Source organism: Sphingomonas sp. AP28, assembly GCF_056680455.1.
In genome coordinates, this window is record NZ_JBWXQI010000002.1 from 115101 (window position 1) to 345786 (window position 230686).

The 230686-nt window shown below is 61.1% G+C and carries 215 protein-coding genes and 3 pseudogenes (1 of these 218 running past the window's edge); 114 read left to right on the forward strand and 104 right to left on the reverse strand.

Translation table 11 applies throughout. The features are described 5' to 3' along the window. Positions 1 to 212: 212 nt before the first annotated feature. The gene (locus tag AC1MH0_RS19915) at positions 213 to 1643 is read left to right on the forward strand and encodes an IS1182 family transposase (RefSeq protein WP_480965907.1); all 1431 of its coding nucleotides are present in this window, start codon (positions 213 to 215) and stop codon (positions 1641 to 1643) included. Between the two features lie 222 nt (positions 1644 to 1865). Here AC1MH0_RS19915 and AC1MH0_RS19920 read toward each other — a convergent pair whose 3' ends face one another. Together AC1MH0_RS19920 and AC1MH0_RS19925 are read right to left on the reverse strand one after the other, a co-directional pair. Beyond that, complete coding sequence (locus AC1MH0_RS19920) at positions 1866 to 4583, reverse strand: S8 family peptidase (RefSeq protein WP_480965908.1); 2718 nt, start codon at positions 4581 to 4583, stop codon at positions 1866 to 1868. A gap of 362 nt (positions 4584 to 4945) precedes the next feature. Next, complete coding sequence (locus AC1MH0_RS19925) at positions 4946 to 6346, reverse strand: EAL domain-containing protein (protein WP_480965909.1); 1401 nt, start codon at positions 6344 to 6346, stop codon at positions 4946 to 4948. Positions 6347 to 6497: 151 nt separating this feature from the next. Between AC1MH0_RS19925 and AC1MH0_RS19930 the strand changes: the two genes are divergently transcribed. Beyond that, entirely contained in the window at positions 6498 to 7304 is an 807-nt protein-coding gene (locus AC1MH0_RS19930; protein WP_480966124.1) for a GGDEF domain-containing protein, read from the forward strand. Between the two features lie 459 nt (positions 7305 to 7763). Here AC1MH0_RS19930 and AC1MH0_RS19935 read toward each other — a convergent pair whose 3' ends face one another. The 5 genes from AC1MH0_RS19935 to AC1MH0_RS19955 all read right to left on the reverse strand — a co-directional run bounded on the left by AC1MH0_RS19935 (position 7764) and on the right by AC1MH0_RS19955 (position 16563). Beyond that, positions 7764 to 8156, reverse strand: a complete 393-nt coding sequence (locus tag AC1MH0_RS19935) for a response regulator (protein WP_480965910.1) — start codon at positions 8154 to 8156, stop codon at positions 7764 to 7766. 22 nt (positions 8157 to 8178) lie between these two features. Further along, complete coding sequence (locus AC1MH0_RS19940) at positions 8179 to 10680, reverse strand: tetratricopeptide repeat-containing sensor histidine kinase (RefSeq protein ID WP_480965911.1); 2502 nt, start codon at positions 10678 to 10680, stop codon at positions 8179 to 8181. 536 nt (positions 10681 to 11216) lie between these two features. Continuing rightward, positions 11217 to 15434, reverse strand: coding sequence for a strawberry notch-like NTP hydrolase domain-containing protein (locus AC1MH0_RS19945; protein ID WP_480965912.1), 4218 nt, complete (start codon positions 15432 to 15434; stop codon positions 11217 to 11219). 37 nt (positions 15435 to 15471) lie between these two features. After that, complete coding sequence (locus AC1MH0_RS19950) at positions 15472 to 16326, reverse strand: DUF7146 domain-containing protein (RefSeq protein ID WP_480965913.1); 855 nt, start codon at positions 16324 to 16326, stop codon at positions 15472 to 15474. Positions 16327 to 16338: 12 nt separating this feature from the next. Beyond that, entirely contained in the window at positions 16339 to 16563 is a 225-nt protein-coding gene (locus tag AC1MH0_RS19955) for a hypothetical protein (RefSeq protein WP_480965914.1), read from the reverse strand. Between the two features lie 233 nt (positions 16564 to 16796). Between AC1MH0_RS19955 and AC1MH0_RS19960 the strand changes: the two genes are divergently transcribed. Continuing rightward, the gene (locus AC1MH0_RS19960) at positions 16797 to 17066 is read left to right on the forward strand and encodes a hypothetical protein (protein ID WP_480965915.1); all 270 of its coding nucleotides are present in this window, start codon (positions 16797 to 16799) and stop codon (positions 17064 to 17066) included. 4 nt (positions 17067 to 17070) lie between these two features. Here the strand turns inward: AC1MH0_RS19960 and AC1MH0_RS19965 are convergent, their stop codons facing one another. Further along, positions 17071 to 18363 (reverse strand): hypothetical protein, encoded by a 1293-nt coding sequence (locus AC1MH0_RS19965; protein WP_480965916.1) that lies wholly within the window; start codon positions 18361 to 18363, stop codon positions 17071 to 17073. Between the two features lie 114 nt (positions 18364 to 18477). Between AC1MH0_RS19965 and AC1MH0_RS19970 the strand changes: the two genes are divergently transcribed. Then, positions 18478 to 19380, forward strand: a complete 903-nt coding sequence (locus AC1MH0_RS19970) for a lytic transglycosylase domain-containing protein (RefSeq protein ID WP_480965917.1) — start codon at positions 18478 to 18480, stop codon at positions 19378 to 19380. Here AC1MH0_RS19970 and AC1MH0_RS19975 read toward each other — a convergent pair. The 4 genes from AC1MH0_RS19975 to AC1MH0_RS19990 form a co-directional block, all read right to left on the reverse strand. After that, entirely contained in the window at positions 19377 to 20255 is an 879-nt protein-coding gene (locus AC1MH0_RS19975; protein ID WP_480965918.1) for a replication initiator protein A, read from the reverse strand. The two genes, AC1MH0_RS19970 and AC1MH0_RS19975, sit on opposite strands and share 4 nt — an antisense overlap. A gap of 181 nt (positions 20256 to 20436) precedes the next feature. Next, positions 20437 to 21786, reverse strand: coding sequence for a plasmid replication protein RepC (gene repC / locus AC1MH0_RS19980; RefSeq protein ID WP_480965919.1), 1350 nt, complete (start codon positions 21784 to 21786; stop codon positions 20437 to 20439). Positions 21787 to 22322: 536 nt separating this feature from the next. After that, entirely contained in the window at positions 22323 to 22841 is a 519-nt protein-coding gene (locus AC1MH0_RS19985; RefSeq protein ID WP_480965920.1) for a hypothetical protein, read from the reverse strand. A gap of 81 nt (positions 22842 to 22922) precedes the next feature. Then, positions 22923 to 23402 carry a hypothetical protein gene (locus tag AC1MH0_RS19990; RefSeq protein WP_480965921.1) on the reverse strand — a complete coding sequence of 160 codons (480 nt, stop codon included), beginning with the start codon at positions 23400 to 23402 and terminating at the stop codon, positions 22923 to 22925. A gap of 345 nt (positions 23403 to 23747) precedes the next feature. Between AC1MH0_RS19990 and AC1MH0_RS19995 the strand changes: the two genes are divergently transcribed. From AC1MH0_RS19995 to AC1MH0_RS20090, 20 genes are all read left to right on the forward strand, one after another. Next, the gene (locus tag AC1MH0_RS19995) at positions 23748 to 24068 is read left to right on the forward strand and encodes a TrbC/VirB2 family protein (RefSeq protein WP_132741246.1); all 321 of its coding nucleotides are present in this window, start codon (positions 23748 to 23750) and stop codon (positions 24066 to 24068) included. A gap of 59 nt (positions 24069 to 24127) precedes the next feature. Further along, positions 24128 to 24418: a type IV conjugative transfer system protein TraL gene (gene traL / locus AC1MH0_RS20000; RefSeq protein WP_480965922.1), complete on the forward strand. Its 291-nt coding sequence runs from the start codon at positions 24128 to 24130 to the stop codon at positions 24416 to 24418. 1 nt (position 24419) lies between these two features. Further along, a complete protein-coding gene (locus AC1MH0_RS20005) occupies positions 24420 to 24992 on the forward strand; it encodes a type IV conjugative transfer system protein TraE (protein WP_132741248.1) in 573 nt (190 codons plus the stop codon). Then, on the forward strand, positions 24989 to 25807 hold the full coding sequence (locus AC1MH0_RS20010; protein WP_480965923.1) for a type-F conjugative transfer system secretin TraK: 819 nt from the start codon (positions 24989 to 24991) through the stop codon (positions 25805 to 25807). Before AC1MH0_RS20005 ends, AC1MH0_RS20010 begins: the two co-directional genes overlap by 4 nt. A 3-nt stretch (positions 25808 to 25810) precedes the next feature. Then, positions 25811 to 27148 carry a TraB/VirB10 family protein gene (locus AC1MH0_RS20015; RefSeq protein ID WP_480965924.1) on the forward strand — a complete coding sequence of 446 codons (1338 nt, stop codon included), beginning with the start codon at positions 25811 to 25813 and terminating at the stop codon, positions 27146 to 27148. Then, positions 27135 to 28001 carry a DsbC family protein gene (locus tag AC1MH0_RS20020; protein ID WP_480965925.1) on the forward strand — a complete coding sequence of 289 codons (867 nt, stop codon included), beginning with the start codon at positions 27135 to 27137 and terminating at the stop codon, positions 27999 to 28001. Before AC1MH0_RS20015 ends, AC1MH0_RS20020 begins: the two co-directional genes overlap by 14 nt. Beyond that, a complete protein-coding gene (locus AC1MH0_RS20025; protein WP_480965926.1) occupies positions 27998 to 28951 on the forward strand; it encodes a TraV family lipoprotein in 954 nt (317 codons plus the stop codon). Before AC1MH0_RS20020 ends, AC1MH0_RS20025 begins: the two co-directional genes overlap by 4 nt. Further along, the gene (gene traC, locus AC1MH0_RS20030) at positions 28948 to 31530 is read left to right on the forward strand and encodes a type IV secretion system protein TraC (protein ID WP_480965927.1); all 2583 of its coding nucleotides are present in this window, start codon (positions 28948 to 28950) and stop codon (positions 31528 to 31530) included. Before AC1MH0_RS20025 ends, traC begins: the two co-directional genes overlap by 4 nt. A 5-nt stretch (positions 31531 to 31535) precedes the next feature. Continuing rightward, on the forward strand, positions 31536 to 31877 hold the full coding sequence (locus tag AC1MH0_RS20035; protein ID WP_480965928.1) for a hypothetical protein: 342 nt from the start codon (positions 31536 to 31538) through the stop codon (positions 31875 to 31877). Further along, entirely contained in the window at positions 31874 to 32530 is a 657-nt protein-coding gene (locus AC1MH0_RS20040) for a TrbI F-type domain-containing protein (RefSeq protein WP_480965929.1), read from the forward strand. Before AC1MH0_RS20035 ends, AC1MH0_RS20040 begins: the two co-directional genes overlap by 4 nt. Then, on the forward strand, positions 32511 to 33062 hold the full coding sequence (locus AC1MH0_RS20045; RefSeq protein ID WP_480966125.1) for a S26 family signal peptidase: 552 nt from the start codon (positions 32511 to 32513) through the stop codon (positions 33060 to 33062). The genes AC1MH0_RS20040 and AC1MH0_RS20045 overlap by 20 nt, the downstream gene beginning before the upstream one ends. Next, positions 33059 to 33697: a type-F conjugative transfer system protein TraW gene (gene traW / locus AC1MH0_RS20050; protein ID WP_480965930.1), complete on the forward strand. Its 639-nt coding sequence runs from the start codon at positions 33059 to 33061 to the stop codon at positions 33695 to 33697. The genes AC1MH0_RS20045 and traW overlap by 4 nt, the downstream gene beginning before the upstream one ends. Beyond that, positions 33697 to 33975 (forward strand): hypothetical protein, encoded by a 279-nt coding sequence (locus tag AC1MH0_RS20055; protein WP_480965931.1) that lies wholly within the window; start codon positions 33697 to 33699, stop codon positions 33973 to 33975. Before traW ends, AC1MH0_RS20055 begins: the two co-directional genes overlap by 1 nt. Then, positions 33972 to 34988, forward strand: coding sequence for a conjugal transfer pilus assembly protein TraU (traU, locus tag AC1MH0_RS20060; protein ID WP_480965932.1), 1017 nt, complete (start codon positions 33972 to 33974; stop codon positions 34986 to 34988). Before AC1MH0_RS20055 ends, traU begins: the two co-directional genes overlap by 4 nt. 12 nt (positions 34989 to 35000) lie before the next feature. Then, positions 35001 to 35741, forward strand: a complete 741-nt coding sequence (trbC, locus tag AC1MH0_RS20065) for a type-F conjugative transfer system pilin assembly protein TrbC (RefSeq protein WP_480965933.1) — start codon at positions 35001 to 35003, stop codon at positions 35739 to 35741. Next, on the forward strand, positions 35741 to 37534 hold the full coding sequence (locus AC1MH0_RS20070; RefSeq protein ID WP_480965934.1) for a conjugal transfer protein TraN: 1794 nt from the start codon (positions 35741 to 35743) through the stop codon (positions 37532 to 37534). Before trbC ends, AC1MH0_RS20070 begins: the two co-directional genes overlap by 1 nt. A gap of 34 nt (positions 37535 to 37568) precedes the next feature. Continuing rightward, entirely contained in the window at positions 37569 to 37919 is a 351-nt protein-coding gene (locus tag AC1MH0_RS20075; RefSeq protein WP_056678275.1) for a hypothetical protein, read from the forward strand. After that, positions 37900 to 38826: a conjugal transfer protein TraF gene (locus AC1MH0_RS20080; protein ID WP_480965935.1), complete on the forward strand. Its 927-nt coding sequence runs from the start codon at positions 37900 to 37902 to the stop codon at positions 38824 to 38826. The genes AC1MH0_RS20075 and AC1MH0_RS20080 overlap by 20 nt, the downstream gene beginning before the upstream one ends. A 68-nt stretch (positions 38827 to 38894) precedes the next feature. Next, a complete protein-coding gene (locus tag AC1MH0_RS20085) occupies positions 38895 to 40289 on the forward strand; it encodes a conjugal transfer protein TraH (RefSeq protein ID WP_480966126.1) in 1395 nt (464 codons plus the stop codon). 15 nt (positions 40290 to 40304) lie between these two features. Next, positions 40305 to 43076, forward strand: coding sequence for a conjugal transfer protein TraG N-terminal domain-containing protein (locus AC1MH0_RS20090; protein WP_480965936.1), 2772 nt, complete (start codon positions 40305 to 40307; stop codon positions 43074 to 43076). Positions 43077 to 43078: 2 nt separating this feature from the next. On the opposite strand, the gene AC1MH0_RS20095 is transcribed toward AC1MH0_RS20090, so the two are convergent. Then, positions 43079 to 43312 carry a hypothetical protein gene (locus AC1MH0_RS20095; protein WP_480965937.1) on the reverse strand — a complete coding sequence of 78 codons (234 nt, stop codon included), beginning with the start codon at positions 43310 to 43312 and terminating at the stop codon, positions 43079 to 43081. A gap of 30 nt (positions 43313 to 43342) precedes the next feature. Between AC1MH0_RS20095 and AC1MH0_RS20100 the strand changes: the two genes are divergently transcribed. Together AC1MH0_RS20100 and AC1MH0_RS20105 are read left to right on the forward strand one after the other, a co-directional pair. Beyond that, positions 43343 to 43684, forward strand: a complete 342-nt coding sequence (locus tag AC1MH0_RS20100; RefSeq protein WP_480965938.1) for a hypothetical protein — start codon at positions 43343 to 43345, stop codon at positions 43682 to 43684. A gap of 240 nt (positions 43685 to 43924) precedes the next feature. After that, entirely contained in the window at positions 43925 to 44125 is a 201-nt protein-coding gene (locus AC1MH0_RS20105; RefSeq protein WP_480965939.1) for a DUF3606 domain-containing protein, read from the forward strand. Positions 44126 to 44319: 194 nt separating this feature from the next. On the opposite strand, the gene xth is transcribed toward AC1MH0_RS20105, so the two are convergent. From xth to AC1MH0_RS20135, 6 genes are all read right to left on the reverse strand, one after another. Continuing rightward, positions 44320 to 45117, reverse strand: a complete 798-nt coding sequence (gene xth, locus AC1MH0_RS20110) for an exodeoxyribonuclease III (RefSeq protein WP_480965940.1) — start codon at positions 45115 to 45117, stop codon at positions 44320 to 44322. Positions 45118 to 45142: 25 nt separating this feature from the next. Continuing rightward, on the reverse strand, positions 45143 to 47635 hold the full coding sequence (ligD, locus tag AC1MH0_RS20115; RefSeq protein ID WP_480965941.1) for a DNA ligase D: 2493 nt from the start codon (positions 47633 to 47635) through the stop codon (positions 45143 to 45145). Continuing rightward, the gene (locus AC1MH0_RS20120) at positions 47632 to 48645 is read right to left on the reverse strand and encodes an ATP-dependent DNA ligase (protein ID WP_480965942.1); all 1014 of its coding nucleotides are present in this window, start codon (positions 48643 to 48645) and stop codon (positions 47632 to 47634) included. The genes ligD and AC1MH0_RS20120 overlap by 4 nt, the downstream gene beginning before the upstream one ends. Before the next feature lie 315 nt (positions 48646 to 48960). Next, positions 48961 to 49227, reverse strand: a complete 267-nt coding sequence (locus AC1MH0_RS20125) for a hypothetical protein (RefSeq protein ID WP_107955982.1) — start codon at positions 49225 to 49227, stop codon at positions 48961 to 48963. Positions 49228 to 49293: 66 nt separating this feature from the next. Beyond that, positions 49294 to 49809: a YciE/YciF ferroxidase family protein gene (locus tag AC1MH0_RS20130; RefSeq protein WP_056415662.1), complete on the reverse strand. Its 516-nt coding sequence runs from the start codon at positions 49807 to 49809 to the stop codon at positions 49294 to 49296. 107 nt (positions 49810 to 49916) lie between these two features. Further along, on the reverse strand, positions 49917 to 50408 hold the full coding sequence (locus AC1MH0_RS20135; protein ID WP_480965943.1) for a nucleoside deaminase: 492 nt from the start codon (positions 50406 to 50408) through the stop codon (positions 49917 to 49919). Between the two features lie 354 nt (positions 50409 to 50762). On the opposite strand from AC1MH0_RS20135, the gene AC1MH0_RS20140 reads away from it, so the two are divergent. Continuing rightward, positions 50763 to 51572, forward strand: coding sequence for a SirB1 family protein (locus AC1MH0_RS20140; protein WP_480965944.1), 810 nt, complete (start codon positions 50763 to 50765; stop codon positions 51570 to 51572). A 33-nt stretch (positions 51573 to 51605) separates the two neighbouring features. On the opposite strand, the gene AC1MH0_RS20145 is transcribed toward AC1MH0_RS20140, so the two are convergent. The 5 genes from AC1MH0_RS20145 to AC1MH0_RS20165 all read right to left on the reverse strand — a co-directional run bounded on the left by AC1MH0_RS20145 (position 51606) and on the right by AC1MH0_RS20165 (position 58065). Further along, a complete protein-coding gene (locus tag AC1MH0_RS20145; RefSeq protein WP_480965945.1) occupies positions 51606 to 52052 on the reverse strand; it encodes a hypothetical protein in 447 nt (148 codons plus the stop codon). Beyond that, the gene (locus tag AC1MH0_RS20150) at positions 52049 to 52336 is read right to left on the reverse strand and encodes a hypothetical protein (RefSeq protein ID WP_056015342.1); all 288 of its coding nucleotides are present in this window, start codon (positions 52334 to 52336) and stop codon (positions 52049 to 52051) included. The genes AC1MH0_RS20145 and AC1MH0_RS20150 overlap by 4 nt, the downstream gene beginning before the upstream one ends. Beyond that, positions 52336 to 55599, reverse strand: coding sequence for an error-prone DNA polymerase (locus tag AC1MH0_RS20155; protein WP_480965946.1), 3264 nt, complete (start codon positions 55597 to 55599; stop codon positions 52336 to 52338). Before AC1MH0_RS20155 ends, AC1MH0_RS20150 begins: the two co-directional genes overlap by 1 nt. Continuing rightward, positions 55596 to 57137, reverse strand: a complete 1542-nt coding sequence (locus AC1MH0_RS20160; RefSeq protein ID WP_480965947.1) for a Y-family DNA polymerase — start codon at positions 57135 to 57137, stop codon at positions 55596 to 55598. Before AC1MH0_RS20160 ends, AC1MH0_RS20155 begins: the two co-directional genes overlap by 4 nt. A gap of 163 nt (positions 57138 to 57300) precedes the next feature. Beyond that, on the reverse strand, positions 57301 to 58065 hold the full coding sequence (locus AC1MH0_RS20165; protein ID WP_480965948.1) for an ImuA family protein: 765 nt from the start codon (positions 58063 to 58065) through the stop codon (positions 57301 to 57303). 193 nt (positions 58066 to 58258) lie between these two features. On the opposite strand from AC1MH0_RS20165, the gene AC1MH0_RS20170 reads away from it, so the two are divergent. The 5 genes from AC1MH0_RS20170 to AC1MH0_RS20190 all read left to right on the forward strand — a co-directional run bounded on the left by AC1MH0_RS20170 (position 58259) and on the right by AC1MH0_RS20190 (position 60525). Further along, on the forward strand, positions 58259 to 58705 hold the full coding sequence (locus AC1MH0_RS20170; protein ID WP_480965949.1) for a hypothetical protein: 447 nt from the start codon (positions 58259 to 58261) through the stop codon (positions 58703 to 58705). Between the two features lie 214 nt (positions 58706 to 58919). Further along, a complete protein-coding gene (locus tag AC1MH0_RS20175) occupies positions 58920 to 59189 on the forward strand; it encodes an HU family DNA-binding protein (protein WP_480965950.1) in 270 nt (89 codons plus the stop codon). A gap of 54 nt (positions 59190 to 59243) precedes the next feature. Then, positions 59244 to 59915 (forward strand): SOS response-associated peptidase, encoded by a 672-nt coding sequence (locus AC1MH0_RS20180; protein ID WP_480965951.1) that lies wholly within the window; start codon positions 59244 to 59246, stop codon positions 59913 to 59915. Between the two features lie 27 nt (positions 59916 to 59942). Continuing rightward, complete coding sequence (locus tag AC1MH0_RS20185) at positions 59943 to 60230, forward strand: hypothetical protein (protein ID WP_480965952.1); 288 nt, start codon at positions 59943 to 59945, stop codon at positions 60228 to 60230. A gap of 127 nt (positions 60231 to 60357) precedes the next feature. Continuing rightward, positions 60358 to 60525, forward strand: a complete 168-nt coding sequence (locus tag AC1MH0_RS20190) for a hypothetical protein (RefSeq protein WP_480965953.1) — start codon at positions 60358 to 60360, stop codon at positions 60523 to 60525. 80 nt (positions 60526 to 60605) lie between these two features. On the opposite strand, the gene AC1MH0_RS20195 is transcribed toward AC1MH0_RS20190, so the two are convergent. After that, entirely contained in the window at positions 60606 to 60791 is a 186-nt protein-coding gene (locus AC1MH0_RS20195) for a hypothetical protein (protein ID WP_480965954.1), read from the reverse strand. 284 nt (positions 60792 to 61075) lie between these two features. On the opposite strand from AC1MH0_RS20195, the gene AC1MH0_RS20200 reads away from it, so the two are divergent. Continuing rightward, entirely contained in the window at positions 61076 to 61741 is a 666-nt protein-coding gene (locus tag AC1MH0_RS20200) for a dihydrofolate reductase family protein (protein ID WP_480965955.1), read from the forward strand. Positions 61742 to 61900: 159 nt separating this feature from the next. On the opposite strand, the gene AC1MH0_RS20205 is transcribed toward AC1MH0_RS20200, so the two are convergent. Beyond that, on the reverse strand, positions 61901 to 63094 hold the full coding sequence (locus tag AC1MH0_RS20205; protein WP_480965956.1) for an IS701 family transposase: 1194 nt from the start codon (positions 63092 to 63094) through the stop codon (positions 61901 to 61903). A gap of 126 nt (positions 63095 to 63220) precedes the next feature. Here AC1MH0_RS20205 and AC1MH0_RS20210 point away from each other — a divergent pair. Then, positions 63221 to 64001 (forward strand): annotated as a pseudogene (locus AC1MH0_RS20210) (IS5 family transposase). Between the two features lie 16 nt (positions 64002 to 64017). Here AC1MH0_RS20210 and AC1MH0_RS20215 read toward each other — a convergent pair. Both AC1MH0_RS20215 and AC1MH0_RS20220 read right to left on the reverse strand, forming a co-directional pair. Next, on the reverse strand, positions 64018 to 64365 hold the full coding sequence (locus AC1MH0_RS20215; protein ID WP_480965957.1) for a hypothetical protein: 348 nt from the start codon (positions 64363 to 64365) through the stop codon (positions 64018 to 64020). 234 nt (positions 64366 to 64599) lie between these two features. After that, positions 64600 to 65289: an SDR family NAD(P)-dependent oxidoreductase gene (locus AC1MH0_RS20220; protein ID WP_480965958.1), complete on the reverse strand. Its 690-nt coding sequence runs from the start codon at positions 65287 to 65289 to the stop codon at positions 64600 to 64602. 278 nt (positions 65290 to 65567) lie between these two features. Between AC1MH0_RS20220 and gcvA the strand changes: the two genes are divergently transcribed. The 3 genes from gcvA (at position 65568) to AC1MH0_RS20235 (ending at position 68113) form a co-directional block, all read left to right on the forward strand. Next, positions 65568 to 66467 (forward strand): transcriptional regulator GcvA, encoded by a 900-nt coding sequence (gcvA, locus tag AC1MH0_RS20225; RefSeq protein ID WP_480965959.1) that lies wholly within the window; start codon positions 65568 to 65570, stop codon positions 66465 to 66467. Between the two features lie 21 nt (positions 66468 to 66488). Then, positions 66489 to 66638, forward strand: a complete 150-nt coding sequence (locus AC1MH0_RS20230; protein ID WP_480965960.1) for a hypothetical protein — start codon at positions 66489 to 66491, stop codon at positions 66636 to 66638. A 77-nt stretch (positions 66639 to 66715) separates the two neighbouring features. Further along, positions 66716 to 68113: an FAD-dependent oxidoreductase gene (locus tag AC1MH0_RS20235; RefSeq protein WP_480966127.1), complete on the forward strand. Its 1398-nt coding sequence runs from the start codon at positions 66716 to 66718 to the stop codon at positions 68111 to 68113. Between the two features lie 69 nt (positions 68114 to 68182). On the opposite strand, the gene AC1MH0_RS20240 is transcribed toward AC1MH0_RS20235, so the two are convergent. The 13 genes from AC1MH0_RS20240 to AC1MH0_RS20300 all read right to left on the reverse strand — a co-directional run bounded on the left by AC1MH0_RS20240 (position 68183) and on the right by AC1MH0_RS20300 (position 82640). Continuing rightward, complete coding sequence (locus AC1MH0_RS20240; protein WP_480965961.1) at positions 68183 to 68938, reverse strand: SDR family NAD(P)-dependent oxidoreductase; 756 nt, start codon at positions 68936 to 68938, stop codon at positions 68183 to 68185. A 54-nt stretch (positions 68939 to 68992) separates the two neighbouring features. After that, positions 68993 to 70405: a spinster family MFS transporter gene (locus tag AC1MH0_RS20245; protein ID WP_480965962.1), complete on the reverse strand. Its 1413-nt coding sequence runs from the start codon at positions 70403 to 70405 to the stop codon at positions 68993 to 68995. A gap of 265 nt (positions 70406 to 70670) precedes the next feature. After that, positions 70671 to 71462, reverse strand: a complete 792-nt coding sequence (locus AC1MH0_RS20250; protein ID WP_480965963.1) for an alpha/beta fold hydrolase — start codon at positions 71460 to 71462, stop codon at positions 70671 to 70673. A 201-nt stretch (positions 71463 to 71663) separates the two neighbouring features. Continuing rightward, positions 71664 to 72245 (reverse strand): nuclear transport factor 2 family protein, encoded by a 582-nt coding sequence (locus AC1MH0_RS20255; protein ID WP_480965964.1) that lies wholly within the window; start codon positions 72243 to 72245, stop codon positions 71664 to 71666. A 101-nt stretch (positions 72246 to 72346) separates the two neighbouring features. Beyond that, complete coding sequence (locus AC1MH0_RS20260) at positions 72347 to 75235, reverse strand: TonB-dependent receptor domain-containing protein (RefSeq protein WP_480965965.1); 2889 nt, start codon at positions 75233 to 75235, stop codon at positions 72347 to 72349. Between the two features lie 397 nt (positions 75236 to 75632). Continuing rightward, positions 75633 to 76022 (reverse strand): Zn-ribbon domain-containing OB-fold protein, encoded by a 390-nt coding sequence (locus tag AC1MH0_RS20265; RefSeq protein WP_480965966.1) that lies wholly within the window; start codon positions 76020 to 76022, stop codon positions 75633 to 75635. Positions 76023 to 76087: 65 nt separating this feature from the next. Continuing rightward, on the reverse strand, positions 76088 to 77263 hold the full coding sequence (locus tag AC1MH0_RS20270; protein WP_480965967.1) for a thiolase family protein: 1176 nt from the start codon (positions 77261 to 77263) through the stop codon (positions 76088 to 76090). A 57-nt stretch (positions 77264 to 77320) separates the two neighbouring features. Further along, the gene (locus AC1MH0_RS20275) at positions 77321 to 78013 is read right to left on the reverse strand and encodes a 3-oxoacid CoA-transferase subunit B (RefSeq protein WP_480965968.1); all 693 of its coding nucleotides are present in this window, start codon (positions 78011 to 78013) and stop codon (positions 77321 to 77323) included. Then, positions 78013 to 78699 carry a 3-oxoacid CoA-transferase subunit A gene (locus AC1MH0_RS20280; RefSeq protein WP_480965969.1) on the reverse strand — a complete coding sequence of 229 codons (687 nt, stop codon included), beginning with the start codon at positions 78697 to 78699 and terminating at the stop codon, positions 78013 to 78015. The genes AC1MH0_RS20275 and AC1MH0_RS20280 overlap by 1 nt, the downstream gene beginning before the upstream one ends. After that, positions 78696 to 79103, reverse strand: a complete 408-nt coding sequence (locus tag AC1MH0_RS20285; RefSeq protein WP_480965970.1) for a Zn-ribbon domain-containing OB-fold protein — start codon at positions 79101 to 79103, stop codon at positions 78696 to 78698. Before AC1MH0_RS20285 ends, AC1MH0_RS20280 begins: the two co-directional genes overlap by 4 nt. Continuing rightward, positions 79100 to 80254: a thiolase domain-containing protein gene (locus AC1MH0_RS20290; RefSeq protein WP_480965971.1), complete on the reverse strand. Its 1155-nt coding sequence runs from the start codon at positions 80252 to 80254 to the stop codon at positions 79100 to 79102. Before AC1MH0_RS20290 ends, AC1MH0_RS20285 begins: the two co-directional genes overlap by 4 nt. A 182-nt stretch (positions 80255 to 80436) precedes the next feature. Then, on the reverse strand, positions 80437 to 81567 hold the full coding sequence (locus AC1MH0_RS20295; protein ID WP_480965972.1) for a CaiB/BaiF CoA transferase family protein: 1131 nt from the start codon (positions 81565 to 81567) through the stop codon (positions 80437 to 80439). A 50-nt stretch (positions 81568 to 81617) separates the two neighbouring features. Further along, positions 81618 to 82640, reverse strand: a complete 1023-nt coding sequence (locus AC1MH0_RS20300) for a CoA transferase (RefSeq protein ID WP_480965973.1) — start codon at positions 82638 to 82640, stop codon at positions 81618 to 81620. 362 nt (positions 82641 to 83002) lie between these two features. Between AC1MH0_RS20300 and AC1MH0_RS20305 the strand changes: the two genes are divergently transcribed. After that, the gene (locus AC1MH0_RS20305; protein ID WP_480965974.1) at positions 83003 to 83836 is read left to right on the forward strand and encodes an acetoacetate decarboxylase family protein; all 834 of its coding nucleotides are present in this window, start codon (positions 83003 to 83005) and stop codon (positions 83834 to 83836) included. A 75-nt stretch (positions 83837 to 83911) separates the two neighbouring features. Further along, a complete protein-coding gene (locus tag AC1MH0_RS20310; protein ID WP_480965975.1) occupies positions 83912 to 84610 on the forward strand; it encodes a glutathione S-transferase family protein in 699 nt (232 codons plus the stop codon). Between the two features lie 49 nt (positions 84611 to 84659). On the opposite strand, the gene AC1MH0_RS20315 is transcribed toward AC1MH0_RS20310, so the two are convergent. Beyond that, entirely contained in the window at positions 84660 to 85466 is an 807-nt protein-coding gene (locus AC1MH0_RS20315; RefSeq protein ID WP_480965976.1) for an alpha/beta fold hydrolase, read from the reverse strand. Between the two features lie 65 nt (positions 85467 to 85531). Continuing rightward, positions 85532 to 86416 carry an amidohydrolase family protein gene (locus tag AC1MH0_RS20320; RefSeq protein ID WP_480965977.1) on the reverse strand — a complete coding sequence of 295 codons (885 nt, stop codon included), beginning with the start codon at positions 86414 to 86416 and terminating at the stop codon, positions 85532 to 85534. Between the two features lie 282 nt (positions 86417 to 86698). Between AC1MH0_RS20320 and AC1MH0_RS20325 the strand changes: the two genes are divergently transcribed. Both AC1MH0_RS20325 and AC1MH0_RS20330 read left to right on the forward strand, forming a co-directional pair. Continuing rightward, entirely contained in the window at positions 86699 to 88198 is a 1500-nt protein-coding gene (locus AC1MH0_RS20325) for a CoA-acylating methylmalonate-semialdehyde dehydrogenase (RefSeq protein ID WP_480965978.1), read from the forward strand. Between the two features lie 59 nt (positions 88199 to 88257). Further along, a complete protein-coding gene (locus tag AC1MH0_RS20330; RefSeq protein WP_480965979.1) occupies positions 88258 to 89619 on the forward strand; it encodes an MmgE/PrpD family protein in 1362 nt (453 codons plus the stop codon). A 37-nt stretch (positions 89620 to 89656) separates the two neighbouring features. Here AC1MH0_RS20330 and AC1MH0_RS20335 read toward each other — a convergent pair whose 3' ends face one another. The 3 genes from AC1MH0_RS20335 to AC1MH0_RS20345 form a co-directional block, all read right to left on the reverse strand. After that, positions 89657 to 90526, reverse strand: a complete 870-nt coding sequence (locus AC1MH0_RS20335; protein WP_480965980.1) for an acyl-CoA thioesterase — start codon at positions 90524 to 90526, stop codon at positions 89657 to 89659. A gap of 110 nt (positions 90527 to 90636) precedes the next feature. After that, a complete protein-coding gene (locus AC1MH0_RS20340; RefSeq protein ID WP_480965981.1) occupies positions 90637 to 92070 on the reverse strand; it encodes an aldehyde dehydrogenase family protein in 1434 nt (477 codons plus the stop codon). A 26-nt stretch (positions 92071 to 92096) separates the two neighbouring features. Next, positions 92097 to 92867 (reverse strand): enoyl-CoA hydratase/isomerase family protein, encoded by a 771-nt coding sequence (locus AC1MH0_RS20345; RefSeq protein ID WP_480965982.1) that lies wholly within the window; start codon positions 92865 to 92867, stop codon positions 92097 to 92099. Between the two features lie 229 nt (positions 92868 to 93096). Here AC1MH0_RS20345 and AC1MH0_RS20350 point away from each other — a divergent pair, with 229 nt between their 5' ends. The 4 genes from AC1MH0_RS20350 to AC1MH0_RS20365 all read left to right on the forward strand — a co-directional run bounded on the left by AC1MH0_RS20350 (position 93097) and on the right by AC1MH0_RS20365 (position 96662). Further along, positions 93097 to 94095 carry a 3-hydroxyacyl-CoA dehydrogenase family protein gene (locus AC1MH0_RS20350; RefSeq protein WP_480965983.1) on the forward strand — a complete coding sequence of 333 codons (999 nt, stop codon included), beginning with the start codon at positions 93097 to 93099 and terminating at the stop codon, positions 94093 to 94095. Between the two features lie 423 nt (positions 94096 to 94518). After that, positions 94519 to 95220 carry a dioxygenase family protein gene (locus AC1MH0_RS20355; protein ID WP_480965984.1) on the forward strand — a complete coding sequence of 234 codons (702 nt, stop codon included), beginning with the start codon at positions 94519 to 94521 and terminating at the stop codon, positions 95218 to 95220. Further along, a complete protein-coding gene (pcaG, locus tag AC1MH0_RS20360; protein WP_480965985.1) occupies positions 95220 to 95810 on the forward strand; it encodes a protocatechuate 3,4-dioxygenase subunit alpha in 591 nt (196 codons plus the stop codon). Before AC1MH0_RS20355 ends, pcaG begins: the two co-directional genes overlap by 1 nt. Positions 95811 to 95981: 171 nt before the next feature. After that, entirely contained in the window at positions 95982 to 96662 is a 681-nt protein-coding gene (locus AC1MH0_RS20365; RefSeq protein WP_480965986.1) for a TetR/AcrR family transcriptional regulator, read from the forward strand. Positions 96663 to 96929: 267 nt separating this feature from the next. On the opposite strand, the gene AC1MH0_RS20370 is transcribed toward AC1MH0_RS20365, so the two are convergent. Together AC1MH0_RS20370 and AC1MH0_RS20375 are read right to left on the reverse strand one after the other, a co-directional pair. After that, the gene (locus AC1MH0_RS20370; RefSeq protein WP_480965987.1) at positions 96930 to 98351 is read right to left on the reverse strand and encodes a spinster family MFS transporter; all 1422 of its coding nucleotides are present in this window, start codon (positions 98349 to 98351) and stop codon (positions 96930 to 96932) included. Positions 98352 to 98515: 164 nt separating this feature from the next. Then, a complete protein-coding gene (locus AC1MH0_RS20375) occupies positions 98516 to 98893 on the reverse strand; it encodes a hypothetical protein (RefSeq protein ID WP_480965988.1) in 378 nt (125 codons plus the stop codon). A gap of 299 nt (positions 98894 to 99192) precedes the next feature. Here AC1MH0_RS20375 and AC1MH0_RS20380 point away from each other — a divergent pair, with 299 nt between their 5' ends. Beyond that, positions 99193 to 99627, forward strand: coding sequence for an amidohydrolase family protein (locus tag AC1MH0_RS20380; RefSeq protein ID WP_480965989.1), 435 nt, complete (start codon positions 99193 to 99195; stop codon positions 99625 to 99627). 353 nt (positions 99628 to 99980) lie between these two features. Continuing rightward, positions 99981 to 102995, forward strand: a complete 3015-nt coding sequence (locus tag AC1MH0_RS20385; protein ID WP_480965990.1) for a TonB-dependent receptor plug domain-containing protein — start codon at positions 99981 to 99983, stop codon at positions 102993 to 102995. 63 nt (positions 102996 to 103058) lie between these two features. Here AC1MH0_RS20385 and AC1MH0_RS20390 read toward each other — a convergent pair whose 3' ends face one another. Continuing rightward, the gene (locus AC1MH0_RS20390; protein ID WP_480965991.1) at positions 103059 to 103826 is read right to left on the reverse strand and encodes an alpha/beta fold hydrolase; all 768 of its coding nucleotides are present in this window, start codon (positions 103824 to 103826) and stop codon (positions 103059 to 103061) included. A gap of 1011 nt (positions 103827 to 104837) precedes the next feature. Between AC1MH0_RS20390 and AC1MH0_RS20395 the strand changes: the two genes are divergently transcribed. Both AC1MH0_RS20395 and AC1MH0_RS20400 read left to right on the forward strand, forming a co-directional pair. Beyond that, complete coding sequence (locus AC1MH0_RS20395; protein ID WP_480965992.1) at positions 104838 to 106112, forward strand: cytochrome P450; 1275 nt, start codon at positions 104838 to 104840, stop codon at positions 106110 to 106112. 109 nt (positions 106113 to 106221) lie between these two features. After that, positions 106222 to 106377, forward strand: a complete 156-nt coding sequence (locus tag AC1MH0_RS20400; protein WP_480965993.1) for a hypothetical protein — start codon at positions 106222 to 106224, stop codon at positions 106375 to 106377. 1038 nt (positions 106378 to 107415) lie between these two features. On the opposite strand, the gene AC1MH0_RS20405 is transcribed toward AC1MH0_RS20400, so the two are convergent. The 3 genes from AC1MH0_RS20405 to AC1MH0_RS20415 all read right to left on the reverse strand — a co-directional run bounded on the left by AC1MH0_RS20405 (position 107416) and on the right by AC1MH0_RS20415 (position 113583). Further along, entirely contained in the window at positions 107416 to 110346 is a 2931-nt protein-coding gene (locus AC1MH0_RS20405) for a TonB-dependent receptor (RefSeq protein WP_480965994.1), read from the reverse strand. 187 nt (positions 110347 to 110533) lie between these two features. Further along, complete coding sequence (locus AC1MH0_RS20410; RefSeq protein ID WP_480965995.1) at positions 110534 to 112168, reverse strand: GH35 family beta-galactosidase; 1635 nt, start codon at positions 112166 to 112168, stop codon at positions 110534 to 110536. Positions 112169 to 112833: 665 nt separating this feature from the next. Next, the gene (locus tag AC1MH0_RS20415) at positions 112834 to 113583 is read right to left on the reverse strand and encodes a FadR/GntR family transcriptional regulator (protein WP_480965996.1); all 750 of its coding nucleotides are present in this window, start codon (positions 113581 to 113583) and stop codon (positions 112834 to 112836) included. Positions 113584 to 113928: 345 nt separating this feature from the next. On the opposite strand from AC1MH0_RS20415, the gene AC1MH0_RS20420 reads away from it, so the two are divergent. Then, on the forward strand, positions 113929 to 116019 hold the full coding sequence (locus AC1MH0_RS20420) for an epoxide hydrolase family protein (RefSeq protein WP_480965997.1): 2091 nt from the start codon (positions 113929 to 113931) through the stop codon (positions 116017 to 116019). 73 nt (positions 116020 to 116092) lie between these two features. Here AC1MH0_RS20420 and AC1MH0_RS20425 read toward each other — a convergent pair whose 3' ends face one another. The 7 genes from AC1MH0_RS20425 to AC1MH0_RS20455 form a co-directional block, all read right to left on the reverse strand. Continuing rightward, positions 116093 to 116803 (reverse strand): SDR family NAD(P)-dependent oxidoreductase, encoded by a 711-nt coding sequence (locus AC1MH0_RS20425; RefSeq protein ID WP_480965998.1) that lies wholly within the window; start codon positions 116801 to 116803, stop codon positions 116093 to 116095. 96 nt (positions 116804 to 116899) lie between these two features. Then, positions 116900 to 117661 carry a meso-2,3-butanediol dehydrogenase gene (gene budC, locus AC1MH0_RS20430; RefSeq protein WP_277971284.1) on the reverse strand — a complete coding sequence of 254 codons (762 nt, stop codon included), beginning with the start codon at positions 117659 to 117661 and terminating at the stop codon, positions 116900 to 116902. Beyond that, positions 117661 to 118230, reverse strand: a complete 570-nt coding sequence (locus AC1MH0_RS20435; RefSeq protein WP_277971281.1) for a type 1 glutamine amidotransferase domain-containing protein — start codon at positions 118228 to 118230, stop codon at positions 117661 to 117663. Before AC1MH0_RS20435 ends, budC begins: the two co-directional genes overlap by 1 nt. Positions 118231 to 118267: 37 nt before the next feature. Then, the gene (locus AC1MH0_RS20440) at positions 118268 to 119353 is read right to left on the reverse strand and encodes a catalase family protein (protein ID WP_480965999.1); all 1086 of its coding nucleotides are present in this window, start codon (positions 119351 to 119353) and stop codon (positions 118268 to 118270) included. Between the two features lie 76 nt (positions 119354 to 119429). Then, the gene (locus tag AC1MH0_RS20445) at positions 119430 to 121052 is read right to left on the reverse strand and encodes a catalase family protein (protein WP_480966000.1); all 1623 of its coding nucleotides are present in this window, start codon (positions 121050 to 121052) and stop codon (positions 119430 to 119432) included. Next, on the reverse strand, positions 121049 to 121657 hold the full coding sequence (locus AC1MH0_RS20450) for a carboxymuconolactone decarboxylase family protein (protein ID WP_480966001.1): 609 nt from the start codon (positions 121655 to 121657) through the stop codon (positions 121049 to 121051). Before AC1MH0_RS20450 ends, AC1MH0_RS20445 begins: the two co-directional genes overlap by 4 nt. A gap of 85 nt (positions 121658 to 121742) precedes the next feature. Beyond that, positions 121743 to 122864: an alpha/beta hydrolase gene (locus tag AC1MH0_RS20455; RefSeq protein ID WP_480966002.1), complete on the reverse strand. Its 1122-nt coding sequence runs from the start codon at positions 122862 to 122864 to the stop codon at positions 121743 to 121745. Positions 122865 to 122966: 102 nt separating this feature from the next. On the opposite strand from AC1MH0_RS20455, the gene AC1MH0_RS20460 reads away from it, so the two are divergent. After that, the gene (locus tag AC1MH0_RS20460; RefSeq protein ID WP_480966003.1) at positions 122967 to 123728 is read left to right on the forward strand and encodes a Crp/Fnr family transcriptional regulator; all 762 of its coding nucleotides are present in this window, start codon (positions 122967 to 122969) and stop codon (positions 123726 to 123728) included. Positions 123729 to 124025: 297 nt separating this feature from the next. Here AC1MH0_RS20460 and AC1MH0_RS20465 read toward each other — a convergent pair whose 3' ends face one another. From AC1MH0_RS20465 to AC1MH0_RS20490, 6 genes are all read right to left on the reverse strand, one after another. Beyond that, positions 124026 to 125171, reverse strand: coding sequence for an alpha/beta hydrolase (locus AC1MH0_RS20465; protein WP_480966004.1), 1146 nt, complete (start codon positions 125169 to 125171; stop codon positions 124026 to 124028). A 158-nt stretch (positions 125172 to 125329) separates the two neighbouring features. Then, positions 125330 to 125722, reverse strand: a complete 393-nt coding sequence (locus tag AC1MH0_RS20470; protein WP_480966005.1) for a hypothetical protein — start codon at positions 125720 to 125722, stop codon at positions 125330 to 125332. Between the two features lie 191 nt (positions 125723 to 125913). Beyond that, positions 125914 to 126477, reverse strand: coding sequence for a hypothetical protein (locus AC1MH0_RS20475; RefSeq protein WP_480966006.1), 564 nt, complete (start codon positions 126475 to 126477; stop codon positions 125914 to 125916). A 71-nt stretch (positions 126478 to 126548) separates the two neighbouring features. Continuing rightward, on the reverse strand, positions 126549 to 126821 hold the full coding sequence (locus tag AC1MH0_RS20480) for a PadR family transcriptional regulator (RefSeq protein ID WP_480966007.1): 273 nt from the start codon (positions 126819 to 126821) through the stop codon (positions 126549 to 126551). A gap of 664 nt (positions 126822 to 127485) precedes the next feature. Further along, on the reverse strand, positions 127486 to 129384 hold the full coding sequence (locus AC1MH0_RS20485; protein WP_480966008.1) for an AI-2E family transporter: 1899 nt from the start codon (positions 129382 to 129384) through the stop codon (positions 127486 to 127488). A gap of 155 nt (positions 129385 to 129539) precedes the next feature. Further along, a complete protein-coding gene (locus tag AC1MH0_RS20490; RefSeq protein WP_480966009.1) occupies positions 129540 to 130130 on the reverse strand; it encodes a DUF4142 domain-containing protein in 591 nt (196 codons plus the stop codon). A gap of 153 nt (positions 130131 to 130283) precedes the next feature. On the opposite strand from AC1MH0_RS20490, the gene AC1MH0_RS20495 reads away from it, so the two are divergent. Next, entirely contained in the window at positions 130284 to 130694 is a 411-nt protein-coding gene (locus AC1MH0_RS20495) for a DUF3597 family protein (RefSeq protein WP_480966010.1), read from the forward strand. 411 nt (positions 130695 to 131105) lie between these two features. Here AC1MH0_RS20495 and AC1MH0_RS20500 read toward each other — a convergent pair whose 3' ends face one another. The 16 genes from AC1MH0_RS20500 to AC1MH0_RS20575 all read right to left on the reverse strand — a co-directional run bounded on the left by AC1MH0_RS20500 (position 131106) and on the right by AC1MH0_RS20575 (position 142175). Continuing rightward, positions 131106 to 131630, reverse strand: a complete 525-nt coding sequence (locus AC1MH0_RS20500) for a DUF937 domain-containing protein (RefSeq protein WP_480966011.1) — start codon at positions 131628 to 131630, stop codon at positions 131106 to 131108. A 109-nt stretch (positions 131631 to 131739) separates the two neighbouring features. Next, positions 131740 to 133011, reverse strand: a complete 1272-nt coding sequence (locus tag AC1MH0_RS20505; protein WP_480966012.1) for a YihY/virulence factor BrkB family protein — start codon at positions 133009 to 133011, stop codon at positions 131740 to 131742. Between the two features lie 94 nt (positions 133012 to 133105). After that, entirely contained in the window at positions 133106 to 134392 is a 1287-nt protein-coding gene (locus AC1MH0_RS20510; RefSeq protein WP_480966013.1) for a cation:proton antiporter, read from the reverse strand. Positions 134393 to 134510: 118 nt separating this feature from the next. Next, positions 134511 to 135203, reverse strand: a complete 693-nt coding sequence (locus AC1MH0_RS20515; RefSeq protein ID WP_480966014.1) for a hypothetical protein — start codon at positions 135201 to 135203, stop codon at positions 134511 to 134513. Positions 135204 to 135229: 26 nt separating this feature from the next. Further along, a complete protein-coding gene (locus AC1MH0_RS20520) occupies positions 135230 to 135850 on the reverse strand; it encodes an OmpA family protein (protein WP_480966015.1) in 621 nt (206 codons plus the stop codon). Between the two features lie 231 nt (positions 135851 to 136081). Next, complete coding sequence (locus AC1MH0_RS20525; protein WP_480966016.1) at positions 136082 to 136246, reverse strand: hypothetical protein; 165 nt, start codon at positions 136244 to 136246, stop codon at positions 136082 to 136084. Between the two features lie 16 nt (positions 136247 to 136262). Then, positions 136263 to 136412: a hypothetical protein gene (locus AC1MH0_RS20530; protein WP_480966017.1), complete on the reverse strand. Its 150-nt coding sequence runs from the start codon at positions 136410 to 136412 to the stop codon at positions 136263 to 136265. Between the two features lie 136 nt (positions 136413 to 136548). Further along, complete coding sequence (locus AC1MH0_RS20535) at positions 136549 to 136968, reverse strand: hypothetical protein (protein ID WP_480966018.1); 420 nt, start codon at positions 136966 to 136968, stop codon at positions 136549 to 136551. A gap of 176 nt (positions 136969 to 137144) precedes the next feature. After that, complete coding sequence (locus AC1MH0_RS20540) at positions 137145 to 137846, reverse strand: Crp/Fnr family transcriptional regulator (protein WP_480966019.1); 702 nt, start codon at positions 137844 to 137846, stop codon at positions 137145 to 137147. 148 nt (positions 137847 to 137994) lie between these two features. Beyond that, positions 137995 to 138234, reverse strand: coding sequence for a DUF6894 family protein (locus AC1MH0_RS20545; protein WP_480966020.1), 240 nt, complete (start codon positions 138232 to 138234; stop codon positions 137995 to 137997). A gap of 55 nt (positions 138235 to 138289) precedes the next feature. Then, positions 138290 to 138709 (reverse strand): BLUF domain-containing protein, encoded by a 420-nt coding sequence (locus tag AC1MH0_RS20550; RefSeq protein WP_480966021.1) that lies wholly within the window; start codon positions 138707 to 138709, stop codon positions 138290 to 138292. Positions 138710 to 138764: 55 nt separating this feature from the next. Next, entirely contained in the window at positions 138765 to 139430 is a 666-nt protein-coding gene (locus AC1MH0_RS20555) for a sigma-70 family RNA polymerase sigma factor (protein ID WP_480966022.1), read from the reverse strand. Next, positions 139427 to 140233 carry an ATP-binding protein gene (locus AC1MH0_RS20560; RefSeq protein ID WP_480966023.1) on the reverse strand — a complete coding sequence of 269 codons (807 nt, stop codon included), beginning with the start codon at positions 140231 to 140233 and terminating at the stop codon, positions 139427 to 139429. Before AC1MH0_RS20560 ends, AC1MH0_RS20555 begins: the two co-directional genes overlap by 4 nt. 112 nt (positions 140234 to 140345) lie before the next feature. Then, a complete protein-coding gene (locus AC1MH0_RS20565; RefSeq protein ID WP_480966024.1) occupies positions 140346 to 140525 on the reverse strand; it encodes a hypothetical protein in 180 nt (59 codons plus the stop codon). Continuing rightward, a complete protein-coding gene (locus tag AC1MH0_RS20570) occupies positions 140504 to 141286 on the reverse strand; it encodes a Crp/Fnr family transcriptional regulator (RefSeq protein WP_480966025.1) in 783 nt (260 codons plus the stop codon). The genes AC1MH0_RS20565 and AC1MH0_RS20570 overlap by 22 nt, the downstream gene beginning before the upstream one ends. A 169-nt stretch (positions 141287 to 141455) precedes the next feature. Beyond that, positions 141456 to 142175, reverse strand: a complete 720-nt coding sequence (locus tag AC1MH0_RS20575) for a Crp/Fnr family transcriptional regulator (RefSeq protein WP_480966026.1) — start codon at positions 142173 to 142175, stop codon at positions 141456 to 141458. Between the two features lie 76 nt (positions 142176 to 142251). Between AC1MH0_RS20575 and AC1MH0_RS20580 the strand changes: the two genes are divergently transcribed. From AC1MH0_RS20580 to AC1MH0_RS20605, 6 genes are all read left to right on the forward strand, one after another. Next, positions 142252 to 142635, forward strand: a complete 384-nt coding sequence (locus tag AC1MH0_RS20580; RefSeq protein ID WP_480966027.1) for a hypothetical protein — start codon at positions 142252 to 142254, stop codon at positions 142633 to 142635. A gap of 272 nt (positions 142636 to 142907) precedes the next feature. Then, positions 142908 to 144080 carry a PAS domain-containing protein gene (locus AC1MH0_RS20585; protein WP_480966028.1) on the forward strand — a complete coding sequence of 391 codons (1173 nt, stop codon included), beginning with the start codon at positions 142908 to 142910 and terminating at the stop codon, positions 144078 to 144080. Between the two features lie 186 nt (positions 144081 to 144266). Then, positions 144267 to 144416, forward strand: a complete 150-nt coding sequence (locus AC1MH0_RS20590) for a hypothetical protein (RefSeq protein ID WP_480966029.1) — start codon at positions 144267 to 144269, stop codon at positions 144414 to 144416. 50 nt (positions 144417 to 144466) lie between these two features. Then, positions 144467 to 145399 carry a GIY-YIG nuclease family protein gene (locus AC1MH0_RS20595; RefSeq protein WP_480966030.1) on the forward strand — a complete coding sequence of 311 codons (933 nt, stop codon included), beginning with the start codon at positions 144467 to 144469 and terminating at the stop codon, positions 145397 to 145399. 247 nt (positions 145400 to 145646) lie between these two features. After that, positions 145647 to 146294 carry a DUF6088 family protein gene (locus AC1MH0_RS20600; protein WP_480966031.1) on the forward strand — a complete coding sequence of 216 codons (648 nt, stop codon included), beginning with the start codon at positions 145647 to 145649 and terminating at the stop codon, positions 146292 to 146294. Beyond that, positions 146291 to 147358 (forward strand): nucleotidyl transferase AbiEii/AbiGii toxin family protein, encoded by a 1068-nt coding sequence (locus AC1MH0_RS20605; RefSeq protein ID WP_480966032.1) that lies wholly within the window; start codon positions 146291 to 146293, stop codon positions 147356 to 147358. Before AC1MH0_RS20600 ends, AC1MH0_RS20605 begins: the two co-directional genes overlap by 4 nt. A 271-nt stretch (positions 147359 to 147629) precedes the next feature. On the opposite strand, the gene AC1MH0_RS20610 is transcribed toward AC1MH0_RS20605, so the two are convergent. Further along, entirely contained in the window at positions 147630 to 148103 is a 474-nt protein-coding gene (locus AC1MH0_RS20610; protein WP_480966033.1) for a GIY-YIG nuclease family protein, read from the reverse strand. Between the two features lie 181 nt (positions 148104 to 148284). On the opposite strand from AC1MH0_RS20610, the gene AC1MH0_RS20615 reads away from it, so the two are divergent. Next, complete coding sequence (locus tag AC1MH0_RS20615; RefSeq protein ID WP_480966034.1) at positions 148285 to 148506, forward strand: hypothetical protein; 222 nt, start codon at positions 148285 to 148287, stop codon at positions 148504 to 148506. A 379-nt stretch (positions 148507 to 148885) separates the two neighbouring features. On the opposite strand, the gene AC1MH0_RS20620 is transcribed toward AC1MH0_RS20615, so the two are convergent. Further along, positions 148886 to 149362, reverse strand: a complete 477-nt coding sequence (locus AC1MH0_RS20620; protein ID WP_480966035.1) for a hypothetical protein — start codon at positions 149360 to 149362, stop codon at positions 148886 to 148888. 150 nt (positions 149363 to 149512) lie between these two features. Here AC1MH0_RS20620 and AC1MH0_RS20625 point away from each other — a divergent pair, with 150 nt between their 5' ends. From AC1MH0_RS20625 to AC1MH0_RS20635, 3 genes are read left to right on the forward strand one after another with little or no spacing between them, the layout of a single operon-like run. After that, positions 149513 to 150085, forward strand: coding sequence for a toll/interleukin-1 receptor domain-containing protein (locus tag AC1MH0_RS20625; protein WP_480966036.1), 573 nt, complete (start codon positions 149513 to 149515; stop codon positions 150083 to 150085). Positions 150086 to 150121: 36 nt separating this feature from the next. Further along, the gene (locus AC1MH0_RS20630) at positions 150122 to 150493 is read left to right on the forward strand and encodes a TIR domain-containing protein (RefSeq protein WP_480966037.1); all 372 of its coding nucleotides are present in this window, start codon (positions 150122 to 150124) and stop codon (positions 150491 to 150493) included. Between the two features lie 13 nt (positions 150494 to 150506). Beyond that, positions 150507 to 151460, forward strand: a complete 954-nt coding sequence (locus AC1MH0_RS20635; RefSeq protein ID WP_480966038.1) for a caspase family protein — start codon at positions 150507 to 150509, stop codon at positions 151458 to 151460. A 36-nt stretch (positions 151461 to 151496) separates the two neighbouring features. Here AC1MH0_RS20635 and AC1MH0_RS20640 read toward each other — a convergent pair whose 3' ends face one another. From AC1MH0_RS20640 to AC1MH0_RS20650, 3 genes are read right to left on the reverse strand one after another with little or no spacing between them, the layout of a single operon-like run. Continuing rightward, positions 151497 to 152540: a ComEC/Rec2 family competence protein gene (locus AC1MH0_RS20640; protein ID WP_480966039.1), complete on the reverse strand. Its 1044-nt coding sequence runs from the start codon at positions 152538 to 152540 to the stop codon at positions 151497 to 151499. 49 nt (positions 152541 to 152589) lie between these two features. Beyond that, positions 152590 to 153741 carry a S8 family peptidase gene (locus tag AC1MH0_RS20645; protein WP_480966040.1) on the reverse strand — a complete coding sequence of 384 codons (1152 nt, stop codon included), beginning with the start codon at positions 153739 to 153741 and terminating at the stop codon, positions 152590 to 152592. A gap of 31 nt (positions 153742 to 153772) precedes the next feature. Next, a complete protein-coding gene (locus AC1MH0_RS20650) occupies positions 153773 to 154906 on the reverse strand; it encodes a patatin-like phospholipase family protein (protein WP_480966041.1) in 1134 nt (377 codons plus the stop codon). A gap of 293 nt (positions 154907 to 155199) precedes the next feature. On the opposite strand from AC1MH0_RS20650, the gene AC1MH0_RS20655 reads away from it, so the two are divergent. The 6 genes from AC1MH0_RS20655 (at position 155200) to AC1MH0_RS20680 (ending at position 159243) form a co-directional block, all read left to right on the forward strand. Next, positions 155200 to 155613, forward strand: coding sequence for a TIR domain-containing protein (locus AC1MH0_RS20655; protein WP_480966042.1), 414 nt, complete (start codon positions 155200 to 155202; stop codon positions 155611 to 155613). Positions 155614 to 155640: 27 nt separating this feature from the next. After that, entirely contained in the window at positions 155641 to 156594 is a 954-nt protein-coding gene (locus AC1MH0_RS20660; RefSeq protein WP_480966043.1) for a caspase family protein, read from the forward strand. Between the two features lie 585 nt (positions 156595 to 157179). Next, positions 157180 to 157362: a hypothetical protein gene (locus AC1MH0_RS20665; protein WP_480966044.1), complete on the forward strand. Its 183-nt coding sequence runs from the start codon at positions 157180 to 157182 to the stop codon at positions 157360 to 157362. Positions 157363 to 157473: 111 nt separating this feature from the next. Further along, a complete protein-coding gene (locus AC1MH0_RS20670; protein ID WP_480966045.1) occupies positions 157474 to 157677 on the forward strand; it encodes a DUF5818 domain-containing protein in 204 nt (67 codons plus the stop codon). Between the two features lie 106 nt (positions 157678 to 157783). Next, positions 157784 to 158233, forward strand: a complete 450-nt coding sequence (locus AC1MH0_RS20675; RefSeq protein WP_480966046.1) for a hypothetical protein — start codon at positions 157784 to 157786, stop codon at positions 158231 to 158233. Between the two features lie 63 nt (positions 158234 to 158296). Continuing rightward, positions 158297 to 159243, forward strand: a protein-coding gene (locus AC1MH0_RS20680) for an IS630 family transposase (RefSeq protein WP_480966047.1) whose coding sequence is annotated in 2 segments (ribosomal slippage) — positions 158297 to 158633 and positions 158633 to 159243 — 948 coding nt in all. Because the reading frame shifts where the segments join, the coding sequence is not laid out codon by codon here. A 78-nt stretch (positions 159244 to 159321) separates the two neighbouring features. Here the strand turns inward: AC1MH0_RS20680 and AC1MH0_RS20685 are convergent. The 4 genes from AC1MH0_RS20685 to AC1MH0_RS20700 are packed head-to-tail and all read right to left on the reverse strand — an operon-like array spanning position 159322 to position 164970. Then, complete coding sequence (locus AC1MH0_RS20685) at positions 159322 to 160860, reverse strand: carboxylesterase/lipase family protein (protein ID WP_480966048.1); 1539 nt, start codon at positions 160858 to 160860, stop codon at positions 159322 to 159324. Beyond that, positions 160857 to 161690, reverse strand: a complete 834-nt coding sequence (locus AC1MH0_RS20690; protein WP_480966049.1) for a LysR family transcriptional regulator — start codon at positions 161688 to 161690, stop codon at positions 160857 to 160859. Before AC1MH0_RS20690 ends, AC1MH0_RS20685 begins: the two co-directional genes overlap by 4 nt. 32 nt (positions 161691 to 161722) lie before the next feature. Then, positions 161723 to 164152 carry a sodium:solute symporter family protein gene (locus AC1MH0_RS20695; RefSeq protein ID WP_480966050.1) on the reverse strand — a complete coding sequence of 810 codons (2430 nt, stop codon included), beginning with the start codon at positions 164150 to 164152 and terminating at the stop codon, positions 161723 to 161725. Continuing rightward, positions 164149 to 164970: an HpcH/HpaI aldolase/citrate lyase family protein gene (locus AC1MH0_RS20700; protein WP_480966051.1), complete on the reverse strand. Its 822-nt coding sequence runs from the start codon at positions 164968 to 164970 to the stop codon at positions 164149 to 164151. Before AC1MH0_RS20700 ends, AC1MH0_RS20695 begins: the two co-directional genes overlap by 4 nt. Here AC1MH0_RS20700 and AC1MH0_RS20705 point away from each other — a divergent pair. From AC1MH0_RS20705 to AC1MH0_RS20740, 8 genes are all read left to right on the forward strand, one after another. After that, positions 164960 to 167356 (forward strand): TonB-dependent receptor, encoded by a 2397-nt coding sequence (locus tag AC1MH0_RS20705; RefSeq protein WP_480966052.1) that lies wholly within the window; start codon positions 164960 to 164962, stop codon positions 167354 to 167356. The genes AC1MH0_RS20700 and AC1MH0_RS20705 overlap by 11 nt on opposite strands. 13 nt (positions 167357 to 167369) lie before the next feature. After that, complete coding sequence (locus tag AC1MH0_RS20710) at positions 167370 to 168332, forward strand: ribokinase (RefSeq protein WP_480966053.1); 963 nt, start codon at positions 167370 to 167372, stop codon at positions 168330 to 168332. A gap of 13 nt (positions 168333 to 168345) precedes the next feature. Then, positions 168346 to 170490 (forward strand): SUMF1/EgtB/PvdO family nonheme iron enzyme, encoded by a 2145-nt coding sequence (locus AC1MH0_RS20715; RefSeq protein WP_480966054.1) that lies wholly within the window; start codon positions 168346 to 168348, stop codon positions 170488 to 170490. Between the two features lie 22 nt (positions 170491 to 170512). Further along, positions 170513 to 172294 (forward strand): glycoside hydrolase family 127 protein, encoded by a 1782-nt coding sequence (locus AC1MH0_RS20720; RefSeq protein ID WP_480966055.1) that lies wholly within the window; start codon positions 170513 to 170515, stop codon positions 172292 to 172294. Beyond that, complete coding sequence (locus AC1MH0_RS20725) at positions 172291 to 173436, forward strand: CaiB/BaiF CoA transferase family protein (RefSeq protein ID WP_480966056.1); 1146 nt, start codon at positions 172291 to 172293, stop codon at positions 173434 to 173436. The genes AC1MH0_RS20720 and AC1MH0_RS20725 overlap by 4 nt, the downstream gene beginning before the upstream one ends. A 222-nt stretch (positions 173437 to 173658) precedes the next feature. Further along, a complete protein-coding gene (locus AC1MH0_RS20730) occupies positions 173659 to 174219 on the forward strand; it encodes a recombinase family protein (protein WP_480966057.1) in 561 nt (186 codons plus the stop codon). Between the two features lie 259 nt (positions 174220 to 174478). Next, entirely contained in the window at positions 174479 to 174772 is a 294-nt protein-coding gene (locus AC1MH0_RS20735; RefSeq protein ID WP_480966058.1) for an AbrB/MazE/SpoVT family DNA-binding domain-containing protein, read from the forward strand. Beyond that, positions 174769 to 175155: a type II toxin-antitoxin system VapC family toxin gene (locus tag AC1MH0_RS20740; protein WP_480966059.1), complete on the forward strand. Its 387-nt coding sequence runs from the start codon at positions 174769 to 174771 to the stop codon at positions 175153 to 175155. The genes AC1MH0_RS20735 and AC1MH0_RS20740 overlap by 4 nt, the downstream gene beginning before the upstream one ends. Positions 175156 to 175471: 316 nt before the next feature. Here the strand turns inward: AC1MH0_RS20740 and AC1MH0_RS20745 are convergent, their stop codons facing one another. After that, entirely contained in the window at positions 175472 to 176194 is a 723-nt protein-coding gene (locus AC1MH0_RS20745; protein ID WP_480966060.1) for a Crp/Fnr family transcriptional regulator, read from the reverse strand. Between the two features lie 817 nt (positions 176195 to 177011). Between AC1MH0_RS20745 and AC1MH0_RS20750 the strand changes: the two genes are divergently transcribed. The 8 genes and pseudogenes from AC1MH0_RS20750 (at position 177012) to ppa (ending at position 186394) form a co-directional block, all read left to right on the forward strand. Then, positions 177012 to 177515 carry a Ros/MucR family transcriptional regulator gene (locus AC1MH0_RS20750; RefSeq protein ID WP_480966061.1) on the forward strand — a complete coding sequence of 168 codons (504 nt, stop codon included), beginning with the start codon at positions 177012 to 177014 and terminating at the stop codon, positions 177513 to 177515. Positions 177516 to 177918: 403 nt separating this feature from the next. Beyond that, a pseudogene (locus AC1MH0_RS20755) lies at positions 177919 to 178218 on the forward strand (IS481 family transposase); the annotation flags it as partial. 1737 nt (positions 178219 to 179955) lie between these two features. Further along, complete coding sequence (locus AC1MH0_RS20760; protein WP_480966062.1) at positions 179956 to 180336, forward strand: hypothetical protein; 381 nt, start codon at positions 179956 to 179958, stop codon at positions 180334 to 180336. A 673-nt stretch (positions 180337 to 181009) separates the two neighbouring features. Continuing rightward, positions 181010 to 181294 carry a hypothetical protein gene (locus AC1MH0_RS20765; protein WP_480966063.1) on the forward strand — a complete coding sequence of 95 codons (285 nt, stop codon included), beginning with the start codon at positions 181010 to 181012 and terminating at the stop codon, positions 181292 to 181294. After that, positions 181295 to 181432, forward strand: a complete 138-nt coding sequence (locus tag AC1MH0_RS20770; RefSeq protein WP_480966064.1) for a hypothetical protein — start codon at positions 181295 to 181297, stop codon at positions 181430 to 181432. It abuts the gene before it with no gap. 189 nt (positions 181433 to 181621) lie between these two features. Beyond that, a complete protein-coding gene (locus AC1MH0_RS20775) occupies positions 181622 to 182653 on the forward strand; it encodes a sensor histidine kinase (protein WP_480966065.1) in 1032 nt (343 codons plus the stop codon). A 314-nt stretch (positions 182654 to 182967) separates the two neighbouring features. After that, positions 182968 to 184734, forward strand: coding sequence for a sensor domain-containing phosphodiesterase (locus AC1MH0_RS20780; RefSeq protein ID WP_480966066.1), 1767 nt, complete (start codon positions 182968 to 182970; stop codon positions 184732 to 184734). Between the two features lie 1078 nt (positions 184735 to 185812). Next, positions 185813 to 186394 (forward strand): inorganic diphosphatase, encoded by a 582-nt coding sequence (gene ppa, locus AC1MH0_RS20785; protein WP_480966067.1) that lies wholly within the window; start codon positions 185813 to 185815, stop codon positions 186392 to 186394. 333 nt (positions 186395 to 186727) lie between these two features. On the opposite strand, the gene AC1MH0_RS20790 is transcribed toward ppa, so the two are convergent. The 3 genes from AC1MH0_RS20790 to AC1MH0_RS20800 form a co-directional block, all read right to left on the reverse strand. Next, on the reverse strand, positions 186728 to 186886 hold the full coding sequence (locus AC1MH0_RS20790; RefSeq protein WP_480966068.1) for a hypothetical protein: 159 nt from the start codon (positions 186884 to 186886) through the stop codon (positions 186728 to 186730). A gap of 157 nt (positions 186887 to 187043) precedes the next feature. Then, entirely contained in the window at positions 187044 to 188240 is a 1197-nt protein-coding gene (locus AC1MH0_RS20795; protein WP_480966069.1) for a response regulator, read from the reverse strand. A gap of 323 nt (positions 188241 to 188563) precedes the next feature. Beyond that, positions 188564 to 189484, reverse strand: coding sequence for a manganese catalase family protein (locus AC1MH0_RS20800; RefSeq protein WP_480966070.1), 921 nt, complete (start codon positions 189482 to 189484; stop codon positions 188564 to 188566). A 468-nt stretch (positions 189485 to 189952) separates the two neighbouring features. Here AC1MH0_RS20800 and AC1MH0_RS20805 point away from each other — a divergent pair, with 468 nt between their 5' ends. Further along, positions 189953 to 190120, forward strand: coding sequence for a hypothetical protein (locus tag AC1MH0_RS20805; protein ID WP_480966071.1), 168 nt, complete (start codon positions 189953 to 189955; stop codon positions 190118 to 190120). Positions 190121 to 190863: 743 nt separating this feature from the next. Here AC1MH0_RS20805 and AC1MH0_RS20810 read toward each other — a convergent pair. Next, positions 190864 to 191052 (reverse strand): hypothetical protein, encoded by a 189-nt coding sequence (locus tag AC1MH0_RS20810; protein ID WP_480966072.1) that lies wholly within the window; start codon positions 191050 to 191052, stop codon positions 190864 to 190866. Positions 191053 to 192569: 1517 nt separating this feature from the next. Here AC1MH0_RS20810 and AC1MH0_RS20815 point away from each other — a divergent pair. The 3 genes and pseudogenes from AC1MH0_RS20815 to AC1MH0_RS20825 form a co-directional block, all read left to right on the forward strand. Then, positions 192570 to 192770, forward strand: a pseudogene (locus AC1MH0_RS20815) (DUF6894 family protein); the annotation flags it as partial. 657 nt (positions 192771 to 193427) lie between these two features. After that, positions 193428 to 193628 carry a 30S ribosomal protein S21 gene (gene rpsU / locus AC1MH0_RS20820; RefSeq protein WP_480966073.1) on the forward strand — a complete coding sequence of 67 codons (201 nt, stop codon included), beginning with the start codon at positions 193428 to 193430 and terminating at the stop codon, positions 193626 to 193628. Positions 193629 to 193721: 93 nt separating this feature from the next. Continuing rightward, a complete protein-coding gene (locus AC1MH0_RS20825) occupies positions 193722 to 193865 on the forward strand; it encodes a hypothetical protein (protein ID WP_480966074.1) in 144 nt (47 codons plus the stop codon). Positions 193866 to 194974: 1109 nt separating this feature from the next. Here the strand turns inward: AC1MH0_RS20825 and AC1MH0_RS20830 are convergent. Together AC1MH0_RS20830 and AC1MH0_RS20835 are read right to left on the reverse strand one after the other, a co-directional pair. Further along, a protein-coding gene (locus AC1MH0_RS20830; protein ID WP_480966075.1) for an IS3 family transposase occupies positions 194975 to 196104 on the reverse strand; the annotation gives its coding sequence in 2 pieces (ribosomal slippage) (positions 194975 to 195879 and positions 195879 to 196104; 1131 coding nt in all). A 468-nt stretch (positions 196105 to 196572) separates the two neighbouring features. Next, on the reverse strand, positions 196573 to 197379 hold the full coding sequence (locus tag AC1MH0_RS20835) for a hypothetical protein (protein WP_480966076.1): 807 nt from the start codon (positions 197377 to 197379) through the stop codon (positions 196573 to 196575). 240 nt (positions 197380 to 197619) lie between these two features. Between AC1MH0_RS20835 and AC1MH0_RS20840 the strand changes: the two genes are divergently transcribed. The 12 genes from AC1MH0_RS20840 to AC1MH0_RS20895 all read left to right on the forward strand — a co-directional run bounded on the left by AC1MH0_RS20840 (position 197620) and on the right by AC1MH0_RS20895 (position 211214). Continuing rightward, positions 197620 to 198096: a DUF2231 domain-containing protein gene (locus AC1MH0_RS20840; protein ID WP_480966077.1), complete on the forward strand. Its 477-nt coding sequence runs from the start codon at positions 197620 to 197622 to the stop codon at positions 198094 to 198096. Then, positions 198096 to 199442: a PQQ-dependent sugar dehydrogenase gene (locus AC1MH0_RS20845; protein WP_480966128.1), complete on the forward strand. Its 1347-nt coding sequence runs from the start codon at positions 198096 to 198098 to the stop codon at positions 199440 to 199442. The genes AC1MH0_RS20840 and AC1MH0_RS20845 overlap by 1 nt, the downstream gene beginning before the upstream one ends. 599 nt (positions 199443 to 200041) lie before the next feature. Beyond that, on the forward strand, positions 200042 to 201742 hold the full coding sequence (locus AC1MH0_RS20850) for a beta strand repeat-containing protein (protein ID WP_480966078.1): 1701 nt from the start codon (positions 200042 to 200044) through the stop codon (positions 201740 to 201742). 54 nt (positions 201743 to 201796) lie between these two features. Beyond that, a complete protein-coding gene (locus AC1MH0_RS20855; protein WP_480966079.1) occupies positions 201797 to 202156 on the forward strand; it encodes a hypothetical protein in 360 nt (119 codons plus the stop codon). Between the two features lie 40 nt (positions 202157 to 202196). Continuing rightward, entirely contained in the window at positions 202197 to 202874 is a 678-nt protein-coding gene (locus AC1MH0_RS20860) for a C39 family peptidase (protein WP_480966080.1), read from the forward strand. Position 202875: 1 nt separating this feature from the next. Then, positions 202876 to 203598: a hypothetical protein gene (locus tag AC1MH0_RS20865; protein WP_480966081.1), complete on the forward strand. Its 723-nt coding sequence runs from the start codon at positions 202876 to 202878 to the stop codon at positions 203596 to 203598. A gap of 470 nt (positions 203599 to 204068) precedes the next feature. After that, complete coding sequence (locus tag AC1MH0_RS20870) at positions 204069 to 204977, forward strand: transporter (protein ID WP_480966082.1); 909 nt, start codon at positions 204069 to 204071, stop codon at positions 204975 to 204977. 337 nt (positions 204978 to 205314) lie between these two features. Then, the gene (locus tag AC1MH0_RS20875) at positions 205315 to 206397 is read left to right on the forward strand and encodes a catalase family protein (RefSeq protein ID WP_480966083.1); all 1083 of its coding nucleotides are present in this window, start codon (positions 205315 to 205317) and stop codon (positions 206395 to 206397) included. 9 nt (positions 206398 to 206406) lie between these two features. Next, complete coding sequence (locus AC1MH0_RS20880; RefSeq protein ID WP_277983593.1) at positions 206407 to 206934, forward strand: (2Fe-2S)-binding protein; 528 nt, start codon at positions 206407 to 206409, stop codon at positions 206932 to 206934. After that, positions 206931 to 207944 carry an FAD binding domain-containing protein gene (locus AC1MH0_RS20885; RefSeq protein ID WP_480966084.1) on the forward strand — a complete coding sequence of 338 codons (1014 nt, stop codon included), beginning with the start codon at positions 206931 to 206933 and terminating at the stop codon, positions 207942 to 207944. The genes AC1MH0_RS20880 and AC1MH0_RS20885 overlap by 4 nt, the downstream gene beginning before the upstream one ends. Positions 207945 to 207954: 10 nt before the next feature. After that, positions 207955 to 210219, forward strand: a complete 2265-nt coding sequence (locus AC1MH0_RS20890; RefSeq protein ID WP_480966085.1) for a xanthine dehydrogenase family protein molybdopterin-binding subunit — start codon at positions 207955 to 207957, stop codon at positions 210217 to 210219. Next, a complete protein-coding gene (locus AC1MH0_RS20895; protein WP_480966086.1) occupies positions 210216 to 211214 on the forward strand; it encodes an SDR family oxidoreductase in 999 nt (332 codons plus the stop codon). Before AC1MH0_RS20890 ends, AC1MH0_RS20895 begins: the two co-directional genes overlap by 4 nt. An 82-nt stretch (positions 211215 to 211296) precedes the next feature. Here the strand turns inward: AC1MH0_RS20895 and AC1MH0_RS20900 are convergent, their stop codons facing one another. Then, positions 211297 to 211776, reverse strand: a complete 480-nt coding sequence (locus AC1MH0_RS20900) for a GFA family protein (RefSeq protein WP_480966087.1) — start codon at positions 211774 to 211776, stop codon at positions 211297 to 211299. A 749-nt stretch (positions 211777 to 212525) separates the two neighbouring features. Here AC1MH0_RS20900 and AC1MH0_RS20905 point away from each other — a divergent pair. Continuing rightward, positions 212526 to 213608: an alpha/beta hydrolase gene (locus AC1MH0_RS20905; protein WP_480966088.1), complete on the forward strand. Its 1083-nt coding sequence runs from the start codon at positions 212526 to 212528 to the stop codon at positions 213606 to 213608. A 22-nt stretch (positions 213609 to 213630) separates the two neighbouring features. Next, entirely contained in the window at positions 213631 to 214116 is a 486-nt protein-coding gene (locus tag AC1MH0_RS20910) for a DUF4142 domain-containing protein (RefSeq protein ID WP_480966089.1), read from the forward strand. Between the two features lie 490 nt (positions 214117 to 214606). Here AC1MH0_RS20910 and AC1MH0_RS20915 read toward each other — a convergent pair whose 3' ends face one another. The 4 genes from AC1MH0_RS20915 to AC1MH0_RS20930 are packed head-to-tail and all read right to left on the reverse strand — an operon-like array spanning position 214607 to position 217497. After that, complete coding sequence (locus AC1MH0_RS20915) at positions 214607 to 215974, reverse strand: ThiF family adenylyltransferase (RefSeq protein WP_480966090.1); 1368 nt, start codon at positions 215972 to 215974, stop codon at positions 214607 to 214609. Further along, positions 215971 to 216444 carry a hypothetical protein gene (locus tag AC1MH0_RS20920; protein ID WP_480966091.1) on the reverse strand — a complete coding sequence of 158 codons (474 nt, stop codon included), beginning with the start codon at positions 216442 to 216444 and terminating at the stop codon, positions 215971 to 215973. The genes AC1MH0_RS20915 and AC1MH0_RS20920 overlap by 4 nt, the downstream gene beginning before the upstream one ends. Next, positions 216441 to 216878, reverse strand: coding sequence for a putative metal-binding protein (locus tag AC1MH0_RS20925; RefSeq protein WP_480966092.1), 438 nt, complete (start codon positions 216876 to 216878; stop codon positions 216441 to 216443). The genes AC1MH0_RS20920 and AC1MH0_RS20925 overlap by 4 nt, the downstream gene beginning before the upstream one ends. Then, positions 216871 to 217497 (reverse strand): hypothetical protein, encoded by a 627-nt coding sequence (locus AC1MH0_RS20930; protein ID WP_480966093.1) that lies wholly within the window; start codon positions 217495 to 217497, stop codon positions 216871 to 216873. Before AC1MH0_RS20930 ends, AC1MH0_RS20925 begins: the two co-directional genes overlap by 8 nt. A 246-nt stretch (positions 217498 to 217743) precedes the next feature. Here AC1MH0_RS20930 and AC1MH0_RS20935 point away from each other — a divergent pair, with 246 nt between their 5' ends. Together AC1MH0_RS20935 and AC1MH0_RS20940 are read left to right on the forward strand one after the other, a co-directional pair. Next, the gene (locus AC1MH0_RS20935) at positions 217744 to 218133 is read left to right on the forward strand and encodes an MbcA/ParS/Xre antitoxin family protein (RefSeq protein ID WP_063141731.1); all 390 of its coding nucleotides are present in this window, start codon (positions 217744 to 217746) and stop codon (positions 218131 to 218133) included. Then, entirely contained in the window at positions 218114 to 218836 is a 723-nt protein-coding gene (locus tag AC1MH0_RS20940; protein WP_480966094.1) for an RES family NAD+ phosphorylase, read from the forward strand. The genes AC1MH0_RS20935 and AC1MH0_RS20940 overlap by 20 nt, the downstream gene beginning before the upstream one ends. Here the strand turns inward: AC1MH0_RS20940 and AC1MH0_RS20945 are convergent. Then, positions 218833 to 219207, reverse strand: coding sequence for a hypothetical protein (locus AC1MH0_RS20945; protein ID WP_480966095.1), 375 nt, complete (start codon positions 219205 to 219207; stop codon positions 218833 to 218835). The two genes, AC1MH0_RS20940 and AC1MH0_RS20945, sit on opposite strands and share 4 nt — an antisense overlap. A 194-nt stretch (positions 219208 to 219401) precedes the next feature. On the opposite strand from AC1MH0_RS20945, the gene AC1MH0_RS20950 reads away from it, so the two are divergent. Genes AC1MH0_RS20950 through AC1MH0_RS20960 form a run of 3 tightly spaced genes read left to right on the forward strand, consistent with a single transcriptional unit; the run spans position 219402 to position 220023 of the window. Beyond that, positions 219402 to 219545: a hypothetical protein gene (locus AC1MH0_RS20950; protein ID WP_480966096.1), complete on the forward strand. Its 144-nt coding sequence runs from the start codon at positions 219402 to 219404 to the stop codon at positions 219543 to 219545. After that, entirely contained in the window at positions 219542 to 219757 is a 216-nt protein-coding gene (locus AC1MH0_RS20955) for a hypothetical protein (RefSeq protein WP_480966097.1), read from the forward strand. Before AC1MH0_RS20950 ends, AC1MH0_RS20955 begins: the two co-directional genes overlap by 4 nt. Before the next feature lie 2 nt (positions 219758 to 219759). Beyond that, positions 219760 to 220023, forward strand: a complete 264-nt coding sequence (locus AC1MH0_RS20960; RefSeq protein WP_480966098.1) for a DUF3892 domain-containing protein — start codon at positions 219760 to 219762, stop codon at positions 220021 to 220023. A gap of 41 nt (positions 220024 to 220064) precedes the next feature. Here AC1MH0_RS20960 and AC1MH0_RS20965 read toward each other — a convergent pair whose 3' ends face one another. Further along, entirely contained in the window at positions 220065 to 221060 is a 996-nt protein-coding gene (locus tag AC1MH0_RS20965) for a helix-turn-helix transcriptional regulator (RefSeq protein WP_480966099.1), read from the reverse strand. A 102-nt stretch (positions 221061 to 221162) separates the two neighbouring features. On the opposite strand from AC1MH0_RS20965, the gene AC1MH0_RS20970 reads away from it, so the two are divergent. From AC1MH0_RS20970 to AC1MH0_RS21000, 7 genes are all read left to right on the forward strand, one after another. After that, the gene (locus AC1MH0_RS20970; RefSeq protein ID WP_480966100.1) at positions 221163 to 224585 is read left to right on the forward strand and encodes a TM0106 family RecB-like putative nuclease; all 3423 of its coding nucleotides are present in this window, start codon (positions 221163 to 221165) and stop codon (positions 224583 to 224585) included. Between the two features lie 31 nt (positions 224586 to 224616). Beyond that, the gene (locus AC1MH0_RS20975) at positions 224617 to 225159 is read left to right on the forward strand and encodes a hypothetical protein (RefSeq protein ID WP_480966101.1); all 543 of its coding nucleotides are present in this window, start codon (positions 224617 to 224619) and stop codon (positions 225157 to 225159) included. A 112-nt stretch (positions 225160 to 225271) separates the two neighbouring features. After that, the gene (locus tag AC1MH0_RS20980; protein ID WP_480966129.1) at positions 225272 to 226636 is read left to right on the forward strand and encodes an anti-phage deoxyguanosine triphosphatase; all 1365 of its coding nucleotides are present in this window, start codon (positions 225272 to 225274) and stop codon (positions 226634 to 226636) included. A 672-nt stretch (positions 226637 to 227308) separates the two neighbouring features. After that, positions 227309 to 228328, forward strand: coding sequence for a sterol desaturase family protein (locus tag AC1MH0_RS20985; RefSeq protein ID WP_480966102.1), 1020 nt, complete (start codon positions 227309 to 227311; stop codon positions 228326 to 228328). 74 nt (positions 228329 to 228402) lie between these two features. Next, positions 228403 to 229005 (forward strand): hypothetical protein, encoded by a 603-nt coding sequence (locus AC1MH0_RS20990; protein ID WP_480966130.1) that lies wholly within the window; start codon positions 228403 to 228405, stop codon positions 229003 to 229005. A gap of 104 nt (positions 229006 to 229109) precedes the next feature. Beyond that, the gene (locus tag AC1MH0_RS20995; protein WP_254686229.1) at positions 229110 to 230054 is read left to right on the forward strand and encodes a LysR family transcriptional regulator; all 945 of its coding nucleotides are present in this window, start codon (positions 229110 to 229112) and stop codon (positions 230052 to 230054) included. 161 nt (positions 230055 to 230215) lie between these two features. Beyond that, positions 230216 to 230686: the 5' portion of a putative urea ABC transporter substrate-binding protein gene (locus AC1MH0_RS21000; protein WP_480966103.1), read on the forward strand. The gene runs 624 nt beyond the window's last position; only the first 471 of its 1095 coding nucleotides appear in the window; its start codon is at positions 230216 to 230218; the stop codon falls past the right edge of the window.

Genomic DNA, 230686 nt, shown 5'->3' on the forward strand with positions numbered 1-230686 from the left:
ACGGCAATCTGGCTCAGATCGAAGTGTCGGAAAACCCGCGGGGCACTATGTGACGTCGTCTCATGGTGTCGTTCTTCGCCGCTAGATGCACGTCTGCCTTGATCGGTTTCATCACTGAACCCGGCAAGCCGACATCCTCGCAAACGATGGCAGACCGTGCGAAAACTCGCTGGGTGATTCCACAAGGTTGCTGACGGGCGTATGCTGTAATCATGCCATATATCGAGGGTCATGCGCGCGACCAGGCGCTGCTGCTGCCGGCATCGGTAGAGGATTATGTGGCAGCGGATAGTCCGGTTCGGTTCATCGACGCGTTCGTTGATGACCTCGATCTGGGCGAGGCCGGTTTTCATCGGTCGCGGCCGAAGGCGACGGGGCGGCCAGGCTATGACCCGGGCGACATGCTCAAGCTGTACCTGTACGGCTATCTCAACCGGGTGCGGTCGAGCCGACGGCTGGAAGCCGAGGCGGCACGCAACCTCGAGCTGATCTGGCTGCTGCGTGGGCTTCGGCCAGACTACAAGACCATCGCTGACTTTCGCCGCGACAACCGGAGCGCCTTCAAGGCAGTGTTCCGCGCCTTCGTCGTCCTATGCCGCAAGCTCGACCTGTTCGGGCGCGAGCTGCTGGCGGTGGACGGCACGCGGCTGAAGGCGGTGAACAACCCGGGACGCAACTTCTCCCGTGACAAGCTGGCCAGGTATATTGCCGCGGCCGACGAGCGGCTTGAGGGGTATCTTGCCGAGATGGACGCCATCGACCGCGGCGAGGATGGCCATGGGCCTGGCCGCAGCGGGGCACTGGCCGCAAAGATCGCCAGGGTGCGCGAGCGGCGTCAGGCCCAGGAGGCGATGCTGCACGAGCTGAACGCCAGCGGCGAGAGCCAGATATCGCTAACCGACCCAGATGCGCGCGCGATGGTCACGGGTCGAAAGACCACGGTGGGCTACAACGCGCAGGTAGCGGTGGATGCGAAACACAAGCTGATCGTCGAGCAGCACGTTACCAACGCCGGCACCGACATGGGTCTGCTGGCACCCACTGCTGGGGCGGCGAAAGACGCGCTAGGCGTCGAGCAGATCGATGTGGTCGCCGACATGGGCTATTACAAAGGCGAGGACATCGAAGCATGCGAGGCGAATGGTATCACACCCTTCGTCGCCCGACCGAGACGGGGCAGCGCCATCGCCAATGGCCGTTTCTCTAAGGATCTCTTTCGCTACGATGCTGAGGGGGACGCGTACCACTGCCCAGGTGGCCGGACCCTCGACATCAGCTATCGCGCAGTGACGCGCGGCCACGCCAACATCCAATATTCCAACCCCGCCGCCTGTTCAGACTGCGCAATCAAGGTGAACTGTACCAGCAGTCGCTGGCGGCGCATCAACCGTTGGGAAAACGAGGCGGTGCTGGACCGCATGGCGGGGCGCTTGGTTGCGCGCCCTGATATTCTTGCCGTTCGCCGCGAGACGGTCGAACACCCGTTCGGCTCGATCAAGCAATGGATGAACCAGGGCGCATTCCTGATGCGCGGGCTGGAGAAGGTTCGCGCCGAGTTCAGTCTGACCGCGCTCGCATACAATCTAAGAAGAGCCATTACCCTCATCGGCGTGCCGGGGTTGATCAGGGCCGTACAGGGCTGATCAAGCTCGCCAAATCTGCTGCGCAGCGCTCAATGGCCTCCCCTTGAAGCCACCACAGCGCCACCACGGCAGTAACTCAAAAATATTTGCGCCCAGCTCCACCGTTTAACAAAAGACGTCCGTGCCCATGTGACGGCGAGTTCTCGCACGGTCTGGATGGAGTTTCGAGCATGGAATTTGTGACGACCGGCATCCATATTGCCAACCGATTTAAATCCTGGCCTATCGAAATGCGAGTTTGAACCCTCCGCCCGCAATGTAGGAGGTAGCGCCCACGGCTTGCGGGTCGCTGAGATGTGCGCGACCGAACAGGTTCAGAGACGCACTGCTCCCGAGCTCACGTCCGTATAGCATCTCAGCGACGTACTCGCGGTTCTGCGTAGCAAGCGAGAAGCTTTGCGTAACGGGGCCCAGCTCGCCAGTCTGACGGTCGATGACGCGCACCTGCGTCAGATCAATGCTGCCGCTTTCGACGTGCATCGGCTGCGAAACGGTGAACCGGATCCGATCGTGACGACCGGTAAACTTGTCCTTCGTGAGCGCCAGCTGGAACGAGGACGAAACAAGGCCGCTTCCGCCCACTGCAATGGACTGCTGTCGCGTGGAGCCTTGCCGGGTCCGACCGACTGTGCCCGAAGCAGCCAGGGACAGCGTCGAGGTCAGCATCGCCTCGGACGCGATGGTCAGGCCATCGGTGGTCGATCCTTGCGCAAGATCTGTAGGATCGGTCGATTGAACGCCGAGAAGGGCGCTATTCTCATGTAAGCCCGTGTAGGTGAGGCTGACGTTGAGGGCATCATTCGCGGCGTAAGATAGCGCGAACTGGGTCGCCTGCGCTCGGTAGGCGCCAACTCCGTTTAGCGCCATGCGGTCCGCTATGCCGAACTGGCGAGTATCGCGTCGCAGATCACGCTGCGACATGCCCGTCGAAATGGTCAAGTTCTCCGCGATCTTCGCGGTGAACTGACCGTATCCACCCCCGGATGCGAAACCGAGCAACGGGTTGGCGCCGCCCTGCATGGGGTCATAATCAGAAGCCAGGCCAAAGCTCGTCGATCCGCCGAGCATGACAGCACCATCGCCCTCGCCACCCATCATCGAGAATGCGCCATCGGGCGATCCGATGCGCAATGCCGATTGATAAGGCAAGCTGGACTGAACATAACCGGCCAAACGCGTCCGTGGTGAAACAGCCATCGACATATCGAGCCCGAACGAGTTGCGGACTGGCGCTGAGAAAGAGGCAATATTGCTGAACGCCTTGCCACTTTTGGTCGGGTTCGCCTTCATCCAGTCAAGCATTCGGCTGTATAGATACGACTGGAATTGCTCGTACGTGCCGCCCGCCGATAGGACCGTCTGTCCGACAAGCTTGGACGAAAGTGGGATCGCGAAATCCCGGAAGGTCGCGCCGATGTCTTCATAGGCGTAGAAGAACATCCCCTTCGCCTCCCACTTCAGCTGCTCGCCAGACGAGCGGATCTTCGTCGCCTGCTCCGCCTTGATCTTTCCGTTGTCGTCGTAGGAATACCATTTCAGATTGTTGAAATTGAGCGGCGACAAGGCTGCGGCAACGTCGAGTTCACCGACGCCGTAAACGGGATCGACGCCTGGAGCGCCCAAATCGCGTGCCGACTTCAGGATGATGTCGACGCTTTCCTTGGGGAAGTTCGATAGCCATGGCCAACGATCGTGCAGCAGCGCGACAGTGCCCGATACCAGGGGCGCCGCGAACGATGTGCCGGACATGCGGGTGACGCCACCTTGTCCGTCCGAGACGAGAATGAACTCCCCTGGAGCCACGATGAAGCGGTTCATCAGCTCACTGCCAGCCACGCATTTTCCAGCGGTCAACAGGCACGCGGTACCGGGACGATTAGAGAAGCTTGAAATCGTACCAGTCGGATCGACTGAGCCGACAACGATGAGATTGGGATTGGTGGTAAAATTCCAGTCGATGTTCTGGGTCTGCGTACTACCATCGTTGCCGGCTGCTGCGACAAACACCGCGTTCTTGGTCGCTGCAGCAACGGTCGCGTCCGAAAACACGTCGTTCCACCCCTGGTTGAGCGTCCAGCCGGGAACACCGAGCGACATGTTGATGATGCTCGCATTGTTCTGGGCAAGCATAAGTACGCCAGCCTTGATGTCGGCCCAGCCTGCGGTGCCGGTCGCGTCGAACGGATTATAGGCCACCACGGATGCCATGGGAGCAATTCCCATGACGCCCTTGCCATCATGCGCCGCGATCATGAGGCTCGCCACTGCGGCGCCGTGACCATTGCTGAATTGTGAAATACCATCGTACTTCGTGATGTTCTTGGTGCCGTCGCCCGTGACCGTGAAATCGAGCAGCCCGATGACGCTACGCTTGCCCTCGCCGATCGTCGCGCTAATCGCAGGCGACCAGTTGATCTCCTTCATCCAGTGATCGACATGGTCGGTACCGGCATAGTTCATCAGGCCGTCGTACCAGTCGATGAGGAACTGATCGCGCTGGACAGGCGACAGATTGGCCAATGTCGAAGGGTCGGCGAGATTGACGCCGTACCGCGCGAGCAGTGGGTTCACGAAGGCGTTCGAGAAACTCTGCCCCGTCTGTGCCTGTACGGACGCACCCCACGTGGACTGCGATTGGGCAATGACAGTGGTTAGTTGGGTCGCGAGCGAAGCATACGCTGCGTTATTGTCGGTATACGTGCCGAGCGGGCTCCAGAAGGTGCGGATGTTGCCCATCAACGGTCCAACGTCGCCCCAGAAGGTGCGGATGTTGCCCATCATCGGTGTCACGGTCGAACCGCTGGTGCCACCATTGTACGTTTGGAGGCCACCCCAGAACGCCGTCAGGTCGCCCTCGTAAGGATTTACATCACCCCAAAACGTGCGGATATTCCCGAAGAACGGTGATGCATCTCCCCAGAAAGTGCGGATGTTCCCCATGAACGTCCGAATGTTCCCCATATTCGGTTCGATCGTTCCGCTGAGCGCGCGGATGGGGCCGGGCGCTGGGGTCGGAGTAGCCGTCAGAACGGGAACGGTCGGGGCAGGACTGGGCGCTGGCGTGGGCACAGGTACAGGTACAGGCGCAGTTTGTGAAAACGCAGGTATGGCCGCGAAAACTACGGTCGCGATAGCCGTGCTCGCCCGTAGCGCGCGGGTTATTACCTTACGTGTCATGACGCATCCCTCTGTGTCGACAGTTGCCCCCGCCGACACAATTGGCTTGCCACGCTTACTGGTAACGAACCTCTCAAACAGATTGCTTAAATCTGCGTTAACGACGAATAAATCTAGGTATGGTTTTAAAAAGAACCGCTTGGCGGCGTCCCGAACTGAAATGGGGCGCAATGCTTAATCCCGGTGGCCGCCTCTTCCAGGAAATGGACCAGGGCTTCGACATCGATCGGTCGAGAGATAAGGTAGCCCTGGATCAGATCGCAGCCCATCACACGCAGCAACGCTAGGGCCATGGCGTCATCAACGCCCTCTGCTGTCACTTCCATATTCAGCGCATGTGCCAGATCGATGGACGATCGGACAAGGAGCGGGTCCTGATGACTCTGGGTCAGCCCGGAGATAAACATGCGATCGATCTTCAGCTCGTTCGCAGGCAATTGTTTCAGATACGCCAGCGAGGATAGGCCTGAGCCATAGTCGTCGATGGCAATCTTGATACCCTCAGCGGCAAAAGCGTTCAGGTTTGCAAGGGCTCCTTCCGGATCCGTGATGACCGCGGTCTCGGTGATTTCGAAACCGATCTTCCCGCGCGCGCGAGACGCCAGTCTCAGAGCCAAGGCCGCAAACGTTGGATCAGGCAGCAACACGCCCGATACATTGACATAGATAGTCAGGTCGTGGCCGGCCTTGGCTAGTCTTAGTTGATCCTCGACCGCGCGCTCGAGTACCCATTCGGACAAATCATAAATCATACCGGTGGATTCTGCGAGTTCGATGAGCCGATCGGTGGCAATCTGACCACGATCGGGGTGCCACCAGCGAAGCAGTGCCTCGGCGGAGTCGATCGTGTTAGTCTTTGATCGCAGCTTAGGCTGGTAATGAAGCCGTAGCTCGCCAGCGCGAATGGCCCGCGGCAGGTCACGCATCAGGGCAAGGTCATCGAAACTCTGGTCCACGGTGAGCGAGATATCGGCGTACCGTACGCGCTGATGGTGGGTTTGCGCCTCGGCGAGGGCCGCTGCCGCGTGGTCAATAAGCTCCTCCAGCAAAGCAGACGAACCTGCGTCTGCAAAGCCGATGGCGATCGGTAAGTCGATCGTGAACCCGTCAATCGTGATGCGCTTTTCCAGCATATCACTGAGTAGCTCCAGGCGGGCCAATGCTGTTTCGGAATCGGCTGCCGAAAACGCAAACTCGATTGTGGTCCTGCCAGTCCGGCCGACCTGGCAGGAGTCCAAGGCATCGATGATCCTGCGGCCGACTTGATGCAGTATCTGGTTGGAGAGGTCCAAACCGATTGAACGGCGCAACGTCGTAAAGCGCGCGATCTCTGCAATGCCGACAAACTGCATCGTGCCGGTTGGCGTCGCGGCCAACCTCCAGTGATCCCTCAGTGTATCGAACGTCCCGCGTATAGGCCGATCGCGCCCGAAGACCGTCCGTACCGGTGCCTGTTCCGCGTCCGCCAGTTCGCCCGGCGTCGAGAGCGCGTTCGAAGGCGCATGCTGTGCGGATGATGATGTCATCCAGCGTGGGTAAGGCGAGACGGATAATTGTTGGTAAAGGCTTGCGAATATCGTGATTACCGATCTGGTGACGGGCAGGGAACGGCCAAATTTAACATGGTGTTAGGTGATCGCTCCTACGAGCGAAGTCGAGCGAGGGGGCAGGTTGAACGTGATCGGGAGTGGGAAAGATACGGAGACGACGCCGCTTCACGCACAGGCCTTGGCTGGTTTGGCGACGGTCGCTGTCTCAGCGTTGGCAGTGAAATTCGAGTGGTGCAGCAAGCTTTGTATGCTCTTGATGCCGTATCATTCGCTCAAGGCTAGCGAGTATGTGCTAGTCGCGGTGATCGTTGGTTTGGGGGTGGTCGGCATATCTGCCATTCGCCAGCGACATCTGCTCCGGCAGTTGTCCGAAAAGAACGCTGAGCAACGTGCCACCCATGCCCTTGCAAGAACCGATTTCCTGACCGGCATTCCGAACAGATTGGCTCTGTCCGAGTATGTCGCCGACCTTGATGAAAAAGTCTTACGCGGTGTCGCCGCTCTCGTTCTCGATCTGGATGATTTCAAGGCGATCAACGATACCATGGGCCATGCGGCCGGAGACGAAGTCCTGAAGTGCGTTGCAAGCAGGCTCGTGGCCCTGGGCGACCGGTATCGCGACACCATCATCTTCAGGCTTGGCGGCGACGAGTTTCTGATAATGGTTCAGGGGTCTGGCATCGATCTAAAACTTTTCGAAAGCATCATCCGGGAAACCATATCGGTGCCCATGGTGCTGCCGTGCGGCTCGATCACCGTGAGCAGTTCGATCGGCGCCGCGCCCGCCGATATCGGCAATACACATTTTGCCAACATCATGGCCACGGCAGATCTCGCCATGTTTGGCGACAAGAGAACCGCGAAAAGCCGATCGAATACCTCCGCAATGGCCCGGTCGGCCACTCTGCTTGCAAATAGCTACGCTCAGTCCTGAGGGGGCCTCGCGCGACTGAAATATGGTTCAGTGGCCGGCGAGCCCAATTTCCGACGCCTCACGTCGCTGCATCTCACCTAGCGTCGCAAACACTGCCGCCTTGTTCAGATGGTCTCGTCGATCAGACGGCGTAAGCGCCCTGGATGCCCGTGCCAGCGCGGCAAGCGTCAAGCGTCAAGCATTCGTAATCGATCGGTGTTGTGGTCTCGGCCAAGATAGCTCCGTGCACACGTGATGGTCGTTATGTCGCGAATGGATAGTTACGACTGCGAACCGCGACGGACGCGACATTATTCGCTGGCAAGGCCGGACGTTACGATTGTCGGACGAACAGTGCACCCGGTGGCTCTCGCTGGTCATGCCGATCGCACGGCGCCGACCTGATCGCGCGGATGCGCGGCCAGCGGATGTGGCCAAATTTCAGTGATGACAGGAACCGGTGATCGCCTCGTGCCCGCACTAGTCCAGCATGATTTCCGAAGCGCTCCCCTTAGCCACCATCCGCCCGATCGCGTTGAGCAGTTTGCCCATCGCGACGGGTTTCTGGATGACGTCGTCGGCGCCCTGCGCGAGACAGCGCTCGTGAAGATCGACCGCCATGTCGGCGGTCACGACAATGATGGGCAGCAGGCCCTTCGCATCGGTACGCGCGCGGAGATGCTTGATCGCGGTGAGCCCGTCCATGCCGGGCATCCGCAGATCCATGAGGATGATGCTGAAATCGCAGTCATTGATCATCTGGAGGCCGGTCTCGGCATCGGCTGCCTCGGACATGTTGGCGCCCACGACGCGCAGCATGTCCTTCACAACTCGCCGGTTCATTGCGTCATCTTCAACGAATAGCACTTCCATGGCCGTCCCTTCGTCCGCCTGACTATGCTGCAGAGGTAAACAGCTGATTAGCGGGAACATCTGCCGGCGGCCTGTCGGCGTAAAAGCCGGTCAGCGCAGTGATCAGCCGCTGGCCGCTCACCGGTTTCAGGACCACCTGGCTGGCGCCCGCCACCTCGACCTCGTCAAGCGGCAGCACGTCGGTCGGCGCGAACAATATCGTCGTGGCGACGCCATGCGCGGTCGCATGCCCGACCAGGGTCCGCAGCGACGGCAGCGCGTCCATACCATCGAGACATGTCGACTTGCCTTCGATTAGCAGGTGGTCGCATTCCCCGCGCGTAATTGCGTCCAGGGCCTCTTCCGCCGCCCCCGCACACGCGAAGCTTTTCACCTCGGTCTCGAGTAGGCCTCGCAACATGCCCTGGGCAATGCCGTTCGATTCGAGCAGGATCAATCGTGCGTCGGCAAGACGTCGGGGTGCGACGGCGATGTCGTTGGCACCGCTGCCGGCCGCTAACGGCAGGATGAGCGGTATTCGCAGGGTGAAAGTCGAACCGTGATCGACCACGCTGTCGACCATGACATCGCCGCCCAAGGCGCGCGCGAGATTGCGACAGATTGCCAGGCCCAGTCCGGTGCCCGCAAATTGTCGCGTGGTTCCTCCATCGACCTGATGGAATGGTTCGAATATCGCATCGAACTGGTCGGTCGGTATCCCAATGCCGGTATCGGTCACCGCGATGACGAGGGTCTCGTCGTCTGCGTGCGTGGCCAGCGACACCGATCCCTCGGGCGTGAACTTGATCGCGTTGGACAGCAGGTTGAAGACGATCTGACGAATACGCGCGCCGTCGGAAACGATCTCCCGTGGGGCATTACCGACATCAAGCGACAAGGCGAGCCCCTTGCTCGTCGCCTGTCCCGACCAAAGCCGTGTGGATTCTTCCAGTATCCGGCGCAGATCGGTTGCCTCCGCCACCACTAACGTCGTACCCGTCTCCATCTTAGCGACGTCGAGGATGTCGTCGACCAGGGCCCGCATCGTCTCGCCCGCACCGTGCACCACTTCGACCTGCTCGCGCACGTCCGCATCGATCCGCCGGTTCGTCAGCAGAATCTGGGTCATGCCGAGAATGCCATTCAGAGGCGTCCGAATCTCATGGCTCGTCATTGCGAGGAAATCGGTCTTTGCCTTCAGCGCCTTTTCTAGGCGTGTGTTGACCGTCGTCAGGACGTCGTTCGCGTCCCGCACCTGGTTTCTGCTCCGCCGGATCGACACGTACCCGAACGCCATGAGGCCGAAGACGACGGCACCCGCGGCCAACAGCCCGCCGAGCACGATCTGCCGGAACTGAGACTTCTGTCGTTCGATCGCGATATCGCGCTCGAGCTGACCTTGCTTTAGCTGGGATATCTTCAGGTTCTGATTGGAGAAGTCGAACCGTGCGCTCATGAGTTGCGAGCTTGCCGAAGCGGTAAGGTTGCGGGCTTCGCCATCCAGTCGCTGGAAGGCCTTCAGATGCGCCAACGCCAGATCGCCGCGTCCCAGCTTCTCGAAGACCTTTGCCGCCAGTTCGTGGAATTGCCGGAACGGCAGCTCGGTCTTGGTCAAATCCGTCCCCGCGAAGGTGGACCGGAGCAAGATCGCGGCCCGCGGGTAATCCCTCTGCGCGGCAGCGACCTCTGCGGCGATGCCGAACACGAAGGGACGCTGACTCGCGGCTTCACCACTTGCAGACAAGGCAAGGGCGCGACGCACCGTCTGCTCGGCCGCAACCGCCTTGCCGCTATCCACCTGTGCTTCCGCGATATTGCCTAGCACGACGACGGTCTGCAATCGACTGCCCAACGCCTGGGCGGCGCTCAAGGCTAGACGGTATTCGCGCTCGGCCTCCGAATATCGGCCGAGCTTGCGAAGAACCTGGCCCTGATTGTTATGCGCCCCGAGATTCAGACCCGGTTCCCCACCATAGATCTCCGATGATTGCCGGTAATATTGCAGAGCCTTGGCGTAGTCGCCGGCGTCCCAGTAGATCTGACCCATGTCCTGCAAGACCAGCGACTGGCTACGCGGCACGCCGGCCACGCCGAAGATCTTGAAGGCATGCTGATAGTCGGAAAGGCCTTCCGTCACATTGCCTTGCGTAGCAAAGATACCGCCCCGCGACCGAAACAAGTCGCCTTGCAGTTTCGAGTTCGGTGCAACGCGACTGATTGTCATAAGGGCGGCGTCAACCGTCGCCTTCGCTTCCTTCGCGCGATTGACCATGATCAGGGACTCAGCGCGCAACCATGCAGCGGTACCCGCCGCGATCGTCGCCTCGTGCGATGTGGGCAACGAAGCGGCGAGCTTCACAGCAGCATCACTTTTGCTGAGTGCATGCTCGGGGTCGCTCATCATCGCCGTTTTGGCATCGGCGATCGCGACGTCAAATGCCCGATATTGCCCCTGTCGCGGCACTGCGGCCGTTGGCGCTTGAGCGCCAGCGACGGAGGAAAGTCCTAGTGCGGCGACGATGATCAGACGGCGAAGGCAGCGCATGGGAACCTCTTGTTTCGGGATCGAATATCCGATGCAGGTTAAGGGTTCGGAACCGCATTCGATTTATTTGGCGCAGGCAGTGGTGACCGGTCCCAGCGCCCGGTGTGCTTATCCTCATAGCCTTCATGAATGGGACGGCGATGAAGACGGCCCAGGCATTCCCGGAATCGAATCTGTAGCTAGAAAGTCCGCGGATAGAGCCTTCCGATACCAAGCCGAGGGAAAACGGGAATATTGGCCCGCGATTATGCAGCGGTTCTATGGCTGCAATTCAATGTGGCAGAATGTTTCAAAGTAGCCGATGGCCGCTACGTCCTGCCTCGTTGATCGAGCCAATCGATCAATCGCTGATCTGTCGGAAACCACATGATTTCCGATGGCACCCCCGGAGCCACTGACGCGACTGTTAATCGAGGCTCAGTCTGTTCGACAAACCCTATCGCTTTGCCCGAGTAGGCCGAAACCCGGTTTTGGAGGTTTTCCGTCACAGCCGATCGTTAGCATTCAACTGGGTCCGTTCTATATACTGACCCCCATCAGGAGGCTTTCAGTATCCGGCTTAACACAGCCTCTGCGTCGGTCGCCGGCACGAAGAGGCGGGTCCGGTAAGCGATGATTTCGGTGAAGCAGCCGAGCGATTTCAGCCAGGGCAACTGCGAGACGGGTGCGTCCACGATCTCCACCCTCAGGTTGCCGTTCACGATCGAGCGCTTGAGCGTCATCGGGAACGGCCGCACGAAGTCGACACTGCGGCCTGAGAGGACCGATCGTGCGATCGCGTCGACCGGTAGATCGTCGGTCTTGGCGATTCCGAGCTTGGTGTAGAGCTGGACGACGTGCTGGTCGAATACGAGACGGCCTAGCCACGAATTGCCATGGGCGTCCGCAATACGGTTCACCGCGAGATGGTCCGACGGCAGCGCCGACCAGATCGGCAGCAGCAGGCCGGTCGCCAGTCTGATCGTCTCGGTATCGACCTGACCCGCCGCCTCGGTGACCTCCGCGCTCCATTTGGCCTCGAAGGTCTCCCGGTCGACAACGTCCCATGCCGTTTCCAGCAGATCGGCCTCGCGCAAATACTCACGTCGGCAGGGACGCTGCAGTTCGATGCGCGCGATCGGCTGGCCATCGTCGTCCATCCACGACCGTGCTCGGGTACGGAGCGCGACGCGCCCCGACCGGGCGTTGACCACGAACGCGACATCGTCCTGCCATTTGGCGAGGTCGAGGATACGTTCAAGCGAGATGGGATTCTTGCGGCGGGCGATCTCGATCGTGAGAAGGTGCGAGGTCGCGCCCGACAGGGGATCGGTGCGCAACAGCGTGTCGTCGAGGACCGTCGCGGTATCCGCCGTGATCGTCTCGACGCCGACATCGAGCGTGCCGGCTTCGCGAGCTGCTGCGACGCGGGTTTCGACGAGTGCCAGGAATTCGTCGAATATCAGGTTCTGGAGCCCGATCGGCAGGGCCAGCAGACGGTTCAGCCAGCGTTGGATGGGCGGCAGCTCTTCCTTCAGGAGGCCGTCATTGTCGTGCAGCTCAAGGCCGGTGCGCGAGCAGAAGTCGTCCATCGTCGTGCTGGTCAGCTTGCCGCCATCGAGGAGCGCGAACCATGTCAGGAGTGCATCCTTGGCATACTCACTTTCGAGATTGTCGGCTGGATCAAACAGGTTTTGCCCGCCGGTCTGCCGCTGGCCGCGCGTGAGGGCGCCAAGGCTGTCGAGGCGCCGCGCGATCGTCGAGGTGAAGCGCAGCTCGCCCTTGCAGTCGGTGGTCACCGGCCGGAACAGCGGTGTCGTCGCCTGATGGGTACGGTGCGTGCGACCAAGCCCCTGGATCGCGCGATCGGCACGCCAGCCGGGTTCGAGCAGGAAGTGGGCGCGCTGCTGCTGGTTCTTGGCATCGAGGCTGGCATGGTACGAGCGCCCGGTGCCGCCAGCGTCGGAGAACACCAGCACCCGCTTGGTGCCGGCCATGAACGCCGCGGCCTCAACCTGCGAGGAGCGCCCTGAGCGGGTCTCGATCTTCTGGCGGCCGTCCGACGTCGGTACGAGACGCCGCGAGCGCCCCGTCACTTCGGCTACCATGTCGGTGCCGAAATGCTCGATCAGCGCGTCGAGAGCGGAGTTGATCGGAGGTAGTGCACAGATGTGCTCGAGCATCTGGTCGCGGGCAGCGAGCGCGTCGGGGTTATGGACCGGGTTGCCGAACTCATCGCTCATCGGCGCCGAGCGCGCGGTGCCGGTGTCGTCGGTATACGTCTGCATCTGCCGCGTTGGGAACGCCCGCATCAGATAATCGGCAATATACTCGGTCGGTGACAAATCTATCGTAGGATCCGCACGCTCGTCGGCCGACATCTGGGCCAGCCGACGATCAAGGATCGCCTCGGCGGTCGTAACCAGCTGCAGCACCACCGACTGGTCAGCCTTCAGATGCTGTTCGACCGCGGAGATGACCGTCGGCAGCTTCATCGAGAGCAGGACCTGCCCGAAGAAACGCTGCTTGGTCGATTCCAGCCGTGAGCGTGCCGAGGCCTTGGCACCGCTGTTGAGCGTCGTCTTTTCGAACCCGTCGACGACTCCGGTCAGCTCCAGCGCCTCTTCCATGTTCTGGTGAATGACGCTCCAGGCCTTGGCATAGGTATCGTAGATCTCGATCTGCGCCGGCGTCAGTGCGTGCCGCAGCACGTCGTACTCGACGCCGGCGAAGCTCAGCGCCCGCGATGTATAGAGACCAAGCGCCTTCAGGTCGCGCGCCACCAGTTCCATCGCTGCGATCCCGCCCTTCCGGATTTCGGCAATGAACGCTTCACGGTCTGCGAACGCTGTGTCGGGTCCCCACAGGCCAAGCCGCACGGCATAGGCGAGGTTGTTCACATCGGATGCGCCGGTTGCGGAAGCGTAGAGGACCCTGGCACCGGGCAGGTTGTTCTGAAGCAGCACGCCGCAGATGCCCTGCTGGGATCCTTCCTTCTTTCCCATGGCACCCTCGCCACCGGCAACGCCGCCCATCTCGTGGGCCTCGTCGAAGGCGATTACCCCTTCGAAATCGGGACCCGCCCAATCGAGGATCTGCTGCAGGCGGCTATGGTCGGAACGCATCGAGCGCAGCGTCGGGTAGGTGACGAAGAGCACGCCCTCGTCCAGTTTGATCGGCTGGTCGATCTTCCAGTTGGAGACCGGCTGTACGTCGCCCGACATGCCACCGAGCGCCGTCCAGTCGCGACGCGCATCTTCGAGCAGCGGTTCGTTCTTTGACACCCATATATGCCGGCGACGACCCTGCAGCCAGTTATCGAGGATGCACGCTGCGACCTGTCGGCCCTTGCCGGCCCCAGTACCGTCGCCCAGAAAGAAGCCCTTCCGGTAACGGCTGCCCTTGGGATCGATGGTGAGCCCGACGCCTTCCTTGGCAGGCTTGAACGAACCGGGGAGCAGCTGACCCCAGGCGTGGCCCGCATAGACCACAGTCTCGAGCTGCGATGAGGACAGCATCCGCTCCGTCACCGTGCGCTCCGGAAGGTGGGCAATGTGCGTCGGGATCGGTGCGGGTATCGACCCCATCGCCACTGATTCCACCAGCGCGGTCGGGTGGTCGCCGGCGACATCGAACACGATCCGGCTTGGCCGGTAGGGCAGATAGCAACCGACCTGGTCGGCCAGCGGTGCAGCCGTCGCCAGGGTTCTGTAGCTGACCGGCAGTACGTTGTTGCGCACCGGTGCATGATAGGTGCGAGCGACCGTAGCCTTAGCCTGCCGCGCCGCGCCGAACAGGCTTGGTTTGGGCACCGGCAGTGCCGCTATCGGGGTATCAGCCACCAGCGAGGCCCGCGGCGGGATAGTTACGGCGTCGAGGAAACCCGCGACCGAACTGCGCTGGATGACAGTGTGCGAGGTGCCGCCTGCCATCTTGTCGATGACGTAGAGTCGCACCGCGATATCGGTGCCGTGCTTGCGGTAGCAATGCTCCAGCCGCAGCGAGGTCCGAACCGTGCAGCCGGTCAGCACCGCCTCATAGGCTGCCTTCAGCCGTGCGCTTGGTGCGAACCAGTCGGGCATGATCGCCACGACCCGGCCGCCCTTTGCGACGCGCCGGATCGCTGCCTGGAGATGGCGAAGTGCTGCAAGATCGTCTGCGCCGCGACCGACGCTGCGCGAGAAGGGCGGATTCATCACCACCACGGTCGGCTTCGGCAGTCGCGCGTGCAGACTGACCAGCGCAGCGCCGTCGTGGCCGGTGACGATCGCGTCCGGGAAAATGCCGGCTAGGCGGTCGCGGCGTTTCGCGTCGATTTCGTTCAGCTGCAGGCTGGCGCACGCCGGTGCCTGAACGATCAGCAAGCCGTTGCCGGCGCTGGGTTCGAGGACGATGTCGTGCGGACCGATCGCGGCCATCAGCACGGCAATCGCCGCGATATCGACCGGCGTCGAGAATTGCTGGAGGTCGATCTGTTCCTCGCTGCGCACCGTTTGGGTCGGCAGCATTGCCATGACCGCCGACGCCTGTGCCACGTCAGCCAGGCCATTGAGCTGGTACGGCCGCGACGCGAGATGGAGCGCAATGCCATGTTCGAGCATCTCGAAGCTGTCGCGCTGCGTCCAATGGCCGTCGGCGTCCGAGCCGCCGATTGTCGCAGTCATCGCCTCGTTCAGATCGCGGCGGGCGATCGGCGCGCCCGATGCCAGCAACCCGGCAATGCGTGCCGCTGCACTGTGATCGGTGACGGGCGGAAGATCGAGCAGGTCGAACATGGCAGGTTCCCTCAGGTTATGCTGCCAATCCGACAGCTTACCGTCTTCCTCCCTCTCCTCTCTCTGCCGCTTCGAGCGCCTCGGCCCAGTCCTTGTAGCCCACTGGATAATCTACCTGGATGACACGACTCTCGGATGCGAAGCGGGCAATGCTTCGCGCGACCGCACGGCGTCCGGCGAGATCATTATCGCCCGCGAGGATCAGCTTTGTAACGCTGTCAGGGATCGTCACGAGATCGAGCCGGCGCGAGCCGAGCGTTGCCCAGCAAGGTAGTCCGCGGATCCGGGACCAGGCGCGCCCCGTCTCGAATCCTTCGGCCAGGCCAATGGTCGCACTAAGTCCGCCGCCCCGCCATGCCCCGGTACCAAGCGTGCCGAGCGTCGCCTTCTGAGAATAGCCTCCGTCGGGCTTCAGGAAGATGCGTTGAAAGGCGATCAGGCGCTGCGCTTCACGGACCCCGACCAGCAGTGCCGGCTTGAAGACAGTCATGGGTTTGGGACCTAGCGGACAGTGCGGATGGAAGCGGACGTCGGTTGGCACCGGCAACAGCCCCCTTGAGGCGAGGTAGCGCTCAGCCAGGTTACCGGAGACACTGACCGCCTCGTTCCACAGCCGGTCGATGTTGGCCGTACCCTTTGCCTGGGCCGGAACGGGCGGTTCATACCGGCGCCCGATCGGTATCCGGTCCAGCTCACGCAGGATGTCGCCGGCGTCGCACCCTGCAAAGCAGGTCACCAGCAGGCCGCGGTCACCCTGCCTGATCGAGAGGCTTGGCGTACCGTCGGTATGCGCGGGGCACCGACACATCGCGCTGTTCCCGTGCCAGGTGCCGCCAAGCGCGCCGACTAGATCGACGAGTTGCTGCGATGGTCGATTGGCGATGATAGCCATATCCCATACCCCTTAGCGCGCACCGGCGGGGACGCCGGCGATCGCGTAGAAGGTTTTGTCACGATCGAAGTAGCTGGCGATCTCCTCGACAGCCCCTTCCGGGTCAGATGGCAGGTCGCGCCCCGTTTTCTTCGTCACATAGTCGGCCAAAGCCTTTTTGGCGGATATCTCGCTCGGATGGAAATCCAGGACGTCCTTGGCGCCGTGGTCCCTTATGAAAAGGACGTACTTGGTCATGGCTACAGGCCTCGTACTGAAGGCTGCCTTTACCGGCCGCCTTGGGTTGGAAGGGTTAAGGCCGTTTTCCGCGACCCATTTCTTACCCTCCCTCTCCACTCCATGTTTTTGACGGACCGAGTGGCGCACCGTCTCATTTACCAGCTGCTAAAAGGTCGCCGCTAAGCTGCTCTTGGAACTAGAATCATTCTGTGCCGGTTTGTCGACCGCGCCCTTTTTCATTCGAGGTGTCGATGAACCAGTTTTCGCAGATTGAGATTGCCAACTGGATCTCCATTTATCTGGCAGCGGCTATGTGCTGCGCAATCGCCATGGCCATGTCAGTCTCCGTGACGGTCCACGGTTTGTACCGGGACAAGGCCTGGGAAGATGTTCGAAGTGTTCGTGGCGCCGTGCTTTTCCTGCCAAAGGCGTGGTGGCGCTGGCAAAAGCTGTATCTACTGTCGACACCGGTAACGCTTGGAATCGTTAGTTATTTCGCTGCGACGATGACTTGGAGCTGATTGCTCAAATATCCAGAACCCGAAGCAGTTTGATAGACGCAGAATCCTGATCCATTTCCGACCTATCGAGCGTCACGAGATCACCCAGGACCGCCATGCGAGGGTGCGTCACTGCCTTGGCAGCTTCGTACTCGTCGCTGTCAAAACCCATTGCCTCCACCACCACTGTCCGCAATTCCCCCGTCATGCGCGACCTCGCCTCCAGTATGAAGTCCGGCCGGCAGGGGCCGTTTGGTGTCATTGAATCGAAGAGCGGCTTGCTGATGGCCATGTCGACACCCCGGGCGTGCAACACGCGCTGGGTATGGAGGATCGCGCGTAGCGCTTTCCGCTCGAAGTCGGATTCCACAGGTACGAACATACGTCCATTGTAGATCGGCTGCGCATAGGCGCGCAGTGGCGCATAGCCGCGCGCCTCGGGATATTCGCCAGCGACGACAAGGACGATGTACGGTCCGCTGATGTGGTTACCCCGGATCGAGGGCGACTGGACGCGCGTCGCGATGGTGACCGGTTCACAGTCAGGCACATGGATCTCATTGCCTTTGATCGTCTTGGCATAGAGCGCCACGAAGCCTTGCGGAGCATGCGTCTTGGGCCATTTCGGCGCCAGTGCGCGTAGCGTGCCATAGACCGTGTTCGTCTCAAGGGGACGCGCGTGGGTCCAAAAGGCCCGCGCCAGCTCGACACCCGGCGCGATCTCGATCTTGCCGGCCGCACGGCCTAGCGCTGCGAACTCCTCCCGGATCGACCATTCATAGCCCATACCCAACGGGGCAATCGTATTACAGCCGGCGCTGTCGAGCAGGCGCCATAGGAGCCGCGCGAGCCGCGGGGTCGAGGCGTTGCGGGTCCGATCGTCGAGACTGTCGTCCTCAGGTCGCTGTGCGAGCTTCTCCGGCGCTGGTCGCAGAACCTCGAAAAAGCCTGACGGTGGATCGGTCGGGGTGTTGTGCGACCTGACTTCCGTGATGCGATTGGTGGCCTGGTCGCGGAAGAACGGGCAATCGGTGCGGTGCTCCGGCCGTTTGGTGCTGGTCAACCGCCGCAGATAGTAGGTTTCGGCCTCGGAGAGGTAAGCCGGCGTCAGGATGGGCGGGGCCTTGCCCGGTCCCAGACAGCCGCAGGCGATCCAGCGGTGTCCGATCCGCGCATTCTGGACGAGCGTCACGCCAGCTTGTTCGTCATGGAACGAGCCGTCGCCGACATACCAGCGCACCAGTGCCTCATGCAGGGATGCCGGCAGCGGGATCCGATCCCCGTTGTTTCCGTCGGTATCGCGGTGGATCAACCACATGTTCGAGTGACCTTCAGGCGCTGATTGGGACCAGTTTCGGCAGGTCTGGTGGTCTTGACAAGCACAAACCGCTTGATCTCAACTCTTGGATATCAAGACCAAAGGGGGTTTTCCGTGCGTTATCCACTGGCTGTTGCTGGCCTTTGCGCCGCTCTAATCGTCGGTCCGCAAGCCGGTGCCGCTCCAAAGAGCTCAGCGTTCCGGAAGGTTCAGCTGATCTCGATGACGGGTAGTCTGCCCACCGATGCCACGAGCTCTTTGCCCGGGATCCCACCATCAGCGGCAATAGTCGAGCCGTCGCCGCTGCCGGGCGCCTTTCAGGTCCATGATCTTAGTCGCCGCTACGTTCAGTTCCGCATGCAGCAGGAGATCGCTGCAGCGGCGGTAACCCCGGTAGGTGCTCCTATTATAAGTGGCGAACCCACGGGTGTTGCGGCGTTTTCATCGATCCAGGTTCCGGGCTGGCTTCGCGGGGGGATCGCCGTCCAGCCCGTCTATTTCAAACCCGGTTGCGCTCCGCTGTCCTATCGTCCGTCAGGGTTTCTTGCACGGAGTGCGGAGACGCGTCGCGCCGCCTACTATGGGATGATGAGCGCGGTGGCCTGCGAGCATGGTATCCCGACCGGTTTGTTCGATGCGATGATTATCCGCGAGAGCGGGTACAATCCGATCGCGACATCTACGGCGAACGCGTACGGCCTCGCGCAGCTAATGCCGGGCACGGCGGTTGGCCTCGGCGTCGATCGGTATGATCCGCTGCAGAACATGCGTGGTGGTGCCCGTTATCTTCGGCAGCAGCTTGATCGTTTCGGCCAAGTTCACTTGGCGCTGGCCGCCTATAACGCAGGTCCAGGTCGCGTGCACGGCGGCATGGTCCCGCGCATCACCGAAACACAGGCTTACGTCTCAGCCATTATCGCGAACTGGTCGCGGCTGACGTCGCCAGCTCGCTCGCCTTCACCGATCTATAATCGGTCAGCGGGCTATACCAAGGTCGACATGATGCAGCGCTTCTAAGCAGAAATTGACCTCTGCCTTGGCTTCATGCGAACCGATGTAGTGACGGATTTACGGCGACGACCAAGCGAGTCTGTTCGTTCGCCGGATACGACCTCGATCAAGCTGACGTCATACTCTGGTAGCCGGTTTTCTGCTTCAATGCTCTTGAGAAGCTGCTTTAGACGTTTCATTGGACCCATAGAACCAATTTTTTGATGAAGCTCCTCAAGATTGATGTCGATTGGACCAGCTTCGCAGTAACAATGGGCAATTTCGTAAAGACGACGTTCGATTGCACCCAAACGAAAATAGTCATGGTGATAATGGTAGATCCGCTGATCACGTTTGATTGCGCGGTATAGCCAATTGCATGGGCGGACGCGCACATAGCGAAGGACTTCGTCCCCGTTCGCCATTTTCTCGTACTCGACCTGCGCCTCGGACAGCCACGAGAACCAGCCCCGGTCGATTTTTGATCCGGTCTCGATATTCGTCTTTATCTGAGTGCCTTGAAGGCGTTCCAGCGCTTCACCAAACCGCCGGTAATCGCGTACCGACGGTCGCTCGACTCCGGTGATGCGAAAGAAGTCATGAGCTGAAAAAGTCACGTCCTCATCTGAGATCTGGCCATCAGCTATCGCCTGCGCAACGAGCGAGGCAACATACAGAAGGATTTCCTTGTCCCACATTGTCGCAACACCGGTTGCGCTTGGCCGGATTTGAATGGTCACCTGGTCATGCTTGTACTCGATAGGCTCAAGGTGCGCATTCTTCGAAAGCACGAAGAACGGGTAGTCCATGATGCTCCGCTCGCCGCGGACTTTTCCGTGAAGCGGGCTGTCCATGTCGAACAGTGAAATCTGCCGCGCTATCGCTGGTGATTTCGCCATCATCGATCCCCTTTGCAATACACCCCCCTTCTTATCATTCTATCCTCTAGAATCACCCCTAGTCGAACATAGGGTAACTGAAAGCACGAGCTTTGGCGGTTCAATCGGTCGCGATCGCCGGATCTCGTCAGGGTACAACGAAAGGAGACGCTAAGCCTCGTGCTTTCGGTTACCCTATCCTCACTCACAGCAATGCCGGCCCGACCCGACTTCCAGACCTCAGCGCCGTCGCCAAAAGCTGGCCTACGGATCGAAGGTCTGAGCTGCTCAATAGCGATCGGACTGGTTGCCTTTTGGCGTGGTCCTTCAGGCCATGAAAAGTCCGCCCCAAGTTCAGTTTTCCCGAGGCGGCGTTCTTATTCATGCCGCGAAGATACGCTCCGGGGCGGTCGACATCGCCTCGAACGTGTTTATGGGCCGTCGCGATAACCGAGGCTGCCGCGCCTTTCTGACCCATTAGTCGACAAGCCTCACGCCAAACATTGGCTGGGATTGCAGCCTGGGCAATGAGCCTCTCGGCGTCACCGATGATAATACCCCATGTCATTTGCTCGGGAGGACACGAAATGAACTCGGGAGCCACGGCGGCAATAAAGCTCGGATCAACGCCGTGATGGGCTAGGTCCGCCTCAACTTCACTTTGCGGCTCGTTGTTACGGACGTCGTAGCCTCGCTCACTACCGTTTCTCGCCAAGCCTCTACAGTAATTTGCTTTAGCAATGGGTGGTTGGTTTGTAGTTGTATAGTGGGTGTCGTTTAAGACGCCCGAGGGTGAATCTTTCACCGGTTCCCGTTTCTCGTTATTCCTCGCCGAAACCGTCCTAATGCGCTCATCGAGCGCTGCCGCATGACCTTCCAGCTTTGAAACACACGCCTGGAGCAGACGTTCATCCCGAACCTTCCGCATCTGGTGAGTAGCCAACTGAGTGCTTTCGATGATGCCGGTTGCATCGACACCTCCGATCTCCTCGTCGATGATAAGCTGCACCAGGCTGCTGATGCGGCGGCGGGCTGCGGTAAGACGCTTTCGAAGAACATTTATGCGCAAGTCCGCCTCTGTCCCCTCGTCAGCTATGCGGACGAATTCATCGTAGCGCACGCCAAGCGGGCTGAGATCTATCCCGTAAGCATAGATCAGCCGGCCGTCTTTTCCCCTTGCTCCGATACGCTTGCCATTGGCGCTGTCGCGGTGTGCAACCAGACCCCACCGCGTTGCACTGTTCAACAGCTTCTGAAGCTGCCGAATACCAATTCCAAGCTTTTGACTGAGCGTTTCGTTAGAGGGAAAGACAATCGGGCGCTGTCCCTCACTCCAGTCTACCTCCCGCGACCAACTCATCAGTGTGTCAACCGCATGCACAAGGCGAGATGGTACACCAATATAGGGAGCCGCACGTTTAAAGGCTGTTAGAACATGCCGATGACTTACGCGTTCGGGAAGCCCGGAAAAGCCTTCAGCGATCCGTCCAGTCGAAGCTGTGCGTTCGTCTACTCGACGATGACCAGCTCCTGGAGCGAAGGTAATAGAATTCATTCGGAGAATCCCCTTTGGATTTCCGTGCGGACGCAGAAGTCCGTGGCGCGCTAGGCACGCATTCCCGCTGCATCATCGTAATTTGGCTATGCCGCTGTTGTTACGCAGCACTTCCAAAATTCCGAAAGCTCCGACCTATTGCCGGGCTTTTCTTCTTTGCACGGCATTCCCTCAATTAGGTTTCGCGAGGCCAAGCGACCTCGAGATCGCCTCCCGTGATTCCGGACTCGGCGATAGCGACAGCCTAAACGGCAGCGGCATGGGAAGTCGCTCGCGTTGGCTCGTGCTTTCGGTTTCTTTGACGAGGAAATTCTCGTGCTTTCAGTTTCCGTATGTCGGACGCACCAAAAAAAGGGCTTCATTAGATAGAGTAACTGAAAGCACGAGAGGCACGTCGTCACGCGACGCGCCCCTCCCTCGCCGAGAGTAGCAGCTTAGAGTATCGCTCGTGCTTTCAGTTACCCTATCTCACTGAGTCCGCGAGAGGGGGGAAACGGTGCCATCCCGGCATAACCAAACGAGCCGTTCGGGACCCGTTATGCCTCCCCAAACTCGTCGAGCCGTTTGGACCGGCGCATACCGATTTTTTGGTATTCCACCTCTATGGCTCGTACTATCAGCTCTTGAGCAGCTTCGCCGTGCTCAGGTCGAACATCGTCAAAACCGAGACCGTCAACATGCCTTACAACGGTAATGATCTGCTCAGGAAGGCCGGTCACGACGCCGAGTACCATTGATATGACCTTCAGGAGGTCTCTTAGTTCGACTCCCGCCTCGTTTTTTTGGAGCAGATCCTGAGCATACATTGCTTCGATTTTGCTGATGCTCAATGCCTCGAGGATAGCTGCTATCTCAGGCATCTTGAGAGCGACACGCTTTTCGACCTTACGGTGAAGCCCGTCATGGAGACGGCTCCGACCGATTTTTGCCAATGTCGCCAGTTCCCTGACGCTTACCCGTGCAAGGTCCATCCTGGCTAGGATGTAATCCTCTAATTCGAAACTCGGAATTGCCCCCGCTGGGTTTTCCGCCCAACTTCGCGTCGCTTCGCCCATCGCCATTCTCCCGGCTGATGGCTTATGGGTAGACTCACCAAATCGTAAAAGGCAACCCTAAAGCTGGTTCGAAACAAGTGGTTATGGCCTTTTAGGTCGCAACGGGATGACGTTCGAATCTTTCTTCTTCAGGGAAACGCGATAAATTTCGGCCTCAGAAGCGGAAAGCCCAAGCTTTGTGAGAACCTCCGTAGCATTCCGTTCAACAATGAGGTCAAAGAGTACCAGCGACACAGCGTCAGCTAAGAGAACCTTTTGCCCGAGTGCCTCACCAAGCGAGAGTGCAGCTGCCTCGATCGTGCTGGCGCTCGTCTCTAGGATAGAGAAGTCGATCTCGACCTCCCCCTCGCTCGAGATTATGCGAAGATGGTTTCGCATGTCCTCCGCGTCATAGCTATTTACCAAGTCGGAAGCACGCTCAGCGCGTTCGTCTATGACCATAGGCAAAGAATAATACGAACGATGCTTGTTCGACAGAAGTCTGACACCTTCGGTGGTCAGCCGGAAATAGTGATCCGAGACGGAAATATGAAACGCCTTTTCAGCCGTCACTTTGGTCAACCTTCAATCCCGGGTCCACTCCGGACCCTTGCATACTCATAAAAGGCGAAAACCGCATTCTGCAGCGTAACAGCTAAACCAGTTACGATCTGGATGCCAAACTAGATGACCGAGTATCCCAAAACAGGCCGCCCGCGTTTTTCGGGCAGATGCCCTGAAATTCCGGGCGGGCGCCCGGCCCAGTCGGGCAAGGTGATTCGCAAAAGGCAAGATCAGCTCGGAATGTTAAGAAATGCATAAGCGTTAGCAATGTTCCGACGATTTCCGTTTGCGACTGAAGATTGCTGCCGGCCAATCTGCTCTTGGGCGCGCTGAACAGCGCTCGATCGAAGGAGACTCCTTATCATGAAGACCACGTTCAAGATCGGCCGTCGCGCCGAGACGACCGCCCTGGCGGTCATTGGTGCGGCAGCAGCAGCCGCTGTTCTCGCTTCGCCGGCATTCGCCGGTGCAGACGCTACGTTCAACACGGCACTCAATGCCTTCACCGGCTTCCTCGAAGGTTCGGGCGGCAAGATCATCACCGTCCTGTCGCTCGCTGGCGGCGTCGTCGGCCTGGCCTCGGGCCGCTTCTCGCTCGGCCAGGTCGCGATCCCGGTCGGTGTGGGCGTCGGCGCCGGTACCGGCATTCCGATCGTCACCTCGACCGTCACCGCCACCATCTGAACCGACCCGGTGCCGGCGTTGATAGCAGCTTCGCCGGCACCGTCTTTGAAGGTGGCGTGATGTCAGTCGATAAGTACGTGATCCCATCGCACCTCGACGATCCTGAGCTGATCGGGTTCTGGACGCTCGACGAGTTCCTCGCGATGGTTATCCCCTTCACTTGGGGGATCCTGTCCCAACACATCGTCATCGGGATCGGCTTAGCCGTCCTAGGCTGGTGGGCCCTTAGGAGGGCAAAGGCGGGACGGGCAACGTCGTGGCTGATTCATCTGGCGTATTGGCATCTGCCAGGCGGCTTCCCGTCGCTGCGCGCCACGCCACCTTCCTACCTCCGACTAATGGTGGGCTGACATGGATTTTTCCTACCAGCACGCGCAAAGCCAGCGCGTCCTTCGCCAGCGTAATGTCCTCGGTATAGCCGCACTGGTTCTTGCCGGTTTTGTTGCGCTCCTGCTCCTGATGTCGGCGACACGTAGCCGCGAAATCGTGCTGCAGCCTGTTCTTGGCTCGCCGGTAACGCTGTCCACGTCGGGTGTCTCGCGCGAGTATCTGGAGCTAGTGACCCGCGACACGGCCGTGCTGACGCTTAACCGCACGCCGAGCAGCCTCGACTATTGGATGAAGTCGGTTCTCGCGATCGTCTCGCCCAAGTCGCAGGGCAAGATCAAAGCCGACCTCCTCAAGATCGTCGATGAGCAGCGCGGCTCCAGCATGTCGCAGTATTTTACGCTCGAGGGCATGGAGATCGACCCCAAGGCGCTCCAGTCCACCGTGTCGGGCAAGCTCAACACGGTCATCGGCCAGAAAATCGTGTCATCCGAGCAGCGGACCTTTGTCTACGACTGGGAATATGCCGGCATGACCCTGAAGCTCGTCGGCTTCAGCATGGTCCAACCCAAGACCCGTCCGGGAGCTGCGATGTGACCGCAATCTACGCTTTTGGCAGCGCTGCGCTCGGCACTGCCCTCTCCAGCCGCAACTTTTGCTGGCTGAGCCGCATCGCCGGTGCCGCTCTAATTGCCGTGGCGATCTTCGTCTTTGCGGCCCCCGCCTTCGCGTCTGGCGACCAGACGCTAATGGCCGACGACGGTGCGCAGGTATCCTGCAACGCGTCCGCCAAGGATCTCACCCGGATCAGCCTCGTCGGCGACGAGTTCGCTGGTGTGTCCAAGATCAATACCGGCAACCCCTCGGACGACTTCTCCGTCGTCAACGAACCGGTCCGCGGCGACATCTACCTGTCGGTCCCGGAGGGCTTCGGTCGCCAGCTCCTGTCGTTCTTCGGCACCAGCAAGCGCGGCTACGTCTACAAGTTCCAATGCCGGATCAGCGGCGACCAGGCGGTGCAGGTGTTCGTCTCGAACCCCGCGATTGCCAAGGCCGACGCCGCGGAAGCCGGTACGACCACCAAGGTCACACAGACGTCCTCGCCGGAAGAAGCCGCTGTGACGCTGGTGCAGGCGATGTACGCCAACAAGACGGTCGACGGTTTCGAGATGCGTCAGCGCTCGCTCAAGCCCGTCTATGTCGGCGACCTCAAGGTTCAGATGATCGCTGAATATCGCGGCGACGCTCTTACCGGCCGCGTCCTGCGCATTGAAAACAAGGGCACCAAGGAAACGGTGCTGACCGAGGCCAGCGTGGCGCCATCGAGCGCGCTCGCGGTCTCGATCGCCGAACCCAAGCTCGCGCCGGGTCGGGTCACGACCGCTTACCTCGTCTCGCGGAACGGAAACTAAGCCATGGGCATCAAAGATATTTTCTCTCGCGAGCGTAAGCCGCTCGACGCTCCCGAAGTCGTTGACGGCGACGGAGTATCCCCGATCGCCTCGGAACTGGATGGCAACGTCGAGACCCGCAAGAAGCAGCAGATGAAGCTGGCGGCAGGCTGCGGCGTGGTTCTCGTCGCATCCTCGTTCTGGATCTTCGGCGGTGACGACGCGGTCAAGAAGATCGATCCCGATAGCGCGGACAAGAAGACGGTTTCGGTCAGCGACATGACCAACAAGACCAAGTCCGAGCAGGAGTGGATGGCGCAGTCGGAGAACCGTTTCCAGTCGAACGAAAACCAGCTGAAGGGTGTCGAGGGCACCAACGCTCGCGTCGCGCAGCTAGCCGAGCAGCTCGACGCGATGCGCGCGCAGAACCAGTCGATGTCGAGCGATGGCCAGCGCGTCGTATCCGCCTATCAGGCCGAAAACGATCAGTTGCGTCGCCAGGTCAACGAGCGTGCCGCAGCGCCTGCCCCGATGCCCGGGCCGCAGGCAATGTACGGCCCTGGTAGCGCCGCCCTCTACGGTCGCCCTGGCGCGGCAGGCGCTACTCCCGGTCCGGACCTCTCCCCTGCGCGCCTCAGCGAAGTTAAGATGGTCTCGTTTGGCTCCGCTGAGGCCGGTAATGCCTCGAAGGTTTCAAAGGGCAGCACGGTCTACACCGACAGCCCGAACTACCTTCCACCCAACAGCTTTGCGAGCGCCAAGGTCATCGTCGGTGTCGATGCCGCAGCCGGCACCAACAGCCAGACCGATCCTTTGCCCGTCGTCCTTCGAGTCACCGGCCCCGCGCGGTCAGTGCTGCAGAATGGCAAGCTGCTCACGACGAAAATTCAAGGCTGCCTCATCAACGGTGCGGCGCGCGCAGAGCTTTCGAGTGAGAAGGTCTACGTGAAGCTGCAGAAGATGACCTGCCCTCAGCCGGGCGGTCGCTATGCGGTGTCCGAGGTCAAAGGCTTCATCGCGTTCGGCGGCAAGACCGGCGTTCGCGGACGTGTTGTCAGTCGCGAAGGGTCACTCGTCAGCCAGGCTTTCATTGCGGGCCTCGTCGGCGGGATCGGCAAGGGTTTCGCAGCCAATTCGAACTCTTTCCTCCAGGGCAGCAATGTTCAGGTCAACGGCAAGCGCCAGCAGCTCGGCATGGGCGACATCGCACAAGGCGGGATTGGAAATGGCGTCGGCGAGGCCGGCGACATGGTCTCGAAATACCTGATCGAGCGTGCCGAGCAGTACCAGCCGGTCATCGAAATGCCGACCGGCGTCGACGTCGAAATCGTCTTCCTGGAGGGTGTTTATGTTCGGAACTGATAGCACCGCCGACAGGCGTCTGACCGTTGGTCGGGTGCTGGTCCTTCTTTTGGTCGTCGCAGCGTTCGTTGCTGCCGCGATCGGCGCGAAGGCCGCCTATGCCGCGCTTCGTCCGGCAGACGCATCGGTGATCGCCCTCCTGAAGGCCCGCCTGCCCAAGACGCAGGTCAGCAAGGTCGATTGCGCGATCGTCGATGGCCTCTGCGAAGTGACGGCCGGCAACAACCTGTTCTACGTCGACCGCTCGGGGCGCTACCTTGTTATCGGTCGTGTCTACGACATGGAGACGCGGCAGGATCTTACTGCAACCCGCCTCCTCGAGATCAATCCGGACACGCTGATTGGCGGCGCAGCCAAGGCCAACAACGCGCCCGAGGGAGGCGAGCCTCCCATTGCCAAGGCGGTTGGCGCTTCTGCCACGGTAGTACCTTTGCGCATCGCACTCGACGGCCTCCCCAAGGACGGCGCGATCGTGTGGGGCAACCAGTCGGGCAAGACGGTTACGGTCTTCAGCGACTTCCGCTGCGGCTATTGCCGGGCGCTCTCGAACACGTTGCGGTCGATGAACGTGCGTGTCGTCGAACGACCAATCTCTGTTCTCGGTAGTCGTGACCTCGCCAATCAGGTGTATTGCGCCAAGAACCGCGAGACCGCGCTTCATCAGGCCTATGCCGGCGAGCGTCTTCGCAACGCCGCCACCTGCGACACCTCAGGCCTCGATGCCAATGAGCGCTTCGCTCGCTCGCACGGCCTGAACGGCACACCCGTCATCGTCCGCGCCGATGGGGCGATGATCGAGGGCTATCGTCCCAAGGAGGCGCTTGCCTCCTTCATTGCTGGAGGCCGGTCGTGAATAAGGTCCATGTTTGTCTCGCTGTCGCCCTCGCCTCCGGCACCATGATGACCGGCTGCACGACAATGGGCGGCAACATCAAGGGCAGCTTCACCTGCGTCGCACCCGACGGCATCTGCGCGCCCAGTTCGACGATCGATGATCGCGCTCTGGCGATGATCGCCGGAGAGGATGGCGATCGCATGATTACGCCCGCTGGTCCCTACAGCGCGCCGCAAAGCGCCGGCCGCGGTTTTGATACCGCTGCCACTGCGCCTGCGCGTAGCCAGGAACGCGTGCTTCGCATCGTCTTCCCGGCGCAGATCGACGGTGCCGGTCGCCTGCACGAACAGACTGCGGTCCATGCCGTCGTCGAGCGCGGCGAATGGCAGCGCGCGCTGGCGAGCAACGCTCTCGCGACGACGCCAGCACAGGTTCAGGCGGCAACGGGCGGCGACACGCTGCTTGCAGCTGTCGACCGTGCCGATCCTCCCTTCATGGAGGATTCCGCGACTGCTGATCCGGATATGCCAAGCGCAGCGGCGGTTGTTGCCGCTCGCGTTCAGGCGGATCCTGTCGGTGACATCAAGGATCAGGTCGCGCGTCGGCTCTCGAAAGCGCCGCGCCGCCTTTCGGTGTCGCCATCGGCACTCCGCACCCCGCCCGCGGTGACCTATGGCTCGAAGTCTGCGTCCCCCACGCCAAACTTGCCGGTCGCGGTTGGCATGACCACCGCCTCCAAGCCCCTTTCCTCACCCGCGCCTGTCCGTCCGGCCGTCACGTCCACCTCGGCACCCACAACGCCGAAGTATCTAACCCCGGCTGGTCGCACCGCGATCGCCGCAGTCGGCACCAACCCTGCCATCCGTGCAGGTCTTGCTCGCGCCGAACCTGAAGCGCGGGAGGCGGTAAAGGCGGCGAACCCGCTGCCGGTGCTGCGCGCATCCTCGTTCCCCGGAGTTGTCCAGTGAGCATCTTTAAAGGCCTGCTTGCCACGCTCCTCGGCGACTCCGCCAAGCCTGAGAACGGCCGTCCGGACTCGGTTGTCCCGCGGTTTGTCCATTGGCTGCCCTACCGCAGCTACGATTCGAAGACGCAAATCTACTACAATAGCGCCTCACGCGGTTTCTTCCTCGAAGCGACCCCGATGATCGGCGCAACCGAGCAGAGTCACGAGATGCTGGCACAGCTGCTGTCCGAAGGCATTCCGACACCGGGTGCCCTGCAGGTCCATGGCTGGATGAGCCCGCGCATCAGCGAGAAGCTCTCGCAGTGGTACATGCCGCGCTATTCGGCGTCAGGTATCTACGAGCGGATGGCGCGGCACCGCACCGAGTATCTGATGGGTGGTGTCTGGAGTTCGCTGTCGGCCTCCGCGCCATTTTGCCTGCGCAATCATCGGCTCGGCCTGTCCTACTCGACCCCGGAATCGAGCCGCGTCTCGAACGAGGAAATTACCTCGGTCATGGAAGGGCTGATCTCGGCGCTGGAGTCGCTCGGCGTCCATGCGCGCGCAGTCGACCCCAAGGGCCTCATCTCGTGGATCGATGACATCACCTCGCCGACGACGGCGCCCGGTGACGACACGATCACCTACAATCCGTTCGACCCGATCGCCGACCAGGCCGTGCGTCACGACCTCGAAATGAGGATCGAGCCTGACCGCATCCTCCTACGCACCGAGCGGTTCCGTCCGACCGGCAAGACCGTCGACCATGCCCCGGAGATCGGCGAGGTATACCCGGACACGTTTGACGTGCGCTCCTTCTCGGTGCGCAACCTGCCGCAACGCTGGGCGCCCTGGGACATGGCGAAGCTCATCGGCGACATGTTCGCCGACAAGCTGCGCATGCCCTGCCCGGTCTCAACCAACCTGTGCCTCGACTTCCCCGACGCGGAGGCCTCCGGGCAACGCGCCGGCCGCAAGTTCATGCGCACCACCAGCCTCGCCGACAGCAAGTCCGCGCGCATGTTGCCACAACTGAAGGACCAGTCCGAAGAGTGGCGTTTCGTGAAGGACGAGCTGCGCCAAGGCCGCAAGCTGGTGCAGGCTTTTTACTCGGTCACCTCGTTTAGCCCGAAGGGCAAGGGCGACGCCAATGAGCGGATCCTGAAGTCGGTGTACCGCGCGGCAGGCTGGGACCTGCTCGACGATCGCTATCTGCAGATCCAGGGCCTGCTCGCGGCGATGCCCATGACGATGGCCAATGGTCTGTCGTTCGACCTCAAGAACATGAAGCGGCTGCGCACTGTCCTCACTACGACGGCCGCATGCCTGATGCCATTGCAAGGCGAATATCTGGGCGGCAACAACCCGCACCTGATGCTGATCGGCAGGCGCGGTCAGCCCTTCTTCTGGTCGCCCTTCGAGAACACTGCCGGCAACCACAACGTCGCGGTTTTCGGCAAGTCGGGCTCGGGCAAGTCGGTGGCCCTGCAGGAGCTGTGCGCCTCGATGGTCGGCGCTGGTGCCAAGGTCGTCGTGATCGACGACGGCCGTTCGTTCGAGCACTCCTGCAAACTGCAGGGCGGCGCGTTCGTCGAGTTCACGATGTCGTCGGGGTTCTGCATCAACCCGTTCTCGATGATCGATCCAGTGCTCGCGGAGACCGATGAGGATTACCTCATGGACTGCTTCGCCATGCTGAAATCGATCGTGAACCAGATGGCGCGTCACATCGACAAGCTCGACGATACCGAGCGCGGCCTGATCGACGGCGCGATTAACAAGGTCTGGGCAGAGAAAGGCCGGCAGGGCTCGGTTAACGACGTCATTGCGGCGCTCGACGAGACCAAGAACCTGCTCGCCATCAATCTTGCGATCGCAATGCGGCCCTTCTCGACCAACGGCACCTATGGCCGCTTCTTCGAGGGCGAGGTGTCCTTCAAGCTCAAGAACAACCTGACGGTGTTCGAGCTGTCGGATCTGTCGTCGCGCGAGGAGCTTCGTAGCGTCGCCCTGACCGCGATCATGTTCATGGCGAGCCAGGCCATGCGTCGCGAGGACCGCTCTGTCCCCAAGGCGCTGCTGCTCGATGAGGCGTGGCAGATGCTTAAGGGCGGCTCGATGGCCGACTTCATCGAAGCCTATGCGCGTACCTGCCGCAAATACGGCGCGTCGCTGGTGACCGCCACGCAGAGCCTCAACGACTATTACAAGTCGGACGGATCCAAGGCTGCGCTGGAGAACAGCGACTGGTTCGTCATCCTGCAGCAGAAGGCGGAGACGATCGCCGACTTCAAGAAGCACGATCGCTTCGAGATGGACGATTACACCGACGCGCTGCTCCGCTCGCTGAAGCGCAACGGCTCCGAATATTCCGACGTGATGATCAAGGGTCCGGAGACGCTGGCGGTCGGCCGGCTCGTCCTCGATCCCTATTCGGCGACGGTCTACTCGTCATCGCCCCGCACCTTCGCGGCCATCCATGAACTGCTCGCGCAGGGTCTGACGATGGAAGAGGCAATCGAACGGGTCGCCTACCCCGACAATCCCGAGAAATGGACCGATCCGAGCGCCGACGAAGCGCTGGCGATCGCAGCGGAGTGACCACCATGGCAACCGTTCTTCAGCCCCTCCACGTCGAGCGCAAGTTCGACTACGGCTATTTCCTTTATTTCGGCCTGCACTTCGCGGGCTTTATGGCCACGACGCTGCTGATGACGTGGGGCGTGTTCGTCCTCTTTTTCTTGGCGCTCGGCAGCTTCTCGCTCGATGGCATGATGAACCATCTGCAGAACCTGACCAGCCGCTACCTCGCCGCGGACATTGGCCGGCTCGACCAGTTCAAGATGATCGTCGGTATCGTCCATATGGTCATCTCCGGCGCGATCATGTTCTTCCGCCGTCACGCTATTTTGCCGCGTGATGCCGCCCGCCTGGAGCACGGCGCATGACCGAGGCCGTCGACACCCCCACGGCCGAGCCCGCTGTGACCGCTCCTGCCGCGATCACTGTCCGGCGCAAGACGGTGTTCGCAGGCTACACCGCCGCGCAGCTGCTGATCGGTGCGGCGCTCGTTTTCGCGCTGGTCTGGGCCATGTGGGTCACGAAGGTTGTGACTGCTGAAAAGCCGCAGCATATCGTCAAGGCAGACCTGTCCCGCATCGTTGGCGAGTACGTGCAGGCGCAAGCCCGCAGCGCGACCCCGCCCGATCAGGTCCAGGCGCAGACGCGCACGTTCATGGCATCGCTCGATACGGAGCTGCAGCGTCGCGGTGCGGCGGGTCAGGTCGTGCTCGTCGGCGAGGCAGTCCTGTCCAAGAGCGTGCCTGATATCACCGCGGACGTCGCGAGAGCCGTCTACGCGTCTGGCGTAAAGGCACCGATGCCGGCGACGCCCGCGCAGATGGGGTCGATGATGCAGGGTCAGGTGCCTGCCGCGCCGGCGATCGCGCCTGTCGAAATGGCGCAGGTCGCACCCGTTCCCGCCGCGCCGAACCCCTTTGCCGCAGTGCCTGCCCCCGCCACTGCGCAGGACGTTGCACCGGTTGATCCATCGGTTGCCGGCGCCATGGTCTCAAGCTTTGGTGGTCCCGGTGGCCAGTAAGGCAATTGCGGCGCCAGCAGCGGCCGAGCGCTTCCGTCCCCGCAAACGCCTCTGGGCAGCGCTTGGCTTGTTCGTCGCCGGTGGGATCTCGCTGAACGCGATCGCCGAGTGGCGGGACACACACGGGCTGCTCATCAACGCGTCGGAATCGCTGCCGAACTGGGCGTTCGTGATTCACAAGACGGCAGTGCCCAAGCGTGGCGAGTACGTCTTTTTCGTGCCGCCTGCCGTGCCGCTCGTCATCAAGCATTTCGGTGCGAAGAAGCAGATGTTCGGCAAGATTGTCTACGGCATGCCGGGTGACACCGTCGTGCACCGCGGCGCGGATGTGTTCGTCGCCGGCAAGCTCGTCAGCCACATGAAGCCTGTCACCAAACTGGGCGAGCCGCTGGTGGCCGGCCCGACAGGCGTGATCCCGCAGGGCTGCTACTACGTCGGCAGCCCGCACAAGGACGGTTTCGACAGCCGCTATGCCGCGATCGGCTACGCCTGCTCGAACAAGATTGTCGGTGTCGGGCAGCCCATTCTGTGAAGCGAGCGATCGAGTCCTTCGCGATCGTCGCCCTGCTATCGATTTCGCTGACCTCGGCAACGCGCGCGAACGATCACGGCGTCGTCGGCCAGGTCTTTCCGATTATCGAGCCGGATCTGCTGGCGACGATCACGGCCCGCCTGCAGCGTCTCCAAGCCACCGGCGGGATCGACCGCATGAACGCAGAGTTCGCCAAGCGGTCAGAGGCGCGCGTGCGTCGGCCGAAGCCCGTCGCCGGTATCACCGCGGCGACGGAGCCACGCAGCTGGGCCTATGATCCGACGATCGTCATCGAGCGCGACGTTCAGGACCAGAAGGGCAACTACATCGTTCGTGCCGGCCAGACCGTGAACCCGCTCGATTTCGTGGCGGTCCATCAGGCGCTCGTGTTCGTCGACGGCGATAACGCCGCACAGATGGAATGGGCGACGTCACAGTACAGCGACCTGGAAGCCAAGATCATCCTCGTGAACGGCTCGCCGATCGAGGAGATGACCAACCGCAAGCGGCGCTTCTACTTCGATCAGGAGGGTCGCCTCACCGGCAAACTCGGCATTCGACACACGCCGGCCGTCGCCGTCCAGAACGGCCGCGTCCTCAAGCTCTCCGAAATCAAGCTGAAGGGAATAAGCTGATGCCTTTGTGGCTCGACCTCCTGCGCACGCCGATGGCTGCACCTGAAACCGACGACCTGCGCACCATGCGCCGGACCTTCCAGGTGCTCTGCGTCCTGTCGGGTATCGGTGTGATCGCAATCTCGCCGCTTGTAGCCCTGTTCGGCCGTACCGCCTCGTTCGTAGTAGCGGCGATCCTGGCCACGACCGCGTTGCATACCGCGCTCTACGTTTTCCGGAAGAACCGCGCCGACAACGCCTTCCTCGATGCCGCCAAGTCGTCGGAAGAGCACGCATGAAGCTCTTGCGCTTCCTGACGCTGTTGCTGGGTGCGTTCGTGCTTTCGACGACACTTAGCCCGCGCGCGGAGGCGCAATCGAAGTGCACGGGCAAATTCGTAAACCCGATCACCGACGTCTGCTGGTCGTGCCTGTTCCCGCTCTCCGTGGGTGGCCTGAAGATCTGGCCGAGCAATCGCGCCGACACGGAAAACCCGTCCCTTCCCGTCTGCGCGTGTGGCAGTCCGGTGCCGCGCATCGGCATTTCGGCCGGCTTCTGGGAGCCCGTTCGTCTTGCCGACGTCACCACCAAGCCGTGGTGCTTCGTCAATCTGGGTGGCACCAAGATCGCGCCCGGGTTCGACATCGGCCAGGGCCAGTTGTCTGGACCATCGCAGACCGGCGGAAACGGGCAGAACACATCCAAGTGGCACGTCCACTGGTACGTCTACCCGCTCCTGTACTGGATGGAGATCCTGACCGATTTCCTGTGCTTCGAGCAGGCGTCGTTCGATATCGCCTACATGACCGAGGTCGATCCGCTCTGGCAGGATGACTCGCTGACCGCGCTTATCAACCCGGAAGCCGTGCTATTCTCGTCACCGATCGCGCAGGCTGCGTGTGCCGGCGACTGTATCGCTGCAACCGCCAAGCTCCCGCTCGATGCGACCTTCTGGTGCGCTGGCTGCCAGGGGCCGATGTACCCGGTCAACGGCAACATCGCCGCCTCGATCGGCCATGTGCAGGCGTCGCGTCTCGCGCTTGCCCGCTTCGCCTTCAAGATCCACCGCGAAGGTCTTGCCTGGGGAACGATGGGCTCGAAGGGCCTCTGCAACAAGTATCCGATGCCGGTGCTGCGCAAGCAGCAATACCGCGTCCAGATGGTCAATCCGATACCGATGGTCAGCGGCAAGATGGCCTGCTCGCCGCTTGGGGCCTCGACCATGCCACCGCAGGCAGGCCGGCCCTTCCCCGTGAAGGGCGAGGACATGGGCTACCTCGTCTGGCGCAAGCGCAACTGCTGCGTGCTCTGAGGAGGGACGATCATGCGCCGCATCACCATCGTCATTGCTGCACTTGCCGGTCTCGCCGGCATTCAGGCGATCGCACAGACCGTCGATGGCCTCGATCTCGAGGCGATCAAGCGTCGTTCGACCGCCATGCAGGGTGACGCCGACATCTTTGCCGAGCACGTCCGTAACCGCGGCGATGCCTTTCGCGAAGAAGCCGTCGCCATTCAGGCAAAAAGCAGCACCAACCTCACATCGCTCGCGAAAGCAGATCTGCCAGTGAACGGTGACGGCGCGTTCGACTTCGATGAAATCATCAAGGGCGCGAGCCAGAATGTCGCCGGCACCAAGGGTGACGCGCCGCAGTTCATCGCCTTCGCGAGCCTGTCGATGCCGCCAGCAGCCTTGCGTCAGCTCATCGCCGACACGGCAAAGGCGGGCGGCGTCGTCGTCTTCCGGGGCTTTCCGAACAATTCGATGAAGGCCTTCAGTGCCATGCTCGGCAAGGTCGTCACCGACAAGGATCAGCTGTCCAATGTCGGGATCGATCCCCGGCTCTTTCGCGCGTTCAACGTCGAGGCGGTCCCGACCTATGTCGCCGTATCGACCGACTTCGATCTCTGCTCGAGCCTGAATTGCACCACTTCGGTGCCGACCCACGACAAGATCACGGGCAACGTCTCGGTTCGCTACGTGCTCGACACCTTCGTCGCGGCGCACGGCCCCGGTGCCGGCGTGGCGTCGGTCGCGCTGCGCAATCTCGGCAAGGGTCTTTAGTGAAGGGCGTCGCTCTCTCCTTGCTGCTCGCCGTCCTCGCGGGCGCCACCAGTGGCGTGGTCGCGCAGACGACGATCGAGGAAGCACGCAAGCAGGGCTCCGACCTCGGCAAAACGATGCGCGCTGATGAGAGCTTGGGGCCAAACGACGCCAAGCTCGCGCAACTGCCGGGCTATGGTGGCACGGATCTGGCCGAGAAGGTCTATTTCGACGACCCCGACCGGCTGGTGGTCGATGGTGGTTCGAAGGCCGGCACCGACGAGGCGTTCGGCACGGTAACCGATCGCGCACGCACGCGGGCGACCTTCAGCAATGCCGAGATCCTGGCGGCGACCTCGCGCGGCACCGCGATTGAGAAAGACCCTGACACCTATCTGGGCGGTCAGAGCCTTGGCGGTGCCGAAGGGACCTGCACTGCGCTTCCGCCGTCGGTAGGATCAAAGGGCTATTACGAGGCTACCTGCAACAAGGGGTCGAAAGTTACCGACACGGTCGCGGACTGCCGCGGGAACCTCGTACCGACCGTCATCAACACCGCGCGCTGGTTCTACTACGGCGTTCTCGACAAAAACGAGGGCTACGGGTTCGCAAAAAACAGCGTCATGCAGGCGAAGGTCAATGCTGGCGTTTGCCGTTCCGAGCCCGTCTCCAAGCACATTTGCGACGCGCAGATCGAGCTTGGAGCCGGTGGGAACGACGTCGAGGGCTACCGCAAATACTGCAAGAAGAATGTCAGCGGCACGGCGCAACTATACTCCTGCAATCCCGAATTGTCGGCCGCAGATATCGCCAGCCATCAGAACTATGCGACCGGTACTCTCTATCTGAAGAAGGAAGGGACCAGGAGCGTTACCGTCGCTCGACACGAGGGCACCTGCCCCGCGCTGGCGGCCGACACGACGTGCGTCCCACAAGCGGCCGAAGTCTGCACCGAAGGCCCTGAAACCCGGATTATCGATGGTGTGCCGGTTACGCAGGCGTGCTGGGCGTGGTCGCGTTCCTTCACTTGCCAGCGCCTTACGCCGACAAGCGACTGCAGTGCGCTCGACGACAACAAGCTCTGCAAATTCCTCCGCGACGAATGTCTTGACGATCCTCAGAGCGGCGCCTGCAAGGTGTCGCAGCGCGTCTATAGCTGCCCGCTGCCAGACGATAAGGCGCCCTCCGACAAGCAGTATGTCTGTGGCGGCGACGTCTATTGCCTGAATGGCAGCTGCGAGACGATCGAGCGCGAGGCTTCAACCGAGTTCAAGGATGCGCTCGTCGCGCTCCATTCGATAGGCGACGCCGGCAAGCAGTTTGATCCAAACAACCTGACCGTTTTCTCGGGAGAACGGGACACCTGCAACAAGAAGATTTTCGGTGCGTCAAACTGCTGCTCGGGAAAAGGCATTCCCATGCTCACGCCATGGTTGTGCAGCTCTGCCGAAAAGAAGCTCGACGAGAAGGACGACAAAGGGCTCTGCCATAAGGTGGGATCCTACTGTTCTGACAAGGTGATCGGCATCTGCGTCACATCGAAGGACGCATATTGCTGCTTCGGCAGCAAATTGAGTCGGATCCTTCAGGAACAGGGCCGCCAGCAGATCGGCAAAGCCTGGGCCAAGCCCAAGGACGAGACTTGCAAGGGTTTCACGATCGAGGAGTTTCAGTGCCTCGACCTGAGCCAGATGGATTTTTCCGAAGTCTATGCGGAGTTCATGGACGCAGCAAAGCTGCCCAGCGAGGTCTCCGTGATGGCCGACATTCAAACCAAAATTCAGGGGTATTATGACCTTCACGGGGGCAAATGATGCAAGCGGTCCGGGGGGGCCATGTTCGATCGACATGTCGGTGCTCGATCTTGCCATTTTCCTCCGCATTCACCGGTCCGGCCGGGGCACTTCGGCCGGCGAGGTCGCGCAGACCATCTCGCATTGGTTTCAGTGCGACATCGATCCGCACGAGGTCGAGCAGGCTTTTCCACGCATGGCCGACAAGGGCTGGCTTGTCCGCCGCGAGACCGGAATGCGCGCGACCATCAAGGGGCGGAAGCATGGCCGCAGCCACCTTCGCGGCATCGTCCGGATGCTCGATCAGGGCACCAGAATGCTCGATGTCGCCGCGATGATGTCAGTTCTCAAACTCGCAATGATTGAGCTCGACGGGGAGCATGATGATGACGACGATCAAGACTAAGCGTGCCGGGCGGCTGACCGCTACCGTTCTTATGCTGCTGGCCGCGACCGCGCCTGTTGCAACACCAGCGCTCGCCCAGGCGGTCGACCTGCAGAGCGCGTCGATGGCTGAGGCGATCGATGACGAAGATGCGCAGGCCAGTAACGCTGTGGTCGAACCCCAATTTGATCGTACCACTGACGCCGCGGAGCAGCGGCAAGTAGGCGACTTCTATTGTGGCGAGCGGAAACTCGGCCAGTGGTTCTACTGCGAGCGGCCCAAGGCTAAGCCGTCCGTCCCGCAGGCCTCCGCACAGCCACAGCAGTCGTCCGCGGCGCAGCTGAAGGCGATCACCAAGCAGCTGGACGAACTGAAGGCACGCGCCATCCTCGAGCCGACGGAAGCGAACGTCATCGCCTATGTCCGCTACCAGCGCGAGCAGCTCGATCGGGCCTCGACCTTCTCCGACACCTGGCAGCGTGCACTCTGGCAAAACCCGGACATCGACTACACGCTGCAGCGGCCGGTCTCGACCGTTGGCAAGCGCGCATGGACCGACAACCGCGCCGCGACGCGTGACCAGGTCCTTTCGCGCCTCGGCCAGCGCTACGGGATGTTCTACTTCTTCGCGCAGTCCTGTGCTGCTTGTGAGGTCTTCTCGCCGATCCTGCGCTCGGTTGCCGATAGCCACCGCATCACCGTCATGGCTGTATCGACGGACGGCGGTCCAAGCCGCCAGTTTCCCAATTACGTCGTCGACAGCGGGCAGCGTCAGCGCATGGGCGTGCCCTTGGCCACGCCGGCGCTCGTCCTGTTCGACACTGTGACGCGCAAGACGGTCCCCGTCGGGTTCGGCGTCATGTCGGCCGACGAAGTCATGGAGCGCATCTTCATGCTGACCAACTCCAAGCCGGGAGGTGACTTCTGATGGCGCACACCCCCTCCCCTCGCCCCTCACCCCTCCGCGCCTTCCTTCGCCGGACCGCGGCGGTCGCTATGAGCCTCGGTGCTGCCAGCATGATCCCCGTTGGCATGGCCCGCGCGGACGTCGCGGGGCAGATGAACAGCTTCTTCCAGGACGCAGGCGGTGCCGCGAATGTGACCGGGCCGAGTGCCTATCAGGGGCAGACCGCTGGCTATTATTCGATGGGCAACGTCTGGACGCGCTTCCCGCAAAAGAGCGTGCAGCCGTTCAACCTGCAGATGCCAAAGGTATCGGCCGGCTGCGGTGGCATCGACCTGTTCACCGGCTCCTTCAGCTTCATCAACGGCGCGGAGATGGTCGCCATGCTGAAGGCGACTGCCAACAATGCGTTGGGCTTTGCCTTCCAGCTCGCGATCGACAGCGTCTCCCCCGAGATCGGCAAGGTCATGGATAGCATGGCCAACAAGGCGCAGCAGATGAACCAGATGAACATCTCGTCGTGTGAAGCGGCGCAAGGGTTGGTTGGATCGGTCTGGCCGAAGATGGCCGGCGCACGCTCAACGGTCTGCGCAGCCGTAGGCAATTCACAAGGTAAGTTTTCCGACTGGGCGCGATCCCGGCAGGGCTGCGGCGCGGGTGGTGAACAGGACGCCACTCTCGACGGTAACACCGATCCGACGTTGGCCGACAAGATCCCCGGTAACCCACGGAATTACACCTGGGATGCTATCAAAAAGTCGAACAAGTTCGGGAGCACCGATCAGCAATTCTCGGAATATCTCATGACGCTCGTCGGTACGATCGTCATCAATCCGAAGGCCCCGGCCGGAGCGATCGTCGGCTTCGTAGGCCCGGCCGAGGATGCGGTCGTAACCGCTCTTCTCGACGGCACCGCGACAGGCACGCCGGTGAAGATCCTGCACTGCGACGAGGCAGAAGCATGCCTCAACATGACCGAGCAGACGCTGCAGGCGGGTCCCGGTCTCCGCTCGAAGATCAAGGGAATGATCGACTCTATCAATTCCAAGATCCGCACCGACGCGGCGCTCGATGCATCTGAGCAGCAGCTCCTGAATATGACGACGTTGCCGCTGTATAAGATGCTCGCGGTACAGGCGATGGCGCACCAGAACTTCGCCGATGGCGAAACCAGCGCGCTGGCTGAGATCGTCGCTGTGAACCTCCTCTCGTCGATGATCGAGAACATGCTCGACCGGATCAGCCAGTCTACCGTTCAGGTCCAGCCGGCCGATGCCGAAATGGGCAAAATGTGGCGCGATCAATTGGCGGAGGCGCGCACGCGCTACGCTCAGCGTGACGTAAAGCTGAAGGACACGCTGAACCAGACGATCGCGCTCATCAATAAGTCCGTGATGCTCGAATCTACCCTTCAGAACAGCATGTCGCCGGCGATGTCTGCTTCGCTCAACTTCTCGCGGGGCCTGAGTGCCCAGGGCCTCAACTAGGACGGGTGACGGAGCATGGTTGAGGTCTTTACGATTGGCGGTGGCGAATACATCGTCAACACGTTCAACGCGGTAGCGGCCTGGACGGGCGGGGGCGGCTACCGTTCCCTCCTGCAGGTGGTGATGGTCCTTGGCCTGATCTACTCGCTGCTTGCCGTCGCTTTCACCATGAACGTGCGCGTCTGGCTCAACTGGTTCCTCGGCTCGTCGCTCATCTACATGTGCCTCATGGTCCCGACCGTCACGGTTAAGGTGACTGACCGGATCAATCCATCACTGGCTCCCGCCGTTGTCGACAACGTACCCCTCGGCTTGGGGGTAATCGCCAGCTTCACCAGTCAGGTCGGTGACTGGCTGACCCGGACGGCCGAAACCGTTTTCACGATGCCGAGCCAGCTCAGCTATTCATCGAACGGCATGGTCTATGGTGCCCGTCTGCTCGATGTGACGCGCAATTTTCAGATCCGCGACGCCGAGTTCGCGACCAACCTGTCTTCGCATTTCAAAAACTGCGTATTTGGCGACGTCATGCTCGGCCAGAAGTCGATGACCGACCTTGCCTCCGCGAAAGACCTTTGGGCAACGATGGGACCCGGCTCTGCTGCGCGGTCTCAACCTTGGGTGGAACGCTCCGGCGCGACAACGTCCAGCAGCATCGTCAGCTGCCGACAGGCCTACGGTATGCTCGATGGCCTTTGGCATAGCATGATCGACGCCCAGACCTCGCTCTGGGCCAAGGAAACCTATCCAAAGCTCTCGACCGCCGTCGCCTCGGCGAAGCTGCGGGCCGATGTTCCGATCGTCAATCAGGCGTTCACGGCGTTCAGCGCCGGCTACGAAAACATCGTTCGGCAGAATACGGCGATCAATGCGTTCCTGCAGGCGCGTGACGGCATGGCTGGTGGTCCTGGCGCGGCGTCGATCGACACGTTCGCGACGACGCGGGCCGATATTCAGGCGCGCAACACGTACAACTCGATCGCGCAGCAGGCGATGAGTTGGGTGCCTATCCTGAACATCGTGCTGACCGTCGTCTTCTATGCAATGTTTCCAGTAATCTTCCCGCTATTCCTGATGCCTCAGACCGGGGTCGGCGCGCTCAAGGGCTACCTGACCGGCTTCTTCTATCTTGCCGCGTGGGGGCCGCTTTATGTCATCCTCCACATGATCTGCATGACGCGTGCGACAGCCGCGGCTCAGGGCGTAGCGGATGGCGGCATGTCACTGGGGTCCTATGCCGGTATTGGTGCGGTAAACGCTGAAACCGCGACGATCGCCGGCTTCATGCTGATGTCAGTGCCGTTCCTTGCCGCTGGCTTAGCCAAGGGTGCTATGAGCATCTCGGGCCAGGCCACATCGGTTCTATCGCCGGCGCAGAACGCTGCGGAAGCTGCAGCCGCTGAGCAGACCACAGGCAATTACTCCTATGGCAATGCCAGCTTTTCGAACTCGACGTCGAACATGCGTCAGAGTAACCAGTGGTCGGACGCCCCGGCATTCTCAACTGGTGCATTTGCATCCAGCTTCCGGCACGACAACGGCGCGACGACGAACGGTTTTGGCGACGGCCAGAACGTCTACGACACGTCGAAGGCGATCTCGAATATTCCGTTCTCGGCTTCGATGACGCAGGGCTCAGTCGCCACGGAAAGCCGTCAGGCGACGATGGCCGCTCGTGTCGCGGACGGGTTCGAGCAGGCTAGTCGTCGAGAGGTCTCGCACCTCAATGCCCTTCGGAACGGTCACGCCTGGTCGAGCGATAATTCGTCCGGTTATGATTCCAGCTCCGGCGTTCGGAGCGGCAGCAACACCGAACTTAGTGATCGCAATACGATTAGCGGCACTGAAGGCGTCCAAAATAGTCAGAGTGTCGGTAACGGAACCCGCAAGCAATCCGAAACCGGCAAGGGTACGAATTGGGCAGATGCGGTCACTGGAAGCGTGAATGCTGGAATTGCGGTAGGCGGCAAGGGTGGAGGCGGCGGTCTGCTTGGCAAGGCAGCCGGTGCTTTGGGTATTCAGGCTGGTGCAAACGTGGGTTACAACAATAGCTACACGCGTTCGAACACGACTAATGATAGCGACAGTGCATCAAACACCCGAGATAACTCGACGTCGGCAACAAATGGCATAAACAGCGATCATTCGACTGGTGCGAGCGTAAGTACAAGCGACGGCACGTTTAGTCAGTCCGGTCAGTTTTCACGGTCTCAGCAGAGTGAGTCCCGCTCGAGGGCAATTGAAGAGTCGCTCAGCCGCATCGAGTCCTACAATGAACAGGCGCGGCATTATCGCGAACTATCACAGTCACTCGAGCAGCATGCCAGTTTCGCCGAAAGCCACGGTTTCAATCTGTCGGAGGATCTTCGTCAGGATCTCGCCCGCTATTACGATAAGGAGGCTGCTAACAGCCCAAGCGGCGTTCTGCCCGGTCTTTGGGAAACCAACCTCAGCGCGACGCAGGAGGGCATGCGGAATACGGCTATCGGCAAATGGTCGAACCAGCGTTCGGAAGGCATTGAGCGCGATATTCAGAGCGCACTCAGCAACCCAGCGTTGGAGGGTATGGAGTTGCCAGGCGTGGCTCCGGAGGCGAGCATAGCTGGTCGCTATTTGGGAGGCAGCGGGATCACATCGCCTCATCCCGTCTCAAGTGGTAAGCCGTCTACTGAGCGGGAGGTGGAACAGATCACCGCTGGCACGTCCGAACTTCTAGGTGAAAGACATCGGCGTGACGTTGGTACTCGGATGTCCCTAGCGACCGGTCCCACAGGTCCTGAGCAATGAGATCATCGAATTACCATGTCGAGCGCGCCGGCCGCGATCACTCCGAGGACCGCCGCGAAGAAAAGACGTTGCCTGATCCGCCCGAGGCGCGTCGTTTTAGCGTCAGACGCGTCGTCAACGTCCGGGATATCATTCCAATCGAACTCGGGCGGCGGGCTTATCTGCCAAAATCCACGACCGGTTCCGGCCGTAATATCGTTATCGAAGTAGATTGGCTGTCGCGGATCAATTTTCATGTCGCACCTCGCCACTAACGATATAGTGAAATGAGCTTGTTGCCAACGCACGAACGCAAGCCTTTTCAGTCTGTTCAGCACCGTCCGCCGGCGTTGAACGACATGTCCGGCACACTCACTTTCGGATTTTCTTGGCTACTAGTCATGGCGATCAGGCTCGCTCCGCTTGCTGAAGCTTTCCTCTCTCGGTCGCCTTCGATCACGATGCCAACGACGATCGCGTTCTTCGTCGCTCTCGGGAGCGCCATCCTCCTTCGCCGTCGCTATTCTTGGATGGGGCTGGTGCTGCACATCTCTGGCCAGATCGCGATCTGGCTGTCGCTGTTCGTCATGTCTCTGGCGGTCGTCCTGATAACGATCCCGCGCGGATGATGCCGAACTGTCTCATCATGCCGATCGCGCCGCCTTGGTAACAAGAGCGCATCATCTATCCAAGCTATTTGCTGCGCCGTACATTTCCGTATCGGCGCTTCGATAGCTATCACTCAATGGCAGTGATGGGCGACCCAGCCTGAATGCCGAAGCCCACTCAGGCAGTGAAATTATGCGTCGTCTGCAGGAAACGCTCGGCGGGCCAAGCGTTTTCGGATCAGTATGTATTGGAGACACGTAGTGGCAGACGACAAGAGCAAGACCGACGGCCGTGATCGCAGCCGTGTTTCGGGTAGCGAACCTTACGAGGTCGAGTATTTCGCCCAGAAGCATGGATTGAGTGCGCAGCAGGCGCGTGACCTAATTGCCGAGGTCGGGAACGACCGTGAAAAGCTCGACTCTGCTGCAGGCAAGGTAAACGGTCAGCGCGGTAGCGCCTGACTATAGGCAAGATGCCTCGCGTCACCGTCGTATGAGCAGATGTCACCGGCGCCCCGCAACAGCTTGAGCAGGGTGACCGAGAGCGCGCGGAATGGCGACCTGCGCCTGCAGGTCTCCGCGGCGTTGGACGGGCTGCCCAAGCCGGCGCATCATTGAAGGTCACGGTGGGCTGATCGCGTGCGTCGGCCCGACAATCAGGTCGCGGAACGCTTCCGTCTCGCGGCCTTCAGTTTGATCCAGACAGGGGCATGGTCGCTGGACTTCTCCCAGCCCCGGACGTGATGATCGACTTGCGCATCTGCCAGCCGCGCAGCAGCGGGAGCGTTCAGCAAAAGATGGTCAAGCCTTAGCCCAGCGTTACGGCCATACGCGTTCCGAAAGTAATCCCAGAACGTGTAGATCGTTTCGTCGGGATGCCTTGCCCGCAGCGCATCCAGCCAACCCTGATCTATCAAACGAAAGAACGCGGTCCGAACCTCTGGCGCAAACAGCGCGTCTTTGATCCACCGCTCCGGCTTGTAGACGTCCATCTCGGTCGGCATCACGTTGTAGTCGCCGGCCAGCACGACCGGCGCATCGGTGCCGAACAGCGTGGCCGCATGTGCAATTAAACGTTCCATCCAGGCGAGCTTGTAGTCGAACTTCGGACCCGGCCTCGGATTGCCATTGGGCAGATAGAACCCCGCTATCAGGATGCCGCCCACAGCCGCTTCGAGATATCGGCTCTGCAAATCGTCCGGGTCCCCGGGCAAACCCCGCCGGGTCTCGACGGGCTCTGTGCCGCGAGCGAGGATGGCGACGCCATTCCAGCTCTTCTGGCCCTGCCAGATCGCACCATAACCGGCCGCCTCGATCGCGCTCAAAGGAAACTTCTCGTCGGGTGCCTTTAGTTCCTGCAGGCAGACGACGTCGGGTTGCGCTTCATCCAGCCAGCGCAGGAGCACCGGCAGGCGACCGTTGACGCCATTCACGTTGTAAGTTGCGATCTTCATCGGAGCACCGGTTGAAAAGAGACGATCATAGGTCGGGCAAAATCTGGTCAGCGCGTCCCCAACCAACGAGATCCTTGGACGCCGCGCGCTTCAGCAGCGCATCGGCATCACCGATGTGCCAGCCCGACGCGCGGTTGAGTTTACCGAGCTCCTTCCACGTGATCGGAACCGCAACGGGCGCGCCTTCGCGAGCGCGAGCACTATACGGCATGACAGCCGTCGCCCCGCGCTGATTGCGCAGATAGTCGATGAAGATGCGGCCGGTTCGCTTGGCCTTGGCGAGGGCTGCGGTAAATCGGTCGGGTTCGGACTGGGCCAGGACAAGTGCCAAGCGGTGTGCGAAATCCTTCACAGCCGGCCACTCGGCTTGCGGTGTGAGCGGCGCGATGACGTGAACGCCCTTTCCGCCCGTCACCATTGGAAATGTCTCAAGGCCCATCTGGGCCAGCACGTCGCGGACATGAAGGGCCGCGGAAATGACATCCTTGAATTCGAGGCCCTCATCGGGATCGAGATCGAACACCAGCCGGTCGGCCTTCTCGACGTCTTCGATCCTCGCACCCCAGCCGTGAAACTCGATCGTACCCATCTGGACGCAGGTGACGAGACCCTCGGCGTCGTCGACGAACAGATAGGGTTCGTCGTGCCCATCCTTTTCGGCGATCCCGACATGGTGGACATGATCGCCAAAGCTTCCGGCGTCATGCTTCTGGAAAAAGCACTTCTTCCCCCTACCCTGCGGGCAACGGACCAGGCTTATCGGCCGACTTCCGCACCAGGGTAGCATGATGCCCGAGACGGCCTGGTAATAGTCGGCGAGCTGGCCTTTCGTGATTGCGGACTCGGGAAAGATCACCCGTTCCCGGTTCGTCACGCGAACGACGGAGGGCTCGGGCGTCTCGAGCTTGGCAACGGGCGCGGGCTTCTCGACGACGACCGCCTCGGGTTTCTTGTCCTGGCGCAAGCCCAGATATCTGGAATGGCGCAACACCCCGTCGCTCGTAACTTCCATGAACGCCACTTCGGCGACCAGCTGCGGCTTAATCCAGCGTGCGCCGCGTACGGCTGTGCGGGGTGCGGCGACGGTCGGCTTCGTGACGGCAAGCGGCGTCATCAGATCCATCAGCTTGTCGATCTCGTCGCCCGTGTACCCCGTTCCCACCTTGCCGGCATAGCGGAGATGACCGTCCTCGTTGACGCCCAAGAGGAGCGACTTGAACCCCCGCTGCTTGTCGGACGGCAACCAGCCGACGACGACGAACTCCTGTCTCTGGATACACTTCGTCTTCAGCCAGCTGCCGGACCGCGAGCCAACATAGCGCGCGTCCGCGCGCTTCGAGATGACGCCCTCGAGACCTTCGGCGCAGAACGTATCGAACAGTTCCTCCCCGCGGCCGACGATGTGGTCCGAGTAGCGGATCCGGTCGTTGCCGCCCGCGAGCAGCAACGCAAGCTTCGCCTTGCGCTCCGATAGCGGTTGTCCGGTCAAATCCTCACCGTCGAGCGCTAACAGGTCAAACGCGTAGTATAGGATCGCGTCCGGGTCCCCTTTCAGAGCAGCTTGCAACGCCTGGAAGTTGGTTTTGCCGTCGGCATCGACGACAACTGCCTCACCATCGATCAGGGCCGACGACGCATTCAGAACCGCAGCGTCGGCAACGATGCCAGCGAACTTGTCCGTCCAGTCCAACCCGGACCGCGTGTAGGCCCGTCCCGTCCCCCCACCGACCGCCACCAGCGTTCGATACCCGTCATATTTCATCTCGTGCAGCCAGGCGTTGCCGGCGGGCACATGATCGACAAGCGTCGCGAGCTGGACCGGCTGGAATGGCGGGGGTGAGCCTGCCTTTTTACGGTCTGTCGCTCGTGCTTTTGCAGCTTTCGTCGCAGGCTTTGCGGTAGGCGTTGCCGGCGCCCTCGACTTGCCTCGCTCGCCTGAGGCGATCTGTTCCATAGTCAGTCCGCTGACCACCCCCGTAAGGTGTGTTCCGACAAGATCCTCCGATCCGCCGACCTGGTCGTCGGTGACCTTGCGCAGGATCCAGTTCTCGCCCTTCTCCTTGCCCCGAGGCTTCAGTCTGAAAAGCATCCATTCGCCTTTGAGGCGGTGCCCATGCAGGAAGAAGTGGAGATGCCCCTCCGGCAGCGTCTTGCTGGGGTCCTTGCCAGCGAGCGGTTCCCACGTCCCCGTGTCCCACAGCATCATGGTCCCGCCGCCATATTCGGACTTCGGGATCGTGCCTTCGAACGTGGCGTACTCGACGGGGTGGTCTTCGGTACGAACTGCCAGACGTTTGTCGTCAGGATTGATGCTCGGTCCACGCGTGACAGCCCAGCTCTTGAGAACGCCGTCGAGTTCAAGCCGCAAGTCATAGTGCAGGCGAGACGCGGCATGCTTCTGCACGACGAAGCGATTGCCTCCCGCCTTGGCGATCCTGCCCTCAGGCTCGGCGGTCTTGGTGAAATCCCGCTTTTCCCGGTATTTCGCCAGGGTATCGCTGGAGGAGGAACGGGTCATGACATTATGCCCAATTCAGCAGGGCGAAGCTCATGCCCCAGCTGATCCATCGTGCACGCCTCAGGTGCCTTGTCGGGACGCCAGCGCAGGATGCGCGTACCGTGCCGGAACCGATCGGTGGTCACCTGATCGTACAGCACTTCGACGACGAGCTCAGGCCGCAATGGGACCCACTCGCTCTTACGACCATCGTTCCACCGACTGGGACCGCCGGGAGCTTTGCCCGTGAAGCCCGGGGCTTCGACTAACGGCTCGAGCTTCGCGGTAAGCGCCGCGCGATCGGCCGCGGCTATACCTGAGGTGAAGCCGACATGGTTGAGCTGGCCGCTATCATCGTAAAGCCCGAGCAGAAGCGATGCTACCTCGCTACCCTCCTTCACCCGCCTGAAGCCGCCTACGACGCAATCCGCGCTGCGATGCTGCTTCACCTTCAGCATGGCGCGTTCCCCGCCACGGTAAGGCTCGTCCAGCCGTTTCGCGACGACGCCGTCCAGCGCCCCGCCGCTCGTCGCCAGCCAGGCCGCAGCGTCGTCGATCTCGTCGCTACAGGGCGACAGCAGGAGACCAGCGCGGGCATGTCGCGCATGGAACGACTCCAACGCTTTCCGGCGAGCCGAGAGCGGCGCATTGATTAGGTCGGCATCATCGACGCCGAGGCAATCGAACAGCATCAGCTGCGCAGGCGTCTCTTTCGCCAAGCGATCTATCCGGCTTTGCGCCGGATGCAGCCGTGCCTGAAGCGCATCGAACGAGAGGATGTCCGCGATGGGTAGGATGATCTCGCCGTCGAGCACGAAACGCTCCTGCGGGACCGATGCGACAATCGCGACTATCTCGGGAAAGTAGCGACCGAGCGGTTTTCCCGATTTGGAAAGGATGTCGACGGCCTCGCCATCACGGAAGACCAGCGCTCTGAAACCGTCCCATTTGGGCTCATATTGCCAGCCCGGTTCGACCGGCAGCTCATTTACGAGCTTGGCTTCCATTGGCGAAGGCCGGTCTGCGACCATCAGTTCTGGTCCGGGGCGCAGCACGCACAGTGTTTGGGAGCCAGTCGTTTTGCCTTTGCTGCCTCGCGACGTCGTTCCTGCCGACTTGGCAGCGGAGCAACGCCAACCGAGCTGGGAAAACCGTTAAGCTCAATCGATTTGGTCACGGCATCTTTGAACATAAGATCACTCCAGACGGCTTTCAGTTATAAAGCCCCCCAGTCGCCATCTGTTCCTGCTACTCCGACGCGGGGATCGGTGGTCCTGATCAGAACAGCAAACCTGTGCCCCCTGCCCCTGACAAGGGACGTAATCGCTGGCCTGGTAGGGGCGGATTCAATGCTCGTTGGAGTGCCGGTCTTCGACCGGCGTGTAGTAGCGCGCTATATCCGCTTCGGTGAGCGCATGACCGCTCGATTCTTTGACAAGCGCGGCGATTTCGCCATCGGTCCTGCCAGCGTCGCGCAGCTGCTCGATCTCGTCGCTTACCATGTTGATGAAGGCGGGCACCGGGAACCGTTCCTCGCCCAGGCCTAGCGCATCGCGCATGTGCTTTTGCGCACGCAAGGCTTCGGGAAGCGTGAATGCGATATCGTCGGCCATCGAACGTGCCTTTCATGAAAAGCTGGAAAGTGGTCGGGGGGCATCAGCCCCCCGACACTGAAACGCTTATGCGGTAACTGCTTCCGCCTTTGCGTTCACGCTCGACGTTGCCATCGCCGTCAGCTTGTCGTCGGTCGCATATTCCTCGTCGAGCGTCTCTTTCAGGATCGCTGCGATATCGGCGCGGCCGAGCTGGTTCGCCCAGGCGATCAGCGTGCCGTACCGCGTGATCTCGTAATGCTCGACCGCCTGTGCCGACGCGATCAGCGCAGCGTCGAGCACGGCCTTGTCCTCGATCTCGCCAGCGACTTCGTTGGCTTCCTTGATGATGCCGTCGATCGCCGGACAGGTCACTGCCTTTGCCTTCTCGCCGAGCAGGTCGAAGATGCTCTCGAGGCGTGTGATCTGCCCTTCCGTCTCACGCAGATGGGTTTCGAAACCTTGCTTCAGGGCTGGTGCCGTCGCCTTGTCGACCATCTTAGGCAAGGCCTTGGTGATCTGGTTTTCCGCGTAATAAACGTCCTGCAGCTGGTGCAGGAACAGGTCGTCGAACGTCACGATGTCTTTGGAAAACAGGCCCATGATAGTGTCCTCGCTGAGCGGATAGCCGCGAAGCAAACTGCTCCGGCACCGCCGCAACGCACCGACTCAGGGGTAAGTTTCGTTCGGTTTCGCGCCGCCTCAGTGGGCTATAGATTGGCCTGCTCGTCGACTGGTAGCTCGGCGTCGGGACCATAATAGAGCTTGGCGCAGTCGTCGCGAAGGCACCCTCCCTCGATGACGATGTCGTCGCGGTAGGCGTCGCCGATGAACGCGAGCGTGTCGACGTGCTGCGCTTCGAAATACATCTTATGTACATCATCGCGGCCCGCCCCGTAAACGACGCGGCCGACCTTCGACCAGATCGACGCCATCGTGCACATGCCGCAGGGCTGCAGCGTGGAGTAGAGCGTCGCACCGCGCAGCTCCAATTCCCCGGTGCTTTCACACGCCCGTCTGATCGCCATCATCTCGGCATGCGCGGTTGCGTCCGGCGATTCCTTGGTCTGGTTGCGCTCGCCCGCGATAACCTTGCCATCGAGCACGATCACGCACCCCAGCGGTGAGGTCGAGGGGTCGGAACCCTTCGATCGGGCGATCGCAATGGCTTCACGCATCCAACGTTCGTCATCCTGCGTCATCGTTTCGGCTCCCTGTCACCGTCGCACAACGCGTAGCGGACACAATGGATCGTTCGGCGCAGTCGTGTTTGCTTGCCGAGGATGGCCGAACGCTACCGTTCCTTGCTGCGGGTTGCGAAGACAGGCTCTCAGACGGTCATCTTGCAGGGTCATAGGGTTTGTGCAGGCGGACGATATCGTCATACGATCCGCGCAGCCAGGTATCGATGTCTGCCGGATCCAGAATCGTGATGATGGCTTTCGGGTGGATCGGCGCACCAGCATGTTAAGATCGCACGTGACGCGGGGTACGCCGGGCCGCTTACCCGAACGTTGCCATAGAAACGATCGAAGCAGCCCCCCATCTAACGGCTCATGACCAATAGCATTCTTCATCTCGGGCTGATGGAAGACGGCGAAATCGAGCTTGATCTGGCCGCCCTGGAACTCGCAGTGCTCGATCATCCCGGTATCGATCTTGATGAATATCTCGACGAGCTCACCGACATAGAAATAGCTCTGCGCGCTGCTGACGGCGACGCAGTGAACAGAGTCGCTCAGGCCCAGGCCCTGAGCAGCGTGATGGTTGAAGAGTTCGGATTCTCCGGCGACCGCACGCACTACGACGATCCCCAGAATGCGGACCTGATCGCCGTCGTCGATCGCCGACTCGGCCTGCCGATCAGTCTGTCGATTATCTATGTGGCGATGGCACGACGCCTTGGATGGTCGGCGATGCCGCTCAATACGCCCGGCCACGTCCTGGTCCGTCTTGGCGACGCACCGGATCCGCTGATTATCGATCCCTTCAACGATGGTCGCATCGTCGCCCCTGCACAGGTGGAAGCCTTGCTGGAGCAGATGACGGGCCAGGCCCGGTTTTCCGACGGGATGCTTCCCCTGTCGAACCGATCGGCGCTCGTCCGCCTGCTGCTCAACCAGGCGACCCGTGCCGAGCAGGCCGGGGATCCCGCACGCGCGCTGGTCCTGTACGACCGTATGACGATCGTGGCGCCTACGCATGCCCATGGTTGGTGGGAGCGCGCCAGACTTCAGCTGGTCGCGGGAGATGTGGCCGGCGCCCGTAGCAGCCTTAGTGCGATGCTGGAAATTACCCGCGACGATGATCTGCGCCTGCAGGTATCCGCAGCGCTGGATGCCCTTCCCCGGCCAATGCCGTCTTGAACGTCGCGGTGGACTGGCTCTCGCCGTAACGCCTTATCCGAAGCGCATCCATCGTCGCTCATGCCAGGCCCGGGACTGAACGATGTCTCCGAACCGCCAGAACCGGGTTTCCCGCGTGTGGGGACCTGCACGAACGAGCGTCCAGCATTCGCCCGTCGGCAACTCGGCGATGCGGTGAATGTGCGCAGCGTCGACATGGTAGGTTTCGCCAGGGAGTCGGTGAACCAGTTCGCTGTGCCAACCGCCGCTCGCATCCAGGTAGAACACCTCTTCGACATAGCCGCCATCAAGGATCTCGGTGTCGAAGCTCCAGGGGTGGTCATGCGGCGTCGAATGCGGCTCTTCCATCTTGAACCGGTGCAGCGCGCGTCCGTCATCCAGATGATATTTGGTAAAGGCTCGCGACATGCGCTCGACGCTGACGATCCGCGTGCCGTCGGGAACGCGAGCAATCGCTGCTCGCGGTAGTCTCATACTCACGGTTCAGACACCTCTTCATAACAGCCAGCGCGGCGCAGTTGGCGGACGATCCCGTTGAACGCCGCGGTCACACCCTGTGCCCTGCCGATCTCGTTCTCTTGGGCTGCGGCATCCCAGTAGAGCTCGAGGGGCCAGCGTTCCGGGCAGTGCGGGAGCAGGCAGCGCAGCGCCAACCGGATCTCGACGACGTCGACGCGCGCGTCCGAGCAGCGCGCAACGCCGCCCCGCAAGATATGCACCGATAGCGCGATGACAACGCGTTGATGACGGACAAGCTTGGCCATCAATGGAAGTCGTGAGATTTGAACTTCAAAACAGCTTCCGGATCCATGCCGTCCGCATGGGGCGGCCAGTAGGAATTGCGAGGGTTCGGGCTCCAACCCTTGTCACCGCGGTCGGGGGAACCGGCATGCTTCGCGCCGTCGCCACGCCCGGTCCGGTGCGGGAACGACATCTCGCCGACCCGGTGCAGCAGATCGCCGTGGTCGATGATCCGGTCGCAGATGACGTGGATGACCTCGCCCTCCTTCTGCACCCTGCCCTTCATGCCGATCATCGAGGCGGACATGACGGTGCGGCGCTGGCGCTCGAACCGATCGGGCCACAGGATGCCGTTGGCGATCCCGGTCTCGTCTTCGATCGTGATGAACAGAACGCCCTTGGCAGACCCCGGCTTCTGACGAACGAGAATGATGCCGGCGACCTCGACATGGCGTCCATCGCGGATGGTGGCCAGGTCCGCGCATTTGGTTACGCCACGCCTGGCCAGCTCATCGCGGACGAAGGTCAGCGGATGCGCGCGCAGCGAGAGTTGTAGCGCGCGGTAGTCCTCAATCACCTCACGACCGTCGGTCAGTGGCCGCAGTTCGACATCAGGCTCAATCCCTTCCGCGCTGACGGCCTGGTCGGCGCGGTCGGCCGCGGCGAACAGCGGCAACGGCGCTTCGCCGAGCCCCCTCACCTTCCACAAGCCCTGCCGACGATCGGCACCGAAGCTATGAAAGGCATCGCCGTCCGCGAGCTTCTCGATCGCGGCGCGCTGGACGCCCGATCGACGCCATACGTCCTCCACGCTTTCGAACGCGGTCAGCTCGCGCGCGCCGACGATCTTGGCGCCATCCGCGTTGGACAGGCCGCGGATCTGCCGGAGCCCCAGCCGTACGGCGAGGTACCGCCCGCCATACGGCTCCAGCGTGCAGTCCCAGCGGCTTGCGTTGACGCAAGGGGGACGAACCACGACGCCGTGTTCGCGCGCATCGCGGACAATCTGCGCGGGCGCGTAGAAGCCCATCGGCTGCGCATTCATCAGTGCCGCGCAGAACACGTCGGGATGATGATGCTTCATCCACGAGGATGCGTAGGAGATCTTGGCGAACGAGGCGGCGTGGCTTTCAGGGAAGCCGTAGGAGCCGAAGCCCTCGAGCTGACGGAAGGTGCGTTCGGCAAACTCACGCGGATAGCCGCGCTCGACCATGCCCCCGATGAGCTTTTCGCTGAAGTGCGACACGCCGCCCGTAAACTTGAACGTTGCCATGGCGCGGCGCAGCTGATCGGCTTCGGCAGGCGTGAACCCGGCACCGACGATCGCGACCTTCATCGCCTGTTCCTGGAACAGCGGCACCCCGAGCGTCTTTTCCAGCACCGCGCGCAATTCGGGCCGTGGGTATTCCGGTTTCTCCAGCCCTTCACGCCGACGCAGATACGGATGGACCATGTCGCCCTGGATCGGTCCCGGCCGCACGATCGCCACCTGAATGACGAGGTCGTAGAAACGTCGCGGCTTCATCCGCGGCAGCATCGACATCTGCGCGCGGCTTTCGATCTGGAAAGTGCCGAGCGTATCGGCCTTCGAGATCATCGCATAGACGTCGGGATCATCGTCCTGCAGATCGGCCAAACCGACCCGCAGCCCCTTGTCCGCCTCGAGCATGTTGAAGGCGCGGTTCATGCAACCGAGCATGCCGAGACCCAGCACATCGACCTTCATGAACTTCAGCGCATCGATATCGTCCTTGTCCCATTCGATGATCTGCCGGTCTTCCATCGCGGCGGGCTCGATCGGGACGAGATCGTCGAGACGGTCATGGGTGAGGACGAAGCCGCCTGGATGCTGGGACATATGCCGCGGCACGCCGATCAGCTTGCGGGCGAGCTCGAGCGTGAGGCGCAGGCGACGATCGCCAATGTCGAGGTTCAGCTCGTTGACCTGCTTTTCGCCGACGCCTTCGGCCGACCAACCCCACACCTGGCCGGCCAATGACGAGGTCAGGTCCTCAGGGAGACCGAGCGCCTTGCCGACGTCGCGCACGGCGCCACGGGCCCGGTAGCGTGTGACGACCGCGGTCAGGGCTGAGTGGTTGCGGCCATAAGTTTCATAGATCCACTGGATAATCTCTTCGCGGCGCTCATGCTCGAAGTCGACATCGATATCGGGCGGCTCGCGGCGCTCACCACTGACGAAGCGCTCGAACAGCAGCTCGTGCTTGATCGGATCGATCGAGGTGACGCCGAGCACAAAGCAGACGCAGGAATTGGCGGCCGAACCGCGCCCCTGGCACAGGATGCCGCGCCGGCGGGCTTCGCGGACGATCGCGTAGACGGTCAGGAAATACGGCGCATAGCCAAGCTCGCCGATGAGCTTCATCTCATGGGCGATCTGCTCGGTATAGGCAGCCGGCACCGCGCCGTTGAACATCACATCGACGGCATCTTCCGCCAGCTTCTGCAAGCCCTCCTGCGCGGTCAGCCCGTCGATCAGCCGCTCATGTGGATACTGATAGGCCAGTTCGCCCAGATCGAAGGTGCACAGACGTGCGATGTCGACGCTGGCGCGCAGCGCATCGGGATACGCCTTGAACCGCCGGACCATCTCGTCGGGGGATTTCAGCGCACGGTCGGCATTGACCTCTCGCCGGTAGCCGAGCTCGTCGACGGAGCATTTCTCGCGCACGGCCGTCACCACGTCCTGCAACAACCGTGCTTCGGGCCCGTGATAGAGGACATCACCCGTCACCACCGCGCGAACGCCAGAGCCACCCGCCTGCCGTGCCAGCGCGTCGATCCGCACGGCATCGTCCGGCCGGCGCCGCTGGAACAATGCCATATACCCGCGACGACCATAGACCGTCTTCAGGTCGGCGAGCGCTGCCAGATTATCCTCGTCCGGCTCAACCGGCAGCAGGATGGCGATCATGCCTTCCGACCAGGGTTCGAGGTCATGCCAGTGGAGAAGACAGCCACCCTTCCCCGCCCGCTTCTTGCCTACCGTCAGCAGCCGGGTAAGGCGTGACCAGGCGGGGCGGTTGGTCGGGTACAGCAGCAACTGCCGGCCGCAGGACAAATTGACGCGCGTTCCGGCGATCGAGCGAACGCCCGTCGCCTTCTGCGCTTCCCATGCGCGCACCACACCCGCGACGGTGCCGATGTCGCTGACCCCAACCGACGGATAGCCGAGCAGCGCTGCAGCCGCGAACAGCTCCTCAGGGCTCGATGCGCCGCGCAGCAGTGAAAAATGCGTCAGGACCTGGAGTTCGACATAGTCGGTCATGCGAACACGCCGTGCATCCACCAGCTGAGATCGCCGGTGTCCTCGACGAACCCGTCGCCACGCCGGAACACCCAGTAGCGACCGCCCGCGTCATCCTCGACCCGGTAATAGTCGCGCACCGCCCAAACTTCCGCGTCACGGCGCCACCACTCCCCGTGGATCCGCTCGGGGCCGTCGCCAGCCACGACCTTGTGCGGGCGGCCACGCCAATCGAACCGTCGGGGCGGCTGATCGGGCATCAGCGCTATGACGCCCCATAGCGGTTCGGGCCTCGCCAGCAGGCGTGTCGGTCGTCGCCATTTCGGCCAGCCCGTAGGCGCGACCACCGGGTCGGCGCGCATAACGGCCCGCTCGGGCACGTGACTTTCGACCGGCGCGATCCGGAACACGGCATCTGCGCCGATGCGGCCGGCGACGACGTCGACGAGACGGGCTGGATCGCGCACGAGAACCTCACCGGCGAGAACCGCGCCGAGATCGACCGCGCCGAGCGGCTCTGTGTGCGGTGCCGCCAGATAGAATTGCTCCAGCCCCAGGCCCGGATCGATCCGCTCGATCCTGAGCTTCATGAGCCGCAGCAGGTGTGATACCTCACGCGTCGGTCGTGAGGTGCCGACCGCGACGACCTGCTCGGTGCCATCGACGCGCAACCCACCGAGCCGCAGCGATCGAACGCCGAGCCCCTTCGCACGCAGCAGTTCGGCCATGTCACCAAGCAGATCCTCCATGACCTGCGCGATCGCGTCTGCGGTGACGATCGGTTCGAGCAATCGGCGTTCGACGACCGGCATGACCTCGTCGGTGCGCGGCGTGATGGGTTCGGCGACCGCGCCGAGTGCCTGATCGAGCCGCGTGATTGCGGCCAGCCCGAGCCGGCGTGCCAACGGTCCGCGGGCAACCGGCAGGAGATCGGCGACGCGTTCGAAGCCGAACTTCCGGGCGGCAACGAGCGCGGTACCCGCAAGGCGCAAGGCAGCGACGGGCAGACCGCTGAGCGCGTCGACAGTCCGCCCTGCCGGCACGATCGCGATGTCGGCAGGCCCGAACCGGGCAATCGCGTGCGCTGCGCCCGGTGTGTCCGCGACCGCCACGCGCGCGGTGAACCCGGCACGCTGGCAAAACGCGCGCAGACGCCGGCAGAACCGCTCTTCACCGCCATGGAGATGCGCGCAGCCGGTCAGGTCGAGCCACAGCCCGTCGGGCGGTGTGGCGGCTGCGATCGGCGACCAGCGGCGCACCGCGCGTAGCGCGAGCTGATCCAGCATCGCGGCATCCGCCTCTGTCTCGGACGGTCGGATGTCGAGATCGGACACCAGCGCACGCGCATGGGTCGCGGCCATCCCGATCGTGATCCCCAATGCGGCCGCGCCATCGCAGGCGGCCACCACTTCTTCGCGCCGGCCAACCTTGCCCACCAGTGCGAGCGGTGCCCGGTGGAATGCAGCAACGGTCGCCGCGACCCTGTCGTGACTGTCGGCTTGCGCAAACCCATGAAACGGATGGTTCGCCGCCTCCGATCGCCGGCCAAGTTCACGCATGGGTGGTTTCGCATGCGCGGGCAGCGCTGCGATCTCACCTTCCACATCCTGCCTGGTTGGCATGTCGGCACGAGCCCACCGCGCACCCGGCCGCCACCCGCCGCCCCGCGGTACTGAACACGCACCGGGATCGTCGTCGACGGGAAGCTGAAGGGCTGGCCGCTCAGGCGGCCGCGTAGCGTGCCGGTCCAGCCGTCTCAGCCGCTCGATGGCCAAGTGTGGCAGGAACAGCGAGACAACCCGTCTCATCGCAGCCCTCCAAAATCATCGAAAATGCTTCGCCGCCACGCTGCCGTGCGACCTCGACCTGCCACCGCGATCGGCCGACGCCGGCGACGCCCAGGCGCTCGGACGACGCACTGGCGATCCGCCAGCGCGTCCAGGCCGCAGACGGCTCGGCGAGCGGATCCTGGTCGCGATTACGTCGGCGTCGCAGGATGAGAACGGGAATGTCGGCGTCGGCCGCGACCAGTTGCAGGCGCCGGGTCGCCACCATCGACATCCGACTCACCTCGGCGATTACCACCGACGGCGTTCCATCGCGCACCGCGTCCTCGACGACGGCGAGTAAGGCCGCGTCGTCGCGGGGTTGCGCATGGATCAAGTCGGCAGGCGCTAGGCCCGCCTGCTCCAGACCCGGTGCGTAGAGATCGTTGCGACAGCTCACCCACAGCACCGGTCCGCCTGTATGCGCCGCTTCTCGCGCGGCGATACCTGCCAGGAACAGCGTTGCTGCAGCATCGTCGACCATCGAACAGCTTTGCGCGGCGACCTCGTGCAGCGCGCCTGCGCGAAGGCCCCTGCCTGCGAGGCGATCGTCGAGCGCAGGGATACCGAACGGCATGATGCGGTGATCCACCACCGGCGTCGCGATTGTCCGCAGGTGAGCGATGGTGGTCGGCAGGGACTCGAGGGCGGTGAATGACATACTGGCTAGACTCTACTCGTTCCCTTTATGTTCCGTTACCGGTCAGCGTTGGTCAACCGGGTTTATCTCGACGGTTCGGACTCTTTGATCTTGACCACGGCTCAGGGCGGTACGGAACGGTTGCGCAACGAACCGTAAACAAGACGGAACGAATTCGCTTTCGTTCCGGACGCGACTGACTCATAGAATCGTCATGCCGATCCGCCCTGAGAACCGCTGGCTCTACCCGATCGACTGGCGGCAACTTTCGCAGACGGTCCGGTTCGATCGCGCTGGTGCCAAATGCGAGGGATGCGGCCGGCCGCATCTGCGCCGTGTGGTCCATCTGGGCGACGGCCGCTGGTGGGATGCCGATGTCCGGTGCTGGCGGTCGGACCGGGGCAAACGTATTGCGATGAAAGCCGGGTTCGTGCTGGCATCGGTCCGGGTGACCTATGTTGTCCTGGCCTGCGCGCACCTCGATCACGATCCCGGCAACAGCGCGTCTTCGAACCTTAAGGCGCTATGTCAGCGCTGCCACATGATCCACGATGCAGCCGAGCATCGCTGGCAGCGCTGGTGGAATGTCTTCCGGCTCCGCGCGATCCGCGATCTCTACGAAGATCCTCGCACCACGCGCGAGCGCATCGCCGGCCGCTAGAGGTCGATGTTGCGGGTGCGCATGGCCTCGGCTGCTAGGTTTGCGATCGGCCCACGCCCTGCGGTCGCCTCATAGACTTCGGCGACATCGTGATCCGCGAGCTTGCCCAGCATGAGGCGAACCGCCGCAACGCTCGCCTCGTCCAGTACGGTCTTTGTCTCGTCGTCCGCTATGGCTAAGGTCCCGCCAGTGTTTCCTATGGAGTACGAATAGCATGAACGTGAGTGAACTCGCTAAAGGCGTCGCAGAAGCGACCGGTTCGAACGATGCCGATGCGAAGAAGGCGATCACCGCCGTATTCGACCAGATCGCGGCAGCGGCTGTGAAAGGCGAGGAGGTCTCGATTCCAGGGTTCGGCAAGTTCTCGGTCAAGGATCGTCCAGAGCGGGCCGGCCGTAATCCATCGACTGGGGAAGCGATCACGATCGCTGCGTCCAAGAAGGTGGCGTTCACGCCCGCGAAGGGGTTCAAAGACAAGATGTAAGACAGGTGCGTCGACGGGATCATCTCGTCGGCGCCAACTCGAGGGACAGGTTTCGTGTGCAACCGATATCGTATGACGGCGAAGGAGGTCGATCTTGCGGTCACCTTCGGTATCCGTCCCCCTTATGAGAAGGACGAGGAATACCCCGTTGGTGACATCTTCCCGACGGGCAAGAAAACGCCGTTCTACGGCAAGGTGATCGTACAGGATGGCGGTGAGCGTAAGCTCGAGCGGATGGAATGGGGCGTGCCAACGCAGGTGCCCAGCGCGCGTGATTCTTCGGTCAAGCTTACCAAGTACGTGACGAACGTCCGCAACCTTAACTCCAGTTTCTGGCGATCGATGCTGACGACACCGGCGCGCCGCTGCCTCGTCCCGGTCACTGCCTTTTCTGAATATGGATTGGCGCCTGGCGAAGACGGCAAGAAGCCGCTTCACTGGTTTGACGTACCCAGCCGTCCGATTTTTGCCTTTGCAGGCATCTGGCGTCCAACCGAGCGAGGCAACGCTTATGGCTTCCTGACGACGGAACCGAACGCGATCGTGGCGCCCATCCACCCCAAGGCCATGCCCGTCATCCTACACGACGAAGATTATGATCGTTGGCTTACCGCCCCCTGGGACGATCTGAAGGACTTGGTCGCGCCCTACCCATCGCAATTGATGCGCGTTGAGGGCATGGCATCGGCGGACGCAGAGGATGCCCGATCGCCTGTGCTATTCTAGCCGTCGAACCCCGAAAGGTGACTGACAATGACAGAAGCGACATGGGGCGAAAGCGCCAAGACCCCGGACATCAACTGGCGAATGAGCGCGTCGTTGGAGAACGTGCCCCGCGGTGACACCGATATCGCCGAAGTGACGAACCTCGAGCGAGCCGTGCGGGATTGGGTCAGGCTGGACCCTGAACATCGAGAAGCGGCGACCTTGACCACGGATCATGCCGTTCAGATCGAAGGGGTTTCCAGTACGACATTCACTGGCGAAGCTATCGCGGCAATTGCCAAGCACCTGCCATCCATCCCAAGCGAAAAGGAGTAATAGCTATGGCGAAATCCAGCGTCCGTTTCGAGCGCGGTGACGGATATTGGGTGGCCGAGCGTGACAGCATCGGCTTCACCGGCGCGACCGCCTTTGGCCCGTTGAGTTTCTGATCACCAGCGAAGCGTTGGCCGAGATGCTGAACCCAGAGCTGGAAGGAATTGACCCGGAAACTGCGGTCGAGGTCTTCATCGAGTTTGAAAGCGAAATTCATCGCATCGCCCAGCGCGAATTTGTGAAACGCCTCGGTGGTGAGCCACCAATCCTGCTGACGACTTCCGATGTAGCTCTTTAGCGCCAAAGCGCGTTTGCAACCAAGTAGGCCAATCGCCCGGAACGCGTTACGCTCCAGGCCCACCTCGTCCACATGCCTATTCAGTATAAGCCGCCCGCTTCTCGCTCCTCGGCTCCTTCTTTCTGCGCTTCCTCCAGATCGTCTGGCTTCTGTTCGTCAGCGATTGGTTTATCCTCGAGCGTATCTTCCGGCCCGTTATTGCCGTCCGAAAGTTCGTTGACGTCGGTTTCAAAACCAGGTTCTTCGTCTTGCGGGGCGGTCATCATGGTTGCTCTCCTTCGTCAAGTGAAACGATCCAGGAAACCGCTCGGTTGCGAACCGGCGGACGATATCTAACACCTGCCGGCGAGCGTTCGCGTTACCGTTCCTTGTGAATCTGATCGTGGTGCACCTTTAGAAGACCGATAGCCGAATGACCCAGTTTTGGACGTTCAGCAACTCGCAGCCGCTTTCCAAGATTGGCCGTTCATTCAGGTCCTGCGGACCTGCGATTGAGCACTTGCTGCGCGACCCGTTCCAGTCGAGAGTATCCACCGGAAGGATTTGATCCATGCGAAAGTTGACCGGTGCGGCATTCGTATCGCTTGACGGCGTGATGCAGGGACCTGGCGGGCCTACTGAAGATCCGACCGGAGACTTTGGCCAGGGCGGTTGGGTATTCGGCATCGGCGAAAATGAGATCGATCCAGTGCTGGGCGAGCTGTTCAAGCTGCCCTACGCGCTGCTTCTAGGTCGACGGACCTACGATATTTTTGCAGCCTACTGGCCATTCGTCGAAGGCGAGATGGAAGGCATGGGCGACGCACTGACTTCCGCCGACAAGCATGTTGTAACGCATGGCGATCAGCCGCTCGACTGGGCAAACAGCTATCGCCTGGACGGCATTGCCGCGATCCGAGCCCTGAAGGATAGCGACGGTCCAGACTTGCTGATTCAAGGCTCCTCAACGCTCTACCCTCCACTCCTCGCTGCCGGGCTAATCGACGAACTGGTCCTCATGACCTTTCCTGTCGTACTGGGGACCGGCAAGCGTCTGTTCGGCGACGGCACCCCTTCAGGCGCACTGCGCCTGCTCGACCATCAGGTTGGCGCAAAAGGCGTGATCGTCACACGCTGGGCACAAGCCGGGCCAATCCCGAGCGTCGACCATCCCCACCCCAGTACTAGTGCAGCGGAGGCTGAACGCCAGCGGCGCATGAACGAGGGGACCTGGTAGTCTAGCATTACAGTTGCATTCTCGACTTGAGGTGAGCGCGGCGGGCGGCCGCTTGGTGCGCTCGTCGCCATAACGACCATGCGATGATGTGGGCGGGCGCGATACGGCGCTGGGCGAGCCGAACGGCAATGCGTCGAACTTCTTGTATGGACCAGCGGATCAGCGCCGGGGTGTCGTGCGCATTCTTTTTGGGGGCGTCACCTCGTTTGCGTGGTGGCGGATCACCGCCATCATGGCGAACGCGAGCATGACCAGCGACACGTGGCGATGCCATCCATGCCAGGAGCGGGTTTCGTTATGGTCGAGGCCGAGTTCGTTCTTGGTCGTCTCAAAGCTGTCCTCGATCGCCCAGCGGTGGCCTTCAACCTGCACGAGCGCGTCGATCCCGGTCCCGGCCGGGCACCAGGTTGTGAAGAACGCCAGTTCGCCGTCCGCGATATGTCGTCGGATCAGCAAGCCGCGTGTCCACACCCCAGTGCGTCCTTCACCGTAATCGGTAGCCTCGATGTCTGCGAGTTCGAGATAGGCCCAGTCGTGCAGTCTCGCTCCCTTCGTCCCATTGCCTGCCGACAGGCGATGCCAGGCGGCGGGATCGAGATCCTGTGCGATTTCACCTGCAGTGCCGAAAACGGCGGGCTTCCCCACCCAAGAGCCAAAGTGATGGTTGGAGCCAACGCCCAGGACATAGCCTTTCCCTGCTCGGCGTAGCGCCTGCTCGACGTCGCCGACGCCGTACACACTGTCAGCGGCGACCCAGGCGAACGGGACGTCGGCTGCAATCGCACGTGCGATCATTTGCACCGCCAGGGCTGGCTTGGTCGCGAACCGCGTCTCCGTCGGGACATGGGCCGAAACCATGCGCGCGCTGTTGCTGGTCCAGTTCTTCGGCAGATACAGCGCCCGGTCGATAAAGGCATGACCGCGGTGCGAGACATAGGCGGCAAAGACGCCGATCTGGCAGTTGGTGATTTTGCCCGCAGACCCGGTGTATTGGCGCGAGACACCACACGACGCCTTGCCCTGCTTGAGGAAACCCGTCTCATCGATCACGAGCACCGCATCCTCGGCAGCCAGCGTCTCGACGACATAGTCGCGTACGATATCGCGCAGCGCGTCAGCGTCCCACCGACCGCGGCCAAGGATCGCCTGCTGCCGCCACGGTCCCGGATCGCCTGCCGCTTCCGCACGCATCCAGCCCGTCTTGCGCCGCTCGTCGCCTAGCAGCCCTTCCAGGAAGAACCCCGCGGATGCCGCGACACGGTCCTGCGTGAACAAACCCCGCATCCGCGCCTTCACGTCACGCAGCGAAGTCGCCCAAAGCTCCAGCGTCGTCTCAATCGATGCACCCGTCATCCACGGTCTCCTGCCATGAAGACCCATTGATTCAGACTTCGCTTAAATTCGCAACTGTAATGCTAGAGTCAGGACCCATTGATCTGAGCGGCTCGATCTGATTCAGGTTCCGTGAGGAGACCGAGGATGAGCGACCTGTACTGGCTGACCGACGAGCAGATGGCGCGGCTCGAGCCGTATTTTCCCAAGAGCCACGGCAAGCCACGGGTTGATGACCGGCGGGTGTTGAGCGGTATCGTATTCGTCAACCGCAACGGGCTGCGCTGGTGCGATGCCCCTCGGGAGTATGGCCCACACAAGACGCTTTACAACCGGTGGAAGCGATGGGGCGAAAGAGGTGTCTTCCTCCGCATAATGGAAGGACTGGCGGCCGCGAGCGCCACGCCGAAGACGATCATGATCGACGCGACCTATCTGAAGGCGCACCGCACGGCGTCCAGCCTGCGGGTAAAAAAGGGGGCCTTGGGCGCCTCATCGGTCGCACCAAAGGCGGTATGAATACGAAGGCTCTCCTGAGCGTGTCGAAGGGCTGCACGCCGTCACCGATGCAGAAGGCAGACCGCTGAGCTTCTTCATGACCGCGGGCCAGGTCAGCGACTACACCGGCGCTGCCGCGCTGCTTGATGATCTACCCAAGGCGCAGTGGATGCTGGGCGACCGCGGCTATGACGCAGACTGGTACAGGGACGCCCTTCTGGCAAAGGGCATAACGCCTTGCATTCCGGGGCGAAAATCCCGGATCATCCCCGGCAAATATGACAAGCGCCGCTACCGAAGCCGGAGCCGTATCGAGATTATGTTCGGTCGTCTGAAGGACTGGCGCCGCGTCGCTACCCGCTACGATCGATGCCCGACCGTCTTCTTTTCCGCTATCGCGCTCGCCGCCACCGTCATCTTCTGGCTCTGATCAATGAGTCGTGACCCTAGCGTCCCACTGTCGCGACCCGGACGGCTGATCCTTCGCGTGCCGGAAAAGTGCGGAGGTCGCGGCCGCCGATAACAACGCTTTCCAGCACATCTGCAACCGTACCCGGCCGGCTCGCTTTGCGGGAGCGTCCGGCAAGGTGTTCAAGGTCGGACGCGAAGCCGATACCTGTCGCACTGGACCAATCAAAGGTGGCGGGCGCGTCTTCGTGCTTGCTTGGGTAGGCGAACAGCGCATTGCCGACCGCGTAAAACCAGCCTGGGCGGATGACCGGTCGCGGCTGGTCGCTGTCCTCGACGGTCGGATCGTGATCGTAGGCGCATACGATACGATAGGTCGCGGCCAAAGCTCCGTTACGGCAAGATAGGCAAACAAATTGCAGCCGGTCGGTTCCCATCCCAAGCACGCATTCGTCCACGCGTTCGAGACGATAACGTCAAACGCTGCAAAAGGCGCCATTTACCCAGGATATCGATTGACCTCGTCCACTTGTCGACCTCGAACGTGCCGACCGGCTACTCGATATCCTTGCCTCGTTATGTGGTAGACGCATCGCTGTACTCGATCAAATTCCCACAGCTTACCATTGATCCAAGCAGTCGACGATTATCTCCGGTACGCCAGCGCTGTTCGGCAGCAGCATGATCGTGTGGACGATCTCCGCCAGATCCTCGGGCTTGGTCATATCCTCGCGCGATACGCGCGTTGAGTTCTCGCCCATATCAGTCAGCACATAGCCGCAGCAGATCGAGGTTGCCCGAACGCCATCGTTCCATGCTTCGCGCCGAACGCCCTTTGCCGCCGCCATCATAGCATGCTTGCTCGCCGCATAGCCGACCATCGGCGAGAACAATGCCTTGCCCGACACTGATACTACATTGATCACCCGTCCCTCTCCGCACGCCCTAAGATGCGGCAGCGCGAGCCTGATCAAACGGATCGGTGCTTTGGCGTTGACGCGCCACATTTCGTCCAGTTCGTCTTCGTTTTCGCTGTGGAAGTTATAGGATCGGAAAATGCCGGCGACATTGGCCAGAGCATGAACCTCGCCGAAGACATCCAGGGTTTCCGCCAGCCACGTGTCCGCCGTTTTTGGCTTTTCCGCATCGTAGTGGCGGTAGATCACCTGATCGGTATCGGTGAAGCTCGACGGATCCCGCACGCCCGCCGACACCTTGAACCCGGAGGTGATCAGGCGTGCGGCAACGGCCTTGCCAATCCCGCGCGATGCACCTGTAATCATCGCAACGCGACCCGATGGATTTAGCATGGTTATTATCCTCTTCGTTCATCGCTTGTGCAACTATCGCCTTATCGATAACGGACGCCCGTTCGGCGTGACAAGATCAGCGCGTCCGAACCGCACACGTTATTTTATCGCCGCTGTTTGAGATTTTTCGGCAGTATTGCGCTTCGTTCCGTGCAACATATTATAACGCGTAAAGAGCACCGTGCATTGCAACACGGGCCGACGCCGCACAGACAGCAAGCCGCCTGCGACTTTGCGTAATGCTTGTCTCGAGTCAAATCGACGTTGAAGAGGATGTCATGTCACGCCACCTCCCCCCATTGAACGCCTTGCGGGCTTTCGAAGCCGCTGCAAGGCACGGAAGCTTCACCAAGGCAGCCAACGAGCTGTGCGTAACGCCGGGCGCGGTCAGCCGTCAGGTGCAATTGCTCGAGGATCACCTCGGTACCACGCTCTTCACACGAATGAATCGCGAGGTCGTAATCTCTGCCCAGGGACGGGAATATCGCCAGGCGCTGACATCTGCCTTCGACCAGATCAATTCGTCGACCAGCGCGCTGAAGAGCGAACGAAAACTTACTATCAGCAGCTACCTTACGTTCAGCATGCGATGGCTCGTACCGCGGCTGGCCGGCTTCACCCGTCAGCATCCGTCGTGTCCGATCAACCTGACGACGACGCCGCCCAACATCTTCGATGTCATTTCCGGTACGATCAACGTCGCGGTGCTATCGGGCGATGGCGGCTGGTCGGGCGTTCATGCAGAGAAACTGTTTCCGGTCGAGCTGGAACCGGTGGTCAGCCCGCGCTTCCTGGACGACGTCAAGCTTGACCTGCCGGATGACCTGGTCCGCGCCACGCTGCTTCATTCGACCGCCCGCCCGGATGATTGGGCGGAATGGACGGAGAATGTCGGCGCGACCGCGGTCACGGCGACCAGCGGCGCGATGTTCGAAAGCTCGTCGCTCGCTTTCGAGGCGGCGCTGCACGGCGTGGGGGCGGCGATGGGTCAGCGCGCGCTCATCGCGCCCGAACTTCGGGACGGGCGGCTGATTGCACCGTTTGGGAAGCCGTATTGCGATGGCACCGCCTTTTACCTGGTCTATTCCAACAAGGTCGCGGAGGACCGGCGGGTCAAGAGTTTCCGCAAGTGGATTCTCGCGGAAGCGGAAACTTTCCGGGAAAGCGGATCCTGCTGACGGCCACGGCCGATCGTCTCGATGAACGGCATCCAGGGCCGCCCGGCTGTGCATTGCTCAAAAGACGGCCCGAAAAACTGGTTTGACCTGCAGGCCAGTGACGGGCTCCGTATCGGCAACGTCATTTCGTCGAAAGCCTCGGGCCATGCCTGCAAGCCGTGCGACGGGTGATGGGAAAGTGTCCGGCCGATGCAGCCGGGCTTTGGTCCGGTCATACGAAAGGTCCGGATGGTCAATGGGAGTGGGTGATGGACCGCGAAACAGATATCGTTATAGTTGGCGGCGGCGCCGCCGGGCTTAGCGCGGCCCTGACCGCCGTCGAGCTCGGGCTGAGGGTGCTGATACTGGAAAAGGAAGGCGAGGTCGGCGGCTCGTCGGTGCTGGCCGGCGGCAGTCTATGTTTTGCCGGAACCGACATCCAGGAGGCCAATGGCGTCGAGGACAGCGAAGCCTTGCTTTTTGACGATCTGCGTCGGGCAGGTGGCGAGAAGAATGATCCCGACGTCGTCCGATCCTATACCCAGCACCAGGCCGAAACCTACCGCTGGTTGCGCGACATGGGCGTCCGGTTCGCATCGACGCTGCGCAAATCGCATGGCAATTCGGTGGACCGCACCCACGTCGTCTCGCCTGCCGCCGTCCTTCCGCTGATGCTGGAAAGGATCGAGGCGTCAGGGCTGGCGGAAACGATCTACGGCGCATGGTCGTGGCGGTTCGTGACGGACCCGGCCAGCGGGCGCGTGACCGGTGTCGAAGTCGGCGGCGATTCTCCCTTTACCGCCCTCGCCCGGCACGGTGTGATCGTCGCCACGGGCGGGTTCACCCGCGCACCCGACCTACTGCAACGGTTCGCGCCGGCCTTTGCGGGCGCACGCGTTTCTGGCGGCAAGGGCAATACCGGCGATGGGTTGCTCATGGCATGGAAACTCGGTGCCGACCTGCTCGATTTTGGGTATATTCAGGGAAATTACGGCGTCCATCCGGCCGGCAAGAGCAATGTGGTTGTGCACCCGATCTACCGCGGCGGCATAGCCGTGAATAAGTATGGAAGCCGCTATGTCGATGAATCGGTATCCTTCAAGATGCATAGCGACGCTTGCATGGCGCAGGATGGCAAGGTGACGTACCAGATTTTTGACCAGGGCATCATGGACCAGGGCGATGCGTCGCAACCCTCGTTCAGTTTCAAGTCGCGCGTGTCGACGGGCGAGGTGCTGGAGGCGGGCAGCCTCGCCGAGCTTGCCGGGCTCATCGGCGTCCCGCCCGAACAGTTGGAGGCCACCGTGGCGCGGTACAACGCCGCCGTGGACGCCGGCGTCGATCTCGATTTCGGCCGCCGCCAGATCACGCATGACGGTGGCGAGCTGGTCAAGATCGATACCGCGCCATTCTACGCCTATCCGGCGACGATCGTGATCCTGGGCACCTATTGCGGTATCAAGGTAGACGCCATGATGCGCGTGATCGACGTATACGGCATGGAGATAGACGGGCTGTACGCGGCGGGCGAGATCGTCGGCGGTTTTCACGGCCGGGGCGAAATTCCCGGCGCGGCGCTCGGCAAGGCATTCATCTTCGGACGGGTCGCGGCGAGATCCGCGGCGACGTTGGGCGCGCAGGCGCTTACTGTCGCCGCCGCTGCTTGAAGAGCTGAGCATCGCGACGGCCGGTGGCGGCCGTCGCGATGCTCAGCCTCCGGCCGCAGGATCCGACACTCAGGGCGTGACGGACCCGCCATTGACCACGATCGTCTCCGAATTGATGATCCGCGTGCCCACGCACAGGAAAAGGATGACGTCGGCGATATCCTGCGGCTGGCTCATCTGCTGGATCAGCGAATTGCGGCGCGAAGATTCGCGCCGCGCCTCCGGCCACGACGCGATCCACGGGCTGTTGACGATCCCCGGCGCGACCGCGTTGACCCGAACATCCGGCGCCAGCGCCCGCGCCAGGCTCCGCGTCAGGTTGATCAGCCCCGCCTTGCTGGCCGCATAGGCGATGCTGCTGGCCCGCAGGCCGAGACCGGCCACGGACGCCGTGTTGACGACCGCGCCGTGGCTCTCCCGAAGCGCGCCGGCCGCGGCCTTGGTGCATCGGAACGGCGCGATCAGGTTGGTCGTTAGAATCTGGCTCCAGAACTCCTCTGTGACACTGTCGAGGTCCGGAAACGGGATCGGCTCGATCGTCGCCGCCGTTCCCGCATTGTTGACGAGATAATCAAGTCCGCCCAGCGCGTCGATCGCCTGCACGACCATGGCTTCGGCTTCAGTCGCAACGCCGACATTACCCGGCGCTGCCACGATGTCGGCATCATCCCGGCGCAATCGCTCGATCTCGGCAGCACCGCGATCGTCGCCCGGCAGGTGGTTCAGCGCCACCCGCGCACCCCGCGCACAGAAGCTCTCCACCGTCGCGAGCCCGATGCCCGAGGCCGCGCCGGTCACCAGCACGCGCTTGCCCGTCAAATCCATCGATCTACCTTCCAGAACGTGTGGGGCATGCGCCCGAGTGGTACGATGCACGGTTCACGGCAGGACCGGGGAAACCGTCTCGGCGACCAGCGGGGCCGGCGGCGGCGCATTTTCCTGCCCGCGCATATCGGCGACGATCGTCCGGCTCGCATGCCAGAACATGACGATGCCGAGCACCGCAAAGACGAGAATGCCGATCATCGCCATGCGCAGGCCCGGCCCTTCGGCGAACCCGAACTGCAGCCGGAACACGTCCGAAAGGTAGCCGGTGAGCAGCGGCCCCAGGCTCAGCCCGATCAGGTTGGTGAGCATCAGGATCATTGCCGACGCGGTGGCGCGCATGTTCTTTGGGACGATGCTGTGCGCGGCCGCGTAAATCGGGCCGTACCAGGCCGAAAACAGCATCGAGGCCAACGCTTTCCAGCACAAGGCGGTGATCATGCTGGAGGACAGGAACGTCATGACAAAGCACGGCAGCGACAGCAACGTCGTGAGCGCGGGGACGAGAAGATAGCCCCGCGCGTCGGTCCGTGACCATTTGTCGGCGATCTGCCCCCCGAAAAACGTGCCGATCAGCCCGGCCAACCCGCCCGAAATGCCAAGCGCAAGCCCGAGGAATCCGAGTGGCTTCAGCCCTAACGATGCGGAAACCTGCGCCAGTTCGATGCTCTGCGTTCGCAGAAAGAAGCTCGCCATGAACGGCGACAGGCCGTTGCCGGTGACACACACCATGGTCGCGGCCAGCGCGAGCCAGCGGAAGGACGGGATCTTGAACAGCGATTTCATCGCCTGGCCGAGCGGCTCGACCTTCGGCCTGTCAGCCACTGCAACATGGCCCCCGCGTCGCGGCTCGCGCAACATGACGACCGCCAGCAACGCCAGGAGCAGGCCGGGTATCCCGACGATGAAGAAGGCAACCCGCCAGCCGAAATAATCGGAGATGATGCCGCCGATGCCCAGCCCGATCAACGTGCCGAACGGAATGCCCATCGAATAGAATGCCAGCGCGGTAGCGCGTTTCTCGGGCGGGGTATAGTCGCTGATCAGCGAATGCGCGGGCGGGGTGGCTCCCGCCTCCCCGATGCCGACGACGATACGCGCGGCGATCATCTGCGTGAAATTCTGCGCGAGACCGGACACCGCCGTTGCCAGGCTCCACACGGTGATGGCGACGGCGATCAGCTTCGGACGATCGGCGCGTTCGGCAAAACGGGCGATGGGCAGACCGAGGATGGAGTATAGGAACGCGAAGGCCAGGCCGGTCATCATGCCGACCTGCCAGTCGAGCAGTTGCAGGTCACTCTTGACCTGCTCGGCCAGGATATTGAGAATCTGGCGATCGAGATAATTGCAGGTGTAGATCGCGAACAGAAGGATCAGCGCACGGCGCTGAAACCGCGCACTGGGCAGGCCGCCTTGTGCAGCGCCGGCCGGATGACCTGCCGTGACAATATTCGGGCTTACCATGCCGCGGCCCGATCGACCGGCAACGATCGCCAGGCAACGGGTAGACAGGCGCTCGTTGGTGCGTTCATCGCCATCCTCTCGACGCCGCACATTCGATCCGTGCGACTTGTTGCGCTTGAGCCATCGCAGTGGCCTTAAAGCAAATCATGCCGTCGACGACGAGCACCGTATATCGACGAGCACCCGCTATTTGGATGGCAGGAGGAGCACTTGTGCAATCGACTTTTCGGGGGGGTCGCGTGACCGCAGCGAACGCGGCGCGACGTCAGCGGGCGACGCGACGCCTGTGTCGGTGCAGAAAACGCAGCAATGTCGCATTGAAGAGCGCCGGTTGCTCCCAATATGCCGCATGTCCGGCCTCGGGAATGATCACAAACTCGCCTCTCCGGAAAACACTGGCGACGCGCGCCATCAATGCCGGCGGGATATAGAGGTCGGCCGCCCCCGTCAGCAGCAGGCACGGCATCTCGAGCGCGGCGATCTGCGCCCAGCCTATCGGCTGCTGCTTGAGCGGAATGCCCGTCACCGGCGCCCGCGCCATTTCCTCGATCGCGATCCAGCGCGCCACGCCTTCGGCCGAGGCGGCGCGGTAGGACGGGCCGAGTTCCCGCACATAGGCGGGTAGTTGATAGAAGGATTTCGGCGTCAGCGCGGCGGTGATCGCCTTGAACGCGGACTCGTCGATGCCCGCCTGGCTGGAGCTTATCGTCAACGTCAGAACGCGATCGGGCCGCGAAACGGCGAAGTCCAGCGCGGTGAACCCGCCGGCGGCGGTACCGACAATATGAAATTTGGCGATGCCCAATGCGTCAGCGATCGCAGCCAGATCGTCCACAGTCCTGCCGGGGCGATCGCCTTGATCTGTGCTTGAGCCGCGATGCCCACGACGCGAATAGGCGATCACGCGGTAGCCGGCGCGCACCAATGCCGGCAGCTGGTAATTCCAGGCGTCGACGCTGCCGGTGAAGGCGTGGAGCAGAATGACCGCTTCACCATCCCCGCCGGTATCGACGTACGCGAAGTCCGCGCCGTTCGCTCTTATCGTCCCGCGCATCATCTCGGGTTGCGCGGGCTCGACGCGGTAGGGCGCCAACGCCGGTCGAAAGGCGGCCGCCAGTGCCGCCGCGGCTGACCCCGTCCCTGCCCATAGCAGGCCGCCGACCCCGGCGCCGATAATGGCGCGGCGGTTCTGGTTCGGCCAATGGTCTTGCACATCCGGCATGGTCGCTGTCCTGCTCGACTGGGCTATTCGAGGGCGTCAGCGGCGGAGATAAGCATCCATGCCTATCACGAAGCGCTTGTACTGCCAGCCCTTAACCTCATCCTTGACCAGTTCCGCGCGGTAGATGACCGTCGCAGCCAAGATCATCTTGCCATTTCTGATGGTCGATACCAGCCCGTAGGCGAGCGCGGTGGCGGTGGTTGCCGACAATTCCTCGATGACGACGTTGGACATGGCATGACGCCGTTGATCCGCCTGTACTGCCCGGCTCTTGCGGACATGATCCAGGATACGCTCATGCCCAATCAGCGATGCGATCGGCGTAGCGCTGCCTTCTAATATCGTTAGCTCACCTTCCGGCAGGAACAGCGAGCGAATGACCTCCAGGCATCCTTCGTCCCAGGCGATGCCCCAGCGCGCGAACGTCTCATGGATCATCAGTCGGTCGATCGGCTGTCCCGGCGTGACAGGCTGGTTCTCGCGCAAGGCGACGATGCCGTCCTCGTGCGCCCACCCCTGCCGTGGTTCGACGACCTTGCCCGGCGCGACGCCCAGCGCGACGCCCAGCGCGACGGGCGCGGCGCCGGGCAGCGGCGTATCTGTTTCACGATTTTTCAAAGGGCGATCCTTCGTTGGATAAGCATACCGGTCGGCAGGTCGGCCGCACTGTATCGCGGATTACTACGGCCGGCAGCTATAAGGGATGATGCGTCGCAGGATCAGAAATGCTTGGTCACGCCGATCTTGAAGCTGCGGCCAAGCGGATTGCCGATGAACGAATCGTACCCGAGTTCGAGGCGCGCCGGAGAAGGATCGCGATCCAGCAGATTATAGACGCTGGCCGTGACGGCCATGTCCCACGGCAACAGGATACGGTACGTCATATCGAAGGTATAGAAAGGCCGCACCTTCAACCCATAGCTGTTGAGCGCGCATCCGGCCGTCGTCGCCGCATTGGCGAGGGTACACCCGCCGACCACACTTGCCGTCTGAACGACGGTCGGGCCACGATTGTCGGTCGCACCGCCGATATAGTTGAACGTCACGCGCAGATTGTGATGCTCCGACGACAGATCCGCATAAGCTTGGCCGCGCAGTTTGGAGATGGTGCCTGGCGTGCGATTGTAATTGGTGAAGCCCAACGCCTGGTAACCCGCCGTCACCAAGTTGCCCGCGTAGAAGAACGCATCTTGATCGTAGGACAGCGTGCGGCTGAAGTTTGCGCCGAGCACCGGCTCGATCCCGAACAGGGTGGGCGTGCGATAGGTGACTTCCACGTCGATACCCGAGGTCGTGATCGGCGAACCGTTTGTCGTATCGCTCCTGATACGGGAGATATTGTTGGCGTTGGTGACACCTTGGACGCACGAATCGCCGTTGTCGAACGTGATGAGCGAACGGAGCGGGCTCGCGCAATTGGCCAGCTGCGTGCCGTTGCCGGTACCGGCCACGGCGCTGGCGATGATGTTGGCCGGCACCGGAACGATCTGATCGCGAAGCTTGTAATGCCAGTAATCCGCCGTGATCGTCAGCGCGCGAACCGGCGAGAAGATGGCGCCGAAATTATACGACTTCGCCTTTTCCGGGCCGACTGCTGGGTTGCCAAACGAGTCGATCGCCTTGAACTGACCGCCGGCTGCGTTGATCGCCGCCTGCTGCGTCGTGCCCGTCAGCGCGCGGTCGATCACCGTCGGGCCGCGGAAGGTCGTGCTGTACGAGCCGCGTAGCGCCAGCGCGTCGAAAATCTGCCATTTCGCCGCAACCTTCGGGTTGAAGGTTGAACCGGTCAGGCCGCCATAATCTTCATAGCGGGCGGCAAGCTGCACGTTCACGGTGTCGAACAACGGAACGTTCAATTCGCCGAACACGGCCTTGATCTCGTCGGACAGACGCGCCGGCGTAGTCTGCCCATAAAATACATACGGGCCGGTCGGGAACTGGCACGTCTTCGAATTGATGTTGGGGCACGGCGTCACGAGCGCGTCGTTCAGCCCCGTTTTGGACACGATGCTGTAATGTCCCCGCCGGTACTGCCCGCCGACTGCCCAGCCGATGTCCCCGCCCGGCAGCCCGAATTTCAGCTTTCCGCTCAGCAGCGCATCGACGACGAACAGGCTTTGAGTTTCGTAACGCCCGCGCTCATTGTCGAACAACCAGCGGACCAGCGACGGATCATTGGTAGCGGCAGGTACAAAGCCGGGATTGGTGAGCCCCAGAATGGGGTTGCTCGGATATGCATTCGAGAAAGGGTTAAAGTACCGGCAGCCGTTGGCGCCCGGCGTCGTTCCGGTGCAATTCGGCCCGCCCAGTCCGTTGAGCGCTGCCTGATAGCGCGAGATGACGATATCCGGCGCGACCTGATCGACCACCGTCTCCGAATAGGTCGCGGCGACATCGAAATCGATCGCATCGGTCAGGCTGCCCGACAGTCCGCTGGATATCCGGTAAAGATCGGTCGTACGCGAATTCGTGCGGCCGGCCTGATCGGCGATTCCGCCGAGGCCCAGTGGCCGATAGGATACGCCGACGATGTTCGTTGCAGTGCCGATCAGCGCCGCGTTGCCGGTCTGTTGCAGGAACGGCACGAACCCTGGGTTGCTCGACGGGATCACGAACTGTGAGGTGCCGCCCGGGCCGTTCGGCCCGTTGACCAGCGTGAACGACGCCCCGTTGGCAAGCGAAGGCAGGTTGGTCTTGCCGTACAGAGCCTCGACATGGAACTGAACGTGATCGGTGACGTCGAAGTTCACTTCGCCATACACCTGATATTTCCGGGTTTTCTCGACCAGATTGTAATACGGATCGAAGCCGTAGGCACAGACCGGGGTGGTCGCCGTAAACGTCGGGGTGCCGCCGAGCGGGACGCAATTGGCATCCAGCACCGGCGATCCTAGATTGGTAGTGCCGTTGCGTACGCGGTAAGTGCCAGGATTGCCGGTCAGCGAAAATTCCGCTGGGTTGGTAAAATAACCGAGGCTCGAAAAATCGCGATCGAGCGTCGAAAGCTTGGACCGGGACTGATAGCCGGCGGTGACGAGGATATTCACCCGATCGCCAACATATCCGTACGCAGCGCTGGCGGTTATGTCGCCCTTCGAGTCCGGGATCGCGCGATAGTCGGCGGCCAGATCCAGCCCTGAAAACTTCCGCCGCGTGATGAAATTAACCACACCGGCGACCGCATCCGACCCGTAGGTTGCCGCCGCGCCGTCCTTCAGGACTTCGACGCGGCCGATCGCGGCCGCCGGGAACAGCTCGGTATTCGGTCCACCACTGTCGGTGCCGGGAGCGGATACCACGCGCCGGCCGTTCAGCAGGATCAGGGTGCGCTGCGATCCGAGGCTGCGAAGATTGACCGAGCCCGATCCCTGCTGGCGCGCCGCCGATGCGTTGAACTGGTTCACCTCGCCGAACACGGGCCCCGCGATCGGCAGGCTCTTAATCAGATCGAGGATTGTCGGGGATCCGCGCTTGGAGATCTCGTCGGCATCGATGACTGCGACGGGCAGAGCCGTATTCTTGGCTGTGCCGCGGATGAGTGAACCCGTGACGATGATATCTTCTTCGGATTTTTCGGGTTCGGCGGCAGGATCACGTACATCGGGCACGACAACGGGCGCGACCTGGGCGAAAGCGGTTCCGCCAATCAACGTGCCGGAAGAAAATATTACAGCCGTGGATGCCAGTAACACCATCTTGTTCATGCGAACTCTCCCGGAATTTATGTTTTTATTTTATGTATTATTCAGTCGTTGAAGACTGGACGTATCCGACATGCGGGTTGCGCCGCCCATCTACCGCACGGATGAAAGCCTGCGATCTTGCTCGAACATTCGGGAATCCACGGCTGATGAAAAGCGAGTTTTCAGCCGGCCCTTTCGACAAAACCTCAATACGGCGGCCTAGGGCGGCGGGCACGACTTCGCGGCACCTCATCTCATCCGAGCGGTCTGATAGCGTGTGGCCTCGGCCGCCGGCGGCATGCCGACGCTAGGTCGATATGGGTCAGATCAGCTTCACTACCGGCAGCGTGGCGCCGTCGCGATCCTCGTAAATCACTTCGACGCGGTGACCGATCCAGCTTCCCTCCGGCGGGTCGCCCACCAGGTTAGAGATCACGATCGGCCCTTCGTCCAGCCGGACCGCAACCGTATTGTAGGGGGCGGGGTGATCGTCGAAATATTTGCGATGGAAGATTACCCAGGACAGGATTTCACCGGTGCCCTTGATCGGGCGCCATTCATATTCCATCGACAGGCTGATCGGGCAGATCGGCGACGGGGGATAGCGGAAGCTGTCGCTCTGCGGGCAATATTGCAGCGCCCATTTCTTGTTAGCGATGCTTTCCCACATCGGCTTGTCGTACATTCCCAGGACACGGGTCGAATTACCCATCGCTCAACTCCTATTGATGATGACGCCGCCGGGAACGACCGGGCAGGTCGAACCGACGATCGAGCTCAATGACCGTAGATGATCGACAGGGCCTTGCCCGCGACATCCGACGAATAATGCACGTAATTGCAGTCCGGAACCTGCCGGTCGCCGCACTCACCGCGGATCTGGCGGACCGCTTCCACCTGGTGGTTCCAACCCTGCATATAGCTTTCGGACAGATGCCCGCCGGACGTATTGACCGGCAGTCCCCGCTCTAACGAAATGCCGGTGTCCTTGAAGAAGCGCCCCGCCTCGCCATACCCGCAATAGCCGTACCCTTCGAGCGCGAGCGGGATATGCACCGAGAAACTGTCGTATATCTGCAGGCACGACATGTCCTGGGGGCCGACGCCGGCCATGTTGAACACCTGCTCGGCGACCTTTTTCTGCGCCGGACGGTAGAAATCGGTCAGCCGTGGTTCAAGGCTGGTCGCCTCGCGGCTCAGATCGTGGCGGCCGATGCCGTGGATGACCGCCGGCTTGCGCTTGCCGCGGCGCGCCCGCTCGGCGCTCATCAAGATGAAGGCGACGCCGCCGTCGTTGATCAGGCAATAATCCAGCAGGTGCAGCGGCTCGGCAACGAACGGCGTGGCCAGATAGTCCTCGATCGTGACACGCTTCTGCATGATGGCGTTGGGATTAAGGCTGGAATGCAGCCGCTGCGCGACCGCCACTTCGCCCATCTCCGCCTGCGTAAACCCGGTATCGTGCATGAAGCGCTGAAGCATGATGGCATAAAGCGCACCTTGCGAAGTGAAGCCCCACGGCGCGTGATAGATATAGGACAGGAAGGCGTTGCCGCCGACCGAATTGGAGCCGCCGTAATTGACCGCCGCCGAGCGCTGGTTGTTACCGTAAACTAGGGCGACCACCTCGCACATGCCCGAATGGATCGCCATGATGCCGGCCTGGATACCCGTCATGGCATCCGCCTGCGTTCCCCAGTCGGGATCGATCCCCAGCACTTCGCACATCCGCTCGTGCGCGGTCGTCGGGCCGGAGATGACACCGTCGATCTCGGACTTGTCGATGCCGGCATCGGCGAGCGCCCGGTTGAACGCGATAGCCGCGTAACCGAAGGAGTCGTGCGGCTTCTGCCCGCCGCGGACGGCGGCATAATCTTGGACATAATCGCTATGTCCGACGCCCGTGATCGCGGCGACGCCGCTCAGGGCCTTGTTCAGTTCGGGGTTTGGCATTGTCTGTTCCCTCGTGATGGGCGTGTGATGCTCGGTCGCGTGGCCTTGGTGTTTGGGTTAGCGCGGCGCCGGGTGATGCAGCTTGGCGTCGGTCCGCGCCTGCAAGGTCTCGAAGTCGATGTCCGCGACGATCTCCTCGACCTCGAAACCGCGCGACGTGACGTCGATCACGGCCAGTTCGGTATAGATCCGTTTCACGACACCGATGCCGGTCAACGGATAACTACACCGGTGAACCAGCTTGCTGGCGCCGTTCTTGGCGGTGTGCTCCATCGCAATCCAGATGCGTTTCGCCCCGACCGCGAGGTCCATCGCCCCCCCTACTGCCGGCGCGGTGTCGGCGGCCGAAGTCGACCAATTGGCAAGATCGCCGTTCTCGGCCACTTCGAACGCGCCCAGGATGCACAGGTCCAGATGCCCTCCGCGGATCATCGCGAAGCTCAGCGCATGATCGAACAGGCTGGCGCCGGGCAGCAGCGTGATGTCCTGTTTGCCGGCATTGACCAGCCAGAAATCCGCATTCTCCGGTGCCGGTGCCGGCCCCATGCCCAGGATGCCGTTTTCCGAATGGAGCAGCACTTCGCGGCCGGCCGGGATCAGGCTGCCGACCAGCAGCGGAATGCCGATGCCCAGATTTACGTGCCACCCTTCCGGAATGTCCTGCACGATGCGCTGCGCAATTCGGCGGCGATCGATCTTCAGTGGCTCGATGGCGGCTGTCGATGGTGTCGTCATGGCTTCCGGCTCCATCAGTATGAAATTGCCGCGTAGGGCGGGTCGTAGGGGACGGCGACGATCCGATCGACGAACACTCCGGGCGTCGCCACCGCATTGGGGTCGATCGCGCCCAGCTCGACGACGCGCTGAACCTGCGCGATCGTCAGGTCCGCCGCAGTCGCCATGACCGGATTGAAGTTCTGACCGGACCCGCGATAGGTCAGGTTCCCCCATCGGTCGCCCTCCCAGCCTTCAACAAGCGCGACGTCACCCTTCAGTGCGGTTTCGAAGATGTAGGAACGGCCGTCGATCTCGCGCTGCTCCTTACCATCGCCGAGCAAGGTGCCGACGCCGGTCGGCGTGAAAAACCCGCCGATTCCTGCGCCTGCTGCACGGATCCGTTCGGCCAGAGTCCCTTGCGGGGTAATCTCCAGCTCCAGTTTGCCGGCCGCGTACAGCTCGGAAAAGACCGCCGCCGTGCGCGGAAACGAGCAGATGATCTTGCGCACGCGCCCGAGCTTCATCAGCCGTGGCAGACCGCTGGTGCGCAATCCGGCATTGTTGCTGACGATCGTCAGATCCCTCACCCCGGTCTCGATCAAGCCGTCGATCAGCGCCATGGGATGGCCGACCTGCCCGAAACCGCCCACCAGGATGACCGCCCCATCCTTCACCCCGTCAAGCGCTTCCGCCGCAGTCGCTATACGTTTGTCGATCATCGATAATTTCCCGCGCGTGGACTGAACATCGGCAGGGCAAAGCCGCCCGGCGTTGGCCTGAAGGTCACGCGCACGGCATCGCCGACCGCGAGTGCGTCAGGATCGCAATCGACCAGGTTTGTCATCATCGTCGGGCCTTCCGCCAACGTGACATAGGCCATCACGTAAACTGGGTCCGCGCGGCGCATCACGCTGTACGAATAGATCACGCCATCCCCGCTGGCATCGCGCCATTCGGTGTTGCCGGACGAACAGAACGGGCAGAACGTGCGCGGATACCAATGCGCTCGATCGCAATCGACGCAGTGCTTGACCAGAAAGCGCTGCTCGCGCGTGGCCTCCCAGAATGCCTCCGTTTCCGCGGACGGCTGCGGATCGTTGAGAGCACGTTCGCCCATCGTCATTCCCTTTCCAGGATCAGCGTTCCGGAGGCGTGCCGCACACCCAGCTGGCCACCGATCGCGTTCACGAGCGCAAGGTTGCAATTTGGCACTTGGACCGCGGGATGCGCCTCGCCGCGTACCTGGCGGACGGCCTCGATCATCTTCGTCATGCCGCCGCGATTGCCGGGATGATTGTTACACAGGCCGCCGCCATCCGTATTGAAGGGCAGCTTGCCCATGCCCGAGATCAGGTTGCCGTCCATCACGAAACGGCCGCCCTGCCCCTTCGCGCAGAAGCCCAGATCCTCGAGCTGGATCAGGACGGTGATGGTGAAACTGTCGTAGAGCGAGACGTATTTGATGTCTGCAGGCACCACGCCGGCTTCGGCAAATGCCGTCTGGCCGGATCGAACCGCCCCCGATTCCGTAATTTCGAAATAACCGCCCTGCTGGTGCTGCGGCCGCTCACCCGATCCGATCACCTTCACTAGCGGACGGCGCAGGCTGCGGGCGATCTCGGGACGCGCCACGATCACCGCACCGCCGCCATCGCTGATGATGCAGCAGTCGAGCCGGCGCAGCGGGTCCGCCACCAGCGGCGAGGATATTACTTCCTCCACCGTCACCGGGGTCCGCAGCACCGCACGCTCATTGTGCTTGGCGTGTTCGGATGCGGCGACGCGGATCCAGGCGAGCTGTTCGGCCGTGGTGCCGTACAGCGCACGGTGACGCATCGCCGTCATCCCATAGACGTTGAGGATCTGCATGCCGAACGGCTGTTCCCACTGGAAATCGGGTTGGTTGGGACTGTCGTTCCGCAGCAGCCCGCCCTTGCGACGACCATCTGCACGCGGGCGTCCGGCGAGCGTGACGAGCGCGACGTCGCACTTGCCGGCCTTGATCGCCTGAACCGCGTGCGCGACATGCAGCACATAGGATGATCCGCTGGTATTCGTCGTATCGACGTGACGAAGGTTCAAATTCATGTAGTCGGCGATCGACAGCGGCCCCGTGCCAGGCGCGTCGGGTCCGCAGAAGAAGCCGTCGATATCATCCTTCGCCAACCCGGCATCGGCGAGCGCGCCGAGCGTGGATTCGATCTGCAACTGCGCAACGGACTTGTCGCCCGCATCGCGCAGCGGATGCTCGTACGCTCCGACGATATAGGCCATTGCATCCTTCCTGATCGATCTTGGTTATGCTCGGCACAGCGAGAGATCTTGCTCCCGTAAAACCCCGAACAGGGAAGCCCGGTCAACGCAGTTTACTGGCGTCTGATATGAGATTTGCGCAACCGTGCTCGGCGCAGGCGTCGAAACAGGACGTTGTCCCTTGAATTTGCTGTTTTTATCGATCAGGCCGCGTGGTCGTCGGCGAAGAATATGCTGGCGAACGATCGTGCTTCTTCGGGCTCGAACCCGGCAATTTCGACCAGCACGGCCAGGCTGTCGGCGCCGACCAGCACTGCAGGACGATCCAGCGACGTCGGCCGCGCGCCGGTATCGAACAGCGTGCCTTTGACGGGCTGGCCACGCGCATCGGTAGCGACCGCGCGCACCCAGTCGCGATTTTGCCGCGCATAGGCTTCGGTGCCTGACAGCACTGCGGCTGCGGGGATGCCGCGTTCCTTCAGCGTGGCGAGGGCGGTATCGGTATCCAGCGCGCCGATCCAGCTGGCGATGCCGTCGTGCGTGGCGTCGATCCCGACTGCGTCGAACTGCCGCAGCGCATCGGCATCGACGGTCACCGCGATCCATCGACCCTCTGCACTGGCAAAGCAGTCCTGGATCGCGGCAACCGGATCGGCATTGCCGCGGCGCGCTATCGGCGCTGAAAAGGCTTCTCCGCACAGATAACTGGTCAATTCGCGTTGCGACAGATCGAGGTGCACGCCGCCCTCGCCTCGTTCCCTCGCCAGCCAGGCTGTCACCACCATTCCGGCGGCGAAGATGGCGACGACCTGATCGGGATAGTTGAGGTCTTTTCCCGAAATCACCGGTGGCCCATCGGCATAGCCGGTGAGCGCCGCCAGGCCCGCCATTGCTTCCAGCGTCGACCCGAACGAAACGTATCCGGCATCGGGCCCTTGCTCTCCCTGGCTCGATATTGACGCCAGGATGATGTCGGGATTGGCTTCTTTCAGCACATCATAGCCGAGGCCGAGCCTAGTAAGCACGCCACGACTGAAATTCTCCACGATCACGTCGCTCGAGCGGACGAGCCGCAGGAATATATCGCGACCCTCATCGCTCTTCAGGTCGATGCCGAGGTTTCGCTTTCCGCGATTGGTCATCCGAAAATAGGGCGGGAGATCGGGGTGGCCACCGTCGAGTTCTTCGCCGTCCCAGTTGCGAAAAGGGTCGTGATAGGCGGGGCTCTCGATCTTGATGACGTCCGCGCCGAGATCGGCAAGGATCGCCGAGGTCGCGGCACCCGCAGTAATGATGCCGAGATCGAGTACGCGACAAGCCGTCAGCGGTTTCATCGTGAGCGTTCCAAGGATGGAGGATTGCCGAAACCGGCAAGGTAATGGGGTCAGGCCGCCCGCGCCGGGGCAACCGGATCGTCCGGCGGGAAAGTCTTCCCGTTCCATTTGACCGGTGCGGCCGGCAGCATCAGCGCGGTCTCACCGCGTCGGCGGGCATGCAGGAAAGTCCGTGCCACGGTATGCGGATCGCGCTGCAATTCCTCCGGTGTCCATACCGGTCCGAGCGGCAGCCGATGATCGAGCGAAAGGCGCCGGATCGCCGCCCGATCCAGCGGCGCGATGACCTGACGCAGGATTTCGTTCAGCGCGGCACGATTGTCGCGCCGATCTATTTCCTCCTGAAAGCGGGGATCGTCGAGGCGCGCGTCGCCCAGCGCGGCTTTCAACGCGTCCCAGTCCGACGCGCGGTAGACGAGCGCGACGAACCCGTCCCTACAGGGCGCGATGCTCCACGGGCCGTCGCTTCCCGTCCGGCTCGGCACCGGCAGCCCCAGCGCGGCCCCGCCGATCGCCTTCCAGTTCAGCCACACGCCGATGTCGAGCAGGTCGACACGCCGATGCAGCGGGGCGGCATCGCCGTGCGTCAGCATGTCGACCATCGCCAGATAAGCGGCGAGGCCCGCAGCATAAGGGATCTGATGTCCACCCAGTCGCAATGGCCGGCGCTTGGGGTCGCCGACCAGGTCGAGCAGGCCCGACCGCGCCTCGATCGTGAACTCGCTGCCGCCCGTCGGATCGTCGCTCGCCATCGCGATAGCGACCGTGTGGCAATGCGGTTGCGCGATCGTATCAAACGTTTCGCTATCGGCGATCAGGCAATCCGCTCCTGCCTCGGCTATTGTCGCGGCATACCCGGCCGACAACGCCTCGACCCGGCGTTTTCCAAAGTTCAGGAAATCGTCGAGCGCTGGATCGAGGCGATTGCCACGCGGCGCGATGCTGACGACTTCGGCTCCCATGTCCTTGGCCAGGCGGCCGCACATACCGGTCGCCAACGCGAGCGCGACTGGGCTGTTCGGCCCTACCGCCTCGACTATCGTCACCCCGGCAAGAGGCCTTTCGATCGACATCGCTCTTCATCCCGGTTTTATCCGCAACAGCGGTGATCGTCGATCCTCTACTAGAGTTTCGCCACGATCATTATGGCGCTATTAGAGTTGGACGCAGTGGCGACCGTCAAACGATCAAATGGCGGCGCGTTGTGAGTTAAGCTCAAGAAGCCAAGTGGCGACGAGCGCTTGGCGCATGCACAGCGGTTCCTTGACGATAGCTCACGATGCTCGACCAAAACCTCATTTGACGGTCTGTGGACGCGCCCATAAGCGTCACGGTCATCGGGAAATGGTCGGAATTTCACAGGACGCCCTGTCCTGCACCGGCGCCCGCAACAAGATCCGGACACCGATCCGATGCCTTGCCAGGAGAGAATCGCATGCACCCGGTCCACCGCGAAGGCGCGCTATACCGAATGCCATACGGTTTTGGGCCGACCTGCGGCCCGCGGCAGGGCCCAGATGGGCAGCGCTTCGATTCGACGAACGCTGGGCGCCTGACGGTCGCGACGAGCTTTTTGACCGACGCCGCGCATCTGGAACGGCTGCTACCTCCCGGCTTCCAGCTGGTTGGCGAGCCTGTCGTCACGGTCGAGTTTCATGTCCTGACCAACCTCACCTGGCTTGCCGGGCGCGGCTATTCGATGCTGCACGTCAAGTTCCCGGCGCGCTTTGCCGGCGCCATCGACGACGTCACCGGCAGCTTCCTCAGCGTGCTATGGGAGGATCTCACCGATCCGATCCTGAGCGGTCGCGAGGAATTGGGGTTTTCGAAACTCTGGTGCGACTTGCCCCCGCCACGGGCGTTCGACGGCACGATCACCTGCACGGCGTCTTGGCTGTCGCATGTATTTGCAGAGATCGAGGTCGATTCGCTGGTCGATGCGCCGCCCGCCGCGCCGGCGATGCCGGGAATGGCCGGGCTCAAGAACGACGGTATCCTGCATTACAAATATTTGCCGGCAACGCAGGACTGGGGGCGCTCGGCGGTCGAGCATGCCTGCCTGAGCCCGGCGGGCGGCGGCATGACAGTCAAGACGTTGCGCGTCGGCGAGGGACGGGTCCGTTTCCTGCCGACCTCGTGGGAACAAATGCCGACGCAGTTCCACATCATCTCGGCACTTCACGCCTTGCCGCAGATCGAGTCCCGCGGTGCGCGCGTGCTCGAAATTATCGGCGGATCGGATTATTCGGATCAGCGCCGCCTGGCGTAATGGTGGGAGTGTTCGAACGCGACTTGCCAATACAGGGTGATCGAACGACGATCGCCGACAATCAGGGGATATGACATGAACCAGGCCACCGACGCCACCGAAGCGGCGAACACCGGCGAGATGCGCCTGTTATGGTCGTCGCGATCGCCATTCGTCCGCAAGGTTCTGATCGCGGCGCACGAGCTTGGCGTTGCTGACCGGATCGAACTCGTCTCGTGCTTCGTCACCGGCAAGATCCCGGTGCCCGATGTCGAAGCGCTCAATCCGCTCGGCCAGATTCCCGCGTTGGTCGCGGCCGACGGCACGATCACGTTCGATTCCGATGCGATCATCGATTATCTCGATGCCCAGTTCGGGACACGGCAGCTGCTTCCCGTCGATTATCCGCGACGGCACGATGTCCTGCAACGCACCGCCGTTGCGCAGGGCATCAAGGAAAAGTGCATCCGCTGGATCAGCGAGCGCCTTCGCCCGGAGGAACACCGCGATCCCGAGCTCGCCGTGGGTATCGCGCGAACATTGGCCAACGGCCTCGATTCACTGGAGGCCGATGCAGGTCGATGGGCAGAATTGCCGATCGACGCCGGACATATCGGCCTGGCGGCGGCCCTCGGCTATATGGATTTCAGGTTCGCGCCACTCGCCTGGCGCACCGACCGGCCAGCATTGACGGAGTGGCACCGCATCTTCGCGGAGCGCCCGTCCTACATCCGCACCGAGTTCGTCGATCCGAAAAAGGTCGCAGCCCAACCCGCTAGCCCGGTCGTCGCATAGCGGGCGCTGGCGCGGCAGCGCGATACGGATCGCGCGCCGCCTTTGCGGCCTAGAGCTTTGCCTCGACCAGGAATTCGGCGATCATCCGTCCGATCAGGTCCGGCGCCTGAACCGCCATGAAATGGCCGGACTGAACGACCTCGTACCGCGCATTCAGTATCGCCCTGGCCACCGGCTCGACCGCCGCCGGCGACCGCACCTTGTCGAATTCGCCTGCGACGACCAACGTCGGACAAACGATCTGGCCGAGATACGGGAGATATTCGCCGTTCAGCAGCATGCCGAATGTCGCCGCGAAGCTTTCCGGATCCATGGAGGATTGTTGGGCAAGGAAGCGGCGATAGCGCTCGGGATTGTCGCGCAGATGGTCCGGATAGGAGCCGGGGGCGATCGATGTATCGACCAGCCGGCGGATACCGAGTTCGGCGATACGATCGGGCATGGTCCGCGCCCCAGCGACGCGCTCCGGCGCGATCTCGGTTGCCGGCGCCAGCGCCACCAGCGCGGCGATCTGGTGCGGTCGCGCGGCCGCCACCCGCATCGCCACGCCCGCGCCGACAGCCCCGCCGACGAGCGCGACCGGCCCGGTCAGGCCGAAAGCGTCGATGAAACCGGTCAGGTCGCCGATCGCATCGTCCAGCGAATAGCTGCCGAACACTTTCTGCGACAGCCCGAAGCCGCGCATGTCATAGCGCAGGATGCGGTACCTGTCCGACAGGTGCGGGACGACTTCGTCCCAGCTGTCGAGCGTGCCCCCCATTTCATGGATCAGCACGACCGTGGCATCGCCCTTGCCCTCGTCGGCGAAGCGCAGCCACGTGCCGTTGACGTCGATCCAGTCGATATTGTGCACCATCGTACGCATCCTAGAGCCGTGTTGGATATCGCGCGGTCCGCCAGCCGCGGCCCGCCTGCAGGAAATTACCTGCTGCCGTAGAACCGGGCGGGATTGGTGACGAAGACCTTTTCCCGCAACGTGGCGTCCGGCGTCCAGCGGTCGAACAGATCGACCATATGGCCGACATCCGGCAGCGTCGCGTCGTTACCGATAAAGGCCCAGTCGCTCCCGAACACCAGCCGGTTGGGCAAGCGTTCCAGATACGCGTCATGGAACGGCCGCACTTCATCGAAATCTGGATATTGCTTGGAAACCCGCCCCGGGGTCAGCTTGATCCAGAAATCGCTGTCCTCGATCCGCTCTAGGAAGCGCTGGAACGCCAGATCGTCGCGTCCGGCGGCAACGTTGCAAAATGCCATGTGATCGAAGATCACGGGCACCTGCATCGATTTCAGCTGCTCGAAATAGTCGAGGATCAGCGATTGCGTCGCCCAGATCTGGAAATGCCAGCCGAGTTCGCGGAAGCTGGACACCAATGCCGCGAGATCGGTCATCGCCAGCGTACCCGGCTTGCCCGATGCGTGGCCGTGGTCGGTGATACGAACACCGCGCATCCCCAATCGATCGTATTCCTGCAGTTCCGCCGTGGTGATATCTGCGGGCAAGACCCCAACCCCGCGCAGCCGCGGCCAATTCTCGGTGACCGCATCGCTGGTGGTCGAATTGTCCCAGCCGTTCGCCGACGGATGCACAAGCACACCGTGGTCGAAACCGACTTTGTCCAGCATCGCAATGTAATCCGTCACCGGCGACAAAGGCGGCTGGTACGGCGGGTTGGGCAATAGCGGATACCGATCGTACGGGCCGAACACGTGCGCATGACAGTCCCATGCACCACGCGGCAAAGGCTTTTGCGGCTGGGAAACCGGCCGCGGAATCTCGACGCGCGGGGGACGGACGTCCGACATGTGATCCTCTCCTATTATTCTTGAAACTCATAAGCGGTGAAAGCGCAGACCACTCAACATAGAAGTTCTCCGCGTCGCTTGCGTTTCTGTAATGTGATTGAGGCCGGTCTCCTCAGTGTCGATGGAGAAAATATCGGCCGTCCGGCCTCCTTATGGCGCCTGATCGGCCGTGGTAGTCACGGTGCGGGCGGTATCCATGCCGCCTAGCAGATCAACGGCGGTCGCTACCGCCATACAGGCGGTCGACAGTTGATCGACGCCTGCCGCCCTCGGAGTTTCAATATGCGCTCGATAACGCACTTCATTCACGGCACGACCGCGCCGCTCGCCGGAGCGCGGCTGGCGGACGTTTTCGATCCCTCCACGGGCGAGGTCCAGGCTCAGGTCGAACTGGCGACGCCCGATCATCTGCAAAAGGCGGTCGATTCTGCGCTGGCGGCACAGCCGGCCTGGGCCGCGACCAATCCTCAGCGTCGCGCGCGCGTGATGTTCCGCTTCAAGGATCTGATCGAACGCAACATGGATGAGCTCGCACGCATGCTGTCACAGGAGCATGGCAAGGTCATCGAGGATTCGAAGGGCGATATCCAACGCGGGCTGGAGGTCGTGGAATTCGCCTGCGGCATCCCGCACCTGCTGAAGGGCGACTATACCCAGGGCGCCGGGCCGGGGATCGACGTTTATTCCATGCGACAGCCACTTGGAGTCGTCGCCGGCATCACACCGTTCAATTTTCCGGCAATGATCCCGCTTTGGATGCTGGCACCAGCCATCGCCTGCGGTAACGCCTTCATCCTGAAACCGTCGGAACGCGATCCATCGGTGCCGGTGCGGCTGGCCGAACTGGCGCTGGAGGCGGGCTTGCCGGCGGGCATCCTCAACGTCTTGCATGGCGACAAGGAGATCGTCGATGCCATCCTCGATCATCCGAAGATCAAGGCGGTCAGTTTCGTCGGCTCCTCCGATATCGCCAATTACGTCTATGGTCGCGGCGCCCAGAACGGAAAGCGCGTTCAGTGCATGGGTGGTGCAAAGAACCACGCCATCATCCTGCCCGACGCGGATCTCGATCAGGCAGTCGCCGACATCATTGGCGCCGCTTATGGTTCGGCGGGCGAACGGTGCATGGCCTTGCCCGTCGTGACGCCGGTCGGCCAGGCGACAGCCGAAGCACTGCGCGCCCGATTGATCCAGGCGATCGGCGGCCTCAAAGTCGGCATCGCAACCGACACCGATGCGCATTATGGCCCGGTAATCAGCGGAGCGCACAAGGCGCGGATCGAAGCCTATATCCAGATGGCGGCCGACGAAGGCGCAGAAATCGTCGTCGATGGCCGCGGCTTCTCGTTGCAGGGCTTCGAACACGGCTTCTTCCTCGCCCCAACGCTGATCGATCACGTCACGCCGGACATGCAAAGCTACCGCGACGAGATATTCGGCCCAGTGCTCCAGATATTGCGCGCCGAGACGTTCGAGGAGGCGTTACGCTATCCGAGCGAGCACCAATACGGCAATGGCGTCGCGATCTTCACCCGCAACGGCGACGCGGCGCGAACGTTCGCGGCCGAGGTCGAGGTCGGCATGGTCGGCATCAACGTGCCGATCCCCGTGCCGGTCGCCTATCATAGTTTCGGCGGATGGAAGCGATCGGGGTTCGGTGACCTGGACCAATACGGCATGGACGGCGTGCGCTTCTACACGCGAACCAAGAAGATCACGCAGCGCTGGCCGTCCGGTGGCTCGGTCGTCGATCAGAGCTTTGTCATCCCGACGATGGGATGAACGGCAGAATCGACGAGCCGTCCGGTCGGCGGCGGACACATGCAATAGGAGATGCTTGGATGTCGTATCCCTTGACCGAACGTCTGGCCGAATTCGCCGCCGCGGTGCGCTTTGACGATCTGCCGGAGGCTGCGCTCAGCGCGGTGCGGCTGGGTTTCACCGATTGCGTCGCCTGCCTGCTGGCCGGCAGCAGCTCACCGCATAGCACGATGTTGCTGGAGGCGATTGCCCCCCGCGACTTGCATCAGGGCGCGCGCCTGCTACTCGGCCCGCGCCGCGTTTCGGTCGAGGATGCCGCGCTTATCAACAGCGCGACCGCGCATGCGCTCGACATGGACGATATCGCGCTCCGCGGCAGCCATCCCAGCGCCGTCCTGGTCCCGGCGATCGTCGCGCAGGCCGAGGAACTGGGCTCGAGCGGGCGCGACATGATGACCGCCTATGCCGTTGGTTTCGAAGTCTGGGCGCGCATCGTCGAGCGGGAGCGTGATTCATATGTACCGAAGGGCTGGCACATGACCGCGGTGATCGGCCCCGTCGCCGCTGCGGCAGCACTGGCGAACCTTCGGCGCCTGTCTCCGCTGGAGACGCGCAACGCCATGGCCATCGCCGCGTCCTGCTCTGCCGGCACGGTCGCAGGCTGGACCGGCACCAAGCCGTTCCAGGTCGGGCGCGCCGCCCAGTCGGGCGTGGTCGCCGCGAAGCTGGCGGCGGGCGGCATTTCCGGTTCGCCAGTTGCGTTGGAGGGCAGGAACGGCTTGCTCGTCGCCTTGTCGCCGAAAGGCGATCTCGACCTGGATACACCGTGCGACGATCTGTTCGAAAAATGGCGGCTGACCACGCAAGGGCTGCACGTCAAGGTATTCCCGTTCATCCTCGGCACTCACCGCGCGCTGGACGGCATCCTCGATCTGGTGCAGCGCCACGATATCGCACCGGACCTGGTCGAGAAGATAACGTTGAACCTCGGCCTGGCGCAGGCTGCCTTCCGGCAGATGAGCGACGGATCGGGATCGTTCAACGCGACCTGGATGTGGCTGGCGGCGGCCAGCGCGGTGATCGCCCGCCGCGCGACGCTGGCGGAATTGCAAGTCGAATTCCACGACCGTCCGGACGTTCGCCGATTTCAGTCGATCCTGGAAATACAGGATCGCGCCGACATCGCGCCCGACCGCGAACCCAATCTCGGCTATTCGCGCATCGTGACGCTGCACCTGACGGACGGTCGCGAACTGACCTCCGAACCGGCCGATTTCTACCCCGGGCATTGGACGCGGCGGCTATTGCGCGAGCAATTGCAGGCGAAGTTCAACTATCTCGCCGGCGATGTCGCACGCGACCTGGGGCTCGACGATCTGTTCGATCGATTGCAGCAATTGGAGACGCTTGGCTCGGTGACGGCGTTGCTCGATCCGAACTGACGACCCCGGCCGCGGATCCGCCCCACCGGTACTGTCTTCACCGGCGTCGGACGAGACTCTCCTGGGCTACCTCGGCAACCAGTCGGCCATCGCGATCGAACAGTCGGCCGTGTGTCATCGCGCGTGCGCCGAACGACCAGCTGCTGTCCGTCTCGAACAGGTGCCAATGGTTCAAGTCCGGCGTACCGTGGATCCACAGAGCGTGATCCAGGCTCGCTGACTGGACGCCGGGCATGCCGGGACGAATGCCGTGCGGCAGCATCGACGTGCGCAACAACATCATGTCCGAGGCATAGGCGATCAATGCCCGTTGCAGCATCGGGTCCGCTGGCGATGGCGTTCGGCAGCGGACCCACGCAGCCGCGCGCGCCGGGCCGCGCCCGGTGCCATAGGCGCGTTCGGGATCGACCGGCACGATCATGATCGGGCGAATGTCGAAGCGTCCGGCCGGATCGGGAAGTCCCGCCGCGATCCGACTATGTCGCCAGTCCTGCAACGCAGATAGCGCCCGCTCCGGATCGCCGTCGATCGGGGCAATGCTCTGATGTACCGGTCCGTCTTCGGTCCGGTGGAACGAGGCCGACAGGACGAGCAGGTCGCCCCCCTCCTGCACCGCGGTTACCTGACGGGTCGAAAAGCTGCGCCCATCGAACGGGGTGGTCACGCGGTATTCGATCGCGCCGCCGGCGCCGCCCGGTTGTAGGAAATAGGCATGCAACGAATGCAGCGCTCGTCCCTGTTCCTCGACCATCATCGCCGCCATGGCGGCTTGCGCGATCAGCTCGCCGCCGAACACCCGGCCATCGAACGGCGACGCTGGCGCGCTGACGAACCGGTCGCACGCCAATCGCTGTAGTCGGAAGGCGTCGTAAGCGTCGATCGACGTCGCTGACGTTGCGATAGGCAAGCTGTACCTCCGTTGCCATTTTCGCCGCAACGCGCGATCATCATGTGGTCAAGACGCGCCGCTGGGTCGATCGCTTTGGGTGCGAAGAACAGCCATCGGCGGCCTAGGCGTCAGTTCCAGGCGGAAACCGCCTTCGCCTCGAGAAATTCCTCGATGCCGAGCCGTCCCCCCTCGCGCGCTCGCCCGGAACGCTTGACCCCGCCGAACGGAGAGCCGGCACCGCGCGGCTTGCCGTTCATCTCGATCATGCCGGCCTCGAGCACGCGCGCGAGCCGGCGGCGGCGATCGACGTCGGACGTCTGCACATAATCGCTGAGACCATATTGCGTATCGTTGGCCAGCGTGATCGCGGTCTGTTCGTCGTCGAACGGGATGATCGCCAGGACCGGCCCGAAAATCTCTTCGCGCGCGATCGTCATGTCGTTCGATACATCCGCAAAGATGGTGGGCCGGACGAAGAAGCCCTTGTCGACACCGTCCGGACGACCCGGACCGCCCGCGACCAGCTTTGCACCCTCCGCCACGCCGATCTCGATCAGCGACTGGACGCGCGCATATTGACGCTGTGAGATCACCGGGCCGATATGCGCGCCTCCGTCGGCAGACGGACCGACGCTGACCGTTGCGGCAACCCTGGCCGCGGTCGCCACGGCATCATCGTAGATCGATCGCTCCACCAGCATCCTGGTCGGGGCGTTGCAGCTCTGCCCGCTATTGTTGAAGCATTGGCGGACACCACGTTCCACCGCCATGTCGTCGGCGTCCGCGAAAATCAGGTTGGCGCCCTTGCCGCCCAGTTCGAGGCTTACGCGCTTCAACGTCTGCGCCGCGACTGTCGAGATCGAGATGCCCGCCCGGGTCGATCCGGTGAAGCTCACCATCTCCACGTCCGGATGCGCGGAAAGCCAGGTGCCTACACCCAGTCCGTCACCATGGATCATGTTGAATACGCCTGCCGGCAAGCCCGCTTCGTCCATGATCTCCGCAAAGAGATTGGCCGAAAGCGGCGCGATTTCCGATGGCTTGAGCACCATGGTGCAACCGGCGAGGAGTGCCGCGATCACTTTCAGCGTGATCTGGTTCATCGGCCAGTTCCACGGCGTGATCAGCGCGGTCACGCCGATCGGCGTCATCAGCAGCCGATCGTCCGGCGCATGCGCCCCGAGCGGCCGTTCGAACTCGAAATCCTCCATTGCCGCCAGATAGTTGGCGATATGACGCGCGCCGATTCCGACCTGTGCCCTGCGCGACATATCGATCGGCGCCCCCATCTCGCGTGAAATAGCCTGAGCCATCTCCTCTGCGCGGCGGTCGTAGATCGCCTGTATGCGCTTGGCCGCATCGACGCGCACCGCCGAGTCTGCTGCCGCCCAGCCTGGAAAGGCAGCAGCGGCAGCCGCAACCGCCTCGTTGAGCTGCGCTTCGTCGGACAGCGCCAGCGTGCCCCATTGTGCTTCGCTCGTCGCATCGACCAGCGCCTGACGGTCGACGGACCGGGTCTTCTGCCACTGGCCGTTGATATAGACTTGATCGAGTTCAATCATTTTACGTTCCTTCGCACTCACGTCGCCTATTCGCCCCGGTACACAGGCTTGCGCTTCTGCTGAAACGCAAGCCGCCCCTCGATGCGATCCTTCGAATCGCGCAGCACGCCCATGGTAAAGCGTTCGGCCTCCAGTCCCGCCTCCAACGTCGTGTTCAGCCCCTGATAGGCGAGACGCTTGACCGCGCGGACGGCTAGCGGGGCGTTGCCAGCAATCTTTTCGGCGATCGCCTGAGCCTCATCCATTAGGCTTTCCTTCGGTACAACCTTGTTCACGAGGCCGATGCGCAACGCCTCCTCAGCGCTGATCGGTTCGGCTGTCATCAACATCATCAAGGCGTTGGTCAGGCCGACCAGCCTCGGCAGACGCTGGGTGCCGCCAGCACCTGGTATGCTTCCGATACGGGCTTCGGTAAGGCCAAGCCGCGCAGTATCCACCGCGATCCGGATATCGCAGCGCATCGCCAGTTCCAGACCGCCGCCCACGGCAATACCGTTGATCGCTGCGATGATCGGCTTGTCCGTCGATAGCCGCGATCCGCCACCCGAGTCGTTGCCGAACGTAAGCTGAGCAAACGATTCCGCGGGCGGCATCGTCTTCTTCAGGTCGGCGCCGGCACAGAAGGCCCGGTCGCCAGCGCCGGTGACGATCACAACACGGACGTTGTCGTCATCACGAACTGATTGCCAGCATCGGTCAAGCGCCTGCGTCGTTTCAGGATCGAGCGCATTCATAGCTTCGGGCCGATTGAGCGTGATGGTGGCCACATGGCCCTTAACGGAATAGTCGACAGCCAACCTGCGTCCTCCCCAAATATATAAATGTTTTGGGCCTCGCGACCTTGCCGCGGATACAAGTCGGTCGCGCTCGATTCATCAAACGAGAATTCGGCACGGTCGATTGACTATCCTGTGTCTCGTAAGCACGGAAAGCCACGGCTTCTGAACGTAGAAATACCCAGCGTAGCTTGCGATCGGTAATTGAAGCGGTGGCCGCTTTGCTCATGCCCGGCGGACGAAATATCGATTGGCCGTTCAGCTTATACCGGCGGCGGCGGCATGGTACGACTGCATCCTATTCGGTGGAGGGTCGGAAATGACGACGGTGACGATCTGCGGTGCGGGGCGGATGGGACATGCGCTCGCGCTCGTCCATGCCCTGGGCGGGTGCCAGGTCCGACTGCACGACCGCAATGCCGACGCACTTGCCGCCGCTCGTGCCGCCATTGCGCAGTCGTTCGAGACGTTGCGCGACGCGGACGGGGATATCGATACAGCCCTGCCCGCCATTGATATTACGACAGATCTTGCCGAAGCTGCGCAAGGCACCGATCTTTTCGTCGAAGCCGCGACCGAGCAAATGACGATCAAGCATGCCATTTTTGCTGAGGCCGACCGCTGCTGCCCTGACAATGCGATCTTGACGAGTACGACCTCAATGCTCGACGTATACCCTTGCGTCCCGCCCCGGCGGCTGCCGCAGTTCTGTGTGGTCCACTGGTATTCGCCGCCTTACATTATCGACCTCGTCGAGATTGCGCCTGGCGTGGCGACCGATCCGGCGATTACGCTGCGATTACGTGATCTTTATGCTGCCATGGGCAAGAAGCCGGTCGTGTTCGACCGATTCTTACCGGGCTACGTCGCAAACCGGGTGCAAAGCGCAATCACGCGCGAAATCATGTGCATCCTAGACGAAGGCCTCGCCACGCCCGCGCAGATCGACGACTCGCTTCGCTACGGCATCGCGCTGCGGATGGCGCTGCTAGGTCATCTGATGCGGTCCGATTTCGCGGGCCTGAAACTGGTCGAGGCAAACCTTTCCGCGTTGACTGAGCCCGGTGCTATTCCCGCGACGACATTGCGCAAGCTGGTAGCGGAGGGTCATGACGGCGTGGCGAGCGGGCGCGGGTTCTACGATTATGAGGGTCGCGAGGCACAGCAACTCTACCGCGAACGTGACCGCAAGCTAGTCGCGCTGACAAAGGCTTTCGCGGCGATCGGGCCGATCGAGGCCGCGTGTTAACCTTCCCGTCCTAAAGGCGGCGGCGGACAAGAATTCCTTTGCCGCTTCAGCGACGAGCATGCCAACCTAAGCGAATTTGCGAATGTGGTTCAGGGCCCGCATTGCGCGACCAGATGTTTCTGTCTCAACCATATGCCAAGCCTTCAGATCGGTTGTCTCGTGGGTCCACGGCTCATGGTCTGGGCGCGCCGACTGCACGGAGTCCGGAGTTCGAAGGAAAGCGACATACTTCGCCGAACTTTTCTGCGACCCTATGGGAGCGTGCGACCACTCCGGTCTAGTCTCCGTCAAGGTACTAAACCGCATGATCGTGCTGGCAGCCGAGATTGAGTTCGGCTCGCTTGATCCTCAGTAATACTCGTATGGGTCCGTACGAGGGGCATGCTATTATCGATGAAACAGAACCACAGGCTGAGGTGCAGGATGACGGTTTTTGACTATCCGTACGAGAGCAATTCGGCGCATCCGCAGTTAATTGAACCCCGATACCGCCCGTCCGTCGACGTCGCGCCGCAACAGGCTCTTATCCGCATTCCCCCCGCGCCCGCCGACCTGACCGGACCGGTCTTCGGTCATAGTTCTGTGATGCCGGGCGATGCCGATCTGACTTCGCGTTGTGCCGCCGCGCCGGTCGGCGAACGGATCGTCGTATCGGGCCGCGTGTTGGACGAGGACGGTCGTGGCGTCCCGTCGGCTTTGATCGAGATCTGGCAAGCCAACGCCTCCGGCCGCTACGTGCATGCCGCGGACGACCGGACGGCCACGCTCGATTCCAATTTCGACGGCGCCGGGCGCGTCCTCACAGACGCGGAAGGGCGCTACAGCTTCTTGTCAGTCAAGCCGGGGCCGTATCCAGTCGTTGAGGCGCGCCGCTGGTGGCGGCCCGCCCACATCCACATGTCGGTGTTCGGGCTGGCGTTCACTTCGCGGCTAGTGACGCAGATGTATTTTCCGGGCGATCCGCTGCAGCAATACGACGACATCCTGCAATCCATTCCCGATGTCGCCGCGCGTGAGCGGCTGATCTCCCGGCTGAATCTTCAGGACTCGGTTAACGGCACGCTCGCCTACACTTTCGACATCGTGCTGCGCGGCCGCCGCTCGACTCCGTTGGACACGCATTGATGGCGGGCATCACGCCTTCGCAGACAATCGGCCCATTCTCTGCCTTCGCGCTCACATGCAACGAACCCGGAAAATCCTATGTTGGGAAGCAACTCGTCACCAATCGGCTCGTTGGGCCGGAGGAAGCGGGCGAACGGATTACGATCACCGGGCGCGTGCTGACCGGCACCGCGGAGCCGCTGCGGCTGACGCTGATGGAATTCTGGCAGGCCGATGCACAGGGCCGCTACCCAACCGATCGCGGGCATGTCGGGATCGGATCAAACTCCGGCTTCGCCGGCTTCGGGCGCGTGGAGATCAATTGGAACGGCGACTATGCGCTGGAAACGATGAAGCCGGGCGCCACCGTCGATCCCCAGGGCCAACGACACGCAGCGCAAATCAGTGTCATTATATTCACCCCGTGCCTGCTGATGCCCTTACGGACGCGCATCTATTTCGCAGACGAATCTGGCAATGACGCTGATCCCGTGCTGGCGATGGTCCCGACAGAGCGCCGCTCGACGCTGATCGCCCAGCGGGAAGGGGATAATTATCGGCTGGACATGGTGACGCAGGGTGACGGAGAGACGGTTTTCTTCGACGTGTAACGCGCGCTCCGGCTGGCTTACCTCGGCCACTCGGCGTTAAAATAAGATCGCTCAGTTTGCAGACATGGTCTCTGTGCTCCATCATGGTTGGTGGCAGAAGGTGCGGGCATGACAACACGATCTTTGATTCCGGTTACGGCCTTGGTCCAGTCCGTGCCGCCACCCCCCGGCATGTCCCGCCGTGATCGCAACAAGCTCGACAAACGCAGGCGCATCATCGCGGCGGCACGTGAGCTGTTCGGGCGCCAAGGCTTCGACGGCACGACTACGCAGCAGATCGCGACCGAGGCAGGCGTCGCGTCCGGCACGCTGTTTCTCTACGCTCGGACCAAGGAAGACCTGCTGGTACTTGTCTTTCACGAGGATGGCACCGATCTCGTCGCAGGTGCTGCCCGTGCTGCTGCGCAGGAACGCGCACTCGAGGACCGATTACTCGTCTTCTTTGGACGCCTAGCTTCTTACCACGAGCGTGACCCGGAGCTGGCTCGGGCTCTTATGAGACAATTGACATATGTCGCGCGGCCCGACTCCCGCGAGCTAGTCGGCCGCCTGATGCGCACGATCTATCGCGAACTTGCACTGATGATCGAACGCGCCAAACGCGACAGCATCGTTGATCCGGAGACGCCGACGCTCTTCGCGGCGCGGACAATCTTCGCGCTGTACCACCACGAACTGGGATCGCTGCTCGGCGGTTATATAAACCGTTCGCGCTTCGACCGTTTACTCCGCAGTCAATACAAAATGCTCCTGTGTGGCTTTGGAGCGGACCGACCCGGCCGCTTTTCGCCTCGCACCCCTATAACAACCAATAGGCACCGCGGCGCCGGGAACGAAGTCATGCCTGCATAAAACGGATAGCCGTCACGTACAGGATTGTAACGCCGCGAGTGATCTGGCTGAGCGACGATAATGGCCGACACCCGGTCGCACACCGACTTGACGAGCGCCGCGCATGGGTTTGCCGGTATCAGCCCCCAGGCTTACCGCGCCTCGTCGCCGATTCAAAATCGGCGAGGCGACCAACGTCGGCCACGTCGCACCTTGCTCACGCGAGCATCTGGTTCGCCGCCACGCCGCGCTCCGGAACGCGGCATCGTGCCGGCCTTACCGATCGTATCAGCCTCGGTAATCCGCCGGCAGGCGCCGACTGCCGAGCACAAACGCCAAAGCGGCGATAGGAAAGCCAAACGCAGCGGTCAGCATGGCGACTCGCAGGCCGCCGCCGGTCCCAAGATTCATGTTCACCTGGGCTAGGTCGCTGACCAAGCCAAGCAGCACCGGACCGATCCCGAGCCCGACAATCGAAATGTTGAATAGAAGCACGGCCGAGATCGTCGCGCGCAGCTCGGGTGGCACGATGCTCTGCGCGGTCGCGTGGAGCGGACCAACATAGCAGACCGCGAACAGGTTGAGCGCCGCGATGCACGCGAAGGTGGCGATCAGATCGTCCAGCGAGATGGCCAGCACGTAGAAAGGGATGCACGCCGCCGCGGCGATCGCCGGGATGAGCAGATAGGCCTGCACCCCGCGCCGGGCCCAGCGGTCACTCAGCACTCCGCCGAGCCAGGTGCCGATCGAACCCGGAATGCCATAGGCGAGCCCTAAAATCAGGCCTAAGAGCGCGATTGGCTTGAAGCCGAGCTGCGCGCTCATATCCGCGAGCTGTGTCGCATGGACGCGCAGGATGAAAGGAGCGATATAGATCGAGACTGCATAGCCCGTAACCGACATTGCCCCGCTGGCGAGCAGCAGGTAGCGGAAGGTCGGGATGCGGTACAGAATGCCGAGCGCCTGGAGCAGCGGAAGCGGCGCGGTCCGGCGATACGACGCGACGTGATCTACGCGCGGTTCGCGAAGGAAAACGAAGGCGAGTGCGGCGAGGACTAGCCCCGGTACGCCGGCCACGACGAACGCGACTCGCCAGCCGTGATTGGCCGCCACCCAGCCGCCCAAGGCCAAGCCGAACAGCGCGCCGAGCGGGATGCCAAGCGAATAAATGCCGAGCGCGCCCGCGCGCTGCTTGGCGGGCGTGTAGTCGCTGATGAGCGAATGCGACGGCGGCGTGCCCCCGGCTTCGCCCACGCCGACTACGAGCCGGGCGAGCGCGATCTGTGTAAAGGTCTGGCACGCGCCGCACATCGCCGTCGCTGCGCTCCACACCAGCACCGCGGCGGCGATCAGCTTGGGCCGGTTGCGCCGCTCGGCAAGTCGGGCGATCGGGATACCAAGCGTCGCATAGAACAAGGCGAAAGACAGCCCCGACATCACGCCGAGCTGCCAGTCGGCAAGATGCAGCTCCAACTTGATCGATTCCGCGAGGATGTTCATTACTGCGCGGTCGACAAAATTGAAGGTGTAAATCGCTAGCAGCAGCGCCAGCGCGCCGCGTCGATACAATGCTGAATAAGCTGGCACACCACCGGACGTCAGCGTTTGATCCGCAACGGTTCCGGGCGTGACGTCGGTCCCCATTCCTACTCTGGCCACGCCGTCGGGCGAACCGACCGCCGGATCGGGTTGCGCGCTGTCCACTCCCATCGTCTTCTTCCGATCATCAGGTCTTTGCCGGCTTTACCCGCCGGGCCGGTTCCGCCCGTCCGCGCCGTTGCCGCGCGGTGCTGACGTAAAGCCGTACCCCTTTGAACAGCCCGCAGCCCGCCAATCGGTCAACCGACAAAATGGACGGGGCGAATGAGCTTTTATCAACCCACCTTAGCTTTTTCGGCGCTAGGCTGGACGGTCGGCACCGCCGCATTCCGGGCCGCCACCGCCGCGTCCAGCAGCAGCGGGATGAACCGCCGCTCCGCCTCAGCGCGCGCGAGCGTCCGAGCGAAATAGGTCAGCACGACGCTACCGAGCGGGCGGCCTTCGTCCATCAGAGGCACGGCTAGGCTGCAACTTCGGTTTCTCCCGCTGTCGAGGCGGAACGCAAAGTCCGCAGCGCGGACTTCGGCCAGCCGATCGCGCACGGCGTCGAGATCGATCGGCGGGCGATCGGCGCGTTCATCGGCATCACAGATCAAGTCGAGATGCCGCTGCTGCACGTCCGCCGCGCAGAAGGCGAGGTAGGCCAGCCTCATCGCATAATTCAGCATCGGCAGATGCGCGCGGATTTCCGGATTCCACGAGGTAAGCGGGCTGTAGCGGTGCGTGCTGTAGCGGGCGGTGATGGTGTAGTCTTCGGGAACGCCCAGCGCGCACGGCCAGAGGTGGTGCCTAGTGATGCGGTAACCCCCAGGCCCCAGAAACGCCGGCCATGGTAACCGATCTTGCCAGACGGGGGATTGTCGGCATCCGCTTCTTCGGAGTCGGAATCAAGGACAAGAGCGCGTGGCCCGGTAGCCCGGAATCCAGCAGGGTCTGGGCGCTCGCGTAAGAGTTGGGGCTTCTTGTCGACATCGAGGCGCCGGCCGCCAATGGTCCGGCGCTTATTCCCATCATTGAGAACATGGCCGACCGTCATTCCGCCTTGCCGATCGTGTTGGACCATGTATTCCTGCCGGTTGTGACCGATCCGGATTATGGCATCGGTTCCCAATGCGATGGTTTTGCTGCTCGCGACAACATTTCGGTCAAATTCACATCGCTGAGCATGGACGTTGCGCGCGAGCAAAGGGTCCCTCCCGAGGCGGTGCTTCGCCGCGCGGTCGACTTCTTTGGGGCCGACAAGGTGATGTGGGGATCGGATATCGGAACGACGTCGGGCAGCTACTCCGAGATGATCGCGAGGGCGTTCGACCCGGCGGCAATGCTTGATAATAAGGAACGGTGCAAGGTGCTGCACGATACCGGGCTACGCATATTTGCCAGCTGACCGTCGGCACCGGGAGACAGTTCATTGGCGCTTCCTGATCCGTTTGCCGCCGGGAAAAAGTATGCTCGGGCGGGTGCAATGCGGCATCGGCGAACGGAGCAACCGACCATCGATTGAGGGAAACTCAAACGAAGCAATTTTAAATCGGGAGTACTTATTCGTGACCGTGGTACCGTACGGGTTGTGAATAGACAAGCTGACGATGAGAGGGCGACGGTCGCGCGCACGACTATCGCACTTCCCAGCAAGTAGAGTTCTATCAACGGCCGCGTCCGAAATCATTTTCGGACGATGGTTTCTCTCGTTTTATAAAAATAGCCGGTAACCGGTTTAAGAAATCAGGAGAGGTTATGTTGAAATCGTTTCTGCTCGCGACCGCAGGATATGTGGCCCTGACGACTGGCGCGACCGCCCAGGTCGCGTCGCCCGCCCAACAGCCCGCCACGCCCACGACATCGTCGCCCGGGACGCCTCTGCCCGAGGTATTACCGACCGCATCCGATAGCGCGGATGACCAGGATATCGTCGTCACCGGCTCGCTCATCCGCGGCACGGCGAAGGATACGGCTTTGCCGGTCGCAGTGGTAGATCGGAACGAACTCCTACGACGCGGTACGCCCAGCACGCTCGACATCATCAAAAGCTTGCCGAACGTCGGCGCTGTGTACGGAGAGACCAACCAGTTTAATGGAAATGCGGCGTCTCAGTTCGGCACCGGCAGTATCAATCTTCGGAGCATCGGCAACCAGCGCACATTGGTTCTGATGAACGGACGCCGCATCGTGTCGGCGCCCGGCGCAGCAAGCGGCGGCGCTGATACCGAAATGATCCCGGCAGCGGCGATCGGCCGGATCGAGGTGTTGAAGGACGGCGCGGCAGCGACATACGGCTCCGATGCGATCGCCGGTGTTGTCAACTTCATCACCCGCACGAAGTTCACCGGAGTCGAACTCAACGCCAACTACCGTCTGGTCTCTGGTTCGGACGGCGATGTTGATGTCAGCGCGGTGTGGGGAACGTCCAACGAGCGCGGCAACCTGCTGGTGACGGCAGGTTACCAGCATCGCTCGGTTCTGAATTCGCAGAAGCGCGATCTTCTGCGCGGCAACTACTTCGTCAATCCGACGGGTTACTCGCTCAACGGAAATCCCGGAACGTACGTGGTGCGCAACGGAGCAGCTGCCCTGAGCGGTCCCGTCCAGGACGCTAATTGCGCAGCGTTCGGTGGGATCCAAGCCTATAGCGGCGTCACACCGGCATGCGCCTATTATTACGTGCAGTTTCTTAACCTCGTCGAGAATACCGACAAGTATCAAGTCTATGTCGAAGGCAATTACAATCTGACCGACCGCATGAAGGTCCATGTTGAGGGTCAATATTCGAGCACGTCTCTCCCCAACGATGCGTTCGGGCCAAGCTATACGCTGACCAACGGCCCGAACGGGCCGGGCGGAACGGCACAGTTCGTCATTCCCTCCTCCAATCCGGGGTTCAACACCTTCCTGCAACAAACGGGTAACGCGGCGCTGATCGGCGCGGCGACAGGCGCGACCGGGTTGCTGTACCGCCCGTTCGGCTACGGAGGCCTTCCTTCGACGGGCGGCAAGGCCCTATACGGCCATGTCCACAACCAACTTTATCGGTTCGCCGGGGGCGTCACAACGGAGATCGGGTCGAGCACCACGCTGGATATCGGAACGACCTATTCGCGACAGATGAACCTCAGCATCGCACCAGATATGCTCGTCTCGCGCCTGCAATCGGCACTTAACGGCCTAGGTGGCCCCAACTGCACCGGCACCACGCCCGGGGCGAATGGTTGCCTCTATCTCAACCCGTTCAGCAACAGTTCTTCCGGGAACGTTGTCCGGGGATTAAGCAATCCCGGATATGTTTCCGCCAACGCTAACGACCCTGGCCTTGCCGCGTGGTTGTACGATAACGATCGCGGCTTCCGACAGGAGCAGTCGCTATTCGTGGTCGATGCGGCCTTGAGCGGAAAGATCGGATTCCTCGAGTTGCCGGGTGGTCGAATCGGCTGGGCGGTCGGTGCGCAATACCGGCGAGGCACTTACCTGCTGGAGCCGACCGACGACCTGAACAACGCCGCCATCAACCCTTGCCCGACGCCGGGGGTGACGACATGCGCGTTCAAGACCGGTCCCTATGTCTTTCAGGGTCCGTATCCGTCCGCAATCCGCCTGCAGGACAGCATAAAAGCTGTTTTCGCCGAACTGCAGCTTCCGGTGCTCGATACCGTGAATTTGCAGGCAGCGGCACGCTACGAAGATTACGGGGGTCTGACCGGATCAACGTTCAATCCCAAAGTCTCCGCCAAATGGCAGGTGGGCGAGCCGTTCGCGTTGCGCGCCTCGGTCAGCACGACATTTCGCGGGCCGCAATCGATTGACCGTGCTTTTGCGGGTGTCACCCAGAATCAGGGTCTCACGGCGATCGGCAACCAGTTCAAGCCGGTTGATGTCTTCGGCAACCCCGCGGTACAACCGGAGAAGGCTTTTACATACAGTGTCGGGGGTATTCTCAACCTGCGGGGTCTGACCGCGACGGTCGATTATTGGCATTACAAGCTGCGCAATCAGATCGTCCCAGTACCCGCCAACATCATCTCGACCGCAGTGGCAGGGGCTGGGAATGGTTCGCAATTCGTCAACTGCGGCAGCGTGCTGCGCAACCTCATCACATTCGATCAGAGCAATACCTGCGTCCAGGGAACGACGACCGCGAATAACATTAGCCGGATTCGAAGCGACACCACTAACGGGCCGACAGCGACGATCGCGGGACTTGACTTAGATGTAGTCTATACGATCCGTGACGTTCTTGGTGGACGTTTACAACTCGGCGTGCAAGCAAGCCGGATGCTGACGTATAAGGAAGGTGACTTCGTCTATAATGGCATCACCGTTACGCCAGGATATTCGGCACTCGGGTTTGCGAATTATACCCGAATTCCGGGCACCGTTTCAAAATGGCGCGGCACCGGCTCAATCGATTATGATCATGGCATCCACAGCGCTCGGTTGCAGTTCAATTACGTCGATGGCGTCACCGACAATCGTGGCCCGACTGTAGTGCAGTCGGGGCCGGTAGTAGGTGGATGCTCTGTGGCAACTGCAGCCACCACCCCGGGCTGTACCCTCATTACCTACGGGTTGAAGGTTGCCAACTACTATACCTTCGACTTCACTTACCGCGTACGGCTGTCATGGGATACGACGGCGACTTTTACCGTCGACAACATTTTTGACCGCGGAGGATCCCCGGCGCGCTTGGAATTGAGTTACGATCCGTTCATCGGTAGCGCTATCGGCCGTAACTTCCGGTTCGGCATCCAAAAGACTTTCTGAAAGACGATGAACGGCCCATCCGGTGCGCCGTTCGTCAAGGAGTTAACTGAATGTCCGATCCTTTCAGTCGCGGGGACGGCCGATGTTTGCAAGAAATGTCAAAAGATGTTCGTTGAACAGGTCTGGCTGTTCCCAATGTGTCGCATGTCCGGCGTCCGGAATGCATGCAACCGTCGCGTCGTGAATATGTCCAGCCAGCCTTTGCAGCAAAGGCGGCGGCATGTAGAGGTCGCACGAGCCGGTCATCAGCAGGCATGGCAACCGTATCGCCTCAACCTCTCGCCAACCAATCGCCGCCATTTTCATCGGCAATCCGGTTTCGGGCGAACGGGCGCGCGATACGAGGTCTTCCCATCGTCTAGTCCCTTGCGGACAGGTAGCGCGGTATGAAGGGCCAAGCTCGCGGAACGCGGCGGGCAGTTGATGAAAACCCGGTGGCAGCAGCGCTTCGCAGATCGTCTTAAAGATAGGCTCGTCGATACCCGCGAGGCTGGAAGCGATTGTCAGGCTGTACACGTCGTCAGGCCGGTTGATGGCGTAATCGAGGCCCGAAAATCCGCCCGCGGCGGTCGCGACAAGATGAACCCTGCCGAGCGCCAGATACGCGATCAGGGCGGCGATATCGGCAACGGTGCGGCCGGGAAAATCGCCGTCGTCCCGGCTTGAACCGGCATGGCCACGCCGCGAGAACGCAACGGCACGGTATCCGGCGGCCGCAAGCACCGACAGCTGGTAACCCCAAGAGTCCAGGCTGCCAGTGAATGCGTGGAGCAGAAGTACGCACTCGCCCGCCCCGCCTGTGTCGAGAAATGCCAACTCGGCACCGTTCACCGACGCTATTCCTCGTGCGACCGCGGGTAGGGGTGGCTCCGCGCGATACGGCTGCAAGGCGCCTTTACCGCACGCCGGTCCGGCAAGACTGCTGCTAATCGCCAACCTCCGCCACATCATTAACGTATGGGCACTACCATAACGAGCGTGTCCGACTTGGCAAAGTGCAACACACTGGCAATCAACCCTGATGATTTCTACCAAGCGTGAGATTTTATCGTTTGGTAATGCCGCGCGGCAAGAGCTGGTTGTCGATGATACGGTACCCGAACAATTCCGGCAGGACGGTGGGATTGTCTGCGTAAATCGTCGGCAAAGGCGATTAGTAAATGCTGGTGGACGTTATCGCCGGCGATATCCTGATCGCGGTCCGTTGCCGATGATCGAGGAGCAGAGCCTGGAGGTCGGGTTTCCCCCCACTTCGTGACGTTGGCGAGAGGTAGTCTCAAATACGCAGCCTTGCGCAGTTCTGGTGGTCGTCGCCAATCCCATGGGAACAGTTTGTGGAGTTGGTTCTGAGATCGATCAGTGACGCGGGCGGGGGCATCGTCGAGCCATGCTTACAATCACCAAAAAAGGCAGGCTTGACGAAGCTACGACAATCTTTAAAGTGAGTGTAGTCATAAATAGGATGAACCGATTATTCTTTGCGACTGCGGGCGGCGGCCAGAGACAGCATACATGGCCAGCAGCAGTGCTCTGGCCGCGAGAGTGGAGAGGTCGCTCGATCTGTCAATCGGCGGCAAACGGATCGCGTCGTTCGATTGTATGGACTGCGCCTCGCCAATCGACCGGCGCAGTCGCGACGTGGGCATGCACGGGTCGGTACTGCCTACCTATATAAACGAGCTCGTCCGGCGACGCTCGCAGTAACGCTGTCCAAAAGATCCCGGCACCAAGGCAACAAGTCGGCCACTGTCGCACGGCAAACTATGCGTGGCCTGACGTAGGGGGTGATGGCTTCAAAGAGCGGATCGGGGCGTGATCCCGGCATCGCGATAGGAGAATACGATGTCGGTTACCGAGATATCTGAAAACCTGCTCGACGCGGGGTTGTTTCCCGCCGAGCAGGGCCCGCCGCACCGGCTGTTCGACCAGTGGCGTCAGGCCGATCCGGTCCATTGGAACCCGCCCAATGCCAACTATGTTAATCCGCTACCGCGATCCTCGGGTGTGAAAGGCTTCTGGGTGCTCACCCGCTACAAGGACGTGTTCGACGTCTCGATGGACCAGGAGCGTTTCAGCTCGCACGAGAATAGCATCGTCGTGTGGGATTTCGAGGGTGAGGCACTGGAACGGCAGCGCGCAAACTTCATGTCGATGAGGCCTGCCGATCATACTGCGATCAAGAAAGTTATCATGCCGCCTTTCATGCCCAGGGCGTTGGCGGTACTCGCGCCCGAGATCGAGCGGTTGGCAAAGGACATTGTCGATGGAGTCGCAAGCCGCGGAGGTTGCGAGTTCGTCTTCGATGTCGCGTCCCGCCTGCCGGTCTATACGTTCTGCGAGCTGATGGGGATTCCAGAAGAATACCGCGATCAGGTGGCTGATTATGGCAATGCGCTTGCTGACGTCGAAAGCCGATCAATTCATTCTGCCGACCCAACGATCGGCCTGTTCGCGATCGCGCAGAACCTCGCCGATGAAAAACGCCGCAACCCCGACGATCGCTTGATGAGCGCGATGGTCAACGATAAGACACTCAATCTGGATGAGGCGGCAATTAACCAGTTCTTTCTGGTTTTTGCGATGGCGGGGCATGAAACAACTCGCTCTACCGCAGCCCACTTTATTAACCTAATGCACCGATATCCGGACCAATATGCGCTACTGCGCGGCGATTTCGAGGCCCACATCGACAATGCGATCGACGAGGTTTTGCGCTTCACTTCTACCACCACCAACTTCACCCGCACCGCGATGCGGGACACCGAGATCGGTAGCCACGGCGTGACCAAGGGTGACAAGATTTACCTTTCTTACGCTGCTGCCAACCGGGACCCGGCGGTATTCCACGACCCGCATTGCTTCGACATCACCCGCTCGAATGCCAAACGCCACTTGGCGTTCGGGGCTGGACCGCATATTTGCGTCGGCGCCCGTCTTGCCAAGATGCAACTGCGCGAGTTGCTTAAGCAGATCATCGTGCGGATCCCCGATATCCATCCGGTCGGAGAACCTGAATGGCTACGTTCGATCTGGTTCAACGCCATCATAAAGATGCCCGTCGAATTTGGCCCCGAAAGGCCCAATGGTCGCCCTACAATCGTGAGTAAGCAGAGCTAACGTCCTCGCTGTTTCTCATCCGGTTGCGTGAACGTCTTCCCGTTCGCGGTGCTCCATTGTCGACGCCAGCTCAATGCAGCTAAGTCACTGGTTCGATGGTCCGCGAAGCGTGGAACTCGGCGAGCAAGTCATTGGCTTGGGATCGTATGGTTTCACAATAACCGTATTGTCGGGCGAAGCACTTACGGACGATCCGGACGAAGATGAAGACGAGGAGGCCGGCCTGATCGAAAGCTATACGCTGAAATTTGCTTACGGCCGCTAACGAACAATTGCGAATGCCGGGCTCGCGTCTTGGGAACGGCCACTTTTTCAATCTTTCGCGGAATTCTGAGCGGGTAGATTGGGGCGTTGCTGACCGGGAGGTCTGCGACGGCAAGACCCATTCCCAGACACCCAACCGCGTTCAGCGCTCCCCAAAACCAGACGTTCGTTAGCCGCGGCCACGCGTGAAGGCTGGCATTCGCATTGCTGCGAGCCGTTCCCTAGCTTCTCGTAACCGTATCTCTGCCCCTGCCAACAAAAGGGGCGCGTCACCACGGGCGGTGGCCGCATCGAACGCGAGCGCCCGGGAGCGTTCTTCCGCGATCCAATAAGCCCGCTCTTCTTCAATAACGACATCGTCCATAAGATTGCTCTCCCTTATTGAACGCAGTCAACTTTGTCCTGCACCTCGATGCAGGTCGCGCTATTGCGTCGCCACCGCTAACGCATGATCGCCTCTGGCAGTCGCATGTTCCCGATCAACCTCGATCGGAGAAGAGTCGGCCTGCAGCGCCCGGTTACCAAGATCGGGGCGAGCCTCCATCGTTATAATTGGTATCAATCTATAATCGCGACTAACAGTCTCCTTGTCAGCTTCCCGGCTATAAGACCCACACTCGGACGTTCACGCCCCTTCCTTCGCTTCCCGACTTCGGACGCTGGTTCATCTTCGCGATGTAACGAATTTGACGCTCCGCTTTCCGTGCTCGAATGACATGATGGGAGGTACGAGGACGTTCGCTGCCGACCCGAAATAATAAACTCGCAATCGTTTCCGAATGATCGCCACCTCGGCAAAGGGCGATGAGATACATAATCGTTGGTGACGAATCTAATGAGGCCGAGACGAACATTATAATTTCTTAGCTATTGACTTAAGCGCTACTCTTAAAAACTGACTGGACTCGCAAATGATCAGTTAATATGCGATCGAGCTATCGCAAAAAATAATTTTAGACGTTCGAGATTAAAGGCTGAAGACTTTGTAAAAAAAGGCCAGCCTTTCAGGCTGGCCCATAGGTTCTCGAGGGGAGGATACTTAAAACTTAGCGCGTATACCGCCCAGGAATTGGCGACCTGGGTAATAAACACTGTACGCAGCGTTGTCGTAGCCAAAGGTGGTACGTAGCGGCTCGTTGGTTATATTTAGAACGTCGAGGGTCAGACGCAGCCGGTTGTCAAAGAACGGCAGCTGATATCCAACCGACATATCGAACTGGCCACGCGCATCGGCGCGAAGCGGAACGGGAATGTTATTCTGCGGGCCGTTCGCGGCGATCGACTCATCGTTCCAGACATAGTTCAGGCTGAGCGAAACCCCATGCCCCTCGTAAAAGCCCTGCAGATTGTAGCTCCACGGCGCGATACCCGACGCGACCAGTCCCGTATCCGACTTCTGCGTGATCCGCGTACCGTTCGCGGAGAAGCCGAGCCCACGTACGAGGAAGTCTAGCGGCTGAACCCATGTCGCTTCGACGCCTTGAATCTTGAGCTGGTTCAAATTGACCGGCTGCGTCACGACGATCTGTGCGACATCGGGACCACCACGACCGTTAATCGCCTGCTGTTGCGTCGTGGTCAGTGTGCTGAAAGCAAGGTTCAGCGCGGTGAACGGCACCGTCGACTGGATGTTGGCTGTGAAACCATCGATGTTCTTGCGGAAGTACGAGAGACCAACATAACCGATGCCCCCGGTGTAGTATTCGCCGCCGAGATCTATGTTCTCTGACGTGTACGGTTTCAGGTTGGGATTGCCCGCAGTCGCGACCTGTGCGCCCTGATCAGAGAAGGTAAGTCCCGGCAACAGCGAACCTGCGTCGGCGCGCGTCATGCTGATTGATGTAGCGAAGCGCAGCTTCACGCGATTCATGACGTCATAGGTAAGGTTAAGCGACGGCAAGACCTTCTCGTAAGACGAGTCCTGAATCACATCGACGAGTCCTGCCGCTACCTGGACCGGCCCTGCAACGCGCTGATCGGTATGGACGTAGCGAACGCCTGCATTAGCGCGCAGTTCGCGACCGAAGATTTCGCTGACGCCGTTGCCTTCCATGTAGAAGCCGAACGTCTTTTCGAGGATGTCACCGGTCGTGCCGCCAGTCACCGAACCTCGCGCTTCGGGCGCGTTGTCGAGGAACGACTGGTAATTCGTCGCAGCCTGCAGCTCCTTAAGCTTCGTCGAGATGATGCTGCTATACCCGACGTTGCCCTTCGACAGCTTGCCGATGTCCGTGACGTTCAGGCGCTGCAGGTACTGCGACAACTGCGCGTTGGTGACGCTGCCGGTGGTACCGTCGCACGTCGCGCCGCATACCGACGTCTGGTAGGCAGTCGAGTTGTCATAGGCGCGGACGTTGCGCAGCGCGCTGTCGTAGGCGCCACCGAACTTCAGGTTCATGTTCGCGTCGCCCAGCGTGAAGTCGACATGCGCACCCTTGGTCTCGGTCTCCCGGCGTACGCTCTGGACATTCTGCCGATACCACTTCCAGCCGAGGTTGGGATCACCCAAGTCGACGTTCGACGTGATGATCGGCTGCGGATTTTTGCTGTCGGTGTTGTCGTAGAAGGCGTTGATGCCGGTCTCGCGCGGAGTCTGGATCAGGAAGCTAGGCTGCTCACGGTAGAAAGTGCTCTTGCCGTAATTGACCTGGGCTTCGACCTTGAACGTATCGCTCGGTGCCCATGTCAGGCTCGGGTTCAAATTGTAAAACTCAGTAGTTTGCCGGAAGATGCTCTCCTCGAGAAAGAAGGAGGAGTTCGCGAACGTACCGCTTGTGACCACGTTGTTCGCGTCGACGGTCAATCCGATCGGGACCATGCCGCCCGTTGACGTCGGATCGCTGCCGGGACCCGAATTGCGGACATACCAGTTCATGTTCGACTTGACGAAATCGCGCTTCGACTTGGCGTAGATGCCGTCGAACGCGAAGCTGAGCGTATCGGTCGGACGAAATTCCAGGGCAAGCAGTGCCGAATAACGCGAGCGTGTACCCTGCGTCACGTTGTTGCGACCCAGCCGCGGGATGAGCGCGCTGCGGATCTGCGTATCGGTAAGACCCGACGTCGCCGCCAAGTTCACGGGGGCGCCCGGCGTCAGACCAAACCCGGTGTTGCGCGGGACGACCGGTGCATAGGCAAAGCCGTTGCCGCCGACGTCGCCGACGCCCGGCCGGCCGGTAGGTACGTTGCCATCGGTATAGCCGACTGTCTCGAAACCATCGACGCGGGTCTTCTGGTTGACCCCCTGGAGGCCGATCAGAATACCGAACTTGTCCCAGGTCTTGCTCGCCACGATCGCGCCGCGTGGACCGAAGCGATTGTTGGTATCGTTATACTGGCCCTGGCCGACGACCGTTAGATGCGTGCCCGGATTGTCGAATGGTCGCGCATTGCGAAGATTGACCGTACCGGCAATCCCGCCTTCGAGCGTGGAGGCAACCGGCGACTTCAGAACATCGAGGCGCGTAAACAGCTCGGACGGGAAGAAATCGAGATCCACCTCGCGATTGCCGCCGCCGGTGCCGTTCGTGCCGCCGTCAGAAGCGATTGCGATCTGGGTATTATTGAGCAGGACCTTGGAGAAGCTCGGACCGAGCCCGCGGATCGCGACTTGTACGCCCTCCCCGGTGATGTCTCGGTTCAGGCGTACACCTGGAATGCGGTTCAGCGTTTCGGCGAGATTGGTCGCCGGCAGCTTGCCAATATCCTCCGCGAAGATCGAGTCCCCGAACGCTACGGCGTTGCGCTTGGCATTAGTCGCGCTCTGAAGACTACCTCGGATTCCGGTAACGACGATCTCGTCGGTACCACCGAGCCCGTTGTCGGGGGCGGTCGTGCTCTGGCCACTGGCATCAGCGGGGGCCGGTTCGGCTTGGGTCGTCGTACCGGTAATGCCCTGCTGCTCGGGCGCGACCGGCGCCGTCGTGCTCGGCGCAGCAACCTGCGCGGCAGCAGGCGCCATGACAGCCATGACGTTAACTGCAACTGCGGCAAGTAGCGCCACACGAACATTACCACGGCGTACAATAAAATTCATTCTCGTTCCTCTCCTCACGACTTCCCCGCTTCGTTGTCGGGGTAAGTCAAACAGCTGCGCCTGATAGCGCTATCACCTCCCAAGTCATAATTGGCCTTACCAGCCCTGTCAACTGGACGACCTATCGATACCTATAGAGTTTTATACGCTGGATCTGCCATTCGCCGGCCGGCAGGCTGATGTGGCGCCCCTGGTGGGTCTGATCACCATTGAGCAGCCGCCCCGGGACCCAATGACCTGAGGCGTCGAACCGTCCTTCGAAAGCGCTGTCGATGCCCGCGAGCGCTGGACCGTCGCCGATCGGTTTAAAGGTTACCGTGATGCCCTGACCCGCCACCAAAAACTCCTCGGGACCGATCTGGATAATCAACCCGCCATAGCTTGCGGTATCTGGCGTTGCTACCGGCCGCTGAATGTCAGCGTAGGCGATCGTGAAGCGATAGCCGCCGATGTCTCGAACCTGAGGTTCGTATACGACCGTCTCATCGTACAACACGCGCGGCTTGAACCCTGCCATTCGGTTCGATCCCTGCGCCGCGAGTATCTGCGGAGAAAGTTGATCGATCACATCATAGGCCTTGGCCAGAGCGCTGGGAGCGTCGTCAACTGAATCGATAGAGAAAGGTCCGAAACCGATCGCGTCATGCTCGCCATACGCATAGAAGGCGTTGGCGGGGACCGCGGCATTGTCCGCGTTGTTCGCCTCCGGAATGAAGAGCGGATTGTCAGGACGCTTATAGCGACCCACCAAGTCGACATAGTTCGGGAAGTAGATGTCTGGCGCCAGAAAATCGATCGTGGGTGCGCCGGCCTTCCAGACGTCGATAAGGTGGGGCAACGGACCGCCGCTCGGATATTCGCCCGGTGCGCGACCGGGGCGATTGAGCGCGACGTTGACGTACATCGGCATCGGATACGCTGCCTTGCCTGCCGCGGTCAGCTGATCCGCAAAACGTGCATAATGCCAAGCAGTGAACACCTCCGCCGCAGCGTCGCCTGCGCCAAAGAGGTCCTCCCATGAGCCCTGCGTCTTTGCGCCGCGCTCGACCCACATCGCCTGCATCTCGGGAACGAGACCGGCCTTGTGCTGCACCAGATACTGGACCAGTTCGGTCGGCACAGGCTGACGGAATGCTGCTTCGGCGAGAGGGCCGTAGTCGCGCGCGACCGGTAGCATGCCGATCTCGTTCTCCACCTGCATCATCACGACGGTGTTCTGCGTACCGTCGATCGCCTTCAGATGCTCCATCAGTGCAGCGTAAGCGCGCTGGTCGGCCTTCAGCGTCGCGGGTGCAAACGCCGAGAGAATGTCGACGCCTTGCCCGTTCGGACCCTGCGCACGTGGAAACCGCGCCTGGTCGCGCTTCACCCAGGACGGGACGTAGGTCGACATCGAGTTCTTCCATGCGCCGAACCACAGAATGACTAGCTTCAGGTCGGCCGCGCGCGCGTCACGCACCATGGCATCGACTGAACTCCAGTCAAATTGACCCTCCCGCTGCTCGATGAGCTCCCATGCTACGGGCGCCAGCACCGTATTAAGATGCATTGTGCGCAGTTTCTTCCAGTGCGGCGCCATGTACGTGGCGCTGGACGCTGCTGAATTGCTGAGCTCGCCGCCGATGATCAGCATCGGCTTGCCACCCACGATCAGCTGGGTCGCGCTACCTTGTTTACGTAGTGAGGGGGCATCGGCAAACGCAGGCGTTGACGCGGTAAGAGCAGCAAGTGTAAGCAAAGCCGAGTGACGTTTCATAATTTAACTCCAATAATATTTCTATTGTCTTTTGATAATTATCAAATTGGATTTTAAGATGAGTAAATTCTGTACATACGACTACCGAATCAATCCGATTATCACACTACGGACTTAACCTGTGTTGTGAGCGGCCATTATTCTGTACTTTTTAAAGAAGATAAGCTAAATTAAGCATTGGGTCATGGGGCGTTTCCGGCGCTTACCCACATCCATGCAGGCGCCCCAGATTTTGACGAGCATCAGGCAATCGGCTCGACCGTCGCCACTGCTCAACAGCGCCTAAGCATCGCACCCCAGTCCTGGCATTTGGGGCGAAGGCCACCGACCACTCCTATTACCGGCGGCCGTATTATTGACGACGCTGCCCTTCTGATAGCGATAACATGTCCGACAAATCGATCGATTGTCAACCAACAGCGAAGGTCTGTCGGTTCAAGCCTACGCCGTCCAAAGACGGCAACGTCCAGATAACTTCGGTAGTCAGATGCACAGCAAAAGCATACCTACTGAAGACGATTAGAAGCTAATTTAGCGGGAAAGGTCGAACTGTCTTAAGATTTGCCAGGCTTTTTGAGAGGAAAATCACCTGTTAATGGTAATTTATGATTCAGCCATTAGCAAAAAGGTCAGTAAAGTATTTAATCAAACCGTTCGACGCGGTCCTAAAGGTAACGTTCGCGCTGCATATTGATACGCGCACGTGCTTGATTGATGGCGAGGTTTTCCATGTCGCTTAAAATAGCGTCTATGATAATCGTATAATAGCTTGTCATTTCTAGACGTGCTTGATTACCATTTCGTGAGCTCAAAGACTCAATAATTATATCGTGATTTTCGAAGCTTTTCTGGGCTCCCAAGGAACGCATTTTGCTAGTTAATACACCAGTCTGTGAAATAAACGGCCGAACGTTCCAAAGCGTAACGATAGCGATGGAAACAGCTACATTGCCGCTGGCTTCCGCGATATTCAGATGAAAATGCCGCTCAGCATGCTCGAAGCCGCTAATGTCATCTCTTGCATGGCATGCGCGCATCTCTTCTACAATATCGGTCAGGTTTTGCAATTGTTCGGATGTTATCCCAGCCGCGGCTAAAGCGCATGCTTCGGATTCCATCGCGCGTCGTGCCTGAAGGAGTTCGAACAAATCAACGTCTGTCTCGTATGTCATACCAAGGCGCGAGCGCTTAGAAATGACGTAGACTCCGGAGCCGGGACGAACTGACACAACTCCTTCGATTTCTAACGCAATTATCGTCTCACGGATCGTCGGACGTGACACATCGTAAAATATTGCAAGTTCGCGTTCGGGTGGTAACCGTGCACCAATTTCAAATTCGCCACTTGCGATCCGCTCTTTGAGCATCGCGGATACACGGGCGTAGCTCCGGAGGATTGGGCGCTCAGATTTCATTCCTACAGCTACCGTTTCAGTCGAATGGCGGCAAGCGGACGAACGAGGATGCAACCTACACGCCCTGGATCACGTGCAAATCCGACTGCAGTCCGAGGCGCGAGATGCTCGATTATGATGATGGTGTCCTTTTGCCGTGATCGCGGGTTACCCTTATAGAGCGAACACGCCGTGCCCTCCGGCTTCTGGCCAGACCCAATTCCAGACGTCCAAACCGCCGTACCCGCTTCCAAAAAGCAGCCGTCCGTTCATCCCGCTTCGAAGCGCCTTTCGGCGGCTTTCGCGCGTTCGATGTTAGGCTTTCAATCGGGAAGCAGGATTTACCCCCTTCGGCAGGATCGACACATGGCAGAACCCTTCTTCATAGCGGTACCCGACGACCGGCTCGCCGCCATCCGCGCCAAGGTCGAAGCGTTCGACTGGAGCCTTATGCCGGACGCGGGAAGCTGGCAGTCGGGCGTCGGCCTCGCCGATCTCAAGCGTCTCGTCGACTATTGGCTGGCGGACTACGACTGGCGCGCGCAGGAGCGGCGGCTCAATATGCTGCCGCAGTTTACGGCCGACGTGCAGGGGCAGAGCCTCCACTTCATTCATGCGCGCGGCGATGGCTCACGTCCTCCGCTGCTTCTGCTACACGGCTGGCCGGGGTCGTTCCTCGAATTCGAGGCGCTGATCGCGCCGCTCGTCGCCGATGGTCACGACGTCGTTGTTCCCTCGCTCCCCGGCTACGCGTTTTCGGACCGCCCCGTGTCTCCGATCGGACCGAAACAGACCGCAGAACTCATGCACGGCCTGATGGTCGAGCTGTTCGGCACGCGACGCTATCTCGTGCAGGGCGGCGACTGGGGTGCCGCCATCGGTGGCTGGATGGCGCACGCGCATCCCGATGCGATCGCCGGACTCCATCTGAACATGGTGCTGCTCCAGGCCAACGACGCGGTGCCGAAAAAGCCCGACGAGGTCGCCTGGGCTGCGAAACGCGCCAAGCTCGCCAAGGAAGAAACTGGCTATTCGCAGGAACAGGGCACGCGCCCGCAGACGCTCGGCGTGGCGATGTCGGACAGCCCGGTCGGCGTCGCGGCGTGGATCTTGGAGAAGTTCGGCGCATGGGCCGACGTGCCGCGCGATGCGCACAACCGCCCCGACCTGTGGCAGGCGTTCGACGAGGACCTGCTCCTTACCAACATCATGCTGTATCTGGTCGAGGGATCGTTCGTGACGTCGACCTGGATGTACCGTGGCCGCGTGCTGGAGGGTTCGGGCTCTTTTCCTGCGGGAACGCGAATTACCGTACCGACCGGTGTCGCGGTATTCCCCGACCCGGTCTTCCCGCCGCCACCGCGCTCGCAGGCGGAGAAGACCTATGACATCGTTCAGTGGACCGAGATGCCCGCGGGCGGCCACTTCGCCGCGCTCGAGCAACCCGAATTGCTGCTCGCCGACATGCGCCGTTTCTTCGCGTCCAGATCGGTTTCCGACGACGCCCCGAAACGCTCGATCGCACTTCGCTCGGCTGGGATCATCGCTGCAACACTGGCAGCAGCCGCGGTCTACACTCGCGCGACGACCAAGTGGATCGAGCAGGACGTGCCCGCCGACGGCCGTTTCATCGACGTCGCAGGTGCACGGATCCACTATGTCGATCGCGGTGCGGGACCGCCGATCGTCCTGATCCACGGGCTGGGCGCGCAGCTCCGCAACTTCTCCTACGGCGTCGCCGATGCGCTGGCCGACGAGTATCGCGTTATTCTCGTCGACCGGCCCGGCTCGGGCTATTCGGTGCCGACCGGCGAACAGCCCGGTGTCCTTGGCCAGTCGGCGATCATTGCAAGCCTCATCGACACGCTCGCGCTCGATCGTCCGCCGCTGCTCGTCGGTCATTCGCTGGGCGGTGCGGTAGCCCTCGGCGTGGCCACGCACCATCCCGGTTCGGTCGCCGGCCTCGCGTTGCTGGCGCCGATGACGCAGCCGCCTGGATCGATGCCCGCCTCAGTGGCAAACGCGATCGAAGGCAGCCCGCGCTCACGCTCGATATTCGCCAATCTGATCGGTACGCCGATCAGCCGTGCGGCGTATGGCCTGCGCTGGGGCAAGATCTTCGCGCCCGATCCAGTCCCGGCCGACTTCGCCACGCGCGGCGGCGGTGGGCTCGGCGATCGCCCGGTTTCGGTGAACGCCGCGCTGGTCGAACTGGCCAGCGCAGACGTCGACCTGGCCGCGATCGTCAGCCGTTATGCCGAGCTGACGATCCCGGTTGCGTTGCTCTACGGTCGTGACGATCAGGTGATAGCCCCTTCGATCGACGGCGACCGGGCAGTAGCCGCAATTCCAGGCGCGACGCTGGAGATAACCGACGGAGGCCATATGCTCCCGGTCGCGCATCCGCAGGCCAGCGCCGCGTTCGTCCGCCGACGCGCCGAGCACGTCTTGCAGTAGCGCCAAGGGGGCCAGGGGGCTCGGCGCCTGCTGACCCCCTCGGAGAGATAACGACGCGTGCCTGTCTTACGCGTCAGTGTCCGGCGACCTGCCCACCGTCGACGTGGAGTATCTCGCCGGTCACGAACGTGGCATCCTCGAGGTACAGCACCGCGCCGACCACGTCCGCGACCGTGCCCATCCGACCGAGCGGGTGAAACGCTCCGAGCCCGGCGCGCGTCTCGGGAGGATGCATCGGCGTTTCGGTGATGCCGGGCGACACCGCGTTGGCGCGGACCCCCCGGGCGGCATATTCGATCGCCAGGCTGCGCGTTGCCGCAGCGAGCCCACCCTTCGTTAGCGAGGCCAGCACCGACGGGAATTCGACATTGGCGTGCTCCGCCAACGTCGTGACGATCTGCAGGATATGGCCACTGCCCTGCTCGACCATCAGCGGCAGCGCCGCCTGCGTCATGTGGAAGAAGCCATCGAGATTGGTCTGCGTGATCTGGCGGTACTGCTCCGCCGTATAGTCGGTGAAACGCTCACCGATGAAAACGCCAGCGTTGTTGACGAGCGTGTCGACACGCCCGAACCGGTCGCGCGCGGCCATCACGGCGCGCCTCGCGGTTTCAGGATCGGCGACGTCGCCCGCAACGGTGATCCAATCGTCAGCCTGCGAAGGTGCGATCGATCGCGACACGCCAACGACGCGCCAGCCGCGCGCGCGATACGCGTCTGCAATCCCCTCACCCAAGCCTTGCGAGGCGCCGGTGACGATAGCGACCTTGGGCGCGTCAGACATCTACCGCGCCGATCTGCGCGCGAAAGGTAACGGGGGTCGTCATTGCCGAATGGACTCCAAAAGAGAACGAGAGCGCATTGGTGCGCTCTCGCGATGTCAGGACAGCGGAGGTTGGCCGTTGGACGCGGTCAGTCCGCCGTCGACCGGCAGGTTGACGCCCGTCACGAAGCGCGCGTCGTCGCTCGCCAGGAACGCGATCGCACCGGCGATGTCGGCGGGCTCGGCACCACGCCCGATCGGGATTCGCTCCTCGAACTTGGCGATCAGGTCGGGCTGTTCCTTCATTCCCGCGGTCAGCGCGGTATAGGTCAGCGACGGGTTGACCGCGTTGACGCGAACGCCATTCCTGGCCTCGTCCATCGCCAGCGCGCGCGTGAAGTTGCTGACCGCACCCTTGGCCGCGCAGTAGAAGCTGTGGTTCCAGTCGCCGCCGAGCCCCGACACCGACGACACGTTGATGATGCAGCCCTTCGACGCACGCAGATGTGCGATCGCCGCGCGGCTCATATGGACGACGCCGTACAGGTCCGTCTCGATCACCTTGGTGAATTCCGAAAAGTCGCCCTCGTCGAGCTTGCCCAGATGGTCGACGCCGGCGTCGTTGACGAGCACGTCGATCCGACCGAAGCGGTCGATTGCCGCCTCGACCAGCGCCTCGCACGCGGCACGGTCGGTGACGTCGGTTTCCCGCGTCTCGACGGTGCCGCCCAGCTCGGCTGCCAACTTGCCGAGCGCGCCCGTGTCGATGTCGCCCAGCACCAGCGTCGCGCCTTCCTCGGCAAAGCGGCGCGCGGCCCCCTCACCGATGCCCGAGGCGGCACCGGTGATTACGACGACCTTGTCGGCAAAGCGCGCCATCATGCGTTCTCCGCCTGCGCCTCGTGCCTGCCCTCGCAGAACTCCTCGACGAGCTTTGCACAGAACGCGGGCAAGTCATCCGGGGTGCGGCTGGTGACGAGGCCCTGGTCGACGACGACCTCCTGATCGACCCAGGTCCCGCCCGCGTTGCGGATGTCGGTGGCGAGCGTCGGGTACGACGTGAGCGTACGACCGCGTACCTGATCGGCCTCGATCAACGTCCACGGCGCGTGGCAGATCGCAGCGACCGGCTTTCCGGCGGCGAAGAAATCGCGGACGAACGCCACGATCTTGTCCGACGACCGCAGCGTATCCGCGCCGACGCACCCGCCCGGGATTACCAGGCCATGGAAGTCGGACGCCGATACGTCGTCGATCGCCTTGTCGATGGCGAACGTCTTGCCGGGATCGAGGTCGTTGTTGAACGTCTCCGCGTCGCCGGTTTTGAGGCTGATGACGGTCACTGCGCCGCCCGCCTGCTCGACCGCCGCCTTGGGCTGCGCGAACTCGGGTTCCTCGGTGCCACGGGGTGCGATCAGGATCGCGATTTTCTTGCCTTGGAGCTTCATGGGTATCCTTTCGAAATTTGATTAAGCGTGAGCGGTATTAGGCCGGAATATCGGTGATAGCCGCGGTGTTCGCGGCGGTGATGCCGGTCTCGCGGTGGCGGAAATCGCTGAGCGCGCGGTACACCTGCATGCGTGCGCGCATCACGCCGCCGAGCGGGCGGTGCGCTTCGAGCGCGTGCGCCGGCCGGAACGTCATCACCTCGTCGAAATAGCGGACGCGGTCCGGCCCATAGGCGGCCTGCCGCGGCAGACGGATCGTTGCGATCGTGCGGTATTCGCTGACCCGCGTCGGCCAGTCGACCGACGTATCCTCGATCGGCTGCGTCTCGGCATCGGCCCAGAGTTGCGCGCGCAGTTCGAAGACCGCGTCATTGCCGTCGAAATACGCGATCGCGGCGTGACGGAAGCCATCCTCATCCTGGTGCGGGTCGAGCCGCCAATCGTCGAGCGCACGCTGCTCAGGCGAGACCGGAAACACGCCGAGTTTCGCGACATGATCGCCGTAGCGGATGGGGCACTGGCTGAAGTAGGTCTCGACGAGCGGGTGGCTGAACGGATGGCCGTAAAAGTCCAGCGTTGGGCTTGGTTCTGCACCGACGGCGTTCAGGACCGTATTGATGTTGCGCGCGATCGATGCGGCCGCGCTTTTGACGCCTTCGGGCATCGGCACGGTCATGCCGATCTTCTTCGCCTGGGCGAGAAACCCGGCGGCGGTGCCGGCCGGAAACGTCGTGCCGCTCGCCAGGACGAAGTCCTGCGTCGGCGCGTCGTGACCGGGCAGCTTGGCGCCTTCGACACCAAAGACCTTGATCGCCATGCCACGGTGCGTCGAGACGCGGTCTCCAAGCTTCTCCCCAGGCCCTTGCGCAAAGCGGACCGCGACGTCGAACGTCCCCGGGTTCGCGAACAGCCCCTGCGCCAGTTCCGGCGGCAGATCGTCAGCGACGACCATCGTTCCGATGACGCAGGCCGTGCTCTTGGCATGACTGGCGCGCACCGCATGGCCGTCGCGCTTTTCGACCGTCTCGCTCTCCTGCGTCATCCCCTTGATGATGCCGTCGATACTCTCCTGCTCGCCGGGCTCAGGCGTCTCGATGTCGTCGCGATAGGGTAGATAGGGCATGGGAAGCTCCTGTTAGATCAGGATGTTAACACTCGAATGCCCCGCGACGTTTCGGTACGGTTCCGTGCAGACCCGGTCAGTCGAGCGCAGGCAGCGACCGCGGCTCGTGCATCGGGCAGCCGTTCAACTGGCTGCGCAAATCCTGGATGACCGGGTAGACCGCACGGCGCGCGCGCATGACCGACCCGAGCGGCCGATGTGCCTCGACGCCGTGCCAGGGGCGGAACGCGGTCTGTTCGTTGAGCACGGTAACGCGCTCCTCGGACCAGCTCTTCTGCGGCTTCACCGTGATGGTCGCGACCGGGATGTAGGGATTGCCCTGCTCGGGCCACGGCGTCGCGGCGTCCTCGATCGGGTTCTCCTCGAGGTCGCGGCAGAGTTGCGCGCGCAGCGTCCATGCACCACCCTCGTTCGCGAAGATCGCCATCAGTTCTTCGCGGATCGAGTCGGGGCTCTTGCTCTCGTCGAGCTTCTGATCGGTCAGTGCACGAAAGTTGGGCGATTCCGGCACGATGTCGAACTTGGCGATATAGTCGCCAAAGCGGAGCGGCGCCTGCGAGCCATAGCGGTCGCCGATCGGGTTGGTGTCCGGATAGCCGCCAAAGCCCTTGAGCAACGCGCTCTCGCCGCCGACGGCTTCCAACGCCTGCTCGATCGGGCGCAACACCTTCGACAGCGCCGCCTTCGCCCATTCCGCGCGGTTGGTCGTCGCGGCGAGCAGCTTGGTGTTGCGCAGGAACCCGACCGGCGTCGGGTTCGAGAAGGCGACCCCGGAGGCCATCAGAAAGTCCTGCGTCACCTCATCCTCGGCGCCCGGCAGCCGCTCGCCGTCGACACCGATCACCTTGATCGAGAAGCCGCGCGGCAGGGAGACGCTGTCGCGGATCGGGTCGCCCGGGATCGCAGACATGCGGATGATGACCGGGTAGCGACGCCCGCGCTCGAAAATGCCCTGCGCCTGCTCGTCCGCAAGGTCGTCGTGGACCACCATCTCGCCTTCGAGCAAGGCATGACTCTTGGCGTGAACGCCGCGCTGCGCATGGCCGAGGTCCTCGTGCGTCTTCTCGACGATGTAGCTGAACGTCTTGTTGAGACCGTCGATCGTCTCCTGCTCGTCGGGACCGATCGTCTCGACGTCGGGGCTGTAGCGGATCGGGTTCTTCAACATGGGAAATCCCTTTGGTTTAGCGCAGTAACGCGCGGTTCGCGCTTTGGGGGCGTCGGTATTCCGGAATGGCCAGGCGTTGGCCGCTGCCTTCGCGCCGGCCGCGGTCGCCACGCCGAAGACGAGGTGGACCATCGTGTGCGTACCAATCGTCGCCGCATCGGCCTGCCATTCGGGCTTCTTCAGCCCCAGCAGCGGCCCGGTGATCCAGTGCATCGCGGCGTAGAACGCCAGGCCGAACATGATTCCCGACGGCACTATGCCTGCATCTTCGTCGACGATCGCCGCATAGACCGCGCCGGCTGCCGCAGACAGCAGGAGGTGGCTACCCTGCACGATGGCCTGCTCGGCCGCATCCGGCAGGTCGCTCGACGGTAAGGAGCGAACGCCGAGTTGCCGCGCGCCGGCCCGTTCGAGATCGGTGAGCTCGGACGCGATGCCGCTCTTCTTCTCGCCCGCCATCATCATCGCGGTGATGCCGAGGCCTGCCACCAACCCACCGGCGATCGCGCCGGCCATCCGCTTGCCGTTCATGCGCGCTCTCCCTCTTCCTTTGGATCGTCGGGCAAGCCCTCCTCGCGGCCGGGGACCGACATGTCGTAGGCGTTGAGCAACAGCGACACGAGGCAATAGCCGCCTACCAGATAGACCAGCTCCGCGGTCCGATCCTCGCCGAACGCGCGCACCGCACGGTTGTAGGTCGAAGCCGGCAATTGTCGTCCACCCGCCAGCGTCGCGGCGACGTCGTAGGCGGCGGCCTCCTCTTCGGTCAGGTCGGCGGGACGCTGGCCAGCGGCGATCGTCGCGACCTTCTCGGCCGACAGACCCGCCGCCTCGCCGACCCGCTCGTGGGCGTAGAGTTCGTAGCGCGAGTTGAAGACCGCGCCGGTCGCCAGGATCGCGACCTCGTGCGCCGCCTTCGGCAACGTGGCGTTGTCGATCAGCGCCTTGGTATACGTCCAGGCAGCGCGACCGAACGCGGGAAAGCGCAACATCGGCGCGAACGGCCCGACCAGCGCCCCATCCGCCCGGTGCGAGACGAAGCCCTTCAGATGCTCGGTGATGTAGGCGTCCATCTCGTCGTGAAGCGGACGCAGAGCCGCGGGCATGTCCGCGGGCGGGTAAGGTGGGGTACGCATCGCTTGCTCCGTTGTCAGGCCGCGCCGGCCGGATGCCGGTCACGCATTGATCGACGGGGCGGCACCGGCCACCCCGTCGAACCGATCAGCGGCGGGGCGCCCCTGCGAACGCTGCCTTCAGGCGCGCGACCGCCAGTTCGTTGGCGTCCTTGGCACCGCGAACGACCTTCGCCATGCGGAAGAACTCATGCGTGACGCCTGGATACGTCTTCTGCTCAACCTTCACGCCCGCGGTGCGCATCGCCGCGGCCAGCGTCTCGCCGTCCGAGCGCAGCGGATCGATCTGCGCATTGATGATCGTCGTCGGCGGCAGGCCGCGCAGATTGGCGGCGACCAGGTTCAGCCGCGGATCCTGCGCATCGGCGGCGCTGGTCTGGTAGTAATAGCCGAACCACTTCAGCATCGCGGCATTCAACGGCTTGGCATTCGCCGAATCCTTACGCGACGGCAGCGTCATGCTGCTGTTGGCGATCGGATAGACCGAGACGAGGTAGCGCGGCACGGTCAGGCGATTGTCACGTGCGTAGATCGCGGTCGCGACTGCAAGGTTGCCGCCCGCGCTTTCACCGGCAACTGCGATCTTCGCAGGGTCGCCGCCCCAGCTCGCCGCATTCTGCAACGTCCAGCGATAGGCCGCCGCGGCGTCGTCATGCTGCGCGGGGAACTTGAACTCGGGAGCGTGGCGATACTCGACCGACACGACGATCGCGTTCAGCGCCTTGGCCATCGCGCGTGGTGCCGAATCATACGTGTTCACGTCAGCAATCACCCAGCCGCCGCCATGATAATAAACGACGACCGGCATCGGCTTGCCATTCGCGGGCGCTGCCGCGGGCTTGTAGATCCGCGCGAATTGCTGGGCGTCCGAGCCATACGGCACGTCCTGCGTCGTTGCCGAAGCGTCGGGCGCGGTTGACATGCCCTGCTGGACCATCGCCGCCTTGGCGCCATCGGCGGCCGAAGGCTGCATCCGCGCCTGCGCCGGGGTCAGCGTCTCGATCGGCTTGCCGCCGAGACCCGCGAGCGCGTCGAGCACCTTTTGCATGTCTGGTGCCGCCTTGGGGGGCTGCGTCGCGCTTGCCGGCGGGGCGGCGGGTGGCGGTGCGCTCGGCGAGCGGGCCGATTGCGCGAGCACGCCGGCCGATGCCGTCAGTAGCGCCGCCGCGAAAAGGCTGCGCACGACGGGGCGCTTCGAGATGGAAACCATGTGATCCTCCTGTTTGATCGCTCATGAACAAAGCAGGATGGCCGACGTTGCTGTACGGAACCGTGCAAAGTCCGCCAATTAGAGGGAAAGACGGATATGTCGATGATCGTATCTTTCGCGCGCGGAGCGGCCGTCGCCACGCCCCGTCGCGATGACGCCCCGCTCGGCAATCGACTGCTGACCAGTCTCTCGCCGGAGGATTTCGGTCTGCTGGCGCCACACCTCGAGCTGGTATCGTTCGCGGTCGGTGACTGCATCACCCGAGCCGGCGATCCGATCGACAGCGTGTGCTTTCTCGAACAGGGCATTGCCGGCGTACTCGACTCGCTCGATGACGATCGTCGCTACGCCGTCGGGCTGGTCGGCGCGGAGGGCTTCATCGGCTGGCCTCTGGTGATGGGCGACGATCGCTCGCCCTACGATGTCACCATGCGCGCCGAGCGCGGCCAGGCGCTGCGCATGCCCGCTGAGGCGTTGCTGGCAGCGGTGGACCAAAGCCCTACGCTGCGCCTGACACTGCTCCGCTTCGCCCACGTGTTCATGGTGCAGATGGGCCGGACCGTCGTGTCATCGCTGGCGCATTCGATCGAACGCCGCATGGCCCGGTGGATCCTACTCTACCACGACCGTGTCCAGGCCGACGAGATCTGCATGACGCATGAGGAGTTCCGGCTGATGCTCGGTGTTCGCCGTAGCAGCGTTACCGACGCACTCCACCGGCTGGAGGAGGAGCATGCCATCCGAGCCGTCCGGGCCAAGGTTCTGGTCCATGATCGGACAAAGCTTATGGCCCTGGCGGGCGATACATACGGCCAACCAGAACAGGACTATGTCCGTCTCCTACAGATGGACCGAAGACGCTAAGGAATTGCGCCAAGTGACCCAGAACCGGATGTTCACGCCCTTTCCCTCGCTTCCCAACTTCAGACGCTGGTTCATCTTTGCGAATGACCGATTTTAACACCCGGTTATCCGCTCGCGAATGTCGTAATGGGATAGGAAAGCAAACCGGCTGCTGTTCGAGTCAGAATAGGCACAATAGCCGATGATCGGTCGTGTGGAGCGGATGGCGATTTAGCGCCGTCAAGCGCTCTTAAAGGGCTGAGAACCGGCGCCCAGAAGCAGCAGTCGATTCGTCGTCGAGCGGCGAGAAGGTGCGCGTTACCGCGCCTTTCCCATCCCCGTGGGACTTTTCGACCACAGCGTATCTCGAAGCCAGTCGCCAACGATTGCCACAAGGCGAGGTGATCCGAGGTACGGGCCCAACTTCGACGCCTCATCCGGCGCGCCTGTGACTGCGCCTTCCTGGAACGAGTGCCCGAGTCCGTCCAGCATCACAACTCGCGCGAGGTGGTTGCCCGCCAAAGCGGCACGTGCCGCAGGTGCGTCATCCACCACCGTATCCTTGCTCCCGTAGACCGCTAGAACGGGTATATGCAGGGCCTTGAGATCGGAGGCTGAGCGTAATTTGCTCCCTTTCCAGGCGTCTGGAACGTCGATCATCGTGAGCGCTTGTTCCGCCTGCGCCCGCGGGAACCCCGCTGCCTCGAACCGGTCGACAGCGTTTGCGCGAAGGCGTGAGATCGTTGTCGCATCTCTGCTGTCCACGCGAGCCTGGAGCAAAGTCATAGCCGCATCCGCCGCCGGGCCGACAAGGGTGTCACGGCCGCCGACAACCATCTTCATCATCTGCCTGTAAAGCCCCTTCCTGACGTAAGGCAGCCCGTCGCCAACATTGCCCGCCAGCGTCACCACGGCCGCAATGTTTGGATCGGCAGCCGCCGCCGCGGGCGCGATTACACCGCCCCCGCTATGGCCGACCAACGCAATGCGGCTGCCGGCGATATCTGAGCGATGGCGCATCGCCGCAACAGCGGCGGCAGCGTCCGCGGTCAGCCGCTCGGGATCCTCCTCATAGGTGCCGGTCGACTGCCCGACCCCGCGCTTGTCATATTCCAGAGCAGCTATACCGTCGGCCGACAGTCGCTTGATTAGCTCGGAGAAGCCGCCACGTTTATTGGGTCCATTCCCCTGAATCATCACGGCCAAGGGATAAGGACCTTTCCCGTGGCCTGCCGGGAGGTACAGCGTTCCCGACAGAACAACATCCTGCTCGGATGAAATGCGAACATCGGTGGCGATCGGCCCAGGCACGGCCAAGCCAAGGCGGTTCGGCGAAGGTTTGCCGACAGCTGCCTGTGACTGCGCCTCTATGCCGCCCGCGATGCCTGTCACGGGAAGCAAAAGAAGGGCTGTTAATAGCCGTATGGGGGACCCCCGGAAAATATCAGTCATGGCTTTCATCATTGCTCCACCTCCTCACTGTGCAGCACGGCCGGTATGCCATGCCGAAGTCTTTCCACCGTTCGCTGCCGAACTACCGCTGGTGGCATTCGGCAGCCCTCGCTCCGCGCTATCGAAACATATGTAGATTTAAGAGTCAAACTATGTTGGTTGGGACCAGTTCATTTATGCGAATTAACAGACGCCAGCCTTTTAAAGACATAGGGTGTCAAACCCTCATGAAGCGTAAGCTTTGTCGCTGAAGGTAGCCTGTCGAGCCGCAGCTTGCGCACCGAGCGCGTTCCGTCCACGTCGAGCCCTTGATCGGATACGGCGCCGACGTCAAAGCGTGGCAAGATGTACGGCCCTTCTGCATCTCTACCGACAATGTATGATATGGTTTGCCGATCGTTCAGCAGCATCTCGCCGTCGGCGAGCTTTATCGTGCCGCAGAAGTCGTTTGCGAACAAGCCGTTCGCGCTGGCATCAACAACAGACGTACGAAGATAAAGAAATAAAACGACAAGCAAGACAGTGCCAGTTGAAACGACACCTATGCTAATTACACGTCTCATCTTCGCTTCCCCTTTGCGTGTCGGACGCTTTTTTCTCTCGGCCCGGACACGGCCTCGGGGTTTCGTCGCCCCCCCCGCTTTGAGCCTCACGCTGCTAGTGCTAGACAAACAACAATATATGTAGATTTATGAGTCAAGTAGGTCTGCAGAGGCCCAGGCAGTCGCGTGGGTTGTTGAAGGGTTCCTACAAGCTACCGGGCAAGCAAATCGCGCGAGGCGTCTGCAAGAATTCGCGTGTGCCACCGCGAAATAGCTACCACCGCCACAAATTCGATCGCCAGCTCCGCGACTTGCGCCCTCAAGGACGACAAATCGAGCATCAATACGCCCATGAATAGCGACAGCGTGATCATTGCCGCTCCAATCAGCGTGCCGCACTTCACGATGCGCGGCCAATCCCCCTCCACGAGCATCCATGCAAGAAATAGGTGCGCCATGCCGAGCAGAAGCCACGTGATCAGCAAGACCGGGATGGCGCTGTTCTGGGACCAGATCAAATAGAGGTTCGGCCCGTCGCTGGCGCTTGGGTTGCCGAAAGGCGGACCGTCCGCCGAGGACAGGAAGCCGACCGCCTGCTGGAACTGCATAGCTGCCATCGGGATGAGTACTCCCAAGGCGAGCGCGTAGGTCGCAACGATTAGTCGCCCTTCGCTGTGCTTCCCGATTTCGCGCCATGCTGCGATTAGGCAGCCGAGGGCGAACAGGAATGGACGCCGATCCTCCACCGCGGCTTCGAACTCCGCTTCCATGGCCATTGCCCACGTTCGGCGATCCGAGCCGAGAGACCGACTGGCCAATGCCAGCAAAGCCCGCGACACAGCTACTGTCACGCGAAGGCGGCCTTGGTGAAGGTCATTGGGCCGGCGGATTTTGCCGTCCGCGCAAATGCCACTCCAGCATTCGTCAAACGGTACGCATGTCGAGCAGGACGGCCGGGTTGTTCCGGTTCGCGCCACTCGGCCTCGACAAGCCCCTGGTCGGTCATGCGGATCAGTAGCGGGTACAGCGTTCCAGACAGAAGCCCCGTCTCTTTCATCAGATCGTAGCCGTGGCGCCACTGCTGCGTATGCGCCGCCAGCGCTTCCAACAAGATCAGCATTTGCTTCGATGGTCGACGATTACGGCCCATGCTCCTACTCAACCTAAGTAGAGTTATCTGTCAACTGCCGAGCTGCAGTATGGACCTGCTGTCCGCTGTTCCGACGGTGATGCCTGCCTGCTGGTCAGCGAACGCGCATGTCGCATAGCGCCAAACTATGAGCGATGCGGTAACGATGTGGATCGACCAATTTGATCCGTTCAAATGGCTGAACTTGATCGCGGTCTGCCATCATGAAGCGAAAATAACAAACTGCCGAAGTTGCGACAGGGAAGCACCTAATGGATGATCGATAGCTGGCGAAACACGCGCTGCCCTCCAGCTTCCGGCTAGACCCAGTAGCGGACATTCGCGACCTGTTTGCGGCAAGCCAACTTCGGTCGTTCATTCATGTTTAAGCAATGCGCCAGGCTTTCTCTTTATCTTAGAGGACGCCGGCGTTCTCGAACGAATTATAAATTTGGGTTCGATTGGTTCGCGCTGAGTGGAAGACCTTTGCCAGTATTGCTTTGAAACCTTATTGGAGACGGCGTGTCGAAGGTAGAGTAGGAACGGTAGCGCTTGTTTCTGACCGCTGCCTCTCTCTCGCTCACTGTATTTTTGTGTCTTACCCGCTTGGTTGTACAGTCGTTAGAACAAAAATCAGCGACTACGAAAGAGTAGGTTATGACGTACAGTTGGCATCCTTACTTGCATACAATTCCCGACTCACAATGTTCTCCACGGCGTCATGTAGCGAACTCACATAGCGATCTGCACCCAAGGCCTGTTGGATCCCAGTATCGCTAAGGGTAGCTTCTCCCTGCGGCCATAGCCCAACAACGATGCGAGCGTCCGGCGCTCGGGCACGCAAGCGTCGGACTAGGTAACGCAGCTGGGCTGGCGAACCAGTCACCTCCAGATAAGAAATGGCGATCATATCGATCCCAGTTAGATCCAAAGTCTGCACCGCATCTCGGGACACTGCGATATTGGGGATACGCTTCGCGTGCACCCCTTGCTGTCCCAGCAACTGCGTGAGCATAGCAGTAACTGCGTCATCGAACGGACCGTGCCCCGCAACGCAGGCGACCGTTTGTGCCTTTGCCATGGTGTCAGACGGTGCTGCCCCTGACGTTGGCTGTAGGTCCTCGATCACGGACATCATCGATTTGGTCATCTGCGCCGCACCAGCGCGGTCGATTGTCCCGTGCGCTTCGTCTTCGACTGCCAGCTTCAACCCTTCAAGCACGACCCCGTCATAGTATTCCGTGAGAGACCGGTCCGCGAGAAGCATCTCCGCCTGTGCCAAAGCCTCGTCGGGGTTCCGGGCCAGAATGCGCTGGTAGAAGCTTTCGATAGGTGTCAGCGCCGGTCTGTCGCCTAGCATGACGTCGAAGAACTCCAGGCTCTTCACGTGGCGTCCAATGACCACCAGACATAGCGTCAGCGGTGTGGACATGATGAGCCCGATCGGCCCCCAAAGCCATGTCCAGAAGATCGCCGATACAATCACCGACACAGGCGAAAGGCCTGTCGAGTGGCCGTAGAGCAGTGGTTCGACCACATAACCGGTGAGCGGCTCGATGATCGCGAAGAGAGCTACGACTTCCAGCGCCATGCCCCAGCCTGGATCCACGGCCGCACCGAGCGCCGCAGGAGCAACTGCTGCCAGGAACGGCCCGATATAGGGTACGAAGCGCAGCAGACCCGCCATCACGCCCCACATGGCCGGCGATGGTATGCCGATCAGCCATAGACCAAGGCCTATAACGACGCCGAAGCACGTGTTCACAGCCAGCTGGGAAAGGAAATATTTGCTGAGGCGCTGACCCGCGTCATCGATAGCACGCGTCGTGCGGTGCAGGTCGCTCGATCCGAACACTCGGATAAAGCGATCGCGCAGATCCTCCTTATGCATCAAGACGAATATCGCCACGATGAGGACGATGACCGTCGTCTCCAGCGGGCCCAGGATGGGTTCGAGAACCGTACGCGCTATCGCAAACGGCGACGTGCTGCCTTGAACGACTTCCACTGGAATAGGGCGGCGCTGGTCGGACGCTGTTACAGCCGGCGGTGTTGCCAGCGTTGCCGGCGCGGCACGAGGCCGGGCAGTTGGTCGCGAGCCACCCAGTTCCTTGGTGATCGAGGCAAGGCGTGCGACCGCAAAGCCCTGAACCCCTTGGACCTTTGCTTCTATCGTGCGGGCGTATTGCGGCGCGTTCACCGTCAGCGACGCGGCCTGACTGCCGATGAGCGCGCCGAACAGGCCCAAGAGACCCAGGGCCGCTATGACGGTCAGGATCACGGCGGGCGCACGCCAGAGACGCAGACGCTGCAGCAGGTTGACGACCGGTGAGAGAACGAAGGAGAGCATCACCGCCAGGGTGATCGGGATGAGCACCTCCTGACCGAAATACAGGGCGGCGATGACGAGCGTGCCAACGGCCACGCCGGCCAGCGTCTTGAGTTCCGGCGCCGAGGCCGAGCGGATCTGAGCCGCACCTGGATTGTCCGCGGGCGCTTCGCGGCTACCGGTCACGACATCCTTGTAGCCGGCGATATTGTCGGGGCTGCTCATGCGGAAACCTTCCTGCCGGGGCTCGCGTATCGGTCACGTCGAGACCCGGCACGAAGCATTTTTCGTTGTATCCGTCCTGACGTCAGGACGGGCAAAGCCGAGAGGTACATCTGCTGTCCCTCTCGGCTTCATACTTCATCGTCTGGGACGCTACCTCAGGACTTGAGCGCTTTCGCCATGTTGAGATGCGCTGCGACCGTGGGTGCCAGACCCGACGCGAACGTCTTCAGCTGGGGCACGTCGCCGGTTGCAGCATATCCCTTGAGCGTATCGAGCGTCTGCTGATGCCCGGCGACCTGGGCAGCCGCGTATGCGGTGTCGAAATCAGTGCCCTGCTTGCTCTTTAGATCGGCAAGCTTCTGCTGCTGCTCAGCACTCAGCGCCGGGTTGGGCGTCAGAGCTGGCGACAGCGTTGCCGTCAGTGCCTTCAGCTTCGCAGTCGAACCATCATGTGCGGTGATCATCTGGCCAGCGAACTTCTTTACAGCAGCAGATGCGCCGTTGGTTACAGCGAGCTTCGAGGTCTCGATTTCGAACGCATCGCTCGCAGCTGCCATGTTAACGAAAGCCTGCCCACCTGAGGCGGGTGCTGCCATCGCATCATTGGAACCGGCTGCATTAACGTCCGTGGCGGTCGTGTTGGCGTAGGTGCTGTTATCGACGGCGGTCGTATTGTCGGCTTTCTTGCCGCATGCGGCCAATGACAATGCCGCTACCGATACCAGGGCCAGGGTCTTGAAGTTCATTATCGTCTCCATCGGCTCGCATCTTGCCGCTGCCCCCTTAACGCGTGCCTCCTGTGGACCGTTCCGCACGAGCAACGAACTCCGGACCGATCATGAAGCGAGTTCGTTCTAGCCGTCTGCCGGCACAGCTGCCGGCCTTATCGGGACACGGCTATGAGCATCTTCAGCACGATCATGAACAAGGTTTTCCACCACAAAGCCACGCCAGCCGCTGCACCGGCTCAAGCTCCTGCCGCTGCGCCGCAAGCCGCACCGCAAGCCGCGCCGACCGCTACCGCCCAGCCCGCCCCAGCAGCGCCCCAGCAGTCCGTCGATGTCGGTGCTGTCCTCAGCGAGATGGCATCGACGAAAGATGGCGGGGGCAACTACCAGAGCTCGATCGTCGATCTTCTGAAGCTGCTGGACCTGGATTCCAGTCTGACCGCGCGCAAGGAGCTCGCCAACGAACTGAATGTCCATGCGGCAGCCGACGGCTCGGCCGAACAGAACATCGCCCTTCACAAGGCTGTGATGCAGAAGCTTGCCGATAACGGCGGTATCGTTCCAGACAGCCTGCGCAACTAACGCGGCCAATCCGGAGGGGACCGGACTCTACGCGGTCCCCTCCGACCTCATACTGCTGGCTTAACCGCCCTTACTTTTTAGCGAGCAGGACTAGCGTTCGGAGGCGCCGCAGTGACGGTCCCCCGCGCTGCCTGAGCTGGCAGCGTCTGACTACCACGCGGTGGTCCATTCGGCTCTTTCTGAAAGCCACGCGCGGCTAGCCAGCAGATCGTGACGACGAGTGCCACGATCATCACGAAGATGACAATTGCCACTGGACCGGCTCGCTTGTTTCCTCGTCTCCGCATCACATGCGCTCCCCAGTCAGGCCGTCGATGGTATCGCCGTGCCGTAGCCACGTGGCGACGGGATGTTCGTGGACCTCAAGTCCACCGGTTTGATCGAGCAGGACGGTCTTATGTCCGGACGGCTCTATCGCCGCTCGCCGAAGACCGAACCCAGAATGCCCCCCAATCCGCCGCCAAGACCGCCCCCGGGCGCAGCGCCTGCGGCTCCAGCGCCACCCAGACTGCCAAGTACAGATCCAAGGATCCCGCCAAGGCCGCCTTGCTGCCCGCCCGAGCGCCCTGTCAGATGGCCGGCCACCAGCATGACCAGGATCGGCAGCATCTGCTTCAGAAGCTCAGGCGCTAGGCCGCTGCTCTGCGCTGCGTTGTCGGCGACCTCACGACTGCCGTCCTTCGACCCAAAGATACCGCCGAGGATCTGATTACCGCGATCGATCTGCGTCGGCTCGTTGCCCAACACGTTCGCAGCAAGGTCTGCGCCGCCAAGCGTGTTCACATGGGCGTCTAACTGCGTCGTGTTATTCCCCATGCCGCCCAGAACCGACGGCAGCAGCGCCTCGGCGCCGCGCTGGGCTTGCTCACGCGGTATGCCTAGTTGGGCGGCGAGTGCATCGATGCCACCATCAGGCAGCAGGTCATTGAGATACATGTCGGCTTCCTTGTTGTGACGGGTACCAACAGATGCTTGGACCTATCGGTCCGGTCCCCTTCGATCGAGCTAGGACCTTGGATCAGCAGGCATGCGCTGTCTGCACATATTAGTCAGGAAGTTCGGGCGTACCTGAGCCAACGGGTCGGCCGGATAGCCAACTAAGCCCTCCCCCGATAACGAGCAGCCCTGCCCCCATAAGCGCCTTGTCACGGCGTCGCAGGAGAACAAGCCCGCCAGTAACGATGACGGACGGTACCATGCCGACTTTGCCCAGGCCGGTTACGCGTGCTGCACGCACGACCATGCGGCCGGCAGCGTACTCACGCAAAGGTGAAGGCGTAGACGGTGTGGCTTGGGATACCGCCTTGTCACCATTTGAGGGCTGCGGTCCTGGTCCTGGCTGCGGCGCTCTTTCCGGTCCGGAAGCTACCGTGTCGGCTGCGTACGCTCCGCGATCGCCGAGCGATTTAGTAGGCCCCTTGGTCGTGTCTTGCGTGGTCTGTCGCTCCAGCTCGCAATTGAACTCGGCGCCGAGCAGTAGAATGTAGGCGGACAAGTATAGCCAGGTCAGCAACACGATCGCGGCTCCTAACGAGCCGTAGGTCGCGTCGTAGCTTCCGAAGTTTGCCACGTAGAACCCGAAGCCAAGCGTTACGACCAGCCACAACACGGTCGTCAGCACCGATCCAGGCGTCAGCCACGTCCACTTCGCCTCATCGCGATTAGGCGCGTAGCGGTAGAGCGTTGCCGCTGCTGCGGCTCCCATACCCGCCATGACCATGTAGGAAACGATCTTCCCTGCCATGAGAACGATGGCAGGGGCGGAAGGGAACAGTGTATCCAGACTGCCCATTGCGGCGATCGCGATGATAGCGACGATGGCGATAAGCACCGCCCCGGCGGTGATGGCGAGTGCTATGAGGTACAGCCGAACAAAACTACGCGTTTCCTCTTCGTCATAGGCAATGTTCAGCGAGGTGATGAGCGCGGTTGCACCTTTCATCGCGCCGTACAACGCGATGCCGAGCGCGAGAAGCAGCCCGAACCCCTTCTTGCCGTCCGATGTCGTGACGACGTTGGCCAACTGCTCGCCGATCAGCTTGGCAGCATCCGTCGGCATGACCGATGTCAGCGACTGGACGTTCTTCATCACCGTAGCGGGCGTGGCGACCAGACCATAGCTCAGCACCACAGCGCCCAGCATAGGCACCATGGCGAGCACGCCACAGAACGCCACGCCAGAGGCGACTAAGCTGATATTGTCCTGCCCCCCCTCCTTCCATGCCCGCAAGGCGATGTCCTTCCAGCCTTTGGCAGGAATTGCCCAGGGACTGGCGGCGTCGTGCCCCCTGGCGTCCGTCGTGTTCGTCTCGGCCATGCCGTGTCCCCTTACTTATTTATTGCATTTGGCATCTGATCACCGCGATCGGGCTACGGGCCAATGTTGATACGATTGCTGATACAGAACATCCTCAAACTTCCAGGGGGGGCGGCGCATCCTTGTCCGGATCGCGCCCGTGCTGCCGATCAAGGAGACGCATGATCGGCGTGACGGTGAGCCCGTGCAGAACGATCGAGAACAGCACGACCAGTCCGAGTAGCCCCCAGAGGCGTTCTGCGGCAGCGACGTGGATGTGGTTGAGGCCGTAGGCCAGATAATAGATCGACCCGACACCGCGGATGCCGAAGAAGGCGAGCGTCAGCTTCTCGGACCGATCTGCCCGGTGCCCCGCCAGACCGATGAGCCCCGTGATCGGGCGGATGACCAGAAGGATCACGAGCGTGACAAGGACATCTGTCAGCGAGACCGATGCCAACAACCCGCTGACGAGCGCGCCGCCAAATAGGAGCAGCAATACCATCATCGCAAGGCGTTCGATCTGCTCGGTGACATCGTGCATATCGTGGTGAAAGTCGTGCGTTCGGTGTGTCCCCCGAAACGTTAGTGCCGTGACGAACACAGCTAGGAAGCCGTAGCAGTGGATCAGTTCGGTAAACCCGTAGGAGATGCAGGTCGCGGCCAGCGCGATCAGGCCGTCACCGGTCTGCGCAAGCTTGGTTTGCGCGGGTACGTGGAAGGTCAGCCAGCCAAAGGCGCGGCCAATTAACCAGCCGGCGCCAACGCCTGCACCAATTTCCCATATAACCCGGTACGTCAGCCACTCACCCAGGTTCGACTGGCGGGTCCCAACAGCCGCTGCCAGCATAATGGCGAGATGGACGAACGGAAACGCGAAGCCATCGTTCAGGCCTGCCTCTGACGTGAGTCCGAAGCGCACTTCATCTTCGTCTTCGCTCTTGGGCGGCCCTACTTGGATGTCAGCTGCCAGAACGGGATCCGTTGGCGCCAAGCTAGCTGCGAGCAGAAGGGCGATCGCCCACGGCAGTCCCATCCCCCACGCTGTCACTGCGGTGATGGCCAAGATTCCCAGCGGCATAGTGATAGCAAGCAGCCGCCAAGTGACGGCCCAGTCCCTCCACCGAAACACCCGGTCAATCTTTAAACCGGCGCCCATCAACGCGATGATGACGACGAACTCGGTGAAGCGTTCGGTGATTTCAGGGTAGAGAAGCGGCAGCGGCTTTAACGTGACCTGCGGAAGCGAGAACAGAGCAGCGCCAAGCGCAATGCACACGATCGGTAACGACAAAGGCAGCTTACGGAGTGCCAGAGGCAGCCAGACGACCAGCGCGGTAAGCAGGCCAAAGCCGGTGAGAATGAGAATGTAAGGGTCGGGCAACCCGGAAGCGGCGATCATGACGGGTCTTTCCGATAGGGAAGCAGACTATGCCGCAGGAAGGCACCCATTACTGGTTGGCTAAAAAAACGAGGAGAATGGGAGCGATGGCGCTGCCATCGCTCCTCAACATTTGAATTTACGAGCGGTCTGGGCCCTTGCCCTGCTCGCTTTCGCCACGACGCTCCTGTTGGATACCGTCGTGCTTTAGGCTCTCGTTCCCAAAAACGCTGCCGGCGGCCTGCTTGACGTTACCAAGCGCCTCGTCGGCCACGCCCTTAGCCTTGCTGCCGGTGCTATGTTCGTTGCCGTACGAACGTACTCGCGACGAACCGCGATCAAGGTCTCGACGCCCGTAGATCGATGACGTGTTAGCAGGTGCCACGTCGTCTCCAGACGTTGCAAAGGCGCGATCCGGCGAAGCGTCGAGACCGTAGCTAGCAGCGGTGGCAGCTGCTTCGGCGGGCTCGTAGTCCCAACCGGACGACCGCCAGGACTCGGCACGCTCGTCGATATCGACGGTGTTTGCTTCTTCAAGGACGCTGACGGCCTCACCAACAGTATCGTCATCGACGTCTGCCGTCAGGAGAAAACCACCACGACGGACGCCCTCTTCGTAGGTATGGCGGTCGTGGTCCGGCAGAAACGCGTTCTTAATGGACGCCCAGATGCCGCGGTTTTCATGCGTCGAACGCGTGGTTTGATTGTAGCCGTCGCTGGATTTGTCATGGATGCGGATGTGATCGGCGTCCACGCGAGACTGCTTCAGACGCTCCTGCGCCGCTTCGGCGTCGCTACGGTCATCGAATAATGCGGTAATGGTACGGGTCATGGGTGATCTCCAGATATGTCAGTGAATTAGCGCGACGTTACCACCAGTTCGGTGCGGCGGTTTTCAGCCTGACCGGCGGTCGTAGCGTTGGTGTCAACTGGATCGGTTTCGCCGCCCGAAACGGTCTCGATCCGAGCGGCATCGATGCCCTGCGCAACCAAGCCGGCCTTGACGGCGTCAGCACGTGCCTTGCCGAGAGCGACGTTAGCCGCTGCGGGTCCCCGTGCGTCAGCGTAGCCTGCGATGCGGACGCGCGTATTACCGTATTGCTTGAGAACGGTCGCGATGGTCGCCACTTCCTGTGCGTTGCCCGGACGCAGCGCGCTCTTTGCCGTATCGAAAGTCAGCTGTTCGAACTGGAATGTCCGCGGTGCAGCTTCGGTGCCGCTAAGGTACCCGCCAAGGCCTGACGTACCAACGAGCGCTGTTGCGGAAGCTGCGCCGGGCGTTGTCGCGACGACTTCGGTCGGCGTCGAACTCGGTGCGGTTGCGACCGCTACGGTATCGTCATGGCCACAACGGCTCAGCGCGAACAGTAATGCCAGGATTCCCGCTGCGAGCGCAATCCAAGCAAGCCAGTTGGGCTTCTTCTTTTCAATATGGATCGAGCGCGGTGGCGCCCCATCGGTCTTGTGCGGGTCGGCCATCTCAATCCTCTAATGTTAAATGCGACGAGGCCATGCCGTCCTCGGTACCCAGGCGTAACGGTCACCATCGCTTTTCGGGCGCGCCCCAAACGAAGCGCGCCCAAACGATCCGCCATGCTACAATAAGGCTTTAAGCGAGATGGCTGATGCTCGCGCCGCGCCGATAGCCCATGATAAGTTTCAGGGCACTGCCGAATCTACAGCCGTTCACGTAAGCGGACTGTGGCCGCTTTAGTTCGACGACATACGACGAGACTTCTGATCGTCATGCAGATGACTATCATCGCCCTCGATTTCCGTGCTGCTGTCATCTTCGCCGCCAGCCCCGGTATCAGGCTTGCCGGACGTATCCGTTTTTACGTTTTCGTCTGCCGCGTGATCGTCGGTATTCGCCATAATAAATCTCCAATGTTCAATCGCTACCGGCGTCTGTATCGAGGTCGTCCCGCCCGGCCTTTGCAAGCTTTTCGACCTTGTGAGAGTCATTCGTCGAAACATCGACCGGTTTATCGGTTGCGTCGAAATCTTTGGAACCGTCTGACTGCTTCTCTTCGGTGTTCACGAAATGCTCCTAATTCAAGTCTCCAACGCAGAGATGACGCGATCGGGTGCGCTAAAATGACCTATCTAATAAATGTGTTTTTGTCGGGTAGCCACCTGAGTCGCTCTATCATTTAAACCGACGTTTGAAACAGAACCTACCTACGCATGCGGCCAGCCGCTGCCTGCTGTGTGATACTCACATCAAGATATTCGACTGCGTCAGCAAGCTTTGCCGCAGAGAGAATGCAGCCGCCATTGCCGAGCAAAATCAAAGCGGCCTTCATCATTTTCGATGCCTCAGCCATGTTCTGGCATTTCTGCATTTCCGTATCGATGCCGCCCGGATCGATGCCGCCCGGACCGTTAGCTCCCGCTACCTGATCGAGATGCTTGCTCTGAGACTTAGAGATCTCCGAGTCGCGTGCCGCTAATGTGTTGCGACGTTGGACGGCGTCCCTTCGGCTACTGTCGGTAGCATGCTCCGAATTTCGATCTGCCGCCCACTCGGATTTGCTGCGCTCTTGTAGCCCCACCGATCGCATCCCGTAGTTATTATCAAGATCGTCTCCCGCCATTCACGGTGCTTACGGCCGTGACCAGCAGATGTGACGCACATGAAATAACTACCAGGAGTGCCGTAATCTTATCTTCAATCAACGATCCGACGTAGTTAGCGAAAATATCCCTACTGATCGAGACTCATCGGCGATCGGTTGGCCTACTATCGTCGATAGCCTCTATCGATAGAGCTTCAAGATTTTAAGCGTCGATGCAGGTAATTGTCATCAAACCCTGCGATGCGCGCGAGCACCGATAGGTTGCAGATCGTCATGGAGGAGCCGCCCAGTTCTAAAGCACCTTCCTGGCGAAGCTTGCGCAGTACGCGGTTAACGTGAACGGGCGTCAATCCAACGGCATCCGCAAGAACGATCTGCGAAAACGGCATGACGTAATGATCCTCGTCCTTTTTACCGATGTTCCGCAGTCGAAAGCACAACTCGCAAAGCAGATGTGATACACGCTCAAGGCTATTGCGGCGACCTAGACTCACGATGGTTGCCCGCAACATCGCGGTCTCAACGAGCTGAGTCCACCAGAAGACCCGAATGAGTGCCGGCGAGGCTTCGACGAGTGCTTCCATTTCGGGACGCTGGATGGTGGCGATCCTGGCCGCCGTCAGCGTCTCGATGTTGTGGTCCATTTCGTCGAGTACACCGACGTGCATATCGCAAAAATCGCCGGGCATCATGAAGGCGATGATCTGCCGATTGCCGTTAGGGAGTATCTTGTAGCGGCAGGCCCAACCTTCGAGAATAACGAATACCGGTCCCGGTTGATCGCCCTCCCGGATCAGGTCTTGCGCCTTCCTGTAGGAACGGACTTGAAGGCAGGCATGCCGCAACATCTGCTCATCAGTCGCATCGAGCGGTGCGAACGTGTTTAGCTTGTCCACGAACGCATTAGCGGCGGGTGGCCCTGATCGCCTCGGTATCGAATGTGCCTCATTCGTCGGAGTAGCGTGATCACGTGCCATCATTGTCCCCCGGGCATCTGCACCCGTGCCTTGAAATATTCTGAGCAACCCGAACTACGGGAGCGGATCAGGTAAGCGCGCTCACCGCACGCACGTCGACCGTCGCGACCACGACATTGAAAATCGGATTTCGATGCTCGTCGCGAACGTCGACCTGCCAATGTCCTTGGCTCGCATAATCGGGGAAGTCTCGTAGATATTCACCCAAATAGCTTATCGCGGCGTTGCGTGCTTCTCCCGCCGTTGCACACTCAAGGCCGATATCGTCAACGTCGATACCAATCATATCAAAGAAATATCGCGCCATTTGATCGACTCCCGTACTATTCTTAACTTGACTGATCCCCACGTCCTTCGGCCAATCATTCGGCTGCAAGTAGGTCGGTAAACACCTTCTGCACGGGATACGGCGCTGACTTTGTAAGTTGCGCGATACGGGTCGCATAAATCTTACGCTCACTCATATCTTGGTAACAAGCCATTTCCCACCGGCCGAACTCCCTACGGGTAGTAAGACGTCGGCTCAGGACGAGTACGGCATTATGACGTTCATCTTTGATGATGCGGATGAACGCGTCTTCCACGAGCTCCTTCGGCCCCTCAATTGCCTGAAGATACTTTCCCGATTTGACGAGCAAAAATCCGGTTATCTCGTCACGGCGGTTATTATCGACAGAAAGTTCGCATAAAATAGTCAGCTCATCGCGAGTCAGCACTCGCGTGGCGACGCTGGTATAAACGATTTGCAGCACGGTATACCCCAAGCGCTTGATAAGAAGCACTTAGATCATAGTTACCCGTCTTAATCTAGATCATAACTAGTGAATACGTCATATTTCACCGTCTCCCAAAAGCCGTATCTGAGCGTTCGAGAGCCAGTTTTAATTTTGCGAGGCCACGTCGAATTTGGCTCTTGACCGTTCCAAGTGGGACCGCGGAGCGCTCGGCTAAGTCGGCATATGTTGCTCCATCGAAGAACGCGGACACGATGAGCGCCCTAACATTCGGATCGAGCGTCTCGAGCATTTTCCCGATGTCACGCTGCGTTTCGAGCGACATCAAAAGGATCTCGGCACTTGGGCTTTCGTCAATAATAACCGGGGCAGCCTCGAGTGGCAGTGCACGCTCGGGGGGGTGGGCCCGCCGCCAATCGATCGCCTTATTTCGCGCGATCATGGCCAACCACGAGATCGGGCTCGCTCGGCCAGGCACCCAATCGACGGCACGGCGCCAGACGATAAGATAGACATCGGCAAGAACGTCTTCCGCGCCGCTTTGCTCGCCGCAGATACGCACGCAAATGCCGAACAGCTTTGCCTGTGTTGAAAGATATACCGATCGAAACGCCGCCCGATCGCCGCGACCTGTGGCTATGAGCGCCTCGGCAAGAATGAGCGCCTTGGGCGTCAACACGAAAGGCGGCGGGCAGACCGCCGGTACAAGCGTCGTGTCAGTTGAGAGATCGTCCGGGATCAGATCAGGATGAAGGTCATGCGAGATCACCAGGGGATAAACACGACGTGGACGCGCAACCCGCGCCCTGGACAATCCCGCTCGATTGCCCCGCCGATAAGGCCTGATAGTTGATCGAGAAGCCGCGTTCCGTGACCAGGCTCCTTGCCCTGCAGCAGGCCGATGCCATCATCCTGGACTGTCAACGCACCGATATCTCCATGCCGGGTCAGGGCGACTGAGAGTTCGCCAGCGCGGCCAGTCGGGAATGCGTATTTGACAGCGTTGATCACCAGTTCGCTGGCAATCAGGATCAGTGCCCGCCGCTTATCCCTTGGGAGCCAAAGCTCGTCCAGGTTCAGTCGAAGAGTAAACGACCCTTCATCTTCGACAAACAGCGTCGTCAATCCGACGATGACGTCGTGCAACATCGGCGTGCATGGGAGGAGGATATCATCAGGACCGTCCGTTGCTATGGCGGCGTAAGCGTTGGATAATGTAGCAGCGTGGCGCTGGACGGCATCCGGGTCCACGGCGAGGTCAAGAACGGGGGCGAGGTTCTGCAGCGATGCAAACATTTGCGTAAAGTTGATTGCACGGTGATGCGCGTCGGCTGCCCAAATTCCATGTCTCGCCTCGACGGCAGTATCTGCCGATGAATGAACAGAAGCGGTCGGCCGAGATCTGGGACGATCTGGTCCCAGCAGGTCGAGTAGCGATGTCGACCGCTTGCCAATCTGTGTGATCGACCTTTGATTTGGGCCCGGCTCGCTAAATGTCGGCATCGATCTTCCCCCCGTGCGATCATCTTTCGTGGTAATGCCCGACGCCGGCGCCATCTTGATTATGGTCAAGATTTCAAAGCATAAAATTTGTTCGACGGAGATATTTCGCTCAGTAAATCAATAGCCTCATTCTCTACCGCGGCAGCGATCGCCCCCCCCCCGGCGCACTGCTGAGTGAACGTTAGGGTTCACCTATGTCCAAAGCGGCCAGGCGGCTCACGACGCACATCTGGCTGTCGGCGAGTTTGGCACCAAGAAGATACTCCTCGGCTTCGTCCGCGACACGAAGGAGCTCCTCCAGCGCGATGCCTATCGCGTTAAGCTGTACGCGCGCTGCTTCTATGCCGTGATCCCGCTCCATTCCGTGCCTCCTTCCGCTGGTAAAAAACCTTTGGCCTGCGCCTGATGAAGGTAGCGACCGTCAAAGTCCGATGCGCGTCGAAGCTGCTCCCACTGTGGCAGCCGGATCTGCCGACTTTTCCGCAATATGAGGCCATCATCCTCCAGAACTCGCAGAACACGGTTGACGTGAACGGGCGTCAGCCCAAGCGCGTCGCCCAGTTGTTCCTGCGTCATGGGCAACTCATAATCCTGCCCGGGCGGAAGTCCTTCCATGTCGAGGCGGACTGCGATCTCACAAATGAGATGCGCGACACGCCCGCGCGCGTTGCGCCGACCGATGTTCAAGATCCATTCGCGGTAAACCGAGGCGTCGACGAGTACGCCGAGAAGGACTGCATGCCCTATCAAGGCGACCGATTTGGCTAAGGCGCCAAAAGCGCTGCGCGACACCGTCAGGACATCCGAACGCGACAGCATCTGAACATTGTGGTCGGCATAGTCGAGAAAGAGGTTCTGCATATCGAGCAGATCGCCTGGAACATGTATCGCAACGATCTGCCGCGTCCCAGCTCCGGTGATCTTATGGCGAAAGGCAAAACCATTCATCAGCAAGGCGCATTTATCGGCCCTGTCCCCTTCTCGGACCAAATAGGCACCGGCTTCATAGCTGGTGACCTTGAACGGTAAGGCGAGGATCGCGTCTCGGTCACCTAGGGAAAGCGCGACGTACTTTTCGAGACTCTTGATCATTCTGGCCACGGGAGAGGTCGTATCGAGCATTGGCTGCCTCCTGCGCAACGGTATCAGGGAGCGCCTCCCCCAACCGCCGGCAACGTCACACCGAGCGATGCCGGTAGGTAACCTGAGTTGGCGTTCGTAATCGCAACATAGGTTCAGATTGCGGAGGTAGATCGGTTACGGAAAGTTCGAAGACATTACATCCGCTTCTTTACGCAACGCGTGTGCGACGATGAAGATAGCCTTCGTCAAACCCGGCGATACGCACGAGTTTATCAGGGTCACTTACTTCAAGGCTGCCGCGATGAAGCGTCATCGCCCCGGCAATCCTTAAGTCCTTCAGAACTCTATTAATATGTACACTCGTCATGCCCAATGCGTCAGCTAACAGAACTTGGGAAAGCGGAAGCGTAAGCGACGTTTCACCAGTCAGGGCGATATCGCGTGCGCGTAGGTATAGCTCGCACATGAGGTGAGCGACCCGTTCAATGCTGGTTCGACGACCCATGCTTGTAATCCATGCGCGCATCGTACCTTCGTCGACAAGCTGCGCGATATACATCGCTTTGGCGATCGCAGGTCGCCTCATCATCAATTCGTCCATGTCGACACGCTCGATCGTCGCAACGCGAGCGGGAGTGATTGTTTGGATGCTATGATCCATCTCGGCCAGCAGGCCGATATGCAGATCGCATGCATCGCCAGGCATCAGAAAGGCAAGAACCTGACGCGTGCCGCTGGGAAGGATCTTGTAGCGACATGCCCAGCCTTCGATCATGACGAATACCGGCCCCGGTCGGTCCCCTTCACGAATGAGATCGTGGCGCATCTTGCTCACGCGCGACCGGGACGTAAGCGCGACCAGTTCAGCAACGTCGGCTTCACCGAGCGGCGAGAAGCCGCGGAGTTTTTCGACGAAGCGATTGGTCATTCGGCTTCATCCCATAACGCGGGTATATTCGATATTGTCGAATGTTATAGTTGAATGTTAACCTCGATGAGGAACGTTGGCTAGATTTCTGCTACCTCCGGTCACGTTGGAAGACGTCGGCGGCTTCAGCGTCGATGAGGTCGCAATGTCGCTGCCCCCAACCTGGAGCTTGGTGATGATCGGAGTAAGCAACGACAACGAGGGTCTCTGCCCTGTCGTCAGATCGGCAGCTCCTGACCCGCATGGCCAAGCCGCGATGCTGCTCGTGGAAAGCTTGATCCACAGTCTGATTGAACGGTCCATTCTAACCGTCGCGCAAGCGGTCGAGATTGTCACGATTGCGATGGACGTGAAGATCGAAATTGCAGCGGACGTTGGAGACGAGGACGATACCAGGGACAGGTCACTTGCCTTGCTGTCCACAATCCGCGGTAGCCTCCGTACGGACGCGGCCGCATGAAGCAAGCCGGACACGGCGTCGTTGGTCGATGCCAGTGTGATAATGACCAGCGGATCTTCACGATCGATTATGCCTTCCTCTCGATCGTTGGCCGCCAACGGCGAGACGTAATCGGCCAACGTGATCCTGGCAGTTTTGCGTCGAAAACTTGATCTACGATCTGAGCCCGAAATCCGCGCAGACCTTTAACCGCGATACGGCCGATATCCGACGCGACATTAAGCCCATTTTGACTATATTGGGTTAGCCCGGTCGCGAACGGAGATTTCTCAGTGGGCTCATCACATCGACCGAAGTTCAGCGAGGACCCCATACTCATCCTTCTCGAGGCTTTCGATCCCCAGCGTACGCTGGAGACAGACCTGCTCGCGATGTGGCCGTTGCTGCGTGACGGTGTGGCCATGGACGTACGAGAGTTCTGGAGACCTTTTGGCGGGCAAAACACTCCGTACGACCTCGATCACGATACGATCGAAGAGCTTATCCGACGCGATATCCGCTACACCGAGATGAAGTTTACTGGTGGTATAAATGACAGGCTGATTGCAAAGATGGTCCGCCGAGGACGGGCAAGCAGCAAAGACCGTGCAACGGAGATCGCGTTCACGGCGGGCCTACTGAGAAGCCATCATGCGCGCCATCAGCGGCTGTCGAGGGCGCTAGCCGCCGATCCATCGACGCTCGGTCGTCTAACCCAGTCGCTTTACACGCTATACGCGCTAGAAAATTCTGTCCTGCTGAACGGCGCCGCTCTGGAGCGCGCCGATCAGGAGCATGCCAGCGCCGCAGAACAGCGGAGTAAATTGCAGGCTATCGACCGATCGCAATGTTGGCTGGAGATGACCACCGATGGCATAGTCGTAAACGCAAACGATAACTTCCTCGCCACGATGGGCTATGCTCTTGGCGAAATCGCAGGACGGCATCATGCCATCTTCTGTTTTGAAGAAGATCGTGTGTCGCCTAATTACGCCCAGTTCTGGGAAATCCTTCGTGGCGGTCGTTTCATGCAGCAGGAATACCGCCGGCGGAACCGCTGGGGCGCCGAAGTCCATCTGCAGGCAACCTATAATCCAATCCTCGACCAGAACGGGAAAATAGTAAAGATAATCAAATGGGCGACCGACGTGACCGCGATGCGGATTGCCGAACGGAACGAATCTGATCGTGCACAACGTTTTCGACTCGAGGCGGAGACACGCCGAGCGGCTCATCAAAACACTTTGGCCGAACTTGCTGACATCGTCGACAACATTGGTGCCGTCACGCGGCAAACGTCGATGCTCGCGCTCAACGCTTCCATTGAGGCTGCTCGGGCAGGCGAACGAGGCAACAGTTTTGCAATCGTCGCGAACGAGGTGAAGGCGTTGTCAGCACGAATCAAGGATGCAACCGTACAGGCATCCACGGTTCTTAATTTAGGTCAGCGGTCCTTTGGCGCGTAATGCACTATGAGGTCGTCGTGCTTCTGGACATTAGACTCCACACGTATTTTCTCGCTTACGACGGATATCGATTGACCCACAAGTGGACGTTCAGGCTGCCCTACGCGCTTCCCACCTTCTGTCGTTCATTCATATAGTTGGATCCGTCGCCGTAAGCGGGGGGTCGAGGGCGCGGAACGGCGAAAAGTGGAACCTAAGCATCAGGTTCTCGGCCTGGCGGCGTGCTTCGTTGGTTATGGCCACGTTGAAGCGCTCGCCATCGTCGTCGGCCGCTTCGATATGACAGACCTGACCGATCTCGCCTTTTCGGTTACTATCGTCATGATGCCGTTATAGGGACGGGAGTTTCGAGGGGAGATATTGCGCACGAGGGACTGGGATACCGCGTGACCGGCGAGCGCCGCTCTCCGAAGCGCTGCTATGTTTATGCGCATCTCGGGCCAGACCGAGTGCCCTTCTATATCGGCAAGGGGACGGGCACGCGTGCCTGGTCGACCGATCGCGATGCGCAATGGCATCAGTTCGTGCGCACACGCTGCGACAGCGCGTATGAGATCGTGATCCTGGCCGAGGATCTGGGTGAGGAGGACGCGCTCGACTTGGAAGGCGACCTGATCGCCAGGTACGGCAAGACCCTCACCAATTGGATCAATCCCGGTCGCCAGTTCGACTATGCGGCACTCGACCGCTTCCATAAGCTGCGCGACGCGAACATCAGCTTCATTTCCGCCACGCGCCCGCTAGAGGCGAGTGACCCCGAAGCCGCGGTCGCGCGCTACCGGCAGGCGATCGAGCAGATGCATGAATATTGCGCGATCACTTATGAGGCCGGGCTGGTCGCGGAACTGCGTAACGAGATCGACCATCCGGCGCATGGCGACATCGCCGCGCTCGACCGACTGACGCTGGTGCTCCGAAAGCTCGGGCGCTACGCCGAGATTGCCCAGGCAGTCGACGCCTATTTCGAGCGCTATCCCTCCTGGGTGTCCCCCAATCACACCGTCGTGAAGCGCCGCGCCGAGGCGGGCGCAATCCTCGCCGGCGAGCGCAAGGCCCCGCGACATTCCGTGCCCAAGCCGCGCACCCGCAAGACCGGTACGGTGCCCGAGGAGGAACTCGCGCCGATCTTGGTGAAGGCGCGCCGCGACCGTGCGCCGTGGGACTGGATGGTCGCCGCCAAGCTCTGCCGTGCACATCATGATCATGATCGCGAGATCGCGTTGCTTGAAGAGTTTCTGAGCGGCCCGCGCGTCCCGGGGCGCTCCTGGCTGGATGTGGAGGAGCGGCTGTTCAAGCTCAGGGCGATGCTGTCTGCCTGATCGACCGCGGCGCGACAGCGCCGCGACACAGGACGGGCCCTTGGCTGGCGACGGCCGGGCGGGCGACCTGTCGTGCTGGCAGCTCAGCCACGGTGCTGCGATCTGCAAACTAAAATGGGACAATGGCGGCCGGGTCGCGGCCGCATGCCCACGCGTCAGAGCCAACCAGCTTCTGTCCGAAGTTTGTTGTTGTTCTTCGGACAATCCGGTATTGATCGTGTCCGAAATATGTGAGCTAATTTCGGACATGGATACTCCAGACCTGAAGACGCAAGTCGTGCAACGCATGTTAAAGGCGACACCCCGTGCCGTCTGGACGCCTGTCGACTTTCTCGATCTCGGCACGCGGGGTGCGGTCGACAAGGTGCTGCAGCGCCAAGTCAATGCCGGCAACCTGCGCCGCATCGACCGCGGCCTGTACGACAAACCCGCCATCAACAGCCTGACTCGTCAGCCCAGCGCGCCCGATCCGCGGCAGGTGATCGACGCGATCGCGCGGCGTGATCAGATCCGGGTGCTGGTCGACGGCATGACCGCCGCCAACGATCTGGGCCTAACCAACGCGGTGCCCTCAAAGATCGTGGTGCATACCGATGCGCGGCTGCGCTCGATCCAGCTCGGCAACATGATCATCACGTTCAAGCCGACAGCGGCGAGCAAGCTTTACTGGGCGGGCCGGCCTGGCATGCGGATCGTGCAGGCGCTGCATTGGCTGCGCGACACGCTGGCCGATCCCGACGGCGTAAACGACCTCAAGGGGCAACTCGACAATATCCTGCACAGCGGCCCGAACGCGACCAAGGTCCGCAACGACCTTCGCGACGGGCTGTCGACCCTACCAACCTGGATGCACGATTTCCTAAAACCCCTGCTGACCGCGAGGCGCGCCGCATGAACCCCGCCTATGACACAATCCTGTCCGCCGATGATGAGACGCGCGCCGGCCTTTTCACGGCCACCGCGCAGCGGATCGGAACGACGCCACAGAATGTCGAGAAGGACTTCTGGGTATGCTGGACGCTCGACGCGTTGTTCAACGGCCTGCCCAAAGGGCCGCGCCTGTTGTTCAAGGGCGGCACCTCGCTGTCGAAGGGATTTGGGCTGATCCACCGCTTCTCGGAGGATATCGACGTCACCGTGTTCCGCGACGATCTTGGCGAAGCCTATTCGGTCGAGGATCTCCATGCCCTGAGCGGCAAGAAGCGTGAGAAGGCGCTCGATGCGATCCGCGAGGCATGCGAGGCGTTCATCAACGGACCGATGCTCGAGAACCTGACGCGGATCGCGGCAGAAGCGTCTGCGCGAAACGGCATTGCCGCGGGCCAGTTCAAGGTCACGCCGGACGCCAAGGACAAGCAGACGCTGCTCGTCCAATATCCGACCGCAACCGATCCCGACCCGTATATCCCCAAGGCGGTGAAGATCGAATCCGGCGCCAAGTCGGCGCTCGACCCGAACTCGGTGCGCTCGATCAGGCCCTATCTCGAACAGGATACACCCGGCCTCGAACTCGAGGTGAAGAACGTCACCATCGTCGATGCCGAGCGCACCTTCTGGGACAAGATCGTCATCCTGCATGGGCTGCGGCACTGGTATGATTCCAAAGGTGTGCTGCGCGGCGGCGGCAACCGTATCTCACGCCATTATTATGACATTCACGAACTGATGCAGGCGGAGCTCGGCGCGCAGGCGATCGCGGATCCCGAGCTTGGCGCGGACTGTGTCGCGCACGCACGGATGTTCTTCAACAGGCCGGCATTCGATCTCGCGAGCGCCGTCCCGCCGACCTTCGCGCTCATGGCAGAAGGCTCAATGTATGACGCGTTGAAGCAGGACTATGCGGCAATGTCAGGCATGATCTTCGGCACGTCGCCAAGCTTTGAGGACGTGATGGAGAGCATCTCGATCCTCCAGGCCAAAGTGAACCGATTGCCGGAGCAAAGTCCGGCTGTGCCATGATCCCGCTTCCGCAGCCCATGTTCGACGTCTTCGCGCTGGCGCTGCGCGCGGACACGCCTTTCAGCGAAAGCCAGCGCTCACATCAACGAGACTAAATGACGTGAGATGGTCGGGAGCGGCCGCCCGACACTCCTGCGCCACGACCCAATCCCGGCCATACACGGGCACTAACGGGTTTCCCAAAAGCGGTCACTGGTTCAAGATAACTCAACGACCGGAAACTAGCCGGTAGCAGTCCCGTTGGTGACGCCAGCGCGTCAAGCGCAGTGGCTCACCCGTCCCATTCATCGCTCCAGCTGTTATAGGCAATAACGCGCGGGAATTTCGGTAGCGGATTGCGTCGCGTTTCCCCATCCACCGCATCGAAGAATCGCGAATAGAGGACGACGCAATCGTCGAGGTCACGCCGAGAGAGAGTGGCATTCTGCGCCGGCTGTAAATAGGCGATCAGCGCATGCTCAGCCAGCTTCAGGTCTGTTTTACATTTGGTCGCGCGTCGCCCGCCGATACCGCGCGTGACGATTTCACCGCAGAAGAATTTGACGTTATCAGGGTGCGCAAGCTTCTCGTGATTGTTCATGCGGCTCTCGGGCCGGTTGGTCAGCCCAATATAGCTGACGATATTGCCGCGCTTGATGCCCATGTAGAGCGACCGGGTACCCGACGCCCAGCACCGCATCTCGTCCCGCAGGGCGGCCTTGCTTGTATATGGCCCATACCAGTCGACGATGACGGCAATCGGCATTCCTCTTCTCCCACAGCTGCAAGGCCAGAATAATATCATGGGCACCGTCGGGGTCGACCCGGCTTCAGACGTCGAAAGCGGGTTGTGCCGCGCCCGAGATTGGCCACCTATCCATCCGAGAGTAGGGACGCTGTAACTGTCAGCCAGTTTGAGAGTCGGCGTGGCGACAAGGAAAAGACTTATGGATGAGCTCGAGGTTTTCAGTGTGTTCTTCGATTGCAAGGACGCTGAGAGGGTGAAAGACTGGTTAAACGGATACACGCCAACGGCCGGATATGCCTATGGCCAATTGCTGAGGTTTGGTTCTGTCGAATTCAAAGGGCCCGTTTTCGTAGTTCAATTTCTGAGCAAGTCCGACGAGGTGGCGCTGCGGGAACACTTTTATCCACTAAAAGATGACTGAGTGCGTTCTTCCCCTTTCATCTTTCTCCAGGAGTATTGCGCCGACGTAGCGGTAACATCGACCCAGTTGTAGCCGTTCAGGGCTCCCGCAGCACTCGCCATGAGCGTACATCCATTCAGCTTTACCCGCCATGTTCTGCACGAATGCCAACATAGGTGCGGGACCCTGTGCCCAAGGTAGCTCAGCGTACAGGTCATGAGCTGCCGCCGGTCCGATGGATACTAGGCTAAGCTACCTGCCCTTGTCGCTCAACGTCGTGCGGGACAAGAAGCGTCTAGATCAGGCCGTCCTCGCCAATGTGCATCTTATCGGTTAGCGATTTCACCTCGATGAAGCGCCATGCCGTAGCGCCTGGTGGTCACGTACGCTCTGCCAGCGCTCAAAAGCGTGAAATTGCGCGTGTGATCGGCTGGAGGTGAACGACGCTTCGTCCGATCTCGCGGGCATGAGTAACGATGTCGGCGGTGCCGCCCGACCCATGTGCGCCCTCCCCATCCCAGACTGCCAGCAAAATCTCGCATTCGTCGGCAACGCGGATTCCTGCCGCTAAAAACGCGGCTTCGTCATCTTCTGCCGGAGGCATGCGCTCCACCTTCGCAGCCGACAGCAGACGCCGGTACGCGGTAAGCGTTTCGCCCTCGAAGTAGGCCTCATATTTGTCTATCGGGATTACTGCAGTGAGATCGCCCTGAAGACGCAGCACCTCCTCGGCGAAGACCTGGTCCGCCCCCCGCGCCAAAGACGACAGTCCTCGAAGAGGCGCCTTCCCACTCTCCAACTCATGGCCGATACTGGCGCGTACCCAATCCCAATCAATGCCCTCGCGCTCCTGGTGCCCGGTTATGCCAAAAATCACTGTAACTTCCTTTCCTTGCAGCCCACCATAACCTTCGTCGATCGAGAAATTGGCCTAGCGAGTCGAGCTCACCTTGCGCGACATGCCCCCCTTCAACGCCACCTCGGTCGAGTGGTACCAGCGGCATTCGTCGCGGAAAACCGCGCAATCTTGAAGCGTATCGAACTTATTTCGAAACAAGGCTATTGCGCACATGCTGTAGCTGTCCGATCAACAGGCGGCACCAAAGCGGGCGGGACGAATTTGAAAATCTTCCTATCACATCAAAAGGCCGACTCCGAGCTTACGGCGCGTATCGCAGCACGCCTGAAGATTAATCATGGCCTCGACTGCTATCTCGACTTGATCGATCCATACGTCAGCGGATCGGTGGAACGCCTCGCTGACCACATCCGAAGCGAGATGGGCAGGTGCACGCAACTGCTGGCGGTCGTCTCGCCATCCACCGTAAACTCACAGTGGGTGCCCTGGGAGATTGGCATGGCGACCGAGAAGGACTTTCCACTCGCGACCTTCTCGGGCGGCAACGCCCTGCCACCCGAATTCCTGCGTAAGTGGCCCTACCTGCGCACCGACGCCGACCTGGACAAGTACGCGGCGGCCACAAAGTCGGCCCGGCAGACATTCACGCGCAAACGCAACATCGGCATCAACGAAACCGCGTCAACCCACGACGCGACGCGTGAGTTCTTCACGACGCTCCGCGCTTCGCTGGGGCAATAACGCAGCGAGATTGAAGCTGCCGAGAGAGGAAGACCGATGGCCGACAAGAAGACAATCTTCGTTGCGTTCCCGATCGAGGACGAGGACATGCGAGATCTGCTGCGTGGACAGGCCATCAACGCTAGGACGCCCTTCGAGTACATCGACATGTCGGTGTGCGAGGCATACGACTCCGGTTGGAAGGACAAGGTCCGCACGCGGATCCGCCGGTCACACGGCGTGATCGCACTCATCACGAAGAACTCGACCACGTCTTCTGGCCAGAAGTGGGAGGTCGAATGTGCCAAGGAGGAGGGCAAGCCGATCCTCGCGATATGGCCCAAGTCCGACGACCGTACATCGTTTTCCGGACTGACCGCGAAGCCGTGGTCGCACCCGACCATCGCCACCTTCATCGACTCGCTCTAAACCGGAGCCCCGCATGACACGCAAGGCGCTCATCGTCGGCATCGACCACTACGACGCCGTCCAGCCGCTGCACGGCTGCGTCAACGACGCCCATGCGGTGAAGGCCGTGCTAGACCGCCACGCCGATGGTACAACGAATTTCGACACGCGGATCGTCACCGGGACAGGTCCGGCGGACGCCGTGGGACGAGCGCAGCTCAAGGAGGCTATACGCGAGCTTTTCGGCGGCAAGGAGGACACCGTTCTTCTTTACTTCGCAGGGCACGGGCACGTGGAGGCAACTGGCGGCTACCTGTGCGCCAGCGATAGCCGGTCGGGCGACGACGGCATCCCGCTGTCCGAGATCCTGACGCTCGCCAACAAGTCGCGCACGGGCAACAAGGTCATCATCCTCGACAGCTGCCACTCCGGCGTCGCAGGCACCAGTCCCGACACCGGCAGCGCCATCCTCGCCGAAGGAATGACGATCCTGACGGCATCGGCTGCCGACCAGTACGCGACCGAGGCCGACGGCAGCGGCACGTTCACGAACCTTTTGATCGACGCGCTCAACGGCGCCGCCAGCAACCTGGTCGGCGACGTCACACCCGGCAGCGTCTACGCGCACATCGACCAGTCGCTCGGGCGATGGGGCCAGCGCCCCATCTTCCGCACCAACGTCGAGAGCTTCGTCTCCTTGCGCAAGGTACAGCCGCCGATCGACCTCGACGTTCTGCGGCGGATCGCCGAGTTCTTTCCGTCCCCCGCTCACGCCTTCGCGCTCGACCCCTCCTACGAGCCCGAAGGACCGTGCCCTGACGAGACCAACAACAAGGTCTTCGCCATCCTGCAGAAGTTCAACCGCGTGAACCTGCTGGTGCCGGTCGACGCGCCGCATATGTACCACGCGGCTATGGAGTCGAAGTCCTGCAAGCTGACTGTGCTTGGCGAGCACTACCGTCGGCTTGTCGAGAAGGGGCGGATCTAGGAAGCGGCAGACTGCGCAGTTCGTCGTCCCCCCGCCCTAGACGTCGACCTCGAGCGACCCCTGCGGGTCCCCGAAACGGCAGACGTAGTCCCACCGGTCCTTCAGCGCGGCACCGTCCCACGGTCGCGTGCGATCGCTCGCGTAGTTGAAGTGCAGCTCGCGCGGGCCGGGCGGCGCGAAGGCGAGCATCCGGGCGATCGCCTCCGGATCGGGATGGCCGTGGCGGGTCCCGTCAGTCGAGATCGCGAACCGGCGGCAGTTGAGGAGCTCGACGAGCTCCCGCGTCACATTGGCGCGACTGCCATGGTGCGAGACCTTGAACAGGTCGATGCGGAGGCGACCGCCCTCCGCCCTCGCCAGCGGCGCGATCGACCGGACAAGGGTATCGGGATGGGCGTCGCCGGCGAGCAGCACACGCCGACCCTTATGCTCAACAAGCAGCGCTATGCTGGAGCCATTGGGCACCTCGGCGTCGGTCTTGCCGGGTGCCGCCAGAACCTCGACGTCGAGCGGGTCGGGCATCGGCGCCCGGGACAGCCTGCCCGATCGCGCCAGCTTCACAGGATCGTGGTCGGCGCGCCAATCGGCCCACCTGCCACGCATTGCCTCGACCCCGTCGCCGTCGGGCCCTAGCACAGTGACCCGTAAGCCGGGTATGCCGCCGTCAGCAGGCGCAGTTGCGACCGAGATCAGGCCATTGGCGAAGCCTCCGTTCAGCGGCCAGCCCAGCCTGGCGATCGCCGCGGCGTACCGGTCTCCCTGCGCTATGCTGCGGGCGGCCAAGCCACCCAGCGATTCGAACGAGTTGTACCACACCCGCGCCGGGGCGATCGGCGGTTCGGCGTCGCCCAAGTATTTCAGCCCGCCCTCGATGTGGTCGGCGTCGACATGGGTGAGGACCAGCAGCTCGAGTGGCTCGCCAGCCTCCCGGATTGCCAATAGCCTCGGCCGCAGCGCGGCGTAGGTGAACGTGCGCCCGCCGTCGACGACCGCGTGGCGCAGCGAGCCGGGCTCGCCCCAGCTCAGAAGCAGGCAGTCCCCATCTCCTGCCGGCAGCATCGTCATGCGGAACACGCTCATGCCCTCCCATGCCTTGACGCGTAGGCCCCGCCAGCCTGCCGAGGTCGATTCATGGCGCCCGGACCAGTCCCTCGCCGACGTCCTCCTGGCCGGTGTCGGCCAGCCCCTCGCGCGTGCAACTGGCGACGACCTTCGCGCCGACGTTGAAGGCGCCCGCCGTGCCCCTCGCCGCCACCGACTGCCACCAGAGCGCAGCCACGCCGGCGATGTGCGGACACGCCATGCTCGTGCCGCTCAGCGACCGCAAGCCGCCGTCGGGCCAGGCCGAGAGGATGTCGACGCCAGGGCCGGACAGCTTGGCGCCGATGTTCGAGAACTCCGCCACCGACAGTCCGCCCGCCCCGCGCCCGAGGGCGGCGACGGAAAGCACGTCGTCGGCCGCGGAAGGCAGCGACGCCGCTATCCGGAACTTCGGGTCGACTTGGCGCTCGCTCTCGTTCCCCGACGCAGCGACGACTAGGACGTCCCTGCCGAAAGCCCGTCCCGCCTTCAGCTCCGACATGACGGCGTTAAACATGATCAGGTTGGCGCGGTACGCCTCGAGTGCGGTGGAGGTCGCGAGACGGATGGGCCATCCCTGTCCCTCAAGATCCTCCACCAGACCCGGGAAGTCGAACCCGAGCGACATCGAGATCACGTTGGCGCCGCCGGCGCTCGCCCAGTGCATCGCGTCGAACACCATCTCGGAATCGCCCGAGCCGTCGTCGCCGAGCACCTTCCCTATAAGCGCGCGGCGCACGCCCCGCGCCACGCCGATGCGGAGCCCCTCCACGTCCTGTCCGAAGATCACGCCTGCACAGTGGGTCCCATGCCCCTGTGCGTCCTGCATCCCCTCCCCGGTGAAGTCGCGCGTTTCTAGCCTAATACCCTTGAAGGCCGGATGTTCTGCGTGGATCCCGGTGTCCAGCACCGCTACGACGATCCCCGACCCGTCAAAGGCGGACGCGTCCGCGCCGACGGCCGAGATGCCCCAGGGCTCACCCGCCGCGCCCTCGGCCGCCAGCGGCCGGATGAGCCGGGTCGGCATCACCGGGGCCAATGCGACCACTCCGGGATCGCGCGCGAGCTCGGCCTCGTCGGATGCCTCGAGCACCTCGGACGAAATCGATGGCGCGGCGCGTTCGGCCGCCCCGAAGCTCTTGGTCGAAAAGCCGTTGCGCCTCCCGACGTCCGGCCTACGCAGGATGACGACCTTCCTCACGGCCGTCCCCCAGCGGGTCTGCCGATGCCGATCACAGCGGCGCGTCGGGGAACGGGAACCCCGTTGCCGCCTGGACCCCGACATCGTGGTGCGCCCTGATGGCGGCATCGCTAATCGCGTAGCCCCAGTTGGTCAACCGCCGCTGAAGCTCCGGCGGCATCCGCTTAAGCCGCGTTGGCGTCTCGGCCAGCGCCACGCAGGCGCTCCGTGGGCACGCGAGCCGCATCTCGACGCCGTATTCGGCGGGATCAGTCCGCATGCCCCAATAGGCACCGTCCCGAACGCTGTCGATGAACGAGCCGATCAGCTGCCGCTTGCGCAGCGCCCGCACCTGACCGTCGACGACGTCGAGGACTCGCTTTGCCTGTTGCGCCCAGTCGCCCGGCGGCGAGGCATCGTCGGAGCTGCGGCCACCGCCGTCGGACACGAGCAGCGTCCGGCAGCTCTTCCAGGCCGTCTCGAGCCCTAGGTTGTCGTAGACACCGCCGTCGGTGAGGCTGACGTCGCGCCTGAACTCGTCCCCGAGGCCCGGCTCCGACACGTCGAAGTCCGACGGCTCCACGTCGAGGACGTAAGGCGATAGCACGGGCGGGAACGCGGAGGAGGCGGCGACCGCGTCAGCCAGCCTTGACGTCGGCCGCTCAATCGAGCCGACGCGCCAGTCACGCATGTACGACTTGGAGAACCGCCAAAGCGAGCCCGATTCGAGGTTTGTCGCATTGATGACGAAACGGGGATCGTCCGGAAGATCCTGAAGCGTCGCCCCTTCGAAGAGCACATCGTCGTACACGTCCGCGACTCGCTGACTGACCGTCCCCGGTAGAAACACGCCACCCAGCACCGCCCCGCGATCGACAGTCCTTGACGCAAGCCGCATCACCGGCGCGGCGACGAGATCGGCAAAGGACCCCCCGGCAATGAGCCGCCCCCAAGCCAGCGCCAACACGCCCGCCGTAATTGACCCGCCAGACACCGAGGACACCCGCGTCGCTTGCGCCAGTAGACCGAGCTCGTGCAGCCGCCAGAGCGCGCCGACATGGAACATCATCGCCCTGTAACCGCCGCCTGAGAGGCAAACGGCCACGCCGTCCGTCGGAGTTCCAACGCCCGCGTCATGCACCGGAGCGCTTACCACGCAAATGCCCAACTGGGGACGGTTCCGCATGCCCGGATCCCTCGATGGTGCGTGCCGCAGCGCAGCGGCGTGTCGATCTTGGCCATCATTTTTACAGTAGACCTTTCGTCGGTGATACTTGCAATGGCGTATTTCGCTCTATTCAATCCTAGTTGCCGAAAGCATGTTGTCGGCGCCCGCGAGCAGTGACACAACCGTCACGGAATAGGTCGGAACATCATTCACGAGCGGCGGTGCCATAGGTGCCAAGTGCGGCGGTTCGGGTCAAATCCCGGCTCGACCCGACGTCCGGCAACGTGGTGATTATGTAGGAGCAAGACAAAATGGCGGATCCCAGAGCGTTCATCAGCTTCGACTTCGACCACAACGAGACATCGCGCATGCTCTTCGTCGGTCAGGCGAAGAACTCCAAGACACCGTTTGCCATTCAAGATTGGTCCTCCAAGAGCGCGCTTGCACAGGCGGAGTGGGAAAAGGTCATCAGCGCCAAAATTGGTAAGTGCAACATGGTCATCGTGCTCGTCGGAAAGACGATGGCTAGCGCGTCTGGCGTCGCGAAGGAGCTGGCGATGGCCAAGCTACAGGACGTTCCGGCTTTCGGAGTCTACGTGGACGGTGCAGGCACCTCGAGCAATTTGCCTGCAGGCCTGCCTCGCAATCGCACCATCGCTTGGAAGTGGGACGACGTCGCTGCCGCAATCACTCAGATGATGGGCGAAGGAAAGAACAAGGTCTAGAGCGTGATCTTGCCGAAGCGAGCACTGTTGGTCGGCATCGACGAGTACGACAGTCCCGAGGTCAAGAACCTGCGAGCATGCGTCTCTGACGCGGTCGACATGCGCGACACCCTCGCGCGGAATGGCGACGACAGCGTGAACTTTGACTGTAGGATGCTGACAGGTCCTGGGTCACCGAGCGTGACGCGGGCCCACCTGAGGCGGAGATGGCGCGAGCTGTTCGCCGACTTCAGGGGCGACATTCTCTTCTACTTCTCGGGCCACGGGACGCCAGGTGACGTTGGTGGCTACCTCGTCACCCAAGACGCTATCGAGGACGACCCCGGTCTTCCGATGAACGAGCTGATCGACATGGCGAACAAGTCGCCCGCCGCGACCGTGCTGGTGATCCTCGACTGCTGCTACAGCGGCACGGCGGGCAACGTGGACGCCGCGCTAGGCTCGCTCGAGCATAAGGCTGTCCTTCGTGAGGGCGTCACGATACTTGCCGCCTCGCGGCCGACGCAGGAAGCGATGGAGGTGGGCGGCCACGGTGTCTTCACCAGACTGGTTCTGGGCGCGCTCCGCGGCGGGGCTGCCGATGTCAGGGGGCGCGTCTCAGCCGCTTCAATCTACGGGTACGTGGAAGCAGCGCTTGGCGCGTGGGGTCAGCGACCCGTCTACAAGTCGCATGCCGGCCACCTTGGCCCCGTGCGGACGAACCTGCCCAAGGTCTCCGACGCCCAGCTTCGCGAACTCGTCCAGCACTTTTCGGCAGTTGACGACGTTTATGCGATGGACCCGACCTACGAAGAGACGGAGCCGGTCGCGATCTCCAAACACGTCTTAATCTTTAAGAAGTTCAAGGCATACCAAATAGGAGGCCTGCTGTGCCCGACAGAGGGAACCGACCTGTACTGGGCAGCTAAGCGGAGCCAAGGGGCGAAACTGACGGAACTCGGGAAGTTCTACCACGAGCTAGTCGCAACCAACCGGATCTGACCGGAAGAATGCGTCGCGAAAAGTTTCGGCGTACAAGCACGGCTAGACCTCGCTTGACCGCGTCTCCCGCCCGGACTCCGGTTGAGGTAAAAACCCTTTTCGAAGACTTTCAAATTTTCGCGTCTTGTGCACGATGAAGAGTGGTCCCCAAACCAAGGCCTAAGCGAGCCCGCATCTACCCAACGCAGGGAGCTTCACGCTTGCGTGCGAAATTCGTTACGTCGCGCTCTCTGCTCGCGGGCATTTGCTTAATGATCGAGATAAGAACGCATAGCTGCGGATCATCAGAGCTGAACGAACGGGCATTTATGCCAATTTGGCTCTCCAAAGCGGACCAGCCGCTTTCCACCAGTTTTACCGCAAATGCGGACAGTCCGTATGCACTGCGAATACGCCGTATACCGTAGAAGCTGTACGTTCCTGCCGCTCAACGTCCGCCAGAACACGGTGCTGTTCTCCATAGGAGAACTTTCCTTCGCCTGTAGGTAGCGGACGTCCTTGCGGAATGACCTCAGCCAATCAGCCGTCAATGCCCCTGCCGCCTCCGCGACGTTTATGATAGAGGGCCACATGCTCAAGACAAGAATGAAGCGGGCCGCCGATCGCGGCGATCACGCGGTGCGGCGCCTTGCCGAGATCGAAGCCTCGATCGCGAACCTTTCCAACGAGGATCTGCTCGATTTGGCTGACATCTTTAAAGTCGAGCCCTGCCTGCCGATCGGGGATATGGCGTTCGTTGAAATGGCGCGGCGGAATATCAGTCTCTGAGCGCCCGTCGGGAACGGAGGAGCAGAATCATGTGCCCCCACCGAGGCACCTTGGTTACACGCAGGGATCTCCCGCAACTTTACACGGTCATGATGGAGCGACGACGCAGCGATGGTAGCGATTGGCACCCGGATCAATGAGATAGGCACTCTGGTCCGCGATGGCGGGGCCTTCTATCTGCGCCGCCATGTCGGTGGGCGCTACGAGCTGGAACTGCACCGCACCACCGTAGATCTGGTAAAAAAGCGCGTCCGGCTCATCGGCACATTGGTTGGCTCAATTTCGGTAAACGCTGACGGCGTTGCGCCAGCTTAGGCTGTCTAAGGCGCCTCTAGCTCAGTCGTCAGCCACTGGGCGCAATTCTGATTCAACCTGACTCATTGCCGTTGCGCACAAATCACGGACAGCCATCATCCCGGCCATGGAACAGCGGATCATTCACGCCTGCGGTCACGAGCAGGGCCATTATCTCACAGGCTACGACAGCCAGAAGGAACGCAAAGCCAATTGGCTAAAGACGACGAGCTGTCGAGACTGCTTCGTTGCGGAAAAGCGCGCAGAGGAAGCCGCTGCGGCAGCGTTGAGCAGCGCTGCTATCTCCCACCTCGATCTTCCTCTACTAACCGGCACCGATCGGCAAGTCAGCTGGGCGTCGACGATCAGGACCAAGCGCCTTGTAGCGCTAACTAACCCTAACAGCGACGCCGACTGTTACGCTTGCCTTCAGGTAACTGACGCCAAATGGTGGATCGATCGCCGCGATCTGACGGACGTCGATCTGATGGCGGCAGCGGCGCAGGCACCGGACGTCCAAAGCGCCACGGCGGTCACAGCGTCGATTAGAGCGGTTTCTCACCAGGCTGAATCATAATGGGATTCCCGTCGTCGCGGTTTTCTGATTCAGGATTCATGCCGGTGCAGGAGGCTGGCATGGATGGCGCGAGCATTGTCGGTAGATCTTCGGGATAGAGTTGTGGCGGCTATCGCGGGTGGTCTGTCGCGTCGGCAGGCTGCGCTATGGTTCGGTGTCAGCGCCGCGAGCGCCATCCGGTGGCAGCAGCTTGCAACCCAGCACGGGACGCCAGCGCCACATCAACAGGGTGGCGATCGACGTTCGATGAGGATCGAGGCGCATGCTGGGTTGATCCTAGACGCTTACAAGGCGACCCCCGACATAACGCTTGTCGAGTTGCAGGCGCTCCTCGCTGATCACGGCACCGAGGTCGCGCTCGGCACGATATGGCGGTTCTTCGCGCGACGCGGGATAACGCGCAAAAAAAGACAGCGCACGCGACCGAGCAGGATCGTCCCGACATCCTGAAGCGGCGCGAGGAATGGTTCGACGGTCAGCTCGATCTCGATCCCGAGCAGCTCATTTTCATCGATGAGACGTGGGCATCAACGAACATGGCACGTCGCTACGGCAGAGCGCCACGCGGCGAACGACTGCGGGCCGGCGTGCCACACGGGCACTGGAAAACCACCACCTTCGTCGCAGGTCTGAGCCGCACCGGCATGATCGCACCCTGGGTGCTCGACGGACCGATGAACGGTGATGCCTTCACCACCTACGTGACCCGCGTGCTGGTGCCCGAACTCTCGCCCGGTAACGTCGTCATCATGGACAACCTGTCGAGCCATAAGGCGCCGGCCGTGCGTGTCGCCATCGAAGCCGCAGGTGCCAGGCTCCTGTTCCTTCCGCCCCACAGCCCGGACTTCAACCCTATCGAGATAGCCTTCTCCAAGCTGAAGGCGCATCTGCGAAAAGCGGCCGAGCGGACCATCCACGGCCTGTGGGATGCCATCGGCCGTATCGTCGACCTCTACTCGCCCCAGGAATGCTCGAACTATTTCGCAGCCGCTGGTTACGATGCAGACTGATCAGAAACCGCTCTAAGGGGCCCAACCATCGGCGCGGAACGGCTATTAATCAAGCGAATGACCATCCGCTAAGTATACTCAGCTCCCTGGCTGGGTGTATGGAGCCTCAACAAACAAATTTCGTTGCCACTTCCGTGGATCGGAAACAACGCGACTATCCAAATCCACGACGAGCGTCTCGCGCGTGAGTAGATCGTAGGTTGGCCATGGCGCAGCCCCCGACACTGCAGGGTTGCCGGCTTTAGCGAACGCCACGAAACGGTCCTGCAATGCGCGTGATACCGCGCGAACGTCCGCATCATTGCCAGTCCCCGCGTCAGAGACGTCGATCGTTCCGAACACCATCGGTATGTCGATGCAGTGGAACGCCCCGCGGCGGGGATCAGCGCGTGATGCGAAATTGATTTGATACAGCCAAACCGGCGCACCCGCCCGCGCGCGCGCTTCAGCGACTTCAAGTTGCCCGCGCCAACTACGGCCCGCGGTCGTGGCAAGAAAGTAAACGTCTGCCGCCGACGCCTCCGGCAGCCGTCGCCGATACTCTGCGACAACGCGCTCAGGGGCAACATCGACCGGTAGTTCTGCCCCGATACGCGTAGCAACGTTGCTCCAATTCATCGTTCTGACGAATTGGCCATCGGGATCGCTGAAGGCCCGGGTTTCGTCTCGCGAATTGCCGCTTAGCATCGGGATATGAAGCGACTGCAGTGGCGCGTCGGGCCAGAACGGATGACGGGGCAGCGCACGCATATCGAGCACTGGTCCCATGTAGATCGGTCCCCCTAAAATAGGATCCTCTGCATCGAGTGCTTCGATCAAGCGCTCCACCGGAATCGTCGAAAGGTTTGACACATTGGTTTTAAGACGTGCGAGGTAGGCCTCAGCACGACGTGTCGCATGCATTGGTCCCGACGCAGTTACGAGCTGCCCGCTCATGGTCGCAGCATGATTGATTAGCCCGCTAGCCTCGGGCATGGCCAGTAGCGTAGTTACCTTCCCTCCCCCCCCCGAGTCTCCAAAGGCAGTAATTCGCGTGGGATCGCCGCCGAACGCTGAGATGTTGTCTCGGATCCAGCGCAACGCGAGTACAAGATCAAGCTGACCCGTATTGCCGCTATCCGGGAAATCGGCAGACAGTCGGGCTAGATATAGATAACCAAGAACGTTGAGCCGGTGGTTGAGCGTTACGACGACCACTCCACGTCGTGCAAGATGTCGGCCATCTGTGACGGGGTCGTTACCGCTGCCATAAGCATAGCCGCCGCCGTGGATATAGACCATCACGGGAAGCCCCGCGCCTCCCCTTGGTTCCGGCGTCCAGACGTTAAGGCTTAGGCAATTTTCCGATTGCGGTCGGCGTGAACTGCTCTGCGGGCACACGGGTTCGTAGTCGAACGCTCGTACAGCATCGAGGATCGGTGATTCCGGGATTGGGGCCCGAAAGCGCTCCGCCCGTCCGTATCGGATACCGCGGAAGCTTGCGACACCGTCGGTGAGTTCTCCGATGAAGCGCCCCGCCCGACACGTTACCTGAGCGTCGGCCGCCTTCCCAAACGCGCCGCCCGTCGTCGCCAGTGACACGCCGCCGGCCAATAGCATGCGCCGCGTGACGCTCATGCGCGCATGATCCCGTGCGACGCCGCCACCGCTTCGGCGAGCAGGATGTTGACCAGCCGCAACCGGATCGTGCTGCGCGACCAAACCACTCCGATCCGCCGCCCTATTTCCGGCGTCGGCAGCGGTAGGCGCGCGACGTTGATCCCCTCGGGCCAGGGCGGCGCCCAGTCGGGCACGAGTGATATGCCGAGGCCGCGATCGACCATTACAGCGATGGCATTCAACGCGTTCAATTCGAAGCGCTCGTGAGGCCGAATGCCGGCCTTGCGTAGATATTCGTCGGCATGGCGCCCACCCCATTGGTTACGATCATAACGGATCAACGGTTCATTCGTCAGTAGGTCGTGCGCCGAGCGATGCGCCTGCGCGGCGGGCGCGAGTACGATCAGCGGCTCCTCACGGAGTACTTTCCAGTCGCTCGTCTTGGGTAGCAGATACGGCGCTTCCAACACGAAGGCGGCGTCGAGATTGCCCGCCTCGACCTGAGCATATAGCTGCGCAGAATTGCCAGATTCGATATGCACGGTGATATCCGGGAAACGCACGCTTACGCGGGTAAGGATCTCAGGCAGCATCCCCATCAGCGGCGTAGTGCACGCCCCTAAATGCAACTCGCCGCTCAGCGCGTCGTCATTCGCGATGCTCTTGAGGTCGGCTGCGTCGCGCAGCAACTGGCGGGCATGGCCTAGTATGCGCGCGCCTTGTTCGGTCATCCGCATTGTCCGTCCGACGCGCACAATCAGTGGCGCTCCTAACTCGCGCTCCAGCGCCTGCAATTGCTGCGCTATAGCCGACGGGCTGAGGTTTAACGCGCGTGCCGCAGCCGCCATCGAACCCTGATCGACGACGGCGACGAACGTCTTCAGGAAGTTGATGTCGATGCTAGCCGCTCCGTCTCGAGTGCCGCCTGTCCCTTGCGACCGCCGCCGGTGAAGACGGTCAGCCCGTCGATCTGCTCGCGCGTCGGCGGGGGGAAGAAGAGACTGGCGATGTAGCCAATGACGATCGACGCGACGATCGCGATGGCAAGATAGAAATAAGGGTGAACCAGCGCGAAGATCCACGCGATCAGCGTCAGCAAGGAGGCGCCGACTATGCCGATCGCGGTGCCCTGCCAGTTGGCGCGCAGGGTGAACATGCCGAGCGTATAGGCACCCGCGCAGCTTCCTCCAAGCAGACCGAACAGCTCGATCGTCAGATCGAGAAGCGAGCGGATCTCCATCTGCGACAGGATGATCGCTATACCGACGCCGACCAGTCCGACCAGCACCGTCATCCATTCAGCGAAGCGCACCGCCTGCTTCTGCGTCGGTGGGGTGCGGCGGAACCTTTCGTAAAAATCGACCGACAGCAATGTCGCGACCGAATTGATTGTACCACTCAGCGTACCCATCGCGGCGGCAAAGAGGCCGGCGATGATGATTCCGGTCACGCCGTGCGGTAGTTCGGTGCCGATGAAGCTCGGGAACACCGCATCGATCGGCAGCAGCGGATCGAGCCGATCGGGCCGTGCGCGGTAATAGGCAAACAGCGTCGTGCCAATTATGTAGAAAAGGATGCCCGCAGGCAGCAGGATCGCGGCGAAAAACCAAACCGACCGGCTCGCCTGTTTCTCCGAGGAGGTCGACAGCACGCGCTGCATCAGAACCTGATCCTTGGGGAATGTGAGGATTGTGTCGAACGTGTAGAGGATTATGAAGCCCCAGAGCGTCGGCGTGGTGAAATCGAAGCTGACGTTGACGAACTTAGTCTTATCGAACTGCATTGCGGTAACGTAAATCTGGGTGAAGCCGATCGCATGGACGATGAACGCGATGGCGAAGATCGCGCCCGACATCAGTACGATCACTTGGAATACGTCGGTCCAGATCACCGCCTTCATGCCGCCCAGTGCCGTGTAGGCGATCGTGCACAACCCAATCACCAGGATGCACAGGATAACGTTGGTGCCGGTGATCGTGCCAATCGCGAGCGCCGGCAGGAACAACACAACGCCCATCCGTCCGCCGACATGCATGAGGATCGCCAAAGCCGATGAGATCATGCGGATCACCGGATGGAAGCGCGTCTCGAGATAGCTGAATACCGACACCAGGTTAAGCCGCCGGAACAGCGGAATTACCCAGAAGGCGACTGCCATCAGCGCGAAGACAGTGACGATCTTCGACATCAGATACTGCCAGTCGGTGTCAAACGCCTTAGCCGGCACGGCGAGATAGCTGATAGAGCTGGTATTGGTCGCGAACATGCTGATGCCCGCCGCCCAGAACGGGATCGCGCGGCTGCCGAGGAAGAATTCGCTGGTCGAACCCATCCGCGATCGCTTCCAAAAATAGAAGCCGATCCCGAGCATGCCGACGAGGTAGGTGATGATGATCGCCCAGTCGAGCCAGCCAAGCGGGCGCTGCTGCAGTTCAAGCTCGGCCACCAACGCAGCGCCGTCCGCGGAGACTGCGACAATGCCGTTGCGATACAGCGTCGTCGCGCCGCCTTGAGCCAAGCGATAGCCGAGTGGTGCCCATGCATCGGTGATCGTGCTGTAGCTGTACCAGCGGGCATCGCGCCCCCCTTCGACGAGATACAGCAAATAGGCCTGACCTATCGCGCGCGACGATCCCGCCACGACCCGCGCGGGCGCAGCGGTGCGGACAACCCAGCCTTCCTTCGCAGTCCAGCGCAACTGTCGGTCGCCCGTCGTCCCGCGGACGGTGAGAAACAGTGCGGTACCGCGTGCGACAAGCGCCACCGGCGCCCCGCCGCCGGGCCAGGCGGGTATCGGGCTCCAAGCACCGCCAGTAAGCGGCGTACGTAGCAGGCGCGGCGCGCCATCCACGATCCCGGCAACGACCAGTGCGTCGGGCAACAACGCAGCCCGAGCGTCGGCCATCGCGTCGGGAAGATCGGCAAGCAGACTAAGTCGTAGCGTGGCGCCCTCGATCGTAGCGATCGCGGCGCGATCAATGCGATCAGCCGTTCCCAGCAATAAAGCGGCGCGCTGGCCGTCGGTGACCCCGCCGAACACGGTTTCTGATCCGGTGGCCAGTAGTGTCTGCCACCGTGCATCGTCACGCAGCACAGCGGCTCCGCCGCCGCGCACTGCAACCGGCTGACCATTGATTGTGACGAGAATCGGCGTACCCGAGCCCGGCAGATCGACCGCCGGGAGAGTACGCGAGCGGACGACGGTCACCCCGCCCTCCTGCGCCACCGCAGGCGTCGCCAGGCAAGCCAGAGCCACCCATATCGCCGCAAGCCACCGCCAGAGGGACCGCATGATCGTCGATCGAGTCATCGTCCGTTCCTTGCATGGAGCAGTCTGTAGGCCTGATCGATCGCGGGCCGGTCGATCATCTCGCCGTCTATCGTGAAGGCACCGCGTCCTTCTGCTGCCGCCGACTTGGCGCCAGCGACGATACGTTGGGCGCGTTCGAGCGCCGCGGGATCAGCGGTGAAGATCGCATTCGCGAGCCCGACCTGTAGGGGATGGATGCAGCTTTTGCCGACATACCCCATGCTGCGCGCGAGCTCTGCTTCGCTTCGGAATCCCACCTCGTCGCCGATCTCGGGCCATGCCCCGTCGACGGCAAAGCGGTCAGATTCTCCCGCGCCCAGCCGTATCGCCCACAAGGCCGCGTGAACGTGGTCCGTCCGACGGCGCTCGACGCCGAGCGTCGCGAACAGGTCGTTTAATCCCACCTGCAACCCAGCAACCGCTGGATGGGCGGCGATCTCCGCGGCACGGGCGAGGCCCCGCGGGGTTTCGATATTGGCGAGCAGGCGCGTTTCGATGATCGCGGCAGCGGCGGTCTCGACATCGCGTGCATCGTCGCATTTTGGTAGGTTGATAAGATCGACCCGCGCGTCGGTTAGTGCGGCGACGTCGTCGGCAAAATACGGCGTGTCGAGACCGTTGATGCGGACGATGATCGTCTTGCCGCTGCCGCGGACGGAATCTGAGCGGAGAAAGTCGCTCAGCCGCGCACGCGCCGCCGCCTTACCGTCGGCCGGCACCGCATCCTCAAGATCGAACGACAGCGCATCGGCATCACCGGCCAGCGCCTTGGCGAAGAGCTCAGGACGCGCACCGGGTACGAACAATTTGCTGCGCATCGAAAGCCTCCCCATCGTCCATTCGCCTTTTGGCGCCAGACCTCAGGAAATCTATCGTGTAGTGAGTACGACGCGCAAGCAGGAACACCACACCGCGCAAAAAGCGTGGTGTGAAGGTAGAGCTGCCCGTTTTATTCGTGGAGGAACCAACGATAGGATGCCGCAAAACATAAGGGGAGGATTTATGAATACCTTTGCTCGCTTCACGCTCGGTTCGTTGCTGCTGTCGGCGGCATGGACCGACGCAATTGCACAACAAGCCGGTCCGCAGCCTGCCGAGCCGACCGTTGCCCAAGAAGCGGCCTCCAACGACGCGGCCGAGGACAACAACCGCGACCTCATCGTCACCGGCAGCCGCACGCCCAAGGCGGTCGACAAGATCCCCGGGGCTGTCACCATCGTGACGCCGGCCGAGGTCCAGCGCTCGCTGGCGATCACCGAGGACAATACTGCGATCCTCGCCAAGACAGTGCCGGGCTATTCGGAATCCAACCAAACGCTGAACACGCTTGGCGAAACGCTCCGCGGCCGCGCCACGCTGTATCTGTTCGACGGCATCCCCCAATCGACTCCGCTTCGGGACGGCGGCCGCAATGCGACTTTCACCGACATGTCGACCGTTGAGCGGATCGAGGTAATCAGCGGCGCGTCCGCCTCCGAGGGTATCGGCGCAGCAGGCGGCGTGATCAACTACATCACCAAGCGCGCCACGCGCGAAGGCCTGCACGCCAATATCGGCGGCAGGCTGGGCACGCAGTTCCGCGACGACAGTGGCGTCTACGGCATCAAGGGTGACGTATCGTACAAGGGCGGCGATCTCGATATCTTCGCCGCCGCGGCATATGTCGATCGCGGCACGACTTATGACGCGCGCGGCCGCCGCATCGGTCTTAGCGCATCGAGCTCTCTCGCAGATACGACACAGAAAAACCTTTTTTTGAAGGTCGGTTATAAACTCGGCAATAACCAGCGATTGGAGCTGACGGGTAACTACTTCCGCATCGCGAGCAAGGGCAACTATCATTATGAGGCGGGTATCCGTCCACCCGCCGGGACTGACCAGACGACCGGGCTGCCCGACACCTCCGTGCCCGGCCCGTTGTTGGTCAACGGAGTGGACGTGCTGCGAACGGAATTCAACGAATTCAAGCAGGCGGCGCTGAACTACAGCAACACCGATCTGTTCGGCGGCAGCCTGCTCTTGACGGGCTATTATGCGCGTCAGGCAATGCGCTTCGGCGGCGAGAATACGGACGACCGGCAAGATCCGCTGATCGCGCCGATCGGTACGCTAGTCGATCAGTCCGAGATCAATTCGAAGAAATACGGTCTGCGCACGTCCTACACGCTGCCCGAGTTCGTCAAGGGACTGGAAGTGCGCGTCGGCATCGATGCGGTATACGACAATACCGAGCAACGCCTGGCACTGACCGACCGCGTGCTCGTGCCACCGCTCAAATATACCAGCTTTGGGCCGTATGCGCAGCTTTCCTACGATATCGGCCCGGTGACCGTCACCGGCGGCGTCCGGCACGAGGACGGCCGCGTGAAAGTCGACGACTATCGTACGCTTTTCGGCCGCAACCGCACGCTCGTTACCGGCGGCACACTGAAGTACAAGAATGACCTCTTCAACGGTGGCGTCATCGCGCGCCTCGGCGGTGGCTTCTCAGCCTTTGCATCCTACAGCGAGGGTTTCACGCTGCCGAACGTCGGCATTCCACTACGCAACATCAGCACGCCGGGACAATCAGTCGCCGGAATTATCGATCTGCAGGCAGTTGTCTTCGAGAACAAGGAAGTCGGGGCGAACTGGCGTGGCAGCTGGGGCAGCGTCGGCGCGTCCTATTATCGCTCCTTCTCGAAGCTAGGCGCCAACCTGTCCATCGATCCGGCAACGCTTGATTTCGTCCTTAACCGGCGTCCGGTACGCATCACCGGTGTCGATGCGACGGCGGAAGTGCGGCCGACCGACTGGCTTCGCCTCAACGCATTGTACAGCCATGTGAAAGGGCTGACAACGCAGGCGAACAACATCACGACACCGTTGGACGTCGAGCTCGGCGTCGTTAACATCGCGCCGGACAAGCTGAACCTGACCGCGACGGTGACGCCGACAACGCGTTCCTCCTTGTCGCTCGGGATGGACCGAACGATGGATCGCACCGTGCGTACAGGCAACGTCGTTACCGAACGAACCAAAGGACGTACTCTGTTCGACGCGACAGCGCGCTATAAGGTGGACGGGCTCGGCACCGTCTCGCTTGCCGCGGAAAATCTATTCAACAAGTTCTATTTCCTCACTTTTTCGCAGATCGACTTTTACCAGAACTATTTCGCGGGACGCGGCCGAACTGTGACGCTGTCTCTTCGCAGCGATTTCTAGGGCGGTGATTGACGTGACGACATCCAGGCCTGGCGGGCACGTGCTGGTCGCCGGATCCGCCAATGCCGACTACGTCGTGCGGGCCGCACACATTCCTGCGCCGGGCGAGACGGTGCTAGGTGGCGACCTCACGATTGTGCCCGGCGGCAAGGGCGCGAACCAAGCGGTCGCGGCGGCACGCGCCGGGGGCGTGGCGACTGAAATGCTGCTTGCGCTGGGCAACGATGCCGCCGCAGGACTACTGGAGGAATCGCTGCGCGGGGCGGACGTGCGGCTGCACGTCGTGCGTAGCGACCGCCCAACAGGTGCCGCGCTGATTACCGTGTCGGACGCTGCTGAGAATGCCATTACGGTTTCGCCTGGAGCCAATGCCGCATTGGCATTGGAGCATCTGCCCGACCTCTCGGCGATCTCTTGGCTCGTACTCCAACTGGAAACGCCGATCGCCACGGTCGTCGCTTATGCGCAGGCAGCGCGCGCGACGCAGGTCTGCACTATGCTGAACGTGGCACCGGCGCAGACCGTACCCATCGAGTTGCTCGCCGCGATTGACGTCCTCGTCGCGAACGAGGAGGAGCTTGCCGTATTGGCCGGTGAGGAAGGCTCGATCGTTGACCGCCTGACGCGGCTCGGCGTTCCGGTTAGCATCGTAACGCTAGGTGCTCGAGGGTGTTGCGCCGTGGTCGGCGTCGACGTCGTCCTACAGCCGGCATTCAAAGTGGCCGCAGTCGACACGACCGCGGCGGGCGATACGTTCTGCGGTGCCTTGGCGGCCGCACTCGCACGGGGAGAGTCGCTTTCCGAAGGTCTGCGTTCGGCCAGTGCGGCGGCGGCGCTGGCCACCACCCGTCCCGGCGCGCAGTCGAGCATACCTAGGCGCGACGAGGTCGATCGATTGCTGGCCATGCCCGACGACGAGATCGCGCGTCGTAACCTACTCGCGACCTATTGCGGTGTGACCGCGCCCTCTGTTTGAGTACTCCATCACGATGTCTTCCCCCTACCGCACGACCAGCGACGTCAAGTTCAGCCACGCGCTGACCGGTCCCTATCTGCCGACCCCCGGCAAAGTGCCTGGCTGGCCATTCCAAGACATGGGTCGCTGGACGATCGATGTCGCCGGTGCGGCGGACGAATGGCTGGTGGGCCTGCGCGAATGGCGGCGCGAACACCGCCTGCGGATCGGGCTGGACGACAGCCTGTATCGCCGCGCCGACCTTAAATGGTCACAGGCGAATTTCGTTCATGCGCTGACGATGGTTGAGGACCTGCACTTCTATGATCCCGACAATGGCCGCTATACGGTCGACCGGTATCTCGACGACCTAGAGGCGCGATTCGGCGGCGTCGACAGCGTGCTGCTATGGTACATTTACCCGAATATTGGCGTGGACGACCGCGGGCAGTTCGATCTGGTCCACGATCTGCCCGGCGGGCTTCAAGGCCTGCGACAGGTCGTTGCTGATTTCCACGCACGCGGCGTGAAAGTGTTCCTGCCGACGATGCCGTGGGATCACGGCACCCGCGAGGGCAACGCGCCTGATTGGGAGCGGATGGCAGAGATCGTCGCGGCGGTGGGGGCAGATGGCATCAATGGCGACACCTATTCGGGCGTCCCTCGTGCTTTCCACGTCGCCTGCGAGACGCGCGGGCATGCCGTGGTATTGCAGCCCGAATCTACCGCGCAGGCCGGCGACCATATCCTCAGCTGGAATCTCCAAAGCTGGACCAAGCGTGTTCCAAACGAGTCGATTCCGACCGTCGTCAAACTGAAGTGGGTCGAGCCGCGCCACGTCGTGCAGATCGAGAACCGCTGGAGCCGGGAGCGATGGAGCGACCTGCAACACGCCTTCTTTAACGGCATCGGCTATGTCGCGTGGGAGAACGTCTTCGGCTTTGTCAATCGGCTGACCGACCGTGATGCCGAGGCGTTGCGCCGGGTGGCGGCGATCCAGCGGCGCTTTGCTGACCTGCTCGTCTCCGACGATTGGATACCCTATGATCGTACGCTCCAGGCGGGCATCTATGCAAGCCGCTGGCCCGGTCAAGACCGGACGCTATGGACGCTTATTAACCGTCAGGAATATGCGGTGTCGGGCGAGCAAATCGCGGTCGCGCATATCGACGGGGCGGCTTATGCCGATCCTTGGAATGGCCGCCTGCTGACGCCACGGATTGATCGCGGGCTGGCCCATTTCGACGTCACCTTGGAAGCACGCGGGTTCGCCGCGCTGCTACAGCTCGCGCCGGATGCCGACCGTGACGGACTCGACGCCTTCCTCGCGGAAATGGCAAACCACGCCGAGAGCTCGCTGTCCGCGTTCTCGCCGGTCTGGGCATCGGCCCAGCAGCAGATCATGCCGATCGCGCCAACCAGTGGGTATGGCGTTGTGCCCGAAACGATGATCGCGATTCCGGCCGCAGTGTTCGACTTTTCGGTCCATGGGCTGGTAATCGAGGGCTACAGCGCCGAAGGTGTCGACGTCCAATATCCATGGGAGCCGAACGCACGGCGCTTCCACCGCCACCGCATCGATATCGCGGCGTTCGCGATCGACCGCTTTCCGGTCACCAACGCAGACTACAAGGCGTTCCTTGATTCCAGCGGTTATGCTCCTGCCGATGCGCATAACTTCCTGCGCCACTGGGCGGACGGCACGCCGATGCCGGGTAGCGAGCGCCAACCGGTCGTGTGGGTCGGTATCGAAGATGCGCGCGCATTTGCCGATTGGGCAGGCAAACGCTTACCCCACGAATGGGAGTGGCACTATGCCGCGCAGGGACTTGACGGCCGCCGCTACCCGTGGGGCGACGACTGGCACGAGGATGCCGCGCCACCGCCGTCGTTGGGGCGCAATATGCCAACGTTCGCCGATGTCGATGCGTATCCGGGTGGGGCGAGCCCGTTCGGCGTGATGGCTATGACCGGGCATATCTGGCAGTGGACCGACGAATATCGCGATGCCCATGTCCGTGCCGCGGTTGTCCGCGGCGGCAGCCCGTATCAGCCGCAAAGCTCGCACTGGTATTTCCCACAAGCCTATACGCTCGACAGCCACGGCAAATATCTGCTGATGGCACCGTCGAAGGACCGGTCGGGCGGAATCGGTTTCCGGTGCGCAATTGACCTCTGAGGCAATCATCACGGGCCCGGCCATGACCTTTGCGGCACCGGGGACGGTGGCGCTTGGCGGGCCACTGGGCGATGCCGTTGCGGCGAACCGCCGCGGGCGGCTGGCGACGTTCGTCACCGGGTCCGACAGCCCGGCAATCGCGATCTTCGACGCCGATACCGTCGCGGAGAACGAGGGCGGTGACTGGTATGGCGAGCATGCCGGCAAGTGGCTCTACGCAGCCGCCCGCTCGCGTGACCCCGCCTTGCTGCCGCGCGTGCAAGCGGTGGCGGATCATCTTGTGTCACTGCAGGGCGCCGATGGCTATCTCGGCAACTATCCGCCGTCGCGCCGCTTTATGGTCAGGCAGCCGATCAAGCCATTCAGTTGGAACGGCGAACCGGCACTGCGCACTTGGGATATCTGGACACATGCGTACCTTGTGCTGGGGCTAATCGAGACGAGCCGCGCGATTGGCGACGATCGCTATCTCACTGCCGCCGGGCGTATCGGCGACCTCGTCTGGAAGACGCTTCGTCAGGGTGACGTGCGCATTACTGATCTCGGCAACCATTTCGGTTTATCCGCCACCGTACTGATCGATCCGGCGTGCGAGCTGTATTTTGCAAGCCAGGAGCAGCGTTACCTAGATCTCGCACTTCTCATTCTGGAGCAGGCAGAAGCCGATCCGCACAGCTCCTTTCTGACCGCCGCGCTGAACGGCGAGGACGTATCGGCGATCGCGACCGGCAAGGCGTATCAATTGCTGTGGAACCTTGTCGGCTTGGCAAAGTTGCACCGCGCGACCGGCAACCCCCGCTACCTCGAGGCGGTTCACGCGCTGTGGAACCGGGTACGCAACGATCATCTCACGCTTGGCGGCGGGCCGTGGGGCGGCGTCGCCCACCGCTCGCGTGAGGTATTCAACGCGCCCGGCACGTTCAGCCCGCATGCCTATGTCGAAACCTGTTCAACGATGGCATGGATCCAGCTCAACCGAGAACTGCTGGCGATACTGGGCGAGGCAAAATTCGCGCAAGCAATCGAACGCAGCGCCTACAACGACCTAATAGGTGCGCAGGGAGCGGACGGCGAAGACTGGTGCTATTACAGCTTCCCCAACGGCAAGCGCGTCCACACCACGTATTGGCGCTGCTGCAAGTCGAGCGGTGCGATCGCGATCGAGGAACTGCCCGGCATCGCCTACGGCTTAACCACCGACGGCGCGATCGCGGTCAACCTGCTCGGGCCTTCACGGGCGATGCTCGACGTGCCCGGGGTGGGCCCGGTGACGGTCACGCAGACCACCGGCTACCCGTTTTCGAACGACATCGAGATTGCGGTCGACGCCGACGGTGCAACGGTCGTCCTGCTAGTGCGCATTCCCGACTGGGCGGATGGCGCGACGCTCACCAGTGCGACGGGTGCAGTTGCCGCGGACAGCTATGTCCGCATCGAGACAACGGATCGCGCAGTGCTAACATTGCCGATGCCGCCCGTCCTCCATCACGCGACATCGCGTAACGTGCAGGAGTCGCTCGCGCCCGATGGTACGCCGGTCGCGCAGGAAGTTTTGCGGCACGATTATGTTGCAATGACGCGCGGCCCGTTGGTCTACGCTACCGGGCTAATCGACGGCTTCAAGGCTGAGGAAACCGTGCGGCTGTCGTCCGACGCCGTTACGCTCGATGGCGAGGATACACTGCTGCTCAATCCGCGCGATCGTGCGCCGATCCGTTTCGAGCCCTATTACCGCGCGGCCGACCGTCAGGACGGTACCTGGCGGCTGACCTGGATGCGCTTCGCACCTGGGGACGCAACATGAGCGCGTTCGACAATCCAAACCGCACTGGCCCTGCCGGGCCACTGACGGGTATCAAGGTGCTCGATCTGAGCGCGTACATTGCTGGGCCCTATGGCTGCACGCTTCTCGCCGACCAGGGCGCCGATGTCATTAAGGTCGAGCCGCCCATGGGTGACAATCTGCGTCACTATCCGTCAACGCTAGAAGGCGAGAACCGCGCGTTCCTCGGTGTGAACCGCTCGAAGCGCGGCGGAGTGCTCGACCTAAAAGACGAGGACGATTATGCCGTTTTCTTACGGCTGATGGCAGACGCGGACGTTCTGGTGCACAATTTTCGGCCCGGCGTCGCGGAGCGGCTGCGGATTGATCATGCAACTCTGTCCGCGCTCAACTCGCGGCTGATCTACTGCGCGGTCACCGGCTATGGTGAAACCGGTCCGATGGCGAACAAGGCCGGCTACGACCAGGTATTACAGGCAATGACCGGAATGACGCGGCTGCAGGGCCGCGCTGGCGGACCGCCCGAACTTACCTACGGCTCGCCGGTCGATTATTATGCCGCCGCATTAGTCGCCCTCGGCGTGACATCGGCGCTGTACGAACGGACGCGTAGCGGCGTCGGCCAATATGTCGGCGTGTCGCTGCTGCGCAGCGCCATGGCGATGCAGGCGGCGCGTATGGTCCAAGGCAAGGGCGAGCGTCACGACATCTCGCGCGACATGCGCTCCGGGGGGATCACCGGACTGCACCCTACGGCCGACGGCTGGCTGTATCTCTCTGCCAATACGACGCACTTCTGGCAGGCACTTTGCAAACGCACGGGGCTGGCCGCGCTCGCTGACGATCCGCGTTACGACAGCGTTAAGAAACGCGCCGCGCGCGCCGACGAGCTGGTGCCCAAACTGCGCGAGGTACTTCTGGCCCGCTCCGCCGAGGAATGGGAAACGCTGCTCGGCGATGCCGTCCCCTGCTCCGTCGCTCGCGCGGTGGAGGACATGTTTAATCATCCGCAGGTCGTCGCCGAACGGCTAATGGCATACATTCCCCATCCAACGATCGGCAGCTACCGCGGAGTTACCCGTTCCATCAAATACTCGCGTACCCCAGGCCCAGATCCTTTTGCAGCACCCGCTTTCGACGTGAACGGATCACTACTTAAGTAATCATCTACAACGCTGTATGATTGGTATCCACGGACATTTAGAGTGTGCCTTTTGAGGACTGCCCAGTAGATGGTGCTTTATAGGCGCGTCGATCACTCAAAAAGGACTGGGCAAATAGGCACCTCGTATAGAGGACTAAGCCATCTCCATACGTGCGTATCTCCGCGCTTTCATCTCCGGACAGGACGCATCACGTGCCCGTGGCCTGCTTGATGCGCGGTTGTGCAAGGCCTGCACATCGCCGCGCGCTATGTAGAGAACGAAAGCGGCGTCAAGTTAGATCGGCCCGAGCTGTTCCGGTTACTAGCCGACTGCGAACCCGGTGACGTACTGCTAGTCGAGCAAGTCGATCCAATGTCCCGCCTCACCTCGCCGGACTGGCTTCGGCCACGCGGCCTGATCGATGCCAAGCAGGTCCGCATCGTCGCGCTCGATTTGCCGACTTCGTGGAGCCTGGCGGCGCCGGTCGACGAGTTCACCGGCCGCATGTGTGCCGCGGTCAACGCCATCATGCTTGACGTCCTGGCCGCGGTCGCACGCAAAGACTATGAAGATCGGCGTCGCGGTCAGGCTGAGGGCACTGCCAAGGCCAAGGCGGCCGGCTTTTGTAAGGGGCGTCCAGAGAACAAGGCCCGCAACGCCGCCATCTCCTCGCTGTTGGGCAACGGCCGTAGCTGGCGGGAGATTATGGACGCGACAGGTTGCAGCCGCACCCTCCTCGCCAAGATCGCTCGCGATCGCCGGCTGCTTAAGGTCGAGCCTACGTCCGGTGAGGACGGCTAACTCGCAACTTCCCTCGCCTGCCGGTCTACCAAGCCAGCATTTTATAGGAGCCAGCGCCCGCCCAACCGTCTAATCAGGGTGGTATCAATGCGACATGTTCACTGGTGCCAACGATCAGTCAAAAGTGAGGTTGTCAGGCGGGGTATACCTGGACTGACACATCGGGCGTGCCAGGATCGGACAGATGTCGAAGCTCGCATTGTGTCATATCGCTTAAAGTGGCATGCGCTCGCCTGAAGCATTGAGAAGGAGCGCCGCGATGGCTACGCAGTCCATAGACGTTAAAGTTGCCAGTAATGGGAGGATGATTCTGCCGGCATCAGTTCGTAAGGCGATGGGACTCCACGGAGACGCGAAGGTCATCTTGACGGTAGAGGACGATCAGGTCCGTCTGTCGCCGATCGGTCACGGGGTTTCTCGCGCTCAGGCTCTCTATCGGGAGCATGCCAAGCACGCCCGAACAATCGATGACTTCCTATCTGATCGCAAGGCAGAGGCCGTCACCGAGGCAAGCGAGTCTTCGCATTCGGACCGGCAGGGAGATCCGGTATGACATCTGTTGTAATGGACGCATCCGCGGTGCTGGCGCTGGTTCGGGATGAACCAGGCGCCGACATGGTCACACCCCACGTGGGACGAGCAGCGATCTCCGCCGTCAACCTACAGGAGGTTATCAAGGAACTCCTGCTTGGTGGTTTGGGCGCAGCCACTATCCGCGAGATCCTAGACGAGCTTCGTCTTGATGTGCGGCCTCACGACGTGGAGGCAGCGTATGTGGCCGCTGAGCTGCACACTCAAACGAAGGTGTTTGGGCGCGGCCTCGGCGATCGTTCCTGTCTAGCGCTCGCGATGCAGCTTGGTGTTCCCGCGCTTACCGCCGACCGGGAGTGGAAGAAGGTAAAGGTCAAAGGGCTTAAAGTGGAGCATATCCGTTAGCCGCCTACCCTGCCCTGCCGTGTCCTCCGGCATTTATCCCCAAAGTACGCGTCGCAAATGTGTTTTGGAACTGGTTCGTTCTGCAACGGAGTTATGCGACGACCGAGCATCTGAAGACCGGCGGTTGCCTCGACTGTCGCAAAATTTAGCATATTCGCGACAGCGGGGTACTGGCGGTCAAGGAAGGTGCTCAGTTTGGAGGGGGCACAACTTTTGAAAAGCTGTTCCCTCTGCGTACGCAATTCTGCCGGGTATCGCTCAAGATTTCACGGACGGAACCGCTGGGTCCGGCGGGTCGCTCACCTAGTCGCATCATTCAACAGCGCTTCAGGCCGGCAGCGGCGCGTAACCTTGGCATATCCGCAATCTGAACGATGGTGCCGCCCCCGGAGATTAGTCCTTCCCGGCGCAGTTGTGCCAGCATTCTGTTTACGTGAACGCTGGTAAGACCCGTCGCATCGGCAATATGCTCTTGCCTGAGCGGCAGCGGGTCACCGGGTGTCATAAGGACTCCTCGCTTAGTCATCTGCCGGGCCAGGTCGCACAACAAGAATGCAACGCGGCTGCGAGCATCACCCCGACCAAGGCTGGCGATCGTGACACGGGCTGAGGCGGCCGCATCGATAACCGAGGCAAACAGTGCGTTTTGCATCGATGGTGAAGCGCTAATCTGCCGAAACGCGGTATCCGGAATTGCCGCCATCCGCGTTGCAACAAGGATATCTACGCCTTCAATAGGCGCTGAGGGCTGCGCGTCAAACGCGTTGCAAAAATCGCCAGGCAGCAAAAACCGGGTTATCTGCCGACGCCCGTCGCCAGCAACGATCGACAGGCAAGCGATGCCACTGGTCAGTACGTATACGCAGGACGGGACTTTGCTGAAGGCCGTAATCCGCTGATTACGCTGGTAATTGACGAGCGTGTATGGGGCATCACCAATCGTCGTTACATCGCGCTCCGTCAGTTCGCCATGCAGTCGCATTTTGGCAATAAACGAACCGAGAAATCCCACCTGAAATTTCGTTTCTGACTGAGGCACCGCCCCCCCCTTTTTCGTTATTCGTAAGCGTTAATGTGTATAGTTTATCAAGTCAGGTTTACGTATTTAGTATGTTCTATTTAACCTTGTTTAACGGCGCATGTGTGTCGCCAGGCCAGGTCAGTGGTCGGCTTTGACGCTGACAATAACACTGGTCCGGGTTTACGTATCGGCACAACTCCTGCTCAGGCGCAAGTTGGTCGCTTTTTATTAAAGGCCCGCGGTGAGCCGTTCGCGACGCTGACTCTTCCCGCTACGTTACTGACGATGGCTAATCGTGTGATCGAGCCATCAACCTTCCGATCAGGGGCGTTGCTAGCAGCCCGGTGGTATGCGAGCGGCGAGTAGGATCACCGCCCCAGTTCTCGGGCAGACTAGGGCGGTTCACCTCGTGTCTCTTTGGCTTTGCCGTGTTAGCCTCGCGACGCTGTAACCTGACAGCCACGCATAGACCTCCTCATGAAGCTCAGGAGGCCACGGGCAATCCAACGGTGTGTTGTCGGCTACCCGACCTGCTTTGATGCCCTGCTTATGGGCCAGCTCGAGAATATGCCGTGGCGGTTGCATAATCGAAAAACGTCGATGCCGGAATGCCGTTCCATCACAGCTAGTTACCAACCTTCCGATCGTCCCACGGGATTGCTAGCTGGCTCGTGACAGTCCGGAAACGAGCAGCATCGGTGCAACGAACGATATGCGATTACCGCATTTTCAAATCGGTTCTGTGTGAAAACCTTAGATCAATATCCCTGACCGATCTGAGATTGCCAGCGACCAATCAAATACCTAGATGCGTCACCGGAAATGGAGCTCGTACATGTCTGACACTACCCTCGACCTAAACCCGGTTGAACTCGCCACGGAATTGACAATCGCATGGTTGGCCAACCCCAACACGCGTACCAATGCTGACGACGTTCCGGCCTTCCTGAACAAAATGTACGAAACTGTTTCGGTGCTGGTCGGCGGAAATGCTGCGGCTGCTGAACCCGAGGTACCTGCTCAAGAATATATGCCGGCCGTAACAGCGCGTAAGTCGCTTGCCAGCCCCGATCACATCATCAGCATGATTGATGGCAAGCCGTACAAGACGCTGCGTCGCCACCTTGCCACTAACGGTATGACGCCAGTGGAGTATCGCGAGCGGTATGGCCTGAAGGCTGACTATCCCATGGTCGCTCCGACCTATTCGGAAGCACGTCGCACGATGGCGAAAAGCATTGGCCTGGGTCGTAAGCCTGGCCAGATGAATGCAGCCAAGGCGGACGCCGAGCCCAACCGGGCTCTGCGCAAGCGCAAGACCGAAGAAGCGGCGGACTAACTTACAGGCCTGGCTTCCTTGAAAGCAGGAAGCCGGGCTACTGCTACTACGTTGATGTTTTCGGCCCGGTTCCGGCTACTATCCGCCTAAAAAGCGGATATTTCAGGTTTACCGAAAGAATTCATTCCTCATCCCTAGCGACGTTCCATTCTTTGCACGACAGCGCATACAAATGCGCGAAAGAACGTCAGATATTTGCTGTGTAGAGCTGCAGCGCGGCGCACTTTCTACTCGTCGTCCGTGTAAGGTCGCGAAGGTGTGCCGTTTTTCAGTCTGCCAATAAGCGAGGTTTCAGGCTTACCTTTCTGGAATGCTACCTTGTAAGCTTCCTCGCGGGCGCCTGCTAGGTGTTTGATCCCACGGTTTGAAGTGCGATCCTTTCGTTAGGCTGGAAGGAAGCGGTATGGGACAAGTTCGTCACGGGAGCGCCACGACCACGCACGCCGTCCGAGCGGCAATACAGCGATCGCAAGCTTCGCTCTCGACGTTGAGCCAGGAGCTTGGGATCAACACGAAGATAGCGGCGAAATGGCGGAAGCGGGCGACGGTCGAGGATTTGAAGACCGGACCGAAGGCCCCTCACTCCACGTCCTTGACCGAAGCCGAAGAGGCAGCGGTCGTCGCATTCCAGCGTCACACATTACTGCCGCTCGACGATTGTCTCTATGCGTTGCAGCCGTCGATTCCGCATCTGACACGGTCAGGCGGGGGCCACGTAGCGTTCGCGGTCGGCGAGGACGCGACGCACTTCCATGTTCTGGGCGGCAACCAAGGCGCTCGTGTCAGCATCATGCGTATCGAAAAAGCACGTTTGGCGGCATGCCGTACGCCAATCGGATGGACGGGGCCTAAGTTGCCGCTCCTCAAGATGCCTGCGACTGCCGGCATCACAGTCTCTCGAAACGAGGCGTGAAGCGGTCGTGATGTCGCGGCAGGGCTGAAATACCACCCCACGGTTGATCCCCGCCGCGACGCTTTGTCTGTAATCAGAGCTTGCTGCGCCGCAACATCCATTCTCGCAGATACCTGCAGTAATGCCCATGCCTTTCCTTGGGCGCGTAGTCGAACCAGTTCGGGTGCCTACGGACTCGTGTGGCCGCGAAACCGCATCCTTACAACGCATTCAACTTAATCAGCCTTTGTTACCACAGCGGTCGATGCGCAGGGTGTCGGCATGACACCATGGAATGATTATGCGTTGGCAACCGAAGGCGGGAAAGGCGATCTTGCCGTCATATGCGAGGGTGCGTTGGAATGTGTGATTTCAGCCCTCAGATCCCTGCGGTTGCCGACACTCGTTGGAATAAGGGTTTTACTCCCAGATCGCGGCGCGGCACCGTACGCGTTCGAGGCCGATAGCTTGGTAGCCTTGTTAGATGATCCGTCTCGGTTGCAGGCGAAACCTGCCGCGCTGCCGCTTCGATATCGGTAAAGACGTAATGCTGAGGCAGCATGCTGGCCGCTAACTCCGAAGGGTGTCGCGACGCCGCTCACCAAAGCAGAGATGACGCCGCGACCTCGCCTTTTACCCGACTGTTGGCGAAGTGAAACGGGCATCGCCTATTCACCACCTACCGATGGTACTGGCGAGTAAGCACTAAATGTCGAGATGCCGACGCTCAATCTCAGCTCGCAGCGCGTTTGCGATCATGTCGTTCGCCCTACCCGTTGTGCACTGATAAGCGTGAAGAAGTTCGGCGTCGGTCATTTCATATGGCTGACGTACAGTCTCTTCCATTGGCAAAGCGTATGCGCGATCTACCGATCCTAGCAAGGAAATGCTGAGAAGGACCGGTAAGATCAGCGATGCGACCTGACCCAGTCCTTTACCCCCTTAGGTTTCGCGTATCGGCGTGTCGGATGTCACACATTATTCGATAGCCCTCAGCCTCAGTCGCAGCCTCAATCAGGCGATTCGCCGTCTCCAATGCTGCGTCGGGGGTTAGCGTCACTACTACGCCGTTAGGGCCGTCAACGATTACAGTACCCCGTTCCGCGGTCACTGTAGACGGGTCGTCGTGAACTTCAGGCATCGCGATCTCCTTCTTGCCTAAACGTCTTCAACCCCACCAGAGTGCCACGCGTAGTAATTTAGGTTAACACCTTTCGGCTCGTACCGCATAAAGGCGGTTATCAGGCAGCACGGCCGTCAGGGTGGATCAGACAATGTGGAAAGAGAATGCGGTCGCCGTCGAGCGCCGCCAAGGCGAAGCAGTTATCGTCTGTGAAGGGGCGCTCGCAGATGTAGTGGCAACGTTACTTGCGGTTAAGCCCGGACGGCTCGCAGGTATCAGAGTTTCCCTGCCAGATCGGCATGCAGCTCCCTACAGTCTGCAAGGCGAAGTTTTGCAGGACCTGCTTGCCGATCCGGAGCGTCCGGCTTCGTTCACGCTACCGTTGCTGCCCGCGACGGTGCCCGAGTCGTGGTTACCGCCACAGAATGGCTCATGACCTCGGCCAGGCGTTAAAAAAAAGGGCCGCCAAAGCGACCCGGAAAGTATTAAGGAGAGGATGCCTGAAAGGCACGGTGAAAGTGCGCCGGCCGGATGCAAAAGACGATTGCAAAATGAGCTATTGCAGTTGCGCCTTTTGCACCCAGGCGGTGGCGTATCGAAGTTGCAAAGTCAGAGCTTTAACCGGGGTTGTCGACTTTTTACCCACCACCACCGAGAGCGCTGGCCACCTTCTGAAACGGCTCTTCGAGCAGATGATAAACTTGCATCGCTACAAAGGCTCCAAACCCCGCTGCCGCGACAGCGAAGAATACGTATTGAAACAGGGAAGCGAATCGTCGGTGTTTCTCGGCGCGTCGATCGGGTAGTCTTTGTGTCTCTTCGCGCGACGGCGCGCGCCGATCGTCCGCGGTATCGAACTTCGGTCGCTGTTTTAGAACGGGCTCACTGACGAGAATAGCGGCACTAACTTGATCCTGCGTATGAACGCCGAACTGCTGTCCCTTTACCCAGATTACCCGCCAAATAATGACTAGCGTCCCGCGCCGAATATCCACGTATGATCCGGTACGGGGCGGGCTGGCTGTCGAGAGCATGAGTCCGCGTGACGACACGTTATGGATGCACGCATCGCTCCAAATGCCTTCCGCGTTTATACGGCACGGCACCATCACCCCCGTCCTCACTGCTCGGGGGCGACGCAAGCCGACCACTAACCAGCTACGGGCACGAGTTCAGATTTGCAGTTACCGCGCATGTACAGAACAGAGGTATCCCATCGGCGTTAGGAGCCAATGGTTACGTGATAGCGAGATTAGACCTTTGCTGGCCATCTGTTCCAGCACGCTTCCTGCAACGCCCGGCGCGAGCGCCCAGTTCGCTCCATCGTAAGTTGCGTTGTCGTTTGCAGAGCGCTCAACCGCGGATAGGTCGCCTCCCCGCCCCTTTCCATCTTCCACCGTCCCCCCAATCGTTGCTCCGACCCGTGTAACCGATTGATATCTATGACGTCAAAATTGAGGGCGGTTCAGGCCCCGCGCAATGGCAGCCCATCCCAAGGTCGGCGTCGGCTATAACGCTCAGGTCGCAGTCGATGCCAAATACAAGCTGATCGCCGAACAGCAGGTCACCAACGCGGGCAGCGATCTGGGTTTTCTGGCTGAGACAGCCGGCGCCGCAAAGGACATCCTCGGCGTCGAGCGGATCGATGTGGTCGCCGACATGGGGTACTACATGGGCGAGGACATCGCCGCGGGCGAGCGGGCCGGGATCCTGGATATTCGCCGCGAGACGGTCGAGCACCCGTTCGGCTCGATCAAGCAATAGATGAACCAGGGTGCCTTCCTGATGCGCGGGCTCGACAAGGTGCGGGCCGAGTTCAGTTTGACGGCGCTCGCCTATAATCTCAGGCGGGCAATCAACCTGGTCGGCGTACAGGGGCTGATCCGGGCAGTGCAGGTCTGATCTAACGCCAAAATATTCCCGTCCTGGCCGCCCTCCGCGGCTGATGAGCCTATGCCGCCCGTTCATCTCCTGCCTTCTTTTCAGGCCGTTGTCGCAAAAGTAGGGACATTCAAGACGTCCAAAACTTAGGAGTTTGGCGACAAAGACGGGGTGATGACGGCAAGCGTCAAAGATCGTACCAGCCGCGTTATGAATGAACCTGCCGCTTTGAAACGACGAACACGCTGGATCGAGCGGCTACCGGTTGCACGCAACCGCCCTGTTCTCGGCACGATTGTCATGTTGGCGATCGTCGCCGGGGCGCTGGCGCTGCGGATGGTAACAGCCCCGCTGCTCCCGCCGGGCTTTCCCTACGTCACTTTCTTCCCAGCAGTGATCGTCACATCATTCCTGTTCGGGGGGCGGCTGGGCGTGGTTTCGGCTGTCCTATGTGGCCTGCTCGCCTGGTACTTCTTCATACCACCTACATACAGCTTCGAGATGACGCATGGCACGGCTTTTGCGCTCGCCTTCTATGTGTTCGTCGTCGCAACGGATCTGGCACTCGTTCACTGGATGCAGGCTGCCAACCGGCAGCTCGCCCGCGAGCGCGAACTGAGCCGGTCGCTGGCAGACACGCGGGAGCTGCTGTTTCGCGAGCTGCAACACCGTGTATCGAACAACCTTCAGGTCGCAGCCGGGCTGCTCAACATGCAGAAGCGCACGCTGGACGATCCCAAGGGAAAGGCGGCACTGGACGAGGCGACACGCCGGCTTGCCCTGATCGGACGCATCAGCCGGCAGATTTACGATTCCTCCGGTCTCGCTCAGCCGCTGCTGCCCTTCCTGGGTGAGCTGTGCCAGGGTGTTATCGAAGCAAGCGGCCGCGATGACCTCGTGCTGGAAGTGCAAGGCGATAACGAACTCCGGCTCCATCCTGATGCGGCCATACCCACCGCGCTCGTCATCGCTGAGGCTGTCGCCAACGCCATCGAGCATGGCTTTCGCGATGGTCGAATAGGGCGGATATCTGTTGGGGTCGGCATGCATCCCGAAGGCGCGGCGGTCACCGTTCATGACGACGGACACGGGTTGCCGGAAGGGTTCGTGCATGACGGGACCAGGAGCCTAGGTCTGCGCATAGCGACGACGCTGGCGAGCGGCCAGGGCGGTCGCTTCCGGATCGAGCCGCGTGGTGGAGCGCTAGCGACCCTTACCTTGCCATCTAACCTGATAGCATAGCGGCGGGATCATCTTGGGCGTCCTGAAACGTTCGTCTTCGAACAGTTAGGGCCAATCCGCGGACATGACCTGCGTCGGCCGTTCCGATTTCGCAAACAAGCGTTTATCCGCAACAACCATAACGTAAATGTCGGCGCTATAAGCACGAGTTTCAAACGCCTGAGGCTTACATCGGCTGCTCGTTCCCTACCCTGCTCATCATCGAACGTTTGTGAGAGCGCCCGTCAGTGATGGCATGCGACCTTTCAATGCGACCTTATGCGTTTACCAACCTGCTTTAGCCTTTATCTACTATGGCAACCTACAGTGCCACGATGGCTGACCAAAATGAGGAAGCGCGGCTGGACGCGCTATACAAGCTCAACCTGCTCGATACCGCGCCGAGCGAGAGCTTCGACCGCATTACGCGGATGGCGAGCCAAATCTTCGGCCTCCCTATATCGGCTGTTTCACTTACCGATCGCGACAGGCAGTGGTTCAAATCCCGTGTTGGCGTGGCGCACATGTCGATACCGCGGGAAAAAGCTCCCTGCGCGCGGGTCGCCGAAAGTGCCGAAACCGTTCTCATCCCCGATCTGCTCGCCGACGATTGCTATCGGACCAGCATCCTCGCCGCACAGGGCGTGCGATTCTATGCCGGAGCACCGCTAACTACGCGGGACGGCTTCGGCCTGGGGGCCTTGTGCGTGCTCGGCACGGAACCGAGAACCGCTACGACCGCCGAGATGGCGGCGCTGGACGATCTGGCGAAGATGGTCATGTCGCAGATCGAGCTTCAGCACGCCTTTGGTCGGATCGATCCGTTAAGCGGATTGCCAAATCGCACCCAGTTCGTCGACGACCTTGACGACCTGGGTCACGACAACTCCGGTCACCCGCGGTTAGCTGTTCTGGTCGATCTAGCCCGTTCCGAGCAGCTTAATACCGGCGTTCGCGTCATGGGCTCGGGCTATATCGATGACATGGTACAGGAAGCCACCCGTACACTTCGGGCCATTCTCGGCCCCGACCGAACGATCTACCATATCGCCGCCACTCAGTTCGCCTTCGTCGCCGCGCCGGATATCGACGAGGAAGCTTGCGTGGCGGAGCTCGGAACCCTGCTTGAGCAGCTTCGCACAGCATCGAATGCGCGCTTCGTAATGTCGGCCACGATCGGCTTGGCGCCCTTCGTCACGGGACAGACGCCGTCGCGGGATGTGCTGAGGACAGCTCAGAACGCAGCCATGGACGCCCGTGCTTCCGAAACAGGGGTAAGCGTATACTCATTGTCGAAGGATGGCGCACACCGCCGGCGCTTCGATTTGCTCAACGATTTTGGTGCCGCGCTTGATCAGTCAGGTCAGTTGCGGCTCGTCTTTCAGCCGCGGGTCGATCTGGCCACAGGCGCCTGCGTCGGCGCCGAGGGCCTGCTTCGCTGGTCGCATCCAACGCTCGGGAATGTGCCGCCTGGTGAGTTTATCCCGATCGTCGAACAGACCTCCCTGGCACGCGCTACTACGGCGTGGGTGCTCGACGCGGGACTGAAGCAGCTCGGCATTTGGTGTGCGGCGGGAAGACGCATCCGCCTCTCGCTCAACGTTTCAGCTGCCAACCTCGACGAAGCCGACTTTGCCCAGAAGGTTCAACTCTATCTCCTCAAGCACCGTGTTCGGGCCGCGATGCTGGAGCTGGAAGTTACCGAAAGTGCCGTCATGGAGAACTCCGGTCGGGCCGCTGGCCAGCTCGCCGCCCTCGACGATGCTGGAATCCAGCTCGCTATTGACGACTTTGGCACTGGCTACAGCAGCCTCTCCTACCTTCAGAGACTGCCGGCGAAGGTCGTGAAGATCGATCAATCCTTCGTTCGCGATCTGGCAAATGACGAGCGCGAGCAGGCACTGGTACGTTCGATGATCTCGCTCTCGCACGATCTGGATTATCGCGTTGTTGCCGAAGGCGTTGAGACGGTGGAGGCAGCGGAGCTTCTGAAGCAAATGGGTTGCGACGAGGGCCAGGGATACTTCTTTGCCCGGCCTATGGAGCTCGCCAGTTTCGAGCAATGGCTTGATCGCCAGGAGGATGCACGAGCAGCTGCTTAAAAGAGCAAGGCCGACACCGCTTATCCGCTACCAACGGCTGGCCTGTCGCAAAGGCAGGGACATACGTGACGTCCGAAACTCAGCACATTCGCGACATGTCGTGCGTACAGCCATACGGTTTGGAATGTTGCCAACTAGGAAGGGCGGCAGCGTCAGAATTCATACGACTGGATCACGTGAGGTGGAGCACGGCAAGCAGACCTAGGCTGATCGCTACTAGGCCGAGTAGCGACAGGACCACCGCAGCCGTTACACGCCCACCGGTTTTGTCTGACCTGCTACGCGTCAGGACAGTCACCGCTTCAATGCCATTGTCACATTATTACGGCAATGTTGATTAAGGTGAATCGTTCGGCTTGTTGTGGATCTATACTTCAGGAGCTAGCAGATGCTCCCTCCAGAATGCTGCTAGCGTCCAGCTCTCGGGTTGGAGCCCAAACGACGCGGTCAGCCTGTCTGTTTTATCAGCATTTTTCAGACGAGCTGGCCGCTGCCGGGTAGGCTTGCAAGACTGGCACCGATTGGGAACATCACGCTGGCCCCGAGGACCCACTATCTCGCATTTCTTTCAAATAAGCTTTAAATAGCTAACGGGTGATAAGGCTGGCCGCGTATCGCGCCGGCGGACACGCTTCGCTCGGGACACGCGTTTCGTGTCACACGGACTGAGAGAAGCGTCTTATACGTTACTGTCAATGGAACGAACCCGACCATTGTGTTTGATTGGCGCTGCGAGTTTCCACCATACTCAAGCGGCGCCCTCGTTACTCTACAACTCGCGTATCGTCATAATGTGCGTGATTAAAATTCTGCCAAGACCGTCCTTCGAAGTTTGCCGGCCCGGCCCGTTGCAGGACGGGCGGGTCGTTACGTCTGTGCTGATCAACTGTGGGACCATATTGCGGACGACCCCAGACTGGATACCTTCTTCGGCCACCAGCGCACCGCGTTGCTAAACTCCTGAATTTGCCTCGTTATTTCAAATACTACAGGATAAATCAGTCCGAACTTGTGCTACGCTATCGTTGTGTCTCTAACCAATGCTGACAGTTGTTGAAAATATTGCTAGACGTTTCCCATGCGTATCGAAATTATCCCAGTAGGCGTGGCCCCGCCTGACGATCTCAACGTCATCATTGAGGTGCCGACCGGCGGCGAACCTATAAAATATGAATTTGATAAGGCGTCCGGCGCGTTGTTCGTAGACCGCATTCTCCACACGCCGATGCGTTATCCAGCGAACTACGGCTTCGTGCCGCATACGCTGTCGCCAGACGGTGATCCGCTAGACGCGCTCGTCATCGCCCGCACGCCGTTCATCCCCGGCTGCGTTGTTCGCGCTCGGCCGATTGCGGTGCTGAACTTGGAAGACGAAGCGGGAGGCGACGAGAAGCTCGTGTGCGTACCAGTGAATTCAGTATTCCCGTATTATTCCAAGGTTGTCAGCCGCGCAGACATGCCGGAAATCGTGTTTGAACAGATCGAGCACTTCTTCACCCACTATAAAGACCTGGAAAAAAAGAAGTGGGTTCGCGTCGGCATCTGGGGCGATGCAGACGAAGCACGTCGCATCACGCTGGAAGCGATCGAGCGCTATGATGCCGCGAAGTCCGCTGGCCTCGAGTCAATGAATGCCGATGAAGCCGATGGCCGCAAATAAGTAAGTCAGACAAAAAAAGCATAGCCGGATTGTACTACTATTCAGTGATGTCGCAAAAGCAGCGACATGTGAGACGTTCGAAAGTTAGAATATTTGCGACATCAGTCTGATTGTGCCTGCTTTGCCTCGCCCAGGGCAGAAACATCACCTTTCTGACCTTCAATGGCGTTGACCACACGGGATCAGCGCGCGGATGCTGCTAATACCACCGCGGCGCGGGATCGCCTGTTTCGACTAAGGTGATCTTCCCGGGAAGAACTCTACTGTAGCGACGCGTAGACTGTAGCGCCGATCGCCAGTGCGAGGCCGATCCAGCCCGCCCAGGTGCCCGCGTCAAAGAATGCGTTGAGCATCATCGCATCGCGCAGCATCCAATGCCTGACCAAGCAAAGCCGAGACGAGCGTATCATTCAGCTTGTCGGCAAGGGCAAGCGCCTGCATGATTGCAGCGCAAAGCTTCTCTTCCGCCTCTGAATGTGATGTCGATGGCATATCCGTCCCCGGCGCTCTAGGTCAGTCGAGCTGACTGTGGACTACGATACTGAAGACTATGCGGGCTCTTCAACAAACAATTCCTCGCAACCCGCTTGCCGACGATGGTAATCGAGAGGATCTCCTGTCGGGGACAGCGACAGCCTAAGCCGCATTATCATGCTGCTTTGCAAACCGTATCAATGGCAGAGCGAATCTGATCGATGCGGGTTTCCGAGCTCCACTCGGTTATGCCGTCTTCCAGCGCACGCGCGGCATCGCCGAGCGTCGCTTCGCCGAACATGGCAGCCGTACCGGCAAGTTTGTGTAGCATGCCAGCTACGTGATCCAGCTCCACGTCAGAGAACTGTCCACATTTTACCATATCGGCGAGCGTTTGCAGCGCTTCGCCTTTGCGAACTTCGTAAAGTGCTCGCACCCTGGCACTCGGCTGCACGGTTCTAGGCGACGTAATTGGAGCAGCCACGGAAGCGCGCCTCATCCATTGGCTCAACATGCCGTCCAGGCCAGCAAGAGTAACCGGCTTTGCCAGATGCGCCTGCATGCCTGCAGTCAAACAGGCCGATACGTCATCGGCGTAAGCGTTGGCGGTCAGCGCGATAATTGGAAGCTCGTCTGCGCTTATACCTTCGCCGCGTAGACGGCGCGTAGCTTCGGGGCCATCCATAACGGGCATCTGAATGTCCATTAACACCAGAGCATAGGGCTGACCCTCGGCACGCGCCGTCTTCACCATAGCAATTGCCTTGGCTCCATCGGCGGCGATACTGGGCTCGTAGCCAAGCTGCCGCAGCATGGCGGTAATCAGCAGTTGGTTCACGTCATGGTCTTCGGCCACCAGGATGCGAGGGGGTGACCCGGCCATGTCGGGACAAAGGGGGGTGACGGTTGTGATGGCTTCCGTCGCTCGTATGGGAATGCGGGCCTCATCCTCGTCACAAGGGACCAGCGGCAGTGAAAGCACGAAGCGCGATCCCTGACGGTCCGCGTCGTCCAGCACCAAGCGGCCGCCCATCAGTTCGGCGAGCCGGGCGCTGATCGGCAGGCCCAAGCCAGTCCCTCCGAAGCGCCCCGCAGTTGTCGCGTCCGCCTGCACGAACGTCTCAAAGATCGCCGCTCGCCGCTCGGGTGCGACGCCGATGCCAGTATCCTCCACTTCGATCAGCAGCTCCGCGCCACCAGCGCTTTCACCACTGATTGGGCGGACGCGCAGCGTGATCCCGCCGTGTAAAGTGAACTTTGTGGCTGTGGATAAGCATCGAAGCGGGACCCCGCCAAAATCCAGGTAAATATCCGTTAAATCTAGTAAAACTGAGATTAGAGGGGTCCCGATCAGCGCCGATCGGGAGCCCATAGAAAATCAGATTCATTAGCGATTTCAGATTGTTGCGCTGAGAAGGAATGGGGTGCCCGTTTCGACGCTTGTCCACAGTCCTAACCGAGCCACAAGGCCACTCAGATGCATTTGTGTTCTCTTTTTTAGTGTTATGAACCTGTACTCCCATCTGCAACGCTCGGCCTAGGAGATTTGAGAAGATTGCCGGGTATCATTGCGCGAAAGCCTCTGCCGGTGCGTAGCGGAACCCTGGCCACGCTGCCGGATGGCTCGTTCCTTGGGCATTGCCGTAGCAGATGAAGCCCAACGCCGTGTCGCGGCGTCAGCGATGGGCGATGCCGCTATCGCGACTTCTGATAAAGCTTGTTTGCGATTTCGAACATCTCCTCCGGAGCATAGTCTGGCGTAAATGCGCAAGGAACACCGGCCAGTTGAGCGATCTTACCACCATCGGGGATGCCATCGACCACCTCGAGAGCGCCCGGCGGATCGCCAGGTAGCGCCACTTCGTCGTTGCTCCAGATACCGGCGATCTCCTTATAATCGTCGGGGCTCCAGGTGTAGAGGCGGCGGTGCGAACCTTCGTCGAGATATTTCTGGCATTCGGGAATCTTCGACAGATCGATGTTGGGGGTCGGCAGCATCTTCTTGATGTCGACGCCGGTGATCTTCTCCAGCGCCAGTGCATACGCATGTGCGTGGACCGAGCCGCGCACAAGCAGATAGCCGCATACTTCGCGACCCGTCGGATCCGATACGGTCTCATACACGCGCAGTTTATGCAGGCGAGCACCGCACTCCAGGTGGAAGTTGTGGAGCAGGTCGGTCACGACGTTTCCGGTCGTGGTTATGAAGTCCATGTTCCAGGACTGCCCGTTCGAATCGGCAGGCATTACGCCGCCACCGTTTGAGAGGAAGCTGGCAACGTCGCGTATTTCAGCCATGCTCTCGAACGGAGTCATTGAAATATCCCCTCCGTCACCGGTATCATCGCCGTCCGGACCATTGTTCAGCATATTAACGCCTGCCGAGACCAGCTCGACATGGCCCAATTCTTCGGCAGTAATCGACGCGACGAGGCTGTAGAACGGACGTAGCTTTGATTTCGATTTGAAATTGAAGCTTTGGAACATGTAGTTTCCCAGCGTAGACATCTCGCCGTACTTGCCGCCGAGGAGCTCGCGCAGAGCTGCGCCAGCGTTTGGATCTTGTGCCTTTGGCTGGGGCAGGTCGGCCTGCAGCTTATCGACGCGCATGAACATGCTGATTCTCCCAAAAGGAACACCATCAACGGCTCACCTTTCACATCGGATACAGACCTATATCATGTACGTGAAATAATTAGCGTTGCCGTTTTCGAAGTAGGGATTGCCGTATCGGACAGAGAACGACTGACAGCGCAACGGTTATCCCGCTGATTCTTGCTCAATGTCAGATACTGAAACGCAAATCGGTACATTATAAACAGCAATTCAAAAATTACATTACCTGGTCCAATGAGGTCAGTGATCGATTCGGTACTGATTTTGACAACGGTGCGTTGATCGATTGCAAGGAGACGATCGTGGACATGGCAAGCAAATCCGATGGTGATACCCACGGTGATAAATCTGAGAATGACGTTGCAGCTATCCCTGCCGACGACACCCATAAAACCTAAAAAGTTACCAAACTCGGACGGAAGAATTTTGAACCGGACGAAGGCAGTGACTGAACCTTGGAGACGTATTATGATTACCAGCGACAAGCAGAAGTCGGACGACGGCAGCGCGACAGACGACGGTGCCAAGAAAACCGGTACCGGAACGGGTGGCGAGGATGATAGCAGCACGGAGATCGAGGGCGACGATAGTCATCTGCATGACGATCAGAAATCGCGGCGCTTGGGCTCGTCATAATAGTAGCGGCGAGTGGCATCTGATGGCCCGGTAGTTATAGATTCTTCGCCTTGAGGAAGCGACATTCTCATGGGGCCCGCCGTCTTTAGCGAACCCATAACCGGGCGTTTAGCTTAAGCGAGCAATCTCGCTAGAAATGTCAAGACGACGGCTGGCGTTAGCCCTTGCTTACCAGCCAAAACTACGGAAAGTAGCACTCTCTTCTGATGCTTTTTACTTATTGTTCAAGCTGTGGCTTATCTTTTATTAGGCATCTATACGGCAGGGTACGCCGTCATGTTGTTTAGTGCGACTTGGTTCTATTGCTACGAAACGCACCCGCTATGCTCAACTGAGTGGATGCCATGCACTATAATTACAGCGATCTGCCTGGCTTGCGTCTTTTGTCTCGTATGCGCACTTCGCTGGGCCCTGCGGTATTCCCGAAGACAGTCAGCTCAGTGCCACGACGGCGAGGCGTAATCCAAAGCCGGTCGGCTACAGAGGCTGTGGGACATTTGAAAGCGGACGTTGGTTCAGGACGCACTCGCGTCACGTCAAGGCGTATGGGCCTCGCGCTAGCACGACTACCACTGCCCGCAATCACCGCCCCAAAGCGGCCGTATCGCTCACCGCCAGTTTTGCCAAAATACGGACGGCCTGCATTCACCATACGCCTAGATCCGCAGACATCGTAGCTGGGGTAGATCGAGGGCTGTGAATAGGAAATGCAGATAAGGCGGCAATTTAACCTACCGCCTCATTCACTTTTCTAACGATGGTACCGATTTTGCCGGTCCTAGCTTTTTCCTCACGTCCGGAGGGGTTGGATCGACCTTCTGCTCTTTCGTACCACCGTAATTCTCATTGCCGCTGGTACTGCCTGCACGCTTGCTCCTGCCGGGAAAGTCGGCTTCGGCGGTGCCCGCATCCGCTTGATGATCGTCTGCCATACACCTAAACCTTCGATCTGGATCATGACGGGTTTCGTCTGACAGCTACACAACGCAAGCGTGATCGGGTTGGGGGCATCTCATCTTTTGATGGCAGGGAATGTAGCAATGCCATCCGCCCCGAAGAGCCCCGCCGCAAAATGGAGGATTGCGGTGGCAGCGCAGCTGGAAAGAATCAGCATCTCAACAAGACGATGATACTTGAAATCACGAAGTTGTGACGCAATCTGTGTGTGCCATCTTACTTTTCGACTGCCCTATCGGCGTCCCTTACCGCCTTCTCATCGTTCCGTTTCGCTGCTGCCGCGGTTGACCGTTCAGACTGATCACCCATCACGTTCCAACGTTCGGCCGCATGCAGAGCTCTGGCGCGCACGTTCGGTAGGTTCGTTTTTGCTGCCTCTTCACGCTGCTCGTGCGCTCGCTGTCGGTACAGGTCTGATCGCTCGGCTGTCGCCGTTGACCAACCGCGACATGGTGGTGCTTGAGGTCCGCAATCCCAAGCATCCTGAGAGTGGGACATTCACGTTTTCGTTTTCACGATCCCCAACATCGCCGGCTGGGCTGATGGTGGAAGGTTGGACCGTTTTAGATACACAGGGCAATCGCACGACAGTCCACCTAACGGGCCAACGTCTAAACGGTGTGGTGAGCGATAAGGCGTTCACTTGGAATGATCCGCGTCCAAAAAGCCGCTGACACGACGTTCTCGAAAAGGAAGGGCCAGTGGGATAGCGGGCGTCATTCAATCGGCCTCGCCCTCATCTACGGCGCGTTTCTCGAAATCTGTTCCCGAAATCATTTTCCCGAAATGGTCTCGCGGAGATGGAGTTTCGGGAATGCCAAGGTGGCTGCGATAGGTTCGTCGGGGCACCCACGCTCGGCAGCCCCCCTCCCCCGCTCCGCTACAGATTGAGACATTGATCGATTTCGAGCCGGTGTTTTTTAGGTATACCTCTCGCGGACTGGCATGGCTCCGTTACGGCTTCTGATTGAGGTCGACGGAATGGCCGGTACGTTCTCGCAAGGCATAGCTTATCGAAATGTTAAAGGCGTCTCGAATGTCGTTATCGGCACGCATGTTTAGAAAAGTCACTGGCAAGGCTTACTGTGGCCGTGCGGTGGAGCTACCGGTGAAACGAACCAACAATTTGTCTGCCAAAAAGCATGGGCCGTGTTGCAAGCTTCGACACAAGGCGGCTAATTATTGCCGTCGCAGTACTAATGCAACAGTGTAAATCGAGAGGAATGACGTGTGGATTGAAGCAGTTGCAATCCGGCCAACTCAACTGAAACGGTTGTGCTGTCGAGCTTGGCATTTAACAAATAAGTCGGCCACAGAGGGAATTATGGTTGAAAAGCAGGCGAGCGAACCGTTGGACGCTTTAGAGAACAAGATTGTCGACGCTAACGCGGTTAGCATAGATACGGCGACGACCGGTAGTTCGAAGTATATATTCAGCTTTGAAGGCAGGGAATATGAGTCCAAGACTGTTGAATGTTAATCACTTGACGAGGCTCGAAATGAGGCAGTGCGGTACCTTGGGACATATCTGTCCCGGCACCCAGGCTTTGCTAGCGAAGGGCATTGGCGTGTTAACGTCGAGAACGATAGGCACCAGCATCTTCTTCACGTCATCGTTGCTACCGTAACCTCACGATTTGTGAAAGACTCAGACGCAATGAAAACAAACGGAACACCGGACACTAATTTCTGACAACTGCGTGATTCAAAAACGCCGGACCATTACCCGCCCGGCGTTTAAGAGTTCAAACAACTGAATCACCGTGCCCGTAGCACAGCCAGTAGTCGCGCCGGTCATTGCCCCCCCCAGCGGCTCCAGCTATTGTGCCGCCAGTGGTTCCGTCCATGGTTCCGGTTCCCGTGGTTCCACCGATAAGTACCGTTGGTAGAGTCGGACATCGTATCACCGGTCACACCCGTGGTACCGCCCATAGTGCCCGATGCCGTTCCGGTCGTCCTGCGCGTACGGCTGTGTGCCTTTGCACCACGCCGCGTGCGTGTCGTCGTAGTTGCGCTTGTCGACGGATTCGTTTGATCCATCGTGCCGGTCGCCGCTCCGCTGCCCATCGTGCCACCAGTGGAGCCACTCATCGAGCCGCTGGTGTCAGTGGTCGTCTGCGCCATAGCCGTGCCGGGATAATCAGAGCTACCGCCGCGATTGAAGTCAGAATATGCATTTCTCTTTCCTAAGTTATTGAAGAGCAGCGCTTCAGTACGGCATAGGGTCCTGTATCGGCTGCACTGCCGCCGTCGGAGAAAAGGTAGGTCGGCCACCACTTGGCACATGCCTTCGTGACCTCTACGCCGGGGATAGCCCAATCATCGCTCCGAAATAGAAAGTTAGGTTAGCATGCTGGTTTCCGTCCGCGACAACAATGTCGACCAGGCACTTCGCGTTCTGAAAAAGAAGCTTCAACGCGAGGGTGTCTACCGCGAGATGAAGCTTCGCCGCCATTTCGAAAAACCGTCCGAAAAACGGGCACGCGAACACGCCGCAGCCGTGAGCCGGGCGCGCAAGGCCGATCGCAAGCGGGCGGAGAAGGATCAGTAAGTGCCCCGTTTGGCCCCTGTGCTATCGTTAATAGTGCTCCGAACCTGATCCGGGTTATTGCTTGGAATCCGCTTCGAAAGTTATGGACCCCGCATGGCCAAACCTTATCGCTCCCGTATTGATTCCCGTAACCATCTGCGTGAGGTGAACGCGCAGCGCAATCAGCCTGAGCGCAGCGGCGTTGCAAAAGCCCTGGCCACCGCAAAGGATACAACAAAGGCAATGCTGGGCTTCTAGCCTTTCCATACGGCCGCTACGCTCGCGTCCGGCCTAGTTAGCATGTTCATTCTAACGGTCCCGCAAGCTCGTTGCCGACGTGATCGGTAACGGGTTGCGTACACTGCAACCTGTCATGATCTGCTCACTGTTCCAGGAGAAGTGCCCATGATCGACGAAACCCTCAATCCCGGTGACGTTGCCCCGGAGGGGACTCCTGGGACCGGAGAGAATGTCTGCCCTGAATGTAACGGTACTGGCGACATCGATGGCGCCGTATGTCCTACTTGCGACGGCCGCGGAACCGTAATTGAAGGGATTGGGGGCGGTTGAGCCCGGGGTACCCGCAGTTCGTTCTCCTACCGGATTGCCTGTAATGGTGTTAAAATAAGTTTTGTAGTGCGGCAGTCGTGCAAAAACCAAATTGCCGCTATGCTAAGGCAAGAGACTGATGCTTTTGGGCTTGTCGTGTTTGCGATAACCCTCAGTGACTGTATATTCGTCGACAAGGGTAAGCTAGCTTATGTGGCTGGACCTGACGACCGTCGCTGGTAAGCGTACTTCACCCGCCCCTCTGCGTTCGCTTGCGCCAAGTGCTCGGTCCATTCCCCCTGATTGGCCATAGCCTCAAATGCTTCTGCCGATCGCAGATGGCGCGCTCGAACAAGAGGTAGCAGTGATCGCTCCGCTTCCGATCGTTCGCGGGCAGCAGCGTTGCGGAAAGACTCGGTTTGGGAGACGTTCATACGGCTATCTCTTTACCAAACGTCCGAGAGTCTGACACCCCTTATCGGGGTGGACCTATCTAGCGCTAGACGTCACGGCAATAACGTTGCGAAATTCACCTGCTCGATAGTAGGATCACGGATCTCATGGCGCTGGCTGTCCGTTGTTTGGCTTGGAGGTGGCAAATGATGGATGACCCAAAGCCTGAGGACCAGGACGCTACCGAGCAAGCTAGAGAAATGGAAGAGGTCCAGGAGGATGCTGCCAAAGAGCGCGATGAAAATGGCGGATACCAGTAACGAGGCCAAACTCCGCCGAGGCGTCAGATCTTCCGTCCTCACGCACTAGATGATGGCAAACCGCCGGCGCAACGCAATGATAGGGATTGAATAGCCCCTAGTTTCCTAGACGCATTGAGCCATCAAAGCCTGCTGCCGTTCGAACTCGACGGGCGACAGCATCCCGTTCCTGACGTGCTTGCGGATCGGGTTGTAGAACATCTCGATGTAATCGAACACGTCCTGCCGGGCTTCTTCGCGCGTTTTATAGGTGCGTCGCCGGATACGCTCACGCTTGAGGAGATTGAAGAAGCTCTCGGCGACGGCGTTATCGTGGCAGTTTCCCCGCCGGCTCATGGAGTGTTCCAGATTGTGAGCCCTGGTGAAGGCAGACCAGTCTATACTGGTGAACTGCGAACCCTGATCCGAATGGATCAGCACGCGGTTCTTCGGCTTGCGCCGCCAGACCGCCATATGCAGGGCCTGCAAAACCACATCGGTTGTCTGACGGCTTTGCAACGACCATCCCACTACGCGACGGGAATAGAGGTCGAGCACGACTGCCAGATAGGCGAAGCCTTCCATCGTGCGGATATACGTGATGTCCGTCACCCAGGCGCGATTAGCCTGCGGCATGTCGAACTGGCGATCCAACGTGTTGGCGGCAACGGCGGAAGCTCTTCCTCCTGAACTGCCTGGACGCCGCTTGTAGCCGATCTGCGCCTTGATTCCTGCCAGGTTGGTCAGGCGGGCAACGCGATTGGGACAACAGGTCTCGCCCTGATCGAGCAGATCGTCGTGCAACTTACGATACCCATAGACCTTGCCGCTGTCGCTCCAAGCCTGCCGGATCAATGCAATCTGCCGAGCATCTTCTTGCGCTCGCCGGCTTAGCGGCGCTTTGCGCCAGGCGTAAAAACCGCTGGGCTGGATCGCCAGGCACCGGTACATCGCGCGGACGCCAAACTGGTTCTGATGCTCGGCAACAAACGCGTATCTCACTTGGCATCCCTGGCGAAATACGCGGTGGCTTTTTTTAAGATGTCGCGCTCCTCGGTCACCCGAGCCAACTGGCGGATCTCGGCGTCCTTATTGGCATCGCCCGACGTCACCGTCGCAAACTGCTTCTTCCATGCATACAGCGAGTGTGGGCTGACGCCCAGGCGCTGCGAAACCTCCGCTACCGGGTAACCCCGCTCCGTGATCTGCACCACCGCGTCACGCTTGAACTCATCGCTGAAATTGGGCTTCCCCATCGTCACCTCCTGTCCTCAAAATTAGGATTGAAGGCGTCCAGAAATCTAGGGGCTATTCAGTCTCGACTGCCCCTTTTGTACTGATCGTATTGAGCTATGCAGAGGTTGGTTGGCCGGCTTCAGCATTGGGCGCGCCACTTTGCCGCGAGCTGTTAGTCAGGAAGCTGATGGGTCGAGTTCGGCATAGCAGGCTCCGGGTGGCAGCGGAAACGAGCTGGATGACGCCGATCGGATATGCTGCTGGGATGGCCGCCAAAGGCGGCCAAATGAATGCCGCAAACTCACCCTTAGGTTCCACGAGAAACCGCGGACCTCTCAGCTGCCGCATTGGTCAGATAACAAGCCATACAGGCAGGTTTATGAGTGCAGGCTTGGTCGCAGACCAAGTTTGCCGGAGCTTGGATTAGCGAGCCGCCCGTGAAGCTGTCGGCACCGAACCCCATGCTAGCGAACACCCGGACTATAGCCCTAATATGCCGTCGAAACTGACCACGTGATCAGCGGCACGACGGTACCGGTTTCCCCGCGCGGACCGCTCAGCGCGGCAAGGCGATCATCACGTACGACTGCCAGCGCCTCAAGGCGCGTACTCCACTGCATGGCGCCCAACAGAAATGGCTGCTCAAGGGCTGCGCCGGCGCTGAGGTAGCTACGGCTGCCACTTCCCGAACCATAGAAGCCGCCCCATCCTCGCCCGATCGCGACCGGTATGCTCAACTTCGGCCCGTCTTCGCGCTCGGAAAGGTCGAAGCCCGGCTCGATTGCCGCCAGCGTGAAGACCCCGTTGTCTCCCTTCGGTCGCATGGTGATGGCGAAGGTCGGGGACATTTTGCCAACCACGTCATCGCCGTCATAGGCAAGCGACAGACTCGCCTCGTGCGTCGTGGCCGACACGCCGTTGGGACTCGTCTTTATCGTATAGACTCCGGCGGCTCTCAGCCCCTTCACCGGCGTGAACACCAGAGCCGCGAGGTTGTTGCTCTCGTACCATATCCGCGGTGTCGACATTTCTCCCGTCGACGGCGCATGAAAACCATTGGAGGAGCGCAACACCAGCCAGCTAGTCGCCACGCCATCCGAGCCGTGCGACAGATCAATCGCGACCCCGAGTTGCGCATGGACAGGCAGCCGCTCTAGGTCCGCACGATCGTCATCGTAATTGCCTCGCGCGAAGTCGCCATTGCGGACGTCGAACACCAGTTGAGGATGAAGGTCGCCGCCCCCGGATATTTTGGCCGACCCTAACGTCGCATCCTCGGTATCGATCGTCGGCACCGACTGCGCTGACGCATCGACGGACGCCAGCACGGCAATTGCTGACCACGCAAAGCGCGCGCCACGACAACATGTCAAAAGTTTCATGTTACTTAGCCTCGTGTACCATCGTCGTTAGTATGTCCGAAGAACGGCGGTTAATTTGAGGGAAAACGTACTGATCTACATTTAAATACGATCGATACTTACCCGGATACTTTATGGCCGGGAACTGACTGCCCAGTTTAACGCTTAGTCAGTATGAGCATTCGATTTGAAGAGCATCGCACCGACGGGGAAAACCCAAGGTCCACGGCCAAGCTTTTTGGCCACCCCCTCCATCCCATGCTGGTACCGTTCCCGATCGTTTGCTTCATAGGCGCACTGCTAACCGATCTTGCTTATCTAGGGTCGGCAAACATCATGTGGAGCAATTTTTCTATCTGGCTGATCACCGCAGGGTTGGTGATGGGTGGACTAGCTGCCGTGACCGGGATGATCGACTATGCCGGTGACCGGCGAGTGCGCGCGGCGCGTCCGGCGACGCCGCATATGATCATCAACCTCGGGGTGTTCGTGATCGAGCTTTTCAACGCATTCGTTCACAGCCGCGATGGTTGGACGAGCGTGGTACCGACGGGCCTGACCTTATCGGTGATCTCGGTGGTGTTGCTCGGGGTCAGTGCGTGGCTTGGCGGGTCGCTCGTCTACAAGCATCGCGTCGGGGTGAAGTCGTGATCGCCGCAAGGGTGCGCGTCTGGAACCTTCTCGCGGGTGTCGCGGTGGCATCGGTGATCGCGCTTTCCGGCTGCAACGATGGCGGCGCAGAGTTCGATCGCAATTCGCAGATCGGGTCCAATCCCGTCTTGCCCGCACCAAAGCAATATCTGGTTCCGCCCATCCACGTCGCCGAGGTCGTGGGTTGGAGTGCCGGCCAAGCACCCACCGCTGCGGCTGGCCTTCGCGTACAGGCGCTGGCACGCGATCTGAATCATCCGCGAAACATTCTGGCATTGCCGAATGGCGACGTACTCATCGTCGAGTCCCAAGGCCCGAATCTCGATCCGATCACGCGCCCGAAGAATCCTATCGTGTCATGGGTTCAAAAGCGCGCGACCGGCCAGAACGGTGCTAAACCAAAGGGCGGGACCAATCAGATCACGTTGGTACGGGACACCAATGGTGACGGCGTACCCGAACTGCGTACGGTTCTGGTCGACCATCTCTTCTCGCCGTTCGGCGTCGTCTTCGCCGACAATTATCTGTACGTCGCAGCGACCGACGCGGTCCTGCGATATCCCTATACACTGGGTCAGACCCGGATCACGGCCGCCCCTGTGCGGTTGACCGAATTGCCCGGGGGGCCAATCGACCATCATTGGACAAAGAGCCTGACGCTCAGCCCGGACGGCAAACTGCTCTATGCGACGGTTGGATCGAACAGCAACATCACCGAGAACGGCATGGAGGCCGAGAGGAACCGTGCGGCGGTGTGGGAAATCGATCGGTCATCAGGCCGCTCCCGCGTGTTCGCCACGGGACTGCGCAATCCGAACAGTCCCAACTTTTACCCAGGGACCAACACGCTTTGGGTTGTCGCGAACGAACGCGATGAATTGGGGCCGAACCTTGTCCCGGACTATCTCACCTCGGTGCGCGATGGCGGCTTCTATGGTTGGCCCTATAGCTATTACGGCCGTCATGTGGATCCCCGCGTCATGCCACAGCGACCCGATCTGGTCGCTCGGGCGATCGTTCCGGATTACGCGCTGAGCAGCCATGTCGCTGCGCTTGGACTCACATTCTATTCCGGGTCGTCGCTTCCGCCCCGCTACCGCGGCGGTGCCCTGATCGGCGAGCACGGCAGTTGGGATCGCGATGAACTGAATGGTTACAAGGTTGCCTTCGTACCGTTCAGCAACGCGCGTCCAAGCGGCAAGGCCGAGGACTTTCTGTCCGGCTTCGTGTCGCCCGATGGCAAGGTTCGCGGTCGTCCCGTCGGCGTTACCGTCGACCGAACAGGCGCGGTCCTCGTTGCCGATGATACCGGCAACGTCGTTTGGCGGGTTTCGGCGGCGCGTTGACGCGATACACCGTGAAGGATGACATTGGCTTCAGGCGTGAGGCTTTCGCCGGTAAGGAAGAGCAGCAGGTTTAGTTACCACTGAAAGTCCGTGAACTTGATCCGGGTCCCGATCGGATTGTAGGGGTAGCCTGCCGCCCGTCGTCTATAACCATGTGGGGGCTAATGGCACACGGCCTTAAGCGTTTTGCGGTACAACATCGTAGCGCTGCAGCTTAGAGAGCCCTAACCCTAGCTGCCCTAATCACCACCGGTGTAGAAAACATCATTTCGCGGTTTCGCTTCCTACCGATGCTGCACAGCTGACAATCTCCTTGGCAAGGGCGGTGCTCTACCTTGCAAAGGCAAGGACGAACATCCTTCTACAACGCTCTTCCTTGAGCTCCTGGAAGCTCCACCTGCAGTAGTCCATGCGGCCTCGAGTCGAAAACCCGATCTCGCCCGCAGAGAAATAATCAAGACAATTACGTTAACTCATTGTTAGCGCTACTTTTATACTATTTATTATACATCTTTTATTCTGTGAAACTATTTGGTTAACGAAACGTATCTCGATTCGACCGGTCATGTGGGGACATCCACCCGGCAATAGGAGGCGATATGAAAAAGGCACTATTTGCAGCGTCTGTGAGCGTTTTTGCCCTGGCCGCTCCGCTGTCAGCTCAGACAACCCCGACCGGTTCGACAACGACTTACACCAATAGCGGTACTGCTGCGGCTGGAGATGCAGTCAACGCGTCGTACAATCCGAATAACGCGATTACAAACTCGGGCAATGAGAGCACGTCTAACACCGATAATTCCGCTCGAACGAGCATGATGACGGACAACTCGGCCCGCACGCATTTGAATAACTCTGGCAATTCGACCGACTATGCCGACAATTCGGCCCGTACGTCGACGGACAATTCCAATCGCTCAACGAACACCAGCGATAGTTCGGATCGTTCATCCGGTGCCACCGGCGCACAAGTAGCCGCAAATAACGGTGGAAATGCGCAGGACAACCGAAATATGTCGACCACGACGCATTCGACGGACAACTCCGATAGGTCGTCAACCAGCTATGCAGACAGCAGCGGTGCCTCCGGCGCGCAGGTAGCGGCGAACAACGGCGGCAATGCTTCGGATAACCGTAATATGTCGTCAACGACAACCAATAGAATGACGGATAATTCGGATCGCTCAGCCACGACGACCGATAATTCCAACCGATCGGTGGCCGATAATTCCGACCGATCAACCACCGATAATACGCGTGTTGCCACGACCACCACGAACACCGACAACTCCGATCGTTCCACGACCAGCAGTTCGGCCAGCGGCGCCCAAGTCGCTGCGAACGGAGGGTCGGCGACCGACAGTCGCAACATGTCGATGACGGACAATTCCAATCGTTCGGTTACCGACAACTCAGATCGCTCCACAACCGACAACACCCGCGTTGCCACGACGAACACGGACAACTCCGACCGTTCGACGACCAGCAGCTCGGCAAGCGGCGCTCAGGTCGCTGCGAATGGCGGCTCGGCAACCGACAGCCGGAACATGTCCACTACTTCGACCGATAACTCGAACCGGTCAATGACGGACAATTCGAACCGGTCGACGACAAACAGTGCCGCATCGGGCGCGCAAGTTGCTGCCAACAATGGTGGAACCGCGTCTGACAATCGTGACATGTCGAGCGTCTCGACAGACAACTCAGACCGTTCGTCAACCAGCAGTTCGGCAAACGGCGCTCAGGTTGCTGCAAATAACGGTAGCTCGGCATCCGACAATCGTGACATGTCAACGACTGACAATTCGAACCGTTCGACGACGAGCAGTTCCGCAAATGGTGCGCAGGTTGCGGCCAACAACGGCGGATCCGCTTCCGATAACCGTGACATGTCGACGACTGACAACTCAAACCGCTCGACGTCCAGCTCGGCATCGAACCGCGGCACGGGCTCGGTCGCAAATGGCGGCGACGCGGTTTACGCCGACACGTCGATGCATCTGGCTACTGATGCCAGTGCAGGAACAGGTGCAGCGGCGACGTCGAACGCGTTTGGCGCTAGCGCAGTCGTCTCGTCCGCGACTCTTGCCAGCTACGTTACTGGCGTTCGTGTCAACGTCACCGCGCCAGCAGGTGGTAGTGGTGCCGCGGTCAATAATAGCTTGTCGACCGGTGATGGTGCATTCCAGAATTTCGCTGGTCTGCAGTCGCTGAACATGAACACCGGCGCTGCCGCTTCGCAGAACTCTGCTGTGAACGTCAGTGTATCGGCAGGCTCGATCAACCTCGGCGGTCGATAACGTGATCGACGGGGCGGTAACATCCGCCCCGTCCGTCTTGCCGGGAGTGATATTATGAGCAAACTTATTGTCACCGCGGTGATCGTGATCACTGCGGTCATCCCACAGACAACGTGGGCGCAAACGTTGGCGCAAACGGAAGTGGCAAGTGCGCCATTCGAAGCGGCTCAGCCGATAGCAAACAGCGATTTGAACGCCATAACGGGTCAGTCCGATCTGGCGCAGGTCGTAAGGGCAGAAAATAACAGTGTTGTTAGTGGAAATACGGTCAGCGGCAATTCGCAAACCGGGGTAATTAACTTCGATGGCGGCGCATTCCAAAACCTAAACGGTTTGTCGCTGTTAAGCGCAAACACCGGCAACAATGTCTCGATTAATTCATCACTGAACGTAAACGTTGCGATCAATCGTTAATATGGCGCGCGTCGAGTTCCTACGCAGGATCCTGCCGACTTTGAGCACGCTGTCGCTCCTGACAGCGTGCTCAAGCGTACCACTGCCTGAGGGCGGCGGATCGGTGAATTATTCGCCAATGCTAAATTTCACAATGCCTGTGACCAGCATGGTTGGGCGGAAATTCGATACTGTTGTTCGTCAGGAATACGACTTTAGTTGTGGCTCGGCGGCCTTAGCGACTCTGTTACGCTATCACTACGAAGATCCGCAAAACGAACAGAGTGTTTTTCTCGGCATGTGGCGTGACGGTGATCGCGCACAGATACGCCAACTAGGCTTTTCCCTACTTGATATGAAACGCTATCTGGCGGGACGTGGCATTGCTGCGGACGGTTACAAAGTCAGTCTAGCGCAGATCGGGAAGGCGCAGATCCCAGGCATTGCGTTGATAAATTTCGACGGTTACCGGCACTTCGTCGTTGTGAAGGGGATAGACGAGAATACGCTTTTGCTGGGTGATCCATCTTTAGGTCTGCGCCGGGAAACGGTACAACGCTTCGAACGCCAATGGAATGGTGTCTTCTTCATCATTAGTGGGCGTGGCGCCGTTGGTCGAGCGCACTTTAACATGGCGGCGGATGCCGATCGTGCACCTGAGGGGCGCATTTTCCCGGGGGGTGATCGACTAGACCTCGCCACGCTGGCACTAACTAGACCACTTCCGGGAGAGTTTTGAAATGCTCATCGCATTGGCATTGCTGAATGCATCACCGGAAATTATAGTCGCGGTGCCGCTAAGAACCCACGATAGTATCCCGGTCTCCGATCCTGAGCTTGAGACAATGCGCGGTGGTGTGCAACTTCCTAATGGACTTAATGTGGCGATCGGAATCGATATCCAGACGCGGATTGATGGAGTCCTTGCGCTTCACACAATCTATTCCAGCGAAGGCCCTAACGCTGGCATCCGTGTATTTAGCGACGGAACTACAAGCCCACGTACGGCGCCGACAAATACAGCGGTAACGACGGGCGGTGATGGGGCCGGACCTGCCCTGGTCGTCGCCAGATCGCCCACCGGAACGACGATCACGCCAAACACTGGCGGACCTGCAACGACCGTTAATCTGGTGTCCGGTCCCACCTCGGGTTGGCTCGATGCCGCAGGCCAGACGCAAATTTTTGTCGATGCAAACGGCGCTTCCGTCCCGACAAGCTCAGGTACTGTATCATTTGCGCGCAATGATCGTGGGGCTGCGATTACCTTGGTGGCGCCGAATGTCGCGGTGCAGCACCTTGTTGGTCAAGCCACCGGTGCGGTAATAGCAAATACCGGTAACGACCGAGTGATAGACACTGTAAGTTCCATTAATGTGAACCTTGTCGGGCTTCCCGCGGGGCTGGTGGGTAACGTTCTGATGGTCAACCGTATGGCGGCAGAAGCCGCCGGGCGTCGCTAATCCGCCGCGAGCAACCAAACAGGAATCAATTGATGACGAAATTGCCGGGCTTGTGTGCTCTAATATTTTCCTCCGCAAGTACCGTTGCTCTGGGTACAATACCGGCGAGCGCACAGACAGTGGCTCCAGTGCGATCCGATGACGTTGGTGATCTACGCCGAGCCCTCGCCGACGAGCGTTTGGAGCTAGATCGCCAGCAACGCCTTTTGGAAGCTCAGCGTGCTCGCATCGAAGCGCTGGAAGCAAGGTTGAACTCCGGAAACGCTTCGAGCGGCCAAGCCGTCGCGACGGTCAGCCCCGGTGGGGTGCCGCTCCCAGCATCCCCGCCTCCACGCCCTCCTGCCAACGTTGCCGCCGTGCCGTCCTCTGGAGCAGGAGTCCAAACCGTCGGTGCAGCACCAGTCGACCAGCGTCAGGTACAGGTCGCTGTTTTATCCGAGCAAGGCGGGATTATCACAAAGGCTGGGCGAATGACGCTCGAGGGCGATTTGGAATATGCCCGAGCGGACCGTAATCAAGTCGTTTTTCGAGGAGTCCAGATCCCGGAAGCGGTCTTGATCGGCGTCTTTGATATCAACGAAAGCCGGCAGGATGTGTTGACGGCTGCGGTCGTTGCACGGCTTGGGCTGACCAGCAGACTGGAAATCAATGGCCGGCTGCCGTTTGTTTATCGATCAGATAAATCAGTCCTCGCCCCCGTCGCCAATCCGTCCAGCCCCAATGCCGGTCAACTCGATAGCCCAGTAACATCAGGCAACCTCGGCGATATAGACTTCGGCTTGCGATATCAGGTCACGAATGGTCGCAACGGAGCCCCGTACTTCATCGCCGGCGTTCAGGCAGTAGCCCCTACGGGCTCCAATCCATTTCGCGTGCCGCGCGACACATTGGGTAACGCGCTTAAAGCAGCGACCGGCGCGGGATTTTGGGGACTGACCCCAAATCTCACAGTCATTATGCCGTCGGATCCTGCGGTATTGTTCGCGACGCTTGGATATACTCGCAACTTCGGGCGCAATATTAACCGCGAGATCGGGTCCGCACTAATTGAACGCGTCCGCCCTGGAGACGCACCATCTGCAAGTGCAGGCATCGCTATTTCGCTTAATCCTCGAACATCATTAAGCTTCGGCTATGCACAGACCTGGGCGCTTGGAACCACCACGCGGCTTCGCATGCTGAGCACGGCGGATCAGACACCAGGGGATGCCATCGAAACCAAAAGCCGAGACCTGCAACTTGGCCGGTTCCTATTTGGCGTGAGCTACCGAACTAGTCCTAAAACGACAATTAGCTGGAATGTTGAGCTTGGTGCGACCGACGATGCATCCGATGTCCGTACGTCGTTGCGAGTGCCCTTTACTTTCGACGCGTTCTAATTTAAAGCTCAGATAAGTCAGTCTATTAATCTAGGCGGAAATCCCTGACTTGTATGGCGTGATGGTGGCGATAGACAGTATTGTCTGATTGTCGGTCGAGGCATGGGGACGATCGGGCCCCGATCGCCAAAGAACTAGCCTAGTCGGCAGATCATTTCTCAAGCTCGGGGCGATCATGGCCTATGGTGGTCTCAGAGGACAATCTTTTTAGTCTGCGATCAGTAGGTTGTCGGGAACGCATCCGTACTGAAAATGGTTACTTTTCTGATTGTTTGCGACTGTGGTAGGCGTGCACACGCGTCGCCTTCCTCTCGCATTGAGATCTGGGAGGCATAGCTTGGCATATCTGCGGTATAGCGACGACATCGAGACGATCCAGCCGGACGAGCAGGAGTCAATCGACGGCATCATCAAGGGCATGACCCAGCAGACCGAGACGGTCGAGAAGCGCGAACACCATGCCGTTCGCGCGAGCCACGCGAAAAGCTCTGCATGCGTTACCGGCGAACTGACGATCGCGAACGACCTGCCCCCCGAACTTGCGCAAGGCCTGTTCGCCAAACCCGGCACGCATCCGGTCGCTATTCGGTTCGCGCAGGGCCCCGGCGAGACGCTGGGCGACCGCGTGTCCACCCACCGCGGGATGGCGATCAAGGTGTTCGGTGTGGATGGTAAGAAGCTGCCTGGCCACGACGCCGATACGCAGGACTTTGTGTTTGCGACCGGACCAACCTTCCCATCGGGTACCGCTCAAGGCTTCCTGCGCGACGCAAAGCAGATCGGTGCCGCGACGCCGCTGCCGGAAGGGTTCAAGAGTGCGGTCTCCAGCCTCGCGCGCAACATGAACAAGGTGCTGACCAAGGTGGCGACGCCAAGCCCCAAGGCGGACTTCTTCGGGCATCCTTACAGTCACCCGCTGTTCGACAGCTATTTCAGCCAGGCGCCTGTCCGCTACGGTGATTTCGTGGCCAAGCTCGCGGCGTTCCCGGCGTCGGTCTATCAGGATCAATTGAAGGACTGGCTGCTGGATCCGCACGAGGACGAGGATGGCTTTCGCCATGCCACCGTCCGGTATTTCAGCGAGCACGACGCGGTATTCGAGGTCCGCGTACAGCTCTGGGCAAACGCGGAAAGCCAGCCGATCGAAGATACGTCGGTCGAATGGCCGGCAAACGACAGCCAGTATCGCACCGTCGCGACGATCCGTATTCCGCGCCAGGAAGCATACAGCGCCGAGCGCGTCCGTTATTTCGACGAGGTGATGACCTTTCGCCCGGCGCATAGCCTGGCGGCGCACCGCCCGCTGGGCTCGGTGATGCGAGCGCGGCTGCAGGTCTACAATGCCCTGTCCGACTTCCGTCACCGCGAGAACGGCGTCGCTGCACAGAACACTGCCGATATCAGCCAAATTCCAGCCTGAGGATCCGTCATGGCCACCATTGCTCCCCCACGCCCGTCTCATCAGGATGCCGCCAAACCTATAGGCACCCTCCCGATCACGCTTACAATCAACGGCGAAGAGCGTGCTCTGCAGGTCGAACCCTGGACAACTTTGCTCGACCTGCTTCGCGACAAGCTTGATCTGACCGGTACGAAGAAAGGCTGCGATCACGGCCAGTGCGGCGCCTGCACCGTCCTTATCGACGGCAAGCGGATCAACTCGTGCCTGACGCTCGCGGTAGTGCGCGACGGTGCCGAGATCACCACGATCGAGGGGATGGCAACAGGCGGCGAACTCCACCCGCTGCAAGCCGCATTCGTGGAGCGTGACGCATTCCAATGCGGCTATTGCACGCCCGGGCAGATCTGCTCCGCCCAAGGCCTCATCAACGAAGGCCGCGCCAAATCGCGCGAGGATGTTCGCGAACTTATGAGCGGCAATCTATGCCGCTGCGGTGCGTACACGAACATCACCGACGCAGTAATGGACGTGCTCGAAACGGAGGCAGCGCGATGAACCGCTTCGATTATGCCCGCGCCGGGGACGTTGCCGAGGCAGTTCGTGAAGGATCGGGGGATCATGTCCGTTACCTGGCTGGTGGCACTAACCTGATCGATCTGATGAAGGAGAATGTCGAACGCCCTGCCCGCATCGTCGACATCAACCGGCTTGATCTTCGAAGGATTACCGAGCGTGACGATGGCGGACTGCGGCTCGGCGCGCTCGCGACCAATGCAGATACCGCGTACGACGCGCGGGTCGAGCAGCGCTATCCACTGCTTGCATCCGCGATCCTCGCAGGGGCAAGCCCGCAGCTCCGCAATGCCGCGACCAATGGTGGCAACCTTAATCAGCGCACCCGCTGCTACTATTTCTACGACACTGCAGCACCGTGCAACAAGCGCGAGCCGGGATCAGGCTGCGGTGCGATCGGAGGCGTGAACCGTATCCACGCAATCCTCGGCGCAAGCTCGTCCTGCATCGCTACGCACCCGTCTGACATGTGCGTCGCCCTCGCAGCGCTACAGGCGCAGGTGCAGGTCACGGGGCCCGAAGGTGACCGGACGATCGCATTCGAGGACTACCATCGCCTCCCGGGCGACGAGCCTTGGCGCGACAACACCTTGAAACCCGGTGAGCTTGTCACCGCGATCGACCTACCGTCCGAGGACTTCAGCACCAACTACACCTATCTGAAACTTCGTGACCGGCTGTCCTATGCCTTCGCACTCGTCTCGGTCGCGGTAGCGATGAAACTGGAGAACGGCCGCATCGCCGACGTCCGCATCGCGGTTGGCGGCGTGGCGCACAAACCGTGGCGCCGCAGCCAAGCCGAAGAGGCGATCAAGAACGAAGCCCCCACGGTCCAGGCGTTCGAGACGGCAGCAAGCGCTCTGCTTGCAGGTGCCGTCGGCCAGGGTGATAACGACTTCAAGGTCGCGCTTGCCCGCAAGGCGATCGTCCGTGCGCTCGAACAGGCCGCTGCAGGCACCCCGCAATCCCAGATCGACAAGCGCGTCGCGTAAGGAACCCGACATGGCAACTCAAATGAAAGTCGGTATCGGCACCCCGCTTAGCCGCGTCGACGGCCGTGATAAAGTCACCGGCGCCGCCAAATATGCCGCTGAATATGCCGTCCCGAACATGCTCTACGGCGTGATCGTCTCTAGCGCGATCGCGAAGGGCAAGATCACCGGCTTTCATGACGCTGCAGCGCGCAGTGTGCCCGGCGTCGTCGAGATCCTGTCGCATGAGAACCGTCCTAAGGAGGCATGGTTCGACCATAGCTACAAGGACGAACTCAATATCCCAGGTGAGCCGTTCAAGGCGCTGCATGACGAGACGATCATGTTCAGCGGCCAACCTGTCGCTCTGGTTCTCGCCGAGACGTTCGAGGCTGCGCGCTATGCGGCCAGCCTGCTCGGTGTGCAGTACGAGAACGAGGCGCACAATATCGACTTCGAGGCATCGCTCGAAGAGAAGTTTCTGCCCAAGAAGAAGCGCAACACCTACCATCCGCCAAAAACCCGGGGCGAGCCCGATACGGCCTTCAAAGCCTCGGCCCTGCAGCTGAGCGAGACTTATCATTTAGCGCCCGAGCATCACAATCCGATGGAGATGCATGCGTCCACCGTCGAATGGCACGGCGATGGCAAGATTACCGTCTATGACAAGACGCAGGGGTCGCAGGGCGTCCAGGCCTATATCGCCAGCGCGTTCGGCTTTTCGAAGAAGGACGTTCGCGTCGTCAACGCCTATGTGGGTGGCGGTTTTGGCTCGGGGCTGCGGCCGCAATATCAGGTGCAGCTCGCGGTACTCGCCGCCAAGAAGCTCGAGCGCTCGGTGCGGGTCGTAATGACCCGCCAGCAGATGTTTACGCACGCTCACAGGCCGGAATGTACCTACGGTATCAAGCTTGGCGCCGAGACGACCGGCATGTTCACCTCGATCTACGGCGACGCAACAACGTCGACGTCACGGTTCGAGAACAACATGGAGGACATCGTTACCTGGGGCATCATGAACTATGCCAGCCCCAATGCAGGCGGCGAATACACGATCGCGCCGCGCGATACCTACACGTCGGCGGATATGCGCGCTCCGGGTGCGGCGACCGGCATGGCCCTGTTCGAAATCGCGGTCGACGAGATGGCGTATAAGGCGAAGGTCGATCCGCTTGAGTTCCGGATGATCAACTATTCGGAAATCGACGCAATGAACGAGTTGCCCTTCACGTCAAAGGCGCTGCGCGAGGCGTACCGAGAAGGTGCGGACAAGTTCGGCTGGTCGAAGCGCACCCCCGAACCGCGATCAATGACCGAGGGCAAGGAACTGATCGGCTGGGGCGTCGCCACCGGCATGTGGGACGCACAATTCAGCAAAACTACCGCCAGCGCGAAGCTGACTGCAAACGGCCATCTTGAGGTGGCGACGGCAGCATCTGACATCGGCACGGGCACGTACACCGTGCTGACGCAGGTAGCTGCTGACACGCTCGGCCTGCCGGTGGATCAGATCACGGCAAAGCTCGGCGACAGCGACCTGCCAACTTCTCCGGTCGAGGGCGGGTCGTGGGGCGCGGCGTCGGGCGGCGCGGCGGTCCAGCTCGCCTGCCAGGTGGTTGCCAAGAAGCTGCTGAAAGCGGCTGACAAGGTCGAGAACCGGCCATTGTGGGGCGCTAAGTCGATCGAGGACATCGAGTTTGCCGACGGTCATATGTCGCTCAAGTCCGACGTCACCAAGCGCGTGTCGATCACCGACGTGATGCGTGCTGCGGATCTTACCGTAATTGAAGAGGAGGAGACCGCTTCTCCTGGAATCTTCGGCATGATCAGCATGATGCAGAAGGCGCGCAACACGCACAGCGCCGTCTTTGTCGAAGTGAAGGTCGACGAAGAGCTGGACGTCGTCCGTGTGACCCGGGTGGTCAACGCGGTTGCAGCCGGCCGGATCATCAACCCCAAGACCGCCCGGAGTCAGATCCTAGGCGGCGTCGTCATGGGGATTGGCATGGCACTGCACGAGGAGACGTTTGCCGACGTGAAGTTGGGCCGGTGGATCAATCACAATTATGCCGAATATCACGTGCCTGCGAACGCCGACATTCAAGACATCGAGGTCATCTTCGTCGACGAACCGGATCCCGAAGTCACCCCGCTTGGCGTAAAAGGACTAGGCGAGATCGGCATCGTCGGCACGGCTGCAGCGGTCGCCAACGCAATCTATCACGCGACCGGCAAGCGTGTTCGCAGCCTACCCATTACAATCGACAAGCTTCTCGAAACGGAGGTCTTGGCATGACCGTGTCGCTAAAACTCCTCGCGGACCAGATCGTCGTGATCACCGGTGCCAGTTCGGGCATTGGGTTGGTCACGGCAAAGCTGGCAGCCGGTCGGGGTGCCAAGGTCGTACTCGTTGCGCGCAACGAAGCAGCACTTGAGAAAGCCGTCGAGGACATTCGGGCGGAGGGTGGTGACGCGATCTTCGCGGTCGCGGACGTGGGTGTTATTGAGGAGGTCCAAGCGGCCGCAAAGGTCGCCATCGCTCGCTATGGCCGCATCGATACTTGGGTAAACAACGCAGGTACCGCGATCTACGCCAAGCTCATCGACACGCCGCTCGACGAACATCGCCGACTGTTTCAGACCAATTACTTCGGTGCCGTCCACGGCAGTCTGACGGCGATCGAGCATCTGCGTATTAAGGGCGGCGCGATCATCACGATCGGGTCGATCGCATCGGACCTCCCTTCTCCAGTCCTCAGCGCCTATTCGGCCTCGAAGCACGCGGTGAAGGGCTTCGTCGACGCGCTAAGGATGGAGATCACCGCCGACAAACTGCCGATAGCGATCACGCTTATCAAGCCAGCGGGCATTGACACACCCATCGCCCAGCACGCTGCGAACCATGTCGACGGTGAAGCGCTGATCCCACCGCCCGTCTACGATCCAACGTTGGTGGCGGAAGCAATCCTGGACGCCGCGCAGCACGTTCGCCGTGACATCACGGTAGGCGGTATGGGACGACTCCAAGTCCTGCTTGGCACGCACTTTCCAGCGATCCTCGACAAACTCTCCGGTATAATCGCACCTGCCATGTCGGATCCTACAGCCAAGAAAACGACGGAGACGTCGATCTTCGAGCCGAACCAGCTCGGCCAGGAACGGTCCGGAGTCCAGCCTGGACGACGTACGAGCCTCTATACTGCGGCGGAGCGCCATCCGGTTGCGATAGGTGCCATTGCCCTGTTTGGTCTGGGTGCCATCCTCGTCTCGTTAGGCTCGAAGCGCGAATGATCACCTTAGCAAGATCGTGATTTGTCCTGTGCCGCCATGAGCTGAGACTTGGGCGGCATACAGATTTATCCCCTGCGGCAGATCATGACAGTTTGTCGAGTATCCCAGATGACCGGAAAGTCTTCACGATCTCGGTCGGATCATCGAATTCCTTCTCGTAGCTGTGCGGTACGTCGAGCTTTGCCCAAGGCATCGAACTTCGGACGAAGATCTGAGCGACGGGTTTGACCCACTCTGCGTCGTCAAGGGTCGAGGGACGCACCACGACCGTGTCCGGAGTTCCGTCCGTTGTCGTGTGCGTCCACACTGCGCACGTGGGGCACCGATATGCGCGGCTCTCGTTTCCGCTTTCGGCGGTCTTGGTGATGACGACTGGTTCACCCGTGTGGGAAAAGCCGTCCTTGTCTACAGGCATGCCCAGCGAGAAGGCACTCGACGTCTGCTCCTGGCAGTCCGTGCAGTGGCAAGCCATAACGAATAGCGGCGCCTTAGTGATGCGGTATCGGATGCCCCCGCAGCGGCAACCGCCCGTGATTGCGTAAGTCCCGTCAGCGTCGCGCATTGATAGATCTCCTTGACCTTCCAACCGCTTGAGAAGCCAAATCGTTCACCGAAGTATGAGCAGAAGGACCGTCACTCCAGCTTGCCAGTTGCTGAGCCAGACGCCTATGGAATCGAAGGCTCTTCTCTCCTGATGCCATTGGCTTGCCCGCGATATTCTCGCGCTGCAGCGTAGGTAGGTTTCCGAGCACGCATGATTGATCCCAGCGGCCGATGCGCGGCCAAACCGATCCAGGGGTTGAACGCTAATCCGCTTTCGACCTCGGCCTACAGTTCTTCTGACCATGACTGCTGCGGGATGGCAGTAACGCGGGCTACCGCGACGTAAGGACTTTCGTCCTCGGGCCACTTGGTAGCGGAGTCTTCGACAGGCATCCCATCGATGTCCGACTCTTCGTGAGCTGCCCCTTTTAGCTGGCACGCGTCGGTAACAGCAACGGCTGCGCCGTCGGAAAGGGTTGTGTATAACTTTACTGAGGCAGGGGTGACGTCTTCTAGGTAAGGATCCGCGGTTTTGTCGCAGCAAGTTGTGACCCGGTGCCGGCTTTTGAGCTTACTGAAGGAGCGCTCGATCAGGCTGCGCGTTTGTTACTTTTGCGATCGGGGTACGGCATGCTCCAAATTTATGAGTCCCGCCAACTGCCTGTTTAATCTGGATTAAGTCGAATGATCGTGACGGTTCACGTGTGGAACGATCGGAAGGCGCCACAGTTTAAGGCCGGGCAGAAACAGGGTATAGATATCATGACGATGAAGCTTCTTTTTGCGGCCGCGCTGATCGGAACCTCCGCTACGGCGATCGCGCAGTCCACCAATTCGACTAACGCGCCACCGCCACCGGTGTCGAAGCCGTCGGCGACGCAGCCACCGGCCGCCGCAGCCGACATGCAAGTGGTTCTTGACCAGCTGCCCCGCCTCGGCGCGAAGCCGATCGAGACGCTGACGCCGGTCAAGGCACGGATCCAGCCCAGTGCGGCCGATGCCGCGCACGCAGCGATGCGTCTGAAGGGCCTGTCGACCGCGCCCGATCCCGCCGTGACGACGCAGGACCTGCCCTATGGCAGCGATCCGATGCAGTTCGCGCGGATCTACAAGCCTGCCGGCGCGACCGGCGCGCCGATGCCGGTGATCGTGTATTATCACGGCGGTGGCTGGGTCATCGCCGACGTCAACACCTATGACGCGGCGCCGCGGCTTCTGTCGAAGCAGTTGAACGCCATCGTCGTGTCGGTCGAATATCGCCATGCGCCCGAGTTCAAGTTCCCGGCACAGCATGACGATGCGTTCGCGGCCTATCGCTGGGTCCTGCAGAACGCGGCAAGCTGGGGCGGCGACACCGCCAAGCTGGCGCTTGCGGGCGAGAGCGCAGGCGGCAATCTCGCGGTCGCGACGGCGATCTATGCGCGCGACAACAACCTGGCCAAGCCGCTGCATATCCTGTCGGTGTATCCGATCGCGAACAGCAGCATGGACCTGCCGTCGCGCAAGGATTCGGCAAATGCGAAGCCGCTCAATACGGCGATGCTGAAGTGGTTCGGCCATTACTACACCACGTCGATGGCGGACATGCAGGACCCGCGCCTGAACCTGGTAGGCGCGAACCTGCGCGGCCTGCCGCCGACGACAATCGTAAACGCGCAGATCGATCCGTTGCGCTCGGACGGCGAGACTCTGGCCGCCGCGATGAAGTCCGCGGGTGACAAGGTCGAGCAGCGTACGTTCCCGGGCGTCACGCACGAGATGTTCGGCATGGGGGCGGTCGTCCGCGGTGCGTACGACGCGAACATGTATGCGATCGGCCGGCTCAAGGTCGCATTCGGCATCCGAAATTAATCTCAGATCAAGGATCATTCCGATGAAGATAGTGATGATGTCGGCCGCATTCGGTGCGGTCCTGCTCGTAGCGCCAGCCTCGGCACAGGTCATGGCGCCGACCGAGTATGTGACGACTGCCGGCGCAAGTGATCTGTACGAGATTACGTCGAGCCAGGTCGTTATCGAGACGACGCAGAACCCGCAGCTGCGCGACTTCGCCCAGATGATGATCACGCAGCACACCCAGAGCACGGCGGACGTCAAGGCAGCGGCAATGCGATCGCGCGTTCGTGTCGCACCGCCGAAGCTGATGCCGTTGCAGCAGGAACTGATCACGGAACTGCGTGCCGAGACCGGTCCGGCACGTGACGCGGCGTATGTCGCGCAGCAGAAGGCGTCGCACGGCCAGGCTCTCGCCGTGCAGAAGGCCTATGCGATGGAAGGCACCGCGCCTGCGCTCAAGACGACTGCAGCGGCGATCGTCCCCGTCGTCGAGCATCACATCATGATCCTGAAGGCCATGTAATCTGCTGGGGTATCCGGTCGGTGCAGGACGCGCCGACCGAGCGAAAAGGCTGGCAAGGCCGCCTCGAAGGTCCTGAAGGACGGACGAACCGGGAAGGAATCAAAAACAGCTGCTGGATCTGCTTTATCTCAGCACCCCGACAAGAAGAAGTGACTGGCGGGGCCGGTCGGTACCGGCCCCACTCATCACCACGTCGACCCACAAGTGGACGTTCAGGCCGCTCTGCTGGCTTACCAGCTTCGGTAATTCATTCATGTGGATTGATCCATCGCCGCGAGTGACCTGTCGAGGACGTGGAACGGTGAAAAGTAGGACGAAGCCGTCATTCCTACCCGGATCTCTAATCGTCAGCTCTTGATAGAAGCTCACGTTCAGCGCTGGCCCGAGCGACGTGGCGTTACGACAGAACCTAGGCCGGTTGCCGACGGGCCACTTTAAAGAAGCTGGCAGAAAAAGGTCTCTCGATTGCTGCGACCAGCGTCTCGACTCCTCACGCCGCCTCCGATTTCTCGCTCCACAGCTGGTCGGCGACGGCCACGAAGTGCGGGATCGAACAGAATTCGCAGTCGACGATGCGGGGGCGACAGCTGCGGAGCTTCCCGATGGGTGCCCCCCATGGATCGACCTGCCAGTAGTTGGTGTCTGCCAGACCGGTCTGAACGCGCAGCATCTCGACCACCAGCAGATTGCCGGCGAGAGCACTGACGAACGCGAAGGGGGCGAGAACCTGCTTGCCCTCAGCGGATTTCAACGCCTGCTCAGCGCACAGCTGCTTGAACAGGCTGTCGTACGCCATGCCCTCCATTGCCGCCGGCTGGATCCCCGCGTTGGCGCCAGCGATTCGCGCCGCCGCATCGGCAGAGATGAGACTTTCCCTGACCATGTCTAGGCTGATCCCGAGCCCATCGGCAATGGCCCTTTCCCGCGCATGCTCGTCGGGAACGTGGCGGTAGATGCAAGACAGACATGCATTGGCGGTCGGCTGGCGATGCCAATGCACGACCACCGCCCGGATGTCGGTAGTCGACGCGTCGAAGACGCGTCCGGGGACTTCGGCCTGAATAGCGCGACGGACGCGACGACTGTCGACGGTGACGATCGCAGTGCGCTGAGGTCCATTCTTCGCCACGTAATCGTGATAATCGCCATTGAAGGGGATCAGCGCGACATTTGGGAAATCGGGGCTGGCGTTCCGCGCCAAAGTCTCAGCTTTGGGGTGCTCGACGTCGGTCTCGGTGAAATAGAGGCATCGGTTCGGATTGCCGCCGCCGACTGCCTTGGGATCGACGATCGGCAGCGTACCCCGCGCGTCGACATGGCGCAGCGCCCGCAGGAAGGCGTTGCCGACGGCGCCCGCGCCGATGAGCGCGGCGCCGTCTAGGTCGATCGACGCATCAAGAGCCTCGCGCGATATGCCGAGTTGATCGAACGGCACCGTGATTGGAAGGCTGACCTTCGGGAGTTCCTTGGCGTCAATCGCCAGAGACAGCGTTGCCGCCGCTGTCGAACATGCTGCGATCGCCGCGAAGAGGGGATGCGGCTCCGTAGACGCCACCTTTGGCGGTTCAAGGCCGATTACCGCCTTGGACGCATCGATCCTCGCGTACAACCGCTTGGCGTCCGATCGCGGCACGACATCGCCGACGACGAGTTCGACCTTCACGTCATCTGCCGGATCCCGCGTCACCGACATCGTGCGATCGAGAAGATCGCAGATCTCCTTGGCCCAGTCGGCGCAAGAAGCGCGCTCGCCCACCGTAACCAGGATCCGTCCTTCGAGACGGGCCGATGCGGCGTCCTCTTCGACGCCGAGCGCCGATGCGAGCATCCGAGCATTCTCTTGCCTAGCGTTGATCATTCCACGTCTCCAATGCACCCGTCCGGCCCGCCCGTCGGGACGCGAACCCATTCGTTTTCGCCGGAAAGGCGATAGCTGGCGGCCTGCTCCGCGAAGTTCGCCGGCGTGGTGTTGCGGGCGAATTCCGGCAGCACGAGCGACAGGGCGCCGATATGGCGGACGATCGCCCATTCGTCGTCGGCCTCCGAGTGGAAGGCCCTGCCGGGGTGGCTATGGACCTGCGCTAGTATCTTCAGGCGCGCGCCGCGCAGATGGGTCATCAGGGCGCGCAGGCTCGCCGCCGGCAGCTTGAAATAATCGATGTCGGTGATCTGATAGGGCTCGTAGACCTCCGTCACCGGCATCGGTTCTCGGATACCGGAGGCGGGCCCCAGCCAGAGGACGACGCGTTCCTCGGAACGTGCGCCGCCCGCACGCAGAATGTCGATCGTTCGTGCGAGCGTGTCGGTGGTGCAGCTGAGCGCGGTCATCCTACTGCCTTCTTCCATGAGCGGTAGATCTGGGTGACGATGCCGATGAGGTCGTTGCCTGACGTGCCGCGATAGTTCGACCATGCCTCGGTGAGGTGGCTTTCATGGGTATGGTATTCCCGGACCCCGCGCATGCACACGAACAGACGCCCCGTCACCGGATGGGGGCACGGATGGAAGATGTTGCCCGTGGAAGGCGGCGCCGCATCCACCGGCGTGCCGTCGCCACGCAGGAGCTGGATGCTGGGGGGCAGCTCGTTCCACTGCTCGCATTCCAGCCGCAGTCGCAGCGCCGCCGCGGTCGGGTGGTGGAAGATGACGTCGAAGACGGGGTATTCCGCCGACACGATCTCCCAACCCCAGTGGCTCACGGCGGCGACGTCGAGGCGGCTTACGTCCGCCTCGAACGCCGCCCGCGAGATCAGCTCAAGCATTGCCGCCGCCACCTTCGCGCGGCATCCAGTCGAGTTCGACGGTACCGGTCAGGCCCGCCTGCCCGAAGGTCAACGAGGCGTTGATGTCGTTGCCTGCCAGGCTGACGACCCAGCCCGACGTGTCGGCGAGATCGAGCTTCCGCGCCGCCTTCTCCAGCACGGACGAGATCGTCTCATCGCTCTTGACGCGCAGCCCGCCTTCGGCCGGGAACACGCCGCTGAGCGTCATGACTGTCACCAGCAGCTTGTCGGCACCGTGATGCTTGCGCGAGACGATGTGCTCGACGCCCTTCGGGCCGAACGCGATGGTGTTGCCGGGCCGGAGAACCACGTCGGGTTCGTCCTTCCGCTCCAGAACCCAGTCCTGCCCCTCCGGGGCCGGCCAGATCTGGTTGAACTCGTCCGTCTCGATCTGATCCGTGGGCCAGATCTGCCCGATCTCGTTCACGGTGAAGGCGGATGCCTCGTCGGACAGGACGGCGCGCAGCTGACTATCAGGATGATCGGCGAGGACGATCCTAGCGTCCGTGGTCATATGAGTGGTGCGTCCGTTCTCGATCATGACGGCCTGGTGCTCGCTGGCCGGGGTCAGCCCGGCGGCATTGAGCGCCTCGCGCACCTGATGATTGCGTCGTCGAACTTGATGAGCTCGCCGTTCACGGGGAACTCGTTGGCGGCGCGATCGCGCCCGGGGTCGAAGATGGTCATTGTGTCTTTTGCTCCAGTACGATGCCCGCCACGTCGCCGGGACACTTGACGATCGAGCCGTCTGGACTAAAGTGTCGAAACAGTCTCGATACGGACGATGTATGCATCGGGACTAATTAGCGCGTCAAGTCCGAATATGGACAAGGAGTACTTTATGATGGCGATAAGCGCCCCCGACGCCCATGCGGTCGTCGGGCGATCGGGGATTCCAGCCGAGTTGGAGGCCTTCTTCGCAATGGCCGAGCGGTGGGGCCTGTCCACTGACGAGCAGATCCTCCTGCTAGGATCCCCCGGTCGTTCGACATTTTTCAAGTGGAAGAAAGAGGGCGGCAACCTGCCAGCCGACACGCAGGAGCGGCTCTCCTATATCTTCGGCATCTGGAAATCGCTGCGGATCCTCTTCACCGTCGACGAGCGCGGCGAGGAGTGGGTGCGTAAGAAGAACACGTATTTCGACGGTGCCAGTGCGCTCGACGTGATGCTCGAGGGCAAGGTCACCAGCCTATACAAGGTGAAGCGCTTCCTAGATGCCCAGCGTGGCGGTTGAGATCGGACCCGTCGTGCCATGGAAGGGCGAGACCTTCCGGCTCATTCCGTCCCGTTTCCCTCCGGTCTCGGTTTACGAGGGCATGGTCGCCAACGACCGCATGGACGCCCTGGTCGATATCGAGAACCTAACCAACCCTCGCCTCCAGTCGCAGGCTCGCATCGCCAGAATGGAGAACAAGGACCCGAAGACGTCGGCGCGCCTCCAGAACTGGAACCTTGCCCCCTTTGCCTACGGCCATCCAGACGGCAGCACCTTCTTCGACGCCGACCGTCCGTGCCTTGAGGTCGCTGCCGACCGGCAGACCGCGCTGGCGATCTCCGTGGCGAAGCGTCAGCGCTTTCTCGCCTGCACTTCGGAGGGCCCGATCGGCCTGGACATGCGAATGTTCAAGACGCCGCTATCGGGCCGGTTCGTCGATCTGCGCCACCTTGGCGCGGAGGAGGTGCGGGACCGCGGGCGTGACCTGGGCAAGTCCATCGTGGACGATGTGGACGGGGTGCTATTCCATCCGATCGAACGCCCCAGCGCGACGGCGATCTCCGTCCTGAACGGGTCGGTTCTCGAGCAGACCCTCCAGGCGGTCCACTATCGCTACCAGTGGAACGGTGAGCGTATATCGCTTCTCTACGCGTTCGACGACAAAGGTACCCGGATCGAGCCTGACCTTCTGCACAGCGAAGCGGAGTGCCTCGCCGCCTAGATCTTGGCGGAAATCCTGCCTGCCCGCCAGCCTTCGAGGCGGACGATCTCGTGGAAGTCGCAGCCCGGAGTCCTGCAGACGATGCTGGGAACGACCCGACCGTCGGCCTCGATCGTGTGGTCGCGAAGCGCGATGCCGTGGCCGTAGGAGCAGGTCACCTCCGCCTTGAAGCGACGTATCGTGGAGGGATGGCTCGCCTTCCAGTGAAGTCTTTCCGGTCGACCTTCTCCGGCATGCTCCTTGAGGCCGATAAGCGGATAAGATCGCTGGCGCGAAGCAGCGCCTGTCGGCCGGGACGTTCTGGAAGCTGGCCGCTGGGCGTTCGGCTCGCCGACGAAGAAGCGCAGTATCGCCTTAAACCACTTTGGCATCGATTTCTCCACGCATGCGCGGCCACAAATTTCCATATGCAGCGCTCTGACTATAGCAGATCGTTGGCGTCTTCGCTGCTACGGATCGGTTTAAAGGCTCCATGTCCGGAACCTAGTGTGTCGCTGAACCCTATTGGGATTTCCATAGAAACTGAGAAAACGGCGACTTTCAGGACCGAAAGTTGGACTGGAGAATGGCTGAAAATTGGGCGCGTTCCTTACGCGGCGAGGCGCTGTGCGATGCAGACCGTGAAACACGACAAGATCTGTCGTTCGACGAAGCCATCTTCAATCTTGGCGGCGGCACCGAGTCGCAGCGAAATTGGAGAACGACATGAGCAAAAGCATAGGCAGAGGCAGCTTCCGCAGCGCGGTAAGCGGGCGATACGTCACGGCGACGCACGGCAACGCCAGCCCGCGTTCCACCGTGCGCGAGAGCGCCGGATCGAGCGGCAGCTCGGGCAGCCACTACCGGAGCGCCATCTCGGTTCGATATGTGACGACCGCCCACGGGAAGGCGAGCCCCGACACCACCGTCAAGGAATCCTGAGCATGGCGAAGCGATACGTCCGGGCAACTGGCAAGAACACGCAGGGTGACATCACGAAGCTGTGCAATTCCGGCGACTATTGGTCCCCTCGCAGCAAGGCGGACGCGATCAGCGACATCGAAAGTGGCACCCAAGAATACTGGGTGAACTGGGCCAACGCGCCGGAGACGAAGATCCGGGTCGTGCAGGGCCCAACCGGCAAGTACCTCCGCACCGATCGCGATACTACGTCGCGCAACAACCTCGACGACCTGCCCGACTGCTGACCGGGCCACTCGGGCCGGGGCATCGCCCCGGCCCCGTCTTCTCAGGGCATCGACGGGAAGTCGTCCCTGCGGTGATCCGCGACCATGCGAGCAAGTTCGGGCGGCGACAGCACTTCGACGGCGTCGCCCCACATGTAGAGGTGCCAGCACATCTCCAGCAGACCCGACGCCCGGAAGCGGACCAGCATCGAACCCTCCGGCTGCTTCTCGACCACCTGCGTTGGATGGAACCGGAAGCCTTCTGCGCGCGGAACCGCCTTCGGGGAGAACCGCCACGCCACGTCGTGCATGCCGTCCGCCTGCTGATACGACCCGAAGCATCGCTGCGCATGCTCGTCGAGGTCGAAACCGGGCTTGCGGGCGAACGTCTCCGGCAGGACTGTCGCCTCTTCGATCGCATCGACCCTGAAGTGCTGGATGCCACCGCCAGTCTTCTCCAGGTCGACCGCCACCACGTACCGCCGTGCACCCAGCAGAAGTCCATGCGGCGCGATCACCCTGTCCCGGGCCGACGCATCCTTCCAGCCGCGATACCGTATTCGCAAGCGGGAGCATCCCTTCAGAGCTGTGGATATGGCAGCGTCGATGGGGTCTCGACCGATCGGACGAGGGCCTGGTCGGGCGGCATGGCCAAGGGCGAGCAGCAGCACCTCCTCGTCCGCCTCGATGCGACGGCTGCGCTCATCCGGTATCAGCGCGAGGATCTTCGCATGAAGCGACCGGAGCGCCCTGACCTGATCCGCCCCCGCTCCGTTCGCAAGCATCTCCTCGGCGAGCGACATCGCAGCCAGTTCGTCCGCCGTGGGCGTCAGCAGCGGTGCATTTCCGGTACGCGGCAGCTTCCATCTCGTCCTGCCCGATTCCTCGTCGCGGAAGTCCTCGAGCTCGGGAAAGCGCTCCCTCAGGGCCTTGATCACCCGCTGAGCTGTTCTGTAGTCGCGCTCCAGCACGCGCTCGATGTCCTCGAGCCCCACTCCCCTCGCCGACGCTGCAAGCGCAGCTATCGTCAGGAGATCGATCGCGTTGCGATACGACATCCTCCCATCTCCCATGCGACAGGATCTGTTGTCTGGCATCGATATGGTCTTCGTGCATTATCAAGTCCAGCGTACGAAAGATCCGAGACGGGGAAACAACATATGCTTCGACATCAGGGCCGAACGATCTTCTCCGCGAGCGATCTCGTGAACTTCATGGGGTGCGTCCATGCGACGACGTTCGACACGGTCAATCTGACCGCGCCGACCGCGTTCTCACCTGACGACGCCAGCGCCGTCCTTCTGCAAGAGAAGGGCATCGAGCACGAACTCGGCTATCTCGCTCGGCTGCGCGGCGAAGGCCGTAGCGTCGCGGAGATCGCGGCGGAGGGAACGCTGGAGGAGCGCATCGAGGCAACCCGGCGGGCGATGCGCGAAGGTCCCGACGTCATCTACCAAGGCGCATTCCTGGTCGGCCGATGGCACGGCTATTCCGACTTCCTGCTGAAGCGCAGCGACATGGTCTCGTCGTTCGGTCCGTATGCGTACGACGTCGCCGACACGAAGCTCGCCCGGTCGGCCAAGGCGAAGCACGTCCTGCAACTCTGCGTCTACGCCGACATGCTGGCCGCCGAGCAGGGCGTCGTCCCAGCGGAGATGCACGTCGTCCTCGGGACCGGTGAGGTCGCGTCGCTGCCGACCGCTTCCGTCCTCCACTACTTCCGTCGCGCACGGGAGCGGTTCGAGGCGTTCGTCGACGCCTCGCCGATCGCATCGTCGACCGATCCCTGCGGCCACTGCACCTTCTGCCGCTGGATCGACCGATGCGACGCCGAATGGGAGGCCGCCGACCACCTGTCAATCGTGGCGGGGATGGGACGCAGCCAGATCGCGACCCTCCGGTCCTTCGGCGTTGACGACATCGGTGCCTTGGCGACGATCCCGGACGGCGGCAGGGTTCCCGGCATGCAGCCCGCGACCGTCGCGAAGCTCTCAGGTCAGGCCGCCCTCCAGCATCACCATCGAACGACCGGCGAACGCCGCATCGAGATCCTGCCGCCTGTCGAAGGCCGCGGGCTCGGTCGGATGCCCCGCCCGGACGCAGGCGACATGTTCTTCGACATGGAGGGGGATCCCCTGTTCGTGGGTGGGCTAGAGTACCTCTTCGGAGTCGTGGCGTTCGACGACGCGGGCGACGACCGCTTCCACGCATTCTGGGCGCACGACCGCGACGCGGAGAAGCGGGCATTCGAGGCGTTCATGGACTTTGTGACCGTTCGCATCGCCCGCCATCCACAGGCGCACGTCTACCACTACGCCTCGTACGAGGAGACGGCGCTGAAGCGTCTCGCGATGTACCACGGCACCCGCGAGAAGGAGGTGGACGATCTGCTCCGCGGCGATCGTCTCGTCGATCTCTACAAGGTCGTGGCTGAGGGGATCCGCACTTCCGAGCCCCGCTACTCGATCAAGAACATGGAAGCGTTCTATCTTCCCGGCGGGCGGCAGGGCGAGGTGAAGACCGCGGGCGACAGCATCGTCATCTACGAACGCTGGCGACAGCTGGGCGACGACGCCATGCTGCAGGAGATATCCGACTACAACGAGATCGACTGCCGATCGACGCGGATGTGCCGCGACTGGCTCCTGTCTCTCCGCCCGCCAGAAATCGGATGGTTCGCCGGTCGGCAAGTCGCGCCACCGGACCCGGCCAAGGTCGCAGCGCGTGAGGAGGCTGACGAACGCACGCGGATGCTGGCTGATCGTCTCCTCGCCGACGGCGACAAACCTTGGCTACGGCTGCTGGTCGATTTGCTCGAATTCCACAGACGCGAGGCCAAGCCGACGTGGTGGGCGATGTTCGCGCGGCAAGACATGGACGCCGAGGAACTGCTGGACGATGCGGAATGCATCGCCGATCTTCAGCCGCACCCGACGATGCGGCCTTGGAACGACAAGCGATCGGTCGTTCACCCCTTCGTCTTCCCGCCCCAGGACTTCAAGATGAAGGTCGGCGACAAGCCCCTGCGGTCGGGCAGCCTCGAACCCGCCGGCGAGATCGTCTCCCTGGACGAGGACGAACGCATCGTGGCACTGAAGCTCGGCCCCACGCGATCGGCCATCGAAACCGGATGCGCGCTGATCCCCGAGGGTCCCGTGGGCGACAAGGCCCTGCGAGACGCGGTCCACCGATACGCGACCGACGTGGCGGCCGGTGGATCCCGGTATCCGGCTCTCACCTCGATCCTGCGTCGCGACCGACCGAGGCTTTCCGGCCGTGAATCTGGCCAGGCGATCATCCCCGTGGAGGCCGACGCTACGGCCGGGACCATCGACGCCCTGCGCATCCTCGACCACAGCTATCTACTCGTCCAGGGACCGCCGGGAGCGGGCAAGACCTACACCTCGTCCCAGGCGGTCGTCGCGCTGCTGGCCGCCGGCAAACGCATCGGCGTCGCATCGAACTCGCACAAGGCGATCAACAACCTGCTTAAGGAGGTCCAGGCGATGGCCACGGCGCAGGGCCTGAACCTCCGCGGCATGAAGAAGTCGAGCCGGGAGGACCAGAAGCTGGACGGGGGCGGCTGGATCGAGGACGTCGTTGGCGGCAACGGCAGCGGCGTGCAGCCGCACCACCGGCTCGTCGCCGGGACCGCGTGGCTGTTCGCCCGCGAGGAGCTCGACCAGGCGTTCGACCACCTTGTTATCGACGAGGCCGGGCAGGTCAGTCTCGCCAACGTGCTGGCCATGGGAACGTCAGCGAGGAACGTGGTCCTCGTCGGCGACCAGATGCAGCTGTCGCAGCCCATCAAGGGCACGCACCCCGGCGGCAGCGGACGGTCGGCGCTGGAGCACCTCCTAGAAGGACATGCCACCGTCCCCGCCGACCAGGGGGTCTTCTTGCCGATCACCCGCCGCATGCATCCCGATCTCTGCCGCTTCGTCTCGGACGCCGTGTACGAGGGACGACTGGAGGCCGAAGCGACCACGGCAGTCCAGCGGATCGAGGTCAACGCAACCCTCGACCCTGAGGCTCTCGCCCCGTACGGCCTCCGCTTCGTCGATGTGCACCATGCCGGACGCACGCAACGCGCGCCCGAGGAGGTGGGGAGGCTGGCGACGACCTATCGTGCGCTGCTGGGATCACACTGGACCGACCGCCAAGGCGTCCGGCACACCATAGGCACCGACGACATCCTGGTCGTGTCGCCGTACAACATGCAGGTCGAACTGCTGAAGCGAACGCTTCCGGAAGGCGCACGGGTCGGGACGGTGGACAAGTTCCAGGGTCAGGAGGCACCGGTCGTGCTTGTCTCGATGGCGACCTCCTCCGGGGACGACCTCCCACGCAACATCGAGTTCCTCTACAGCCGCAACAGGATGAACGTGGCGATCAGCCGGGCTCGCTGCCTCGCCGTCGTCTACGCCAACCCGCGACTGCTCGAGATACCGTGCAGAACCATCGCGCAGATGGAGCTGGTGGACGGGCTCTGCTGGGCTCGGGAGTTCGCGGTCGATCAGGCGTCGCGAAATCGGGCGACGGATCTCGACAACGGAATCGAGGCGCCGATCCATGCGGCATGATCGAACGACGAGTCATTCGACGACCACGGCGATGCCGGACACGCTGCCGAAGTCGGTGAGCACGGAAATACGGTCGTTCTGCCGCTCCATCTCAGAATACGATCCGATTTGGGTCCGCTGCCGTCCCGACCGCGACGCCGTCCCTTCGGAATGCTTTGACAACGTGGCGAGGAAGGTCCCCCGCGCCGGCGGATCGGTCGTCAGCGGGTGGGCGATCTGGACAACGCCCGGCGTCTACTTCGAGGCAGAGCATCACGGCGTCTGGCGTCGTCGGACGGGGGAGCTCGTTGATGTCTCGCCCCAACCTAATCTGCCCAAGCGCATCCTGTTCCTGCCCGACCCTGAAGCCGTCTATGATCCGCTGCGGCATAGGGACAACGTGCTGGTAGTAGCCAGCAACGATCCCGCGGGCATCGAATTCGTCGCATTGGGAAACCGAAGGAATCAGATCCACGGCGCCTATCGGGCAGGTGGTAACAGATTGGCGCTGTTCACCCACTCAGACCAGAAGGAGCTAGGCGAGATCGAGACGCGACTGAGAACGCTATCGGCGCAGTTGCTTCGCTCCCCATGAGGTTCTGCTGACGGTTCGGCTCCACCGCAGGCATGAGATGGATCGACTGCCCGCCCCCGCCGTTCGAAAAGCCCGTCTGGTAGTATGACGCGAACACATGTACCCATCGGCGATGCATTGGGAAGCACGACCAAGCGGCTGGATAAAGAACGCCGAGGACGCACGTTCGAATTCGGACATCGACTACGGTCGCATCATTCATTCAGCATCGTTTCGTCGACTACAGGGCAAGACCCAGATCCTGAACCTCGGCGACAGCGACTTCTATCGGACCCGGCTCACCCATTCTTTGGAGGTGGCGCAGATCGCCGGCGGGATCGTCCGGCAACTCCGGCAGGACAACGGCGGTCACGCCGGGGTTGCCCATCTGCCCGATCTCGCCATGATCCAGGCCATCGGATCGACACATGATCTCGGTCATCCGCCCTTCGGTCACGGTGGCGAGGTCGCTCTCAACTTCTGCATGGCGGAACATGGCGGCTTCGAGGGAAACGGTCAGACGCTGCGTATCCTAACGAAGCTCGAGAAGTTCTCCGATAGGCATGGCGCCGACCTCACCCGCCGGACCCTGCTCGGCACGCTGAAATATCCCGCCTGCTACTCCACCACCTGTCATCCGGAAAGGACCCCACGCCTGCAGGCAGGCCCCGTCAGCATCGCCCTGGTGGACCGCGACGCGTCCAAACCGCCGAAATGCCACATGGACAGCGAGTGTCCGGAGGTCGATTGGATACTTGAAGTGCTGTCGGAGACGGACAGACGCCTTTTCACCGCGACCGACCGCACGATGGCGGAGGCACGGAATGAAGCGAAGGCGAAGCATCTTAAGACGCTGCACAAGTCGCTCGACTGCAGCATCATGGACGTCGCCGACGACATCGCGTTCGGCGTGCATGATCTCGAGGACTCGGCGGCGCTTGGCCTCGTGACAGCCGAAGACTGGGAGGCCCATGTCGCGCCGGCCATGTGCGAAGGCTTCTTCGTCTGGATGAGCGATCGCGGCCGAAGCCGCTTCGGGAACGATGCCTACGCCACCCTCATGCGCAAGCTGTTCGGGGATGCTTCCAGCCGGAAGCACGCCGTGAGCCTGCTGGTCGGCTACTTCATCCATCGCTGCGAGATCGTCGAACTCGACGAGTTCGCTGAACCCCTGCTGCGTTTCCGCGTAACGATGGAGTCGAAGGCCCGCATATTCCTGGATGCTTTGAAGACGCTTGTCTATGAAGCCGTCATTCGCAGCGCCGAGGTCCAGCACCTGGAATTCAAGGGGCAGCGCATGGTCGTCGCCGTCTTCGAGGCACTAGCGTCAGAACCGGTTGCATTCCTGCCGAAGAATACCTTCCGGCAGTACGAAGCGGCCGGAAAGGACATTCGGGTCATCTGCGACCACGTCGCCGGGATGACCGACATGTTCCTGTTAAAGACCTACGAGCGCCTGTTCAGCCCCCGCATGGGATCCGTGTTCGATAGGATCTAGCCATCAGCGGCGCATTGAGCGTGCTAATTGCGCCCGACATCAGCAAGGATCGAACGGAAGAGCTGCGGGGGTTGAATTATCGGCGACCGAACGCCGGATTTGGTCCAGGTGATCACGGGAACGCGATACCTCTGCCGAACGTGGATCGTGCTCCGGTGTAGACGGCACGGTTCGGTCGGCATTCGAACCATGCCCAATCACAGGAACGAGCGACAGTTCGTGACTATATCGCTCGGAAGCGAAGGAGCGGTATACCCCCATTCACGGGCGCTTACACCCTCGCGGTTGCTACCTGACGAATGGCCGCCTGCCGCAGTCAGCCTTCGGAAAGCGGCCATTCCGGTTTCCACCAGAGATCGGCCAATTGGACCCCTGCCCGTCAATGAACGAACGGCTGTTTACAACAAATCGCTGCCCGAAAGCGGTCGGGCTGCAATCCACCAAACGGCATACGTTCAGGCCCCAACCTAGCCATACGAACGACGTCTTCGTACATAGCCCGGTGCCTTAATCGACAACCCGCTTTCCGCTATTCACAAGTGAGCGCTCCGGGAGCAGCCCTCGCTCCTTTTTCACCTCCACCAAATGGAGCGACATACGTTCGATGACGTATGACACCGTCCCCCGTTTTCAGGCATCTCTTTCGTAGAAGCTTGGCATCGCGGGGTTAGTATGAGCGGAGTTCGTGTCGGCAAGAGGATCATTGGAGCACAGGCGCCGGTCATCGTGGGGTGGGACAACATTCCCAAGGTCGAGGGCGGCCCGGTGAAGCAGATGTTCTTCACCTGGTTCCAGCCGACGATGCTTTTCGCGCTGATAGCCTTCTGGTTCTATGCACCCAATTCGATCGCCAAGGCATCGACCGCGATCGGCATCGGCATCGGCTTCAAGGTTCTTCTGCTGGGGCTCGAATGGCTGGCCCCGCGCCATGAAAGCTGGCGGCTGACCTGGAAGGAACTGACCACCGATCTCTTCTATGTCGGGATCGGCTTCACCGTCGTCCGCCTGATCGACAGCTATATCGGCGACGGTGCGATGATCGAGGCGATCCAGCATTCGTTCGACTGGGAGAAGTTCGCCTGGTTCACCGGACTGCCCCTGCTGGTGCAGGCGCTGATGATCTCGCTGGTGTTCGATTTCGGGCAATATTGGATGCATCGCGGGATGCACAACTGGCATCCGCTGTGGCTGGCGCACGCGCCGCATCACTACATCACGCAGCTCAACGTCAACAAGGGCGCGGTCGGCAATCCGGTCGAGCTGTTCCTGATCGGGCTCGGGATCGGCGGGTTCTTCGATTTCGTGCCGCGCGCCGCCCTGCTTGCAGGGGCCTTCGGCCTCGCAGTCGGCACCTACCAGCACATCAACGTCCGCTTCAACTCGCCGCGCTGGTGGCGCTTCCTGTTCAACACCACCGAGCATCACAGCGTGCATCATTCGCAGGACTTCGAAGCGAGCCGCAGCAATTATTCGAACACCTGGGTGATCATCGATCGCGTGTTCGGGACCTGCGTCGACGGCGAAGCCGAACTGCTCGGGATGGAAGGCGGTCGCCCCATGTCGGTCCGCGAGACGATGACCTACACCTTCGCGCACGGGTGGAAGTCGGCCAGGGAGCGGTTCGGTCGGCGGTCGATGGGCGCCATGGTGCCGGCTCCAACGGTACCGGGTCAAATGGTACCGGCAGAATGACCGGAACCGCTCCGACCGCGGACCGAGCCCCGGCGTTCGACACGACGGCTCCGCGGGCATCGCTGGGATATTCCGTGTACCGGCGCTTCATCGACGGGATCTGGCATGTCGAGGGCAGCCTTCCCCTCGCACCGGGCCAGTCTGTCGACGACGCCTTCGAACGGCTCGACCCGCTGTTCCGCCAAACCGGGACGAGCCACGACCGGGCAGGCGACACGCTGACGTTTCGGAAGGAAAGTCAGGCCGCACAGGACAAGATGGCGGTTTTCGACGGCGGCGTCCTGCGGATCGAACCGGACGCGCCCGGCCTGATGTTGCGATACCGGCTCGCCAGCCGCGCGCTGCTGTTCTGCTTTCTCGCACCGCTGCTGTTTCTCGCCTTTGCCCAGGCGACGATCGTTCTCGGCAAGTTCGAGCAGGCGAGGACCGCGGCCAAGGGCAAGAAGCCCGAGGTCAAGAAGCCGCCCGTGGTGCTGAACCCGATCGACAAGGCGCTGGGCGCTCCTGAACCCGACCCGCCGAAAAAGAAGAAGAAGGCGGACGAGGACGACAAGAAGCCTTCGCCGACCCCCGCCTATGTCTTTGCGGGTATGTTCGCGGCACTCTACGTCATCGGGCGGGTTCTGGAAGATCGGCAGATCAAGGCGCTGTTCCGACGACGCCTGATGGACGCATAGCGTCGCGACGATCGACCCGGTTCCCGATGCTCCCCCATGAATTCCGAGCGCACGTTGCGTATGAACGTCGCGCGGCTAAAGATGCGCTCCAAGATCCTGGAGCCATGTGTTTGGTCGATAGCGCGTTCCTGCCTGATAAGACGTTCGCCAGCCGGGTCGACTGGAACCTGTTGCGGACTTTCGTCGAAATCGTCCGCGCCGGCGGGATCGGCGCGGCCGCCCGAAAGCTGAACAAGCAGCAGCCGAGCATAAGCGCCGCGCTCAAACGGCTCGAGGAACAGGTCGGCGAACAGCTGCTGAACCGCTCCTCGTCCGGCGTCGAGATGACGGCCGCGGGCACCGCCCTGCTCGGCATCTGCGAGGAGATGCTCGAAGCCGCAAGGATGGTGCCGCACCAGGTCGCGCAGGCGACCAAGCGGGTCGAGGGCATCGTCCGCATCCAGCTGATTTCGGCGGTCGCCTCCACCGAGTTCGACGAAGCAATCGCCAGCTTCCACCGCCGCAATCCCAACATCCATATCGAGATCCGCGTCTCGCCCTGGCGCGCGGTGCTCGACGCGCTGGAGCATGGCGAGGCGGAGATCGGCGTCGGTTACGACAGCAACGCGCGGAGCAGCCTGGTCTACGAACCGCTGTTCGTCGAACGCCAGCAACTCTATTGCGCGCGCAGCCATCCCCTGTTCGGGCACCGCGTCGAGCGTCTGGGCGAACTGAAGGACGAGGGGTTCGTCCTGACCGGCGAGGACGAACTCGACACCATCACCCGCCTGCGCCGTCGCTATCGTCTCGGCACGAAGGCGAACGGCCATGCGGAGGACATCAACGAGGCAGCCCGGTTGATCACCCTCGGCGTCGGCATCGGCTTCCTGCCCGTGCTCGCGGCTGCGGACGCCGTCGCGAAGGGGCGATTATGGCCGTTGCTCTACGCCGATGCGGAGCCCGCCTACGACATCTTCCTGCTCGCGAGGGCCGAGCCGTCGCGCGATACCGCCACACAGTTGTTTTTGGACGAAGTCACCCGAAGGCATAGGGCACAACGCAGGGCATAGATTTCAGCTATGCCTTTCATCATTATTTTATGTCTTCATCGATGATCCCGAGCACGCCAACGTCGCCAAAGAGGTGATGCCTGCACCCGCCGTTCCTGTTCCCGCTCATAGCGGAGGACGGCGGCGCGCTGGCATCACCGGGTGGCTAAGGGGTGTGCTTGATGGTGTCTCGACCGTGGCTGAATGGCGTTGCAGCCGCCGCCATACTGCTCGCGCTGGGCGGTTGCGGCAGCAAGCCCTCGGGATCCGCGACCGAGGCCGGCGTCGTGAAGAAGGACTTCGCGATCGGCTGGTCGATCTACACCGGGTGGATGCCCTGGGCGTATGCGCAACAGTCCGGGATCGTGAAGAAATGGGCCGATAAATACGGCATCCAGATCCGGCTGGTTCAGGTCAACGACTATGTAGAGTCCGTCAACCAATACGCCGCCGGCAAGCTCGATGGCGTGGTCTGCACGACGATGGATGCGCTGACCATTCCGGCGGCGGGCGGCAAGGACACCACCGTGCTGCTGATCGGCGATTATTCCGACGGCAATGACGGCGTGGTGCTCAAGAACGGCCGGACGATGGCCGACATCAAGGGGCGCTCCGTCAAGCTCGTCGAACTGTCGGTGTCGCATTTCCTGCTC

Bases quoted from the DNA above. Each gene is read 5' to 3' on its own strand.
- AC1MH0_RS20095 (WP_480965937.1), bottom strand. From the start codon at position 43,312: ATGAAAATTGATCCGCGACAGCCAATCTACTTCGATAACGATATTACG.
- AC1MH0_RS20305 (WP_480965974.1), top strand. From the start codon at position 83,003: ATGCACCCGGTCCACCGCGAAGGCGCGCTATACCGAATGCCATACGGT.
- AC1MH0_RS20475 (WP_480966006.1), bottom strand. From the start codon at position 126,477: ATGGCCATGGAAGCGGAGTTCGAAGCCGCGGTGGAGGATCGGCGTCCA.
- AC1MH0_RS20410 (WP_480965995.1), bottom strand. From the start codon at position 112,168: ATGAAACGTCACTCGGCTTTGCTTACACTTGCTGCTCTTACCGCGTCA.
- AC1MH0_RS20615 (WP_480966034.1), top strand. From the start codon at position 148,285: ATGGATGAGCTCGAGGTTTTCAGTGTGTTCTTCGATTGCAAGGACGCT.
- AC1MH0_RS20630 (WP_480966037.1), top strand. From the start codon at position 150,122: ATGGCCGACAAGAAGACAATCTTCGTTGCGTTCCCGATCGAGGACGAG.
- AC1MH0_RS20855 (WP_480966079.1), top strand. From the start codon at position 201,797: ATGAGCAAACTTATTGTCACCGCGGTGATCGTGATCACTGCGGTCATC.
- AC1MH0_RS20900 (WP_480966087.1), bottom strand. From the start codon at position 211,776: ATGCGCGACGCTGACGGGACTTACGCAATCACGGGCGGTTGCCGCTGC.
- ppa (WP_480966067.1), top strand. From the start codon at position 185,813: ATGCGTATCGAAATTATCCCAGTAGGCGTGGCCCCGCCTGACGATCTC.
- AC1MH0_RS20885 (WP_480966084.1), top strand. From the start codon at position 206,931: ATGAACCGCTTCGATTATGCCCGCGCCGGGGACGTTGCCGAGGCAGTT.
- AC1MH0_RS20290 (WP_480965971.1), bottom strand. From the start codon at position 80,254: ATGGCCTATATCGTCGGAGCGTACGAGCATCCGCTGCGCGATGCGGGC.
- AC1MH0_RS20665 (WP_480966044.1), top strand. From the start codon at position 157,180: ATGAAGCGGGCCGCCGATCGCGGCGATCACGCGGTGCGGCGCCTTGCC.
- AC1MH0_RS20525 (WP_480966016.1), bottom strand. From the start codon at position 136,246: ATGGCGAATACCGACGATCACGCGGCAGACGAAAACGTAAAAACGGAT.
- AC1MH0_RS20810 (WP_480966072.1), bottom strand. From the start codon at position 191,052: ATGGCAGACGATCATCAAGCGGATGCGGGCACCGCCGAAGCCGACTTT.
- AC1MH0_RS20310 (WP_480965975.1), top strand. From the start codon at position 83,912: ATGAACCAGGCCACCGACGCCACCGAAGCGGCGAACACCGGCGAGATG.
- AC1MH0_RS20480 (WP_480966007.1), bottom strand. From the start codon at position 126,821: ATGCTGATCTTGTTGGAAGCGCTGGCGGCGCATACGCAGCAGTGGCGC.
- AC1MH0_RS20100 (WP_480965938.1), top strand. From the start codon at position 43,343: ATGAGCTTGTTGCCAACGCACGAACGCAAGCCTTTTCAGTCTGTTCAG.
- AC1MH0_RS20825 (WP_480966074.1), top strand. From the start codon at position 193,722: ATGGCCAAACCTTATCGCTCCCGTATTGATTCCCGTAACCATCTGCGT.
- AC1MH0_RS20670 (WP_480966045.1), top strand. From the start codon at position 157,474: ATGGTAGCGATTGGCACCCGGATCAATGAGATAGGCACTCTGGTCCGC.
- AC1MH0_RS20125 (WP_107955982.1), bottom strand. From the start codon at position 49,227: ATGGCCGACGATATCGCATTCACGCTTCCCGAAGCCTTGCGTGCGCAA.
- AC1MH0_RS20285 (WP_480965970.1), bottom strand. From the start codon at position 79,103: ATGACGATGGGCGAACGTGCTCTCAACGATCCGCAGCCGTCCGCGGAA.
- budC (WP_277971284.1), bottom strand. From the start codon at position 117,661: ATGGCGCGCTTTGCCGACAAGGTCGTCGTAATCACCGGTGCCGCCTCG.
- AC1MH0_RS20880 (WP_277983593.1), top strand. From the start codon at position 206,407: ATGGCCACCATTGCTCCCCCACGCCCGTCTCATCAGGATGCCGCCAAA.
- AC1MH0_RS19955 (WP_480965914.1), bottom strand. From the start codon at position 16,563: ATGACCAAGTACGTCCTTTTCATAAGGGACCACGGCGCCAAGGACGTC.
- AC1MH0_RS20325 (WP_480965978.1), top strand. From the start codon at position 86,699: ATGCGCTCGATAACGCACTTCATTCACGGCACGACCGCGCCGCTCGCC.
- AC1MH0_RS20170 (WP_480965949.1), top strand. From the start codon at position 58,259: ATGCCGATCCGCCCTGAGAACCGCTGGCTCTACCCGATCGACTGGCGG.
- AC1MH0_RS20940 (WP_480966094.1), top strand. From the start codon at position 218,114: ATGCCCAGCGTGGCGGTTGAGATCGGACCCGTCGTGCCATGGAAGGGC.
- AC1MH0_RS20150 (WP_056015342.1), bottom strand. From the start codon at position 52,336: ATGGCCAAGCTTGTCCGTCATCAACGCGTTGTCATCGCGCTATCGGTG.
- AC1MH0_RS20935 (WP_063141731.1), top strand. From the start codon at position 217,744: ATGGCGATAAGCGCCCCCGACGCCCATGCGGTCGTCGGGCGATCGGGG.
- AC1MH0_RS20985 (WP_480966102.1), top strand. From the start codon at position 227,309: ATGAGCGGAGTTCGTGTCGGCAAGAGGATCATTGGAGCACAGGCGCCG.
- AC1MH0_RS20790 (WP_480966068.1), bottom strand. From the start codon at position 186,886: ATGCCATCGACATCACATTCAGAGGCGGAAGAGAAGCTTTGCGCTGCA.
- AC1MH0_RS20535 (WP_480966018.1), bottom strand. From the start codon at position 136,968: ATGGCGGGAGACGATCTTGATAATAACTACGGGATGCGATCGGTGGGG.
- AC1MH0_RS20700 (WP_480966051.1), bottom strand. From the start codon at position 164,970: ATGCGCAGCAAATTGTTCGTACCCGGTGCGCGTCCTGAGCTCTTCGCC.
- gcvA (WP_480965959.1), top strand. From the start codon at position 65,568: ATGTCACGCCACCTCCCCCCATTGAACGCCTTGCGGGCTTTCGAAGCC.
- AC1MH0_RS20955 (WP_480966097.1), top strand. From the start codon at position 219,542: ATGAGCAAAAGCATAGGCAGAGGCAGCTTCCGCAGCGCGGTAAGCGGG.
- AC1MH0_RS20455 (WP_480966002.1), bottom strand. From the start codon at position 122,864: ATGGTTTCCATCTCGAAGCGCCCCGTCGTGCGCAGCCTTTTCGCGGCG.
- AC1MH0_RS20080 (WP_480965935.1), top strand. From the start codon at position 37,900: ATGACGACGATCAAGACTAAGCGTGCCGGGCGGCTGACCGCTACCGTT.
- AC1MH0_RS20240 (WP_480965961.1), bottom strand. From the start codon at position 68,938: ATGGATTTGACGGGCAAGCGCGTGCTGGTGACCGGCGCGGCCTCGGGC.
- AC1MH0_RS20280 (WP_480965969.1), bottom strand. From the start codon at position 78,699: ATGATCGACAAACGTATAGCGACTGCGGCGGAAGCGCTTGACGGGGTG.
- AC1MH0_RS20205 (WP_480965956.1), bottom strand. From the start codon at position 63,094: ATGACGGGTGCATCGATTGAGACGACGCTGGAGCTTTGGGCGACTTCG.
- AC1MH0_RS20960 (WP_480966098.1), top strand. From the start codon at position 219,760: ATGGCGAAGCGATACGTCCGGGCAACTGGCAAGAACACGCAGGGTGAC.
- traL (WP_480965922.1), top strand. From the start codon at position 24,128: ATGTCAGTCGATAAGTACGTGATCCCATCGCACCTCGACGATCCTGAG.
- AC1MH0_RS20945 (WP_480966095.1), bottom strand. From the start codon at position 219,207: ATGCCAAAGTGGTTTAAGGCGATACTGCGCTTCTTCGTCGGCGAGCCG.
- AC1MH0_RS20995 (WP_254686229.1), top strand. From the start codon at position 229,110: ATGTGTTTGGTCGATAGCGCGTTCCTGCCTGATAAGACGTTCGCCAGC.
- AC1MH0_RS20850 (WP_480966078.1), top strand. From the start codon at position 200,042: ATGAAAAAGGCACTATTTGCAGCGTCTGTGAGCGTTTTTGCCCTGGCC.
- AC1MH0_RS20445 (WP_480966000.1), bottom strand. From the start codon at position 121,052: ATGAACGGCAAGCGGATGGCCGGCGCGATCGCCGGTGGGTTGGTGGCA.
- AC1MH0_RS20020 (WP_480965925.1), top strand. From the start codon at position 27,135: ATGTTCGGAACTGATAGCACCGCCGACAGGCGTCTGACCGTTGGTCGG.
- AC1MH0_RS20015 (WP_480965924.1), top strand. From the start codon at position 25,811: ATGGGCATCAAAGATATTTTCTCTCGCGAGCGTAAGCCGCTCGACGCT.
- AC1MH0_RS20805 (WP_480966071.1), top strand. From the start codon at position 189,953: ATGATTACCAGCGACAAGCAGAAGTCGGACGACGGCAGCGCGACAGAC.
- AC1MH0_RS20740 (WP_480966059.1), top strand. From the start codon at position 174,769: ATGACATCTGTTGTAATGGACGCATCCGCGGTGCTGGCGCTGGTTCGG.
- AC1MH0_RS20895 (WP_480966086.1), top strand. From the start codon at position 210,216: ATGACCGTGTCGCTAAAACTCCTCGCGGACCAGATCGTCGTGATCACC.
- AC1MH0_RS20330 (WP_480965979.1), top strand. From the start codon at position 88,258: ATGTCGTATCCCTTGACCGAACGTCTGGCCGAATTCGCCGCCGCGGTG.
- AC1MH0_RS20135 (WP_480965943.1), bottom strand. From the start codon at position 50,408: ATGACGCAGGATGACGAACGTTGGATGCGTGAAGCCATTGCGATCGCC.
- AC1MH0_RS19935 (WP_480965910.1), bottom strand. From the start codon at position 8,156: ATGGAAGTGCTATTCGTTGAAGATGACGCAATGAACCGGCGAGTTGTG.
- AC1MH0_RS20355 (WP_480965984.1), top strand. From the start codon at position 94,519: ATGACGGTTTTTGACTATCCGTACGAGAGCAATTCGGCGCATCCGCAG.
- AC1MH0_RS20420 (WP_480965997.1), top strand. From the start codon at position 113,929: ATGGCAGAACCCTTCTTCATAGCGGTACCCGACGACCGGCTCGCCGCC.
- AC1MH0_RS20275 (WP_480965968.1), bottom strand. From the start codon at position 78,013: ATGGAGCCGGAAGCCATGACGACACCATCGACAGCCGCCATCGAGCCA.
- AC1MH0_RS20980 (WP_480966129.1), top strand. From the start codon at position 225,272: ATGCATTGGGAAGCACGACCAAGCGGCTGGATAAAGAACGCCGAGGAC.
- AC1MH0_RS20295 (WP_480965972.1), bottom strand. From the start codon at position 81,567: ATGAAACCGCTGACGGCTTGTCGCGTACTCGATCTCGGCATCATTACT.
- AC1MH0_RS20085 (WP_480966126.1), top strand. From the start codon at position 38,895: ATGAGCCTCGGTGCTGCCAGCATGATCCCCGTTGGCATGGCCCGCGCG.
- AC1MH0_RS20235 (WP_480966127.1), top strand. From the start codon at position 66,716: ATGGACCGCGAAACAGATATCGTTATAGTTGGCGGCGGCGCCGCCGGG.
- AC1MH0_RS20485 (WP_480966008.1), bottom strand. From the start codon at position 129,384: ATGAGCAGCCCCGACAATATCGCCGGCTACAAGGATGTCGTGACCGGT.
- AC1MH0_RS20415 (WP_480965996.1), bottom strand. From the start codon at position 113,583: ATGAAATCTGAGCGCCCAATCCTCCGGAGCTACGCCCGTGTATCCGCG.
- AC1MH0_RS19945 (WP_480965912.1), bottom strand. From the start codon at position 15,434: ATGTTCGACCTGCTCGATCTTCCGCCCGTCACCGATCACAGTGCAGCG.
- AC1MH0_RS19915 (WP_480965907.1), top strand. From the start codon at position 213: ATGCCATATATCGAGGGTCATGCGCGCGACCAGGCGCTGCTGCTGCCG.
- AC1MH0_RS20005 (WP_132741248.1), top strand. From the start codon at position 24,420: ATGGATTTTTCCTACCAGCACGCGCAAAGCCAGCGCGTCCTTCGCCAG.
- AC1MH0_RS20200 (WP_480965955.1), top strand. From the start codon at position 61,076: ATGCGAAAGTTGACCGGTGCGGCATTCGTATCGCTTGACGGCGTGATG.
- AC1MH0_RS20375 (WP_480965988.1), bottom strand. From the start codon at position 98,893: ATGAGGCTGGCCTACCTCGCCTTCTGCGCGGCGGACGTGCAGCAGCGG.
- AC1MH0_RS19985 (WP_480965920.1), bottom strand. From the start codon at position 22,841: ATGGGCGAAGCGACGCGAAGTTGGGCGGAAAACCCAGCGGGGGCAATT.
- AC1MH0_RS20365 (WP_480965986.1), top strand. From the start codon at position 95,982: ATGTCCCGCCGTGATCGCAACAAGCTCGACAAACGCAGGCGCATCATC.
- AC1MH0_RS20460 (WP_480966003.1), top strand. From the start codon at position 122,967: ATGATCGTATCTTTCGCGCGCGGAGCGGCCGTCGCCACGCCCCGTCGC.
- AC1MH0_RS20800 (WP_480966070.1), bottom strand. From the start codon at position 189,484: ATGTTCATGCGCGTCGATAAGCTGCAGGCCGACCTGCCCCAGCCAAAG.
- AC1MH0_RS20465 (WP_480966004.1), bottom strand. From the start codon at position 125,171: ATGATGAAAGCCATGACTGATATTTTCCGGGGGTCCCCCATACGGCTA.
- AC1MH0_RS20470 (WP_480966005.1), bottom strand. From the start codon at position 125,722: ATGAGACGTGTAATTAGCATAGGTGTCGTTTCAACTGGCACTGTCTTG.
- AC1MH0_RS20565 (WP_480966024.1), bottom strand. From the start codon at position 140,525: ATGGAGCGGGATCACGGCATAGAAGCAGCGCGCGTACAGCTTAACGCG.
- AC1MH0_RS20120 (WP_480965942.1), bottom strand. From the start codon at position 48,645: ATGGTCGCAGACCGGCCTTCGCCAATGGAAGCCAAGCTCGTAAATGAG.
- AC1MH0_RS20635 (WP_480966038.1), top strand. From the start codon at position 150,507: ATGACACGCAAGGCGCTCATCGTCGGCATCGACCACTACGACGCCGTC.
- AC1MH0_RS20600 (WP_480966031.1), top strand. From the start codon at position 145,647: ATGGATACTCCAGACCTGAAGACGCAAGTCGTGCAACGCATGTTAAAG.
- AC1MH0_RS20925 (WP_480966092.1), bottom strand. From the start codon at position 216,878: ATGCTTGAGCTGATCTCGCGGGCGGCGTTCGAGGCGGACGTAAGCCGC.
- AC1MH0_RS20165 (WP_480965948.1), bottom strand. From the start codon at position 58,065: ATGTCATTCACCGCCCTCGAGTCCCTGCCGACCACCATCGCTCACCTG.
- AC1MH0_RS20690 (WP_480966049.1), bottom strand. From the start codon at position 161,690: ATGGCGGCTGCGGCACGCGCGTTAAACCTCAGCCCGTCGGCTATAGCG.
- ligD (WP_480965941.1), bottom strand. From the start codon at position 47,635: ATGACCCGTTCCTCCTCCAGCGATACCCTGGCGAAATACCGGGAAAAG.
- AC1MH0_RS20905 (WP_480966088.1), top strand. From the start codon at position 212,526: ATGAAGCTTCTTTTTGCGGCCGCGCTGATCGGAACCTCCGCTACGGCG.
- AC1MH0_RS20520 (WP_480966015.1), bottom strand. From the start codon at position 135,850: ATGGCCGACCCGCACAAGACCGATGGGGCGCCACCGCGCTCGATCCAT.
- AC1MH0_RS20605 (WP_480966032.1), top strand. From the start codon at position 146,291: ATGAACCCCGCCTATGACACAATCCTGTCCGCCGATGATGAGACGCGC.
- trbC (WP_480965933.1), top strand. From the start codon at position 35,001: ATGCGCCGCATCACCATCGTCATTGCTGCACTTGCCGGTCTCGCCGGC.
- AC1MH0_RS20315 (WP_480965976.1), bottom strand. From the start codon at position 85,466: ATGGTGCACAATATCGACTGGATCGACGTCAACGGCACGTGGCTGCGC.
- AC1MH0_RS20510 (WP_480966013.1), bottom strand. From the start codon at position 134,392: ATGATCGCCGCTTCCGGGTTGCCCGACCCTTACATTCTCATTCTCACC.
- AC1MH0_RS19960 (WP_480965915.1), top strand. From the start codon at position 16,797: ATGAACCAGTTTTCGCAGATTGAGATTGCCAACTGGATCTCCATTTAT.
- AC1MH0_RS20220 (WP_480965958.1), bottom strand. From the start codon at position 65,289: ATGCTAAATCCATCGGGTCGCGTTGCGATGATTACAGGTGCATCGCGC.
- AC1MH0_RS20775 (WP_480966065.1), top strand. From the start codon at position 181,622: ATGAATGAACCTGCCGCTTTGAAACGACGAACACGCTGGATCGAGCGG.
- AC1MH0_RS20675 (WP_480966046.1), top strand. From the start codon at position 157,784: ATGGAACAGCGGATCATTCACGCCTGCGGTCACGAGCAGGGCCATTAT.
- AC1MH0_RS20185 (WP_480965952.1), top strand. From the start codon at position 59,943: ATGACAGAAGCGACATGGGGCGAAAGCGCCAAGACCCCGGACATCAAC.
- AC1MH0_RS20750 (WP_480966061.1), top strand. From the start codon at position 177,012: ATGTCTGACACTACCCTCGACCTAAACCCGGTTGAACTCGCCACGGAA.
- AC1MH0_RS20405 (WP_480965994.1), bottom strand. From the start codon at position 110,346: ATGGCTGTCATGGCGCCTGCTGCCGCGCAGGTTGCTGCGCCGAGCACG.
- pcaG (WP_480965985.1), top strand. From the start codon at position 95,220: ATGGCGGGCATCACGCCTTCGCAGACAATCGGCCCATTCTCTGCCTTC.
- AC1MH0_RS19925 (WP_480965909.1), bottom strand. From the start codon at position 6,346: ATGACATCATCATCCGCACAGCATGCGCCTTCGAACGCGCTCTCGACG.
- AC1MH0_RS20725 (WP_480966056.1), top strand. From the start codon at position 172,291: ATGAGCGCGTTCGACAATCCAAACCGCACTGGCCCTGCCGGGCCACTG.
- AC1MH0_RS20195 (WP_480965954.1), bottom strand. From the start codon at position 60,791: ATGATGACCGCCCCGCAAGACGAAGAACCTGGTTTTGAAACCGACGTC.
- AC1MH0_RS20500 (WP_480966011.1), bottom strand. From the start codon at position 131,630: ATGTATCTCAATGACCTGCTGCCTGATGGTGGCATCGATGCACTCGCC.
- AC1MH0_RS20910 (WP_480966089.1), top strand. From the start codon at position 213,631: ATGAAGATAGTGATGATGTCGGCCGCATTCGGTGCGGTCCTGCTCGTA.
- AC1MH0_RS19975 (WP_480965918.1), bottom strand. From the start codon at position 20,255: ATGATGGCGAAATCACCAGCGATAGCGCGGCAGATTTCACTGTTCGAC.
- AC1MH0_RS20840 (WP_480966077.1), top strand. From the start codon at position 197,620: ATGAGCATTCGATTTGAAGAGCATCGCACCGACGGGGAAAACCCAAGG.
- AC1MH0_RS20765 (WP_480966063.1), top strand. From the start codon at position 181,010: ATGGCAGCCCATCCCAAGGTCGGCGTCGGCTATAACGCTCAGGTCGCA.
- AC1MH0_RS20155 (WP_480965946.1), bottom strand. From the start codon at position 55,599: ATGACCGACTATGTCGAACTCCAGGTCCTGACGCATTTTTCACTGCTG.
- AC1MH0_RS20735 (WP_480966058.1), top strand. From the start codon at position 174,479: ATGGCTACGCAGTCCATAGACGTTAAAGTTGCCAGTAATGGGAGGATG.
- AC1MH0_RS20090 (WP_480965936.1), top strand. From the start codon at position 40,305: ATGGTTGAGGTCTTTACGATTGGCGGTGGCGAATACATCGTCAACACG.
- AC1MH0_RS20370 (WP_480965987.1), bottom strand. From the start codon at position 98,351: ATGGGAGTGGACAGCGCGCAACCCGATCCGGCGGTCGGTTCGCCCGAC.
- AC1MH0_RS20490 (WP_480966009.1), bottom strand. From the start codon at position 130,130: ATGAACTTCAAGACCCTGGCCCTGGTATCGGTAGCGGCATTGTCATTG.
- AC1MH0_RS20655 (WP_480966042.1), top strand. From the start codon at position 155,200: ATGGCGGATCCCAGAGCGTTCATCAGCTTCGACTTCGACCACAACGAG.
- AC1MH0_RS20175 (WP_480965950.1), top strand. From the start codon at position 58,920: ATGAACGTGAGTGAACTCGCTAAAGGCGTCGCAGAAGCGACCGGTTCG.
- AC1MH0_RS20575 (WP_480966026.1), bottom strand. From the start codon at position 142,175: ATGACCAATCGCTTCGTCGAAAAACTCCGCGGCTTCTCGCCGCTCGGT.
- AC1MH0_RS20435 (WP_277971281.1), bottom strand. From the start codon at position 118,230: ATGAAGCTCCAAGGCAAGAAAATCGCGATCCTGATCGCACCCCGTGGC.
- repC (WP_480965919.1), bottom strand. From the start codon at position 21,786: ATGAATTCTATTACCTTCGCTCCAGGAGCTGGTCATCGTCGAGTAGAC.
- AC1MH0_RS20870 (WP_480966082.1), top strand. From the start codon at position 204,069: ATGACGCTCGAGGGCGATTTGGAATATGCCCGAGCGGACCGTAATCAA.
- AC1MH0_RS20695 (WP_480966050.1), bottom strand. From the start codon at position 164,152: ATGACTCGATCGACGATCATGCGGTCCCTCTGGCGGTGGCTTGCGGCG.
- AC1MH0_RS20715 (WP_480966054.1), top strand. From the start codon at position 168,346: ATGTCTTCCCCCTACCGCACGACCAGCGACGTCAAGTTCAGCCACGCG.
- AC1MH0_RS20265 (WP_480965966.1), bottom strand. From the start codon at position 76,022: ATGGGTAATTCGACCCGTGTCCTGGGAATGTACGACAAGCCGATGTGG.
- AC1MH0_RS20075 (WP_056678275.1), top strand. From the start codon at position 37,569: ATGTCGGTGCTCGATCTTGCCATTTTCCTCCGCATTCACCGGTCCGGC.
- AC1MH0_RS20320 (WP_480965977.1), bottom strand. From the start codon at position 86,416: ATGTCGGACGTCCGTCCCCCGCGCGTCGAGATTCCGCGGCCGGTTTCC.
- AC1MH0_RS20970 (WP_480966100.1), top strand. From the start codon at position 221,163: ATGCTTCGACATCAGGGCCGAACGATCTTCTCCGCGAGCGATCTCGTG.
- AC1MH0_RS20780 (WP_480966066.1), top strand. From the start codon at position 182,968: ATGGCTGACCAAAATGAGGAAGCGCGGCTGGACGCGCTATACAAGCTC.
- rpsU (WP_480966073.1), top strand. From the start codon at position 193,428: ATGCTGGTTTCCGTCCGCGACAACAATGTCGACCAGGCACTTCGCGTT.
- AC1MH0_RS20760 (WP_480966062.1), top strand. From the start codon at position 179,956: ATGGCTCATGACCTCGGCCAGGCGTTAAAAAAAAGGGCCGCCAAAGCG.
- AC1MH0_RS19950 (WP_480965913.1), bottom strand. From the start codon at position 16,326: ATGGCTATCATCGCCAATCGACCATCGCAGCAACTCGTCGATCTAGTC.
- AC1MH0_RS20545 (WP_480966020.1), bottom strand. From the start codon at position 138,234: ATGGCGCGATATTTCTTTGATATGATTGGTATCGACGTTGACGATATC.
- AC1MH0_RS20795 (WP_480966069.1), bottom strand. From the start codon at position 188,240: ATGGGCTCCCGATCGGCGCTGATCGGGACCCCTCTAATCTCAGTTTTA.
- AC1MH0_RS20640 (WP_480966039.1), bottom strand. From the start codon at position 152,540: ATGAGCGTGTTCCGCATGACGATGCTGCCGGCAGGAGATGGGGACTGC.
- AC1MH0_RS20245 (WP_480965962.1), bottom strand. From the start codon at position 70,405: ATGGTAAGCCCGAATATTGTCACGGCAGGTCATCCGGCCGGCGCTGCA.
- AC1MH0_RS20505 (WP_480966012.1), bottom strand. From the start codon at position 133,011: ATGGCCGAGACGAACACGACGGACGCCAGGGGGCACGACGCCGCCAGT.
- AC1MH0_RS20770 (WP_480966064.1), top strand. From the start codon at position 181,295: ATGAACCAGGGTGCCTTCCTGATGCGCGGGCTCGACAAGGTGCGGGCC.
- AC1MH0_RS20570 (WP_480966025.1), bottom strand. From the start codon at position 141,286: ATGCTCGATACGACCTCTCCCGTGGCCAGAATGATCAAGAGTCTCGAA.
- AC1MH0_RS19965 (WP_480965916.1), bottom strand. From the start codon at position 18,363: ATGTGGTTGATCCACCGCGATACCGACGGAAACAACGGGGATCGGATC.
- AC1MH0_RS20230 (WP_480965960.1), top strand. From the start codon at position 66,489: ATGAACGGCATCCAGGGCCGCCCGGCTGTGCATTGCTCAAAAGACGGC.
- AC1MH0_RS20685 (WP_480966048.1), bottom strand. From the start codon at position 160,860: ATGAGCGTCACGCGGCGCATGCTATTGGCCGGCGGCGTGTCACTGGCG.
- AC1MH0_RS20440 (WP_480965999.1), bottom strand. From the start codon at position 119,353: ATGCCCTATCTACCCTATCGCGACGACATCGAGACGCCTGAGCCCGGC.
- AC1MH0_RS20915 (WP_480966090.1), bottom strand. From the start codon at position 215,974: ATGATCAACGCTAGGCAAGAGAATGCTCGGATGCTCGCATCGGCGCTC.
- AC1MH0_RS20340 (WP_480965981.1), bottom strand. From the start codon at position 92,070: ATGATTGAACTCGATCAAGTCTATATCAACGGCCAGTGGCAGAAGACC.
- AC1MH0_RS20035 (WP_480965928.1), top strand. From the start codon at position 31,536: ATGGCAACCGTTCTTCAGCCCCTCCACGTCGAGCGCAAGTTCGACTAC.
- AC1MH0_RS20270 (WP_480965967.1), bottom strand. From the start codon at position 77,263: ATGCCAAACCCCGAACTGAACAAGGCCCTGAGCGGCGTCGCCGCGATC.
- AC1MH0_RS20130 (WP_056415662.1), bottom strand. From the start codon at position 49,809: ATGGGCCTGTTTTCCAAAGACATCGTGACGTTCGACGACCTGTTCCTG.
- AC1MH0_RS20890 (WP_480966085.1), top strand. From the start codon at position 207,955: ATGGCAACTCAAATGAAAGTCGGTATCGGCACCCCGCTTAGCCGCGTC.
- AC1MH0_RS20950 (WP_480966096.1), top strand. From the start codon at position 219,402: ATGGCTGAAAATTGGGCGCGTTCCTTACGCGGCGAGGCGCTGTGCGAT.
- AC1MH0_RS20515 (WP_480966014.1), bottom strand. From the start codon at position 135,203: ATGACCCGTACCATTACCGCATTATTCGATGACCGTAGCGACGCCGAA.
- AC1MH0_RS20495 (WP_480966010.1), top strand. From the start codon at position 130,284: ATGAGCATCTTCAGCACGATCATGAACAAGGTTTTCCACCACAAAGCC.
- AC1MH0_RS20920 (WP_480966091.1), bottom strand. From the start codon at position 216,444: ATGACCGCGCTCAGCTGCACCACCGACACGCTCGCACGAACGATCGAC.
- traU (WP_480965932.1), top strand. From the start codon at position 33,972: ATGAAGCTCTTGCGCTTCCTGACGCTGTTGCTGGGTGCGTTCGTGCTT.
- AC1MH0_RS20160 (WP_480965947.1), bottom strand. From the start codon at position 57,137: ATGCGTGAACTTGGCCGGCGATCGGAGGCGGCGAACCATCCGTTTCAT.
- AC1MH0_RS20055 (WP_480965931.1), top strand. From the start codon at position 33,697: ATGCCTTTGTGGCTCGACCTCCTGCGCACGCCGATGGCTGCACCTGAA.
- AC1MH0_RS20450 (WP_480966001.1), bottom strand. From the start codon at position 121,657: ATGCGTACCCCACCTTACCCGCCCGCGGACATGCCCGCGGCTCTGCGT.
- AC1MH0_RS19920 (WP_480965908.1), bottom strand. From the start codon at position 4,583: ATGGGGAACATCCGCACTTTCTGGGGAGATGCATCACCGTTCTTCGGG.
- AC1MH0_RS20140 (WP_480965944.1), top strand. From the start codon at position 50,763: ATGACCAATAGCATTCTTCATCTCGGGCTGATGGAAGACGGCGAAATC.
- AC1MH0_RS20965 (WP_480966099.1), bottom strand. From the start codon at position 221,060: ATGTCGTATCGCAACGCGATCGATCTCCTGACGATAGCTGCGCTTGCA.
- AC1MH0_RS20720 (WP_480966055.1), top strand. From the start codon at position 170,513: ATGACCTTTGCGGCACCGGGGACGGTGGCGCTTGGCGGGCCACTGGGC.
- xth (WP_480965940.1), bottom strand. From the start codon at position 45,117: ATGAAGATCGCAACTTACAACGTGAATGGCGTCAACGGTCGCCTGCCG.
- AC1MH0_RS20650 (WP_480966041.1), bottom strand. From the start codon at position 154,906: ATGCGGAACCGTCCCCAGTTGGGCATTTGCGTGGTAAGCGCTCCGGTG.
- AC1MH0_RS20300 (WP_480965973.1), bottom strand. From the start codon at position 82,640: ATGTCGATCGAAAGGCCTCTTGCCGGGGTGACGATAGTCGAGGCGGTA.
- AC1MH0_RS20425 (WP_480965998.1), bottom strand. From the start codon at position 116,803: ATGTCTGACGCGCCCAAGGTCGCTATCGTCACCGGCGCCTCGCAAGGC.
- AC1MH0_RS20250 (WP_480965963.1), bottom strand. From the start codon at position 71,462: ATGATGCGCGGGACGATAAGAGCGAACGGCGCGGACTTCGCGTACGTC.
- AC1MH0_RS19995 (WP_132741246.1), top strand. From the start codon at position 23,748: ATGAAGACCACGTTCAAGATCGGCCGTCGCGCCGAGACGACCGCCCTG.
- AC1MH0_RS20975 (WP_480966101.1), top strand. From the start codon at position 224,617: ATGCCGGACACGCTGCCGAAGTCGGTGAGCACGGAAATACGGTCGTTC.
- AC1MH0_RS19940 (WP_480965911.1), bottom strand. From the start codon at position 10,680: ATGCGCTGCCTTCGCCGTCTGATCATCGTCGCCGCACTAGGACTTTCC.
- AC1MH0_RS20610 (WP_480966033.1), bottom strand. From the start codon at position 148,103: ATGCCGATTGCCGTCATCGTCGACTGGTATGGGCCATATACAAGCAAG.
- AC1MH0_RS20040 (WP_480965929.1), top strand. From the start codon at position 31,874: ATGACCGAGGCCGTCGACACCCCCACGGCCGAGCCCGCTGTGACCGCT.
- AC1MH0_RS20395 (WP_480965992.1), top strand. From the start codon at position 104,838: ATGTCGGTTACCGAGATATCTGAAAACCTGCTCGACGCGGGGTTGTTT.
- AC1MH0_RS20865 (WP_480966081.1), top strand. From the start codon at position 202,876: ATGCTCATCGCATTGGCATTGCTGAATGCATCACCGGAAATTATAGTC.